Here is a 230,686-nt window from a genome sequence, read left to right as displayed (position 1 = left end):
CTGGACAGCGACAAGCTGATCGAGGTGGCCGCGCTCGTCACCGACAGCGACCTCAACATCCTCGGTGACGGCGTGGACATCGTGATCCACGCCGACGACGCGGCGCTGGCCGCGATGCCCCCGGTGGTCGTCGACATGCACGCGCGCTCCGGGCTGACCGAAGAGGTCCGCCGCTCCGCCGTCACCATGGCCGAGGCCGAAGAGCAGGTGCTCGACTACATCCGCCAGTACGTACCGACGCCGCGGACAGTGCCGCTGGCGGGCAACTCGATCGCCACCGACCGCGGCTTCATCGCCCGCGACATGCCCGCGCTCGACGCACACCTGCACTACCGCATGATCGACGTGAGCTCCATCAAGGAACTGTGCCGGCGCTGGTACCCGCGCATCTACTTCGGCCAGCCGGAAAAAGGCCTGACCCATCGCGCGCTCGCCGACATCAAAGAATCGATCCGCGAACTCGAGTACTACCGGCGCACGGCGTTCGTCGCGCCCCCCGGCCCGACCACCACCGAGATCGCCGCCGTCGCCGCCGAGATCGGCGCCACCGCCTCGGCCGTCGAATCGGCCCAGGTCAGTGGCGTGCCGGAAACCGATTAGGGACTCGAAGGGTTGACACGCTAATATCGACGGCGCCGGTACTCATCCCGGCAATGGTGACCGTAGTTCAGTTGGTAGAGCACCAGGTTGTGATCCTGGCTGTCGCGGGTTCGAGTCCCGTCGGTCACCCGCACGGGCCAGGTCAGGTTAATCCTGACCTGGCCCTTTTGGTTTTTGGGTTGCTGTGTCTGGGTCGACCTGGAGAGACGAATTCGCCGGGGGACGCCGGGTCGCATCGTGTATCTGCGCTCCGAAGCGGTTGCTTGTGGCGTGCCTCGCACTCTTCGTTACGCCGACCGCGTGTCAACCTGCAGACACGCGGTCGGAAGGACGAGAGGTGCGCGTCGGCGAGCCATGCGCACGGCCGAACCTGGCACGCGGGCAGAGTGAGCCGCCGCGCACTTTTTATTACGCCGCACGCGTGTCTGCGTGCAAACACGCGCGCGGGGCGGCAAAAGGTGCGCGTCAGTGAGCCATGCGCACGGCCGAACCCGGCACGCGGGCAGAGTGAGCCGCCGCGCACTTTTTATTACGCCGCACGCGTGTCAGCGTGCAAACACGCGCGCGGGGCGGCAAAAGGTGCGCGTCAGTGAGCCATGCGCACGGCCGAACCCGGCACGCGGCCGGGGTGAGCCGCCGCGCACTTTCCACTACGCCGCACGCGTGTCTGCATGCAAACACGCGCGCGGGACGGCAAAAGGTGCGCGCGTCGTGCCAGCCGAGCACCTCTAGCGTGGGGTCGCTCCTGGCACTCGGGAATTAAGCGAAAGTCGGCGCGAGAGCGCGGCGCAGCCGAGCTGCGCCGGGCATGCTCCCGCGCTACTTTCGACCCTTCACACTCGCTGTGGCACGGCAGAGGGGGCACGAAGCGGGCGGCCACCACGCGGGGTGAGCCGCCGCGCACTTTCCATTACGCCGCACGCGTGTCTGCATGCAAACACGCGCGCGGGGCGGCAAAAGGTGCGCGCGTCGTGCCGGTCAAACACCTCCACGCTGCGCCGCCTTTGGCGCAGCGGCGCTCCCGACACTCGGGACATAAACGAACGCTGGGCGCGGGAGCGCGGCGCAACCGACGCTCCGACGGCGTACTCCCGCACTCCTTGCTGATGCTTCACACTCGCTGTGGCATGGCAGAGGCAGAGAGCGGGCAGCCACCACGCGGTCGAGCGGCCGCCGCGCACTTTTTAGTACGCCGCGCGCGTGTCAGCGTGCAAACACGCGCGCGGGGCGGCAAAAGGTGCGCGCCGTACGCGCTAACGCTGACCGCCGATGCTTCGCGGGACAGGTTCCCGCACTCCTTCTGATGCTTCGCACTCGCTGGGGCATGGCAGAAGGGGTGCGGGGAGACGGAAGTGGTGCGGGAAGGGTGGAGCTAGTGGCGGACGGCGTTCAGGGGGAGGTCGTTGGCGGCGGCGATGGCTTCCAGTTCGGCGGTGGATTTGTCGGCGAACGCGGTACGCAGGCTTTCGTGGCTGCCGTCGGCGCCGAAGGTCGCCAGTGTGCGCATGAAGAAGTGGGGTTCGACGGCGCCCAGCGCGACGTAGCCGTCGGCGCACCGATAGATGCCGTAGCCCGGGAACGCACCACCGAGGATCGCGTCGGTACCCATCAGCCGATAGCGGACGGCGTCGCCGGCACGGGCAGCGGCCTCCTCCAAAGCCACACGATACGGCTGTCCCGCACCGGTTTCCGCGCGGCGAACCAGCGCCGCCAGCGCCGTGGAGACAGTTCGCTCGGCGCCGAGCATGTCGGCGATCGGCACCGTCGGCATCTGCGGCGGGACGAGTGTGCCGTGGACCGCTTGGTAGTTCAGGTCGTGGCCGGGTAGCTCCGGGTCATCGGCGTGGCCGACGATCTCGATCAGCGACAGTCGCGGGAAACGCTCCTGCGGCTGAGCAAGGTCCAGTCGCACGAGCGCGCTCGGCCGCATCGAAGTGATGAGCAGATCCGCGGGCTGCAGCAGGTCGTCGAGTTTGCGTCGGTCCGCCTCCTGCTTCAAATCGAGCGAAGCGATCTCCTGATTCTCGATCAGCGCGCGATACCAGTCCGGCGCGGCGGCCGCGAGCGGATCCCCACCCGGCGGCTCCACCTTGATCACGTGCGCCCCGAGTTCCGCGAGTCGCGCCGCCGCGAGCGGTCCGGGCAGGTTCACGGCCAGGGAAACGACCCGGACCCCGGACAACGGCTGCACTGCGGTGTTCTCCATACCGCGACAATACATTTGTATCGTCTGCAAGTTACCTGCACCGTAACCGATGTCTCACACCCAAGGCACGATCGCCCCGCACGTGGCACGTAGCGCTCTACTCGCACCTCTCGCAGGCCTGAGTCACCCTGGCGGTAGTCGACTACGTGGTGGGCCCGCGCCGGCGGGAAACGGAGTCCGCTCGAGATCGCCGACTGTGCCGATCGCGGTCGCGCGGGGCGAGTGCCGCGCTGACAGTCAGCGGTTCCAGAGCGACTCCGGGCCGGGTAGATCACCTGGGAGCCAGGTGTATTCGAGTTCGGGTAGTTCGAAGCCCTGCTCGAAGTGGGCGGTGCGTTCGTCGGTACGGGTTGCGCCGTTGCGTTCGTAGAAGGCGATCGCGGGGGTGTTGTCTTTCAGGACCTCGAGGTAGACGGTGGTGCCGGGGTGTTCGGCGGCGGCCCAGGCGAGGACGTGCCGCAGCAGTCGCCCGCCGATACCGGAACGTTTCAGCTGCGGCTGGACGTGCAGGTTGTCGATCAGGAGGCGGCCGTCGGGACGCGGGACGAGATAGGCGAAGCCGAGCAATTCGTCGGCGTCGTCGGCGATGAAAAGCGCGCCGTCCGACGGTGCGCCGTCGAGTCGGTTCCGCCAGAGAGTGAGCCGGTCCTCGAGCAACGATCCGTGCAGATATGCGTCGGGCATGATGCCCGCGTAGGCGGTCTGCCAGCTGTGCGTGTGCAGTGCCGCGACGGACTCCGCGTCCGACCCGGTTCCCCGTCTGATCCTCATGGGTCGAGTTCACCGCACCGGACCGCGATTCGGCACCTCATTTTGCGGTGTCCGGACCGCGCACCTCGCCCGGGCGAGCACTGCACCGGATTGTCGGTCCCTGCTGCCAGACTCTGGGCATGCGGTGGGCGGTGGCGGAAACAGGCGACGGCGGCGCCCGGCTGTGCCCACTCGACCAGGAGGGCAGACCGGCAGGCCCGGTGTTGAACGAGCCGTCGCTCGCGGCGGCCGTGCGGTCCCGGCCCGAGGTCGAACGGTGGGTCTGGCGCAGTACCACCGACATCTACCGTCCGCTGTTGGCAGCAGGCGTACGCGTGGAACGCTGCTACGACGTGCAGGCCGCCGAGTCCCTGCTGATCGGCCACGAGCAAGGCCAATCGGGTCAAGCCCGCTCGCTCGCGGCCGCGTGGGCCCGCCTGCACAACCTGCCCGTGCCGCCGGACGCCCCGCTCCGGGCCGCCGAGACGCAGCCGTCACTGTTCGATTCCGGCCCGGCGCCGCTGCCGCCCGGCGTCGACGAATTCACCGCGCTGCTGGAGGTTTACGCGGCACAGGTGGCCCGGACCGCGCAGACCGAACACCCGGACCGCATGCGCCTGCTGCTCGCCGCCGAATCGGCGGGCATGCTGGTGGCCACGGAACTCAACCTGGCGGGCATCCCCTGGCGCGCGGATGTCCATCGCGAATTGCTGGACAACCTACTGGGCGAACGCTTTCCGGGCGGGCTGGAGCCGCGGCGGATGGCGGAACTGGCCGACGAGGTGTCCCGCGCGTTCGGCAACGGCGTGCGGGTCCGCCCGGACCTGCCCCAGGACATCGTCAGAGCTTTTGCCCGCGTGGGGATTTCACTGTCGTCCACGCGGAAATGGGAACTCCAGCGGATCGATCATCCTGCGGTGGCGCCGCTGCTGGCGTACAAGTCGCTCTACCGGCTGCACACCGCGAACGGCTGGTCCTGGCTGGAACAGTGGGTACACGACGGCCGATTCCGGCCCGAATATCTGCCCGGCGGCACGGTTTCCGGCCGGTGGACCACCAACGGCGGTGGCGCGTTGCAGATTCCGAAGGTGATCCGCCAGGCCATTCGCGCGGATCCCGGCTGGCGGCTGGTGGTCGCCGACGCCGCCCAGATGGAGCCGCGCGTGCTCGCCGCGGTATCGCGCGATCCCGGGCTGATGGAACTCGCCGGTCGCGGCGACGACCTGTACGCGGATCTCGCCGCCCACGCGTTCGGCGGCGAACGCGACCAAGCCAAGATCGCCATGCTGGGTGCGATGTACGGCCAGACCTCCGGGGACGCACTCACACACGTGACCGAACTCCGCCGCCGCTATCCGGCCGCCATGGCCTATGTCGACGACGCCGCGCACGCCGGCGAGGAGGGTCGTCTGGTGCGTACCTGGCTGGGCCGCACCTGTCCGCCGGTCACCGCACCCGAGGTCGAGCCGACCCACGACGAAGAGGAGTTCCGCGGGTTCGGCACCTCCGCGGCCCGCGCCCGTGGCCGGTTCACCAGGAACTTCGTCGTGCAGGGCAGCGCCGCCGACTGGGCCCTGCTGCTGCTCGCCGGCCTACGCCACGCGATGTCGCACGCCGGGCTGCGTGCCGAACTCGTCTTCTTCCAGCACGACGAGGTCATCGTGCACTGCCCGGCCGAGGAAGCCGACACGGTCGCCGCCGCGATCACCACCGCCGCCGAGAACGCGGGGCGCATCACGTTCGGTCCCACGCCGGTCCGCTTTCCCTTCACCACGGCGATCGTCGAATGCTATTTCGACGCCAAATAGCGTGCGGGCCACCGATTCACACCGATGGCCCGCACGAACGTGATGGCTAACCGCGGTCCGCGTTGCCCGCCTTCCACACCGGCCACGGGATGTTCCAGTCCCCGAGTCCGTCGGTGCCGGAAAGCGTGCCGCCGACCGTGTTCTTGATGATGGTGATGTCGCCGCGCTTGGCGTTCTGGTACACCCACTGCGCGTTGGCGGGGCTGAGGTTCAGACAGCCATGACTGGTGTTGCTGTAGCCCTGCTGCCCGACCGACCACGGTGCGGAGTGGAAGAAGATGCCGCTGTAGGAGATTCGGGTCGCGTAGTCGACCGGCGTCTTGTATCCGTCCGGTGAGTTCACCGCCACGCCGTAGGTCGACGAGTCCATGATCATCTTGTCGAACCGGTCGCCCACGATGTAGACGCCGTTGTCGGTGGGCGTGCTGTTCTTGCCCATCGAGGTCGGCATGGTCTTGATCACCTGGCCGTTCTGTTCGACCACCACCTGCTTGGTGTTGTCGTCGGCGGTGAAAATCGTGGCATCGCCGATGGTGAAGAACGACTGGATGTTGTCCTGCCCGAACAGGCCGTTGCCGAGGTCACGCCCATAGACGTTCACGTTGATGGTGACCTTGGTCCCCGGTGCCCAGAAGTTCTCCGGCCGCCACCGGACCTCACGATTGTTCACCCAGTAGAACGCGCCCTCCACCGCAGGCTCGGTGGTGATTTTGATCGCATCCTGGGCGGCCTTGCGGTCGGGAATGTTCTCGTCGAACTGCACCGCCACCGGCTGGCCGATGCCGACCACCTCGCCCTCGCCGGGCAGCAGATACGGCTTGGTCTGGCTGTCCGGGGAACTGGTGGTGAAACTCAACGTCGCCGAATTGGCACCGCCGAGACCGATCGCATCCGCCTTCAACCGGTAGGTTTTGCCGTAACCGAGCACCTCGGTGGTCTCCCACGAGCGGCCGTCCGCGGCCAGCTTGCCCGCCACCGGCTTGTCCTGCGCGTTGACCAACGTCACATTCGTGAACCGGCCGTCTTCGACATGGAAAGCCAGCGGCACGCCCGGCGACACCCCGACATCGCCGTCCTTGACCGGGGACATCAGCTTCGGCTTGATCAACTCCAGCAGCGGATTACGGTCGATCATGACCGTGGACGAGTCCGTCGTACTCGACGAGGAGCAGCCCGACAGGGCCAACGCCGCCACCGCCAGCACAGCAACAGGCCCGCTGATATGTCGGATCCACCGACGCCGACCTCGTCCAACGCTCATCTTCAACCCCGTTTCAAGTCGATCCCGCCCGCTACAGCTCAACCCGCCGTGTCTGCGGAACGGTCGAGACCACATTCGGACATTCTGCCAGTCCGAAGGGCTCGCACCAACGCGAATCCCGCGTCGACACAGTGGTGTTACACGGGATAGATCCGAACCGACCCCTCCGTTGTTAACACGGCAACCGACGCACCCATCCGCGCCGGTCAGAGCGCGATTTCACATCTGCGCCCTCGGCCTGTTAAGGTTTCTCACGCACCGGAACACGGAGCAAGCGCCATTAGCTCAATTGGCAGAGCAGCTGACTCTTAATCAGCGGGTTCGGGGTTCGAGTCCCTGATGGCGCACCATAACATGGCCCCTGACCTGGTATTACAGGTCAGGGGCCATGTTTGTTTGACCGGGTGAGTCGGGCCGTTCCCAAAAATATCCCAAAAATTCGCGCGCCCAGCCGTGTTCGTCAGCTGTCCCCACCGAAACCCAGCTCCAGCACCGCCGACGAGTCCGGGTCTGCTCGGGTGACGCGATGTAGTGCCGCTCGGTGATCCCCTCGCGCGAGTGCCCCAACTGCTAGGCGGCGGTCTTCGCATCCGACGCCTCGGCGATCAGCGTCGCCGCTGCCTTCCGGAAACGTGTACTGCGTCACGTCCTTGCACAGGGTGCCCCGCGCGTCCCGCCATGTCCGGTTGAAGTTGTGCGGATCACGAAGAACTCCACCCCGGCCCGGAAACACAAGCGGCACCGTGTCTTCCACCTCCACCACGCTGCCGCCCTCCTCCTGCAGCGCCTTCACCTCACACATCCGCCCGTGTGTCGGGTCGTCTCGCAACCGCTTCAACATCTGGATCGTGAACTCTGGCAGCGCAACGATCCGATGCCCGGCATCGGTTTTCGCCCACTCCTGCCGAAACAGCCCCTTACCCTTCAGCCTGACAACAGACGCCGACACCGTGAACGTCGCCGGTTCGGCTTCGAGATCGAACTGATCCCAGGACGCCGCCAGCGCCTCGCCCGGACGCACGCCGGAACCGAGGACCAGATCCGCGACATCGAGCACGAGCCGATCCCGCTTCGGGCCATGCGTATACGCGGGAGTTCCCGGAATCTCGTTCCCCGCCAGCCACTCCCGAAGTTGAGCTCGTAGGGCGGCCAGGCGATCCCGTTCGATGATCCGAGGCTTGACCTTGCGTCTGCGCAGACGGGACGCGTCACGCAACGGCTGCGAAATATCGCTGCCTGGACGACGCGAACGATTCTCCCAGGCAGCGACGAAGCTGCGGTGATCCCAAGCGTCAGCCGACTACAGCGTATGTCGTAACTGGCCTTGACCAAGGTGCTTGACATGAGAGGTTGCCTATCGGATCGGCAGATTCTGAGTGCAACCATGCACTGGCACGACGCCTACCGAAAATCGCTCGACGTACTCGAACGTTGTCAGATGGCGGGTCACCAACCGTTCGAGTTGTGTCGTAACGACCGCACAGGGACTCCCGGCCGGTGAACGCTGGAATGTTTTGCGGGACAGTACCTTCGAGTCGGTATAATCTTGTCGGTGGATCGTGAAATGTCCTGGGCGACAGCGGCGGGCCTCGCACTGCCCGAAGTGATGGGCGGCGCACAGGAAGGTCTCGCCATCCACCCGAACCTTCGACAAGCGGCGACGACGATGCGCTCTGGGTCGGCGCTTATCGTCTGGCGGCTGGCACCGGCCATCGAACCGATCGCGCTCTTGGCGCTCGCGGGAACAGAGCTACGGCGTGGCCCATACGGCTCGGTCTCAGGAAAGACGCTCGCCTTCGTCACCGACACCTCGGTCGAGCTGAGAAGCTGGGGGAACCTGGACTCGGTGACAGAGTTGCCTGCGCGGTTCCTGGACTCCGGCGGCATGGACGTCGCTTGGTCACCCGAGGGCCGACTGCTGGCTGTGGCGTCGTGCGAACGCCTGATCATCGTGGACGTCGAACACGGAGTCCACCACGAGGTACCTCACGAAGGCGATCATTACTACTTCGGCGACTGGGCATCGCTACCTCAGTTCTCCCCCGACGGTCGCCGGGTGGGAGTCGCCAACACTATGCAGGGCAGGTGGTGGCACACCATGCTGACCGTGGCAGCGGACGGCACCATCGAATACGGATTCGATTACGGACCGGACGGGATACCACAGGCCGGAGGCCGCAACATTCCCTCCGCCGTCGCGTTCACACCCGACGGCCGCCGAGTCGCCATCTGGGTCTACCGCGGCGCCGTGGAGCGCCGCAATCCCTCCGAATATCGCGGCGTGGTGGTCGTGATCGACACCACGACCGGAACCCTCGTCTGGCGCCGTCACATCGATAACGGCACTGCTGGACGACCTGGCGAGGTCTATCCGGCAGCACTGTGCTTCACCCTCGACGGAGCCTCGCTCGCAATAGGACTCGACACCGGCATTATCTGGCTCGACGCAAACACCGGCGCACCCAAAACAGCCGATACCACCATCGGTGCGGTCAACGCACTGGCGTGCGCCCATCACACCGGCATGCTGGCTGCCACCAAAACCGGCCTCCACCAACTCGAACACCCACCGACATAACCGCTGTTACCTCACCGGCGCACACACTCAGCGCAATGTAGGTAGCCGCATTTCGCCCGGTTCCATCCGGCGCGCCCGGTAAATCAATGGGCCGAGACCGTCTCAGGCCGCCGAACGCACCATTGCCGTTGCAGCACGAGGTCACACGATGCGAGTGAAAGGGGCTGCCCCGGTTTGGTTGATTCCTTGACCTGCCCCAGCTTTGGTTACCCATTCGCGTGGCAGCGGCTCGGGTGGTTGGAACTTCAACTCAGGGAGGGCAGGTAGTCGGGGGTCGCCGGCAGGAAGTCGCCGGGGAAGGCCGGGCCGAAGAAGACGAGGAAGACGCTGACGGCGGCCAGGACGACCAGGGCCGGGAACGACCACATCGGCCATGCCGAGACGAGGCGACCACGCCGCCAGCTCCGGACCATCAGCGCGAGTACCACCAGCTCCAGAACGCATGTCCCGTAACCCATCAGGTAGACGCCTGCGTCGGCGTAGGTGCGGCAGGTGCCCGTGCAGTCGCTGGCCTGCCCGCCGGGCGCACCGAGCATGCCGACCATGAACGACAGGCACATGCCGAAGAGGAAGGCGCCCGCGCAGAGCAGCAGCGCGCCGACGAGGTCGACGTACCGACTCGGCTTACGCTGCGGCTTCAGCAAGATCTGGGCAGTCGGCGTCATGAAACCTCCTCGTACACAGGAGGATAGCGCGTTCGGCCGCATACTGTGCCGAGCCGGGCAAGCACACCGCTCCACGAGCCGCTCGGCACGGGCAGCCCGTCGCTGCCCCGTTGACGCTTCGCCCGCGGGCTGAATAGCATCGAATTCGTCGCCCAATTGCGCGGCACCGACTTTATTTGTTCCGGGGGGCGGAGCATTGATTTCACCGGCTACTCCAGACTGTTCGAATGCCGAAAGGTCGGGACCGGCCCTGCGGATTGCCATAGTCGGGGTCGGACCACGCGGGTTGAGTGTTTTCGAGCGAATATGCGCCAATGCGCGTGTCGCGGGCGAATCTGGCGGCATCGAAGTATTTCTCGTCGATTCGACCAAGGTCGGGACGGGCACTGTCTGGCGCACGGATCAGCCCGGTGATCTGCTGATGAACACGGTCGCCTCGCAGGTCACCGTGTTCACCGACGCCTCGGTGGAGATGGCGGGACCGGTCGAGCCCGGTCCCAGCCTCTACGAATGGGCGAGTTTCCTGGACAAAGTCGGCAATTTCGCCGAGTTACCGGATAATATCTACACGCGGCTCCGCGCGCTCGGCCCGGATACTTATCCCACCCGAGCCGGTTACGGATATTATCTGCGCTGGAGTTACGAGCAGATTCGGGACCGATATAGCCGTGTCGCGCACGCGCAGGAAATCACCGCCACCGCGCTGGACCTGCGCGACGAACCCTCCGGACTCCAGGAACTCCGGCTGAGCAGCGGCGAATACCTGCGCGGCTTGCACGCCGTCGTACTCACGCAGGGCCACCTGCCGCTGGCCGGGACGAACAGTCCCGAAATAGCGCACGCCGCACGAACTTCGGGCCTGACCTATTTCGCGCCCGCCAACGCGTCCGATGTCGACGTCGACTCGATACGGGCCCGCGAGCCCGTGCTCGTGCGCGGTCTCGGCCTCACCTTCTTCGACTACCTGACCCTGCTGACCGCGGGACGCGGCGGCTGTTTCAAACAGACCCGCGGACCGCTGGAATATATCCCGTCCGGCAGCGAGCCGTTGATCATCGCGGGGTGCCGGCGCGGTGTGCCCCACCACGCGCGTGGCGAGAACCAGAAGGGGGTCGACGGCCGCTACGAACCACAGTTGCTCGACGCCCAGCGAATCGCCGAAATCCGTGCCAGAGCAAAACAATTCGGCGACCTGTCGTTTCGCCGCGACGTCTGGCCGCTGATCGCTCGCGAGGTCGAATCGGTGTACTACACCGCGTCGATCGCCGACCGGGTCAGTGCCCGCGAACTCCGCGAGTTCCGGCACCGCTATCTGCACGCGCCCACCGCATCGGACGCCGCTCACATCCTGGATCGGTTTAACATCCCCCGCGCCCAGCGGTGGGATTGGGCGGTGATCGCCGACCCCACCGGCGGCCGTCTCTTCGACGATTCCACGGATTTCCGATCGTGGCTGCTCGGCTACCTGGACGCGGACGTCCGACATGCCCAACTCGGCAACGTCCGCGGCCCGGTCAAAGCGGCGCTGGATGTTCTGCGGGATCTGCGCAACGAGGTCCGGCTGATCGTCGACTACGGCGGCATCACCGGCGGTTCCTACCGTGACGACCTCGATCGGTGGTACACGCCGCTGAACGCCTTCCTGTCCATCGGACCGCCCGCGCATCGGATCGCCGAGCTGGCAGCGCTCATCCGCGCGGGCATCGTCCGCGTCGTCGGCCCGGGAATGCGGGTCCGAGTAGATCCGACGCTCGGCTGTTTCGTCGCCGATTCGCCGAGGGTCGCCGGCTCGGCGACATCCGCGCGCACGCTGATCGACGCGTTTCTGCCCGCACCCGACCTGCCCCGGACCGGAGACACCCTGCTGCGCAACCTTTTTCAACGCAACGAGGTACGCGCCCACACGGTGCCCGATCCGGACCGCGACGACTACCCGACCGGCGGCCTGGACGTCATGGCGGGTTCGCACGCGGTGCTGGACGCACAGGGTCACGGCCATCCCCGCCGCTTCGCCTGCGGCGTACCCACCGAGTCGGTGCGCTGGGTCACCGCCGCAGGCGCCCGCCCCGGCGTCAACTCGGTGACCCTCGCCGACACCGACGCCATCGCCCGCGCAGCCCTGGGGGTCGAACGGTGATCCCCGGACCCCGGTTGGGTCACCCGGACTGCCGCTACGGCGACTGGACTGCCTCGCGGCGGGCGGCCCGATTCGCCGACCACGTACCGCACAGGCCGAACGCGCTCCGGCCCACCCGGTCACAACCACTGGCAGCCGAACCGCCTAAGCGCGCCGTCAGGCGCGAAACGCGCAGCCTCACAACGCCACCGGTCCAGCGGACCCCGCCGCAACCACCGGCGGCCGCACCGCCCAAGCACCGTCAGGCGCGAAACTCGCAGGCTCACAGACGATCTACACGCCTCACAGCAGATACAGCTGCTGTGAAACGCGTGGAAACTCTGTGACGGCAGAGCGATCTGCCCAGCACTGCACCCGGACGCAACCGGCTTCGGCAAAACATCCCGCCTCGACAGCGATCTCAGCATGCAACGGCCACGACTGATTCACCTCCGCGGCAGCCGACACGGTTCGCCGACTGCGTACCGCGCGGACCGACCCGCAGGCCAACCGACCCCACCTCCAACCCCGGCGGCCGGACCGCCCAAGCACCGTCAGGCGCGAAACTCGCAGCCGCACAGACGATCTACACGCCTCACAGCAAATATAGCTGCTGTGAAGCGCGTGGAAACTCTGTGACGGCAGAGCGATCTGCCCAGCACCGCACCCGGACGCAACCGGCTTCGGCGAAACATTCCGCCCCGACAGCGATCTCAGCATGACACCACGGCAACTGGACTGCCCGCGCCGGCCGACCCGGTTCGCCAACCACGGACCGCGCGGCCTGACCCACGGTCTCACCGACACCGTCCCCAACCGTCGGAGGCCGGACCGCCCACGGACCGCGCAGTCCGACCCGCGGGCCAACCGACCCCGCCGCCGCGGACCGCCCGAGCACCACCAGGCGCGTAACTCGCGGCCTCACATATGATGCACACACCTCACAGCAGATACAGCTGCTGTGAAGCGCGTGGAAACTCTGTGATGACAGAGCAATCTGCCCGGAATCGCACGGACGCAACCGGATTCGGCCAAACGCTCCGCCCTGACAGCGATCGGGGCATGCAGCGGCCACGACTGGTTCACCCCCGCAGCGGCCGACCCGGTTCGCCGACTGCGTACCGCGCAGTCCGACCCACGGCCCGACCCGCGAGCCAACCGACCCTGCCGCCAACCACCGGCAGCCGGACCGCCCGAGCACCACCAGGCGCGAAACTCGCAGCCTCACAGACGATCCACACGCCTCACAGCAGATACAGGTGCTGTGAAGGGTGTGGAAACTCTGTGATGGCAAAGCGTGATCGCGTCAACGGCCCGGTCGCCGGCGAACCAGCGCTCAACGATTCGCCCGACCGGAAAGGCATCGACGGCCGCCCTCGATCGGCTCGATGCCTCGCTTCTGCTCAGACGTGAGGCTCACCCAACGCGGACCCTACTGGTGAATCGCCGCGCGCGATTTCGCGCGCAGTTCGTGCAGGCGCGCGGCCGGGTGTCCGCGGTGCGGCGGGTGACGCGGGTCCGGCCGCCGCACGAGGACGCGCCGGACGGCTGGGATCAGCAGCAGGAACCACAGCCAGCTGAGCTGGCCGACGGTCAGTGCCGCGGTGACGAGCGCGGCCGCCGCGAGGACCATGACTCGCCGGTACGCCGGATCCCGCTCGACCTGCTCGGCGACTTCCGCCTGTGCGGGCGCCAGAGCAGGGAGATCGGTGAATACCACCGCGATGTCCCGCCGGGTCGTGGCACGCACCAACTGCGCGCTGCGCTCGTCGAATTCGGCGACGCTGAGCCGCCCCGCCCCGAGATGTGCCGAAAGGTCGCTCAGCGCTTGCTCTCGCTCGGGATTACCAACCCGGAGATCAGCCGACTCGTCCATGGGTTCCATTCTATCGGACATTCTGTCCGTGTCGATACGAAATGACCTACCTGGGATACCGCGCTATACTTCGCTGATGTCGAGACCTTGGGCCGCCACTGTCGAATCGCACCGCCGCGATGTCCGCGAGGCGATCCTGGACACCACGTGGGCGCTCGCCCTCGAACACGGACCCGCGTCGACGACGATGTCGGAGGTTGCCGAGAAGGTCGGCATCGGCCGCGCGACCCTGTATCGGTACTTCCCTGATATCGCAACGATTCTCGCGGCCTGGCACGAGCGGCAGATCAATCGGCACCTCGAGCATCTGTCCACGGTGCGCGACAGCAAGACCGACCCGGGTAAGCGGCTCTGCGCGGTGCTGGAGGCCTACGCTGAGATCCACCTGCGCCGCGCCGAGAACCAACGCCGGGAGATGCACGGCGCCCAGGTCGAATCGCTCATGCACACGAACGAGCGGGTGGCCGAATCGCAGCGGCAGCTGCACGGCCTGTTGCAGGGCGTGATCGCCGACGCCGCGGCGGCGGGACGGATTCGCGACGACATCAACCCCTTCGAGCTGGCCAACTACTGCCTGTTCGCCATCACCGGCGCGAACAGTTTGGAAAGCAAGGCCGCGGTGCAGCGGCTCGTCTCCTTGACGCTCACCGGACTGCGCTACCAGGACTGAGCGATTCCGCTCAGTCGTGCAGCGTCGCCCCACCGTCGACGTACAGCGTCTGCATGGTGATGTGGCGCGCCGCGCCGGAGAGCAGAAAGTGCACCGCCGCAGCGATATCGGACGCCTGCGCGAGCCGCCCCAGCGGTATGCCCAAGCGGAAGTCCGCCGGGCTGCCGCCGACGGCGTGCCGGACCATCTCGTCCTCGCTCGAATACAGCGCTCGCAGCATCGGGGTGTCGGTGGAGCCCGGTGCCACGACATTGGCCCGCACCCCGTAGGGCGCCAGCTCCAGCGCGGCCACGCGGGTGAGCAGCGCGGCGGCCGCCTTGGTCGCGCCGTACACGCCGATGCGCAGCCGCGGTACCGCTGCGGCGTTCGACCCGATCACGACGATCGAGCCGCGGCGACGCTGCTTCATCCGGCCGCCGACGGTCGCGAGAAGATGCAGTACCCCAACGATATTCACGTCGATCATGCGCTGCACGGCGTCGCCGTCGATATCGGTCAGCGGGCCGCTGTGCAGCACGCCGGCGGTACAGACCAGCGCGCCGATCGGGCCGTGCTGCCGCTCGATCTCGTCGACGGCGTGCGCCACCTCGGCGCGGCTGCCGATGTCCGCCACATGGGTGGTGACTCGGTGGTCCGTGCCGTGGCTCGCCCGAATCTGCTTGCCCACGAGGGCGAGTGCCGCGCCGTCCCGGTCGAGTAGAGCGAGATCGCGCCCCGCCGCGGCCAGTCGATCGGCGACGGCACCGCCGATCCCGCCCGCCGCGCCGACAACCAGCGCACAACCCTGCCGCTCAGTGGCGTTCATGCGGCAGGCTCATCGTCGAAGACGCTCAGGATCGCCCGGAACTTGGCCATGGTCTCTTCGACCTCCGCCGCCGGTTCCGACCCCGCGACGATCCCGCCGCCGGCGAACGCGGTGGCGACGTGGCCGCCGGGTGCGATGTCCGCGCATCGGATACAGACGCTCCAGGCCCCGTCCCCCGACCGATCGCACCACCCGACCGCGCCGCCGTAGAAGCCGCGGTCGCCCTCGATCTCCTCGATCAGCCGCATCGCCTCGTCGCGCGGTGTGCCGCCCAGCGCCGGCGTGGGCTGCAGGATCCGTGCCAGGTCCAGGGACGTGCAGTCGGGATCGGCGAGAGTGCCGCGGATGGGGGTGCCCAGGTGTACGAGATCGGGGGTACCGAAGATCTCGGGTTCCTCGGACCAGCGGAGCTCGGAACAGAGCGGCGCCAGGGCGGACACGATGAAGTCGACGACGAAGCGATGCTCGCGCCGGTCCTTCTCGGAGGCCAGCAACGCGGCCGCGGTGCCGGCCGGATCCACCGCCCCGCGCCGCGGTGCCGAACCGGCGAGCGGGCACGCGTAGACCTGTGCGCCGGTGCGCCGCACCAGCAGTTCGGGGCTGGCGCCGACCAGCGCCGCGCCGGGACCACGGAAGGCGGCCAGGTCCAGATAGAACCCATTCGCACGCGGGTCACGCGCGACCAATGCGCGCAGCATCGCCACACCATCTATCGGCCGCTCGGTGGTCAGGCACATCCGGCGCGCCAGCACCACCTTGTCGAGCCGTCCGGCGGCGATCGAGTCGAGCGCCGATTCGATCCGCCGCCGATGCTCGGCGGCCGGCGGATCCGGTTCGATGGACCGCAGGCGGGGCCGCCACGGTTCGGCGTTTCGGCCGTGCCGCCACCGGTCCGGTGCGCGCCGGAAGGCGATCGGGTCGACCAGCGCGGCAGGCGCTGCCGGGTCGAAGGGCAAGGCGCCCAGGAGGATCGAGGCGTCGTCAGTGCGCAGCGCCTTCGCCGCGGTGTCGAGATCGGTGTAGCTCTGCCGGACACCGGTGCCGACGAGACTGCCTTCCGGACCCGTGAGCACGCAGGTCGCCGCGCGGTCTACCCCACCCATTGCTGCTCCAACAGGTCGATCGACGGCGCAGGCTCCGCACCGGCCAAGCGGAGATGCTCGACGGTGTCGTCGGTGCGGACCACCGCGCCGCAGCGGGAGGCGACGTAGTCGAGGGCCTGCTCGTGATGCGCCCGCGAGAAATCGGCCACCGCGTCCGTGACCAGGAAAGCCTGGACGTCGTGCATGAAAGCGTCCAAAGCCGTTGCCAGACAGCCGATATGCGCGTAGACGCCGGTGATGATCAATTGGTCCCGGCCGTCCGCGCTCAGCCGCCGGAGCAGATCGGTGCGCGAGAAAGCGCTATAGCGCCACTTCGTCAGCGTGACGTCGCGCCGGTCCGGCGCCAATTCGGTGATCACCGACGTGTCCTCCGCGGCACCGGACAGGCCCGGCCCCCAGAAGTCCGCGAGCAACGCGCGGGTCGCCGGCTCCTGATCGCCGGGCTGGGCCGTGTAGATCACCGGACAGCCCGACCGCACGGCGGCACGCTTGATGCGCGCGATGTTCCGTACGACGGCGGAGATCGGTTCGGCGGAACCGTCGAACGGCCGGATGAAATAGCGCTGCATATCGTGGATCAGCACTACCGCGCGGCGCGGATTCACCGTCCAATCCACGATATTCGGCGGCAGTGCCTCCGGCAGCGCATAGGATATCGACTCGGGCAAAGGCATGATCTCTGGAATCCTTTCCGGCTGCACCCGGCGGCGTCAGCGCGCGGCGAATACCGCCACCGCGAGAACAACGCTCCCCCAACCCATTACCGCGCCGTACAACGGCAGCCGACGGGTGTTCTTCCGTGCGATCAGAATCGCATCGTCCAGCGATTTACCGCGGACACCACGAAGTATTCCGGAGATGAATCGCAGCGTGAAGAGGGCAGCGACCGTGTACAACCCGACAGCCCACCAGTAGGCGCCGAGCGATACCGCGGCCGCGAGGAATGTCGTCGCGCCGATCGCCACCAAAACCAGTGCGGTCGTCACTGTTCCGGTGAGTCCCAGCGCGCGGGCGCTGGTCATGATGCCGAATTTCGCGTCCTCCGGGATGTCTTCGGTCTGGTTGATCAAATTGACCATGGTCATCGCGGCCGTGTACCCGAGAAAAGCGACGAACGCCGCCCATTCCGGGACGGTGCCGATGGCCCGGATCATCATGATGCCGGGCAGCAGCGCGATGGTCGACGCGAGCGTTACGGACTGGAACACGCCCGCACCCTTGAGCCGCAACGGCGGCAACGAATACTCGAATCCGACGACGATCCAGACGAGGCCCAGCACCGCGATCTCCCAGTGCCCACTCGAAACCGTCACATACGCTCCGAGTACCAGCACGAGGACGATGTGGGTGACGATCTGAATCACGATGTTGCGCTTGCCCAGACCGTCGACCGCCTCGGCCAGCCTCCCCTTGTAGATCAGATCCAGCTCCCGGTCCGCGACGCAGTTCGCCATGTTCCCGGCGTGCAGACCCAGGAGGAAGGCGACGACAACGGCCAGTGTCTTGCCGGAGAGGAGTTGATCGGCCGAGGTAGCCCCGAGAAAAGCCGCGGTGAGTATGACCGACAGGTGGACGGGCAGAAATTCCAGTCGCCTGATGCGTAGTGCGTACCGGAATTTCTGCCCGGTCGTGACGAGGGGCGAGCTGACCGACGGTGCTGCGTTCATCGTTTCTCCAGAACAGAGTGAGTGTGGCTCATCGCGCACCCACTCGATATCTGCTGGAGTTATCGAAAGAAGGCTTCAGATAGTCATCCGAAGGAATTCGGATACGCGGCGCTCCCGACCGCAGTCAGGATTTCACGGGCGTTCGCGCCGCGTCAACGTGGTCCGTGCCCGAATCCCGCACGGCGGCAAGGCCGGAGGGCAGCCAGATACGCCTGCCGATATCGTAGGAGAGCGCCGGCACCAGCAGGCTGCGCACGATCACGGTATCCAGCAGCACGCCGAATGCCACCGCGAAACCGATCTCGGCCGTATTCACCAGCGGGACCACGCCGAGTACCGCGAATGTCGCGGCCAGTACGACGCCCGCGGAGGTGATCACGCCACCGGTCACCGTGAGCCCCCGTATGATTCCGGCCCGCGTGCCGAAGGTCTGGGATTCTTCGCGGACCCGGGTCATCAAGAAGATGTTGTAGTCGATCCCCAATGCGATGAGGAAGACGAAAACGAACAGCGGGAACGAGGGATCCTGTCCGGGGAAGCCGAATATCTTGTCGAAAACGAAGCCGCTGACGCCGAGTGCGGTCGCGAAGGACAGCACCACCGAACCGATCAGCAGGATCGGCACGACCAACGCGCGCAGTAACAAGGCCAGCACCAGGAAGATCACGACCAGCACGATCGGGATGATGACGGTGCGGTCCCGGACCGCCGCTTCCCGCACATCGAGCGCCTCGGCCGACTGCCCGCCGACCAGCGCGTCGGCACCGGGTATGGCGTGCAACGTTTCCCGCAGCCGGTCGACCGCGTCCAGTGCCGCGGTGGAGTCGTACGGGTCGGCCAGCGTCGCGTCGAGCACGGTACGGCCGTTCACCGGTTGCGCCTGTAGTGCCGGTGGCGGACACCCGGCACCGGTCCCACGCTGGCTCTCGGGAATCGCCGCCAGTTTCGCCGGATCCACGCGGACGCAGATCGACCCCGGCCGATCGGAGATGCCGGGCACCTGCGCGCCGGCCGCGATCACCTGATCGACCGCGTCGCTGTTCAGGACGACGAATGCCGGTGCACCCGCGCCCTTGTCGAACTTCGCGTTGTAGATCTCCTGTCCCGCAACGGCTTCCGGCTCGTTGGTGAACGCCTCCTGCATCGGGATACCGCGTGCGTCGAGCATGCCGATCCCGCAGGCCCCGATGATCAGCAGCACGGTCGTGCCGATCCACACCACGCGGTGCCGAGCGGCGATCCAGCCGGCGATCCGGCCCCAGATCCCGTGCGCCGACAGGTCACTGAGGTGGTCCACCCGGGCCAGCCGCGGCCAGAACACCCAGCGTCCGGCAAGCGCCAGCAGACAGGGAAAGACCGTCAGCATGACGAGCACGGTGCACCCGACACCGATCGCGGCGACCGGGCCCATGCTGCCGGTCGAGTCCAATTCGGCGAACATCAAACAGAGCACACCGATCACGACGGTCGCCGCCGAGGCGATGATGGCGGCCACGGATTTGCGCCACGCCGCGATCATCGCTTCGAACCGATTGTCCCTGGCGTGCAACTCCTCCCGATATCGCGCGGTGAGCAGGAGGGCATAGTCGGTGCCCGCGCCGATCACCAAAACGAACAGGATGCCTTGCGCCTGCCCGTTCAAGGTCAGCACGTCGTGCTTGGCGAGATAGTAGATCGCCAGCGAGGCCAGCCCGAGCGAGATCAGCGACGAAAGCAAAGGGAACACCCACAATACGGGTGACCGATAGACCAAGAGCAGGATGACGACCACCACGGCGAGCGCGGCCAGCAGCAGTGTGCTGTCGAGCCCCTTGAACGACTCGATGAGCGACACCAGCAAGCCGCCCGGCCCGGCGGGTGACACCTCGAGTCCGTCGCCACCCGCCGTTTGCCGGGCCACCTCGAGCAGGTCTTGCACGGCGGCCGAGAGCTGATCACCGGTTCTGGTCGAGCCGTCGGGCGCCGCCGAGATCAGCGGCGCGAACACGGCGGCGGCCGTACCGTCCGCCGCGTACCGCGGTCCGCGCACCCCGTCCTTGTCCACGCCCGAGACCTGTGCCATCGCGACAGCGGCGCGGCCGATCCGGTCTTTGTCGCCGGCGGTGAGCGCACCGTCGCGATGGAACACGATCACGGCCGGAATCGTCTGAGCCGCAGAGAACTTCGTGACTTCGTTGTTGGCCGCGGTGGATTCGGCAGAACTCGGCAGAAAGGCCTTGTTGTCGTTGCGGATCACCTCGGACAGCTTCGATTGATATGAACCACCGAACCCGCCCACCAGGAAGGCCAGCACGGCTAGCGCGATCACCGCGACGACCGGCTTGGGCCAGCGGCCGCGCGGCCGCGGCTCATCGACGGTAGGACGCTGGGTGGACCCGATACTCATGAGCACTCCGGTTCGCTCGGCGGTCATCGCTCCTGTACGGGGGGCGCGGCTCCCCTGCCGTCGCGTCCCCCTTGGGAATTCACGATAAGACCGATGAGACAGTTTGTCCAGGTCGAATCGAACTGTATCGATGATCGACACATGCCATACGACCCTCCCCTCTGGTCAGACGAGGCGGCTCCACCAGCACGAACTCGGCCGACCAACGCGACAGGCTCGGCCGGTCAGCCCGCCACCGCCGCCGGCTGCGGTTGATAGATGCGGCGATGCTCAGTGATACCGGCGAGGCGGAACGGCGCACCGGTCTGGCGCGGCAGCTCGTGGTCGCCGCCGTCGGTCGGCAGTTCGTGCACCCGCAGCGCGCGATATCTGCGGTAGTCGATGGCCTCCCGGCGAGCCAGGACAGCCGCGTTCGCCGCGGTCCGCAGGTGCCCGCGATACCCGGGAACCACCGTGCCACCGAAGAATTCGGCGACACAGCCGGAGCCGTAGCTCAGCAACGCGATGGACTGCCCGGTGAGATCGCCCCCGTGATCGAGCAACGAGGCCAGCCCGATGTACAGCGACGCGGTGTAGCTGTTGCCGATCGCCCGGTTGTACACCGTGGTCGGTGCGATCATCGCGTGCATCTCGTCCTGGGTGGCATCCATGTCCGAGCAGGTCAGCAGGTGCCGGTGGGCCTTGTAGGCCATCTTGGTGAACGGCTGGTGGTAGCAGAACGCCACGAAGTCCCGCAGCGGCCGACCGCCCTGCTCGCGGTAGTCCTTCCAGGCGCTCTCGACCGCCTGCAGGTAGGCGACGACCGACGCCTGACCGTCGACGAGCGCGGCGTCCCGGTAATTGGGCCGCCAGAAATCCATGATGTCGGCGGTGTACAGCCCGGCGGGCCGTTCCACCCGCAGGATCGCGGGATGGGCACTGACCAGCATGGCCGCCGCACCCGCACCCTGAGTCGCCTCGCCGGGGCTGTCCAGCTCGTATTTCGCGATATCGCTGGCGATCACGAGCACGCTCTGTTCGGGTGCGGCGGCGACCAGCGAGCATGCGAACTGCAGGCCCGCCGTCCCCGCGTAACACGCCTGCTTCAGCTCGACCACGCGAATCGACGAGGGCAGCCCTAGCAACGAACTTACATAGATGCCTGCGGATTTCGACTGGTCGATCGACGTCTCGGTGGCCAGCACCACCGTGCGGATATCGGCGTCCGGATGCCGGTGCACGATGGCCCGCGCGGCTGTCGCCGCCATGGTGACGATGTCTTCGTCGCGGGCCGGGACGCTCATCGCCTCCTGCCCGATGCCGTGGTGGTACTTGCCGATATCCGCCCCGGTGTGCTCCGCCAGGCGCGCGTGGCTCAGCACGTAATGCGAAGTGGCGAAGGCCAGATCGTGGATTCCTACCGGTATTTCTGTCATTTCAGGATCACTTCCTAGAGATGTCGGCGCCGCGCTCCCATTGCACGTGCGCGTACATGAGTTCGCCCGGATTGGTCTGGGCAGCGAGCAGCGAGAGCTCCCCGCAGAGCACCGTGGCGGCCGCGATCACGGCCAAACGTCTGGCGTTGGCTCCGGTTTCGCGGTCGTCGCGGCAGCCGAGCCGGCGCAGGTTCGCCTCGGCGAAATCGAGGCGCTTGCCGTTGCCGACCGTGCCGACGACGAGGTTCGGCAGGTTGCACGAGAAATAGAGATCGCCGTCCCGGTCTTCGGCCACCGTCACGCCCTGGGAACCCTCGACGATATTGGCCGCGTCCTGCCCCGTGGCGAGATAGAAGCCGAGCAGCATGTTGGCGTAATGTGCGTTCGCCGAACGTATTCCGCCCGCGAGGATGCTGCCGATCATGTTCTTGCGCAGGTTGAGTCCGGCGATCGCCGCAGCGCTCGTGTGCAGCGCGCTCGTCACGACAGCACGCGGCACCAACAGCTCGGTGACAACGTTCTTCCCGCGCCCGAGAATGCCGTTGACTGCCGAGACCTTCTTGTCGGTGCAGTAGTTGCCGGAGATGGATTCGTAGGCGAGGCCGGGTATCCGGGCCAGGATGGCGCCCATCAGCTGGTCGGCGGCCAGCGTCGCCATGTTGTGGCCCGCCGCGTCGCCGGTGCTGAATTCCAGGCGCAGGTACAGCAGATCGGCGACGATCTCGTGCCGGAAGCCGAGCAACCTGGCGTATCGGCTGCCCGCCTCGACGATCTCTTGGAGCAGGCCCAGTTCCTTGTGCAGTTGCTGGGCGGCGGCGTACGCGGTCGCCGCGTCGTCGGCTCGCAGCAAGATCGACCGGGTCATGCGTTCGTCGGTCAACGTGGCGACGATGCCCCGGTCGGACGCCATCGACACCCGGGCGCCCCGGGCGACCGACGGCCACAGCGGTGATTCATAAGTGGCCAGCGGGACCTCGGTCTCGGTCTCGGTGATATTCCCCGAGATACGCAGCGGTCCCACCCATTTCATCGGCACCCTGGCCGCCGAATCCGCCGTATCGTGCATCCCTGCTCCTCTCTTCATGCGGCCATGCCGCTGATCGTCACCCGTCATGCCCGCCTCCGATGCCGGGCCGCGGACGGGTACCGGTTCGCCAGGTGGCCGACCGGAAGGCCTCGGACTGCGCAGAATTCGCGCAACTCGCCGGAAATCAGCAGGGCGCATTGCGTCAGTTGGGCGGGGGTGCCTGCGCCCAGCACGGTCATCAACGCGGTCAATTGCTCGAGCCACAAACGGACTTCCTCGACCAGCCCGTCGACCCCGTGCTCGACAAGCACGCCGAGGAACCGTCCGGAAACGCCGACCGCCACCGCGCCCAACGCCAGGCCGCGCGCGACGTCGAGGGGATGACGGACGCCCCCGGAGGCGAGCAACGGCATCCCCGCCGCCGCGGCGTCGAGCAGGCAAGCCGGTGCGGACTGCCCCCAGCCGGCGAAGAACGCGTACTCGCCCGCGATGCGCCTGCTGTTCTCGATCGACGCGAAATCGGTGCCGCCACGACCCGCCACGTCGGCGGCGTAGACGCCCAGATCACGCAGCAGCGCAACGGTTTCCCGGCTGAGTCCGCAACCGACCTCCTTCACGATCACCGGCACGTCGACACCGCACACGACCTGTTCGATCCGCGCGGCCCAGTACGCGAACTCGCGGTCCCCTTCGGGCATCACGATTTCCTGCACGGTGTTCAGATGGATCTGCAACGCGTCCGCCTCGAGCAGGTCGATCGCGCGTCGCGCCTCGTCGACGGACACGGTCGCGTTGACGTTCGCCATCAGAAAGCCCTTCGGGTTCTCCTGGCGCACAACTCGATACGTATCCGCGGTTGCCGGATCTTTGAGATAGGCGCTGAGCGACCCGGTCGCCATCGCGAGGCCCGTCTCCCGCGCGGCGATGGCGAGATCCCGGTTGATCCGGCCCGTGGCGACGGATCCCCCGGTCATCGCGTTGACATATAGCGGCGCCTGCCACGTCTGGCCCGCGACGTCCGTGCGGAGCACGACGTCGGATCGATCGACGGCGCCCAGCGCGTGGTGCACGAATCGGACATGGTCGAAGTCGTTCGTTCGGGTAGGCGACTGCTGCTGTGCGGCAGCCAATCTGACGTGGTCGTCCTTGCGATTGCCGATCATCGCGCTGCTCCTGCCGAAGTGGAAATAGCCACGGGCAAGGGCCGGATGCCGTGTGCCTGCCATTGCTCGCTCAGTGCCGCCGCGGCGGCGCGCGCGTCGCCGTGCAGTAGTGCGATACCGCAGTCGCCGCCGCCCGCGCCGGACGGTTTCGCGGCGCCACCCGCCGCCTCGGCCGTCGCGCACAGCGCGGTCAGTCGCTCCGTGAAGATGCCGAGCCGCGCCGCGTTGTCGAAAACGCGCAGGATCGAGTGACACCGGCGCACGCCACGCAGTAGCCATGCCGAATCACCTTCACGCACCGCGGATTCGAGTGCCGCGGCGCACGTGCCGCTCTCCCGCAGGAAGGTCCGGTACGCAGTACTGGTCCGGACTTCTCCTCCGTACAGCTTGGCGAGTTGATCGCCGGTCGATGCCGGGGTACCCGTCCAGCCGACCAGGAGGTCGATATCCGGCGGCGCGCGCAACGGGTGGATCGACAGCCCGGGCCAGTCGGCGTGCAACGCGTGCCGGAGCCCGTGCCGGGCCGAAAGTAGGTGTACCGCTTCTCGATCGGGTGCCCGGTAAGCCAGCCAGCCGCCCCAGGTGCTCACCGCGAGGTCCGCGCCGGACGCGCGCCGATCCAGCCGGACGGATGCGAGCAACGCGAGCCGGAATCGCTGCGCCGCAGTGAGTTCGATGCCGAGGAACTCGGACAACGCCGCGACCACCGCCGTGGTCACGGCCCCGCTGGAACCGAGCCCGAACTTGGTGCCGTGCTCGTGCATGGTGCTGGCGATGGTCAGCTCGACGGCCACCGGACCGCGGCCGAGCTCGCCGGCGAACTGCTCGACCGTCTCGATCGCCGTGATCACGTGGACGAGGTCCGCGCCGGAACTGTCGAGGGCGACCAACCGTCCGCCCACCCGCCGCAACCGTGCCGTCCCCGAGAGATCGCTGCGGACAGTGACTTCCGCGGCCCGATCCGTACCCGGCGCGACCGCGACCTCGACGTACCGGTCAACAGCGACCAGCACCGCGGACCGTCCCGGCTCCACGACCGCGAATTCTCCTGCCACGAAAAGCTTTCCGGGCGCACGGTGGACGATCACGGCTGTCCTCCGGCGATCAGCCGCGCGCCCGGACCGGGCTTGGCGACGGCAACGGTTCTGACGCACTCGAGTTCGGCGAGTGACCGCACTACCTGAGCGGCATCCGTGCGTGCGCAGAGCACTTTGACGTTCGGCCCGGCGTCGATCGTGACGTGCGCGCAGACGCCGCGGCGGCGCAACGTTTCGACGCGATCGATGACGGTCCACGACGCGGCGGTGAGATACCGCACCGCGGGCCGCGCGCTCTGCATGACCGCATGCATGCCCAGCGCGTTGCGTTCCGCGATCTCGCCGACCACCGGCAGGTCGCCCGCCGCTATGGCTTCGCGCATCTCGACCAGGTCCGGTTTGCTCGCGGCGACCCACGCCGGATACAGCGGCGAGGTGTCGACCGTCCGGCGCATCGCCTCGCGGCTCGAGATCACCTTGGGTCCCGTGTCGACCAGGGCCACGACCAGCGCTGGGTCGAGCGCGCCGCCGTCGACGGCCGCGGCGTACGAGGACCGATCCCCGGCCGCGCCGCCGCCCTCCCCCGCATGCCAGACCGCGAAGCCGCCGAACAGCGACCGGCTGGCGGAACCGGACCCACGCCGGGCCAGCCGGGACGTCGCGGTGGGGTCCAGGCCGAGGCCGAAGACCGCGGCGCCGGCCAGGGCCAGCGCGGCGAATCCGGCGGCCGAGGAAGCCAATCCGGCACTCGTCGGCACGGTGTTGCGCGAATCGACGCGGACGCGATCCGGACGACCCACGGCCGCGCGCAGGACATCGAGGAAACGCACGACCCGGGCCGCCGCCGCACCAACTGCCGGCTGCCCGTCGAGGTACACGTCATCGCGGTCCGCCGTGGGCAGCACCCGCACCGTCGTGGTCGTGGGGTAGATGTCCAAGGTCATCGACAGGCTGTCGGTCGCGGGGAGCATCAACTCCTCGTCGCGCTTGCCCCAGTACTTGATCAACGCGATGTTCGGGTGCGCGACCGCCGTGGCCGACCGCCCCGCCGCGGCATCGCGAGTCACGGTCGGCTCCCGTCGAATTCGGGCAGGCTGAGCACTCGGCCGGGCGCTACCGTCCACGTCGACGTGGCGCCGGCGCGCCGGAACGCCATGGCGATCTCGCTCGCCTGCGGCAGATCTCGCGCCAGCGCGAGCACACATCCGCCCAGGCCGCCGCCGGTGAGTTTGGCGCCCGGGCTGCCCGCGGCCACCGCGCTGTCGACCAGAGCGTCCAACGCCGCGCTGCTCAGCTCGACGTCGCGCAACAGCTCATGGTTCCGGGTGAAGGCCCGGCCCACCGCGTCGAGATCGCCACGCGCCAGCCCGTCCGTGGCCGTGCGCACGATCCGCAGTGCCCGGTCCACGAACTCCGCTTGCCGGCCGGGGTGCTGCTCGAACCGGCGGCGTAGTTGCCCGACCGCGTCCTGGGTACTGGCCGCGACGCCGCTGTCGGCGATCACGACGAGCGCGTCGACACCCCACGCGAGGTCGGTCGCGACCCCGTCGCGGAACAGGATCGGCCGCGACGCCGCGACGGCGGCCGCGTCGACCCCGCTCGATTTCCCGTGCACCGCTTGCTCGGACGATTGGATCAGATAGTGGCAGACCTGCGGCTCGATGTGGCGATCGAGCAGATCCGCCAGTGCCAGCACGACCGCCCGCGCGCCCGCCGCACTGGAGCCGAGCCCGCGCGCCTGCGGAATGCCGCAGTCCACCACGAGATTCACGCCCCGGTGCCGGCTGCCGAGCGCCGCGAGCGTATTCGACACGAGCACCCGCATCGGCGCGTCCGCCCGGCGGCGCGGATCGACCGCGGGCAAGGCGCCGGGCCCGGCGAAGGTGACCCAGCATTCGTCGTCGGCCGCCGACAGCGAGGCCGTCACCTGCATGGTGAGCTGCTTGACCGGAATCGCGGCCGCCGCAACGCCGTACAACACGGCGTGCTCACCGAAGAGAACGACCTTCGCATGGGCGAAGCCGATACCGATCGGATGTTCGCGCATCCTCCTGACCTTCCTGTAGACGCTCAGTGGTCCTGCGCGGCGTCGCCCAGCCGTCGGGTGAGCCGCTGCCGGACGGCCGGCCATTCGTCGTCGGTCACCGCGTATTGGACGGTGTCGCGCCAGCTGCCGTCGGGGCGGCGCTTGTGTTTGCGCAGCACGCCTTCGCGCTGCGCGCCGAGTCCTTCGATCGCCCGTTGGGCCCGCACATTGCGAATATCGGTGTGCCAGACGACGCGAACGGCGCCGAGATCGTCGAAGGCCCGCCGCAGCAGGAGCAGCTTCGATTCGACGTTGATGCCGGTCCCCCACCACGCGCGCCCCAGCCAGGTGAATCCGATTGCCACACTGCGATTCACCGGGCTGATCTCGTAATAGGAGGTCGTCCCCGCCACCGGCGCGGCACGCCTGTCCCGGATATCGCGCTGAACCCAGCACACCCGGTTGCCCGCGGCGCAGCTGTCCAGGATCGTCCGCACCATCCGGTCGGCGGCGTCGCGGTCCCGCGGCCGGGTGATCGAAAGATGCTCGAACACCTCGTCTTCGGCGATCGCGAGCAGGTCCGCGGCGTGCGTTAGGCCGATCGGCTCCAGTTGTACGAGGTCGCCGGTCAAGGTCGCGGGGGTCTGCCAGGCGACGGCGGGCAGTGTGATCGTCATTCGGTCCGGTACCTTCTTCCGTGGTTCAGGTGGTGAGGTCGAGGGCGCGCAGTCGACGCAGGACGACCTCGTGATGGAGTGGAAACCGTTCGGGCTCCAGCACTTCGGCGGCGACACCGGCCTCGGCCAGCGCGGTGCCGAAGTCCAGTTCCCCCCGTGCCACTCGGTCGGCCGCGGCTTGTACGGTGCGGTAGGCCTTTTCGCGGTCCATTCCGTCGCGCAGCAGGGCGGCCAGCACCGGCGAGCTGTAGATCAGCCCGCGGGTCGCCGCCAGCGCCGTGCGCATCCGATCCGGGCGCACCTCGAGGGTTTCGACCAGATCGGCGGCCAGCGCCGCCTGGTAGTGACCGATGGTGAGAATCTCGGGCAGCAGGACCCGTTCGACGGCGGCGTGCGCCAGATCCCGTTCGTGCCACAGGGCGACGTTCTCCAGGAACGGCGCGACCTGGCCGCGCAGAACCCGGGCCAGCCCGCACAGGCGCTCGCTGCCGGTGGGATTGCGCTTGTGCGGCATCGCGCTCGACCCCTGGTAGGCACTGGTCCGGCGCTCTTCGACCTCGCGAACCTCGGTGCGCTGCAACAGCCGCAACTCGAGCGCCAGTTGCTCGACGCACGCCCCGAGCAGAGCCACCGCCTGGACGAGCTCGGCGTGCCGGTCCCGGGCCACGACCTGGCTGGGCGCCGGTTCCACGCCCAGCGAAAGCCGTTCGCAGACAATTCGTTCCACGGCCGGATCGATCAACGAGTACGTACCGACCGCACCGGAGATGGTGCCGACCGCCACCGCCTCGCGTGCCGCGACCAGGCGCCGGATCGCACGATCCACGGCGAAGACGAATCCGGCCAGCTTGTGCCCGAAGGTCGTCGGCTCGGCGTGGACGCCATGGGTACGGCCGACACAGGGCGTCTCCCACTGCGCACCAGCGAGATCGGCGAGGACGCGACGCAACCGGCGCGCCTGATCGAGGATCAGGTCGGTCGCCTGGGCGAGCGTATGGCCCAGTGCGGTATCGACCAGGTCATAGCTGGTCATCCCGAGGTGCACCCAGCGCGCCGAATCGGCCGGGATCGGGTCGCAGAACGCGGCGAGATAGGACAGCACCTCATGATCTCGTTCGGCGATCAGTTCGCGCACCCGGGCCGCCGCCGGGGCCGGTGCGCGGCGGATGTCCGCGACGGCGTCCGCCGGGACGCGCCCGATCGCCGATTGCGCCTCGGCGACCAGGATCTCGACCCGGGTCCAGGTGTCGTAGCGAGCCTGCTCGGTCCACAGCGCGGCCATGTCCGCGAGGGCGAAGTGGTGGCTCATGGCCGGTCCCTCGGCTCCAGCCGGATACGGTGTTCGATCGCGCGCTCCACGGCCGCACGGGTATACAGCAGCGGCACGTAATCGCCGGTACGCCAAGCATTGTGCAGATCCCGATAGTGCGGGCTGCCCGGATCGCCCGCTTGGCCCGGCGTGTTGACGCACCGGGAGTTGTCCCATGCGCCCACATCGATGAGCAGCCGGATCGACGCACCGATCTCCGTGCTGAAATCCGGCGGTACGTAGGCGGCCGCCGCCACGGTCGAATCGGAGCCGCCGACCGGCACCGGCGCGACGCCGAGCGCACAGTCCAGATGTTCGAACAGGTGCGGCTGCGGGCTTCGATGGAGCAGACCCCATGCCCATCCGGCGGGATCGGCGCCCAGCAGGTCCACGACCTCGTTCCAGGCCGCGCGCAGCGTGACAGCCACAAGGTGGTCCCGCTCGGCGGCATCGGGCGGATCGAGCAGCCAGTCCAGCACCGCCCGGGCGTGCGGACGCGCAATCACCGGGACCGCTGCGGCGGGCACACGCGCGGCGACGAACGCCGGGCCGAGCTTGCTGCTCCACCACACCTCGAAGAGCGCGGCGGCGGCCGAGTCGGCCGATTCGACGGCGTCCCACGCGCGTAGCAGCCGCAGCGCGGCGTCGAGGACGCGGTCGGGGGCAGGGAAATTCGACTCGCGCAACAACGCGACGACCGCGCGGGCGGTGACCGACAGCAGATCGGTTTGCAGGCGCGCACTGTCGTCCAGGGCATGGTCGCCGGGCGCCGACAGCACCTCGACGATCCGTCGATACCGCGCATCGCTGGGCCACTCGTAGGTGGGCAGCGGCAGTTCCTCGGGCACGTTGCACTGGTTCGCGGTCGCCACGAAGCCCTCCGGTGGATCCACGGCCGTCGCGAAATCCGCCGGGGCGAACCAGCCTTCGGCCTCCGGGACCGCGGGCGCGAGCCGGGGCAGCAGGCCGGTGCCCGCGTCGCGCCGTGGGATCAGCCCCGCGGTGCGCCGCGCGATGGTTCCGCCCACGTCGGCGTAGACATGGGTCTCGCCGGGCAGCCGCCACGACTCGAGCGCCTTGTCGAATTCGGTCCAGCTGGTGGCCGTGAGGTAGGCCAGACTGCCGAAGTACGGCGCGGTGCCCGGTTGCGTCCAGGTGGTGCGCAGCACGTAGCAGCGGCCCCGCCGCGGATCGATGTCCAGCACCGGCCCGTGCGCGGTGAACCGCAGCGGAACCCGGCGCGACGGCTCGTCGCGGACCTCGATGGTCTCGAACACCGTGCTGATCGGCTCCCGATCGAGCGCGCAGACCAGCAGCTCCTCCGAGACCATCGGGCAGACCGTGAACCCGAATGCCGCGGTTCCGTTGTGCCCGAGCGTGATTCCCGGCATCTGGGGTTCACCCGCGCCGATCACGTCGAGGCCCGGCGCGGACAGGTGCGTCAGGTAGCGCAGGGCGGGGGTGGTGTAGCCCCGATGCGGATCGGCGGCCAGCACCGGGCGTCCCGTGCCGGTCCGGTGCGCCGCCACCGCCCAGCAGTTGCTGCCCGACGCGGTCCCCGGCAACGGCCCGGGCCGGCCGGTGGCCAGCAGGTAGTCGCGCAGCACCGGCTCCGGGACATCGAGGACGGTCTCGGCGGTGACCACGGGCCGGTGGCCGCGCGCGAGCGGCTGGCGGATGAGATCGGCGTCGACGCCCGCGGCCGCGACGACCAGTGCCCGGCGGTGCTGGGTGAGCAGTCCGTAGGCGGGCGCGTGCCCGCGTGGTCGCACCACGTCGGCGGCGGACCACCGCGCGGGCCGGTAGTCGGCCAGGCCGAATTCGGGCGGCAACTGGTCGGGGTGCGCGTCGAGCCAGTCGAGGTAGGCGTTGATGCCCGCGACGAATCGTTCGACCGTGCCCCTGGTACGCGGATCGTACGCCCGCCACTCGTCGTCCATGTCACCGCGAAAGAGCAGCAGACGGGCCGCGCGATCCTCGTCCACATAGTCCGGGCCGAACACGTCGGCCAACTGGCCCAGGGCTTTTCGCCGCCAGAGGTCGATCTGGAACAGGCGGTCCCGCGCGGCGTTGAACCCCTGGGCGAAGAACAGGTCGTCGACGGTGGCCGCGTAGATGTGCGGGATACCCCAGCGATCGATGAGAATGTCCACGCCCGCGGACAGACCCGTGGCCTCGAATACCGTGCCGCTCATCGAGATTCCTGTTCCGGCGCCAGATATCGCCGCCAGGCGATCAGCCGCCGGTCGGCCACCAGATCCGCGTACGCGATCTTGATGCCGGCGCGCCGCCACCGGTTGGCCAGGCGCATCATGCCGATCGAGGTGACGCCCAGCGCGTGCAGATCGGCGTCGAGCGGCACCGCGTCGGGCGTCGTGCCGATCATGTCCGCGACGAGCGCCCGCACCTCGGCGAGGGTGGGCGGTTCCGGCGTGGTCATCCGGCTCACCGCCCCACCGCGAGCACGGCCCGCACCAGGGCGGCCTTGTCGACTTTGCCGAGACCGGTCAGCGGCAGCGCGGTCACGATCGCCAGCCGATCCGGCCATTTGTATTCGGCTACTCCGCTGCGTTGCAACAACTCTCGTAGCTCCGCGAGCGTGGGCGGCGCGGCGATCGGCTGCACGCACACGCAGATCGCCTCACCGAGGTCGGCATCGGGCACCGGCACCACGACCACCCGGCTGACCGCGGGATGCGCGAGCAGGTACCCCTCCAGTTCGGTGGCCGAGATCTTGTTGCCGCCGCGGATCACGATGTCCTTGCGGCGGCCCTCGATCACGAGATTCCCCGCGGCGCTCAGGCGCGCCAGATCGCCGGTCCGGAAGAAGCCGTCCGGTGTGAAGGAGTTCTGATTGTGTTCCGGCGCTTGGAAATACCCGCGCAGCGTGTACGGACCGCGGGCGAGCAGCTCGCCGGTGTGTCCGAGCGGCACGTCGGCATCGGCGTCGTCGACCAGGCGGATCTCGTCACCGGGCGAGATCGGCCGTCCCTGCGTGCCGAGCACGGTCTCGACCGGATCGTCGAGCCGGGTCACGCTGAGCAACCCCTCGGCCATGCCGAACACCTGTTGCAGCGCACAACCCAGGGTGGGGGAAACACGTTCGGCGACACTGCGTTGCAGCGGCGCGCCACCGATCTGCAGCAGGCGCAACGTCGAGAGCCGCGGTGGTTGCAGCTCCGCGATCTCCAGCCACAGCTGCGCCATCGCGGGCACCAGCGAGGTGACGGTGACCTGCTCCCGGTCGATCGCGGCGAAGCAATCGTCCGGATTCGGGTCGTCGACCAGCACCACGGTGCCGCCCCGGCACAGCGTGCCCACCACACCCGGCGATCCCCAGGTGAAGTTGAATTCCACCGGCAGCGCCGCCAAATAGACGTCCCCCGCGGTCAACTGCACCAGATCCGCCAGAACTCGGGTCTGATAGCAGTAGTCGTAGTGGGTGCGGCCGATCAGCTTGGGCATCGCCGTCGTCCCGCCGGACAACAGGAAGAAGGCCACCTCCGACGGGTGCGGCGCGGGAAAGGCGGCGGGCGCCGCGTCGACCTCGGCCAGCGCGACGAACCGATCCGACACCGCGGACTCGACCCCGTCGTCCGCTTCGCCCGCGACGAAAACCGTCCGCAGGGTCTGACAGTTCTTCAGCGCGTCCACCGCGAGTTCCCGATGATCGAAGCCGCGATAGTGCGCCGACGTGACGAAACCGGTGGCGTCGACGCTGCGGCAGAGATGCCGGATCTCGTTGCCGCGGTGCGCCAGCAGCGCGAAGACCGGGATGGCGCCGCGCCGGATGAGGGCGAACACCGTGACGACGAACTCCGGATGGTTGGGCAGTTGGACCACGACCCGATCCCCGGCCTCGATACCGTGTGCCCGGAACCCGGCCGCCATCCGGTCGATGCGCCGATCGAGTTCCGCGTAATCCATCCGGACGCCGGTGTCGTAGTGCACCAATGCCGTTGCGGCACCGAATGTCTCGGCCCAGCGCCGGGGTAGCTCGGCCAGGGTGTCGGTGCCCCAGTAGCCGAGTTGGCGATACCGCGCGGCGAACTCCGATGGCCAGGGCGTGAATCCGTCGAGCGTCATGATGAACGCCCCTCCTCGGTGGTCAGCGCGCGAGCCGCCAGCTCCGCGGCGAAGTGGTCGATGATCGTGGTCGCCTGATCGGGGTTCAGCCGCGGATCGCACGGCGGCGCGTCGCCCGGATCGGCGTCCGGTTGGTCGGCGCCGCATTCCCGGACCTGATCCGGGGTGACCTCGAGATGTAGACCCGCGGGGTGGATACCGGCCGCACCAAGGATCGCGACGAACGCGGTGATCTCGGCGCGCATGTCGCGCAGCAACCGGGTCTTGCGTTCACCCGCCCGAATGGTGTTGCCGTGCATCGGATCACACACCCACAGCGCGGCCGCGTCGAGGGTGGACACCGCACCGGTGAGCGCGCGCAGCCGGTCGGTGTGGCCTACACCCATCCGTGCGATCAGGCCGAGCCGGCCCGGCACCGGCGGGCAGTTCAGGGTGCGGACTATCTCGGTCAGCTCGTGCGCCTCGGTCGTCGGACCGAGCTTCACCGCCACGGGATTGGCGATCGACGCGGCCCAGTTGATATGCCAGTCCACGGCCCCGCGGGTCCGGTCCCCGATCCACACCAGGTGCGCGCTCGCCGCGTATCGCACGCCGTGGTCGCGGGTCAGCGGCTCCTCGTAGTCGCGCAGCAGCGCCTCGTGCGAGACGAACAGCGGGCGGCCCAGGTAGTGATGCCTGCGCAGATAGTCCAGGGTGCGATGCGAACGACCGTAGCTCTCCAACAGCCGGGCCGGTTCCGGGGCGCGCTCGCCCGCGGAGCAGGCGACACCGTTCACGGCGTCGCCGCGGTAGGTCAGCACTCGGCTGCCGTCGGGCAGCGTTTCGTAGGGCTGGCTGCGCGGTTTCGCGTGCTGTCCGGCCATCCGCGCCAGCAGGACCACCTCGCGGCCGCTGCGCTCGGCGAGCCGATCGGCCAGCCGCCGGTACAGCAGCAGCCTGCGATCGATGTGGGTAGGGCTGGCCATGCTGAACAATTCGGCGCACTCACCCACGTGCAGCAGCAGCGCGGCACCGCGTTCGACGCGCGCCAGCGCGGCGAGCAGCGACCGGATCTCCCACGGCCGCACCAACTCCGGCAGCACGGTCAACGTCTGACGGACCGGCCCGATATCCGGATGCGCGTCCCACGGTGGTTGCTGCGCCGCGACGGGCACGGCTCGGATTTGCGCTGACGACGTCATAGCCGATGTCCTTCGTGCAGAGGGACCGGCGCCCCGACCGGCTCGATATCCGGCTCGGGCGCCGAGCCCGCGATCGTGGCCCAGTGCCACGCGGTGTCGAATGCGGTGACTTCGAGCTGCCGCCCGGTCGCCACCAGCGCGGCGGCCTGTTCGGTCGCTCGCGCGATGAACGCCGAAACCCGCTGGGCGGCAAGTAGTTCCTGCTCGTCGAAGGCGGGGCCCAGACAGCGCAGCAACCGCAGGTCGACGAACCCGTTGAAGAGGCGGTCCAGCACCCGCACCGGCTGCGGGCTACGGATGGTGAACCGGACATGGCCGGCGATGTGGCCGTGATGGTGCAGATCCGAGAAGTGCGAGATATCCGGGATACCAGGCGGGAAGAAGTGGTCCCGCGCCTGCACCACCGGAGTCCCGGGCAGGTTCCCCGCGATGAAATGCCAAGAGTTGTACTGCATCCGCGCCGCCATCGACCACGCGACATCGGCCAGCCGCACCGGCGAACCGCCGAAATGCGCGCGGGCGGCCGGATCCGGCACGACGCAGCAGAAGTAGTCGGCGATCTCCCAGCGCACGATCTCGGCCCAGTCCGCCCCGCGCAGCGCCGCGACCAGGCGGGGCAGCGACCGCAGCCCCCTGCTCATCGCGAAGTCGGCCCCGAACTCCCGTACCACAGCCGAAACCGTCTCGTACACCAGAGCTTCCAGTCCGGAGCCGAAGTCACCGTGCCGCGCGGCCAGCCAGTCCGGGTGAGCGGCCACCGCCGCACTCAGCTCCGCGAGCGAGCGTCCCGACACCGGTAGCAGTTCGGTCAGCCGCGCGCTGAGTCTGCGATCGATCCCTTCGCACGGCTCGGCCACCGGCCCCGCGACCCGCTCGGTCTTGTGCACCAGCGCGCCGTGGATCTCGCGATACAGCTGCACGGCGGTGGTCAATTCGGCCCGTCTGATACGAAGCGCGTCGGCCAGCTCCAGCAGCGCGGCCACCGATTTCGATGCCGGCGCCGCGATGGCGGGACCCCGCCGGAGCAGGTTGTAGCGCAGCCGGATCTCCTCCAACAGATCCGCGACGTGGTCGATGCTCAGCTGCGTGCCGTTGGCCTCTTCGATCCGGGCCGGGCCCGCCGAGCGGACCAGCAGCAACAGGCAGACCACCAGCACGACCTGGCTGTCGGACCACAGGTCGAGCGGGAGGCCGCGCAGACTGCTGAGCACGCAGTCGGGATGGCCGGGCCACAGCGATTTGCCGGTGAGATTGTTGGGCTCGCGGAAGTTGCTGTACCGGTGCGGTCCCTCGTACAGGATGAACGGCGCGGTACGCAGTGCCGCCTCGGTTAGTTCGCCGAGCGACTCGTCGCGGCCGCGACCGCCGAGACCGGTCAGCCACTGCCGGCAATCGCGGATGGAATCCATTCGGCGAGTGCCGATTTCGGCGAGCAATTGCTGATGGTGCGCGACCGCCCGTGCCGTCCACGGGATTCGGCGCACCCCATCGATCAGGTCGTGCTCGCTGCTCAGGGGCGGATCGGACGGTGTCCGGATCACGATCCGCGCATCGGTGGTCAGGCCGATCTCGCCGAGGAACACCGTCGCACGGTCGTCGGCGTCCCGGTCGCCGTCGGCAACCGGTCGCCATGACCTGCCGGACAACGCCGCCACCGCGGCCTCCTCGACCGGGGCGAGTGCCCGGAGCCGGACCGCGGCGGGCACGCGGCCGCCGAGGGTCAGCAACAACTCGAGCGCGGCGGCATGCTCGGTACTGCGCGTGCATTCCGCCCAGAGACGAGCGAGCAGTCCCGGCAGTCCGTCGTCGTAGTCCGTGTGCTCGGGGACGGGCGTCGATCCGGCCGGTAGCCCGAGGCGGCTCGGCCTGCGGCTCAACCGCGCCTTGGCCATGGCCGCACGCCGCGGCGTGGTCACCATCAGTCCCCCCGGACGGTCGGATCGATCTGGCTCCACAGCTCGTTGCCGGTCGCCGCCCAGTCCTCGTCGACATAGATGCAGTCCACCGGGCAGACCAGCACGCAGGCCGGGCAGCCCGAGCACAGCTCCGGCACGATGACGACGTCCAGTCCGCGATTGAAAATCGCCCCGAACTCCTGTGGACAACTGCGTAAACAGGAATCGCAGGTGATGCATTCGGACGCTTCGATGCGCCGTGGCGGCTTACGCCAGGAATTGTTTCTCGATCGCGTAGAAACTCGATCGACCCGGGTCGATCCAGTATTGTTTCCATTGGTTTGCAAATTCATAGCAACCTACACAGATTGATTTCGCGTCCGATTGTTTCTCACGTATGTGTCCGGCCGCATGATCGACGACCGGCCGTGCACACCGCACTGAACTTCAGACCCCCTCGGCGACAACGAGTTTAGAGGATGAGACAGAGTGTGTCGAGGTGTACGCTTCCGCTCAGTGGATACAGTAGGTCCGCTCTGGACACTCTGTCGACCACATGCCGAAAGACCTTCGATATTCCTTATTCCACGGTCTTTCTCGTTCGAAAATGCCCAAACTTTTCGGGGCAGCACCAACCCTTTGGAGGACATTCCGATGAAGACCAGCAGTATCTTTATCGCCGGGATCGGGACGGCCCCTGTCCCGATCATCGAGACCGCCGACGCCGTTGCCCGCGGCTGGTACGACGCCGACGAACGCGCCCGCAGCGAGCTGGTGTCGATCACCACCGCGGGGGCCACCCCGGCGCCCGACCTGGCCGTCACCGCGGCCGAGGTCGCGATCGCGACCTCGGGGCAGCAGCCCGCGGATTTCGGCGTCGTGTTCCACACCAATGTGCACCCGCAGGGGCCGGAGGGGTGGTCGGCGCAGCATTACATCAACCGCCGCACCATCAACCAGCCGGTGCCCTCGATGGAGATCCGCAACGGTTGCATCGGCTTCCTGTCCACGCTGCAACTGGCGGCCATGTATCTGACCACCGCCTCCGATCGTCCGGCGGCTCTGCTCACCTGCGCGGACAATTTCGGCACACCCACCGTCGACCGTTGGAACGCCTCCAAGCTGTTCGTGCTCGCGGACGGCGGCGGGGCCGTCGTACTGTCGCGCACCGGCGGATTCGCCAGGGTGCTCGCCCTCGGTTCGGTGTCGGCGCCGGAACTGGAGGAACGCCACCGCTCCGGCGAAACGATGTTCCCGCCGAGCCTCACCGTCGGCGGCGCGTTGAACTTCGAGGAGCGCACCAGCCACTTCCAACGCCGGATGAACGAGGGCGTGCTGCGTCCGGAAAGCGATTTCGGGTCGGTGGTGATCGAGGTGGTGGAGCGCACCCTGAAGGAGGCCGACACCTCGATGGACGAGATCGCCCGGGTGGTGCACGACGGATTCACCTCCTGGGCACTGCAGGACCTGTTCCTCGACCCCATCGGCGTCACCGTCGAGCGCGGCATCTGGGATTACACCCGCACCGTCGGGCACGCAGGGCCGGCCGATCAGATCCGCGGGCTCGAGTACCTGCTGCGCACCGGCCAGGTCGGCTCCGGCGATCGCGTGCTGCTGTTCACCGGCGGGCCCGGCATGGAAGCCGCGGCCGCCGTGGTCGAGATCGACGCGCGACCGTAAGCCCTATCAGCACTGGTCAAGAAGCCGAGGCCGCCCGAACGGGCGGCCTCGGCTTCCTTTTCGGCACGAGTCACTACGCCCACCTATGAGACACTTTGTATTGACAGATGCAAACCGTTCTGATGGAGTCCCCCACTATGCCTGAACTGTCAGATGACCAGTCGCTCATGTCGCGGTTCGTCGGTGCGGTGCCGACGGTCGCCAAACAATCGTCCCGGGACCTGCACGGCGCGCTGCTGAAGGCGGTGGGCGTCGCCGATTTCGAGCTGACGGTGACCGGCCGTCGCGAGATCTCCCCGCACTATCTGCGGCTCGGCTTCCACGGCGGCGGCCTGCTCAGCGGCCGATCGATCCACCCGACGATGTGGGTCCGCATGTGGTTTCCGGACGAAAGCCGTTTGCACATGCGCGCGTTCACTCTCGTCGAGCCCGATGCCAGGGGCGACCGCTTCGATATCGAGTTCGCGCTGCACGAGGGACGGGCGAGCAATTGGGCCCGCAACGCCCGCGTCGGCGACACGATCATGGCCACCATTCGCGGCTCGCGATTCGCGATACCGCAGCCGCCGCCCGCCGGGTATCTCGTCGTCGGCGATACCGCCTCGTTGCCCGCGATCAACTCCTTGCTCGCCGCGATCGGCGACGCACCGGCCACGGTGTGGCTGGAATGGCAGCACGAGGACGATCGCGACCTGCCGGTCGCGGCGACCGCGCGTACCGAGGTCACCTGGGTGCCGCGCGAGCACGGCGGCGCGGCACTGGTGCACCGGGTCCGCGCCGCCGCCTTTTCTGCTTCCGACCATTTCGGCTGGGTCGCCTGCGACCGCTGGACGACCCGCAAGATAGCGAGCGTGCTGCGCAACGACTTCCACCTGGCCCGGAACTCGCTGGCGGCACGCGGCTACTGGTGAATCCGCTAGTTGCGCTGCCGTTCCCAACCGAGGTTGCGCAGATGCTGGATCGTCGCGACCGACCCGGGCACGTCGCTGTGACCGTCGGCCATCGTCGTCAGGGCCATGGTGAAGTCGGTAGGGCCGAAGCGCAGCGGGTGCACGTGCTGTTCGGTGACGGTGAACGTCCGGGCGAGGTGGACATCGCCGCTGGTGCACGACGAACGGATGGTCCGCGGATAGTCCAGGGGCGCAACGGGGGCGCCGCGGTCCATGCCGAATTCGGTGGTCCAATCGGTCAGTTCGACATAATCCGGTTCGCACATCGTCACCGAGCCGTCCGCGCCCGTATGCGCGAGGACGCCGCGCACGTCACCGTTCTTCTGCGGGAAGGCGAAGAGTTGATCGGCCGAGCCGTCGGGATTGCTCGCCTGCGCGTATTCGTAGCCCTTGTGGCCGGCCACCAGGTCGAAGTACCCCGCCATTCGCTCCTGCTCGCCCGCCCACTCGTGCACCGCCGTCGGCTCGGCCTGCCCGGGGAACCGGATCCATCCGTCGACCTTCGCCGCGCCCAGCGTCGAAGCCCAGAACACCTTCTGCCCGTCCCAATCGACGTCGGTCATGGCCGCGCCGGGCTTGGTGTCGTAGAACCACAGATCCGCGACCGCACCCGGCACACCGATCTGGGTCATCGGGTCGTTCAGCACCAGATGCCACGCGTCGCGTTCCGGCACGAAACTCCAGCTGAATCGACTGTTGCGCACCGTGATCGGATCGGCGGTGATGACATAGGGGTCGAGCGCGTAGTCGAGCGCGTTGTAATAACTACCGTCCGGCGCGGTGATGATGCTGATCAATTGTGGCGCGGGAAAGTTGTGCAGCGCGAAAGTGATCAGCAATTTCTCTTTTCCGGCCGGATTCTGCACGGCGAGCCAGTTGTAGCTCATCGGATACCAGGTATCGATCATGTCCGCGGGCGTCGCGATACGCAGCGGGGTCGGTGGCGTGGTGCCACGCAATGCTCCCGCGGGCGCCGACATCGACAGCAGCAGCGCGGCGGCAAAGGGCAGGCACAGGGCAATACGGATCAGCGAGTACTTCTTACGCGATTTCATTTCTGCCTTTCGGATGAATCAGAGATCTCGATGGGTGACCAGGTGTGCGATATCGATGAGTCGCTCGGCATGCTCGGCGGAAACCGCGGCCTCGGTGAGATAACCGAGCGCGGCGGCGATCTCTTCTTCGGCGCGTGCTTCCGCCCAGGCCCGCCCGCCCGCCGCCACGATGAGATCGGCGGTATTCCGCAGTTCCTCGTCGGTGAGCCGGCGATCGCTCCGGTAGATCACGGACAATTTCGCGCCGGCCGCTGTCGCCGAGTTCAGTGCTGCGGTCACGGGCAGCGATTTCTTTCTGGCCGCGATATCCGCGCAAACCGGTTTTCCGGTCGATTCGTACCTGCCCCAGATGCCCAGCATGTCGTCGACCAGCTGGAACGCCATACCCATATGGTCACCGAAATTGCGCAGGGATTTGATCTGCTCCTCGGTACCGCCGCCGTACAACGCGCCGAGTTCGCAGGCACAACCGAACAGCGCGCTGGTCTTGCCGTGCACCATGGCCGTCACCTCGTCCAGGCTCACCACGCTGCGGGTCTCGAGACCCAGATCGGCGAACTGGCCCTCGTGCACCGCCAGTACCGCGCCGGTCAGCACCCCTGTGCCCCGGACGGCTTCGGCTCGCGGCTCCAACGCCAGCATGGCCAGCGCCTGGGCCAGCAGCGCGTCCCCGGCGAGTACCGCGGGCCACCGGCCGAAGACCTTCCACGCGGTGGCCCGATGCCGGCGGGTGAGGTCGCCGTCCATCACGTCGTCGTGCATCAGGGTGTAGTTGTGCACGAGCTCGAGCGCGGCGGCGGGCACCAGCGCCGCCGTCGCGTCACCCCCGACGACCTGGGCGGCGAGTAGAACCAGCGCGGGCCGGATAGCCTTGCCGCCGTGGCCGCCAGTGGCCGCGCCGTGCTCGTCCGTCCAGCCGAGGTGATAACTCGCGACGCGATGCATCGATTCGGGCAGCTGATTCACGGCCGCGCGCATGGTCGGCTCGACTTCCGCGCGCGACCGACCCAGATATTCTCGAATATTCCGCATGCGTCGTTCTTCGTTGGCTGAATACACCGAACCCCTCCTGAGAACAGCACTCGACTCGACTACGCGCCGGATCAACCGAAGGATTCGTAGTCGGTTCGGAAATAATTGTCTGTATCGAGTGACTGTTCGAATATTAGCAAGGAACTTCAGGAAATACGGTCGAGGTCGGCCTTCCGCGCCAATCTCTCGGCGAGATTCTGCCATTCCACGGCATGCCGCCGAGCCAATTCCGCCACGGTCGGCGCACAATGCATCGGAATGCTGTCGACTATCATTTGCCACGCCGCCGGTTCCACCGGCAGCGCCTCCAGCATCCGCAGCAACCTTCGCCCGTACTCGGTGAAACGCAACGACGGATCCGCCCGCAGACGCCGCACGATCGCGCCGGTATCTCGCGATCCGCCCTGGCCACCGGCTTGCCGATCGGCCGAGGGCGCAACACCCGGCACGCCGGTTTCGCCGCCCGCGCCGGTATCGGCGCCTTGGCCGTCCCGGCCCGCCCCGGCCGCGCGATTTTCCCGCACGTCCCGGCGGGCCTTCTTGGCGGTGGTGAGCGAAACTCCCGTGGCCAATGCCACCTCTTTTGCCGACGCTCCGGGTTTGTCGGCCAAGAACTCCAACGCGCGACGCCGACGCTCTCCGGCCTCGACCGGATACATCACGCCATCACGTCCCATTCGCGCATCGGGCTGCTGCGGATATTCCGCATCTGCCCCTCGGCGAATAGCGCCGACCGTTTTGTCGGATAATCCTACGACATCGGCCACCCGGCGGTTAGACCATTCCGGGTAGTCGCCGAGTATGCGCGTGGCGGCGGCCTTCCGGTCGGCCAGCGTTAATGGCAGACCGTGCGCGCTGTTCATTCGCACGGCGATCACGAAGGCCTCCCGTGCGTCACCGTCGAAATACACGGCATCGATGACCTCGGCCCCGCTGCGCTGCGCCGCACGCAAGCGATGCGCGCCGTCGACCACCGTCATCGTCTGCCGGTGCACGACGATGGGCGGTAATACGGTGATCACCTCCGCCAGCGCGCGCACGTGCGTGAAATCCTCACCGCCGATCCGTGGTGAATCGAGCACGCTGAGTTCATCGATGGGAATTTGTTCGATCTCCGAATACCCCGAGTCCGACCCGAATTCGAGTACGTCATGACCCGCAGCATTCGCTTCCGGTCGGACCGCAGCAATCTGGTCCATAACTATCCCTCCTGGCATCCCCGCTTCCGCGTTGCGCGCACGGCAGCCGGGTTTTCGCTCCAAGGCCTGTATTACCCGAGCACCCAGGGTGATATATGATATTGCTTCCGACGGGATCCGAAGCATTTGTTGTAAGGTACGGCACTACCACGCCGGCGTCCCCATCGCCGACGAATATGACCAACCGGTCGGTACCGGTGCCGAGATTACTGTTACCACAGATTTCGGTCACGAAATCGAGTTCACCCCCCGGGTACATCACACACGTCAGGTCACACGACGCTACTTCGGCATCGGAATAACCCCGGTCGCAAGTCAAGCTCATCGTGTGTGAATTGGCAAGCCTGCTCTTCGCTATTCCGCATACGGGAATTTCGTACCCCCATGCATGATTATCGACTCAGACAGTTCTGCTGATCCTACGTACCGTAACGGCACCGAAACCGATCCCCCGCAGGGCGCGATGCTGAGCGAATTGATCGCCGACAATCGCGGGCCGGTCCACCCCTTGACCCCACGTATCGGGAATCTATCCGAACTCGGCACCGCCGAACAGCCCCCAAAACAGAGGCCCTCGGCACTCTCGACAGGTCAGCGCCAACCGCTGTCCGCGGCACGCCCCAGGGGCAGAACGACTTTCGACGGGTACCGGGCCGAGTGCTCGAGGGTGACAGCGGATCCGAGCAGCCCCGGCAGGTCGAGCGGGTGCGGCATCGAGGCCGGGAAGTTGCCACTGGCTATCCGGATGCGCAGGCGGTGGCCGGCGTCGATCTTCTGGGCGGTCGGGAAGACTCGGACCTGGAATTCGGTGACCTGACCGGGGACGAGGGGCTGCCGTGAGGTCGAGGTGTTCTGGTGGACAGCGGCGTAGACGGTGCCGTCGTCGGTTCGCCACGACCGGTCCTCGTCGAGTGCGCGACGCTGGGCCGTGAGCGACCCCTCGGTGAGCTGACGGACCGTGCCGTCCGGGGCGACGTCTTCGACGGCCACATCGAACGCGGCATCGGTCGTCGTCGAGGCCGCGAACAGATCGGCGACGATCGGTCCCGCCAGTGTCATCGCCTCGTCGAATGGTGCTGTGGTATAGGTCAATCCGTGTTGCGGGCCGACCGCGGTCTGACTGCACGGTTCGTGCAGGTTGCCCAGCGAGAGCAGGTTGACCACGAACTCGAGGATGCCACCGGTCGCCTTGCTGGTTCCCCGATTGCACGGGTTGTTCACCAGCGAATAGTCCCAGCGATCCGACATCTGCTCGCCGGCCGGTGCAGTCGTGGACAGTTGATTGCCATCGAGGTAGTAGCTCGTCGGCGTGGTTTCGGCGAACGGGTAGCTGCCGACGCTCATGGCGTTGCCGTTGGCATCGATCACATTGAGCGGCTTGGCATTTCGGTCGATGCCGTTGTCGATGTCCTTGAGCCAGTGGTCGAACCACGCCGCCGTGTGCTCTTCGGTCCTGATCCGTCCGGTCGGCGCGAATCCGGTGGTGACGTGCGGCCACGGACCTTGCAGGATCTGGTAGCGCGGGTCCGGCCGCTGCGCCGGGTCCATCGGGCCGTAGGGATCGCGGCCGGCCGCCGCGTTCTGCAGCGCCGCATACAGTTTGAACGTGGCGCCCTGGAAGATGTCGGTATCGCCGCCGACAGCGTAGACCGCGACATCGTTGCGGACGATCTCGGCGATGTCGTCGGACAGCAGGCGCGCGCCGACGACCGGATCGTCGGCGTTGATGCCCTGGGTCAGCAGGCGCGCCGCCAGACCGATGACGCCTTGGCCGTCGTCGCCGATGAGCCCCTTCAAGCGGTCGACGACGAGCCCGATCGCGCGCTGCGGTTCGACCAGGGCCGACTCCCACAGGTTGGCGTACTGCAACCACAACCCGGGCCAGACGATGACGAACGCGGAGATCAGCGGCGCCCACTGACCGTCGCCGAGCACGTCCTGCAACAGGTCGTAATCGGTGTTCATCGTGAAAATCGCCTTCAGCGGCGAGTTCTCACCGATTTTCGTGGCTCCGTGCATGGCTTCGACGCCGGGGAACGAGTAGCCGAACATGCCCACCTTGCCGTTGGCGTTGGGCAGCCGGGAACTCCAATCGACGAGTGCCCGCACGTCCTGGGCGCTGCGGTCGCTGATCGGCGACCACTGACCGCTGGACGCACCGGTGCCCCGCACGTCGGCGATGACGTTGATATAGCCGCGGTTCACCAGATCGACCGGCGCGCTGACCTCCTGCAGCACCGAGTTGATCACCCCGCCGAGATCGCCGGGCACCGGCAGGTCGTACTCCTCGAAGAGTCCGCCGAACAGGGAGACGAGCAGACCGTTGTAGGACCCGTACGGCGTCATCGAAAGCACCACGGGGAACGGCCCTTTCGCGGGCTCGTGGGTCACCGGATCCAGCGGATACCGGATCGAGGCATGCAGCTCGACGCCGTCGCTCATACGCACGTTCTGCACGATGTCGTAGCCGGTCTGGTACGGGCTCGGGCTCGGGGTGTAGCCGTGCGGCAACCCGAACCCCGGCGGCGCGGGCTGCGCGAGGCCGACGATCGGCGCGGCCGACAACGGTGCCGCGGGCAGCACGGCGGCCGCGATGATCCCCACCACCACCGCGGCCGAGAGCGGCAGCCGCCGACGGCCCGGCCGATCGGCGCGATTCCGTCGGTACCAGCCGGTGCCACGCTGCGCCGGGCGCGTCTTCGTCATCCAGCAAACGTCGCATATCGGTCGCGCAGCTACCATTGGAAAACGCATAGCGTCCGAATCGCCCGTTTGTGCACGTGCATCATCTCGGCGTCCCGGCGTTATCGGGCTCACCAATCCGCCAGGAACGCGGTAGCAGGTGCGATGGGGGTGGAATCCGGGGTCTGGATTCTCTGAGAATCAGTGACGGGTGGCCGGCGCACGGGGGAGACCGCTACGGCAATCGCCCCGATCCTTGACGACGCAGCGAACACCAAGCTATCTACAGCACCTCGCCTACCGCCAGAGCACGTCGTGCACCGGGCTGAATCCCCGGTGCACGACGTGTTTGTGCCGCTACTCCGGCGGTGACGGTTGCCGGATACCGGCGGGCAGCGAGCCACCCGCGACATCGGCGGCGATGCCGAGGGTTTCCTCGTACTCGCGGACTTCGAGATCCGCGACGTCCGAGGGAGATTCGGCGTTCTCGACCGGCGGTGCCGAGTCCGGCGCGAGATCGGGCTGCTCCTCGGCCAGCCGTTCGGCCAGCGGCCGCGGGTGGCTTTCCTCCCACGGCGTCATCCCGTATTTGGTCGCGCCGGACCAATGCTCAGGCGGATCCATCCCCGCTTCCTGCGGATCCAGCCGCAATCGATCCTCGTCGAGATCCTCGGCGCTGTTGAGCGCGGCCGGGTCGGTCTCGACCGCGTCCGGATCGCCGGTGTCCTGCGGCGGGTCGTAGGTGTTGCCCGATTCGGTCATTGCTGCCTCCTTCCGCTACGCGACTTCCCACACTGCCGCGGGTAAAACGTGCGAAGGCGTCAGCGGATCACGGCAGGACGACGCACGCGGGTCCGACGCTGATGCCGGTCCCGATCGGGAACGGAGTGTCGTGGGAGTACGCGTCGTAGTCTTCCTCCGACCGGTACTCGACCACCCAGATGTGATGCTGACCCCGCTGCGGCGGAATCCACGTGGTACGTGCCACGCCGGAAGCATCCGCGACCACGACGGCCGGCTGGAACGCGCCCCGGACCATGCGCCCGTCGGCCTCGTCGAGGAAGACCACCTCCTGGCCCGGATCCGTCTCGGCGATCACGGAGTAGGAGCAACCGGCGCCCAGAGCGGACTCGGAGCTACCGAAACTCTGCCCGCGCTCGACCCCGACATAGGTGACGGTGGCACCCGCCTGCGGTGCACCCAGTGCAATACCGGTGGCCAGCGCGCCGATCATCGCCGCGACGGCGACCGGTCTGTTCTTGAACACGATGAAATCCCCTCTACAACAATGAATTTCCCGGAAAATTCGGGAACACTGCGAACTGTCCCCCACCCCATCCAGGCGTTCAATACCCCTGTTTCGGGGGCACGGCGGACAGGCTGGGCGGCCCGCTGACTCTGCCCGAAATCTCCACGAATTCAACACAATTGGCCCGATCGCACCGGATAGCGTGACCTTCCGTGTCCGATCCGGCGCGCCGCGCAGGCGCACGAACAATTCTGTCCCGCAACCGCTATCGGTTCACAGCTGATAGCTCTCGATGTCGGCGATGCCGTGGGTGGCGCCGCCGGCCGCGGCGAACGCGGTGAGGGCGTGCACCAGGCCGTGCCGGTCGGCCTCGGGCAATTCGGCGACCACGACGGCGATCTCCTCGCGGCGGCGTTCGGTGACGGCGGCGACGATCTCGTGCCCGCGAGCGGTCAACTCGACGATCAGCTCCCGGCGGGAATGCGGGTTGGGCTTGCGATCGATCAGCTCCGCGGCGACGAGGCGATCGACCATGCGCGTCGCCGTAGACGGCCGGACGCCCAGAATGCCCGCGAGCGCCGCCACATTGGAGGGCCCGCGCGTGGAAAGGATGACCAGCGTCCGGAATTGCGGGATGGTGATCGTGTCGTCGACGGAGGCGATCGATCGGGCGGACAGCGCGACCAGCACTCGCGACGCCGTCAGCAGCGCCTCGGTGATCTCATCGACCGATTCCTCGGTTCGGCGGCTCATCGGTTCCCTTTGATCGCAGTGAGAGTCGATTCTCCCATCCGGTGGCCTTCGCGCGACGAATGAGAGGTACATCCCCAGTCGGCGCGGCAGAAATATTGCACATGGCAACTGTTGCACACTGCCCCTATCCGGTAAGGTCTCGAAGTCGTGATGTCAGAGGCGGCGGACGAATCGCGAGCGCACGTTCGCACCTGGGCAGCGGTGACCACGCTCGGCGTGGTGCTGGGCTACGCGGCTGTGCTGCTGGGCAATCCGCGGCACTTCTACACCGACGACACCGAGGCCCAGTACGCGCCCATGTGGGTCATGATGGGCCGCTACCTGCGGGAGGGCCGGTTCCCGGCGCTGGTGCCGTGGGAGTGGATGTCGGGCAATTACTCGCTGGAGGAAGCGGGGATCTACAACCCGCCGCAACTCCTGGTCGACGTGCTCGCCCCCTCGTTCGACAATCTCGCCGCCTATGCCACCGCGGTGAAACTGGTCTTCTCGATCATCGCCGCGCTCGGCGTCTTCCGGATCTGCCTCGCCTACGGCTCCCGGCCGCAGTGGGCGGCGGTGGCGGGTGTGGCCTTTCCGCTGAGCGGCTGGTTCCTGTTCTTCGACGAATCCAGTTGGGCCACTTCGCTCACCGGCACGGCCTGGATGGTGCACGCCTGGGCGTCCGCAGTGCGCTACGCGCGGGGTCGCAGCGGGCCGATACCGACCGTTGTCTTTCTGTACCTGGCGATTTCGGTGCAGTACGTTTTCCCCGCGGTGGAAGCCGCCTTGATGATCGTCGCGGTGGCGGCGGGCGAGGTGCTCTACCAACGACGCTGTGCCCCGACAACAAGGCTGCTGCTCGCGGCGAGCTGCGCGGGACTGGCCGGACTCGCGACCTATCTACCGAGCGTGCTCGCCTCGCCGATCACCTGGCGCGGCGACGAACGCATCCTCAACGATCCGTTCCTCACAGTGCCGTGGTCGGAATCGCTCAATGCCAGTCTGCCGAGCACGGTTCCGGCGTTCACCGGCTGGTGGGGTTACGTCCAACCGCTGCCGATGGTCTACATCGCGTGGTTCCTCATTCCCGCGCTGGCGTTCATCGACTGGCGCGCGGCGCGGACCTCGGCGCGCGAACTGAGCGGAGTCGCGCTCTTCGCGACCGCCGTGCTGATGTGGTGCGCGGGGCCCGGGCAGATCGGCCCGCTGCGCTGGCCCGCGCGGGTGCTGCCGATGGTGGCGATCGCACTGCTGGTGCTGGTGTGCGTATTGCTCAGCCGCCATGGCACTTTCGAGCAGTGGCGGCGCCGTGGGGTCGCCGCCGCGGTGCTGATCGGGCTGCTGTTCGTGCGGTCGTTTTCCGCGGGGCCGCACGAGGTCGTGTGGCATCTGGTCGCGGCCGTGGCCGTCGCCGCGCTGGGGGCGGCGACGGTCTGGCTGATCCGCACCAGGGGTGTGGCGATGGCCTGCGTGCTGGCCATCGCCGCGATGTTCCCGATCGCCTACTGGCAGGTGAGCGGCGCACCGCCGACACCGCTGTCGTACGGGTTTCCCGAACGGCGCTCGGCGATGAAGGCGGCGTTCCCCCGATTCGACGGGGTCACACTGCAACTCGCCGACCGCGGGCTGCTCCGGCCCGAGGACAAGTCGCTGGCCGGGGCCTACAGCTCACTGGCTTTCGGCAACTACGCCAAGAACATGAACCTCGACTACGTCAACGCCTACACCCCGATCGGGCACGCGGCGTTCAGCGCGCTGCTGTGCATGGGCTGGGACGGGAGCACCTGCCCGGACGCGTACCGCCGCGCGTTCGCGGTCGAACCGGGTACGGGCAGAACGATTGTCGATCTGATGAAGGTCGATCGTGTGGTCCTGCAACGCGCGCAGTATCCGGAGATCGGCCACACTCCCCCACCGCCCGGCTGGCGGTGGGTCGACTACCCGGGGCACGAACGCTACATCTGGGTGCTCGAACGCACCGACGGACTGCTCTCCACCCGCAACGGCTTGATCGCCGACGCGCAGGGCGCCACCGCGATCTCGACCGAACGCACCAGCGTCACCAGTCGTATTCGCGTCTCCTCGGCACACGGCGGGCGGGTCGTCTTCGCCCGGCTGGCTTGGCCCGGCTACCAGGCGACGCTCGGCGGGCGCGACCTACCCGTCGACAAGCTCGCGGGAACCTTTGTGTCGGTGAATATCCCGGCGGGCACCGAGAACGCCGAACTGATCCTCACCTGGCGGCCTTCGGCCTGGCAGGCCGGCCTCGCCGCCGCACTGGCCGGTTTCGCCGGAATGTGCTGGCTGCATTGGACATACCGGCGGCGGCGACGGCTCGACATCGGTGCCGCGCCACCGGACCACCGGACACCCGACGAGCCCGAACGCGAACTGACCGCCGTGTCGTGACCAGCCCGGAGGAGTAACCATGTCCATCGCCGACCTCGGTGCCCGTATGTTGCAGACCCGGTGGGCGGTGCGGGCACCGATCCTGCTCTACCGCGCGGGTCTCGGATTCCTGTTCGGTTCCCGTCTGCTGATGCTCCAGCATGTCGGACGCCGCAGCGGCGCAGCACGATTCGTGGTGCTCGAGGTCGTCGATCGCCCCTCGGCCGGCCACTACATCGTGGTGTCCGGATTCGGCGCGAAAGCCCAGTGGTACCGCAATATTCATGCCGAGCCCCGGGTGCGCGTCTCCACGGGCACGAAACGCGCGGTCCCCGCTACCGCAACGCCGATGACCGAAGCGGAATCGGCCGCCGCACTAGAGCGCTACACCGCACACCACCCCCGCGCCTGGAAGAACCTGCGCGCCACCATCGAACGAGCCACCGGTGCCCCGGTCGGCACCTTACCCATGGTCGAGCTGACGTTGCAGGCGCATTGACGCCGGACCTTGCTACAGCCGCAGAGCTCGGATCAAAACCGATACGGCGGTGAGGGTTTCGTCCTGACGGCGGGCGTTTTCCGGGGCAGGCGTAGACGCGATCCAGCGAGACGCATCGATCAGCGCACCGTTGATGAGCACGGCGAGACTGCGGGGCTCGACCTCGGCGGCGACCATGCCCTCGGCCTGCGCTCGCTCGATGAGCGCCGACATCGACTCGACACAGTGGCTGTGTTCCGCGTCGACCGTACGACCGAGCACCGCTGGCGCGTCCTGGAACAGAATGCGTTGGATATCCGGCCGCGCCGAGACCTCGAGATCGGCGCGGCACCGCTTTTCGAGCGCGACGAGCGGGTCGGACTCGGCCGCAGAGAGCCGGTTCAGCTCGGCGTCCAACTCGGCGTCGAGGGTGTCTACCACCGCGGCGAGTAGGCCGTTCTTGCCGCCGAAGTGGTGGTAGAGGGCGCCACGGGTCAGGCCGACGGACGCGGTGAGCTCGTCCATGGAAGTGGACGCGTAGCCGTGCTCGCCGAAGTGTTCACGGGCGGCTACCAGCAGTTTCACCCGCGTCTCTGCGAGCATGTCGGCTCGTGAACGGCTCGTTCCCACAGCGGCCAAGTTATTTGACATACGCGGCGTATGTCAAATAACTTGGCTTCACATACGCGCCGTATGTGAAACTCGGGCGGCGCCCATCGAAGGGAGACCCATGGTCGCCGCCTACCGCGAACTGTTCCGTTCACCGGGAGCCACAGCACTGACCACCGCCGGTCTGCTCGCCCGCATGCCGCTGTCCATGGTCGGCATCGGACTGATCACGATGGTGTCGCAGACCAGCGGAAGTTACGCTCTGGCGGGCGCACTCGCGGCGACCTACGCGGTCTCGACGGCACTCGCCGCACCACAGATCTCGCGCCTGGTGGACCGCCTCGGGCAACGACGAGTGATACCCGTGGCAGCCCTGCTGAGCACCATCGCATTGGCAGCGCTGCTGCTGACCTCGGCCCTGCACGGACCGGGTTGGCTGCTGTTCGCACTGGCGGCCGCGGCGGGCACCGCACCCAGCGCTCCCGCTCTGGTGCGAGCCAGATGGACCGAGCTGCACCGCAATTCGCCGCTCTTGCATACCGCGTTCTCCTGGGAGACAGTGCTGGACGAGGTCTGCTTCATCGTCGGCCCGCCGGTATCACTCGGGTTGAGCGTCGCGCTCTTCCCGCAGGCAGGACCTCTGGTGGCAGGTTTGCTGCTGCTCACCGGAACACTGTGGCTGGCCGCGCAGCGCGGCACCGAACCGGCGCGAAATGCGGTGGGCGAGCGGCCGTCGCTGTTCAGCGCCTTGGGGAACCGGGCGGTATGGACAGTGACGCTGGTGATGGTCGCGATGGGCACCATCGCGGGCACGATCGATGTGGCGAGCATCGCCTTCGCCGGTCTACAGGGGCAGCCCGCGGCGGCCGGTATTGTGCTGTCGGTCTACGCCCTCGGCTCGTGCGCGGCCGGATTCCTTTTCGGCACAGTGAAACTCGCTCGACCGATCGGGCAACTCCTGACGCTGGGCATCGTCGCCACCGCACTGATGACGCTGCCGCTGCTGTTCGTGACATCCATTCCGGCACTGTCGGTCACGGTGCTGATCTCCGGAATGTTCTTCGCGCCCACGCTGATCCTGGCAGCCCAACTCGTCGAGGCCGCCGTCCCAGCGCACGCACTCACCGAGGCGCTCACCTGGTCCACGGCCGGGCTCGGTTTCGGCATCGCGATCGGTCCCGCCGCCGCAGGACCGATCATCGACGCGCACGGCGCGAACGCCGGATTCTGGGTCGCGGCGGCAGCGGGCGCGGTCTTACTCGCGCTCGCCGCCGTATGCCGCCACACCTTCCGCGCGATGCCGACGCGACCCATCGCGCCGGCACCTGCCACGGTGCCGTGCTCCGGTTGACCGAACGCCGTTGCCGGACCCCGTTATTCGGGTCCGGCCGCGATACTGGACGGCGCGGAACGGGTGAATCGGATGAGGTCGCTCCATCGGTCGCCGCGGTCGTCACGGAAGGAAAAGCCCTCCGGCTCAGCGAGTTTCCGCAACTCTTCCGCGCTCAAACGGTCCGGATCGGGGAAGTACTCGTAGAAGACGAGTTGGCCGCCGGGTTTGATGACGCGAGCGAGGGCGCGCACACAGGCGGCGCGGTCCGGAACCTCGCCGATCACCGCCGCGAGGAACGCGAGATCGAATTGCCCGTCGGCGAAGGGCAGACCGGCGCCCGCGTCACCACTGTGGAAGCCCACATTGGCGCAGCCCGCCCGGCCGAGTTTGCGGCGCACCTTGTTTAGCATCTGCGGCTGGATATCGAAGAGTTCGAGCCTGCCGCCGGTGAGTTCCCTGGCCAGTTCGAGGCTGTAGAAGCCAGGACCGGGGCCGAGTTCCAAGACCTGTTCGGTCCCGGCCAACTCGAGCCGTTCGATCACCGACCGCGGGTTCGAGATGAACCGGCGCACGGGATTGTCCAGCAGGAACGCGGCCTGGTGGGGGTAGGGGAACTCGCCTAGTCGTCGTGTTTGCCGTAACAGGGTATCTACCCAGGTAGTCGACATACGCACCTCACAAAGGAGTCGATAAGGTTCACCTTACTCCTCCACTTGCATTGCGCCACAGTCGAACCGACGATCACACCCGGACCGCAGCGCCGAAGCCCTAGACGGTTAGGCAAACCTAAGTTAGGCTCCGCACGTGGCCGAAATGGTGTCGTTGGGCGAAGTCCAGGAAACGCTGCTGATCCCGCTGTACGGACGGGCGATCGACGCCCGGCAGCGCCGGAGCGTGCTGCACGACCGTAAGGCGATCGAACTCGTCGAGGCGATCGACTACGACTTCACCAAGTTCCGCGGACCGTCGCTCGCCGGATCGGTGCTGCGGGCCTCGATCTTCGACGAGTACGTGCGCGGGTTCCTGCGCGAGCATCCCGAGGGCACGGTCGTCGACCTGGGCTGCGGCCTGTCGACCAGGTTCGATCGCCTGGACAACGGCCGGCTGCGCTGGTTCGATCTGGACGTCGCGGACACGATGGCGTTGCGGCGCAAGTTCTTCGACGACGGCGAGCGCTACACCATGATCGCCGGGTCGATCTTCGACACGGACTGGTACACACAGGTCACCGAGCGGTCCGGGCCGGTGTTCCTGCTGAGCGAGGCGGTACTGCTCTATTTCCCCGACGAGCAGGTGCGCACCACGCTGAAACGGTTCGCCGCGACGTTCCCGTCGAGTCCGCTCGCCTTCGATACCGGCGGGACCATGATGATGAACAGCCAGGATCGCAATCCGGTGTTCAAAGCGGTTCCCGCGCGGATGAAATGGATCTGCGACGACCCCGCGGAACTCGAACAGTGCGGTCTGCGGCTACGCGAATCGCGCACGTTCGCGACACCCCAGCCCGCCGTCGCCCGGACCTGGCCGGCCCGATACCGCTACGGCCTCAAAGCCTTCGGCTGGACGACGCCGGTGAAGACGTATCGGCTCAACCTATTCAGCACCGTCGGACGGGTCTGACTTGCGCAGCACCGCTCGATACTCCCAGGCCTCCCACAGCGGATGCCGCGCCGAATACCGTTGATCGGCAAGGATTTCCACGCCGTCCAGCTCCATTCGCTCGGCGGCCAGGCCCGTTCCCTCCAGTAGCAACAGCAGGTCCGCGGGGGCGTAGCAGCGACCGAACTGATCGAGGGCTTCCGCCTCGCGGCCGACGGGCCACCAGCGGTCGTTGAAACGACCGGCCACCGGGTCGTAGTCGTTCGAATTGGCCAGATCGATGGTGTAGGTGTCGTATTCGAGCTCACCGGCGATACGCGCCCACTTCCAGGGGCTGAACACGTCGACGATCATGCGGCCGCCGGGTGCGAGCCATTCCCCGCTGACCCGGCGCAGCAGGGTGCGCTGCTCGGCGTCGGTGCCGATACCGAAACCGTTCCAATAGACCACGCAATCGAACGGCCCGTCGAGCTCGACGGTATAGAAATCGCCCTCGACCACCTGCAGATCACGCCCCTCGACCCGTTCCGCCGCCTGGCGCGCACGCGTCGCGCTCAATTCGACCGCGACCACCGAGTAGCCGCGATCTGCCGTGACGGCCGCGGTGATGCCGCTGCCCGCGCCGAGTTCCAGAATCCGCCGCACACCCGGACCACCCAGCCGGGCGATCGCGTCGGCACGCTGAAAGTCTTTCTCCTGCACCGTCTGTGGACCCCACCAGAGCGGCGCGGTCTCGAAGAACGGTTGCACCCAGTCCATGACCACGCTCCCACCGGTCGGCCGCGGGCGAGCCGATCAGCCCACCACCTCGCATCCTGCCTCGGCGATCGCGCCGGGGAAAGCGAATATTCGCGCGTGACCCACCGTCCATGTTGTGGCACAGCCGGTTTCACCGGCGGCGAGCGACCGGTCAGTCCGGTCGGCGCACCACGCAGACCGAACGCTGCGCGTCGTAGCGGGCCTGATCGAGGCAGCGAAAGTGCAGGGTCGCCATGCGGCGGTTCGCGGAATCCAGGCAGCGGTAGAACACCGCGTCGTCGTCGGGGTCGGCGTAATACCCCTCGTCCTTGTTCGCGTCCTGACAGAAATCGACGCCCGCCTCCAGCGGCACGACCGCGTACTGCCTGATCACCGCACCCCGGCCCGCCGCGTCGGGCAGATCCACCGCCGCCATGGTCGTCAGGGTGAGCAACGCGACCCCCAGGGACGGCAGCGCGGCGGTCGCGGCCCCGGCGACGAGCACGCCCGCACGGCACACGGGGGCGGTTCGGATCTTCACGGCAGTCCCTATCTACCCCGGTAACGAGGTGTCGACGGTTAGCTACTCCCCTGTATTCGGCTTCACGCACACCCTGGATCGGACTTCCCCCGGGCGAAAACCGGGTGAACCTACCGCTGCCGCTGGTTTACCACGGGCCCCGATCCGGACCATTACCCCTATGCGGCAACCGAAAACGGATTCGTTAGCCGAAAACTTCTGTGACGTGTCGCACAATCGGTTTAGCAGCAAACTCCCTGCGTAGGTAACGGTTCGGCAACTACCGAGGGTCCCTTCCAAGATCGGCAGCACCGTTCATTTGCCTATCGTTCACCCTGTGTTAACTATCTGTGACCATTCTGCGATCAGGTCAAGAAGCGACCTGGAGTTTGGTTACACCGAGGAGTTGTTCACCCACATTCGGAAAACGACCGCAACGGTAGGCACCGTGCCCGCCGCGGTCGGCGGATCGGGATCCGGCAACGGACCCGCGAACCCAACCTTCCGCCACTTTCTCCGCATCGAGGATGCGGAGTCCCCCCGCGACATCGCGGCCGGGCTCGCAGTGAGCGCCCCGGCATCGCCGCACTGAACGCGTCGCGTTTCGGGACCAGGACGTCCCGCACAACAAAACCCCACAAAAGCACATCAGCCCGTCCCGGCGAGCGCCGACCCTGCGCGCCCCGCCTCGGATCCGTGCTGCCCGCGCGCGCCCGGATCGAAACCTGTCCCCGACAAAGGAACCGATTTCGCAATGCCTGACAGACGCTTTTTCCCGCTCCGCCGCTCCTCGCTCCGCGAGGGTTGCACCGTCGCGATCGCGGCGGCCGGCATCGTCGCCGTGGCCGCCTCCTCCGCCGTCTCGGTGGCCGACGACAGCGTCCCGTCTCGCATCGCACTGGTCGCCGACCGGCACCTGGCCGCCCAGCCCGTCGCCGCAGCCCTCCCGGCGCCCATGCCCGCCCCGCTGCCCGCACCCGAGCCCGAGCCGATCCCGGCGCCGATGCCCGCGCCGACCTACCCGGACAACCTGGACGGCTGGATCCGCCAGGCGCTCGACATCATGGCGGCGAACAACATCCCGGGCAGCTACGACGGCATCCTCCGCAACGTGATGCGCGAGTCCACCGGAAACCCGCAGGCGATCAATCTGTGGGACTCCAACGCCGCCGCGGGCATCCCGTCCAAGGGCCTGCTCCAGGTGATCGATCCGACCTTCCGCGCCTACCACGTCGAAGGCACCTCCTGGGACATCTACGACCCGGTCGCCAACATCGCCGCCGCCTGCAACTACGCGGCGCGCACCTACGGCTCGATGGACAACGTGCACGGCGCGTACTGAGCCGCGTACACCGACGCCTTCCCGCGCCTCCGGCGGGGAGGCGTCGTCGCGTCTGTGCCGACCTGCGACTAGGGTCGTTCACCACCCGACCCTTTGGACTTCCGCGATGACCGATTACGCGCACAGCGACGCGGCGGCCAAGAGCCGCGCCGAAAAAGCCAAACGCCTCGCAGGCTATATCTGGCAGCGGGGCATCACCGGGCCGGAACTGCTCGCGATGCCGGCCGCGACGCGCCGCAAGCTCGCCAGGGCCGCCGAGACCAACCCGCCGAGCACCGAGGAGACCTGGGGCACCGTCGCGGCACTGCTGACGGACAAGGACGAGTGGGCCGCGCGCCATCCGGACCATCCCGCCGCGCAACGCACGAACACCGACGAGAAGCTGCTCTGGGTGAAGCCGCCCATCACCCCGTGGTCGTAGCGAAAGACCTTGCCCAGCAGCGGTTTCAGCGCCACTGACGGGCGGTTCGGTACGCTGGTGCCATAGACCCGCCGTCGACGATGACGTGATGGAGACCGCTATGACCGAGCGCAAGCCCGCGAGCCTCGATTTCGAATCGTGGATCGACAAGCAGATCCGCGAGGCGACCGAGCGCGGCGAATTCCGGAACCTGCCCGGCGCGGGCAAGCCGATCCCGCGCGGTAGCGACGACGAGAACTGGTGGCTGAAGGGCTATCTCCGCAAGGAGGGCGTGCGCGGCGACGCATTGCTGCCGCCGTCGATCCTGCTGCGACGCGATATCGAACGGCTGCCGGAGACCGTGCGCGAACTGCAGTCCGAGCGCGCCGTCCGGGAGACGGTGCGCGAGCTCAACAAGCGGGTCGTCGACTGGTTGCGCCTGCCGCACGGCCCGTACGTGCAGGTCGCGCCGGTGGACACCGAAGAGATCGTCGAGCAGTGGCGCGCCGGACGCCGCAAGCCGCAGCGCCCGGCGCCCGCCCCGGTGGCGCCGCCCGAGCAGCCCGGCGTCAGCTGGTGGCGTCGGCTCTTCGGCCGCTAGGACGCCTGACGGGTGCCGACCGAGGACTCCTCGACCGCGGTGACGACCTTGTCCGAGAGCGCCTGAATCGCTTCGGCCTCAGCGGGATCCACGCAATCGATGAATATCTCCCGGACCAATCGGACGTGATTGGGGGCCGCGCGTTCGAGCAGGCGGCGGCCCGCCGGAGTCAGCTGGACGAGCACGCCGCGCGCGTCCTCGGCCACCGGCTGCCGATCGACGAGTCCGCGCGCGTCCATCCGTGCCAGATGCTTGGACAGCCTGCTCTTCTCCCAGCAGACCTCGGCCGCGAGATCCTTGGCCCGTAAGCAGTCACCCGGCGCGGCCGACAGTGCGACCATCAGCTCGTAGTCCGCCGCGGACACGCCGTCCTTGGTCAGGCCGGCGGCCAGCGCCGCGTCCAGCCGCTGCCGCATGCGGACGTACGCCGTCCACGTCACCTGCTCCTCATCACTGAGCCACTCCATGGGAATGAAGTCTAGACCCAGTTGGTTGACATGGACACCAACCCGCTCAGGAGGTCACGATGCCCGCCATCACCGTCCCCGACATCATGGTGCTGCCGCGCCTGCCCCGCCCCACCGAGACCATGCGCCACCGGGCCGTGCGCAGCGTGGTCAGCGCCCCCAAGCAGCGCGAAGGCGCCGGTTTCGAGGTACGCAGGCCCTTCCCGAGCATGGACCTGCGCACCGCCGACCCGTTCATCCTGCTCGACCAGATGGGTCCGGTCGCTTATGAACCGCATGAGGCCAAAGGTGCACCGTGGCATCCGCACCGTGGCTTCGAAATCGTCACCTACGTCATGGACGGCACCATGGTGCACCACGACTCCAACGGCGGCGGCGGTGTGATCGGCGAGGGCGACACCCAGTGGATGACCGCCGGCTCCGGCATCCTGCACGACGAGCTGCCCGCCGAGGAACTGGTCGTCGCGGGCGGCTGGTTCCACGGCATCCAACTGTGGGTGAACCTGCCGCGCGCACTCAAATTCGCCGCGCCGCGCTATCAGGATCTGCGCGGCAGCGAACTGACGCTGGTCACCTCGCACGACGGCGGCGCGCTGGTCCGGCTCATCGCGGGCTCGGTCGGCGGTTTCGACGGCCCCGGTTCCACCTACACCCCGATCGCGTACGCGCACGCCTCGATCAGCCCCGGCGGACAGCTGGAAACGCCTTGGCCGCAGCACTTCACGGCGATGGCCTACATCCTGTCCGGCAGCGGCACCGTCGGCGCGGAACGCAGACCGGTGCGCGAGGGCCAACTGGCGGTATTCGGTCAAGGCGACGCCATCACCGTGAGTGCCGATGCGGCGCAACACAATCGGAGCGGTGAGTTGGAAATGTTGCTGCTCGGTGGCCGGCCGATCAAAGAACCGGTCGTGCAATACGGGCCGTTCGTGATGAACACCCGCGCCGAAATCATCCAGGCGATGGACGACTACCAGGCCGGACGCATGGGAAACATCCCGGCAGAGCATCTGGCGGGCCATCGGCTCGGCGAGTGAGCACGGCCGCGGGCCGATCCCCTAATGCCCTAGTTCTCCGGCGACGCGGTTGACAAGAGGGCGAGCCGTCACAACAGTGGATGCGGCGTCCGGTCGGACGCCTATCCATCGCAGCAACTATTTAGAGGAATACATGAACGTTCGCCGGCTTACCTTCAGCGCTGCCGTCGCGGGACTGACCCTACTTGCGGCGCCGACCGCAGGGGCGCAGCCTCCCTCGGGTTCCTCCGGAACCGGATCGTCCGCCGTCGACACCGGATCGGCCGCGACCGGTTCGGCCGGTCTGACGCAGACCGGTTCCGCGGGCGGCGCTTTCGCCAACTGCGAAGACGCCAAGGCCGCCGGCCGGGCGCCGCTCTTTCGCGGCGAACCGGGCTACGGCCCGCACCTGGATCCAGATGGTGACGGGTTCGCCTGCCCCACGGTCTGATACCCGTGAAAAACGAACACCCGGTGTGACGTACACACCGGGTGTTCTGCTGTTCGGGGTTCGGCGAATCAGCGGAAGATCTTGAGCAGCACCAGCCCGACGACCAGCGCCGCCGCGCCGAGCAGGCTGTACTTCACCTTGGGCTCGTTCAGCTTTCGCAACACGATCTGCTTGCTGTCGCTGGCGATCCGCTGCGGATCGGCACGCACCGCGAGCTCGTCGAGCGTGCTCGCCAACCGTGTGCGCGCAGCCTCGATCTCCTGCTCGATCCGCTCGGTGTCCTTTGCCACGTTCCGGCCTCCTGTATTTGATATGCGCGCCAGGGCTCGAATCGCGGTGCGTGTTCGGCCGTCGCGGGTCACCCTCAGCTCCCGGACGAGTCTATCGGTCCGGTCGCAGTTCGCTCGAGCGCGCGGTGCCCTGTCACTCCCGACAAGTGTCGCGGCGGTCCGCGGGCGCGGGCCTGTCGTAATCGCCAGTGTCGTTCCGTCCGTCCCCGGACTGTCCTAGCCTTCGATTACCGTGCAGGACGTGACCGACAACCAACGACTCTCCCCCGGCGATGCCGCCCCCGATTTCACGCTGCCCGACGCCGACGGCAAGGACGTGTCGCTCGCCGACTACCGCGGCCGCAAAGTGATCGTGTACTTCTACCCCGCCGCGAGCACCCCCGGCTGCACCAAGCAGGCCTGCGACTTCCGCGACAACCTCGCCGAACTCGACGGCGCGGGCATCACCGTGCTCGGCATCTCACCGGACAAACCCGCGAAGCTGGCCAAGTTCCGCGACGCCGAACAGCTCACCTTCCCCTTGCTGTCGGACCCGGACAAGTCCGTGCTCACCGCCTGGGGCGCCTTCGGCGAAAAGACCATGTACGGCAAAACCGTCACCGGCGTAATCCGCTCCACCTTCCTCGTCGACGAGCAAGGCAAAATCGAGGTAGCCCAATACAACGTCCGCGCCACCGGCCACGTAGCCAAACTCCGCCGCGACCTGTCGGTCTGACCTACCGCGCGACGGAGCGGATGGCGTTCGCGTCACCGTCCAGCATCCGCTCCGAACCGATTTCTTCCCAAGCAGCACAGCAGTCGGCACCATCGCCTAACCGTGCCCCAGACGTAACCGTGGCTCGGCGCCTGGAAGCGGCGGCGGGTGTGGGTACGGTTGCGGTGTGCCGCGAGAGACCTTGACCAGAGAACAGATCCTGCGCGCGGCGGTGGAGGTATTGGATGCCGAGGGCGTTGCCGGATTGAACATACGACGCCTCGGCACCCAGTTGGGGGTCGCGTCGACAGCCATGTACTACTACGTCAAGAGCAAGGACGAGCTGGTCACCCTCGCCGCGGACCTCGTATGGCACGAAATCGAGCTGCCCGATCCGGATACGACCGAGTGGCGCTCCGCCGCCGCGGTGTTGGCGCGTGAGGTGTTCGCGATGGTCGAGAGGCATTTCTGGCTGATGCCGGCCATGAGCACCCACCTGATCCACGGGCCGGGCAAGGTGCGCTTCGACGAATGCTCCCTCGGCGTCTTCGAAAACGCGGGTTTCCGCGGGCGAGACGCGGACCGCGCCGCGGCGACCGTGCTGATGTTCGTGATCGGCGCTGCGCAAGGCTCGGCTGCCGAACGCGCGTCACAGGCGCGGCTGCGACAGGAGGACACCGAGGGCGCTCGCCTGCGCGACATACTCACCTATATCACCGAATCCGCCGCGCAGTTCCCCCGACTGCGGTCGCGCATGGACTCGACCGCGTCCGGATCGATCGAAACCATCTCCGGCAACGAAGGTTTCGAGTTCGGCCTGCACACGGTGCTCGACGGCCTGCAGACCCGGCTGGCGTCGGGTCAGGAGAAGTAGCTGCCGGCGGCGGGCAATGCCAGCAGGATGATCACCGCCACCGAACCTGCGGTCGCGAGCAACCACCGCAGCACGGTCGCAGGTCGATACCAAGACGGCAGCACATCGACCGCGGCGTGGAGCACGGCCCGGATATCGAGGCCCTGCACCCGTGGATCGTCGAGTCGGGCGAACACGGACACCGTCATCGGCACCGCGAACACCTGGATCGTGGTCACATAGCCGACACCGAGAAACACCAGCGGCTGCACGACCCAGGACAGCAGCCGCCCGAGCTCGTTACCGGTCAGATTCAGAATCGCCAGCGCTGTCAGTACCGCGGCGATCAGATATCCCACCACGAAGCCCCCTCGGCCTTCTTCCAGCCGAATCCCGTGCTCGGCAAGTATCTGCGGAGCCACACCCTGCCGCGCTGTCGCTTCCTCGGCAGCCCGCTGCGCGCGAGGACCGGCCGATCGATACGCGCCAAGCATCACTACGAACATTCCCGCCAACAGCAGCTGCAGCACGATCGCAAGAACCACACAGAACGGCACGCCATCTCCTCAACGATTTGAACAAAGCTAAAATTGACCTTAGCTGGGTTTTTATCTTTGTTCAACGATGAGCGCTACCCCTCGACGGAGCGGATGAATTGTTCGTAGCCGTCCAGGAGGCGGGCCAGGCCGAAGGCGAAGTCGGCGTCGTCCCAGTCGGCGTCGACCTCGTCGAAGGCCTGGGCGGTGAGGGCGCGGGTCAGGGCGGGGAAACGTTGGGGGTCGAGGACCCGGCTGAGCATGGCCGGGTACTCGTCGTTGTCTTCGTCGTCGCCGCCCATTTCGCGCGCCACCCGGAGGCGCCCGAGCACGTACAGCGAAACATTCATGACCAGTTGCAGTTTGGTCGACTCGGGCACCGCGGTGTCGTCGAACGTCGCCAGGCCCGCATCGAGCCAGGCCATATTGCACGGCCCGACCGGCGGCGTGACCATGGGCAGACTCAGGAACCACGGATGCCGCCGGATCTGTTCGACCTCGGCCCAGGCCCAAGCCTCGACCCCGACCCGCCAGCCCTGGCCGACCGGCAGCTCCGGGGGCTGCCCGAGCACCCGGTCCGAGACGAGCGCGAGCAGCGTGTCCTTGCTGTCCACATAGCGATACAGCGACATCGCGGTGAAACCGAGCTGCTTCGCGACCCGGCTCATCGAGAGCGCGCCGACCCCTTCGGCATCGGCGACCTCGATCGCGGCGTCGACCACCTGATCGAGGCTGAGCCCACGTTTCGGCCCGCGGGTGCCCTGCTCGTCCAGCCCCCACAGCAGGGCGAACGATTTGGCCAGCACCTCCGCGCCGCTCGTCTCCGGGGTGTCCGTCACTGTCGACCTCTTTCTCTGCAGCACCTCTTGCCCCGCGTCGAAAACTGCGTACTATCTAAACAAAGTTTAGGCCATACACAGTTTCGATCCGAGGAACACTATGACAGTTCCATCCATCCCCGCCGTCAGCATCAGCGGGTTGACCAAAGCCTTCGGCAGCCGAGCCGTGCTGGCAGGTATCGACCTCGAGGTCGCGGCGGGCACGGTCTTCGCGCTGCTCGGCCCGAACGGGGCGGGCAAGACGACCATGGTCCGCATCCTCGCGACGCTGGCCCGCGCCGATGGCGGCGAGATCCGCGTCGCCGGTCACGATCTGGCCCGCGAACCCGACGCCGTGCGCAAGCTCATCGGGGTCACCGGCCAGTACTCCGCCGTGGACGAGGTGCTCACCGGAGCGGAGAACCTGCGCCTGATGGGCCGTCTACTGCACCTGAGCAGCCAGGAATCCGCACGCCGGACAACCCGGCTGCTCGCCCGGTTCGATCTCACCGAGGCAGGCGCCGCCCGAGTCGCGACCTATTCCGGCGGGATGCGCCGCCGGCTCGACCTGGCGATGAGCCTGATGGGCCAACCGCGGATCATCTTCCTGGACGAGCCGACCACCGGCCTGGACCCACGCAGCCGCCGCGAGTTGTGGCAGGTGATCCGCGATCTGGTCACCGACGGCGTGACGATCTTCCTCACCACCCAGTATCTGGAGGAAGCCGATCAGCTCGCCGACCGAATCGCGGTGCTGCACAACGGAAAGATCGTCGCGCAGGGCACGGCGGCTGATCTGAAACAGCTCGCGCCCGGTGGGCACATTCAACTGTCCTTCGCGGATCGGGCCGGACTGGCCGCGGCCGCGCGGGCGGTGCCGGACGCCGAGATCGATGTCGACCAGCTGAAGCTGCTGGTGCCCTCGGACGGCAGTGTCGGCACCCTCAAACAGCTACTCGATCGGTTCGATAACCAGGCGATCACCATCGACGGTCTCGCCATCCACACCCCCGACCTCGATGACGTGTTCTTCGCGCTCACCGGGCATCCCACCGTGCAGAAGGCGGTAGCGCTGTGACCATATCGACCGTCGCGCAGGATTCGGCCACCATGCTGAGCCGCAATCTGCGCCATACCCTGCGCAGTCCCGATTCGATGATCGTGACGATCGCGCTACCCGTCGTGATCCTGCTGATGTTCGTCTACGTGTTCGGCGGCGCGATGAACGTCGGCACCGCCTATGTCGACTACATCGTGCCGGGCATCATTCTGCTGTGTGCCGGATTCGGTTCGGCGACAACGGCGGTCAGCCTGTCCACCGATCTGGACAACGGCATCATCGACCGCTTCCGGACCATGGCCATCGCCCGATCCTCGGTGCTCACCGGGCACGTCGTGGAAAGTCTGCTGCGCAACCTGATCACCACGACGATCGTGATCGGGGTGGCGGTCGCGATCGGCTTCCGGCCGACCACCGACCCGCTGCGCTGGCTGGCCGCCTACGGCATCATCGCGCTGTTCGTGCTCGCCCTGTCCTGGGTGGCGGCGGCACTGGGCGCGCTGGCGAAGAATCCGGAGGCCGCGAACGCCGCGACCTTCTTCTTCATGTTCCTGCCCTACGTGAGCAGCGCGTTCGTGCCACCGCAGTCGATGCCGAGCTGGCTGCACTGGTTCGCCGAGCATCAACCGGTGACCCCGGTGACCGAAACCATGCGCGGCCTGCTGCTCGATACCCCGATCGGAAACAGCGCATGGCTGGCCGTGCTGTGGTGCGCAGGTATCGGAATAGCAGGCTATTTCGCCGCGGGCGCACTGTTCCGCCGCCGCACGACAAACTGAGACTTCGGAGAAGAAAAGGTCCGGTGCTGGAGGGGCGCACCGGACCTTTCGTCTCGAGATGTCGTCGAACTAGACGGGCGAGAACTGCTGGGCCGCCCACTGCAGCATCATCCGGAAGTGGTTGTCCCACCACGCGTAGGACTCGGCGGTGAAGGCGGCCGGCGGCGGAGTCTCGCCGGGGAACAGCAGTGCACCGTTGGGCGCGCCAACCTTGTTCGTCCCCGGGAGCATGCCGGAACCGGAGGTCAGCGGGGCGACCGCGTTGGTCTCGGCCTCGTGCGCCGCGCCCTCCACGAGCAACGGCTCCGGATGCTCCAGGCCGCTGCCCCAGCGCTGGGTGCTGAAATCCGGCCGGATGTCCGCCGGATCGATGGTCACCACGGTCAGATCCGGCGCGTGCGCGGCGACCGGCACGCGCCGGTCGAGCACCGGGCCGTCGCCACCGCGATCCTCGTCGGTCGCGCCGCCCGGCCCGCCCGCGACCATCTTGGACTCGGCGGTGACGTGCGCGTCCTTCACGACCGCACCGGGCAGCGTCCGCGACGAACCGCCCGCGACGTAAACCCCGCCTACCACGAGACCGCCCGCGAGGACGCTGGCCGCCGCGAACACCGCCGTACCGCCGCGCACCCGCCGCACCTTCTCCGGTGCGAGGCCGAACTCGTCCAGATCGGCCATCGCGTACAGCGCCGCACCCGCGGCGGACGCGGCCGAGGCCGTCTTGCACGGAATCACCGGTGCGCCGAAACCGTCCACGGCCGCGACGACCGCGGGTTTGCCTGCGGCGGAGCCGATCAGCACCACCGCGTCGGGCCGGACCGCGGCCGCCTCGAACTGGTCCCAGGCCGCCGTGACCGCGGCGCCCATCGCCTCGGCGGTCGCGCCGCCGGACTGACTGGTCGCCGCGACGATCCGGCGCCGCTCCCGATCGACCAGCGTGAAGGCCTGGTACCCGGGCACGACCTCACAGATCAGCAGGTCGTCGAACTCGTCGAGCCAGGTCATCACGGCCGCCACGCTGAGGTGGGCCGATTTCGACGACACCAGCGAGGCCGTGTGCCATTGCCCGCTCGCCAGCCTGGTGACGATCGCGCGGCGCTCGGCCGCGTCCCGGTAGGTGACCGCGGCACCGGCGATCTCGTGCTCGGGACCGAGTTCGGCGGCGAGTTCGTCCATCGCCGTCTCGACCGCTTCCGCCAGTTCGGCCTTGCTGTCGCTGTGTGTGCGCCGCACCCGATGCAGCAGCACGCGCTCGGGTAGCCGGGAGCCGGTGTCGGCGAAAGCTACCGCGTGCACGGCGCCACGTTCGGTGGAGACGCCGAGAGTTACCACTGATCGACCTACCACTGATCGCGCCTTCCTGATCCTTTCGCGCGTCTGCAGCCACGCGCGCTCGGTATGTGTTCGACGCCGAATTCGATCCGGATGGGTGGTGAATTCGGACAGAAGAGGAACACGCAGATGCCCGGCGCGTGTCGTGCGAGTGTCCCTACCGTTAGCCTGGTTACGTGGAAGTACGCGCGGAGGCCAGGTCGAAGCAACGGCTGGACCCTGCGTTGGAGCTGCAGGACGACCCACAGGAGCTCATGCCGCGGCGACGGCCGACGCAGGAACGCAGCAAGCGAAAGTTCGACGCGCTCTTGCAGGCGTCCAGAGAACTGCTGGTAGAGGTCGGATTCGAATCGTTCACCTGTGAAGAGGTGGCGGCGCGGGCCGAGGTGCCGATCGGCACCCTGTACCAGTTCTTCGCCAACAAGTACGTGATCGTCTGTGAGCTGAACCGGCAGGATCTCGTCGCCGTGTCGCGCGAACTCGCCGATTTCCACGGCGAGATCCCGTCGCTGGACTGGCTGCGGCACATGAACCAGTTCGTCGACCACATGGCGAATCTGTGGATGACCGACCCGTCCCGGCGCGAGGTGTGGCTCGCGATGCAGTCCACCCCGTCGACGCGGGCCACCGGCGCGATCCACGAGAAGGAGTTCGCCGAGGTCGTCGCGCAGATGCTGCGCCCCCTCACGCCGCGTACCCCGCGGGCGCGGCGCACCATGATGGCCGAGGTCCTGGTGCACGTCGTCTACTCGATGCTGAACTTCTCGGTGCAGGACGAACAGAGCAACGCCGAGGCGGTGTCGGAACTCAAGCGGCTGATGGTCGCCTATCTGCTGGTCGCGGAGAAGGAATCACGCTCGGCCAGCCAGCGCTGACCACCGCGGCACGCCGGTTCCGCGGACACGCCTGAGCGATCTTGTCGCAATAGTGCGGTTTGTCGCAATCCACCCGGGAAACCGGCGCACCCTTTGTCGCCGAGCCGAAAGAGAGTTACTCTCCAGTTAATGGCGACCAGTCCGATCCCCGCGGACCGCCGCGCCCTGCTGGCTCGGCTGCTCACGCATGCCACCGACCTGACCACCACCGCGGTAGAACGCATGCGCGTCGAAGTGCCCTCGTACGGGCGGCTGGACACCGCACAGATCCTGCCGACGGCGGTCAGCACCGTCGAGCAGGTCCTGCGCACCCTCGCCACCGAGAGCGAGCTGACCGAACCCGAACTGGCCCTGTTCACCGAGCACGGCAAAACGCGTGCTCGGCAAGGGATTCCGGTGCACGAGATGTTCAACGGCTGGCGCTTCGCGGTGCGGGTGGCGACCGACGAGACCATCACCATGGGCCGCAAACTCGGGCTGACCGACCGGCAGTTGCTCGACCTGGCCAATGACATTCTCGCCGTGACCGATTCGGCGATCCTCGCGGTGGCGCGCGGGCACCTGGAGGTGGAATTCCAGCAGACCCTGCACGATCAGCAGCACCGGTCCGATCTGGTGCGCGGGATTTTGTTCGGCACCCTCGCCTCCGCCGAAATCCGGGTCCAGGCAGAGCGTTACGGCCTCGACTCGTTCCGCGTCTACCACGCGGTGCGGGCCCGGCCGAGCGCCGCCGTGCCGGCCGAAGCGTTGGTCAGAGCACTCGAACCCGCGGGTGATCGGCCGCACGCGCTGTTCGCGGTCATCGACGGTGACATCGCCGGAATCGTCGACACGGCACCGACCATCGAGCTGCCGACCGCGGTCGGGATCGGCCCGGCCGCCCGGCTGGACCGGATGGAACCGTCGTTCCTGCGCGCCACCCGCGCGATGGCGACCGCCGACGCCTTCGAACTCACCGGCGTGCACACCCTGGCCGACCTCGGACTGTTGCCCGCGGTGCTGGCCGACAGCGAGGTCGGCGAGGAACTCGATCGGCGCTATCTGCTGCCGCTGGGCGAAAGCGAAAGCGCGGCAACGCTGCTCGATACCGCACAGCACTACCTGAGCAGCGGCATGCGGGTGGACCACACCGCGAAAGAGATGGGCCTGCACACCAATACGGTGCGCTACCGGCTGCGCCGCTTCCAGGATCTGGTCGGGATCGATCTCACCGATCCCGACCGAGCCCTGGAAGCGTGGTGGGCGCTGCAGCGCAGGCGGCTGCGGCGCACCCACCGGGACTGATCGTCAGCCCTGGCCTTCGCGGCCTGCGATCAGATCGGCCAGTTCGCCCGGGTCCTCCAGCACCACCATCGCGGCGGCCATGTCGCCGTCGTGCGTGAGCGAGAGGTGAACCCGTGCGCGCGGCAGGAATTCGGCAGCCAGGCCGTGCAGCTTGATGCTCGGCCTGCCCCATGCGTCGTTGACCACTTCGATCAGCGGGTAGGGGTTGTCACCGATCTGCGGGCGGCGGGCGAACCGAGACGATGCCCAGGCCTTGAGCACCGCCTCCTTCGCCGCCCACCGCGCCGCATAGCTGCGTGCCGGATCGGTCCCCTTGCTCTGACAGTAGCGTCGCTCGCCCGCGGTGAAACTTTCCCGGAGCATGGTGGTTCCGGCACGTTCGAGCTGTTCGGCGAACTCGGAGACAGTCACCAAGTCCAAGCCGATACCGAGGATCGTCATAGAGCGGGAGCCTACGACGCGCTCTGGCCGCTCGCGCGCGAACCATCCGCCGCGAGTTGCGCATCCGATACCGCCGCTCCGCACGCGAAGCCGTCGGCCCGGTACGCGCCGTCGCCGCCGAGGCGCGCCTCGGTCGACAACAACACGTCGGCCTCGAGCTGCCGCGACTGCTTGGCCGGGGTGCCGTCGCCACCGAGGCGACGGTCGGCCGGGCGCTCGTACAGCGGCGCGCCGCCGCACATGGCCTCGGCGAAACGCTGCCGGCCCGCGAGCTGACGCTCCTGCGCCTGCCGCTGGTAGGCCTCGCGCCGGGACGGCTCGATCGCCTGGATGAACGCCTCCGGATGCACCACCGCGAGCAGCCCGTTGACGTGCCCGAAGCCGAGCGAGGTCAGCAGGCCCGCCTTCAACGGGAAACGCTCGCCGAAGCGCAGCGGCTCCCGTGCCCACACCAGGTGCGGGTAGGCCTGCATCTTGTCGTCGACACAGTCCAGGCTCCGGTTCGGCGGCACCACACCGTTTTCCAGCACCTGGCACAGGCCGATCAGCTGGAACGCGGCCGCGCCGCCCTTGGCGTGTCCGGTCAGGCTCTTCTGCGAGACGACGAACAGCGGTGCGCCCGCGGACCGCCCGATGGCCGTGGCGAGGCGGGTGTGCAGCTCGGACTCGTTGGGGTCGTTCGCCGCGGTCGAGGTGTCGTGCTTGGACAGCACCGCGATGTCGTCCGGGGTGACGCCGAGCTTGCGCAGTTCGGCGGCGATCCGGGACTCGCGCCCGCCGCGACCCGCGCCGAGCGCACCGAGACCGGGTGCCGGGATGGAGGTGTGCACGCCGTCGGCGAAGGACTGCGCGAAGGCGACCACACCGAGCACCGGCAGGCCCATCTCCACCGCCACGTCACCGCGGGCGAGCAGCACGGTGCCGCCGCCCTGCGATTCCACGAAGCCGCCGCGGCGACGATCGTTGGCGCGGGAGAAGTACCGATCGCTGATGCCCTTGGCGCTCATGGCCGCCGAGTCCGCGGTGGCGGACATGTCACCGAAGCCGACGATGCCCTCGATGCCGAGATCGTCGAAGCCGCCGGCCACCACCAGGTCGGCCTTGCCGAGGCGGATCTTGTCGACGCCCTCCTCGACCGACACCGCGGCCGTGGCGCACGCCGCCACCGGGTGCACCATCGCGCCGTAGCTGCCGACGTAGGCCTGCACCACGTGCGCGAGCGCCACGTTCGGCAGCGCCTCCTGCAGGATGTCGTTCGCCCGCGACTCGCCGAGCAGGTTGTCGATGTACAGCGAGCGCATCGAGGACATGCCGCCCATGCCGGTGCCCTGGGTGTTGGCGACCTGGCTCGGGTGCACCCAGCTCATCAGCTCGGCCGGACTGAAGCCGGAGCTGATGAACGCGTCCACCGTGCAGACGACGTTCCACAGGGCGACGCGGTCGATGGAGTTCACCATCTCCGCGGAGATGCCCCAGACGGTCGGATCCCAGCCGGTGGGGATCTGGCCGCCGACGGTGCGCGACAGCTTGGCCCGGCGCGGCACCCGAATCTCGGTGCCCGCCTTACGGATCACCGTCCAGTCGCCCGAATCCGGCACCGGCACGATCACCGTGTGCTCGGGGTCGGCCTCGTAGAAGGCGCGGGCCTCGGCCTCGCCGCCGACCGTGAAGGTCAGGTCCTGATCGAGGAACACCGAGGTCATCAGCGGCGCGCTGTTGTCGACCATGGCGCCGTCGTCGCCGTAGCGACGCACGCCGCAGCGCGCGATCACCGCGTCGTGGTACTTCTCGGCCAATTCCGACTCCGGTACGAAGTCACCGGTTTCGGCGTCGTACCAGCCCGGCTTGGGATCGTTCTCCCAGGTGACCAGGCCGGTGGTCCAGGCGAGTTCGAGCACGCCCGCGGCCGAGAGCTGGTCTTCGACCTCCATCTCGAACCGGGTGCGCGCGGAGCCGTACGGGCCGAGCTCGCCGGCGCCGACGATCACCACCATGTCGGCGAGATCTGCGGTGACCGTGCCCCATTCGGGCACCGGCAGCGCCGAGGACAACGCGGGCGGTGCGGGCAGCGCCGAAATGGTCGCGGCCGCATCGGCTTGCGCGGTCTCCGTGGCCGCCTGCTCCGCGGCCTGCTTGGCCAGTGCGGGCAGATCGAGCTTGGCCCTGGCCAATCCGCCGGTCAGGTCGATCTGCTGCGGGCCGGCCAGGGTGACCTGGCGCGCCCGCGAGGTGCACCACTTGAGCAGCTCGTCGGCCATCTCGGTGGTCGACCAGGTCTGCACGCCGGCCTCTTCCACCGCGGCGACCATCGGATCGTTGTGGCCCATCAGCCCGGTGCCGCGCACCCAGCCGATCAGCGCGTGCACCAGGGTGACCCGCGCGGACCACGACTTCTCCGCCCGCCACTTGGCCACCACCGCGTCCAGCGCGGCCTTCGACTCGCCGTACGCGCCGTCGCCGCCGAACATGCCGCGGTTGGGCGAACCCGGCAGCACCACATGCAGTTTCGCGTCGACGTCGTGGTCGGCGCCGAGCACCGACAGCCCGCCGATCAGCCGCTCCACCGACCAGAGCAGCACGCGCATCTCCATTTCCGCGCGCGCACCGGCATCGGAAAGGTCACCGGCCACCCGCGGCGCCGCGAACGGCAGCAGCATGGTCGGCGTCATCGCGTCCTTGGTCTTGATCTTCGCGCCGCCGGCGTTGTCGACCTGCTCGGTACCGATCCACTCGATGAGCGCGTCGATGTCCTGGTAGGACGCCATGTTGGCGGGCACCACCCACAGCGCCGCGCCGTGGCGGGCGTTGTCGCGGTACAGCTTCCGGTAGAAAGCGAGCCGGTCGTCGTTGAGACTCGAGGTGGTCACCACGACGGTGGCGCCGCCGCCGAGCAGTCGCCCGGTCACCGCGGCCGCGATGGAACCCTTGCTCGCGCCGGTGATCACCGCGATATCCGCGGACCAGATGCCGCGATCGTCGGTGCTCAGCGCGGCCTCGGCGATCTGCGCGTAGACCCCGGCCAGCACCGAACGGGCCTCGTGCTTGGCCCGCTCGCGCCACCAGTTCGCCTGTGCGGCAACGGCTTCACCCGCGCCGAGGTAGCCGGTCACCGGCAGCGCAGCGGTCTCGGCGTCATTGCCGAGCCACAGCCGGGCCAGGTCTTCGCGGGCGGTGGCCCACCGGTCGTCGAGCAACACGGCCTTGCGCGCGTCGAACGCGGGTGCGACCAAACGCGGCCAGTCCGAACCCAATTCGGCCGAGACCAGATCGACGAGCGAGGTGTCGGTCGCCTCCGGCGCGGACACCTGCTCGGTCAGGCCGAGCTGATCGAGCACCACCCGGGCGGCCGTGGCGAGCACGCCGTCGCGCCCGGTGATCTGTTCGGTGAACTCGCCGAGCGCGGCCGCGTCGACGGTGGCACCGCCGCCGCCACCGGCCGAGGGCAGCGACACCGCGAGACCGCGACGCGCGGCGACCGCTTGCACGGCGGCGTCGATGGCGGCGTCCACCGCGGCACCGTCACCCAGCGAACCACTGACCAGGCCACCGAGTTCGCCACCGCGGACGCTCGCGCCCTCGCGGGTGCCGAGCGAGACCTCGGCGGTGACATGGCTGGCCCAGCCGTCACCGAGTTCCCAGACCTTCTTCACGCGTTCGGCGATCGCGGCCGGGCGCTTGCCCGACGGGCCGAACACCTTGCGCAGGTGATCGCCGATCGAGTCGGTCAGCACCGAGCCGAACGGCTTGTAGGTGCGGGCGAGCCGCTCCACGGTCGCGGCGAGCGCACCCATGTCCGCGTCCGCCGCACCGTCGATGGCGCCGAGCGAGAGCTCCGAACCGAGGTCGACCAGCAGCTGGTTGCGGCGCGAGGACACACCGTCGCAGAGGCCCTCGATGGTGTCGACCGGGCCGATCTGATCCAGCCGCAGCTTCGTCCACAGCGCGATGAGCACCCGGGTGGCGTCGGCGGCGGTGAAGACGATGTCATCCGGGCGGGGGCCGCCGGAGCTCGGCGCCGGTGCGGCAACGGGCGCCGCCGCGGCGACGGGCGCTGCGGCCGTGGGGGTTTCGGCGATCTCGTCGGCGGGCTCGTCGACCGGCGCCGGGTCGGTGTCGGTCGAGTAGACGATCCCGGCCTCGCGCTCGATGTTGAGCACCTCGACCGTAGTGCCGCTGAACGCGGGCAGCTTCAATGTCTGACTCGCCAGGTTCGCCACGGTCGGCGTTGCGCCCAAACCGATTTCGACGAAACGCTCCACGCCGAGACCACCCGAGGCGATATCGGTGAACAGCAGGTCCTGGGTCTCGATCCAGCGCACCGGGCTGGCGAACTGCCAAGCGAGCAGTTCGACGAGCACGACGCGGCACAGCTCGGTCGGGCGCGCGGCCCAGCCCTCGAAGTCCGCCAGGACCGCGGCGAGCGGCTCGGACGGCACCAGATCCGCGATCTCCTGGATGAATGCGCGCTCCAGCGAGAACGGACGCGGCACCAGGTTCGGGATGTAGCGGCCGACCAGGACCTCCGGGTGCAGGTCGGCGGGCAGCAGCTGTTCGAGCTTGTGCCGGAATTCCGGCACACCCTTGCGCAGCACGGTGGAGTGGAACGGCACGTCGATGCCGGGCACCAGGATGTAGGCCCGCTTGCCGCCGAATTCGGTACGGCGACGGTCGATCTCGGCCTCCAGCGCTTCGAGTCCGGCCACCGTGCCCGCGATCGCGTACTGCGAACCGCGCAGGTTCAGGTTGACCACTTCGAGGAACTCGCCGACCTGGGCACCGATACCGGAGACGAAGTCGATCACCTCGTCGTCGGGCAGGCCCATCTGCGAGGGCCGGATGGCGGCCATCCGATAGTCGCTGCGGCCCTTGTCATCCCGCGGCACCAGCTCGTGCATCGCCGAACCGCGCTGGAACACCACCTCGAGCACCGCCTCCAGCGGCAGCACGCCGGCCACGGCGGCGAGCGCGTTGTACTCACCGACCGAGTGCCCGGCCAGCATCGCGCCCTCGATGAACGCACCGGCCTCCCGCAGTTCGGCCACCTGGGCGACACCGAGTACCGCCATCGCGACCTGGGTGAACTGGGTCAGGTGCAGCACGCCGTCCGGGTGCCGGTGTTCGACGCCGCGCGCCTTGAGGTAGGTCGGGTTGTCGCGCACCACAGCGAGAATCGAGAAGCCGAGCGCCTCCCGGGTGTGTTTGTCGGCGCGGTCCCAGATGGCCTTGGCGGCCTTGGACCGGGTGCGCGCGTCCAGGCCCATGCCCTTGCGCTGAATGCCCTGGCCCGGGAACGCGTAGACGGTCCGCGGCGTGGCGGTGCGACCGGTCGCGGTCATCACCAGATCGCCTGCGGCACGGCAGGACACCTCGATGATCTCGCCGCCCGCGTCCACCGCGACCCGCTCGACCCGCACGTCGATTTCCGCGCCGGGGCGAACCATGCCGAGGAAACGGGTGGTCCAGGCGGTCAGGGTGCGGGCAGGCACCGTGCTGTCGGGGTCGAGCGCCGACACCGCGTGCTGGGCGGCGGCCGAGAGCCACATGCCGTGCACGATCGGGCTGCCCAGACCGGCCAGCTTGGCCGCGGCATCACTGGTGTGGATCGGGTTGTGATCGCCGGAGACCGCGGCGAAGGCGTGCATGGTGCGCGGCGCGACCATGGTCACGTCGCGGCGACGCCGGCGCGGGGTGTCGGTCGCGGTGTCGGCGACCGTACCCGCCGCGCGCGGCGGATCGGTCAGCTCGCCCGCGCCGTTGCGGCCGCGGATGGCGAAGCGCTCGGTGAGCGTGGCGACGGTCGGCATGGACAGCCCGGTTTCCGGCCGGTCCAGCAGGCCCGCGATCCGCACCCGCACCTCGACCACGCGGCCGAGATCGGTGTCGAGCGTCTCCCCAGCTTCCGCACGGACCGCGAGAACGCTTGGGCTGGTGGGCAGTTCGCCCGCCAGGTGGATCTGGTGATCGAGATGTACCAGATCGAGCATGCCCTCGATCACGCTGGTGCCATCGGCGGCACGGGCCGCGCCGAGCACCGCGAACACGGCGGGCCAGCAAGCGCCCACCAGCACGTCCGGAACGGTGCGGCCCAGCGTGCTCAGCGCCGACGGCAGACCCGAACCGGTCACGCCCGCGTGATCGGCGATGAGGTCGGGGGTCCACGCGATGTTGAGGTGGGCGACCTTGCCCTTTACCTCGGGCAGGTCCTGTCCGGCAGCCACGGCGAGCAGTGCCGACATCGCCGCGGTGGCGTCGGCCTCGGTGACCACCGGTGCGCCACCGTTGTAGACGGCGGTGGGCACGGTGATCCGGATGCGAACCACGTTGCTGCCCAACAGCGGAACGGTCAGCTCGACGTACGAGTGCTCGGCGACCGGACCGGTGGTCTCGGTCAGCGTGGCGCCGCTCGGCGGGTGCACCGCACCCTTGCCGTCGACGGTCCACTCCGACAGTTCACCGAGCCGGTGCACCGGGTTGACCGTGGTACGCCCCGACCATTCGAGGTCGGGCGCGGCGAGCACGGTGTCGATCGCTCCGGTCGTCACGCCCGCGACGCGGCGCGCGTCGATCGCGACCGGCACCACACCGGCCCGCACCAGCGAGTAGGCCGTGTCCTGCTCGAAGCGGTCGAGCAGCTCGCCCACCGGCTCGTCGACCCGGGTGATCCCGGCGACCGCGACGGTGCCCGGGATGATGCACACCTGATCGGCGGAGTAGCGCGAATCATGGGCCTGCCACAGCGAATCCGAGCGCCACCAGCGGCGCACGTCACCGTCGACGACGGGCACGAAGTTCACCGGCTTGCCGGGGGTCTTGCACAGCGCGACGAAGAACGGCACGTCGGCCGGGTGCAGCTGGGTGTGCACGGCCGCCGGGTAACGCTCCTGCAGCGCGCACAGCGCCGCGACCGGGTTCTCGAAGGCGTCGTCGGCCGGGAACAGCGTCGGGATCTCGCCGCGGTCGGCCGGATGCAGCCGGGATTCGGTGCGGCGCATCATTTCCGCGAAACGATCGCGCCAGCTGATGTCGAGCCACAGCGAGCGGGTGGCGTCGGCGATCGCGTCACCGATATCGCTGCCGCAGTCGAAGTCCTTGCGGCGGTCCAGACCCACCGCGAGTTCGACGTAGCGCTGCAACCAATCCTGGTAGGTCATCGTGGCGACGTCGCCGAAATACGGCTTGGCCGTGCCGTTCAGCGCCGCGATGATCTCGTCCCGGCGCGCGGCGACTGCGTCGGCGTCACCGGCGACCTCGTCCAGCAGCCGGCCGGTGCGCGAGGCGGCGTTGTCGATCTCGTGGATGTCGGCGCCCAATTGGCTACGGCCCGAGGCCATTCCGCCGGACGCGGTGCCCGCACCGACCCAGTCGGGGGTGCCGGGGGTGTCCACCAGCAGCTGCTTCACCTCGGGGGCGGTGGTCGCCTCCAGCGTCGCCATCGCGGCCGTGCCGACCAGCACGCCGTCCAGCGGCATCACCGGGTAGCCGTGCGCGCTCGCCCACGCGCCGGTGAGGTATTCCGTTGCGCGCTCCGGGGTTCCGATGCCGCCGCCGACGCAGACCACCACGTTGTCCCGGCCGCGCAGCTCGGCGTAGGTCTCCAGCAGCAGGTCGTCCAGGTCTTCCCAGGAGTGGTGCCCGCCGGCCTTGCCGCCCTCGATGTGCATGATCACCGGGTAGTCCGGCACCTCGTCGGCGATCCGCAGCACCGCCCGGATCTGCGCGACCGTGCCCGGCTTGAACGCGACATGCGAGATGCCGACCTCGGTGAGCTCGTTGATCAGCGCGACGGCTTCCTCTAGCTCGGGAATGCCGGCGGTGACGATGACGCCGTCGAACGGCGCGCCCGCGGTGCGGGCCTTCTGCACCAGGCGCTTACCGCCCAGCTGCAGCTTCCACAGGTAGGGGTCCAGGAACAGCGAGTTGAACTGCACCGCGCGACCCGGCTGCAGCAGCGTCTTCAGCTCGGCGACCCGGTCGGCGAAGATCTGCTCGGTCACCTGACCGCCACCGGCCAGTTCGGCCCAGTGGCCCGCGTTCGCCGCCGCCGCAACGATTTTCGCGTCGACGGTGGTCGGGGTCATGCCCGCGAGCAGGATCGGTGAGCGACCGGTCAGCTTGGTGAACGCGGTCTCCACCACGATGCGGCCGTTCGGCAGGCGCACGGGGCGCGGCGCGAACTCCGTCCACGCGGCGGCGGTCTCCGGCGCGGCACCCGGGGTGAGCAGGCTGCGCTGCCCGGCGCGGGTCGCGGCGGCCACGATGCCGACGCCGGTGCCCTTCAGCGAACCACCGGTCAGCCGGGACAGCAGATCGCCGGGACCGAGGTCCAGAATCCATTGCGCGCCGGCGGCGACCACACCGTCGACGATCTCCACCCAGTCGATCGGGTCGACCAGGATCTCCTGCGCGAGCGCGCCGGCCAGCGCCGCGTCCAACCCACACTGGCCGGCCCACGAGGTCACCAGATCGACGGTGTCGGCCAGGGCCGGGTGGTGGAACGCGACATCGACGGCCACGTCCTCGAACACCGGCGCGAAGATCGCGCCGCCGCGCACCTTGCCCTCGCGCTCGGCGGCCTGCTTGTCATGGATCTGGGCGCAGCGCTGGCGCACCCGCTCCAGTTGCGCGGGAGCGCCGGACAGTACCGCGCGCCGGCGTCCGTTCCGGATCGACACCACCGCGGCCGCCGCCGGGTCGACACCCTCGGATACCTCGGCCACCACGGCACGCAGCTGTTCGGGGTCCACGTTCGACACCGCGACCATCGGCGAGCGCTCACCGACGGGCATCAGCCCGCGCCGGCGCGCCACCAGACCCGCGGCGGCACCGATCAATTGGGCCAGCGCGAGGATCTCGGCGTCGCGCTGACCGCCGGCCTCCACGGCCGTCGCCGCCAGCCTGCCCTGCGAGTGCCCCACGATCGCCACCGGCGCGTGCGCGGCCGGATCGAGACCTTGCAGCCGCAGCGCACGCATCGCGGCCACCTGAGAGAGCAGCACACCCGGCATCGAGACCGCGGCCGAACGCAGCACCTGCGCGGGCGGCGCGGCCGAGACCTCGCCCAGCTCGGTGTCGACCAGATCGTCTTCCAGCATCCAGCCCACCGGATCGAAGCCGACCGGGCGCACCACGAGCAGCTGCGCCGACACCGGCTCCAGCATCGCCTCCGCCTCGTTCACCAGGGCGGTCAGTTCGGGCTCCAGCGCGCTGTCGCGGCTGATGTCGGCGAGCTCGTCGAGCCACTGCGCGCCCTGCCCACCGAACGCGAGCGCATACGGCGTCCCGTTCAACAGGTGGTCCAGCAGCGGCGACCGCGTGCCTCCCGCGCGGGTGGCTCCACCGACCTTCGCGCTCTGTCCGGTACCGGCCTCGGTGCTCTCGTTGATCGTCAAGGCAGCTCGACTTCCTTCTCCTGGCGACATGCCCTCCGAGACACGCCGCTTCCTCCGGGCGCAGGTGATCCTCAGCGTTGGGGCCTGATAACGGCGAGGATTCCACAGAATCATGAGGAAATCCTCACGTTTGCTCGCCGGCGAAAGCGCTACCCTCGAGTATTTCGGTACTTACGTACCAGAATCACGACAAACATGACCCCTCCTCATGTTTGAACGCGCTGGTCTACCCGGTTACTAACACGTAGGAAACATGAGTGCTCCTCATGTTGAGATTTATCAAATCGTTATAATCCCTGGTAGGGTTACCGACCAGTACGCCACGCCCGCCCGGAGCTTCGCGAACGCGGTCAAGCCCGGTAGAGTTTGGACGGTCGTACCATCACGCGCGAGTGGCGAAATTGGCAGACGCGCCAGATTTAGGTTCTGGTGTCCACGGACGTAGGGGTTCAAGTCCCCTCTCGCGCACCATTCAACGGCACGCGTGTCGCGTTCGGGAGCCGTCCCGCTCCCCAACCCGACACATATGCCCCCACCAGCACTCTTTCAAACATTCCCCCGCTCGCGCCGCAAGTCGACGCCCCCGAGCACGCGATCACGACACACGCGAGAGATTTGCTCGGCAGAGTCAGGAACCAGCCGCGTACCCGACCGGCTGGCCTCTTCGGGATAACGGGCCGGTCGCTGGTCCAGAACTGACGAAGCCGCACCACGTCGGCGTGTCTCCCCTGCCACGTTTCCCCGAATCGATGCCAACCCAGCAACCAAGGTGTATGAGCCCCCGACCTCGCTCCCCCCAAGTCACAGCCCCGCCGGCCAGTCCACCGCTATGCCGCAGCTAGTCCTCGCGCTGCCATAGCTCGATACCGGGCCCGAGTCCCGCAACGCTCATCCGCGAGCAACCCCACACCGATACTGCAAAAAGCAGCCTCCACAACACATCCGACGGATCCACCCACCCAGCCCTACGGCGCACACCACGACGACCGCGCCGGCTGCCGCAGGTTCGAGCTTCGGCAGCTGACCCGAGCGCGCCACGAGATCGGCGTGGTCGACGCCGGAGGCTGCCCTACCGATTCGGAACTGCCGCAGGTCTGCGGGCGGCTCCGGCACCACACCAACGCCCGCCCGCCTGGACCGCCGCGCGGCCTGGCTCGGGAGCCAGAGAATCAGCTCCGCCAGCAAGCTCTCGCCGACACCCCGGCCGGACCCGATACCTTCCGTCGATTGTCGGTGAACCATCTCAGCCCGCGCGTTATTGCTCGCCGATCACTGTCATACCGGCAATGTTGGTCGCCCGCGCTACCGGTGCACCGCGAACCGCTATCCCGGACAGCCCCAGCGCGAAACCCTCTGCGAAGCGCACCTCGGCACCGGGTAGCGCGACGACCGAATCACGCGCTGGGCACCCGACGAATTCCGCGAAGACGCGAGCCTCGCCTTCCGGATCAACGCTGCCGATCAGCAGCGCCACCAGGTCAGGCCGCCCCGCCGAAGAGATGCCCGCGGCGGCACGAGCCTCGGCGCGCATCCGGCCGATCTCGTGACGCGGCGGGTCGTAGGTGATGAAGAAGGGGAAGTACGCGGGCGCGTCACGCACGAACACTTCCACGAACCCCACGTTCTCTTCCTCGAAGCGAACCTCGACGACGTCGACCTCACGGCCCGCGGCACGAAATCGCGCCGCCGTCGCGTGTGCGTCGTCCACCGTGGCCAGTTCGACGTACCGCTCGTCGTCGACTCCCCACGCGGCATTGCGAAACCCCGGCATGGTGAGCGCCCCCTGGGTCGTCAAACCACAAGCGTCGTAGGCCCGCATAGCCCCGTCCAGGTCATCGACCCAGGGAATGAGATGGTCGAACGCAGCTCGATCCGACATGCCCCTCCTCGTCATGCGCTTAGGTAAGCCTAAGCTAGAACTGGAAGCTTGGCCACGTCTGTTCAGCCGACCTGGATCCGGCAGGCCGGCCGCCAAAAGCTCAGCGCCTCGGCCCTTTTCGTTGCTAAGGGACCGAGGGCGTCCTCGCCGACAGGCTGCTGAGGAAGCAGGCCAATATGGTCGTGCTGTCCGGGTAGCACCCACCGACGACTACTTCTGCTTGCGGTAGCACGGCGGGCGTCTCCAGCGGAATCGAGTCCGCAGCCGCAGGGCCACCGCACATCAGAACGGTAGCGCCGACGAGACCGCCGAGCAGAATTCCACGGGCAGCAAATCGGGATCGGGGCATTGATTCTCCTCGAAATAGTGATGGTAACGGCCTGAGCCTACGAGGATGCACAATTGCGCCGCACGCCCCGAATTGTGTTGCCCATAGCCCATCCGGGCAAGGAACCGGCTGACACGGCGGGATCGCGCAGCTGCTGCTCGTTGGCCTATTTCAGGACCGGTTCACCGCCGCCGTAACAGCAAGTGCCGCTGAGGTTCTCACTGGAGATGACACTCGATCGGCAACCGCTCGACATCGACCTCGATCGGTAATTGATATCTGCCGTCAAGAGAGCCTTCGCGTTACGCCCAGAATCAAACATCCGGATCTATACCGCCCACCCTCAGGTCAGCACTGAAGGTACTCCAGAACCTGTCGACGATTCGGATTTCCGAAAACATTGAATGCAAGCATTCTATCGTCGAATACAGCTTCAATTAAACGCCACCCGAAGTAGTCGATAAGCGCTGCCCGAAACCCGCCGCCAGGACTGGCGAGCCGGCCACACCCGCTGCTCGACGACTCACTCGAAGGGACCTTCGGTGATGAACCGGCTGAGGCCGCGAGCGAATGCCTCGGCTTCACCCGGCGGCCAGGCCGTGAGACTTGCCGTGATATGCGCGGCCAGACGGCGACGTAGTTCGTCTACCGCACGTTCACCCTGCCGAGTGAGGACCAGCAGGGTCGCGCGGCGGTCGACGGGGTCGGGTTCACGGCGGAGCAGCCCGGCCTGTTCCAGCCTGGAGGCGCGGCGCGTGACACCGGAGCGATCGAGCCCCACCTCCGAGGCCAGGTCGGCTGCGCTGCGAGGGCCGATCCTGGCCACCGCGCTCAAGACCGGGTAGGTCCATTCGTCCAGCGCTTCACCCATGTCGGCGGTCAGCCTCTTGTACAGCTGGACTCGCGTAGCGCGCCTGAGCAACACACCCAGCGCGTCGGCGATCTCGCCTCCTACCTCGTTCTGCATTGCCACAGACTACCGTGCGCCACGCACGCAACATGTGCTAGTTTCGTTGCAGTGCGTGCGCGGCGCACGCATATCGCCTGTAGTCGTGAAAGGACTCCCCATGAGCCAGACCGATATCCGTACCGCCCTCACCGACCTGCTGTTCACCCCCGACCTCGACCTGCACGAGGCCACCGACCGGCACTTCGCCCCCGACTACCGTCAACGTACCGACGGCGAGTGGGCCGACCGCGAGGGGTTTGTCGAGCACATCGCCCACCTGCGCACGATCGTGGCCACCGGATCTGTCGAGGTCCATGACGAGCTATACGACGGCGCCCGCTACGCCGATCGCCACACCGTCGAGATCACCAAGACGGACGGATCGACCGTTCGCACGGAGGTCTACGTTTTCGGCGAGTTCGCGCCCGACGGGCGCTTCAGCCGCATCGAGGAAACCACGCTGATGCTCCACGGCTCCGAAGCGGACCGAAACCTCGGCAGCGCCCGCTGACGTTCAGCGCACGCCTGTCGTTCCACCTCGGGACTCCGCTTTCAGGAGTGCGAGCAGCCCGGGAAACCTCTTCTCGATGTCCGCGCGGCGTAGGCGGATGCCCTTGCGGTTGCCGTAGTCGATCTCGTCGATGAGGCCCGCCTCGCGCAGGACCCGGAAGTGGTGGGTCTGGGTTTGTTTCGAGATCGGAAGATCGAACGAGTTGCAGCCCCGTTCGCTGTCACTGCGGTCTGCGGCCAACTCCGTCATCACCGCACGACGGTGCTCGTCGGCGAGGGCGCGCAACACCGCACCCAGATCCAGCGCATCGGCTTCCGGCCCGACCCGGTTCTTCGCGACCACGAATCCCTCCCTTCAGGTACGACTTGCATCGTACCCCAACGGGGTGTTCACTAAGGTACGAAATTGATCGTACCTTGACCCGGTTGCGCTGTGCCGCCGAGACCCGGCCCAATACCCGCCGGGGACCGGGTCATCGACACTCCGAGAGGTCATCGTCATGAAGAAGCGCGAAGTGCTGATAGTCGGTGCCGGAATCGCGGGGCCCGCACTCGCATACCGGCTCTCCCAGCATGGATTTCGGCCGACGGTCGTCGAACAGGCCCCGCAGTTGCGCTCCGGCGGTAGCGCGGTCGTCGTGCAGGGGCCCGCGATCCCGGTCGCCGAACGTATGGGCATCCTCCCGCAGCTGCGGGAACTCGCCACGCGCAACCGGTCGCTGACCCTGCTCGACCCCGACGGCAGGCGAATCCTGCAGCTTCCGCTCACCTCGGACGAGGCCCCGACGGTCGAGGTGACCCGAGCCGACCTGTCCGCGGTGCTCCACCGGTCGGCGCGACCCGAGGCCGAGTTCTTGTTCGACGACACGGTCACCGCCCTCGACCAGGACGGCGGCGGCGTCGATGTCACCTTCCGGCGGTCCGCGCCACGACGTTTCGACCTCGTGGTCGGTGCGGACGGGATGCACTCCACGGTAAGGAGACTGGTATTCGGACCCGAGCGGCAGTTCGTGCGCGATCTGGGTCTGTACGGCGCGACCGTCCCGCTGGCACCCGACGCCATCGAGGACCCGACCGAGATGACGATGCTGACCGTGCCGAACCGGATGCTGGTCGTGCACCCGTCACGAACCACGCCGCTCGCGATCTTCACTTTCCGGGCCGCACCCCCGGCACCCCACGCCCGCAAGAACATCGCACTGCACAAGCAGATCGTGGCCGACGTCTACGCCGACATGTGTTGGCGGGCACCGGAATTCGTAGCGGCGTACCTCGACCACCCGGCTCCGTACTTCGACCCCCTGACCACCGTCCGGATGCCTTCGTGGTCCCGCGGGCGGGTCGTCCTGCTCGGGGACGCGGCGGCGGCGACAGCCCTGCTGGGCGACGGATCCAGCATGGCGATGACGGGCGCGTACGCCCTCGCGGACGAGCTCGCCGCCCATCCCGATGACCACGCCCGAGCCTTCGCCGCCTACGAATCGCGACTGCGCCGTGAAGTAGGCCCACGGCAACGACGCGTCGGCCTGGTCTCCCGGCTCATGGTGCCCCGCACCCGGCCAGGGCTCGTGCTGCGCAACACGGTGGCCCGCGCGGTCGGCCGCACCAGCCGGATCGCCCCGCGCGAAACAGCCAACCGGTAATGGTTTACGACCTCAAAGCGACTGCGGCTCAATAAAGCACGCGACTTTCGCAGTAATCACATTTCGTTCAATTCCGGCATGCCGGATCTGTCCCCGCGAATCCGCCGCTGAATCACGGCGCTCTCGGTAGCATCTTGCGTCGGCCGCTCTCGCCAGTCCCCCATCACGCCGTCCAACCCGAGGATCATCGTGACTCCATCCGAAGATGAATCGCTGTCCTTTCGACCGGCAGAGCCTCCGCCGTTCCCGGACGCACGGCCGATCAGGAAAACCGTGTCCCGGCGAAAAATCGCGGCCCTCGCCGGCGCTCTGCCCCTGGGCGCCATCGGGATCGGCGCCCTGCTACAGGGCCGGAACAGTGAAAACGTCTCCTCCGCCGCGGTTCCCGGCCTTGCTTCCACCAGCCCGACGCCGACGACGTCCAGCACCCTCACGACGAGGGCCGCCCCCGCAGCCGATCTCGCGCCCGAGATATCACGTATCGGCAGTCGCCATATCGCCGCGCTTCATGCGATTCACAATTACATGAACCACATCTCCACCTATGCACCGCATTCACTGGACGAATACTTTACCGGCGCAATAGATTCGAGTACCGGAGCGCACCGCAAGCACCTGATCGACACGCAACATGCGACTCGGGAATACTTGCTGGCCACCAATCGCCGTAGCCAGGTCTTGGACTTCAACTGCGGCCTGCGCGCCATCACCGGCGGCAACGCACTCGGCGTCGGCTACGTCAAGCTGGCGACGACGAACGACTCGGCGGCCGAACAATCCGTCTCCCTCACCGCCATGGTCGTCACCGCCGAAGAGCAACCCGACAGCCGATGGCTGATCAGCGACGTGAAGCAGATATCGACCTGACCGGCAATTCGGTGCAGGCCACCAGGTTTGCCCCAGCTGAGCCGCCCCTGACCGGCACGCTGGATCGCACCAGTGCCCGAGCCAGCGTGTACCGGGCAGGGAGCCGACGAAGCTGCTGTCTCAACTCCGCCGACCAGACCGTGTTACCGCACTGCGCGAGAAGTAATCCGAGCTCGCCGAATCAACAATTCCGGCCAGCACACGAGTACGTCCCGCCCATCCCGGGGGTGCACCTCACCACTACCGGACCCGCGCCACTCAGCAACTAACATCGGTTGCGGCCGTGACGGCGCCGTCCGGCCACGGGTTGGTTCAACGGAGGGGTTGTGGTGATGAGGGTTTCGTCGAAACAGGCGAAGGTGGTCGTGCTCGGCGGAGGCTACGCGGGTGTCGCGGCCGCCACCCGGCTGGCCCGGGCGAATACCGCGGTGACGCTGGTCAATCCGCGGGCAGAATTCGTCGAGCGGATCAGATTGCACCAGTACGTCGCGGGTAATCATGCTGCGGTGTCGCCGATGCGCAACCATCTGCCCGAAACGGTCGAATTCCGGCACGACACCGCCGGAGTCATCGATGCGCAGGCCCGTAGGGTCGAATTGCTCGATTCAGGGACTCTCGAATACGACTACCTGGTCTATGCCGTGGGCAGCCGCGCGGGCCGCACCGGGATCTCCGGTGCCGCCGAATCGGCTGTGTCGGTGTCCACTTGGGAGGATGCGGTCGCGGCCCGGCAACGATTGGACACCCTGCCGGACGGTGCGACCGTCACGGTGGTCGGCGGCGGGCTGACCGGTATCGAAACCGCGGCCGAACTCAACGAACTGGATCGCTTCGCGGTGCGGCTGATCAGCTCCGGCTCGCTGGGTGCCACACTGAATACCCACGCGCAGAACCGGTTACGGCGATACTTCCGCGAGGCCGGTGTGCTCGTCATCGAAAACACCCGGGTGGTCGAGATCTTCACCGACAAACTCGTCCTCGACGACGGCCGTCACCTCGGCAGCGAACTCACCCTGGTGACAACGGCTTTCCAGGCACCGGAGCTGGCCGCGGGCAGTGGGCTGGCCACCACGGCCACCGGTGCCCTGCAGGTTACCGAAACCCTCGTCAGCACCAGCGCTTCGACCATCGTCGGCGCCGGTGACGGCTGTGCTTTCGCGGCACAACCGCTGCGGATGAGCGCCCAGGCCGCCAATCCGACCGGCGTGCACGCCGCCGACACCGTGCTGGCGCTGATCGCCGGCCGCGAACCGAAACCGGTGCGCCGCAAATACGTCGGCCAGGCGATGAGCCTGGGCCGCCACAATGCCCTGATCCAGACGTCAGATCTGGCCGACCGACCGCGCCGCCCGGTGCTGACCGGTCGCGTGGCCGCCACCATAAAGGAACAGATCTGCAGCGCCACATTGGGTTTCGGTCACTTCGGGCCGCTGCGCTACAGCTGGTCCTGGCCGATCGGCCGATAGCGAGCCGAGTCGGATTCGCGAATACCCTGACCCGCCGGGCACGCAGGATCGGCGATTCTCGGCGGGTCAGCCGAGGGTCAGGAAATGGTGCCGTGGCGCGCGCGCAGTCCGGCGGCGAATTCACGCGCAGCATCCAGATCGGCGGCGTTGGGCCGCCCCTTCCGGATACCACCGAAGATCTTGAACGGTGCGAAGGTGTCCAGCGCCCGGCTCGAGAACGTATCGATCACCTCGAAGCCCTTCTCCTGCAACAGTTTGACCAGAGGTGCGGAGAAGGCGGTCGGTCCGGAATCCTTGAAACCGCTGGACGCGAACACGAATGCTTTGCCGCGCTGCCCCGTCGGCAAGGTCGCAACGAACTCCAACAGCTCCGGATAGAACTTCTGGAGGTGAATGCCGGAACCGAAGCCCACCACGTCATAAGCGGAGAGGTCGGCAGCAGTGATGTCCGCCGGATCGACAACCCGCGCTTGCAGCACGTCGGCGATCACGTCGGCGACCTTCTTGGTGTTGCCGTGGTACTTCGACTTGCACACGAGAACGGCCTTCATACCAATTCCTTTTCCACTCACTCGAATTCGTCGTGATGCGTGGGAAATCCGGCCACGAACTCCCGGTTTCCCATGCCACGCGCTCACTGTATCGGCACGGTTCGCCGAGTTGAATGATCCGAACGGATGTCAAGTGCACCTTTAGGGCCACGGCACTGCGTGATCCCGGGTGCGAGCGGCCCAGATTAGTGGTGCTCGGCGGGCCCGTGCGGCGCGCGAATTGAGACTTCCATCCTGTTGCACGACGCGGCAGCACATGCCCTGCACCAGTGGATTCGGCCCGCTATCGACGGCATGACCTGGGGTGATCCGTCTTCGGCGGCACGACGGCGGTGGCCCGTCCGACTTTCCATTGCGCGAAAAGTTGTTTCGTGGCTTACTCGGCGGACCTTTAGCTTCGGCGGCATGGAGTGGAACTTTCTCTCGGCCGAAGAACTTTCGACTGCTTTGCGCGCCGGTGCAGTGACCTCGGTGGAATTGACCGACGAGGCGATCGCCCGAATCGAACGCGAGGACAAGACGATCAACGCGATCTGCGTGCCCGACTTCGACCGTGCGCGCGACGCCGCGCGCCATGCCGACGAGGCACGCGCTCGCGGCGCGGATCTGCCGCTGCTCGGCATTCCGGTGACGGTCAAGGAGTGCTACAACGTCGCCGGGCTGCCTACCAACTGGGGTCTGCCGGAACACCGGAACTACCACCCGGCCGAGGACGCGGTGCAGGTGTCGCGGCTGAAGGCGGCCGGTGCAGTGCTGCTCGGGAAGACCAACGTGCCGCCGGGACTGCAAGGGCTGCAGAGCTACAACGAGATCTACGGCACCACCAACAACCCGTGGGATCACGAACGCACGCCGGGCGGGTCCTCCGGCGGATCGGCAGCGGCCCTGGCAGCCGGCTTCGGCGCGCTGTCCATCGGCTCCGACATCGCCGGTTCGTTGCGCACCCCCGCACATTTCTGCGGCGTCTACGGGCACAAGCCGACCCTCGGGTTGGTGGCGAACCGCGGCATGGTCGCGCCGCTCGCGCCGGCCTTGCCGGTCGACCTCGACCTCGCGGTCGTCGGTCCGATGGCACGCACCGCCCGCGACCTCGCGCTGCTGCTCGACGTCATGGCCGGGCCGGATCCGCTGACGCGCGGCGTGGCGCACAAGCTGGTCCTGCCGCCGGCGCGCCACGAGCGGCTGAGCGACTTCCGGGTCCTGGTCCTCGACGAGCATCCGTTCATTCCGACCGGGTCCGCGGTGCGGGCGGCTGTGCACCGGGTGGCCGCTGCGCTGGTCGCCGGCGGTGCGGCCGTCGAACAGCACAGTGCGCTGCTGCCCGACCTGGCCGAAGCGGCGACGCTCTACACCCAGTTGCTTTTCTCGGGTTCCGTCGCGCGTTTCCCCGTCGAAGCCGAGGAGCAGTTGCGGATGCGCGCCGCCGGATTGCGCGCAGACGATCAGAGTCTCGACGCGTCACGACTGCGCGGGATGCTGTTCAGTCACCGCGACTGGATGGCGGCGAACGACCGTCGCGAACTCCACCGGCACGCCTGGCGGCAGTTCTTCGCCGAATTCGACGCCGTGCTGTGCCCGATCACGCCGACCCCCGCGTTCCCGCACGACCACAATCCCAACCTGCTGGACTGCCGGATCGACATCGACGGCGTCGAATACCCCTTCTTCGACCAACTGGTCTGGGCCGGTCTGGCCACCATGCCCAGCCTGCCCGCCACCGCCATACCGGCAGGCCTGTCCCCCGAGGGCCTGCCGGTCGGCGTGCAGTTCATCGGCCCGGCGTTCGAGGACCGCACCCCGCTGCGGCTGGCCGAACTGCTCGAGCAGCGCATCGGCGGCTTCCAAGCGCCGTAACAGAGCACACAGGTTCGCGGTCACCGGCACCCCGGCCATCCTGTCGGAGTCCTCCGGGACCGAACGGCTATGCGGCGGTACATGTTCCGCCGCATAGCCGTCGAGGACGTCGATCTTCGTGGAACCGCCGGGTCGGCGGCATCTTTCGTGTGCTCGTGCAGCACGCGTCCGATCGCCGAGCATGATGAGAGTGAATCCTTCACTGGTGCAGACAAATACGAACCACATGCACGAAGAACTAGGCCGCTGGCACCAGCGATCAGTGCGGGCAGGCCGGGAAGCAGGTAGTAGCAATGTCACCTCACGCGACGACTCCCGGCCTGTCACACCAGTCGCGACTGCGCACCCACAGCACCGTCTCCACTGCCCTGGCTCTGCACAGCGACTACGCGCTGCGCGAACTCGTGGACCGGGCCGCACCGATCGGCACCGGCATCGGCGGGAAGTCGGCGCTGCTGGAGGTCGTCGGAACCCCGGTCTTCGTAAAGCGAGTGCCACTCACCGACTTGGAACGGCAGCCCGAACACGTCCGGTCCACGGCGAACCTGTTCGACCTGCCGCTGTTCTGCCAATACGGCGTCGGCCTCCTCGGCGGGCCCGGCTTCGGGGTGTGGCGGGAACTCTCCGTGCACGTCATGACAACGAACTGGGTGCTCGCCGCCGAACACGAGGGCTTCCCGCTGATGTATCACTGGCGGGTGCTGCCGGGCACGGCACCGCTGGCGGAGGAACTCGCCGACATCGACCGCGCCGTCGCCTACTGGGACGGCCGACCGCAGGTACGCCACCGGATCGAGGCCATCCGGGATGCTTCGGCGAGCATCGCGCTGTTCCTGGAGTACCTCCCGCAGAACCTGCACGAATGGCTCAACGCCCAGATCGAGGCGGGCGACGAGGCTGCCGACCGCAGCCTGCGTCATGGTGGAGCGAGAGCTGGCCGTCGGCACGCGGTTCATGAACAGCCGCGGCTTGCTGCACCTCGACGCGCACTTCGAGAACATCCTGACCGACGGCCGATGCCTCTACTTCGCCGACTACGGCCTCGCGCTCTCCTGCGAATTCGACCTCTCGCCGACCGAAGTCACGTTCTTCGACCAGCACCGGAGCTACGACCGCGGCTACACCGCCACCTACCTGGTGAACTGGCTGATCGCCGCCCTGTACCGGCTCCGGGCGGACCGGGAGACGCGGGCCGAGATGGTGCGCGCCTTCGCCGAGGGCGAACCGCCGGAGGGCATCCCGGCGCAGGCCGCCGCGATCCTCACGCGGCACGCGCCCGTCGCGGCGGCGATGGGCTCATTCATGCGGGTGTTCCAGCAGGACAGCCGGACCACCCGCTATCCGGACCAAGAGATCCGCCGCCTGCTGAGCGACCAAATCCTTTGAGCGACCGGCCATTAGATGATCGACCGAATTCCCGGCCACGCTGTCTCACGGCTGCAACCTGGTCGGCGCGTAAATCGCGGCAGGCCTTCCGATACGCTTCGACGGCCTGGGCGAGGATTCACCCACCAGGGGGTTTGCCGCGGGGCCTGACCGACCCGAATCCGCTCCGCGGGGTTGGGCTCGGCGGGCGCGAAATGGCTTCTGGTACCGACGAGTTCGAGGAGGGAGCATCGATGGCTCGGGATGCGAAAGGCGATCTTGTTCCGTCGCGGTCGGGCCGGCCCGAGGGACACGGCCCGGATGGCACGGCGGATGCGGTCACCGGCTCGACTCGTTCGACGAGGTTCGTCATCGACGGGCGACTCTCGGACGGGCCGGATGATGCGACGCTCTCGGGAGCACTGCGATTCGCGCAGGACGAGCCGAACCGGACTGCGATTTTTCTCTTTCCCGCGCCGACAGCGACGGATGTCGACGAGTTGGCCGAGGCTTTCGCACTGCATCCGGTGCTCGCCGAGGACCTGCGGCACGCGGGCCAACGCCCGAAACTCGAACGCTACGGCGAGGTCTTGTTCCTGGTCGTGCGCTCGGCGCACTATCTCGACGAAGCAGAAGACGTCGACTTCTCCGAGTTCCACGTGCTGGTGCTCCCGCACGCGATCGCCGTGCTGTGCCAGGATCGGCGCTGGATCGATGGCACCGATACCGGGGACCTGCTGGACCCGGCGGCGGTGGCGGCCCGCGGCGGCCGGACGCTGCTCGATGACGCCCAGCTGCTCGATCTGGGACCCGAAGCCATTCTCTACCGACTGCTCGATGCCGTGGTCGACGGCTATACCCCGGTGTTGCGCGGGCTCGCCATCGACAAAGAGCAGATCGAACGCCAGGTGTTCAGCGGAGACGCCGCCGTCACCGAGCGGATCTATCGGCTCAGCGAGGAAATCATCGACCTGCAGCACGCGACCGTCTCACTCGCGGAAGTCCTGGACGCGCTGCGCAGCGGCTTCACTCGCTACGGCATTCCCGAGCCGCTGCGCGCGTATCTGCAAGACGTCGCCGATCACCTCACGCGCGTCGACACGCGCGTCTCGGAGTACCGCAACGCCCTCGCACAGATCCTGAACGTCAACGCCACGCTCGTCGCGCAACGCCAGAACGAGGACATGAAGAAGATCTCCGGTTGGGCGGCGATCCTGTTCGCGCCCACCCTGGTCGGCGCCATCTACGGCATGAACTTCGAGCACATGCCGGAGCTGCACTGGATGCTGGGCTACCCGCTCGCCCTCGGCGCGATGCTGGCCTTCGCGATCGTGCTGTACGTGACGTTCCGGCGCAAGAAGTGGATGTGAGCTCGGACGCGGCCCACGCCAGCGGCTCGATCAGCCGATCGGGGGAACGAGGTATTCCAGCGAATAGCCGGCACCGGACGGCGTGACGCGGGCGACGCCGGGCGAGTCGAGATGGGCGCCGGCCACGAAGTGGTGCGGCCGGATCAGTTGTTCGAGGAGCGCCGCTCGCACGGCACGGGCCTGGGATTGGTTGCCGTCGAACTCCCAAGCCACGTTCGGCTGCTCGAATTGGAGTGTGGGAACGTGCACGGTGTCGCCCCACACGAGCAGGTGACCGGCTCCGCTCCTGACGTCGTAGACGGTGTGGCCGGGGGTGTGCCCGGGTGTCGGGATCGCGGTGGTCCATTCGTTGATCGCGACCTGCTCCGACACGGGGACGACCCGGTCGCGCAGCGGCGCGAGCCGTCCGGTGCACACCGACGTGTCGCCCGCGCCGATCCACACACGCTCGAGTTCGGGAAACGCCTCTGTACCGTCCGGCATGACCAACCCGCTCACGTGGTCTTCGTGCCTGTGGGTGATGGCCACGTCGGTGATCTGTGCGCGATCGATACCCGCTTCGTCGAGCGCGGCGTAGATCAATCCCATGGTGGGTTCGGGCCAGACGTCGGCCCCGCCGGTGTCGATCAGCACCGATCGCGTGCCGTCGGTGACGAAGAAGGCGTTGACCGCCAGTCGCAAGTTCGCGCCGACCAGCGGTACGCCGGCGGGCAGTTCCTCGAGCGGGCACCCGTCCGCGCCCCGGAGCCGGGTCGGCGGCATATCGATGTACCCGTCTCGCAACGAAATCACTTGCAGATCGCCGAATTCGAAGCGGGCATGGTGCCGGCCGGTCGAGATCAAACGCATGGAACCTCCGGCGTCGTACCTGTCTTGCGATGGAAGCCTAATTCTTACCCGACACCTGAGGTCGTACGCCGAAGCAGTGCCGTCAGTTGACTGCGCAGTCCCGGCCGGGGACTACTCGGGATCGCCGAACAGCCGGCGGGTGGCGTACACGAGCAGTGGTGTCACGCTGGGCAATTCGCTGATGCTACGGGTGGTCATGCAGTGGCGGACACGGTCGTCGTAGCCGCCGACGAGCAGGTCGAACATTTCCGGCGGCAGCTCGGGTAACTTCGGGTCATCTTGCTGCGCAATGTGATACGCCCCGCGAACGCGGCCGGCGAACGCCGCGAGCATCTGCGCGCGGCGGGCCGAGATGAGCGGGCCCGCGCCCAGGGATTCCACCAGTAGCGCCCAGGCCGCAGCGGGTTCGGCCACCAGGACCTCGATGAAGGCTTGCAGGGAGGCGTCGATCCGGGCCCGCCAGTCCCCCGCGGAACGTTCGATACCGTCGTCGATCGCGCTGATCACCACGGGCAGCACCGCGTCGAAGGCGGCGAGGTAGCAGTCCTCTTTGCCAGTGAATTGCTGATAGAAGGTACGCCGGGATACTCCGGAGCGTTCGGCGATGTCAGTGATCGTAGTCGCGGCATAGCCCTTGGCATGGAGGGCTTCGAACAGACCCAGATGAATCCTGCCACGCTGTGAAGAAACGACATCCTCCCTGGTGAAACGATGCTTTCCACTCGGAAGGCGGTCACGCGAGATATTGAGCGGGGTCAAAGGGGCCACGGTGGTAGATTACCTCGTCTCCGGGAAACCAGTCCGTCTACAAATTATAGCCAGCATGTTGCACGATGCTTCTGGAGACTATACAGTCTCCCATAGACTGCGAAGGATACGAAGCACCCGGCACCGGGTCTAAGGGCCTTTCATTCGGATTTCCCGAGGCCACCCGGTGACCCCCCGGCAACGGAACAGAAACGGCACAGATCCGCACCAGAGGTTGTCTCCGAGAGCGAGGAAGCGAATGCGGGTATCCACAACGGGGTGGCAACGGCACTGGATTCGGGCGGTATTGCTTTCCGCCATAACGGTATTGGCGGTGCAACTGACCGGCGGGATGGCCGCGGCTGCGCCGGGGATCAGAACCGAGGTGCCGATCGATCCGTTGCCGGTCGCAGTGCTGCCCCCCGAACTAGATCCGTTCTATCGGGCGCCGGCGACTGCTGTCGAGGCCGCCGCACCCGGGGATATCCTGAAGGCGCGCTTGATCACTCCGGCCGCGTTGAACGTGATCCCGATGAACGTGGACGCCTGGCAGGTGCTGTATCGGACCAACGACAGCCACGGCCGAGCCATCGCCACCGTGACCACCTTGATCAAGCCGCGCGGGCCCGCTCCCGAAGGCGGGCGAAAGCTGTTGTCCTACCAGGTGGCCGAAGACTCCACCGCGATGTACTGCGCGCCGTCCTACGGGATCCAGCAGGGCAGCATCCCGATCTTCTCCGACTTCGTGAACATGGGCGAAGCGAATCTCGCTGTCCTGGAAGCGGTATCGAACGGCTACGCCCTGTCCATGCCCGACTACCAAGGGCCGAACTCGGCCTTCGGCGCCGCCGTCATCGGCGGGCAGGCAACCCTGGACGCCATGCGCGCGGCGATAAAGTTCACCCCCTTGGAGCTGTCCGCCGGGAATGACACGCGCATCGCCGCACTCGGCTACTCGGGCGGCTCCATCCCCACCGGCTGGCTCACCGAACACGCCAAAGACTATGCCCCGGAACTGAATATCGTGGGCATCGGCCTCGGCGGTGTCGCCATGGCCGACTTGCCCGCGGTCATCCGCCAGAACAACTTCAACATCGGCGCCGGACTGATCGGTGGCGCCTTCTCCGGCTTCGCCACCGAATACCCCGGCGTGAAACAGGTCCTGGAGACCAGGACCGACTGGTTCACCCGATTCACCATGACCGTGAAAAGCCTCCTGTGCCACAGCCCTTACGGCTCGGCCACTTTCCCGTTCTGGAACTACCTCGGCGGCTACACCGGGCCCGAGCCCGGCGGCATCCTGGCCGAACCCGCCATCGTCGACGCGATCAACGACAACGCGCTGGGCAAGCAACGACCCACCGTGCCGATGTACGTCTACCACGCGCAAAGCGACGAGCTGATCCCCTACGCAGGCACCGACCGCCTGATCGACTGGTACTGCGACGATCCCGGCCAATCCATCACCTACGACAGCGAATACTTCGCCGAACACATTTCCGGACTGCTCACCTGGATCCCTCGCGCCTACAACTTCGTCGTCGACCGCCTCGAAGACCGCCCCGCCCAACCCGGCTGCCGGACCAACAAACAATTCAGCACCCTCGCCGAGGGCGACGTCGTCGACTTGCTCGTCCAGAAATGGCCCGCCCTGGCCGGACTGCTCACCGGACAACAAGTCGGACGCACACCCGGCCGCTGACTCCGCAGAGAGGCCATGGGTCTGTTGAAGGAGCCGACGATGCAACCAGCGCCCGAGCGCTACGAGCCGACCCCGAACCGCGCATCGCCCGGGGGGTTCGCGGCGAAGCTCAACGCCCTGATCGACCGATGGCAACAACAGCACACCAAAACACTGAGCAATGAACAACTCCGCCGAGAACTCGACCGACGCGGCTGCCGCATCTCTTCGCCCTATCTATCGCAACTGCGCAGGGGTATCCGCACCGAACCCTCCGCGAAGGTCATCGCAACGCTGGCAACGTTTTTCGAAGTCGAGGACGACTATTTCACCGAAGGCCCCGAGCTGGGTTCCAGCCACTGGAACGAAACGCTCGCCGCGAAACTGTCCGATACGGCGCTACGTCGGCTGGTCCGCACCTCGGCCGCGTTGTCCAGCGACGCCATCAAACGCCTGTCCACCCTCGCCGCACTGCTCCAAATCTCCGAAGCCGCAAGCGATTCGCAACAGCGACCTCACGATCGAGAAGTTTCTGCAATGAACGGGCACATCCTGCGCGGCTTCGACGCCGCACGCTTCGACGCGATTCGACGCCGGGAGGGCTTCTCGATCGCCGAACTCGCCCGGCACAGCGGCGTCGGGGCGACCACGATCTACGGCTGGTGTACCGGCGGCAGCCGGCCGCAGGTCCACCTCTTGCACCGAGTGGCGGTCGCGCTCGAGGTCAGGATGGACGAGATTCTCGACTTCCCCGCCCACACTCGAACCCTCGCCGAATTCCGCTGGCTGGCAGGCTTGATCCAGTCACAGGTCGCCTGGACGTTGGGCATGCGCACCGACGCCTTCGCTCAGATCGAACGTGGCAAGACCCGACTGTCCGACGAACGAGCCGAACATCTGGCAGGGCTCTACGAAACCACCGCGGCCGAAATACACGCGGCCTGGGCGAGATCCGAGCGTTCGACCGGCAACTCACCTAGCCGAGCGTCCGGATGAAGCGCGCCAGAGTTTCTCCGCTGTAGTCCGGGCTTCCGTCGTTCTGCACCGCGGCGGCGCCGATGGTGTCGACGTGGTTGTAGCCGGGCAGTGTTACGACCGTCGACGACGGCGGCGTCGGAAAGAGCGCACCGACCGCGGCTTGCACAACGCTGTCCTGTGCGAAGGCGGCGTAATTGGGTTTGGTGCGGCTCATGCCGTGGTAGCGCAGTCCGTTCAGCTCGCCGCTGCGCGCACCGCCGTAGCCCGCACCGATATCAACCACCACGCGCAGCGGAAAGTAGGTCTCCCAGTACGCATACGGCGATCCCATCGCGAGTTGCCTTGCGGCATCACGGGTGTCGGCAGTCTCGTGGGCGGGGGCGGTGTACCCGACGCCGATGACGTCGTCGTAATTGCGCCAGGTGTAGAGCGCGCCGCGGTCGGTCGGCGCGACGCGCGTCTGCGGGCCCGCGCCCATCCTGAGGTAGTTGCCGAGCAGCGGGATCTGCGTGACGGAGCCGGGATTCGGGAAGGTCTTCTCCTCCACCGGCCCGCCGGCCAGCGCACCCAGACCCTGCTGGAAGAGCGTGAAGTTGGACGAGTTGTTGTCGATCAACACACCGAGTAAGGCGGAATTGGTGAACCGGTAGTCGCGCATGGTGCCGGTGCCGTCGGCGCCGTTGGTGGCGAAGGCACTCCAGCTGCGGGCGAACAGGTAGTTGAGCGTCGTGTCCATCTCCGGGTCGTGCGGGATGTGCGCGAGCAGCCTGCTCTCCCCGTCGGGATCCAGATGCGCGGCCAAGCCCGCCAGCCGCAGCAACAGGAACCCCTTGGTGCCGATCACCGGCAACGGGCCGAACGTACGCGGCAGTAGTCCTGCCCGAAATCCGTTCTGCACCACTGTCTCCGCCGGAGAGACGAGGGCATTGGTGATGTCGTGCAGCAGCGGGGTGTTCTGGATGGCGACCGGATCGGAGGAGATGATCGAGTCCTGCGCGGCAAAGGCCGCGCATTGATCCGCGCCGGGCCGCCCGTCGAAGTCCCAGTCGGCGAAGAAGCCGGTCACCAAGCCGCCCAACGAGATTCCGGTGCAGACGAACCGCCGCTGCCGCTCGGCCTGCTCCGGCACCTCCGCCAGCATCACCTCGTACTGGTCCCGCACCACGCGTTCGAGACCCATGAAATCGAGCACCGGCAGTTCGGCAGAGGTCTTGATTCCCGGGAACACCTTGCCGTCCAACGGTTTTCCGTTGAAGTAGTAGTCGACCGCGTCGAGGTAGTCGCCGCTGCGCAGCGCGTAGTCGAAACCCTCGGTCTCGTCGAGGCACGCGCTACGCCGTCCCAGCGCCCAGAATTCGATCTGCTGCCCCATGGCCCGCGCCGAATGCACGGTATTGAACGCGACGCTGTCGGAGTTCTGCGCACCACCCCCGAGTCCCTGCTCCTGGATCGCGATATGCGCCGCGTCCGCCGAATCGGCCGGCCCGTCCACGGACCGATACCGCAGATATCCGACCCGATCGCAGGCCGCCGGATGCGCGGGCGCGTCCGCGGGCAACGGCAGCAGATAACTGACATACGACGTCACGACCCCGTCCCGCGTCGACAGTACCTGTTCCTGCCGATCGCTCGCCGCAGTCACCGGCTCCGGGTCGGCCGCCGCCACCCCGGCCTGTGTCATCGATGCCACCACCGCGGATGCCACGAGGGCGATGGCCCCCCGTCGGCACGCCGCCGACCAAACCACACTGTCCATGCGGAGGAGCCTTCCAGCGGTGCCCGCGGCCGAACTACTGGCAAATCACTAGTGTTTTCCAGAATGCGTTGTTCAACTGCAAGGGCTACCCGAAATCAAGGTTCCGACGGGCTCCCGCAACAGAATTCGAGAAGCGTCCGAACTGGCGGCACCACAAGAGAATTCGAGCACCCTGACCAAGAGCACCCGCGACGGACATACTGCCGCGCAAATGCGCGGACGCAGCGGCGGCCGCGGCGATGCCGGTGAATTCCGACGTCGTTCAGCGTAGCGTGGCGATCATGGGCGATCCCTCCGACCGTGTGCGCAATGCACATGAACCGGGCGAGCCCGCTGCCACAGGGCTTTTGATGGCAGCGCGTTCGGGTGACGGCGATGCTTTCGGACGGTTGGTCGGGCCGTTTCGCGATGAGTTGCGTGCCCACTGCTATCGAATGCTGGGATCTGTTCATGATGCCGAGGACGCGGTCCAGGACACCCTGGATCGCGCATGGCGCAACCTGAGCAGTTTCGAGGATCGAGGGTCGATCCGGCCGTGGTTGTACAAGATCGCGACGAACCGGTCGCTGACGATCATCGAGCGTCGCGGAAGGCGCGAGCTGCCCACCGATTTTGCGGTGGGGGCGACCCCGACGGCCGAGGCGACATGGCTGGAGCCGTTCCCGGATCAGCTGATGGGCTGGACCGCACAGTTGAGTCCGGAAGCTCGAGTGATCGCGCGCGAAAGTATGGAGCTGGCGTTTGTCGCCGCACTGCAGCATCTGTCCGCGCTACAACGAGCTGTCCTCCTACTACGCGATGTGCTCGGTTTCGCGGCCGCCGAGGTCGCCGCGCTGCTCGACACCACGGTGCCCGCAGTGAACAGTGCGTTGCAACGGGCACGCAAGGTGCAGGCCGACCTGCTACCGGCCACCACGCAGTACCGGACGCTCGACGCCTTGGGCGAGGCCGCCCAGCGGGACCTGGCGAAGAAGTACATGCTCGCGTGGGAGGCGGGCGACGTGGACACGATCGTGACGATGCTGACCGACGACGTCCGCTACTCGATGCCGCCGCTGAGCATCTGGTACAAGGGGCACGACGGGGTACGCGAGTTCCTGGTCGATACCGCCTTGCGGCATCGCTGGCGGTTCCGGCCGGTGCGGGCGAACGGGCAGATCGCGTTCGGTACGTACCGGTGGGAGACGGAACAGGGCGCATACGTCCCGGCCGGCCTGGATCTATTGCTGATGCGCGATCGGCGTGTGGCAGAGGTGGTCTCGTTCCTCGACGCCGACTTCCCGTCCTTCGGCCTGCCGACACAACTGCGAGAAAGAGATCTGTAAACGGCGATGAGTTTGCCGGACGGCCCGGGTTGTAGTGCTGACACCACAACCCGAAAGGACCGAGCACACCATGTCCACAGACGAGAAGCAGATCCGCACACTGATCGAGCATTGGGCCGAGTCGGTGCACAACGGAGACCTCACCGCAGTCCTCGCCGACCATGCCGAGGACATCGTGATGTTCGACGTGCCGCCACCGCAGCAGGGCGTGCGCGGCCTCGACGCCTACCGCGATACCTGGCCGCCGTTCTTCCAGTGGCAGGCCCAAGGCGCCGCCTTCGAAATCGAGTCACTCGACGTCACCGCCGGTGACGACGTCGCCTTCGCTTATGCCCTGCTGCGGTGCGGAACCGAGCAGAACTTTCTCCGAAATCCCGAAAACCGCCTGCGGTTGACGCTCGGCCTGCGCAAGCAGGACGGTCGATGGGTGGTCGCCCACGAGCACCATTCCTTCCCGCTCGACGACTCGATCGGAGCAGGTGCCCCCGAGACCGAGGAGGCCGACGTCGCCGCAGAGCAGGACCTGCGTGAACTTCACCAAACCTGGTTCGACAGCACCGCGGCGAAGGACATCGACGGTCTCATGGCGCCCATCGCCGACGATGTCGTCTCCTACGAACATGAACAGCCGCTGCAATACGTCGGTGTCCGAGCCGTTCGCGAGGTCTGCCAGGCCGGGCTCGACGCTTCCGCCGACGGCACCGTCACGTGGAATGTTCCAGATCTGCAGATCGTGGTCGACGGCGACCTCGCCGTCGCATGGGGCCTCAACCATATGCGGGTCACGCCCACCGACGCGCCCGCCACCGAGAGCTGGTCACGCGGAACCCGCATTTTCCAACGCAGACAAGGCGTCTGGCAGCTGACCCATCAACACGTCTCCTTCCCCTACGACCCGGCCACCGGTGCCGCCAAGACCGACCTCGCCCACAGCGCGAGTCCCCACGACCAGGACGGCAATCGCTGAGGCCGACGACCCACGTTCCTCAGCGCGGCGTGAGGGTGACGGTCGAGGCACCGCAGGCGAGCAGCGCTGTCGGGAGGGCGAGCAACATCGCGACCATGCGAAGAATTTTCACGATTCACCTTTCGGTCAGGGATTGATCACGGCGTCGAAGGCGGCGCGCACGTCGGCGTCGGCGGACTCGACGTACTTCGCACCGACATGGTCAGCGGCCGAGAACAGTGTGGGCGGGCAGGTCGCGCCGGCGATCTGGATGCGGGTATCGAGCACCGGCCGCCCGGTGCGCACCTCGAAGACGCGCAACGGAATCGCCTTCTTGTGGAACGGCACATCCGACAGACGGTGGGTGAGTTCTGAACGGTAAGTGCATGTTTCGACGACATCGCCGAATTCGGTCGGTCCGGCGCAGAGCACGAGCACCGCGTCCGCGGCGTCGCCGGCACGCCACTCGGCCGGGAACGCGGCGGTGTCGTAGTCGTTCCCGAACAGTAAGGCGCGGTTGGGGTTTGCGCCGCGGTACGGGGCTGCGGCGCTGTACGGCTGGGGTGTGCGGCAGTACGCGGGCTGTGCGCCCGGTGTCGGCGGCTGCAACAGTCCGCGCACCATCGCAAGTTCGATCGCCTGAACGGCCCTGAGCAGTCCCGCTTTTGCCTGATCGACCAGCGCGTGGCGCGGATACTGGTCGAGCAGTTGCTGGTAGCGGTCCCGGGCGCCGGCCCAGTTGTCGACCGCCATCAGGTTCCCGGCGCAGCCGAATACCGCCCAGGGGGCGATGGTGGGCACCGCGTCGGTGGCGCGCCGACGGACCTCGTCGTCGAAGGGATGCTCTCCGAGCCAATCGGTGACAGCGGCGGCCGCACAATCCTCGCTGCCGTCGGGCAGCCGCCCGAGCAGATCGTCGAGAGTTCGCCGCGCCATCGCCTGGTGGCCGGGCAACTCCGTCAGCACAGTGTCCAGCAGCGCGAATCCTCCTGCCAGGGAAACGGTGTCACCCGTCAGTGCCATGCTGAACTCGTCCGCGGTACCGCGCAGGAGCGCGCATGCTCGATCGGTGCGTTCGATGCTCGCGGCACGGGGCGCGGCCGCTACCCGGTCGCCGAGCCACAGCCGAGCGGCGGCAATGCGACCCTGCACGCAATCGCCGCCGCGCCTGGCTTCGGCGACCTGGCGATCGATGTGCGCGGTCTCCATCCGCAGCACCGCGACAGCACTGACCACCAGGAGTGCCAGGGCGAGCGCGACCACACGCCGAACCCGCACCCCTCCCGCGGGTTCGGCGACGGTCCCCGCCACGCGGCCGCCGTGCACGATCAGCGCTGCCCACCACAGCAACACGACGAGATCGAGCCACACCGCGCGCACGAATACCGATTGCACGACAACCACACCGACCGTCACGGCCGTCGTGACAAGGGCCGACCGCCGGCGCCGCACCATCAAGTAGCCGATCCCGAGCAGCGAGGCGTTGCCGATCGCGACCCAGATCCGGTCCGGCCGCCCCGTGGCAGGCATGATCAGTGACCGGTTCGCACGGGGACACACTCCAATTGCGAAGGGTCGTAATACTTCGCGCGCGCCCGCTCGCATTCCTCACGGTTCGGGTAGGGCCCCGGATCGGGCAGCTGGTAACGACCCGCCGACCCGGACGCGACCTGGCCGACGATGGTGCGCGCCTCGACTCGCGATGCGTTCGGCATCAGTGTGGACGGATCGTCCGATTGTGCGATGGCGGTAGCCGGTACAGCAGCCGACCACAGCGCAGCGCCCACAAGTGCCACCGCCCCAGCGGCATAGCGGATGTTGTTGTGTGCCATGAGAATTCCCCTTCGATTCGGTGTCTGATGCGGCGGTTCCGTTGAACTCCGCGATCAGATGTTCGCGCGCGGACCCCCGGACCGGTCCGGAGCAGAATGCGCTGAGCAAGAACGGATTTCGCACGGCAAAGTGCGCGACAGCGCAATACGCTGCTGTCGCGGCACCGGCGCGGCCGTAGCTAGTCGAGCAGGTCGAGATCCCGTGGCACGAGCGTCGACGACTGGATCAGCTCTTGAATCAGGTTGTGGTTCAGCATGTTCCCGATCGGCTCGGTCAGCTGGTCCCTGGTCAGACCGGGGACCGGCAGCCGTCCACAGGCCCGCGCGTACTTCTCATCCGAGAGCTTGGCCCGGACCCGGCCGACCAACTCGGCGACCACCCGGTCGGTCCACCCCGCCTCGGGCTGCACCGTGGCCAGCAGTGTGGCGGTTTCCTTCCAGGTCCACGGCTGCGGCCAGCGCTCGTGGAACAGATACGACTGCCCGAGCGCGACCAGCACCAGTTTCTCCTCCGGTCGCAGCGGCCACGGCGGCGCCACGTCGGTGACATGCTCGTGCCGGGGTGCGCGCACATCACCGTCGTCGCCGGTCACGTAGACCTCCAGCAGATGCTCACGCTGATGCGATCCGCGGATGAACATCGGGGTGTAGCCGGTGTAGAGCGGGAACGGCTCCTCTCGCGGAAACAACAGCCGGGCTTCCGGCAGCCGGATGGGCACGGTGCCGGTATTGCTGAGTTCCCAACCGGCCCGGTGATAGGTGAGCGTCCCGTGCACTCGGCTGATCCGCAGATCATCCGGTCCTACCCCGACGTCGACCTGCCGCAGGTTCCGGCCGAACTCGATGACGTTGCCCTGCTCGGGACGGCCGCTCACCCCACCGACCGTCGACTGGACCGAAATGGTGCCCGGCGGCACGCCACCTACCCCGCCTGCCAGTCCCTGCGTGGACGTGGCCAACGCGGTCAGCCCGTTTCGCTTCCGCTGCCCTGCTTGCTGCGCCACTTCGGCCTCCTCGACTCGGTGTTCGAGCCTCGCACGACGGCCGCCGGACCGGTCCGCACGTTCACCGGACCAGACTGGCGGCGACGGTGGTGGCGAGTTCGGTAGCGGTCGCGCACCGCAACTCCGGCGTCGGCGCGCCACCGAACTGGACGACGGCGATCTCGGCGAGTTCGTCCCCGGAAACCCCGGTGAAGTCCCGGTATTGGATCTGTACGGTGCACTCGTCGGTGCTGGTCGCTCCGGTGCGCCGGAAGCTGGGCAGCCCGGCGAGCACGAGGGGTTGCCCGTCCTCGGCGGTCTTCGGCGGGTCACGGTCATAGCGCACCGTTACGTGGCTATCGATGGTGCTGTTCCAGCGACAGGACCAGTTGCCGAAGCCGCGGACCGGACGCAGCGCGTCCAGTCCCGGTACCTTGCTGAGCGTCGACACATCCAGTTGCGCGCAGGCGTCGTGGCGGGCGAGCGAGTCGGTGGGGAACTCCCCCGACCGTCGCGGAATCGGCCCGCGTTCCACCAGCTCCCGCACGTGGGCGGTCACCGCGTCGGCCAGCGCGCACGGATCCGGCCCACCGGGTTTGCGCTGACCGAGGATCTCGACCGTCGCTGCGTCCGAAAGTATCAGCGCCCGAATGCATCTGGTGCTTCCGGGCCGCTCGGACACAATGGCGAGGTTACCGACCCTGGTCACCGTGGTCTGTGAGTTCTGCTCGGGCGGCGGGGCTTCGGACAAGGTCAGCCGGACCCGGCCGACCTCGGGATGGAAGTCCTCGCCGGGCAGCCGGACCCGCAGATCACAGGTATCGAAATTGCCTTCGTCCGTGGCCATGTCGATGCGCCCGAACTCCGCGAGCACCGCCGGGTCCAGCAGTGCGCAGGGGTCCGCGGTCCGTGGATCACCGAGCGGGTCGGCGGGCCCGTCGGCGGGCATGGCCACCCCGGCCGCGACGGTCAGCGCTACCGCACACAGCAAAGCCGCACCGAGCACCACCCGGCGCAGCAGAGTGCGATCCAAATCGCGTGGCGCCTGTTCCAGCCGCGCGAACGCGTCGGCGGCCGCGGCGGCGGTGGGACGCAGGCTCGGATTCGACAGCGTCAACCGGGTCAGCACCGCGTCGAGCGCACCGGCCCCGCGCCGCGGGCCCGACACCGCGAGCAAGGACGCGGCTAGCGCGTACACATCCGCCTTGGGGCCCGGGAGCCCACCTTCGCCGAGCTCGGGCGCGGCATAACGCCACTTTCCGCGCGCGGCATCGGCTTTCGGGTTCTCGCCGGTGCCTGCCGCGCGCAGGTCCAGCGAACTGCCGAAATCGGTGAGCCTGGCGTCGCCGTCGGGGGTGAGGATGATGTTCTCCGGCGAGACATCACAATGCAGGATGCCGTTGCCGTGGCAGTGCGCGAGCGCACTCGCGACCTGCGCGCCGACGGCCACGGTCTGGGAGATCCCCATTTTCCCTTGCCTGCGCACATTTTCGGCGAGCGAAGCGCCCGGGACATATTCGGTGACCAACCACAGCACGCCGTCGCACTCGAAGATATCGAGCACGCCGACGATATTCGGATGCCGCAGGACCGCGGCGTTACGCGCCGCGACCCGCAGTGCCTGCACACCCGCCGTATCGCCGACCCGTGGACATTTGAGCACCACGTCCCGGCCGAGTACCTCGTCGGTGGCCCGCCAGACCAGCCCTTCGCCACCCAACGTGAACATTTCCCGCAACGTGTAACGATCCGCGATGCGGTCACCGTCGCTCGCCATGCGCCCGTCCTCGATTCGGCTCACGTCCCGCAGCGAAAGTGTAGCCCTCCCAGAATGACTCGACCCGAACGAGCCGCAACAGAAATTCGTCCCGGATTCGGCGGCGGGGGCGCCCATGCCGTGCGCGCGACCACCTCGACCTGTAGCGCTATCAGATCTAAACCAACATCGGTGTCTAAATACTACCCATTGCGAAACACTAACTGTTAGCGCTATGTTCTGGGTATGAGAGCAGTCCGCTTCGCCGAGTACGGCGGTCCCGAAGTCCTGGAGCTGACCGAAGTGCCCGAACCCCATCCGGGCGCAGGTCAGATACGCATCGCCGTGCGAGCGGCAGGCGTGAATCCGCACGATTGGCGGGTCCGGGAGGGCCAGTTCCGGCGGATCCGCCCGATCGAACTGCCGACGGGCATCGGCCAGGACGCCGCGGGCGTGGTGGACGAGGTCGGCGCGGGTGTGACCGATATCGAGGTCGGCGCGTACGTGCTCGGCCGCGGTGCGAGCACCTACGCCGAGTTCGCCGTGCTGTCGTCGTGGGCCCGGATACCTCGCAATCTCACCTTCGCCGAGGCGGCCGGATACCCGTCCGTGGTCGAGACCGCATTGCGCATCCTTCGTCTGGTCGACGTTCGGCCCGGGCAAACGCTGCTGGTCAGCGGCGCGGCCGGCGGCGTCGGTTCCGCGGTGTTGCAGATCGCCCGGGAACGCGGCATCAAGGTGATCGGCACCGCCGGGGCCGCGAATCTGGATTACGTGCGCAGCCTCGGCGCCCTGGCCACCACCTATGGCGACGGCTGGGTCGAGCGGGTCCGCGAACTCGGCCCCGTCGACGCCGCGCTGGACCTGAACGGTGCAGGTGTCATCCGGGGGCTGCTCGACCTGACCGGAAACCCGGACAAGGTCGTCACGATCGCCGACCTCGAGGCGCCGATGCTCGGCATCCGATTCGCCGGTGTGGGCGGCAGCATGTCCGAAGCACTCGCCGAGACCGTCGACCTCATCTCCCGCGAAAAGCTGTATATCCCCGTTGCCCAGTCGTATTCACTTGAGGACGCCGCGACCGCCCACACCGACAGCCAAGCCGGGCACACCCGTGGCCGCCGGGTCCTGCTCGTCTGAGCGCCCCACTGCATCCACCCCGGTCACCCCGTCGACCTCAAAGGAGACAACCCGTGTACCGACCCCGCATCGACGCCGATGTCGAGATGACGACCAGAGACGGCGTCACCCTCACCGCCGATCTGTACCGCCCGGCCGAGGAGGGCCGCTGGCCGGTGCTGCTGCATCGCACCCCGTACAACCGGAGGGATTCCTTCCGGGTGTCCGCAATCGTGGCCGACCCGCTGTGGCTCGCCAGACAGGGCTTCGCGGTGCTCGTCCAGGACACCCGCGGCCGGTTCCAGTCCGGTGGCGAATTCGATTTCATCACACAGGAATACAACGACTCGTACGACGCGATCGATTGGGCCGCAACGCAATCCTGGAGCGACGGCAATGTCGGGATCTACGGCTCGTCCTACCTGGGCATGGCCGTCCTGCAAGCCGTCGCGGCGCGCAACCCGCGGCTCAAAGCCGCGGTCGCCATGGTCGCCACCGCCGATATGCGCCACACCGCCCGGCCGGGTGGCGTGTTCGAGCTCGGCTTCCTCACCACCTACGGCCTCGTGCTCTGCCTCGAAGGTCTCGACCACAGCTCGCTGGACGCGGCCGAACAGGAACAGGCGCGCAAGCAACTGACCGAAGCCTTGGCCGACCCGGTCGCCACCGTGCGCAGACTGCCGCTCACCGGTATCGGCCCGCTCGACGACGACCGGGTAGCGCCGTTCTGGGCCGACTGGCTGCGCTCGCCCAACAACCCGTTCTGGCAGCGGCCCACCCTGCTCAGCGAGCCCGAACGCGTCACCATCCCGTTCCTGCAGGTGACCGGCTACCAAGACTTCACGAGCCCTACCCAGTTCCGGCTGGCCACCGCACTCGCCGACAACGAGAACGCCCGCCTCGTCGCCGGACCCTGGACGCATTTCGGCACCTACACCCCGTCCGGGCAGGTCGGCGCCCGCGTGCTCGCCGACGCGGGCGCCGGTGTGCCCACCTGGAATCCGGTGCTCGCCGCGTTCTTCGACCGCCATCTGCGCGGCGGTGACGGCGCGGACCACCCGGCCGCCGACCGGTATCTTTCCGGCCCCGGCCGGGTGACCTACTTCGTCGGCGGCTCGGACACCTGGGCCCACGCGTCCGCCTGGCCGCCCGCGTCGACCATCGAGGAGTGGGCGCTCGGCTCCGGCGGCGATGCCCGCAGCGCGAACGGCAACGGGAGATTGACCCGGTCAGGAACGAAAAGTGCTGATGCCGATGCCATTTCGGATACTTTCAGGGCCGATCCGCACGATCCCTTCCCGACCCACGGCGGTGCGGTCCTGCTGGAACGAGACCCCGCGGCGGCCCCGCAGGGCATCCAGGACCAGCGCGCCGTCGACCGGCGCGACGACCTGCTCGTCTACACCAGCGAGCCGCTGACCGAGGAGGTGACGATCGCCGGACAACCGGAACTGGTCACCTTCCTCACCAGCAGCGCCCCCGACGCGGACGTGTGCGTCACCCTGGTCGACGTCGAACCGGATGGTTTCGCCCGCAATGTCGCCGACGGTGCGCAACGTGCCCGCTACCGCGACGGCGGTGACACCGACTGGCTCGATGCCGAGGAACCCAGCCGCGTCACCGTCACTCTCCACGACGTGGCACACCGGTTCGGTGTCGGCCACCGCATCCGGGTGCAGATCGCCGGGTTCGACTTCCCCCGGTTCAGCCGCAACCTGCACACCCGCACCGTGCCCGAGTTCGGCACCCTCGACGAGGCCGTGCCCGCCCAGCACACCGTCCACCACCACCCGGCCGCACCCTCCGCGCTGCGCCTGCCGGTACTCGCCGCATGACCAACTGCCCACAGGAGCCCACGTTGTCCGAAATCGTCGTCATCGCCAGTCTGCAGGCCAAGGCCGGACGCGGCGCGGAACTGCTCGCCTTATTGTCCGAACTGGTCCCGCGGGTCCTGCACACCGAACCCCGGTTGCAACGCTATGCCTGCTACGTCGAGCCCGACTCCGACCCGCTCCGCGTCACCGTGATCGAAAAGTACGCCACGCGCGCCGATCAGGCGGCGCACGACAACGGTGTGCTCACCGAGTATCTGCCGCGGCTGCTCGATCTCGTCGATCCCGCACCCCGCACGATCGAACTGCACTCCGCCCCGCTGACGGTCGAGGTCAGCGCGGTCGATGCCGCACGACTGACCATCTAGCGTCTTAGTCAACGGCTGGACAGCCGTTTCACCAGGCCGGGCGGACATTCCGTCCGGCCTGTTCGTGGTGCACGAAAATAATTAGTCTGCAACGTGATACGGACGCAGATCTACGGTGGTTGTCCGCACGTGGTCGACGCGACAACTGGGGCGCACTGGGGACATCGCGGCGCGAATTGGGTCTTCTCAACCAAAGACATTGCAGCACTGTAATTTTCGTCGTTCATTCCGGGCCATCGGCCCACATCGCAGACCGCACTTCTTGTCCGTTTCACAGCGACCGACTTATCGTTCTTCTCGCGTTCAAATTTGAAATACCCTCGCCGACAAGATCTTTGATCACCAGCCAAGCCGCCGCCGCGCACTCGGATTGCGCGGCGCGCAATGACCAGAGCTGTCGGCGCGGCCGGAGTCGAAGCCCGCGCACTTCGGCAATCCATTCCCGCGAGGAGACGAACAATCATGACCGATCGACCCCTTTCCGACGACGACGCCGACATCCCCCAGGCGATCACCCGCAAACGCCTCCTGCAGATGGGCCTGTTGGCGGTACCCGCCGCGGCGGCACTGACCGCAGCCACCACGGCCACCAGCGGAAACGCCAGTCCGCCGCAGGCGGTGCCGGACGACCTCGAGCCCACCCCGGCCTGCCATGACGGGGACGCGGCCACCATCGCGCAGACCGAAGGCCCCTATTTCAAACCGAATTCACCTCGGCGCAGCGACCTGGTGCTCCCGGGCGCGCCGGGCACCCGGCTCATGGTAAGCGGCTATGTGTTCACGCGTTCTTGCCGTCCGGTGGCCCAGGCCCTGCTGGACTTCTGGCAGGCCGACAACGCCGGAGCCTACGACAATTCGGGCTACAACTGGCGCGGGCATCAGTTCACCGACGCGAACGGCCGATTCAGCCTGTCGACCATCGTGCCCGGCCTCTACCCCGGCCGCACTCGGCACATCCATGTGAAGGTGCAGGCGCCCAACCAGCGGATCCTCACCACCCAGCTGTATTTCCCCGGCGAACCCCGCAACAACACCGATTCCATCTTCGACCGGCGGTTGCTGATGACAGTGCGGACGGTGCCCACCGGGAAGGAGGGCACCTTCGACTTCATCCTGAACTTCCGCTGACCACGCCGGCTAGGCCGCGCAGAGTGCGTGATCGGTCAGTGCGTTGGCCGCCTGCAGTTGGGCGAATCCCGCACTGCGCGTGATGTCTTCGCCACCGACAGCAAGGGTGCCGGTGAGGGAGACGACGACGCTGCGGGCTCCGTTCTCGGTCACACCGGCGTTGCTGAGGTAGCCCGTCTGGCCGCCGTTGTGCATCCAGTAGGTGCCGCCGCAGGACAACGGGACCGAGAACAGTCCGAGCCCGTAGCGCGCGCCCGGCCACGCCTTCGCGGCGGCGCCGTCGACCGGGACGGTGGTACGCATCTGTGCAAGTTCCGCAGGGCGTAACAGGCTGCCGTCCAACAATTTTCGATAGAAGGTACCGATATCCGCGGTGGTGGACAGGTAGCCGCCGGACGCGTCGGCGTCGACGAGTTCGGTGACCTCGACCATCGGCCCGTCGACCTCGAATTGCTGATAGCCCTTCGCATGTGGGGCAGGTAGCGTCGGCCGGTCGCCGGGCCACCGGGTGTCACGCAGCCCCAGCGGTTCGAGGATGCGCGTGCCGACCTCGTCGTACCACGGGCGCTGCGTCACCTGTTCGATGATCAGACCCAACAGGACGTAGCCGGTGTTGGAGTACGACCAGCCGGCGCCCGGTGCGAAATCGGGCGCCTGTGCCATGGCGGACGCCACCACCTGCTGCGGGGTGCGAGTCTGGTAGCGGAGGCGGTGATAGTCCTCGGCGGTGTGCATTTCCAGCGGAGCGTCGCGAATACCGCTGGTGTGCTGGAGCAGTTGCCGCACAGTGATCCGGTTGCCGTCATAACCGTTGCCGTTCAACAGGTCCGGTAGCCATCGCTGCACGGTATCGTCGAGTCCGAGCCGTCCTTCCCCGACCAGCATGAGCACCACGGTAGCCACCATCGTCTTCGTCAAGCTGCCGATCCTGAAGTACCCGTCCGGCGAAACCGGCTCCGCGACAGCGATATCCGCGCGCCCTCCGACTGCGACACGGTCGGGGCCGCCCGCGGTGTCCACCATCCTGGCCTGCACGCCGGTGGTGCCCACCGCCACGATCGCATCGACATCGCGCTGTAGTGGGTCAGCGCCGGTCGTTTCGCCACAGCCACTGACCACCAGGACCGCAGCCACCGCCGCAGCCGCTCTCGTGTATCGCATCGCGTCCCCTTCCGAGTCCGCGAAAATCTATCCACGCCATCCACCCACCGAGATCCCCCTCAGGTAGCGGAGCGCCACGTCCTTCTCACCCCGTGGTACCGACCGCCACCTCGCGCACCTCGGGATCCGGGTCCGCAGCCAAACCCGCCAGCAGCCGACGGGCCGCGCTGCCCCGATAGCTGCGTGATGCCACCGCGAGCGCGTACCGCACGTCTGGGTTGGCGTGCTCGACCAGGTGCGCGATATCGCCGACATCGCCACGGCTGCGCCGGCTCAAACCCCACAGCGCGTCGACCAGGTCGTCGTCGTTGTCCGCGTTCCGCAGCTGGTGCAGCAGTTGCGGTTTCGTCCGCTCCGGGTCTTCGACCGGAAACCGGCGACGCAGGTCGGCCGCCTTGTACTCGCCCCGCCCCAGGCACGCCGGGCACGCGCAAGGGCGGCGACCGTGCGCGCCGGGGCGGTATCGCCACCCCGTCACCTGACGTACCTGCCGAATCCGATGGAGCTCGGCCGCGGTGATCGACCGGGGTACGACAACCTGGTATCCGCGCGCGTCCTCGGCGTCCCTGATCACCGCAACAGCCTCGGCCGCAGTCATTTCCGCACCAGCACTCGAGTAGTGCCCGACGCACACCCGTTCCTCGTCCGGCACCCGGAAATGCACCGCGACGATCAGCCGCTGCCCCCGCCGCCGCAACTCCCGCAACCACTGATGCGAAAGCACGTAAGAAGGCAGCACCGGCACACAGAAAACCCCTGCGCCCTGCACCTTGATGCCCGCCCGGCGAATCCGCCGCACGTTCTTCTCCGGTGTCAGGTGCACGAACAAGGCCACCCCCGAACGGTAACCACCTCCCCACAATTCAGCCATCGGATTTCCAGCGTCCAAGGGTTCGGCGAGCACCAGGCACAGTGAGCCAGATCACTGTTGAGGTTGACCCGAGGTCAGGGTGGAGGCTCGTTCCAGCGGCACGGAATACGCCGAACGGAACAGAGCTCGAGGAGTAACCAATGACCACCGATACCGTTGTTCTGGAACGCCCGGAACTGCAACAGGCCATCCAGAGCATGGTCGATTCGGGCTTTCTGGGAATCACCCTGCGCGTGCACGACGAGCGCGGCGAATGGACCGGGAGCGCGGGGCTGAGCAAGCTGGGCGAGACGGCCGCGCCGCCGATCGACGGGCACGTCCGGATCGGCAGCAACACAAAGACTTTCATCGCGACCGTGGTGCTGCAACTGGTGGCCGAGGGCAAGATCGACCTGGACGCACCGCTGGCCGGCTACCTGCCCGAGTTCGAGCTGGATTCGCGGATCACGGTGCGCATGGTGTTGCAGCACACCAGCGGGGTCTTCAATTTCACCGGCGAGTTCTACACCGAACGCGAGAACGAATCGGCCGTGCCGTGGAACGACGGCTGGGTGGTCCGCGGGATCGCCTGGTCCGGCCAGGAGTGGGTGGAGAACCGGTTCAAGACCTACCGCCCCGAGGAACTGGTCGAGCTGGCCCTGGCCAAGCCCGCCCGGTTCGAGCCGGGCGCGGGCTGGAGCTACTCCAACACCAACTATGTGCTGGCCAGGCTGCTGATCGAAAAGGTGAGCGGCCGCCCCTACGCCGCGGAGATGCAACGGCTGATCCTGGGACCGCTGGGATTGACCGACACCGTCGCTCCGACGGTCAAGCAGGAGATCGCCGAACCGCACGCCCACGCCTACTACCGGTACGAGGACGCGGCCGGCGTGGCACACACGGTCGACGTCACCCGGCAGAATCCGTCCTGGATCTCCAGCGGCGGCGACATGATCTCGACCACCCGGGATCTGCACACCTTCATCGCCGCACTGGTGGGCGGCCGGCTCCTGCCCGCCGAACTGCTCGCGCAGATGTTCACCCCGCATCCCGAATTCGGTTACGGCCTGGGCGTTTTCGTGCAGGAGGCACCGAACGGCGGCGGCACCATCATCACCCACAACGGCGGTATCGCCGGCCACGGAGCACTGATGTACAGCTCGCTCGACGGCAGCAAGACCCTGACCGCGACGCTGAATTCGGTGGACGACGCCGACCTGTCCCTATCCGGCGCGTTCCAGCAGGGCATGCAGCGGCTCGTCGCGGCGGTGTTCGGCGGCGAGCAGGCCGAGTAGACCGACCCGCCCGCGCAGCAGGCAAGCTGGACGAATGATGAACGGCGTCACGATCGGGCAGGCGGCGGCCTTCGCCGGTGTCACGGTCAAAACCGTGCGGCACTATCACAAGCACGGGTTGATCGAGGAACCCGCGCGCGACAGCTCCGGCTATCGCCGCTACGGCTCGGACGAGCTGCTGCGGCTCGTCCAGGTCCGTGCCCTGGCCTCGGCCGGCATCCCGCTGGCCGAGATCGGGCCGCTGCTCGACGCCGACGCCGCGCAGTTCGCCACCGCCCTGACCGAGGCCGAGCGCCTGCTGAACGAGCGGATCGCGGACCTGGTCGCGCGGCGCGACACACTGCACCGGCTCGCCGACGGCGACCGCGCCCTGCTGCCCGACCGCGCCTGCGCGCTGCTCGACCGGATGGCGGAACTCGGTTTCGATCCCGGCTATGTGACCGTGCAACGCGAGGCCCTGGTGTTGACGCGGGCCCTGGTGCCGAACGGTTTCGACGGTTTCCTGGCCCAACTCGAACACCGATTCAGCGATCCTGGGCACATCGACCTGGCCAAACGCGGCTGGGCCGCGGAGAGCTGGGATCCCGACGATCCGAGGGTCGCAGAACTCGCCACCGCCATGGTCGAGCACTACCTCGCCGACACCACATCGCTCGCGAAAGTCACCGACTTGAACGCCTGGACCAACGCCGCCACCCAGTACAAGCTGATCAACAACCATCACGATTCCCCGGTCTCGGCCCGCCTCACCGCGCTGGTCGAGGCCGAACTGCGCGCCGCGGGCCTGCCGATCCCCCACCGCTAGCGGGTCAGGTCCGGCTCCCGACGGACAAGGACCAACCCGCTCGAGTATCGGGGGCGGCGCTCGAGGCGGTCAGCGCGAGGGTGGTGTCGGCGAGACGATCGAGCACGGCGCGTTGGTGGCTGATCAAGATGAGGGACAGGCCATCTCGGCGCAATTCGTCGAGCAGATCGATGATGGTTTCCCGGGCCCGCACGTCCAGGGCGGAGGTTATCTCGTCGCAGATCAGGATGCTCGGATCGGCGGCGAGTGCGCGGGCGATGGCGACTCGCTGTTGCTGCCCACCGGACAGTTCACCGGGGCGGCGGGCAGCCAGGTTCGGTTCGAGCCGAACGGATTCCAGCAGTCGGATGGTCTCGCGGGCGGCGGCTTCGGGCGTCATCCCGCGCAGCAGGCGCAGCGGCCTGCTGATCTGAAAACCGATGCGGTAGTAGGGGTTCAGCGACGTCGCGGGGTTCTGATAGACCAGCTGAATCGCGCGCCGCTGCGTGGTGGTCCGCCGATCCACGTCGGGCGCCAACCGGACGCCGTCGAGTTCGAGCAGGCCGTGCGCGGGCCGGTGCAGGCCGGCGAGCACGCGGGCCACGGTGGTCTTGCCCGCACCCGAACGGCCACTGAGGGCAAGGCATTCGCCGGGTTGCAGCGAGAAGGACAGGTCGGCGGCGACCGCCCGAAAGTGCCGGCGGTGCCCGTGCCCGGCCGTCAGCTGCTCGACGCGCAGCACCGGAGGGGCCGCGAGGTTCCGGGTGGGCGACCGTGAACCCACTGTGTAACAAGGTCTTTCATCGCGGAGCGGCGCGAACGAGCGAACGCGTCCCTGATCGAATTCCAGCACGTCGTCGATCAGCTCGGCCAGGGACGAGACCTCGTGCGTGATCACCAGCAGGGTGATCGTGCTGTCCTGCCTGATCCGGCGCAACGTAGCCACCAGTTCGTCACGGGTCTGCGCGTCGAGCCCGGTGGTCGGCTCGTCGAGCACGAGCAGCGCGGGCTCGCCGAGCAGCGCCATCGCCAGCAGCACCCGTTGCTGCTGGCCGCCGGAGAGCTGGTGCGGGAACCGGCGCCGGAAGCGGCGGTCCGCCGGTAGGCCGACGCGGCGCAAGGCCTGCCCGACACCGTCGCCTGAATCGCCGTGCAGCCGGGCGATCTCGCGGATCGCGGTGCCGATCCGCAACGAGGGATTGAGACCGGACGCCGGGTCCTGCGGCACATATCCGGTTGACCGCCGCTCCCCTTGTGCCGCACCGACTTCGATCGTTCCTTCGGCCCGCAGCCCGGCGGGCAGCGCACCGAGCACCGCGCGGGCGAACGTCGTCTTGCCCGCGCCGGACGGGCCGATCACGGCTACGCCGCGGCCGGTCTGCAAGTGAACCGAAACATCGTGCAGCAAAAGGTTATCCGCGCGATCCCACACCGTGAGCCGATCCACTCGCACACCGGAAGCGCCGGCCCGGCTGGGGGATACCACCTTGCCCCGCGGCGCACGCTGCGCGCCGAGCATACGATCCACCACCAGGTTGATCGACACCACGAGCACCATGATCAGTAACGCCGGTGCGAGCACCGCCCACGGCTGCCGCCCGAAGCCGGGCCGGTTCTCGGTGATCATCAACGCCCAGTCCGCTGCGGGCGGGCGCAGCCCGAGCCCGAGGAACCCGCTCACCGCGACCATCGAGATGGTCATCGACATCCGTACACCCGCATCGGCCAGCACCACCGACCGCAGATTCGGCAGCACCTCGACCAGTGCGAGCCGCCACAGGGGTTCGCCCCGGGCGCGCGCGGATTCGACGTAGCCGGTACCCGCGAGTTCCAGCACCGCGGTGCGCACGATGCGGATGATCCACGGCACCGACGCCAGGGTGGTCGCCGCGACGATCGCGGCGGGCCCCGCGCCGATCGCCGTCGCGAGCACCGCGAGCAGCAGGAACCACGGCACGACGACGATCGCGTCGACCGGCCGCATGATCCAGCGGTCGGCGCCGCGGCGCAGCCCCGCGACCAGGCCGAGCCCGAGTCCGAGGCTGTAGGCGACGAGCAGCGCCAGCCCGGCGATCGCGACCAGCGACAGGCCACCGTGCAGGACCCGGGACAGCACGTCGCGCCCGACCACGTCGGTGCCGAGCAGATGGCGCGCGCTCGGCGGCTGGAACGGCCGGCCGTGCGCGGCGGTCGGTGCGTACGGCGCGCAGAGCGGACCGGCGAGCGCCACCAGCAGCACGGCGAGCGCGATCACCGTCCACCCCGTCCGCAGTTGCCTCATCGGCCCGCCACGATCTGTTGCCGCGCAAGCGGACTCACCAGCAACGCGAGCAGGTCGGCGAGCAGGTAGACACCGATGCCGAAGGCCGCCAGCAGGACGGCCGTCGACTGGACGAACGGAAAATCACGAGCGGAGATGGCGCGCAACAACTCCTGCGACAGGCCCGGATAGACGAACAGCGTCTCCACCACGGCCACGCCGCCGATCAACCCGACCACCGAACCGGCCAGGGGATGGATCGACGCCGAGACCGCGTTGGGCGCGACGTGCCGCAAGAACAAGCGCGCACCACCGATTCCGTTGAGCCGCGCGGTCAGAATGTACTCACTGGCCATCACCTCGGCGGTCTGGGCGCGCACCATGCGCACCGGGTGTGGCGACAACCCGATCAGCAGACAGGTCACGGGCAGCACGAGGATCTCCGGTCGCTCCCAGACGCTGGTGCCGGTCGGCAGCAGCGAGACGGCGGGTAGCAGATGCAGAGTCAGCGAGACGGTCGCCACCAGCAGCACACCGGACACGAACGACGGCACCGACTCCGCGGTGAGCGCGGCGACGCTGATCACCCGATCGGTCCGCGAACCGGCCCGCGCGCCGGCCGCCAGACCGAGCCCGATCGCCAGTGGCACCAGCAACGCCGCGGTGAGCAGCGCCAATGTCGCGCTGTTGGCGAATCTGCCGAGCAGCACCTCGCGCACCGGACGCCCGGAGATCAGCGAATCGCCGAAGTCGCCCCGCGCGAAATCGCCCGCCCACTCCGCGAATCGGACCGGCGCGGGCCGGTCCAGGCCCAATTGGGCACGCAGCGCGGCCAATTGCGCGGGCGCCGGATCGCCACCGCCTTCCCGGGACAGGATGACGGTGGCCGCATCGGAATCCAGCGTCTCGAACAGACCGAACACGATCAGGGCGACGCCGAGCAGCACGGCGATGCCCGCGCAAACTCTAAGTGCGACATAGCGAAGCACGACCGTCAGCGGGCCAGCCAGGTCGTGGCGTAGTTCGCCCAGTCGTCCGTGCCGGGTACCCCGTTGCGCACGCCACGCACGAACGGCCTGGCCGCGTCCGGTCGTTTCGCGAAGCTGTGCAGGATGTAGCCGCCCTCGTCCCAGAGCGATTGCTGCAGTTCGAGGTAGAGCCGGCGGCGGAGCTGCGGGTCCATCGCCGCGCGCGCCGCCGCGAACTTCGTGTCCCACTCCGGGCGCTGCCAGCCGGTGCCGTTGCTCGGCGAGGTACTGGTCATGGTCTGGCCGTAGAAGTAGTCGAGACTGTAGTTCCACCAGCCGATGTGGGTCAGTGGGAACTTTCCGCTGACCTGGGAGAAATAGGTGTCGGCCGGCACGGATTCGAGGCGGATGGTGATCCCCGCCGCCTTCGCCTGCTCGGCGTAGAGGGTCGCGGATTCGAGCATGCCCGGCATGCCGTCGGCGGTTTGCAGTGCGACCGTGAGGTTTTCCTTCCCGGCCGCGCGCAGCAATTCACGGGCCCGCTGCGGGTCGTAGGTGCGTTGCGGCAGCGAATCGGCGTAGAAGGGCGCGCCTTTGCCGTACACGTCGTTGCCGACTTCGCCGTAGCCGTAGTACACCGAGTCGACCATCGCCTGCCGGTCCACCGCCAGCCGCATCGCCTGCCGTACGCGCACGTCGTCGAACGGCGGGATATCCACCCGCATCTGGAAGGCGCCCATCAACCCGGCGGGCGGCACGATCACCGAGACGTCCGGATCGCTGGACAGATTGCTGGCCTGCAGGTACGAAACCTCGTGCACCACATCGGCCTGATCGGAGAGGAAGGCGTTCACCCTGGCCTCGGTCTCGGCGATCTGGATGATCTCCACCTCGTCCAGCAGGGCCGGACCGTCCCAGTGTCGCTCGTTGCGCCGCAACAGCGTTCGGTCACCGGGCGACCACCGCACCAGCGCGAAGGGTCCGGTGCCCACCGGCAGGGTGCGCTCGTCGAAGGTGGTCGTGCCGTCCTTGACGATGTAGCAGTACCAGCCCGCCAGCACCGAACCGAAGTCCGCCAGCGGCGTTTTCATCGCCACCACCACGCCGAGATCGCCGTCGGCACGCGTCCGGGCCATGTCGACCATGGCGAGGTCACCGGAGGACTTGCGCGCCGGGTCCAGCATGCGCGTGAAACTCCACAGCACGTCCCGGGAGGTGAGAGGTGTGCCGTCGCTGAAGAGCACGCCCGGACGCAGGGCGATCCGCCACTCGCTGCCATCGGCATTGGGCTGCAACGATTCCGCCAAGCGGTACCGCAGGGTGAGGTCGTTGTTGTAGGCCACCAGCTTGTCCCACACGTTCTTGGAGACCGCGCCGCCCGCCGAACTGCCCGCTTGATGGGGGTCGAGCACATCGGCGGTCGCCGACCGTCCCGCGATCGCCGTGCGCAACCGCCCGCCGGGCCGGGGTGGGCCATCGGGTGCGTCGCCGGGGTTCGCGCCGCTATCGCAGCCGGTCAGCGCCCACGCGCCGCCGACCGCTGCCAGCGCGGTCGCACCCAGTAGTAACCGCCGCCGCCCGAATGCGGGCGCGGTCGATGTGGAGTTGTGCATCGCCATCCTCGTGGTGTTCGTCCCTTACCGCGGCGCAGGTATCCTGGCTCCCGATTCGACGCGCACCGCCGGCCTTCCAACCTGGGCAGGTCGTGGCCATGAACTGGCGGTTTGCTCCTCGGTGACAGTTGCGGGACAGCCCCGGATTCGCACCGGTGTTCCCTACGCCGATCAGAACGTTACAAGGCCCGGGCCGCGAAACCGCAGCTTCACCTCGGGATTCGCCACGACTCGGCGAGTTCGGCTTCCCTAATAAATATTTTGGGGTTACCGTGGAGCGTGCCGGAGCGTGTACCGGCAGCCACGATGGCCCCGCGCCGCTACACCCCGGCGCGGGGCCACCCCGGTCTATCCCGCAGGACGCGTGAAGCGGAGCGTGACGAGCTGGAAAGGCCGCAGCCGCAGGCGAACTCCGCCCGATTCCGCAAGTGCCGGACCTTCGCCCGGCAGCGGCCGTTCCAGCAGATCGCACGCCTGGTGGCCGGTGGTCTCGAAATCCGGGGTGACCAGGGCGTCGGCCCGCCCACCGTGCGCTTCGTAGAGGCGCAGGACGATATCGCCGCTGCCGTCATCGGCGAGTTTGACCGCGCTGGTCACCACCGCGTCGTTGTCGACCGTGAACAGGGGCGCGACCGGGTCGGCGACGCCGGCGGTCGGGCGGGCGAGGTTGATGCGATAGCCTGCGGCGACCGCGTCCCCGATCGAGGCGCCCGGCAACAGAGCGTGCCGGAAGTCGTGGGTGCCGTGATCGGTCTCCGGATCGGGGAACCGCGGCGCGCGCAACAGCGAAGCCCGCACCGTTGTCGTCGTCCCGCCGTCGGGCCGGACGGTCCGGGTGACGTCGTGGCCGTAGGTGGAATCGTTGACCAGCCCGACACCCCAGCCGGGTTCGGCGAAGTGCACGAACCGATGATTGCAGGCTTCGAACTTCGCGTATTCCCAACTGGTATTCATGTGCGTGGGCCGGTACAGGTGCCCGAACTGGGTCTCGGACGCGTAGCGGTCGGCGTGGATGTCCAGGGGGAAGGCCAGTTTGAGGAATTTCTCGGTCTCGTACCAGTCGACGCGGGTGTCGATGTCGAGGCTGCGCGCGCCCGCGCGCAACGTGAGCGTCTGCTCGATCTTGGACGAACCGAACGAGCGGCCCACCCGCACCACCGCATCGATCGGCGAATCCGTCTCCGCCACCACGAAATCCGTGTCGGTGAGATCGGTGACCCGGTTCCGGTAGAACAGATCGACATCCCAGGCGTCCCACGAGTTGGGCAGATCCGGATGCAGCTGCAGCAGGTTCGCAGGTGTCTGCGGCGGCAGCGTCTCGCGCTGCTGGGCGCGGTCGAACACCGACACCACCAGACCGCGCGCGTCGATCTCCACCCGCAGCAGGGCGTTGTCCAGCACGAACCCGCCGTCGGCCCGCTCGACCACCGTGCCCGGCGCCGCCGGCTGCTGCGGTCCCGCACCGCCGGCGGGCACCGCGCACCAGGCGTGCGGCGCGGGGTTGAAGACATTCGGTCCCGCCCGATCGCCGCCGAGCTGCCGGTGCGCCTGTTCGATGAGCGCGGTCAGCTCCGCGGTCACCGCCGCGTGCGTGCGCTCCGCTTCCCGATGTACCCAGGCGATCGACGAGCCGGGCAGGATGTCGTGGAACTGGTGCAGCAGCACCGTCTTCCAGAGCCGGTCCAGCGCGTCGTACGGGTACTCGGCCTGCTTGCGCACCGCCGCCGTAGCGGCCCACAGCTCGGCCTCGCGCAGCAGGTGTTCGTTGCGCCGGTTGCCCTGCTTGGTCTTCGCCTGACTGGTGAGGGTGGCACGGTGTAGCTCGAGGTACAGCTCCCCCACCCACACCGGCGGGTTCCGGTACTCCGCCTCGGCCCGCGCGAAGAAGTCGGCAGGCTTGTCCCACAACACCTTCGGCGAACCTTCCAGGTCCTTCATCCGGGCCGCCTTGGCGATCATCTCGCGCGTCGTCCCGCCGCCGCCGTCACCCCAGCCGGTCGGCGCGAGCGACATCGACGCCCGTCCCTTGTCCTTGAAATTCCTTGCGGCATGGGCGATCTCACGACCTGCCATGGAGCAGTTGTAGGTGTCGACGGGCGGAAAGTGGGTGAAGATGCGGGTGCCGTCGATGCCCTCCCACAGGAAGGTGTGATGCGGGAACTTGTTGATCTGACTCCAGGAAATCTTTTGTGTCAGCAGCCATTTGGATCCGGCCGCTTTGATGATCTGAGGCAGTCCGGCGGCGAACCCGAAGGTGTCCGGCAACCACGCCTCTTCGTTCTCGATCCCGAACTCCGCCAGGAAGAACCGCTTTCCGTGCACGAACTGACGCGCCATCGCCTCGGAACCCGGCATGTTGGTATCCGCCTCGACCCACATCCCGCCCGCGGGCACGAACCGCCCTTCGGCCACAGCCGCTTTGACCTTCGCATAGACCTCCGGGCGTTGCTGTTTGACGAAGTCGTACTGCGCCGCTTGCGACATCGTGTAGACGAACTCGGGGTCATCGGCCAGCAGCGCAGTCATGTTCGCGGTGGTGCGGGCCACCTTGCGGACGGTCTCCCGCAGCGGCCACAGCCAGGCCGAGTCGATATGCGCGTGCCCGACCGCCGAGATCCGATGGGCCGACGGAATCGCAGGCTGGGCCAGCACCTCGGCCAGGCAGGCGCGCGCCGCGGCGGCGGTGGCGGGCACGTCCTGCAGATCGATGGCGTCCAGCGCGCGCTCGATCGCGCGCACGATGTCGTAGCGGCGGGCCGGATCCTCGGGCATCTCGTGCATCAGTTCGCCGAGCACCTCGAGGTCCTGCACCAGGTGCCAGACGTCGTCGTGGAAGACCGCGAGATCCATTCGGCCGAGCCGGTATTGCGGCTCGGTGCCCGCGGTGGACTTGTCGCCCAGCGGCGTCGGCCCGAAGAACGGGATGATCGGGTTCGACGCCGCTTCGACATGCAGCAGCACATGCTCGCCGCCCACCGCGGGCGACCCCACCCGCACCCACTGGTTGCGCGGGTGCAACCCCTTCACCGGCGACCCGTCCGGCCGATACACCAGGCCCTCGCACTGGAAGCCGGGCATGTTCCGGTCGAAGCCGAGGTCGATGATCGCCTCGACGGTCTTGCCCGCCCACGCCGCCGGCACGGTGCCCTCGACCGTGAGCCAGCTGGTGCCCCACGGCGCACCCCAGGCCGCGCCCGGTGCGGTGGGCGTCCGCGGCGCGGCCAAACCCTCGGCCACCGGCACCGGCTCGTCCGGTGCGACCCAGATGGACACCTGCATCGGCACCGATGCGCCGTAGATCGCGGGTGTGATCCGTTCGCCGAGTACTCGCCCGAGGCGATCTTCGATCAATCGACGGTCGTCGTGCATAGCGGTGGCTCCCATCGGATCAGGCGCTGATCATCGATCTGCCCCATTCTCCGTGATGGTGCTGTGCCCGCCGTGAATTCCCGGGAAACGGCGGTTCGGCGGCGCGGGCGGGCCGGCTACGCCTGTCGTCGTCTGCGCGCCTTCAACCTGCGCCGGGCCAGGAATCCGAACACCAGCATCATGATCGTGCCGCTCGCCGGCGCTTTGATGACCGAGCGGGTATGCGGCGCGTATCCGGCGGCGGTCTCGTCGGCCTCCAGCCAACCGGTGTACTGACCGATCTCGACGCCGACGAGCTTGGGGTTGTACGAGTGGGCGAGCAGGCCCGCCCGGCGACCGCCGGGTGGCAGACCGCGCGGCGCGAACAGCTCGATACCGGCTTCGCCGCTTCCGGTCACCTCGACCGGAAGCACCATCGGGTAGCCGTCGGCATCCCGGTAGCCGAGCAGCCGATAAGGCAGTCGCGCAATCTGATTCGCGGATTTCACCACGTCCACCCGGGGCACGATGCCTTTCGCCGGACGGATCTGCGGCGGCACCTGCTCGACCGGTAGCGGCGCACCGTAGACCACGGGCCGCTCGGCGGCGTGCAGGTCGGGCCAGCACACGATCCGGGTCACCGTGACCTCGACGAGCACGCGATCGTCGTAATAGGCGCTGAGCCATCGGTCCCAGAAGGCACCGCGGCGTCGCTCGCCCATGAAGGGTGCGGACTTCGCGCCGATCTCGTCGAGCACACCCCGGTCGGGTTCGGGATCGAAACGAGCCGTGCCCTGCACGAGCACGTAGCGCCGATTGGCGGGATCGCCGAGACCGTGTTCGCGGCTGTGGAAGGCCAAGGCCACTTTCGGCTCGCGTTCGATCCGGTCCAGTTTGCGGCCCATGCCGAGCGAGGTGGTGAAACCTATTGTCCCCGTGGCTCGATCGCGCAGGCCGATGGGCGAGACCGCGGTGACCACCGCGCCCCCTGCCGGGGTGGAGTAGACGAGACCGGCGGTGAGGTCGCCGCCGAGGATGTCATCGATCTCGTCGGGCCAGGTCACCACCCCGCCCCGGGTGTGACCATTGATGTGGAGAGCATACGACATGACGTAATCCCCCTTTTCGAACGGCAATTCGTACTGACATCGAGAACCGGGTGGCCGCAGCCGCGGCTGCGGCCACTACGGTCGGTGATTCAGCGGCCGGACTTCGGGTCGAGGACCGGGAAGTTGCTGCGGAACACACCGTGCGGGTCCGCGCTGCGCTTGATATCGCGCAGCCGGGCCAGCGTGTCGGGAGTGAAGGCGTCCGCGGCGGCCTGGCCGGGACCCAGCAGGGTCAGCGGCGTCCGGCGGCTGCGGGACGAACCGAGGGCGGTGAGGTAGTCCTCCATTCGAGTCGCGTTGGCGGCGGCCATATCCGGCGTGACCTCGGGTGCGATCAGGCCGATGTAGTAGGGGGCCGCGACGGCGCCGGCGGGAGTGTCGGACGCGCGCGCGAGGCGGCCGCCGAGATGACGTACCTGCACCGCGGCGACCGGCGCCATCGGCTTGGCCAGCAGGCCCGCCACGTCCGCGTCGGTGAGCCCGTTCAGCAGTTCGATCTGCGAGCGGATCGGACTGGGCTCGGCGGGTTCTCCGGTGATGGTGCCCAATTCGGCGATCGGCAGCACCCTGCGGGTATCGCGCATCTTGCCGTCGATGCCGTCGAACGGACGCAGCAGCGCCTGCCCGGCCGCCTCGTCGCCGAGATAGGTGACGTCGAGGCCGACCATCGGTGGGGCGCCGTCGAATTGGAGCAGGCTCCACCAGAGCGTCAGCTCGTCCGGAGCCGTGGCGGTCACCTCGCGGAAGGCGGCCATCACCTGCGGCGCCCGGTCGGCGGACCACAGCACCTTGCCGCCGTACAGGGCGGGAGCCGGGTGCAGTCCGAACTCGATCGTGGTGACCAGGGCGTAATCGCCGCCACCACCGCGCAGGGCCCAGAACAGATCCGGCTCCGTCTCGGCCGTCACCCGCCGGGTGCGTCCGTCGGCGTCGATGATCTCGAACGCGGTGACGCTGTCGGCGGCCCAGCCGAATTTGCGGGCGAACCAGCTCAATCCACCGCCGAGGGTGTACCCGGTGATGCCGACGCCCGGCGCGCTGCCCGCCACCCCGGTCAATCCGTGCGAGCTCGCGATCTCCTGCACCTGCCCCCAGGAGACGCCGGCGCCGACCCGGGCGGTGCGCGCGACCGGATCGACGCGGATCTCGTTCAGCCGCTTGGTGCGTACCAGAATCGTTCCGTTCACCGCCGGCGAGGGATTGTGCCCGTTCGGTTGGACTGCCAACGTACTGCCAGCATCTTTGGCATACCGCACAAGCGCGGTGGCATCCTCGGCGTCGGCGAGTTCGACGACGGCGCGCACCGACTGGTCGACCGTCAGATTCCACGGCTTACGGGCGAGGTCGAACCCCTCGTCACCGGGCAGCAGCACCCGGCCGCGCACGGCGGATCGCAGCTTCGAATCGTCACCGGGGGCCGCTTCCGTACCGGACCCGTCGGTCGTGCACGCCGCTACCGCGAGCCCACTGCCGACCACCAGCAAGCGGCGGCGGCTCAGCTCGAACGACCCACCCTTACCGTCCTGACCTGCACTCATTCCATTCCTTCCACGAGGTTCATTACGAAACGATACGCACTCGTTTCATAATTGGAGATGCGATACAGAACACGCTTGTTTCGTAACTCCCACACCGCTACTCTGTCGGTGTGTCGACACAACAGAGCGGCGAACCCAAGGCGAAACCCGGTGGTAGGCCCCGGGATCCGGATCGCGATCGCGCACTGCTGGCTGCCGTCAGCGAAATCCTGCCCGAGGTCGGCTACGACCGGCTCACCATGGACGCCGTCGCGGCCCGAGCCGGCGCGGGGCGGGCCACCGTGTATCGACGCTGGAAGGACAAGTCGGAACTGGTCCGCGACGCGATCCAGGCGCTGAGCTGGGACGAGCCGCTGCCCGACACCGGCAGCCTGCGTTCGGATCTGATCGCCGTGGGCGCCATGTATCTCGACCCGAGCAGCCAACGGGATTCGATCCTGTCCGCGATCGCTTCGGCGATCAAACGCGACAAGCAATTGCGCGAAACCGTCGAACGGGTCATCTCGCAGCCACGCCGGGCGGCCTACGCCGCCATTGTGGATCGGGCGTGTGAACGCGGCGAGATCGCGGCGGGAGCCGATACCGAACTCATCGCCGACGTCGTGCCCGCGATGATCTTCTATCGCCTGCTCGACAAGGAAGAACCAATGGAGGGCGCATATTTCGAGCGGGTGATCGATTCCCTGGTCATCCCGTTGCTCACGGGATATGCGAGCGCGCGACCGCAAGGCGCGACCGAGAAAACTGACAATTAGCTGTATCAGCCGGTGGGAGAAGCAAGATGAGGTTTGTTGTATTCGGTGCCAGCGGGCCGACCGGACTACAGGTCATCCAGCAGGCCATAGACAAGGGTTATGAAGTGACCGCCGCGGTCCGCCGTCCCGGCGAATTCCCGCTCACCGCACCGAATTTGCGAGTCGTCCAGGTGGACGCACTCGAGGCCGAATCCGTGAAGAACGCGGTGGCCGGCCAGGATGCGGTGATTTCCATTCTCGGCGGTAAATACACGATGAAGCCGGTATCGATTTTCTCCGACGGTCTGGGAAATATCCTGCCCGCCATGCGGACCCATGGTGTCCGCCGCCTGGTGTGCGTCAGCTCCGTCTGCGTCGCGGGTAAGGCCGCGCCGGGCGAGACGTTCCTCTTCCGCACGGTCCTGCTGCCCATCCTGCTCACCCTGGGCCGCACCGCCTACTTCGACATGGGCCGGATGGAGGACATCGTCAAGAACAGCGGCCTGGACTGGACGATCGTGCGCGCCTCGGGCCTCTTCGACGCCGACCGGGTCACCGACTACACGATCGGCCCGTCCGGGATCCCCGGCCGCTACACCGCACGCGCCGACCTGGCGGACGCGCTGTTGCGCGAGGTGATGGAGAACCGGAACGTCAAAGCGTCGGTCGACGTGGTCACCACCGAGGGCGTCCCACGACTGACCGACAGCTTCAAGCGCGGGCAGAAGTAACACCCCCGATGACCAGGCGAGGCAGCGCGCCGTCAGCCCGTATCGACCATCGGGTGGTGCGCGGCGGGGTAGGCGTCGCTGACGAGTTTGAAGCCGACGCCGCGCACCGAGATGATCCACTCGCTGGCGCCGAGCTTGGCGCGCAGGCTGCTGACGTGCGTATCGGCGGTGCGGCGCGACCAGTTGTGGCCCCACACCGCGCGCATGATCTCGGCCCGCGGCACCACCCGGCCGCTGTTCTCCGCCAGCAGGACCAGCAGGTCGAACTCCTTGCGGGTGAGCGCGATCCGGCGGCCGAACACGGTGACCTCGCGGGCCAGCGCGTCGATGCGCAGCGGTCCGTGCTCGAGCGCGGGTTCGGCCCGGCGCACCCGGGCCGACCGGCGCCACATCAGCGCCTCGACCCGGGCCGCGAGTTCACGGAAGTGATAGGGCTTGGCGATGTAGTCGTCCGCCCCGGCCTGCAATGCGAGCACGCAATCCAGTTCGGACTTCCGTTCCGCGGTGACGATTATCGGTACGCCGCACTCGGCGACACTCCGGCATACATAAAGACCATCCATATCCGGCAGTTCGAGACTCACGATAACCAGGTCATAAGCGGTACACGCGTCCACCGCCGCCAGACCGGAATCGGCCTCCGCAACTTCGTAGCCATGCCGGGTCATATATTTGGCAAGTTCCGCCCGCGATGCCGGGTTACCGTCGACAATCAGGATTCGTTGCCCAACAGACCACCTCGTCATCGCGCCCGTACTTCGCTCACCCTGGTGAGTAATCGGACCCTGTGTCGACTTCCGTTGTCCGGACTGCACGTCGAAATACCCCCCAAACTTTCCCGCATTGGAGCACGGCGACCGATAAAACCGCGTCCCACCTGGGACGTCCGTCGGACCGGAGGTCGCCGCCCGACGGCAAGGCCGACAGTACCACAGGGGTTAGGTCCGAGCCTGACCACGAAAGTGTGGGCACCACTACGAGATACGCGGACTGACAAGTTTAGTTCGTATTGTTCGAAAGCTGGACCAATAGCTTGTCATCTACTATCCGCGACGCGCGGTAATCCTGCGCGTATATCGACATACGTTGCGTCACATGACAATACGAAGACCTCGGATCATCCCATCTGATAGGATCTCCGGGCATCATGGAGCGAACGGAGGGCACTGCCAAATCAACACTGCCACAACGTAATTCGACAATTGTCAGGCTACCCCAGCCCAGCTGCCCAGCGTCGAGCAGCCCGGCTATCGCGTATTACATTCCGGCCACGGAGCACACGTCGTGCCACCCGGCCGGGAAAACCCAGCGCGACAAGTAATTCCACAAGAACTGTGCAGCCGAGCCCGACGGCGCGTCCGTCGGCGCAATGCGCTCACCCACCGCAATCTGCAGTACGAGCTGTGATGTATCGGGGGATTATGGAGCTACAAAGTTTCGACGCCGACCGGTCGGCGAATCGCCACATTCTATTGGTGGAAAGCAACGAGGCGGAGCGGCGGTCGCTGACCGAGCGCCTGGTTCGGCACGGTTACACGGTGACCGCGGTCGATACCGCGGGCAGCGCGCTGGAGTGTTACCACAACGCCGATCTGGTGCTGCTCGACGTCGATCTGTCCGATCTCGACGGTATCGAGGTCTGCCGCGCCATCCGGGATACCAGCGCCGTCCCGATCATCATCGTGACCGCCCGGGATTCGGTCCTCGATCGCGTGCTCGGATTGCGTTCCGGTGCGGACGACTACATCACCAAACCCTACGGAGCGCGAGAATTGATCGCGCGGATCCAAGCGGTATTGCGCCGATTCGTGCCCGATGAATGTATGGCGCCCACGCCGGTCACCTCGACCTCGATCCGGCACGGCCCGCTGTCCGTCGACGCCGATGCCCGACGTGTCGAATTGGCCGGTGATCTCGTCAAGACGACGAGAAAGGAATTCGACCTGCTGTACCTGCTCGCCTCCAACCCGGGCAAGGTCATCGAGCGCAGCACCATCACCGAGGAGATCTGGGAAGGCACGCTGTCGAGCCGGACCGTGGACACCCATATCAACAGCCTCCGCAAGAAGCTGGGCACGAGCGAGTGGATCGTCACCGTGCGTGGTATCGGCTTCCGCTTCATCGGACACCGATACGACGCACAGCACGCGTAGCCCGGCTACGGCCGGCTCCATGCCGAGGTGAAGGTGAAGCGGCGCATCCGCCACCCCGCCGCGGTGCGCACCGCGGCGGCCGTGCCGAAGCCGCCGAACGAGGTGTGTCCGGCCGGACCCGCGGCCGGCCCGATGTGCACCGCGGTGAGATGTGCCGTCACCGTGGCGGTGTCGCCGTCGCACACCACCCGGTGGTTGCCGCCGAGGTGGTGCGACCGCGGAAACTTCTCGTACGCCATGCGCTGGAACTCGCGCAGTTCAGCCATGCCGCGAAAAGTGCCCTGCGGGAAGACGAGTTCGGCGTCGTCGGTGAACACCGCACCGAGCCATGCGTCGTTGTCCCGGTCGAAGTCGAGGTGGTGCACGTAGCGGTCGAAGAGCTCGACCAGCTCGGCCTTGTCGAGGAAAGCGTGCAGACGCTGTTGAACATCAACCATGGTGTGCGAAATCCTGATTCAGCGATACGGCCCCCGCGTTCAGGCAGGACAGCAGCGTCCTGGCCTGCACGTTGAGGTAATGACCGTGGCCCGCGAGCCAATTCAACTGCGCGGGGGTGGCCCAGCAGTAGTTGCGCGGCACCTCCAGCGGCAGATCCGCCTCGACGAACATGTAGCGGCTCTCCGCATTGAGGAACCGGCCCCCCTCCTCGGAATGCACTACGTCGTAACGGATCTGGTCCGGACCCGCGTCGCGAACCACGTCCAGGAACGGCGGGCGTTGGTCCCAGTTGGCAGGCACGCACTGCACGGTCGGCGCCAGCTCGACCGTGTCGAGGAAGCCCGCCTCGACCTTCGCCTGCACCAAAAGGTGTGGCAGGCCGTCGATCCGGCGGAACACGAAGGCCGCGATACCTTGGCCGTGCGGCTCGAACAGCGGCTGGGTCCAGGAGGTGACCTCCCGGCTGCCCGCCTCCACCTCGACCGCGATGAGCCGGAAGAACCGGTCGTCGGCCCGGCCGATATGGGTTTCGCCCCGGTGCCAGCCCTCGACGTCGGCCAGCGGCATCAGCGAGATCTCCACGTCGCGCCTGGCGCGCTCGACGGTGAACCACGATTGCAGCTCGGCATCCGAACGCAGTGCGACAGCGCTGGTTCCGTTCATCGGGAAGGTCGCGATCACGGTGCGCGAGTCCATGTTCACCACGTTGTCGGCTTGCAGCAGCGCGCCGATCTGGCCGAGGGTCAGCCAGCAGAAGTCCGGATGCACCGTGACCTCATCGGTGGTCTCCACCAGCATGTTCCGGTTCGACTTGCGATAGAACCAGGCACCGTGTTCGGACTGGAGCACGTCGGCGAGCACCCGCCCGGCGCCGAGATCGGCGAAGTAGGACAGGTATCGGACGTTGCTCCCGCGATGCACGCCGGTGTAATTGCTTCGAGTAGCCTGCACCGTCGGCGAGAGCTGGAGCAGGTTCCGGTTGCCCGGCTCCATCTTGGCCTGCATGAGAAAGTGCAGCACACCGTCGAATTCCTTGGCCAGGATGCCTAGTATCCCGACCTCGGGTTGCAGGATGATCGGCTGCTGCCACGACCGCACCGCCCCCTCGTCCACCTGCACCGAGAGCCCCTCGACGCTGAAGAACTTCCCGGTGCGGTGCCGCATGTTCCCGGTGCCGGACTCGAAGGACCAGGCATCCATCTCGCGAAACGGTATGCGGCGCACCTCGAATCGGTTCGCGGCCGCCCGCTCGGCCAGCCACGCCGGAAAGTCCGCCGTACGCAGCCACGCGCCGGCCTCGGTGGCCGCGGCCGACAACGCGAGCCGCTCCGACAGGTCCTCGTCGGAGCGGGTCCGGACGGAGCGCACGCTCACAACCCCACCACGACGGTGCGCAACACCTCGATGACGCGGTCCTGCTCGGCCTCGTTCAGCGCCGGATACATCGGCAGCGAGAAGATCTCCTGCGCGAGCCCCTCGGTGACCGGCAGTTGCCCGGCGCGCCAACCCAGATGCTCGAATCCGGTCATCGTGTGCACCGGCCACGGGTAGCTGATGTTGAGCAGGATGTCGTGCTCACGCATCGCCTCGATGATCGCGTCCCGCTTCGGGTGTCGCACGACGTAGACGTAGTAGACGTGGGTATTGCCGGGATTCGTGGCGGGCAGCAGCAACCCGTGCGAGTCGGCGAGGTCGCCGAGCCCCTGTTCGTACCGCCGCGCCACGGTGTTGCGGCCCGCGATGTAGTCGTCGAGCCGGCCGAGTTTGCGGCGCAGGATCTCGGCTTGCACCTCGTCGAGCCGGGAGTTGTGGCCCGGCGTGCGCATCACGTAATAGACCTTGTCCATGCCGTAGTAGCGCAGCTGCTGCAGATTTCGCTGAATGTTCGCATCGGCGGTGACCACCGCACCACCGTCGCCGTAGGCGCCGAGCACCTTGGTCGGGTAGAAGGAGAACGCCGCGGCGTCGGACATGGTGCCCGCCAGCTGCTCCCCGTGCCGGGCGCCGTGCGCCTGGGCACAATCCTCCAGGATCTGCAGCCCGTGTTCGGCGGCCAGCCGCCGCAGCGGCGCCATGTCCACGCACTGTCCGTAAAGATGCACGGGCACAATCGCTTTGGTGCGCGGAGTGATAGCGGCCGCCACCTGATCGGTGTCCATGAGGAAATCCTCGGCTCGCACGTCGACGAAAACCGGTGTCGCACCGGCGCCGACGATCGCGACGACGGTGGGCGCCGCGGTGTTGGATACGGTGATCACCTCGTCACCGGGTCCGACACCGAGGGCTTCCAGGCCGAGTTTCAGTGCGTTGGTGCCGTTGTCGACGCCGGTGCAGTGCGCAAGCCCGTGATAGGCGGCGAATTCCCGTTCGAAACCGCGCACGCTCTCGCCGAGGATCAGCTGGCCCGATCCGAACACGGCCTGCACCGCGTCGAGGATGTCCTCCCGCTCCTTTTCGTACTCGGGCAGGTAGTCCCATACACGGGTGGTCATGAGTTTGCTCCCTTGATAGTTCGAGTGATCGGAACGGACATCGCGAGATCGGGCGCGCTCACACGGCGGCCGCGATGTCCATGACGTATTGGCCGTAAGGCGATTTCGCTAGTTGCCTGCCGAGCCGGTGGCACGACTCCTGGTCGATGAAGCCCATGCGCAGCGCGATCTCCTCGACGCAGGCGATCCGGACGCCTTGGCGGCGCTCCATGATCTCGACGTACTGACCCGCCTCGAGCAACGCCTCGTGGGTGCCCGCGTCGAGCCAGACGAAGCCGCGGCCGAGCGGCACCAGGCGGGCTCGGTCCTGCGCCAGGAAGGTCCGGTTGACGTCGGTGATCTCCAATTCGCCGCGCGCGGAGGGCTGCAGATCCTTCGCGATGGCGACGACGTCGTTGTGATAGAAGTACAGCCCGGTGACCGCGAGATTCGACCGCGGCCGGGCCGGCTTCTCCACCAGGTCGAGCAGGTGGCCGTCGGCGTCCAGCTCGGCGACCCCGTAGCGTTGCGGGTCGAGCACCGGATAGCCGAACAGGACGCAACCGTCGACATCCTGGCTGCTCTGCTGCAGCACCTCGACGAAGCCGGGACCGTGAAAAATGTTGTCCCCCAGCACCAATGCCACCGGTTCATTGCCGATGTGCCGCTCGGAGACCAGGAACGCGTCCGCGAGCCCGCGTGGCTTGTCCTGCTCGGCGTAGGTCAGGCACAATCCGAGCGACGATCCGTCGCCCAGCAGCTGCTGGAAGCGCGGCAGATCGTCCGGGGTGGCGATGATCTCGATATCGGTGATGCCGGCCAGCATCAGCACCGAGAGCGGGTAGTAGATCATCGGCTTGTCGTAGACTGGTAGCAGCTGCTTCGACACCGCCAGGGTGACCGGTTGCAGCCGGGTGCCGCTGCCACCGGCGAGGATTATCCCCTTCACGGCCATCTCCTCCAGGATCGCTTGTGCGGCTTCATAGTTCGGAAGATGTCGACGGCGTCGGACGGCCGGGCCCCGGCGCACCGACGGGGTGCAGGCAGTCCTCGAGGAATCCGAGTGCGCGCAGGTGATAGGAGCGAGCAGCCCAGCTCAAGCTGATGTTGTGGCCTGCTCCGGATTGCCGCTCCACCGCCACCTTTGGCGCACCGGTGAAGCGAGCGGCCATATCCCGCAACGTATTCGGGTCGTGCCGCCACAGTGCCTCGTGTTCGGCGAAGGTGCACCGGACCGGCACCGCGACCCGGGCCGCCAAGCGCGGGAACGCCATCGGCCAGCGGGCCGCCTCGGCCAGTTCCAGCGTGGGCGTCGGTGCGACGATGGTCGAGCTGGTCCGGAAAGTCGCCGGCGGGTACAGCCGCGGCGGTCCCCAGCCCCGCAGCGCCCGCCTGCGCGCGTCACCGAGCTGGAACAGGCGCGACGCGTACCGATGGCCGCAGCCCGAGATATCCACCCCGAGCAGCCGGGCCGCGCCGAACGTTTCGGTGGCGAGGCGCAGCGCGACCATGCCGCCGAAGGAATGCGCGAGCAGGAAGAAGCCGGCGCCGACGTCGTGCTCGGCCGCGAACCCGGCGAGCGCGTGCCGTAGTGTGCGCACCTGCGCCGCCTGTGCCTGACCCTCGGGCAGTTGTGCGGCGGACCGCCCGTAGCCCGGCCGGTCCACCGCGAGCACCGAATAGCCCAGGCGGGCACCGAGGGCCGACAGCGACACCTCGGCCGCCGCTTGCCCGTCGAAGTAGCTCGCGTTCATCCCGGCCCCGTGCAGCGCCACGATCGTGGCACGGGGTGCTTCGTCGGGCCGACTCAGCAAGGCGGACAGTGTGATTCCGGCACCGTCCAGCAGTACCGAACGGACGCCGGTGGAACGCGCGAGCGCCGCCGTGGTCACCGCTGCGCCTCGGCGGCCACGACGCGGGACACAGCGTCCGCCGGACCGAACCAGCGGCGCAGGGCCGCGGTCAACGCCGTACGGTCGCGCCGCTCGGCGGCCGCCCATGCCACATAGCCGTCGGGACGGATCAGCACGGCGGTCACGTCTTCGAGGCCGCGCCGCTCCTGCAGTTCGGCCTGAACAACGGTGACCCGGTCCCGCCACGGATCGGCCGCCGCCTGCAGCGCACCGTCCGCGGCCAGGTCCAGCAGCACCCCGCGGGCCGGATGCAGCAGTTCGGTGGTCGTGGTCGCGCCGGTAGCGGTAAGCAGTGGCCGGGGCGGAATCCGCCTGCCCTGCAACGGATGTGCCGCAGGATCGGGCGAATACCGGATGTCGAGCCCGCTCACCGTGCCCGCGAGGTAGCGCTTGGTGTCGTCGTAGGCGATCAACTCCGTGAACAGCTCGCGCAGCGGATCCGCCTCGGCGCCGGTGATGTAGAGCATCCCCTGTACCCGGGTGTTGTCCAGCAGCCGGGCACCGACCGGATGGCGTTCCGCGTGATAGGTATCGAGCAGTTCCGGCCCGGCCGAACCACGCACCACGGCACCGAGTTTCCACCCGAGGTTGGCCGCGTCCTGAACGCCGGTGCTCAGCCCCTGCCCGCCGGCCGGAAGATGGATATGCGCCGCGTCACCCGCCAAGAACACTCGGCCTCTACGGTATTCCGAAGCCTGGCGGGTGGCGTCGGAGAACGAGCTGGCCCAGTCCGCGCGACCGTGCGCGATCGAGTCCCCGGTGATCCGTTCCCACGCCGCGGCCAGTTCCGCGAAACCGATCTCGGTTCCGCGCTGCACCACGGGTGTTTCGTGCTCGCAGACCACGACCCGGTCGACACCGGGCGCCAGTGGCATGGCCATGATCATGCCGCCGGGGAGCCGCTCACCGAACGGTCGTGGCGCGATATCGCAGCCGACCACATCGGCCAGATACATACCGAGAGTGCCTGCGGTGCCGGGAAACTCGAAACCGGCGAGCTTGCGTACGACGCTGTGCCCGCCGTCGCAGCCGACCAGATAGGTCGCGCGCAAGGTCCTTTCGTCGCCGGCGACTTCTGCCGTGACCGAAACCCCGTCGCCGTCGTCGTGCAGTCCGCGCACCGTCCAGCCGCGCCGGACGTCCGCGCCCAGCTCGCCCGCCCACCGTTCCAGCGCCGCCTCGGTCTGCGATTGCGGCACGCCGCGCGCACCGAAATGACAGTCCTCGAGCACCGTGTAGTCGAACAGCAGCCCGCCGAAGTGACCCATCGGGCTCTGCTCCAGCCCGCCGACGGCCGCGAGCAGGCCACGCTGATCGAAGGTCTCCATCGCGCGGGCGGTGAAGCCGAGGCCGCGGGACTGCCCCGTCGGTTCCGGCAGTTGTTCCAGCACCACCACTTCGGCACCGGCCAGCCGCAATTCGCCGGCGAGCAGCAGGCCGGTCGGCCCGGCGCCGACCACAATCACATCGGTGTCCACGTTTGCTCTCCTTGTCTGCGCACGGGTTCGCGGTCAGTCCACGGACCCGGGCGGGCCGAACCAGTGCCGCAATCGGCCGTCCAGATCGGCATCCGCGGAGCCAACCCAGCTCACATAGCCGTCCGGGCGGACCAGCACGGCCTCGGTACCGAGCTCGTCGCTCGCCGCGACCTCGGCCACGCCGACCCGCTGGGCCCAGGGCGCCACCACCTTTTCCAGCGCGTCGACCTGCGACGGACCGGACCCGAGCACGAGGCCGCGCCCGGTGCGCAGCGCCGCGGTGCTCGTCGCGGCGGGCTCGCGCAGCGTCAGCTCGGGCAGCCGGACACCGAGCCAGCGGTGTTCCCCCGGCTCGGCCGGATATCGCACATCCAATCCGCTGATCATCCCGGCCAGATGCGCCCGCACCGATTCCGCCGCGATCAACTCGCGCAGCATGGTCCGCAACGACTCGACTTCCGGTCCGCCGAGCAGCAATTCGGTCTGGACCCGGATGTTCGACAGGATCCGTGCACCGACCGCACTGCGTTCCGAGTGATAGGTGTCGAGCAGCTGATCCGCCGCCCCGTGCAGGGCGGCGGCCAGCTTCCAACCCAGGTTCACGGCGTCCTGGAGACCGAGGTTCAGCGCTTGGCCACCGCTGGGCATCTGCTGATGCGCGGCATCGCCCGCGAAGAGCACACGGCCCCTGCGGTATTCCCGCACCTGCCTGCTGGTGTCGTCGAAGGCGTTCACCCACAACGGCTTTCCATGCCCGATGGCTTCGCCGGTAACCTGCTCCCACGCCGCCACGACCTCGTCGAACGAGGGTTCGCCCGCTCGCCCGGCACCGTCGGCGCCGAAGCGGTGCACCATCACCCGGGTGATCCCTGCGGGATTGCGTGCCGCCGTAGCGAATCCGTGCTCGTACCGCTCGAAGCGCCGATCCTCGATCTCGAGCCCGGCGACGTCCGCGCGCAACAGTTCGCGGGTGGCCGACCGGCCCGCGAACTCCACGCCCGCGGACCCGCGCACGGTGCTGTTGGCGCCGTCGCAGCCGACCACGAATGCCGCACGCAGCCGCCGGGTTCCGGCTCCCGTCTGTGCGCGAACCTCGACGCCGGTGCCGTCGTCGTGTACCGCCGATACCCGCCAACCACGGCGGACCTCGGCGCCGAGCGCCACGGCCCACTCGTGCAACAGTGCCTCGGTTCTGGTCTGCGGCACCTTCCACTGACCGGGAAACCGGCTGGGCAGGGTGAGATCCAGTGGGATGCCACCGAAGTGGCCGCGCGGCTCGTTCGGCACGGGCCCGAGTTCGTCGACCAGCCCACGAGCGTCGAAGATCTCCATCGTCCGCGCGTGCAGAGTCGAGGCCCTGGACTCCGTCGACGGCGTCTCCCGCGACTCCAGCACGATGACCTCGACGCCGCCGAGGCGCAACTCACCCGCCAGCATCAGCCCGACCGGGCCCGCGCCGACGACGACCACCTGCGTCTGTTCGATCATCGGGTCAGCCGCGTTGCTCGGCGAAGGACTTCGCGTGCTGCAGGGTGGTCATGCTGTTGGTGCTCAACGCGTTTCGCACGAAATCCTTGGCATCCTCGAGCGTCTTGTCCGCACCGAGGATGTCGGCGATCCGGTCGGTATTGATGGTGACCGTGTGCTGCGAGGTGGCCAGCACGCCGTCGGTGTTCTCGGTGAAGGTCCACCGTCCGGTGTGCAGCGACATCAGCGCGGGCAGGGTCACCTGCTTGTAGACGATCGAATGGTGCGGGTAGGTGACCCGATAGGACTTGGTGGTGTGCACCGAGCCGTCGCGCGTCTTGGTGTCCATCTCGAGCGTCTGCAGGCCGGGCGACGGTTCTTCCAGCCGTGCCGCGGCGACGTGCGGCAGTCGCTCGGTCCACAGCTGCGCCTGATCGATGAATTCGTAGGCCTGTACGGCCGAACCCGCGATCTGCACGGAGTCCTCGAACGAGAAGGTGGAGTCCGCTGCCGCGTAGGCGAATTCGAGTTCGGTCCGCAATCCCTCCAGTTCGCTGCGCGAATTGCGGTCGACCGCCTGGTCGATCCAGGCCAGACCGTCCGGATCATCGTCCACCGCACGGTAACTGTGCTGCAGCCGGACCAGTGCGGTGTGCTCGGACCGCGCCTCGATCAGCCATGCGCCGCTCATGAAGCCCACCGGCGGCGCCGAAATCTCTTGCTGGAAGGTGATTTTCCGGGCCGCTGGGTCGAGTGTGCGGCGCGAAGTCCAGTTCTTGGCGGTGCCGTTGGCCGTCGCCCAGATCCGGATCCGCTCGGCGCCCTCGGTCTGTTCGAGCTGCTCCACGTAGATCGTCGGGCCGAAGATGCGCGGCCAACTGCCGACATCGGCGATCAGCGCGTACACCGTGTCCGCGGGTGCGGCGATCTCGATCTCGTGCTCGACCTCGCGCATAGTGCTGGTAGTCATCGAATTACCTGTTCCTCGAGCTCAGAAATTGCCCAGTCCGCCGCAGACGTTCAACGCTTGCGCCGTGATGGATGCGGCGGTGTCGGAGGCCAGGTAACCGACCAGTCCGGCCACCTCCTCCGGGGTCGAGTAGCGCCCGAGCGGGATCTTGGCCTGGAACTTCTCCAGGATTTCCGCCTCGCTCTTGCCGTAGGCGCTCGCGTAGCCCTGCCGCACCCGCGCCGCCATCGGCGTCTCGACGTAACCGGGGCACACGGCGTTGACCGTGATGCCGGTGGGGGCCAGTTCATTACCGAGCGCCTTGGTGAACCCGACGACGCCGTGCTTGGACGCCGAGTACGGCGCACCGAGCACCACGCCCTGCTTGCCGGCGGTGGAGGCGATGTTGATGATCCGGCCGCGGTCCTTGGTGCGCATACCGCCGGTGTTGAGCACCTCGCGGGTCAGGCGGAAAACGCTGGTCAGGTTGGTCTCGATGACGTCGTTCCACAGCTCGGCGGTGATATCGGCGGTGACGCCGCCGCCGCTGCGCCCGGCGTTGTTCACCAGGACATCGATGGACCCGAACGCGTCGACGGCGGACTGGACGAACTGCTGTACCTCGGTGTCCGAGCGGACGTCCACGGCGGCGCCGTCCACCGTCAGGTTCTCGGAGCGCAACTGCTTCACCGTGGCGGTCACGTTCTCGGCGGTGCGCGCGCCGATGAACACCCGGTGTCCGGAGCCGCCGAGCAGGCGGGCGACGGCCAGTCCGATACCGCTGGTCGCCCCGGTCACCAGGGCTACCGGCGCTTCGACATTCGACATCTGCGTTTCTCCTCAGGCCGCGTTCACGAGACGCGCGTTGACGGCGCCGATCAGGGCCCGCGGTGTGGTGGCCGAGAGCAGGGTGTCCTCGTCCAGCGAGATCTCGAACTCGCGCTCGATCCGGCCGCTGGCTTCCAGCAGCGCGAGCGAGTCGTAACCGAGGTCGTCGAAGAGCACGTCGAGCACGGGTTCGGCGAAGTCGATGCCCTCGTCGCCCGCGGCCTCGAGCATGATCCGGCCCAGGTCGGTGAGTGTGAATCGGTCAGCCATTGTCCTTCTCCTTCATGAGTTTTCGTTGGTCAGCACGAGCGCCGAGTTGAATCCGCCGTAGCCGCGCGCCAAGACCAGCGCGGTGCGCACGGTCGCCGGGCGGGCCTGGCCCACTACCAGGTCCAGCTGCGCCTCGGGATCGGGCTCGACGTGCACGGTCGGCGGGATCAGGCTGTGCCGCATGGCCAGCAGCGCGGCGACGAGATCGAGCGGCCCGGCACCCGAATACAGCCGGCCGGTCATCGTCTTCGGCGCGGTGACCGGGACCGCGCCGGCGCCGAACACCGCCGAAATGGCCTGCGCTTCCACACGATCGAGCTCGGGCAGGCCCGCCGCGTCGGCGAAGACCACGTCGATGTCCGCCGGTGCCCGCCCGGCATCGGCCAGCGCCAGTTCGATCGCTTTGCGCAACCCTGGTCCGTGTGGGTCGAATGTGGCTGCGTAACCGGCGATCTCGCCGTAGGTCCGGGCGCCACGAGCCCGCGCGTGGTCGTCGGACTCGACGACCAGGATCGCGCCGCCCTCGCCGGGCACGTGCCCGTTCGCGCGGGCATCGAACGGCAGGTACGCGTCGGCCGGGTCGTCGCTGGTGCTCAATCGCCCGCTCGCCTGCTGCCCGATCCAACCCCAGGGGCACAGCGACGAGTCGATCGCGCCCGTGACAATGGTGCTGGTGCCCTTGCGAATCGCGCGCCGCGCGGCGGCGACGGCGTCCAGGCCGCCGGCTTGGTCACCGACCAGCACGCTGGCCGGACCCTTCATGCCGTTGCGGATCGCGATCTGGCCGCTGTTCACGGCGTAGAACCAGGCGAAGGACTGGTACGCGCTGACGTACTGACTGCCCCGGTGCCAGAGGTTCTGCAATTCGCGCTGGCCGAATTCGAAACCCCCGGCCGAGCTGGCGGTGATCACGCCGATGTCGAATTCCGGTAGCCGGCTCGGCGTCAGTCCGGCGTCGGCGAACGCCCAGTCCGTGGCGGCCAAGGCCAGCTGGGTCATCCGGTCGGTCTGCGGGAGCAGCCTGCCCGGCAGGTGATCGGCGGCCTCGAAGCCGGGGACCTCGCCCGCGAGCTGTGCCGGATAGCCGCTCGGATCGAACCGGGAGACCCGGGCGATACCCGACTTGCCGGCCACGGTGGCGTCCCAATACTGTTCCGCGCCAAGCCCATTCGGTGCCGCTACACCGAATCCGGTGACCACCGCCGTCGTCATGCCGCGCTCCGTTCGGCGCGGGCGAGCACCATCGCGCTCTGGAAACCGCCGAACCCGCTGCCCACGGTCAGCACCGCGTCGGTCACGTGCTCGCGCGCGGTCAGCGGCACGTAGTCCAGATCGCATTCCGGATCCGGGGTGTGCAGGTTGGCCGTCGGCGGGACGGTGTTGTGCGTCATCGCCAGGATCGACGCCGCGATCTCGATCGAGCCGATCGCGCCGAGCGAATGCCCGACCATGGACTTGATCGAGCTGACCGGGATCTCGTAGGCCCGCTGCCCCAGGCTGCGCTTGAACGCCGCGGTTTCGTGCCGGTCGTTCTGCTTGGTGCCCGAACCGTGCGCGTTGATGTAGTCGATCTCGTCCGGGTTCATCTCGGCTTCGTGCAGCGCCACCCGGATGGCCTCCGCCATCTCGATGCCGTCGGGCCGCAGGCCGGTCATGTGATAGGCGTTGCTGCGGGTCGCGTAGCCCGCGATCTCGGCATAGATGCGCGCGCCGCGGCGCTTGGCGGATTCGAGTTCTTCCAGCACGAACACGGCGGCGCCCTCGCCCAGCACGAAACCGTTGCGGGTGCCGTCGAACGGGCGCGACGCGGTGCCCGGCTCGTCGTTGCGCGGCGAGGTCGCCTTGATCGCATCGAAGCTGGCCACGGTGATCGGCGAGATGGGCGCGTCGGTGGCGCCCGCCACCATCACGTCGGCGGTGCCCTCACGGATCAGCTCGACCGCGTAGCCGACGGAGTCGATGCCCGAGGTGCAGCCGGTCGAGATCACGGTGGTCGCCCCGCGCGCCCCGACCAGTTCGGCCACCTCCGCGGCGAACGAACTCGGCACCAGGCAGCTGTACAGATGCGGCACGGCGTACTCGTGGTCGACCAGGTGCAGCCGCCCGGCGTCACTGACCACGCGGTATTCCCAGTCCAGACTGGTGGCCGCGCCGACCGCGGTGCCGATCGTGACGCCGACCCGGTACGGGTCGTAGGCCTCGAGGTCGATTCCGCTGTCGGCCATCGCATTCCGCGCGGCGACGGCGACGAACTGTGCCGCCCGATCCATCCGCCGGACCTCTTGCGGACTGAGCCCGCCCGCCTCGGGATCGAAGTCGACCTCGGCGGCGATCTTGGACCGGAACGGCGCCGGATCGAAGAAGGTGATGCCGCGGGTCGCGGTACGGCCGGCGCTCAGCAGGTCCCAGAACGCGTCACGACCGACGCCGCCGGGCGCGAGCACCTCCATGCCGGTGACGACGACTCTGCGCTCGTTCACGATTCGGCTGCCCAGCTGTAGAACCGAGTGGCCATGGCGTCCGCGGGCGTACGCCACTGCGGGTCGTAGGCCTCGATGAACGGTTTCAGATCGGCGCTGATGCCGACGAAGCGCGGATCGGTCTTGGCCTGCTCGATCCGTTCGCCGCCGTCCGCGGCGTCGAAGTCCTGCAGGTGGAAATAGAGTCCGCGGTAATAGAACAGCTGCCTGCGGCGGGTACCCATGCGGTGCGGCATCTCGGTGCCGTCGAACTCGGCGAACAGGTCCGCGACCTGTGGGTGCGATCCGGGATCCATCCGCGCCACAATCAATGTGCTGTGCATCGGAGTTGTCTCCTTCTACTAGATTCGACGCTCGCAATCCCAGAAGATCGCCCACATCGGCGAGCGGACTGCACTGGCGAGGATTCTTTACTCCACGCAGCGGGTAGCGATTTCGACCCCGGGTTCCATGATCTTGAAGGAATCGAAAATAAACAAGATTCGAATCGGTCAGGACATTGTCAAACTTTTGATTCCGCTTCGCACCGCCGAAATCCTGCGAGAACACCGAGTGTCAGCGAACTGTCAACTCGCCACGGGCGCCGACCGGCGAGCAGCGATTCGGACTTGACCAAGAATTGACACAAATATGCCAAACCCCGTATTGCCTATTCGTCGGCGGACTGGAAATTATTGAATATCCAGCCGGACGGCTCATTCGCCGGACGCGCTCGCGACAGCTGCCGGCCACCACGACATATCCGGAGGTACCGATCGCAATGCGATTCCTGCTCACCACCTTGCCCGGCACATCGCACCTGTTGCCGCTGGTGCCGTTCGCGCAGGCGGCGCTCGCCGCCGGGCACGAGGTGCGCGTGGCCTGCACCGGTCCGGCGCTGCCCGCCGCGGTGGCGGCCGGGTTGCACGCGCTGGCCGTGGACGACGGCGCCTCGGCCCGCCCGTACGAAGAGATCGTGCGCCGGATCGGCGAGACCGACATGACCGAGACGATGTCGCCCGCGCAGATGCACGCGGAATTCGCGGCCGCGTTCGGCGAAACCGGGAATCTGATGCTCGGCGGGTTGGTCGAGGCTGTCCGGGAATGGCAGGCCGACGCCGTGGTGTACACGCCCATGGCGGTCGCCGGCCTGGTGGCCGCGCGCGCGACGGGCGCGACGGCCATCGTGCACGGTCTCGGCACCCGGTGGCCGACCTACGGGCCCGCGCTTGCCCACCTGCACAGCGCCGCAACCGATCTCGGCGTCACCGAGGCGGTCGAGGCGGATATCGAGATCGATGTCAGCCCGCCCTCGCTCGAGGCCATCCATCATCGGACCACGCCCGCGCCGACGCAGACCTACGCGAGCCGCATCGAGGGCATGCGCTACCTCCCCTACAACGGCGGCGGGGAACTGCCCGCCTGGGTGCGCACGCCGCGCACCGGACGCCGCCGGGTCGCGGTCACCCTCGGCTCGCTGACCGCGACCTACGGCGACGGCACACTGCTGCGGCACATCGTCAAGGGCGCCGCCGAGCTGGACGTCGAGATCATCCTGATGACCGGCGACGCCGCCTTGCCCGGCCCGTTGCCCGAGTACGTGCGCCCGGTGCCGTGGCTGCCGCTGCGCGCGGTACTGGAATCCTGTGCGGCCGTTGTCCATCACGGCGGAGCGGGCAGCATGTACGCGGCCCTGGACGCCGGCGTCCCCCAGCTGGTGCTGCCCGACCGCGGCACCGACAGCGATACCAACGCCCAGATCGCGGTGACCCGCGGCGTGGCACTGCGGCTCGACGCCGGCGAGATCGGCGCGAGCACCATCGAACAGTCGCTCGGCAAGCTGCTCGACTCCGAGAGCCATCGCGACGCTTGCACCGAAGTAGCCCAGGAGATGCACGACATGCCTGCTCCCAGCACGGTAATCGACCGGATCGCCGCCGCGAAGGCGGGTGCGTGATGAGCTCGGTCGAGGTCAGAAAGCTCGCCATCGAGGGCGCGGTGGAGTTCTCCGTGCCGGTATACCGGGACAGCCGTGGACTTTTCACCAGCCCGTTCCAGATCGACGCGTTCGACGCGGCGCTCGGTCACGGCCTGTTCCCGGTCCGCGACATCAGCCACAACGTCTCGGCTCGCGGCGTACTACGCGGCATCCACTACACGACCACCCCGCCGGGGCGCTCGAAGTACGTGTACGTCCCACACGGCCGCGTCACCGACTACCTGGTCGACCTCCGCGTCGGCTCACCGACCTTCGGCCGTTGGGACCAAACGGAATTGGGCGGCGACGGTGCGACAGCCAAGGCGTTGTTCATCCCGATGGGCGTCGGCCACGCCTTCCTCTCGCAGGAGGACGATTCGATCGTGGTCTACGTGATGTCGGAGGGGTACGAAGCGGCCAACGAATTGGCCGTCTCCCCGCTGGACCCGGAGATCGGTCTGCCGATCCCCCGGATCCCCCGTCCGGAGCAGTCCGAAAGAGACCGCGCCGCATTGACTCTCGCGCAGGCGGGCGAACGCGGACTGCTGCCCGACTACGCGACCTGCCTCGAGCTGGAGGCGAAACTGTGGCACTGACACCACCTTTGGTCACCCTGCTCGGCGCCACCGGCTTCGTCGGTTCGGCGGTGCTGCGGGAACTCGCCGCGCGGCCGATCCGGCTGCGCGTCGTCGCACGGCATCCCGCACCGATCCCGCCGGACGCGCGCGCCACCATCGAGGTGTGCCCCGCGGACCTCACCGCGCCCGGCGTGGTGGCCCGCGTGGTCGCGGACGCGAACATCGTCGTGCACTGTGTCGCCTACATCAACGACAGCCCGTCGACCTGGCGGATCGCCGAGGGGGACGACGCCGCCGAGCGGGTGAACGTCGGCATCGTCGCAGACCTGGTCGCCGCCCTGGAACAGCGCACCGACCCGGTCGGCGTGGTCTTCGCCGGCGCCGTCTCCCAGGTCGGCAAGGGTGCGGGCGAGGTGATCGACGGCACCGAGATCGATGCTCCCTCAGGCGAATACGACCGGCAGAAGCTGCGCGCGGAACGGCTGCTGCTCGACTCGCTGGCGGCCGGGCCGCATCGGGCGGTGTCGGCCCGCCTGCCGACAGTCTTCGGCAGCGGGCCACAGTCGACCGCGCGGGACAAAGGCGTGGTCTCGATGATGATCCGGCGCGCGCTGGCCGGCGACCCGCTCACCATGTGGCACGACGGCACCGTCAAGCGCGACGTGGTCTACGTCGAGGACATCGCCCGGGCGCTGGTGGCCGCGACCGAGCACACCGCCGAACTGGCCGGGCGCGCCTGGGTGCTCGGGTCCGGCCACGGCATCCCGCTCGGGCAGTTGTTCGGCACCATCGCGGACCTGGTCGCCGCGCACACTGGCAGCCGGGCCCCCGTCGTCTCGGTGCCGCCGCCCGCCCATGCCGAGGCCGGCGATCTGGTGCACATCACCATCGACTCTTCGGCTTTCCGCGCCGTCACCGGCTGGCAGCCGACCGTACCCCTGGAAACCGCACTGCGCCGGACCATCGAGGTCTGCGCGGCCGAGCGGGTCACCACCGAATCGACGACCGGCTGAGCCGGTGCCTCGACGCCACCGTGACTCGCGCGAGTCACGGTGGCACCGCTGAAGAATGGAGCACACATGGACGTCGGACTCGTCTTCGATCTCCGAAACCCCCGGCAGTGGCAGCGGCCGTGGGCCGACCACTACGCACGCACCCTGGAGTTCTGCGAGGAGGCCGACCGGCGCGGCGCCGGTGGCATCTGGTTCACCGAGCACCACCTCTTCGAGGACGGCTATCTGCCGCAGCCGCTGACCTTCGCGGCCGCCGCGGCGGCCCGCACCCGGCACGTCCGGATCGGCACGGCTGTCGTGCTACCGGCGCTGCGCAAGCCCGCGCAGCTCGCCGAGGAGGCCGCGGTCGTCGATCTGATCAGCGGCGGACGGCTCGAACTCGGCCTCGGTGCCGGCTATCGCGTACCCGAGTACCAGTTGTTCGACGCCGATTTCAGCAAGCGGTTCGCCCGTACCGGCGCGACGATCGAAGAGGTCCGCCGCCTGTGGGAGACCGGCGGTGTCACCCCGGGCCCCGTGCAGCAGCCGGTGCCGATGTGGGGCGGCTTCTATCGCCCCCGCGGGGCGCGGCTGGCCGGCCGGCTCGGCATCGGGCTGATGCACATCTCGCACGAGATGTTCGCGCACTATCAGGTGGGATTGGTCGAGGGCGGTCACGACCCCGAGTCGGCGCGGGTCGCGGATCTGGTGCCGATTCTGCTGGCCGACGACCCGGAAGCGGCGTGGGCCCGCGTCACCCCGTATCTGGCGCATCAGAAGAACACCTACCGCAGCTCCTCGGTCGAGGGCACCGACCGCCCGGCCCCGCCGCCGCTCGGACCGGACGACCTGCGCGTGCGGCCGTTGGACGGGTCCTGGGGACACCTGGAGATCCTGACACCCGAGCAGGCCGCGGTCCGGATCAAGGCCCGCATCGCGGGATTGCCGGTGCGGCACTTGATCTTCTGGGCCGATATCGCCGGCATGCCGGACGACCTGGTGGCACGCAATATCGAGCTGGTGAGCGAGCACCTGCCACCGCTGCTGGCCAAGGAACTCGATGTCGCGGGCACCGCCCGATGAGCATCCGGAGACGCGCATGAGCGGCGAACTCTATCTCGCCGGATGCGCCACCTGGCTGCCGCCGACCGTGTCGACCGGCCAGGCGGTGGCGGCGGGCGACTGCGACGAAAAGCTGGCGACGATGACCGGCATGGCGTCGGTCACCGTGGCGGAGAAGGAATCCGGGCCGGAGATGGCCGCCAACGCCGCTACCGCGGTGCTGGACCGGACCGGTATCGGACCTGACCGGATCGACCTCATCCTGCACGCCAGCCTGTACTTCCAGGGCCATCACCTGTGGTCGCCCGCATCGTACATTCAACGTGTCGCGGTCGGAAACCGTTGCCCGGCAATGGAAATTCGGCAAGTCTCGAACGGTGGTATGGCCGCGCTCGAACTGGCGGGCGCCTATCTCTCGGCGTCCGCCGACCGGGATTGCGTGCTCATCACCAGCGGTGACCGGCTGAACCCACCCGAGTTCGACCGCTGGCGCAGCGATCCCGGCACGGTCTATGCCGACGGCGGCACGGCGCTGCTGGTGTCGCGGCGGTCCGGTTTCGCCGTTCTCCGTGCACTGCACACGGTTTCGGATCCGGAGCTGGAAGGGATGCACCGCGGCGGCGACTCCTACGGTGCGCCGTCGCTCACCGCTCCGTCCCCGGTCGACCTCGAGGCGCACAAGCGTGAATACGTCGCCGCCCGCGGCCGGCAGTACAGCGCCGCGCGCGTGGCCGCGGGCCAGAAGGCCGCGCTGCACGGCGCGCTCGCCGCGGCAGGTGTCGAGCTCGCGGATATCGCGCGAATATCGTTGCCGCACATGGGTTGGCGACGCGTCAAAGCCGGCTTCCTGTCCCAGTTCGACATCGATCCGGAGCGCACCACCTGGTCGTGGAGCCGGACCGTCGGTCACCTCGGCGCGGGCGATCCCATCGCCGGCCTGGACCACCTGGTCGGTACGGGCGCGGTCGGCCCCGGCGACCTGTGCCTGCTGGCCAGTGTCGGCGCCGGGTTCAGCTGGTCCTGCGCGGTCGTCGAAATCCTCAGCCGCCCTTCGTGGGTGGCCGCTACCGAGGGAAATTCCCATGAGTGAGCCGACCCTGGCGATGATGTTCCCCGGCCAAGGTTCGCAATACCCGCGCATGGCCGCGGGGCTCTATCAAGAGGAGCCCACGTTCACCAAGGCGATGGACGAGGTCTTCGCGGCCTTCGGCGCGGAAGGCGCACCGCTGCGCGACGATTGGCTGGCCGCGGCGCCCGTCGTGCCGATCGACCACGTCACACGGGCCCAGCCGCTGCTGTTCGCCATCGACTACGCCATGGCCCGCATGGTGACCAACTGGGGCTTCGCACCCGACCTCGTCATCGGGCACAGCATCGGCGAACTGGCCGCGGCGGCCTTCACCGACATCCTGTCGCTGCCCGAGGCCGCGGGCGTGGTGCTCGACCGGGTGCACCGGATCGCTGCCGCGCCCGCGGGCGGCATGCTCGCGGTGGCCGCGACCGTCGACGAACTCGAGCCGTACCTGTCGCAGGAGGTGGCGCTCGCGGCGATCAACGCGCCACGGCAGACGATCCTGGCCGGATCCGACACCGCACTCGCCACGGTGTCGGCCGAGTTGCGCGCGGCGGGACGCACCTGTCGAACGGTGCCGTCGCTCAGCGCGTTTCACAGCCCGCTGCTGCTGCCCGCGGCCACCGGTAGTCTCGAGTACCTGGCCGCGCTCACGCCGCGGCTGCCGCGCATCCCGGTCTTCTCCTGCTACACCACCCGCCCACTGGACCAGGCGACGATCGCCGATCCGGCGTACTGGGCCCACCATCCCGTGGCGACCGTGCGCTTCTGGCCCACCCTCGACGCGCTCGTCGGATCGCACGAGCGCATCGTGTGCGTCGAAGCCGGTCCCGGACAAGGATTGTCGACCGTCGCGCGCAGGCATCCCGCCATGCGCGAAGGCCGCGGCGCGGTCGTGTCGGTCGCACCTGCCCGCGCCGGTGGCGCGGACTGGCAGGCCGCGGCCGCGGCCTTCGCCACCCTCACCTCGGTGTGCGCACCGCCGTCGTGATCACCCGGCGGCCTCCATCGGCGCCAGCGTCTCCCGGTCGGCCGCCAGCCGCATCAGCAGCGCGTGTGCCACGGAGGCCAGCGTCACGTGCCGATGCCAGCCGCCGTAACTGCGACCGGAGTAGTCCCGGACACCGGCCTTGTCGGCGACCTCGGCGCTGTCCCGCTCGACCCGGGTCAGCGCTGCCGCCAGCCGGACCAGTTCGCCGGCCCGCTCGGTCGGCAGATCGGTCAGCCACAGTGTTCGCGCGGCCGAGCCGGTCTGCGCGGGTATTTCCAGCAGCGCCAGTTCTGCGGCGGGTCCGCCGACGGAATTGCGCGTGCGAGGGGCGAAACCGACCGTCACCGCGGCGGTCCGGGGCGACCGCAATTTTCCCGGCAGCTCACCGTGCGACGGCAACAGCATGCGCCGCCGACTTCCCTTGGCGGCTTTCATGATGTCGCCCGCGGGAATCAGGCAGTCGGCGCGATGGCCGGTCAGCATTTCATCGGCAACATGCAATTTCGTCGCGCGATCGACGCGCGACAGCGATGGAATACCGTGCGCGTGCAACCGCGGCACCACCGCGCGGATATCGAGCTCGCGGGCGTCGAGCACCACCGGCCGCACCGGCAGGTGCCAGTCGTGCTTCAGTCGCAGGCACAACTCGACGATCAGGTCCTCGCGCAGTTGTGGCAGCAGATCCGGCGGAATCGCGGCGGACGAGCGCCGATGCTGGTCGTCGAGCCAGCCGCGCGGCAGGTGCAGGCGCCAGTCGACGGGGGCGCTGAGTTCCGGCGACAGGGCCCAGATCGCAGTCGCCTGTTGCACATTCACCACCCGGCCCGCGGTGGGCAGGAAGCGCCGCTCGACACCTACCGAATGCTGGCCCGACTTCTTGATCGCCATCGAGTGCACCACCAGCGACTCGATCTCCTGCCTGCCGAACAGGTATTCGGCAAGCGCGAAGCGAACCGGGGTCCAGTCCCAGTTCGACGCGCTGATGAAATGGTGCAGACTTTGATCGGTGACCGTGCCGTCGAGTGACCGCGCGATATTCCGCACCGATTTGCGGCCGGGCGAGTCCAGCAGCCCTTTCAAATATTGCGCCGCTCGACTACGTTGATCTTTGCGCGGCAACGAAGAGAATAGAACATTACACAGCTCAGCAGCCTCTTCAAAATCTTCGAACATACGAATGCTCCCCAATATTGCTTTGAACCGCGGAGATTCCAGACAGCCCGGAAATTGTTAGACCAACTTGCGAGTGCGGCGTCCGACGCTCATTACTCTACACAGGTGACATAATCTGCGTAGCTCCCCTCATCGCATTTGACAAAGATTTGACATAGCCACACCGCACCATTAGAGGTACCGGGTTTCAGCTCTGACAAAGATCTGACATCGGGTCGGCACGATGCCCGGACGGGGTACCGGCACCGCGGCCTGAAACACGAAAACGCCCAGGTCAGTACGGTTCTGACGAGCTGGACGTTGATCACTCGCGAACGCTAGCGGACAATCCCGCGCCGCGGAACCGGATGGATCGCCAATTAATTACGGATTCTCGCCAATCCACTTGCCCGGGCCGATGATCGTCGCCGTTTTCGCGCCGCGTTGCACCAGTAGTGCGATATGCAGCCGCGAGGGACAGCCGAGCTTGACCATCACCCGCCGCAGATGGTTGACGACCGTCCACTCCGACAACCCGAGCTCGGCGGCGATCATCCGGTTCGTCTTCCCGGTCGCGACCAACTCGGCGATCTCCCGCTGGCGTGGCGTGAGCGTGTAGAGCGCCGAGCGGCCGTGCACGGAGCGCGCGTAGTCGATCGCCGCCGCCAGGCTCATTGTCGACACGAGCCGCACGGTGTCCGCGAACAGTCGCTCCCCCAACAGCTCCGGCCAATCGAAGAGCTCGCCGTCGGTGCCGAGCGCCGGTATCCCGTGATCGGCACGCAGCCGGACACCGGCCAGCACCAAGGTCGCCGCCGCGGCCACGTACTCGGCACCGGACAGCGCGTAGGCCGCGCCGCAACCCTCGATGGCACAGATCGCTTCGAGCGGGTATCCGTGCACCTGGGGATGCTCGAGCACTTCCCGATAGATCAGCAGCGCCCGATCGGCGGTGCAGAGTCTGTTGCTCGCCAGCGCATTACGCGCCGCGAGACCGCCGTCCGCCGGCGCGATCCGCCGAATCCGCCGCCGCAGCTCGGCCCACTCGGCGGTCACCGGCGCGAGCGGGGTGAGCGCGGTGCGGGCGAGCTCGAGCGAATCGGCATCGGTAACGGCCTGCTCGCCGAACCGCCGCAGCGCCGCGGCCTCACTCAGTAACGCGACCGCGCGCCGAAACCGGCCCGAGGACAACGCCCACCGGCCGAGCAACCGCACCCCGCGCAGCCGCGTCGCGCCGGGCAGGTCTTGGGCCAGGCCGGCCGAGAGCCGCCGTTCCACGTCGTCCAGATGGCCGCACCGGATCCATACGTCTTGCAGATCCGCCGCAATGCCCAGGGCTTCGTCCACCCGGCCGGCGACGCACAGTTCGCTGATCGCCGCCAGGAAGTCCCGGGCGTGCACGTCGGCGCAGGCGGGCACGGGCCGATCGGGATCAATTCCGCGCCCGAGAGATTCAGCCAGCCGGCACAGCCGATCGAGATGCTCGGCACGCAACCGTGCCGCAAGCCTCGGATCGGCCGCCAGTCGCCGACGACACCAGATCCGCACTGTCGCAGTGAGTTCGTAACTCACCTCGCCCTGTGCATCGAGCCTGCCGTACAGCAGGCTGCGATTCACCAGCTCGGCCAGGCCCGCGGTGGTCAGCTCATCGTCCAGGCCACCGAGCAGCAGCACCGCGCCGCGGTTCACCGCGGCGGTGCACTGTGCCAGCCGCAGCAGCAGCTCGAGCAGCGCCGGATCGAGGTCGGTCAGGCCCCAGTCGATGGCGGCGCATAGTGATCGGTGGCGCACGGGTGTGTCCACGGATTGCCCGGACACCAGATCACTACCCGCCTCGATCCGGCGCAGCGTCTCGGCCGCGCCGCCCCGCACGATGTCGGCTGCGGCCAGCTCGAGGGCGAGCGGCACGCCGCCCACCGCACGCGAAATATCTTCCAGCACAGACTTTTCGGCAAGCACACCGGTCTCGTCGTAGTGGCCGTCCATACTGCCGACCAGGAGCTGGGCCGCAGGCGAGAGGTCGCCGTGCTCGGTCGGTGCCTCCGCAGACAGCGCGGACACGCACAGCACGCATTCGTTGCACAGGCCGAGCGGCACGCGGGCGGTCGACACGATCCGCAGCCCCGGGCACCGGTCGAGCAATTGCGCGATGTCGCACGAAATCGCCGCTGCGACAAGGTCACAGTTGTCCAGCAGCAGCACAGCCGGGCCGGTGGCGAGCGCGACAGCGATGCGCCCGAGCAGTTCGGCAGGCTCGCTCGGGCGGTCCGGCTCCGGTCCGCACAGCTGATCCAGCAGGCCGCCCAGCGCGACCGGGCGATCGGTCGCCGACGCGAGATCCACCGATACGACCCGGTGCTCACGAAAAGCCCCGGCCCGCAACGCTGCCCGGGCCAGGCTGCTCTTCCCGACACCGGCCGTGCCGGTGAGCGCGAGCAACCGGACCCGTCGATCGGCCAGCAGCCCGGCCAGTTCGGCGAGTTCCTCGGTGCGATGCAGCAACACCGGAGCCCGCCGCCCCGCGAACTTCATCTCGAGCCCCTTGCTCGCGTTCCGGCGGCGCCGCCGCCGTGCCCTCAGAGCTTGGCGGTGCGCGGCAGTGCGAAGAACCCCAGGGATATGAGGATCATGATGCCGATGCCGTAGGCGAGGGTGTAGCGGAAGGTGTGCGCGAAGTTGATCGCGTTGGCGTGCGCCCCCGCGTCGGTCAGCACCCGCGTGACCACCTCGTCAGCCGGTCCGCTCTGCTGACAGCTGTGCGGCACCTCGGACGGGTCCACCTGCGCCGACCGATCCTGTACGCAGGCCCGGAAATTCGCGAGGATCTGTTCCTGTGCGGGTGCAGGCAGACCGGCCGCGCTGAGTTCGGTGCGGATCGACGCCGTCGTCTCGTCGACGCCGCGCGCGGAATCGTGATCGAGCTGATTGAAGAACACGATGCCGACCAGCGCGACACCGAGCGCGATGCCGAGTTGCTGTCCGGTGTTGAGCAGGCCGGAGGCGGCCCCGGCGTCCTCGGTCCGCACCTGGCTGAGCACGAGATCGATGGTCGGCGCCACCACCAGGCCGAAGCCGAGGCCGATCACGAGCAGCGGCGTCATCATGTGCCAGGGTGTGGTGTCCGGGCCGTAGTGGGCGACGAACCAGCCGTAGAGCCCGAGGCCGAGGCCGGTGACCACACCGCCCGCGATCAGCACCTTGCGGCCGAAGCGCGGCGCGAGCACGCCGGCCGAGGCCGCCGCCCCGACGCCGGTGGCCACCGCGAAGAACAGTGAGGTGAGTCCGGCCCGCATCGGCGACCAGCCGAGGCCCACCTGCATGACCAGCGTCCACACCAGGAAGAACCCGCCGAAGCAGATCCAGAACAGGAGCCAGCTCGTCAGGCCGAGCGCGAAGGGCCGCAGCCGGAACAGGCTGAGATCGATCAGGGGTGAACCGACGGTGACGCGGCGCCTGCGCTCGTACCCGATGAACACCAGCAGCACCGCCACCGAAGCCGCGATCATGGCGAAAGTCCAAGCGGGCCAACCCAGTCGGCGACCTTCGGTGAGGGGATAGGTGAGCAGCAGGATCGCGGCGACGATCAGGACGACGCCCACCGGGTCCAGTCGCGACGCGGCCGCGGAGCGCGACTCCTTCATCACCAGCGCGCCCGCGATCACCGTCGCGATGCCGAAGGGGATGTTCACCAGGAAGATCGGCCGCCAGCCCAGATCGAACAGATTCCATTCCACCAGCAGCGCGCCCAGCGCAAGCCCGACCGCCGTCGCCGACCCGCATACGCCGCTGTACACCGCGATCGCCTTGGCCCGCTCCTTGACCGGGAAGGTGATCCGCAGGATGGCGAGGATCTGCGGCACCATCAGACCGGCCGCCGCGCCCTGCAGGAAGCGCGAGACGATCAGCGCGGTGGGACCGGAGCTCAGGCCGCACGCCGCGGAGGCCAGCGTGAAGCACGCCATGCCGATGAGGAAGACGCGCTTGCGCCCGTACAGGTCGCCGAGGCGCCCACCGGTGATGAGCGTCGCGGCGAAGGCGAGCACATACGCCGCGACAATCCATTCGATCTGCGAATACTGCGCGCGGAGGTCGCCCTGGATACTCGGCACCGCGACATTGACGATCGTGACATCCAGCAAATCCATGAAGCCGGCCGCCAGCACGATCGCGAACGTGATCCAACGGCGCGGATCGACGGTTGCCGGGTCGCCATCGGGTGGCGTCGACCGGTCGATATGCGCGTACTCGAGGTCCTGTGCCACGACTCTCCTGATTTCGCTCGAATGAGGCGATCGACGACGCCACGCTGACTTTCGTGCCCACCTGATCAACTTGCCGAACGCAACGCAACCTCGCCGTGAACAGACAGAATGCTACAGACCGGGACAGCGATCGCAATGCTCCTTCCGTAGCAGTAACCTGCCATTGGACGCACGGCGCGACCCTCGCTCGATCGTCCTGTAACCAGTTGTCGCACAGTAGATCTCAACTATCCTGCGACTATCGACCGGCCATCGACGCAGTCTTGCACACCGGCGAATCCCCACTATCCGCGACATAGTTTGTCAGGTCCGATAGGTTGTTACGTCCGTCACGCGGACTGCCCGGATAATTTGTCAGATCCACCTTTGCCGGCTCGAGAATATGTCACATCGATAATTTGTCATCTCGCGCCCTGCCGCTTTAGTTGTATGTGATTGCGCCCACCTGGGGGGTGCGGTATCTTCGGTACCGGGAGGTCTCGAAAAGACGTGCAGATAATGCCGTCGATATCATGATATGAGAGTTTTTCATGGAATATGTAATACTGGTCGATGAATCCGGTATTCCGCTCGGGTCGGCGGATAAAGCCTCGATTCACGACCACCAAACGCCGTTGCACCTGGCATTCTCCTGTTATGTATTCGGGCCGCAGGGTCATTTCCTGGTCACTCGCCGCGCCACTACCAAGCGCACCTGGCCGGGCGTCTGGACGAACTCCTGCTGCGGTCACCCGCAGCCCGGCGAAAAGATGGCCGACGCCATGTTGCGCAGGCTGTCGGACGAGCTCGGCCTGACACCTCGGCGCTGGGGGATGGCACTGCCGGACTTCCGCTACCGCGCCGTCATGGACGACGGCATCGTCGAGAACGAAATCTGCCCTGTCTTCGTGGCTTTCGTGGACGGCGACCCGGTCCCGAACCCCGCGGAGGTGGACGACTACGCCTGGATCGACTGGTCCGGCTTCAACGCGCTGGTGCGCACCGAGGCGCTGCAGATCTCGCCGTGGAGCCGACTGCAACTGGCCGAGCTGGCCACCCTGCCCGCCGACCCGGCGCAGTGGCCGATCCTGACCTCCGACTTACTGCCGCGGCGATGGCGCGAGCCACTCGGCGTGCCCGCTGCCGCCGCGACCACTTCCGGAAAGGAAGGGTAATGACCACCACTACCGCCGCCGGTGCCCTGCGCGAGACCACGCTCTCGCCCGCCGACCACGCTGTCGCCGAACGGATTCTGCGAATTGTCTTTCGCCGGCGCCGCACCGCCGAACCCGCCGATCCCTGCGCGACGAAGCCGTGCCCCGATTGTTTTGCGCCGCACCTGGAAACGGTCGGCCAGTTCATCGCGGCGAACAAGCCGATCCACTTCGTCATTCCCGCCTTCCCGGCGAAATCGCGCAACCGCCGCAAGACCATCGGGCGGCTGCCGGACCTGGGCGAGCAGATTGCGCTCGAATCCGTGCAGGGCTTCTGCGAACAGGTCTCGGCCGTGTACAAGCCCGGTGCGGTAGTGACGGTCTGCTCGGACGGGCACGTGTTCAGCGATGTGCTCGGCATCCCCGACGAGCACATCGACGACTACGGGCACGAGCTGATGCGGATGATCCGGTCCATCGGCGGCGGCGCGATCGGCCTGTACGGGCTGCGCGACGCGATGCCGGACCTGTCCTGGGACGAGCGCCGGGCGCGGCTGCTCGCCGAGTACTCCGAGTCCATCACCGAGATCAGGGAGACGGTGCGCACCGATCCCGCCGCGCGGCGCATGTTCAACGGCATCCACCGCTTCGTCACCGAGGACGACGCGGTGCTCTACGCCGAACTCAGTGCCACGCGCCGGCGCAATCAGGCCAAGCAGACCGCCTACGAGGTGGTACAGCGCAGTCAGGCCTGGAGCCGCCTCGTCGGTGAGGTCTTCCCCGCCGCCGTGCGCCTGTCCATTCATCCGCAGGACCACCACAGCAGCAAGATCGGCTTCCACCTGTTGCGCACCGTCGACGGCTGGCTCACCCCGTGGCACGGCGTCGTGCTCGACGACGGTGTGCGCCACGTCCTCGTGAAGCGGGCGCGCGCAGAGGAATTGGGCGGGCGCCTGGTGTGGCGCAACAGCAGGCCGAGCCATTTCGTCGTCGACGAGCCGGTCGATGACCACACCACATCAGCACTGGTTATTTCCGGAGGAGAGTTGTGAGCGACCAACTTCAGCAGACCCTGCTCGACGGCACCGACCTGGCGCCGTTCGGGCGCGTGGTGACCGCGGACCCGGGCGGGCGCACGCTCGCCGACGTGCCGATCGATCAGTTGCTGGCGACCACCCTCGCCGCCAAGGTCCTGGTGCTGCGCGGCTTCGACCTGCTCGACAAGACCGACCTGGAGGCCTACTGCATGGCCGCGGGCGAGCTGGTCCAGTGGGAGTTCGGCACCATCCTCGACCTGGTCGTCCAGGAGAACCCGCAGAACTACCTGTTCGACTCGGGGGACGTCCCGTTCCACTGGGACGGCGCCTGGTCGGAACGGGCCCCGCGCTTCTTCCTGTTCCAGTGCGTGCAGGGTTGTGCGCCCGGCGCGGGCGGGGAAACGGTCTTCTGCGATTCGACCCAGGTCTATCGCGAAGCGCCCGAAGAACTGCGTGAGCTGTGGGCCCGCACCTCGGTGACCTATCGCACCGACCGGCTCGCCCACTACGGCGGCACCATGACCCAGCCGCTGCTCGACACCCACCCGACCACCGGGGAGACGACCATCCGCTACGCCGAGCCGCTCGACCCGGCCCGCTACCGGAACCCGTTGTTCCTCACCGTCGAAGGGCTCGGCGCCGACGACGCGGTTCAGGTGATGGACGACCTGCGCGACCGGCTGCACGACCCGCGCTACTGCTACGACCACGCCTGGCAGACCGGCGACATCGTCGTCGCCGAGAACCACGCACTGCTGCACGGCCGCAACCGATTCCTCGGCTCGACCGCCCGGCACATGCAGCGGATCCAGATCATCTAGCGCACCCAGACTTTCGACGCCAGACAACGACGGCGCTCGCGACGCGGGCGCCGAAGTTCTGCCGTCCGCTGCCGAGCGCCGCGTCGAACCTTGCAACACAACAAGATTGGATTACCAGTCGTGGTCGATGTCATGACACCCGTTAAGTCTGTGCGAGCGTACGGGCGGCTCGCCAATCTCTATTTCCTCGACTACAACCTCGCCTATCCGATGGTGGCGACGTTGCTGCCCGCCGCGGTCGTGCGCGAAGGCCGCACCTGGGCCGCGTTCGGGGTGATCATCGTCGGATACTTCCTGGTGCACTGCGCGCTCATCGCGTTCGACGACATCACCGGGTTCCGGGACGGCAGCGACGCCAAGAACTATCGCGACAACCCGAGCGCCCTGCGGCGCGCGCACTGGAAACCCTTGGTAACCGGGGAACTCCGGCTTCCGCAGGCGCTGCGGTTCTCCTGGATCTGCCTGCTGTCCGGGCTGGCCCTGCTCGTGGTCGGGCTGCTCATCGCCCCCTACCATCCGCTGTGGCTGATCGTGCTCGCCGTCGTCGGCGCGTGCATCTCGGTGCAGTACTCCTACGGATTGAAGTTGAGCCACATCGGTTTTCAGGAACTGGTGCTGTTCCTGTTCACGATGCAGCTGGTCTTCGTGCCGTTCTGGGCACTGACCGGCGGCGTCACCACGCGCAGCATGATCGAGGGCGGGCTGTTCGCGTTCTGGCTGATGATGGTGTCCTGGTACTCCAACCTGCGCGATATCGAAACCGACCGCGGCGTCGGCCGGATCAACGTGGCCACCATGACCGGCGAACGCACCTACATCAACCTGCTCGGCGTGCTCGCGGTCGCCGACATCATCGTGGTGTTCGCGCTGATCGCCGTCGATGAACTGCCGCTCGCCTTCGGCTTGCTGCTGTGCCCGGTGTTCGCGCTGCGATTCGTCCAGTTCCGGCTCGGCGCGATCAAGCGCAATCCGCTCGTCGGCCGGCTACTCGGTCGCCGGCTCGCCTGGACCGGAGCGGTGCTGATGGCCATCGGCAACCTGTTCCTGGCGAACTGAGCTCGCAGCGAAAGGACACTGATGAACATCTCGAAAACCACACGGCGCAGCAAGATCTGGGTTCGCTGGCTGGTGCTGCACGGCGCGGCGGGCGTCATGCTGCGGATGATGGCGCGCCGCGGCGACCCGTTCGCCACCCTGCTGGTCGGCCCGGGCCGCGGCATCGATCCCTACCCCGACATGGAGCGAATCCGCGCCGCGGGCCGGATCGTGCCGACCCCGTTGCTCAACCTGACCGTCGACCTCGAGGTCTGCCGGACCATCATGCGGGACAGTCGATTCGGGGCCACCAAGCCCAGCCACATGAGCATGCCGAAGCCGGTGCGCTGGATGCTGGAGCACACCGGACAGGACCTGCCCAACCCCACCGACCCGCCCGCGCTGATCGCCCTGGACCCACCGGACCACAGTCGGCTGCGCCGCCCCGTCGTCGCCGCCTTCACCGCCGCCGCCATGCGGGACATGACCGATCGCATCGGCGTGGTGGCCGATGAACTGCTCGACGAGCTGGAACCGCGTTCGCACGCCGACCTGATCGCCGATTTCGCGGCCAAACTGCCGGTCGCGATCATCGCGCACCTGCTCGGCGTCCCCCAGCAGGATCATCCGAAGCTGCTGGAATGGGGCAACAGCGGGGCGCCGCTGTTCGATATCGGGGTGCGGCACGAGGGCTATCGCACCGGCATCGAGGGCCTCACCGACGCACAGCAGTACTTCAGCGACCACGTCGACCGGCTGCGAATCCAGCCGGGCCCCAGCATCTTCGGTCACGTCGTGGCGACGAGCGGGCTCGCTCAGCACGAACTGATGGCCACCGCCTCGATCATCATGGGCGCCGGGTTCGAGACGGCGATGAACATGCTCGGCAGCGGTATCGTGCTGCTGCTGCGCAATCCCGGCCAACTCGCCAAACTCCAGGCAGACCCGGAGCAGTGGGCGAGCGCGGTGGAGGAAATCCTGCGCATCGAAAGCCCCGCGCAGATGACCATGCGCACCGCGCACGAGGACGTCGAGGTCGCCGGTCACCGGATCCGCGCGGGCGAGGTGGTGATGCTGCTGCTCGGCGGCGCCAACCGCGACCCCGAACGCTTCACCGAACCGGCGACATTCGACATCGGCCGCGAAAGAGTGCGTGAGCACATCGCTTTCGGCCAAGGCATCCACACCTGCCTAGGCGCCCGCCTGGCCCGCCTCGAAGGCACCATCGGCCTGCGCAAACTGTTCGAACGCTTCCCCGACCTCGCCCTCGACGGCACCCCCGAACTCCGCGGCCTCGCCGTCCTCCGCGGCTACGACCGCGTCCCCGTCCGCCTCCGCTCCCCCTCGCCCCGCCCAACCCCCCACCTCGCCGCCACCCCTTAACCCTCCGTATCCCCTTGGCCGCCCGCAAAATTCGGTCTCACCGACCGCGGGCGGCCGCGGCGTCTCACCTCAAAGCGCCTCTGCCGGTGTGGGTCTCGGTTGGGTTGCCTGGCGCTGCCGGCCGTGTAGGTGGTGGGCCAGGAAGCGGTCGACGAGGTGGAACATTTCTATCTCGTTCTCCTGGTTCACGAAGCCGTGGCCTTCGTTGTCCTTGACCAGGTATTCGACCTCGACACCGCGCTCGCGCAGGACCGTGACCAGGTTGTCGGACTCGGCCTGGACTACTCGGACATCGTTGGCGCCCTGGACGACCAGCAGTGGCGTGCGGATCCGGTCCACGTGGGTGATGGGCGAGCGCGCGAGCATATCGGCCTCCTGGGCCGGGTCGTCCGGATCGCCGACGAACAGGTACCAGTTGTTGGCCATCATCGGGCGGGTGAACGGCGGCATGGTCCGCATGAAGTTCGCGAGGCTCGAGATACCGCAGTAGTCGATGGCGGCGGCGAACACATCCGGGGTGAAGGTGACGCCGACCAGCGCCGCGTAGCCGCCGTAGGAACCGCCGAAGATCGCCACCCGCTCCGGATCGGCGTAGCCCTGCGCCACCGCCCAGTCGACGCTGTCGATGAGATCATCGTGCATTTTGCCGGCGAACTCACCGATGGCCGCTTTGACATGAGCCTTCCCGTAACCGGTCGAGCCACGAAAGTTGACCTGCAGCACCGCGTATCCGCGGTTCGCCAGCAATTGCACGGCCGGGTCGAACCCCCAGGCATCACGCGTCCACGGGCCGCCGTGCACCAGCATTACCAGCGGCAGTCGGCTGGGCGACACGCCGACCGGCAAAGTCAGATACGACGGCAGGGTCAATCCGTCACGCGCGGTGATGGTCACCGGTGTCATCGGGGCCAGATCCGCGGGGTTCAGGTGCGGGTACGCGCGGAACAGCAGGCGACTCTCGCCGGAACCGTGGTCGTAGAAGTAGGTGACGCCGGGGTCCCGGTCGTGGGTGAAGGTGACCACCCAGCGCTGACCGCTCAGATCGGCGGACAGGGTGTGCAGGTCGCCGTCGGAGAGGCCGGTCAGCTTCGGCAGCACCTCGGCGAAATGCGGGTCCAGCGCGTGGATCACCTGTCGCTCGCCCGTATAGCGGGCCCCGATCAGCTCGCCGGTGCGCCTGTTGACGATGAGCGGTTCGGCGAAAGCGGTGATCCCGGCATCGAGATCGAAGGTGGGATGGCTGTCGACCTCGGTCTCCTGCCCGGTCGCCAGGTCGAGCCGGACCAGGCGGGTCCGGTCGGTGCCCCGGTTGGAACCGAGCCACACCCCCGTACCGTCGGGCGTGATCTGCAGCGGGTTGATCCCCATCGGATAGTCGGCGCCGTCCCAGACCGCGACAGGACGCAGCGTCTTCGTGGCGCTGTCCCACCGGCGCAGTTCGACATCGCCGTCGGCGGTGAGCGCCATCGCGAACAGGTCGCCGGCGTGACTGCTCAGCCAGCCGTAGGTCGCGCCTTGGCTCTCGGCGAGCAGGGTGAGTTCGCCGGTGCCGAGGTCGAGTTCATACGCGTCGAACGCCGCCGGCGTCCGCTTGTTCAGCTGCACGATCGCGGTACCCGGCTTGCCGAGCGGCAACTCGAAACCGAGCAGCCGCACGCCGGGAAACGGCGTCAGGTCGACGGCCGCGGCGTCCGCGTTCTCCGGATCGACGCGGTATAGGTGCCAGTTCTCGTCGCCGTTGTCGTCCTGGAGGTAGAGCAACCACCGCGAATCGTCGGTCCAGCGGTAGTGGAACACGCTGCGGTTGTCGTCCGCGGTGACGCAACGGGCCGGCTCGGCTCCATCGAGGCGCTGCACCCACACGTTCAAACGGTGCTGCCACGGTGCCAGGTAGGCGATGCGCGTTCCGTCCGGCGAGATCGTCGCGGCGGCGCGCGCCGGTGAACCGAACAGTTCCTCGACCGGGATGACTGCTGGTAATGCCATGACTGTCCTTTCGCTCGGTGCTCCGATGCCAGCAGACACCGTGCCGTTGCGGCACACTCAAGCCGGATGTGCGCGAGAACACGGCGAAAGGACAGCCCATGGCGTGGAGCACCAGCCAGCTCGCCGAGCTGGCAGGCACCACTTTGCGAGCGGTCCGGCACTACCACGAGGTCGGGTTGCTCGCCGAGCCCGAACGCCGCGCGAACGGCTACAAGAGTTACGGCGTCGCGCACCTCGTGCGGCTGCTGCGCATCAAACGGCTGACCGAACTAGGGTTCTCGCTGTCCCAGATCGCCGCCATGGGCACGGCCGACGTCCCGCCGGAACAAGCGTTACGCACCTTGGACGCCGAGCTGGCCGCGAACATCGCACGCCTGCAACAGGTCCGGACCGAGCTCGCCACCGCCATGACGCAGGGCACGCCGGCCGAACTTCCACCCGCGCTGGCCGCCGCCTCCGCCCACATCGAACTCTCCGAAGCCGACCGGGCTTTCATCGTGGTGCTGTCGCGAGTGCTCGGACCCGCCGGCATCGAAACCTACATCGAACTGTTCCAGGACTACCGCACCGAACCCGAAGCCCTCGAATTCGATCGACTCCCCGCCGACGCCGACGACCACACCAAACAGGACCTCGCCGAACGCACCGTTCCCCTCATCCGCGCCTTGGTCACCGCCCACCCCGGACTGCTCACCACCACCGACGACGCACCCCGCGGCCGCCGCTTCGCCGCCGAGGCCATCGGCACAGCCATCGATGACCTGTACAACCCCGCGCAACTCGACGTTCTCGCTCGGGTGAGCCGGCTACTCGACAGTGGCTAGACGGCGAATTCTGTTGCACTCCAATGGCAGCGGGCCTGTGCCCGGGAGGGCCTCGGAAGGCCCGACTGAGCGGCGTGGCGTGTACCAAGCGACAGATAGGTGGGCTTCACAGAGTTTCGATACGGTTCACAGGGGTTGTAGCTGCTGTGAACCGTAGAGACGGTCTGTGAGGCCCCCTAGGCGCACTGTCACCTGCAGCGGATCACGGCCAGAACCCCAGGTCGGCGTGTACCAAGCGACAGCTTGGTGCGTGTCCACACGCGGAGACCCCACAGCCGCACCACTTCTCGGGATCTACACCCTTTCTGGCCGCCCGAAAGCGGTGTAAATCCCGAGAACTGGTGCGGATCCCCAAGCACCCACAGACCATTCGCCCGCCCCCAGCAAGGAACGCTCGAGCACGGCACCACAGCCAGACGACCACGCCGGGTCGCGACATCGCGCACCTGACCCGCGCCTACAGCCGGGGACGGCACCCGACGCGCTCAGCACTATCCAGGTAACTCCCGCGGCAGGAACACCTCACTGAGCTGGCAAACTTCGGGAGCCAGCCAACTACCCCAAACGCAACAACGCAGGGCCCACGCCGCCCCGCCGCCCCGGCAACCAAAACCCAAACGCAACAACGCAGGGCAAACGCCGCCCCGGCAGCCAGCAACCCCAAACGCGAACCATCAACGACACACGTCATACCCGGCAACCGACTGCCGCAACCACCGATCCCGAAGCGCCACGGCAACTGCCGCAGGGATCTGTGCGCACGTCAGCCGGAACTGTTACGGGCGGGGAAGAAGCCGGTGCGGCGGAAGGCGGTGATGTAGGTGTCCAGGGCGTGGGCGTCGATGGGGTGGCAGGTGATCGCGCTGCCGGTGAGGGCGCGGGCGGTGTTGGTGGCGTCGATGACCAGGTCGGGTGGGGTGGTGGCGAAGTTGCCGCCGAGCAGGGCGGCGCGGACCAGGGAGTCGTCGCCGGTCTGGAAGCGGGTGTGTGCCTGTTCGGTGAGGCGGCGGCGGACGTCGTCGAATGTTGTTGTCTCGATGGGTAATCCGTGGCGGCGCAGACAGTCGAAGAGGGTGCGGATCGCCACCGGCTCGTCGTTCACCAGATGGTAGGCGGTGGCGGTGGCGGGATTCAGCGAGATTTCGACGATGGCCCGCGCCACGTAGGTCACCGGCACCAGTGCGATGCGCGCCGCGCCGACGTCGGGGGCGACACCGAGGATCACCGCCGCGCGGATCATGTTCCAGAACGAGTCGTCGGTGCTGTTGATGCCGACCTGAAGGTCCCCGGACACCAATCCCGGGCGATAGACCCGCGCGGGCACACCGCGCTCGGCGGCTTGCAGGATCAGTTGCTCGGCAGCCCATTTGGACGAGATGTATCCCTGTCCCGGTAGCTCGTCCGCCGCGAGCCGGGTGTGCTCGTACACGGATGCCCCGGGCGCGGCCGAGATCACGGTGTTGACGGTCGAGACGAAGTGCACGGGTTTGAGCCGACGAGTGGTGGCCAGCCGCAGCACTTCCCGGGTTCCTTCGACATTGGCGGCACGCAAGCGCGAATAGTGCTCGAGGTGGTTGACGCGGGCACCGTTGTGGTAGATGACGTCGATCCGGTCGGCAAGCCAGGCATGTTCGGTATCGGACAGACCGAACGCAGGTTGCGCGAGATCGCCTGGCACCGGGACGATCCGGGTCTCCAGCGCGTCGTCCCACAGCTGGTACAGCTGCAGGGCCTCCTGGATTCGCGTACGGCCGGCCCGGGCATTCTCGGCGCGCACCAGACACCACACCACGGCGTCGGTGCGGTCCAGTAGTTCGCGCAACAGGTACGCGCCGACGAACCCGGTCGCACCGGTCAACAGCACGTCACGGGCGCCGCCGCGGTGACTCGGCGCGAGACCGTCGACCGAGATGTCCGGCGCGAGCACCGCATCGGCGGCGACCATGGCCGGGTCGTGCACCGCAGCTTCCTGACCCGCGATGCGCGCGGCGAGCGCACGCACGGTGGACGCGCCGAACACCGCCGCGACCGGCAACTCGATGCCGCGCGCCGCCAACGCGTGTTGCAGGGCGAGTGTGCGCAGGGAGGTACCGCCGCGCGCGAAGAAGTCGTCGTCTGCGCCGACGTGGTCGAGGTCGAGCACCTCCGCGAAGACCGCGGCCACGATCTCCTCGGTCGGTGTGGCCGGCGCGCGGAACGTCGTCGCGTCGAAGCTGGGCGCGGGCAGCGCCTTTCGATCGAGCTTGCCGACCGGGGTCAGCGGTACCTCATCGAGCACGACGATCGCGGCGGGCACCATGTGCCGCGGCAGAATGCGCTCGGCCTCCGTGCGAAGCCGGTCCGGGTCGAGTGTGCGTCCCGGTGCCGCGCGCACGTAGCCGACCAGAACCGTTTCTCCCGTGGGTGTCTCGTGTCCGACGGTGACCGCGAACCCGACCTCGTCGGGTGCGCCCAGCACCGCGTCGATTTCACCGAGTTCGATCCGGAACCCACGGATCTTCACCTGGAAGTCGGAGCGCCCCACGTACTTCAGTGCCGACTGCCCGTCGCTCGGCGCATACCAGCGCACCAGATCACCGGTCCGGAACATCCGCTCCCCCGGCGCACCCCAGGGGTTGGCGACGAACCGGTGCGCTGTGAGCGCGGCGCGGTCATGATAGCCGCGGGCCAAAGTGGCACCCGCTAAGTACAATTCGCCGGTCACGCCCGGCGGTACGGGATGCAGCCGAGCGTCCAGCACCACCGCGGTCACCCCGCGCACCGGTCCGCCGATGGTCACTTCGCGCCCCGCGTGCTGGGCACCGAAGGTGGCCGCGATGGTGACCTCGGTCGGGCCGTAGGCGTTGACGTAGCGACGGCCGGGCTCCCACTTCGCCACCAGATCGGGCGGGGTGACATCGCCGCCCACCAGGAACGTGCGGGTCGGCACCGCAGCCGGGTCGGCGGTGCTGAGCACGGCCGGAGTGACGCTGCAATGCGTCACCCGCTCGTCGCGCAGCACTGCGGCGAACTCGGGGCCGCCGAACACGGTGGGCGGTAGCACCACCAAGGTCGCACCGACCGACAACGCGCACAGCCACTCCAGCGCGGCCGGGTCGAAACTCGGCGAAATCGAATGCAACAGAACATGTTCCGAGTCAATGCCCAATTCATCCACGGCATGCTCGACCAACCCGGCCAGTCCCGCGTGCGTCACCACGACCCCCTTCGGCACCCCTGTCGACCCGGAGGTGTAGATCAGATATGCCGGATTGTGCAGGCGCAGTGGCGTTCTCCGATCGATATCGGTGACCGGCGCTGCCGAGCGGCGCGCGACGAGTGCGGCGACGTCGGGATGATCGAGTTCGAGCCAGGTCACCTCGCTGGGCAGTCGCTCCAGGTGTTCAGTGGTGGTGACACCCACTACTGCCGCCGAGTCGATCACCATGTGACGCACCCGATCCACCGGATACGCCGGGTCGACCGGAACGTAGGCGCCGCCGGCTTTGCCCACCGCCAGCGCCGCGGCGAGCATCGCGTACCCGCGCGGCAACGCCACGACGACGAGTCGCTCCGGGCCCACGCCGTGATCGATCAGCACGCGCGCCAGCCGCGAGGAGTACTCGTCGAGTTCGCCGTAACTGATCGAGCGGCCGTTCTCGCGGACCGCGATGCGGGCACGCCCATGCGCCAGGCCCCGCAGCAGCAGGTCCGGCATCGGCACGCCCGGCGGCATCGGCACGGGGTGGTTCCGGGTGAGCGCGGTGTACTCGTCGGCGGCGAGCAGCGGCAGATCCCCCACCGGCCGGCGCGGCTGAGCGACGATCGCCGCGAGCAACCGCGCGAACCGTTCGGCGGCGTGCCGAATCGTGACTTCGTCGAACAGGTCCCGCGCGTAGGAGAACCGGCCCGCGAGCCCTGCATCGCTCTCCCCGATCACCAGGGACAGGTCGCACTTCTCGATATCGTTGTCGAAATCGACCGCGGTGACCGACAGCCCGGGTAGTTCGAATGCCGTCGCCGGCAGGTTCTGGAACGCCAAGCCGATCTGGAACAAGGGATTTCGCGCGGTCGAGCGGTCCGGCTCGAGCAGTTCGACCAACCGCTCGAACGGAATGTCGGCGTGCGCGAACGCCTGCAGGTCGCTGTCGCGGACCCGCGCGAGCAATTCCTCGAAGTTCCCCTGTCCGCGCACTCGCGTACGCAGGACCAGCGTGTTGACGAACATGCCGATGAGATCGTCGAGTTCGGGTTCGCCGCGCCCCGCCACCGCCGTGCCGACGGCGATGTCGTCGGTACCCGACCACCGGGACAGCAAGATCGCGAAAGCGGCGTGCACCACCATGAACAACGTCGCGTTGTGCTCGCGGGACAGTTCCGTCAGTCCGCGATACACCGCGCCGTCGATCGAAAAGGCCACGTGCCCACCGGCGAACGAGCGCGTCGCGGGCCGCGGCCGATCGAACGGCAGGTCGAGTTCGTCGGGCGCACCGGCCAGTTCGGCGCGCCAGAACCGCGCCTGGCCCGCGAGCAAGCTGTCCGGATCGGTGTCGGCACCGAGGGTCGCCCGCTGCCAGACACTGAAATCGGCGTACTGCACCGGCAGCGGCGCCCACTCGGGCGCGACGCCGGTCGAGCGAGCCGCGTAGGCCACCATCACATCTCGGGTCAACGGCAGCATCGACCACCCGTCGCTGCAGATGTGATGCGCGACGAGGACCAGCACGTGCTCGGTGGTCGCGGCCCCGGCGGCGATCCGGAACAGTTCGGCTCGCAGCGGAACCTGCACTGCCACATCGAATCCGGTGGTCGCCACCGCGAAGATCCGCGGCAGCACCGCCGCCGGGTCGATCGTTTCCACGGTGAGATCGATCGCCGTCTGCGCTGGGTCCAGGATCGCCTGGTAGGCAACGCCGTCGGATTGCGGATAGTAGGTGCGCAGCGTTTCGTGCCGTGCGATCACATCGCCGACCGCCAGGCGCAGCGCCGCCGGGTCGAGTTCGCCGGTCAGCCGCACCGCGACCGGAATGTTGTAGACCGCCGAGGCGGGGTCGAATTGATTGATGAACCACATGCGCTGCTGGGCCACCGAGAGCGGGATGTGCTCCGGGCGCGGTCCGGCCACGAGCGGCCTGCGCGCCCCCGCGCCCAGATGCCTGCCGACCTCGACGGCCAGATCCGCGACCGTGGGCGCGTGGAAGAGCAGCCGCGCGGGCACGCGCGCATCCAGGGCCGCGCCGAGCCGGGCCGCGGCCTGCGCGGCCAGCAGCGAGTTGCCGCCGAGTGCGAAGAAGTTGTCGTCCAAGCCGATTCGAACATCGCCGAGGACCGAGGCGAATACCTCGGCGACGGTCCGTTCGAGGGGGTGCGTCGGCGCACGGAATACCGCGGTATCGACGACCGGCGCGGGCAACGCCTTACGGTCCAGCTTGCCGTGCGCGGTCAGCGGCAGTGCGTCGACATGGACGATCGCCGAGGGCACCATATGGTCCGGCAGCAGCTTGGCCACCGCGGCGCGCACCACCGCGGGCACTACCTGTCCGACCAGGTAGGCGACGATCCGTCGATCACCCGGGGTGTCCTCGCGGACGACCACAGCCGCCTGCCGCACCGATGCCACAGCGAGCAGCGCGGTCTCGATTTCGCCGAGTTCGATGCGGAACCCGCGCACCTTCACCTGGTGGTCGGCACGGCCGAGGTAGACGAGCTTGCCGTCGGCCTGCCAGGCGGCCATATCACCCGACCGATAGAGACGGGAACCGTTGGAAGCGAACGGGTTCGCCACGAACCGGCCCGCGGTCAGACCGGCGCGGCCGAGGTAGCCTCGCGCCAGCTGCGCGCCCGCGACATAGATCTCCCCCGGCACGCCCGCCGGGACCGGACGCATCCGGTCGTCGAGCACCAGAATTCGCAAACCGGGGATGGCAGCGCCGATTACGCTGCGCTCACCGATGGCGACGGCATGAAAAGTGGTATGCACGGTGGTCTCGGTGATGCCGTACATATTCACCAACCGGGTGCCCGGGCCGTGCCGATCCTGCCACGCGTCCACGCGCCGGAAATCGAGCGCCTCGCCACCGAATACGATGTACCGCAATGACAATGGCGCATCAACCGCGTCGTCTGACGATGCCACGCGGTCCGCCTCCGCGAGCTGATAGAACGCCGAGGGCGTTTGATTCAGCACGGTAACTCGCTCCGAACGCAGCAATTCCAGGAATTGGCCGGGGGCGCGAGAGGTTTCGTAGTCCACGACCACCAACTTGCCGCCGTGCAGCAACGCCCCCCACAGCTCCCACACCGCGAAGTCGAAGGCGTACGAGTGGAACATCGTCCACACGTCCCGCTGGTCGAAGCCGAACTGCGCCCTGGTGTTCGCGAACAACGCGAGCACGTTGCGATGCGGGACCTGCACGCCTTTGGGCCGTCCGGTGGAACCGGAGGTGTAGATCACGTACGCGAGGTTCTCCGGCCGCAAGGCCAGCACACGCTCGTCGTCGTCGATCGGCGCTCCGTTGAGATCGACCACCCGGCCCACATCGATCGTGGGTGTGGTGCCGGGCAGCGTAATTCCGGCACGGGTCAGCACGCACGCCGGTGCGGCGTCGGCGAGCAGATAGGCGATCCGGTCGGCCGGATAAGCCGGATCGATCGGCAGATAGCCGCCGCCCGCCTTGATGATCGCCAGGAGTGCGACCACCAGATCCACCGAGCGCGGCAGTGCCACCGCCACCACATGCTCCGGGCCGATCCCGCGCGCGATCAGCCTGCGCGCCAACCTGTTCGACCGCACGTCGAGCTCGCGATAGGTCAGCGTCGCGGGACCGCAGGTCACCGCGGTGGCGTCCGGGAACGCCCGGACCACCTCGTCGAACAAGGTGGCCAACGTCTTGTCCGGGCTCGGATACGCCGTGCGCGGAAAGACGGTGCCGAAGAAGACGCCGAGTTGGCCCGGCACCTGTCCGCGCTCGAGAAGCGGTCCGATCGCCGCCACCTCGGCCTGCGTCACGGGCACGACTTCGCCACCCCCGGTGCACGACCCGGACAGATAGGCGATGTCAGCACCCTGCACGGGGCGGAGCCGATCCACGTAAGTCACTGGCTCACTGGACAACTGGGCGAGTTCGCGCCGCACGCCGGGATCATCGACCACCAGCCATCGGAGCCAGGACGGCGTATTCGCGCGGGTCGCCGCCGCCGTACAGCCGATGACCGGCCCCGCGGCCGTCACCAACCGCTCCCGCCCCTCGGACTCGTGCGGGTCGAGCACGAGAAAGCCCGCGCCGGTCTTCGCCACCGCCCACATCACGAGCACCGCCTCGACCGAGGATTCGATCACGACCGCGACCAGATCCCCGGGGCCGATCCCCCGGCCGATCAGCAGGCGCGCCAAGCGCGACGAGAGATCGTCCAGCTCGCGATAGCGCAACGCGGCGCCCCGGAACGCGACCGCGGTCCCGTCCGGATCGGCTTCCACCGCAACCGCCAGCAATCGCGGCAGCGTGGCGCCCCCGGACCGCGACGCCCGCGCCCGTCGCGCACGACTCGGTTCCCGCGTCGGCCCAGCCGCTACGGACGCGCTATCCCGCACTTCGATCTCCCCTGCACATTTCTTTGTTCAGCAGCTTGCTCAGCGACTGCTGTCGCGATTGGTCACTTGACCAGTTCGCGGCGTGTCGGATTTCCCTACGTCGACAGCACGGCCGCCGATCGCTCGCCGGATTCTTATCATGAACCGCACCTTCCCACTCCCGATCGAGGTTTTCAAATGAAAGTTGCTGTCAGATAGCTCCCATCCAAGGCTACCGCGCGGTCGGTATCGAAAGGTTGCACATGTGGCAACGCAGCGCTCGCGCCGCATCCAGGTGGTTAACAATAAGAATCGATATTCTGAACCAGAGACCCGACGGACCATTGCTTGCCATTTGCGGCACAAGCGAACTCACGCCGATCAGTGACCCATGCCACATATGCGATAGGGGCATCGTTAGGAATTCATGAGATTTATTGCCAAACAAGTCGAAGCCGTAGCCGACCGCATGGTCGAGACGAGCATATTGACTCTTTACCCGAAATAATAAGCAGCAGCTTAACTCGATGTAGCCGGCATAAATGGATATGCATTCACCGAAGCAGCCCACCGCAGACCGGTGGCGGATCGCGCACCGGCAGCGAGATGCCCGCGTAGCCGAACAACGCTGCCGTGTAACAGTTTTCCCGTAGGGACAGACATAACCGGTCGGGTAACCGTGGGTCCGCTCGGCGCACCGCAAGCAAAGGGAGTACGCAGACAGATGCATGTTCGACGGAAGAGACGATCGTCGCGGGCCGGGGTCGCGGTGCGCACCACCGTGGTGGCCCTCGCGGCGATGCTGTCGGTGAGCCTGCCCGGTGGGGCCGCCTCGGCCGAACCGCAGCGGGCGTCGGCCATCACCACCCTCACGAAAGAGGGGCGGCTGTGGCATCTGAAGGTGTACTCGGCGGCGATGGACACCGAGGTCGCGATCGATGTGCAACGCCCGGCGGACGAGTCGGTACCCGCGCCGAACCTCTACATGCTCAACGGCCTCGACGGCGGCGAGGGCACGGCCAGCTGGCAGGCCCAGACCAAGGCGCTCGAATGGCTGGCCGACAAGCCGGTGAACGTGATCCAGCCGATCGGCGGCCGCGCGAGTTACTACACCGACTGGCGGCAGCGCGATCCGGTGCTCGGACTCAACAAGTGGCGGACTTTCTTCACCGAGGAACTACCGCCGCTGCTGGACAAGGCTTTGCAGTCCACCGGTCGCAACGCGTTGACCGGCCTGTCGACCTCCGGCACCTCGGTGTTGCAGCTGGCCGAGGCCAAGCCTGGTCTCTGGAAAGCGGTCGCCGCCTACAGCGGGTGCGCGCAGATGGCCGATCCCGCGGGCCGGCAGTTCGTCAAGTTCGCGGTCGAGACGTGGTCCGGCGGTAGCACCGACAACATGTACGGCCCCGCCGACAGCCCGCTGTGGGCCGCGAACGATCCGGTACTCAATGCCGAAAAGCTGCGCGGCACACTGCTTTACATCTCCAGTGGCAGCGGCATCCCGGTGCTGGAGGACGTCGACTATTACCTGAGCAAGGCCCCGGGCCCGACCGGTGCGGTGAACCTCGGCCTCGGGGTGATCATCGAGGCCGCCGTCAACGGGTGCACGGCAAACCTGAAGAACCGCTTGGACTCGCTGCAGATCCCGGCCACCTACCAGTTCAATCCGGTCGGCACGCATTACTGGCCGTATTGGGAAGAGGCCCTGCACAAATCATGGCCGCTGCTGGCCGAGGGCATGGGCCTGCCGCGCTGATCGCACCGTGCAAGCGGCACAAGCGGATTCAGCACGACCTAAGACCGACGCTGTACGGCCCCACCCCCTGGGGGCCGTACAGCGTCGGCCTTTGTCTGCGGTACGCGTCTCGCTCAGGCGCCGACGTAATCGGCGAGATGTTCTCCGGTGAGCGTGGACCGCGCCGCGACGAGTTCGGCGGGCGTGCCTTCGAAGACGATCTTGCCGCCGTCGTGGCCCGCGCCCGGCCCCAGGTCGATGATCCAGTCGGCGTGCGCCATCACCGCCTGGTGGTGCTCGATGACGATGACCGATTTGCCGGACTCGACCAGGCGGTCGAGCAGGTTGAGCAGGTTCTCCACATCGGCGAGGTGCAGACCGGTGGTCGGCTCGTCGAGGACGTAGACCCCGCCCTTGTCGGCCATGTGCGTAGCCAGCTTGAGCCGTTGCCGCTCGCCGCCGGACAGCGTGGTGAGCGGCTGGCCGATGGTGAGGTAGCCGAGCCCGACATCGACCAGCCGTTCCAGGATGGCGTGCGCGGCGGGGATGCGCGCTTCGCCCGAGCCGAAGAACTCCTCGGCTTCGCGCACCGACATGGCGAGCACCTCGCTGATATCGCGGCCGCCGAGGTGATAGTCCAGCACCGAGGCGTCGAACCGCTTGCCCTCGCACACATCACAGGTGCTCGCGGTGCCCGCCATCATCCCGAGGTCGGTGTAGATCACGCCCGCGCCGTTGCAGTTCGGGCACGCGCCTTCCGAATTCGCGCTGAACAGTGCGGGTTTGACGCCGTTGACCTTCGCGAACGCCTTGCGGATCGGTTCGAGCAGGCCGGTGTAGGTGGCCGGATTGCTGCGCCGCGAACCGCGGATCGGCGTCTGGTCGACGGCGACCACGCCTTCGGACGACGGAATCGAGCCGTGCACGAGCGAGCTCTTGCCGGATCCCGCGACACCGGTGACGACACACAGCACCCCGAGCGGAATGTCGACGTCGACGCCCCGGAGGTTGTGCCGTGTGGCATTCCGGATCTCCAGTGCGCCAGTGGGTTTCCGCACCGACTCCTTCAGCGCCGCCCGGTCGTCGAAATGCCGGCCGGTGATGGTGCCGCTGGCCCGCAGACCCTCGACCGAGCCCTCGTAGCAGATGGTGCCGCCGCCGGAACCCGCGCCGGGACCGAGATCGACGACGTGGTCGGCGATTACGATCGTCTCCGGCTTGTGCTCCACGACGAGCACCGTGTTGCCCTTGTCGCGCAGTTGCCGCAGCAGGTCGTTCATCCGCTGGATATCGTGCGGGTGCAGGCCGATGGTCGGCTCGTCGAAAACGTAGGTGACATCGGTGAGCGCCGAGCCCAGGTGGCGAATCATCTTGACCCGCTGGGCTTCTCCGCCCGACAGCGTGCCCGACGGCCGCTCCAGCGAGAGATAGCCGAGCCCGATCTCGACGAACGAGTCGAGGGTGGCCACCAGCGAATCGAGCAGCGGCTGGACCGACGGCTCTTTCAGTGCGCGCACCCACTCGGCCAGATCGCGGATCTCCATCGCGCAGAGGTCGGCGATGTTCTTGCGCTTGATCTTCGACGACCTGGCCTCTTCGCTGAGCCGGGTGCCCGCGCAGTCGGGACAGGTGGTGAAGGTGACCGCGCGCTCGACGAACGCGCGGATGTGCGGCTGCATCGACTCCTTGTCCTTGGACAGGAACGATTTCTGGATCTTGGGGATCAGCCCCTCGTAGGTGAGGTTGACGCCGTCGACCTTGACCTTGACCGGTTCCTTGTAGAGGAAATCGTTGAGTTCCCGCTTGGTGTACTTGCGGATCGGCTTGTTCGGATCGACGAACCCCGACTCGGCGTAGACCCGCACCGTCCAGAAGCTGTCCGATTTCCAGCCGGGGATGGTGAACGCGCCCTCGGCCAGCGACTTGGAGTCGTCATAAAGCTGGGTGAGATCGATATCGGAGACCGAGCCGCGGCCTTCGCAGCGCGGGCACATGCCGCCGGTGATGCTGAAGCTGCGCCGCTCCCGGATGGTGCGCCCGGCCCGCTCGATGTTGACCGCGCCCGCGCCGCTGATCGAGGCGACGTTGAAGGAGTACGCCTGCGGCGAGCCGATATGCGGCTTGCCGAGCCTGCTGAACAGGATGCGCAGCATGGCGTTGGCGTCGGTGGCGGTGCCGACCGTGGAGCGCGGGTCCGAGCCCATCCGCTGCTGGTCGACGGTGATCACGGTGGTCAGCCCGTCCAGCACGTCGACCTCGGGCCGGGCCAGTGTCGGCATGAAACCCTGCACGAAACTGCTGTAGGTCTCGTTGATCAGCCGCTGCGATTCCGCGGCGATGGTGCTGAACACCAGAGAGCTCTTGCCCGAGCCGGAAACACCGGTGAACACCGTCAGCCTGCGCTTCGGTAGCTCGATGCTGACGTCTTTCAGGTTGTTCACGCGCGCGCCGACCACCCGGATCGCGTCGTGACTGTCCGCGGCGTGGCGTGCGGCCTGCTTCGAGTTCGCCCTCGTGGCGCTGCTCATCCTGTCTCCATCTTGGTTAGGCGGGGCCGCGTGAGCACGATGCCGGTGTGCCCGGCGCGACCCCGATCGCCGAATCGCTCAGCGCACTTCCTGAATACGGATCAAGTTGCCCGCGGGATCGCGGAAGGCACAGTCGCGCACGCCGTAGGGCTGGTCGGTCGGCTCCTGCACCACCTCGGCGTCGCCGGCCTGCACCTTCTCGAAGGTGTCGTCGACGTTCTTGGTCGCCAGCAGCACGGCGCCGTAGGTGCCCTTGGCCATCATCTCGGTGACGACGCGGCGCTCCTCGTCGGTGATGCCGGGGTCCGCGGCGGGCGGGTGCAGCACGATGGAGGTGCCGGGCTGGTCGGGCGGGCCGACGGTGATCCACCGCATGCCGTTGAACCCGACGTCCTTACGCACCTCGAAGCCGAGCGTGTCGCGGTAGAACGCGATCGCGGCCTCCGGGTCGTCTTGCGGGAGAAAGCTGGAAAGAATGCTGATGTCCATGGCAATCACGCTAGATCCGCCCGGCGGCTCGGCGCTTCTCGATTCCTGATCGGTCTGGTGACCTGTTTGGTGATGAAGGTCGGCATCTCCGCGGTCTGGTCGGCGAGTTCTTTCCGGTACGCGCTCGGCGACAGGCCGACCAACTCGGTGAAGCGCGTGCTGAAGGTGCCCAGCGAGGAGCAGCCGACGGCGAAGCAGATCTCGGTGACGCTGAGGTCGCCCCGGCGCAGCAGCGCCATCGCGCGTTCGATCCGGCGCGTCATCAGGTAGGAGTACGGCGACTCGCCGTAGGCAATCCGGAACTGGCGACTGAGATGCCCGGCCGACATGTGCGCGTCGCGGGCGAGCGCCTCGACGTCGAGCGGCTGCGCGTACTCCCGGTCGATGCGATCGCGGACTCGCCGCAACCGAGCGAGATCACGCAGGCGGTCCGCCTCGGATGTACTGCTCACCTGCGTGATCATCGCACATCGACTGGGCGGCCGACCTAGGACCGACCCGCGCGGGTTGCGCCGTAGCAAATCATTGCCATGGCGTCTTTCGGCCATGCGATGGCCGGCGCACACAAGGCGATTCCCGGTGCGGGGCCAGCGCGGGCCCCGGCACCGGGAATCCATTCGGGACGTCTGCGAGTGTCAGTCGCGTACGTTCTTCATCTGGTCGTACTGCTCCTTGGTCATCTCGTCGGGGGAACGCTCGGGCAGCCTGCGCGACTCGGGGCCGACGGTGCCGATGCTGCCGCCGTCGAATACCACTGACGCCCAATTGTTCTGGGCCCGCAGAGTGTTGTAGCTGCCGTCGTTGTTGATGCTGCTGCGCACCGAACCGGAGGCGATGGAGCCGTTGCAGTTCCAGTCGATCGGCTGATCGGCCGCGCCGGTCCGCTTACGGGTGCCGTCGGGGCAGAAGTAGACCGTGCGCCACCCCGCGGACACCGGGCCCATGCCCTGCCGCTCCTGCAGCGCGGTTTCGTCCAGCGCAGGCGGATTCACGCTGGAGTAGCCGAAGTAGGAGGTGCCGTCGGTCTTCGGCACGCCGGCGAACTGGAAGCTGTAGTTCATCACGCTGAGGTAGTTCGGCTTGTAGTTGGTGTGGTCCACACCGCCGTGCTTGAGCCCCAGGTTGTGGCCCAGTTCGTGGATGAACGTGCCCACGTTCTCGTTGTCGTCCGGCGTCCAGTTGCACTTCGGGCCGAGCGCCACGATGAACGTGTCCGCCGGGATGCCCAGCGAGATACCGCTGCTGCACCCGTTGTCGTACGAGTCGGCCCAGATCATGTAGTGGAAGATGCGCGACCGGTTGGCGGCGAAGTTGGTTCGCTTGATGGCCGCGACCTGGCTGTCCACCGGTGACAGGTTGTTGTCGTAGGGCACCTGGTTGCCGCCGCCGAGGTTGTAGGCGGCGCCCCTGGCATTACCCGCGTCCAGGTGGATCTTGATGCCGTTGCGCCCGTCGGGGTTGGTCACCGGCGAGGTGGCGAACACCGCGACGACCCGATCGAGCGCGGCGGTGGTCGGCAGCCGGCCGTTCATGTAGTCCATCTCGACGAAGAGATCCTTATGCCTCGGATCCGCGCCCATGGCAGGAAGATCCACATCGATCTTCCCGTCGCCGTTGGCGTCGTAACCTTTCGTCTCCCAGTCGTCGCTCAGTCCGTCACCGTCGGTGTCCACGGCGGGCGCCTGCGCCTGTGACTCGGCGAGTGCGGTCGGGACGGTGACCGTGCCCAAGGCGGACAGTAGGGCGAAGCAAGCGACGAGAGCTGATCTGTAAAGCGACACTTCGAACTCCTTTCGGGTATCCGGCTATTTCCAATCCACCTGCGGCGAGCGGTAGAAGTTGATGCCCTGCGCGGCCCAGATCAGCCCCTGCTTGGCCAGTCGCGCGCGGTAGCTGTCCCAGTTGTGCGTCGCGGCCGGGGACCAGCCGATCTCGGCCGCGCCCGCCAGTCGCGGGAAGGCCATGAACTCGATATCGGCGCTGGTCCGCAGGGTCTCCGACCACAGCGGGGCCTCGATGCCGATGACCTGCTTCTCCGAGACGCCCTGCAGGAAGGTCGCCGGATCCCAGTTGTAGGCGTCCTTCACCTCGACGTAACCGGCCCAGTGCAGGCCGAGCGGGGTGCTGGGGTTGTACTTCATGTCCAGGTACGACTTGTTGGCCGGCGACATCAGGACCTTGTTGCCCCGGGCTGCCGCGGCGGCGACATCGGCGTTGGTGTTGGCCGGATCCCAGTACTGCGCGATGGTCGAGGTCGGCGGGTTGGTGACGACGATGTTGTGCCAGCCGATGGCCTTCTTGTCGTAGGTGGCGAGCATCGGCGAGACCTTGTCGTAGAAGGTCTGGTAGTCCGCGGGCGAGGTGGAGTGCGCCTCGTCGCCGCCGATGTGCAGGTACGGGCCGGGGGTCATGGCGGCGAGCTCGCGGATGACGTCCTCGACGAACTTGTAGGTGATCGGCTTGCCGATGCACAGCGAGCTGTAGCCGACCTCGATATCGGTGCGCGGCGGCACCGGCTTTCCGTCGCAGTTCAATTCGCCGTAGGAGGCCTGCGCGGCGTTGGTGTGGCCGGGCATGTCGACCTCGGGGATCACCGTGATGTGCCGGGACGCCGCGTACGCGACGATGTCGCGGTACTGCTCCTGGGTGTAGTAACCACCCGGGTCACCGCCCACCGCGGTCTGGCCGCCGATCTCGGCGAGCTTGGGCCAGCTCTTGATCTCGATCCGCCAGCCCTGATCATCGGTCAGGTGCAGGTGCAGCGTGTTGATCTTGTACTGGGCGATCTGGTCGATGTAGCGCTTGACCTGGTCGGGCTTGAAGAAGTGCCGGGCCACATCGAGCATCGCCGCGCGGTGCGCGAACCGGGGGTAATCGACTACTTCACCACCGGAAACAATCCAATCCTGTTTCTGGACAGTGGTTTTGTTGATCGAGGCGGGGAAGAGCTGGCGCAGCGACTGCACGCCGCCGAACAGGCCCGCGGTGGTGTTCGCCCGCAGCGTGACACCGCGTTTGGTCACCGAGAGCTGATAGCCCTGGTCGCCCACGCGCGGGCCGGCGTCACCGAGTTGCAGGGTGATCCCGGACTTGGCCAGATCGTGCCGCTCGACCACCGGCAACCGAAAACCGGTGGCGGGCCGCAACAATGCGGCCAGATATTCCGCGACCGGCTTGGCCTGGTGTTCGGCGCGAATAACGCTGTCGGCAGCGAGCTTGAAATTCGCCTTGGTGTCCGGGCGAGCCTGAACGGGGACGGGCACGATATCGGTCACGCCCCGTTCGGTAGCCGGCGGCTTATCCGCCGCGGCGGTAGCGGTCAGGCCGGGTAGCACAAGGGCGATGAGCGCGATTACCGCGCCGAAAACGTAGGGGAAAAACAACTTCCGCATTGCGGACCTCCGAATGAACAGCAGGGTGCACACAGCAGTATGGGTCAGCGCCCGAGTTCCGACTGGGGACCGCAGAACTGGGGATACCTGCCGGTCGGACCGTAATTCGAGGCGCCGGAAGGTGTTCGGCGTCCTCCCCAGTGGGACTGGGGAATCCGATCCGGCGCATTTCGTGTCATGATTGCGCCGCTTGTTCGCCAACCGCACGACAGGAGTACCGGCGCCTACTGAGACATCCTCTCGTATAACACTTCTCGATTACACCCGTCGACACCTTCGGGGTGAATTGTGGTGGTCAGCGAAATGCGGATGTCCCGGTAGATATTCGCGTGCGTGCTTTGCGTCGATGACGAACTTTCGGAAATCGTGGTGGTGCCGCGCAAGTCGCCGCCCGCGCTGTAGACGTACGAGAGATTGGTGTGCCGATGCGAATGTCCGGTCCATTTACCGTATCCGCGCTGGCAATGACCGGGTTGCTGATGACCGGCTCGGCCGCGCACACCGCGCCGCCCGCGCACGCACCCGACAGCACGCTCGCGGCCGCGACCACATCCACCGACCAGACCTACCCGGTCACCGACCAGTCGGTCAGCGTCACGCCCACCGGCACCGAACAACTCGGTGACTCGTCGACGGAAACACCACTGTCCGAGGGTGATTCGCTGATCAACGGCCCGCTGGACCTGCAGGACGTCGAGGTGCCGCAGGACGGCACCCGCGGCATTCCGGAGCCGCTGCTCGCCGCCTACCGCAACGCCGAACTGTCCGCGGAATCATCGATGCCCAAATGCGGCCTGCCCTGGTACCTGCTGGCCGGTATCGGCAAGGTGGAGTCCAATCACGCGGCCAACGGGCGGATCGACGAGAAGGGCACCACGAAGGGCACCATCTTCGGCCCCGCGCTGGACGGCACCCTGCCCGGCAACGAGATCATCAAGGCCAGCGACGGCAGTTTCGTGCGCGCCGTCGGCCCGATGCAGTTCCTGCCGGGCACCTGGGCGATCTACGCCGCCGACGGTGACGGTGACGGCAGCACCGACCCGAACAACGTCTTCGATGCCACGCTGGCCGCGGGCAAATACCTCTGCTCGGGTGGCCTGGATCTGCGCGATCCGCAGCAGGAGATGCGAGCGGTGTTGCGCTACAACAATTCCCGCGACTATGCGACGCTGGTGCTGAGCTGGGCCAACGCCTACAAGACCGGCGGTGCGACGCCGGTGGAGATCTCGGCCACCGTGCCGGACAGCATGCCCGACGGCAGCATGCCCGAGGGCACCGGCTCGAGCATGGTGGTGGACGATCCGGCCGCGCTCGCCCCGCCCGCTGATCCGCCCGCCGACCCACCCGCCGACCCACCCGCCGACCCGGCGGCGCCCACGACGACCGAGACGCCGTCCACCACGCCCGCGCCGACGACCACGGTGGAGCCCACCGGTACCGCGACCCCCAACGGCACGTTGACGCTGCAGATCCACGTCCTGATCACTGTCCCCGGCCGCGGCCAGATCCCGTGCGGGATCTTCTGCACGCCACCGGCGCCCGGCACACCGGCGCCCAAACCCGGCCCGCTGCGCCTGCCCGGACCGCCGCCGTCGATGCCGCTGACGATCCCCGGGTTGCCGGACAACAAGCGGCCGACCACGACGGTGCCGCCGAAGACCTCCGCGCCGGCCACGACCACCAGCCCGGCGCCGACCACCAGCACACCGCCGCCGGTGACGACGCCGCGCACGACCACGCCGACGACCTCTCCCACCACCACCGCGCCGACCGTCGTCGAGCCGCGATCGCAGCGAACACCGTCCACGGCACCGGGTTCGAGCCCGGCGCGGCCCGCGCCGACCTCGACCGCGACGCCACCCGCATCGGCCGCAGCGCCACCGCCGGCCGCAGCACCGCCGGCGCAGCAGTCCGCGCCCGCACCGCAGCAACCACCGGCCGCGCAATCGCAACCGGCGCAGCAGCCGCAGGCTGTGCAGCCCCCTGCGGCGCCACCCGCGACCAAGCAGCCCGCCGCGCCCGCACCGGCCCCGACCACCGCCGAACCGAAGCCGACGCCGGCGAAACCCGCGCCGACACCGGTCAAACCGGTACCCACCACCACGCTGCCGCCCTCCCGATAAACGGCCGTCTTTGTCCGGATTCTTGCCCCGTTCCCTCCGTGCGAATACGATCTGGCGCTCGTGGGAGCAACTGCGGTGGACGCGTCGCGGAAAGACACGCGAATCTGGGGAGCGGTAACCGTAGTCGGAGTGATCGCCGGGTATGCGGCGGTCCTGCTGGCCGACGCTCGGCACTACTACACCGACGACACCGAGGCGCAGTACGCGCCGATGTGGGTGGCCCTCGGCACGCACCTGCGTGAGGGACGCTTCCCCGCGCTGGTGCCGTGGGAATGGATGGCGGGCAACTACTCCCTGGAGGAAGCCGGCCTCTACAACCCGCCCCAGCTGCTGGTGCACCTGCTCGCGCCCTCGATGGACAACCTGGCCGTGTACGCCACGATGGTGAAGCTGATCTTCTCGATCATCGCCGCGCTCGGCGTGTTCCGGATCTGCCGGGCCTACGGTGCGCACGCCCCGTGGGCGGCGCTGGCCGGTATCGCCTTCCCCCTGAGTGGCTGGTTCCTGTTCTTCGACCAGGCGAGCTGGATGACCTCGCACACCGCCACCGCGTGGCTCGTGCACGCCTGGGCCTCGGCGGTGTACTACGCGCGCGGACGCAGCGGCCCGATCCCGGTCTTCGTCTTCCTGTACCTGACCCTGACCGTCCAATACGCCTTTCCCGCAGTCGAAGCCGGTCTGATGATCGCCGCCGTCGTGGTCGGCGAGGTCATCCACCAGCGCCGATGGGGACCGTCGCTGCGGCTGATGGCGGCGGCGGGGTGCGCCGCGCTGGCAGCCATGGCGGCCAATCTGCCCGGCATCCTCTCCTCGCAGGTGACCTGGCGGGGTAACGCCAAGATCCACAACGATCCGTTCCTGACCGTGCCCTGGTCGGAGTCGTTGAACGCGAGCCTGCCGAGCACGACGCCCGCGTTCACCGCGTGGTGGGGGCATGTGCAGCCGTTGCCGATGGTCTACATCGCGTGGTTCCTGATTCCCGCGCTGGCCTTCATCGCCTGGCACGCGGCGGCGCGTTCCGCGCGTGATTTCAGTGGAATCGCGATCTTCGCCGCGGCCATGCTGATGTGGACGGCCGGGCCCGGCGCGGTCGGCCCGCTGCGGTGGCCCGCGCGCGTGCTGCCCATGCTCGCCATCGCGCTGCTCGTGCTGGTCTGCGTATTGCTCAGCCGCCACGGCACTTTCACGTCCTGGCGGCGGCGCGGCGCGGCCGCCGCCGTGCTGGTCGCGCTGCTGTTCGTGCGCTCGTTCTCAGCGGCTCCCGCACTGGTGCTGCGGCATCTGCTCGCGGCCGCGGTGGTGCTCGCGGTCGGCGCCGCGACACTGTGGCTGCTGCGCAACCGCGGACCGGCACTGGCGTGCACGCTGGCCATCTTCGTGATGTTCCCCATCGCTTATGCCCAGGTGCGCAGTGCACCCGAGACGCCGATGTCCTACAACTTCCCCGAGCGGCGGTCCGAGATGACCGCGGCCTTCCCCGATTTCGACGGTCTCACACTGCAACTCGCCGACCGCGCGGTGCTCGGCCCGCAGGACCGCTCGCTCGCCGGTGCGTACAGTTCGCTCGCGATCGGCAACTACGCGAAGAATCTGCAGTCCCGCTACGTCAACGGGTACACCCCGATCGGCCATGCGCCGTTCGCCGGGGTGCTGTGCATGGCATGGGACGGCAGCACCTGCCCGGACGCGTTCCGTCGTGCCTTCGAGACCGAACCGAGCACCGGCACCACGATCGTCGACCTGATGCAGGTCGATCGCGTTGTGCTGCACCGGGCCCAGTACCCGGACGCGCGTAACTCGCCCGCGCCCAACGGCTGGCGGTGGGTCGACTACCCGGGCCACGAGCGCTACATCTCGGTCCTGGAACGCGTGCCCGGTGCGCAGCCCGCGCGCAACGGCGCGATCGCCGCCACCGCGGCCGGCGTCAGCGCCACCTCGATCGCCGACGGTGACTACACCAGCCGGGCCACGGTGAGTTCCGCGAACGGCGGCCGGGTCGTGTTCGCCCGGCTCGCCTGGCCGGGGTATCGGATCACCTTGAACGGCCAGGAGATTCCGACCGCCGCCGTCGCGAAGACCTTCCTCGCCGCCGACCTGCCGGCGGGCACCCGCAACGCCGAACTGACCATCACCTGGCGCCCGCCGGGGTGGCAGATCAGCATCGGGACGGCTTTGCTCGGCCTCGCCGGGATCGGCGTGCTCCAGTACTACCGCTCGCGTCGCCGCGACCTGGACACCCCGCCGGAGACGCCGGTGCAAGAGCCGGCCACCGCACTGGTCGGCGCCGACACGTAGGGCGACCGCGCTGGATATGATCTCCGGAGCGAACCCGACCGCGCTACCGAGATCGAGATCCGCCGCTGATGTCCGCACATCCCCACCTGGCCGACGTGGTCGCCGCCCTGCACTTCGATCTCGCCGAATGGATGAGTTCGAACGCACCGCCCAAGGTGTTCGACCGGTTCGCCAACGCGCTGCACGACACGTTCTCCGCGGTGACCACGGTCGGCCAGGTGGTCGACCGGGACACTCTGCTCGCCGGTGTGTGGTCGGCGAAGAACAGCCAGCCCGGCCTGGAAATCGAGGTCACCGACTTCGAGGAACTCGCGCACAGCGGCAAGATCGTCACCGTCCGCTTCGTCGCGGAGAACAGCATGGCCGGGTTGCGCACCCGCCGTTTGGTCACCGCCATCCTGTTCGTCGCCGACCACGGCTATCTGTGGCGCTCGGTGCACGAGACCGCGGTGCCCGCCGCCGAGTGAATCCGCGGAAGCGGCCCGCCCCCGTCGTCCCGTTTGGTACCAAAGGTAAAGAAAAGGTAAGGTACCGGTCAGGATCGGATGGGGTTTGCAGTGAACATAGAGGTGACATCGCTGCCGGGAATCGGTGTGCGAAAAGAGTTTCCGCTGACGAAATTGGGCCGTCGCATCGGCGTCGTCGAACACCGTGACGGCACCATCGACCTGATCTACACCAAACTCGGCGATCCGGAGACCACCGTCCAGATACCGCTGACCGCCAAGGAAGCGGGCGTCCTCGCCAACCTGCTCGGTGCCCCGCAACTGGTGTCGCAACTGCTGAAGGAACACCGCGGCATGGCCGGGGTGCAGACCAGGACGATGCCGATCATCGGCGGCTCCCCCTACGACGGACGCACCCTCGGCGAGACCGAGATGCGCAGCCGGACAACAGCTTCCACCGTCGCCGTGATGCGCGCCGGTCAGGTGCAGCCCTCCCCCGGACCGGATTTCACGTTCACCGCGGGCGACCTGCTCGTCGTCGTCGGCACCGACGAGGGCCTCGACGCCGCCGCCGAGATCCTGACGGACGGGTGAGCCGATGGTGATCGAGGGAACCGCAATGGCGCTCATCCAGCTGGGCGCAGTCTTCTTCGGGCTCGGCGTGCTCGGCCGGATCGCGGCCCGGATCGGCCTGTCGCCGATTCCGCTGTACCTGCTCGGCGGGCTGGTGTTCGGCACCGGCGGTCTGGTCGAGTTGCATCAGGTGGACGAATTCATCCATCTCGCCAGCGAGATCGGCGTCGTGCTGCTGTTGCTGCTGCTCGGATTGGAGTACACGGCCGCCGAGCTGGTGACCGGGATGCGCAGATCCTGGCCGGCCGGACTGCTCGATATCGCGCTCAACGCCACCCCCGGGGTGATCGTCGCCCTCGGCCTCGGCCTGGGCTTGACCGGAGCGATCGCGATGGCCGGGGTCACCTATATCTCGTCCTCGGGCATCGTCGCGAAGGTGTTGAACGACCTCGGCCGCCTCGGCAACCGGGAGACACCGGTGATCCTGTCGATCCTGGTGTTCGAAGATCTCGCGATGGCCGCGTATCTGCCGGTGCTCACGGCGGTACTGGCGGGCGTCGGCCTGCTCGCGGGCCTGAAGACGCTCGGCATCGCGCTCATCGCGGTCACCATCGTGCTCGTCATCGCGCTGCGCTACGGGAAGTACGTCTCCGCCGTCGTCGCCAGTGACGACCGGGAAGTGTTCCTGCTCAAGCTGCTCGGCGCGGCGCTGCTGGTGGCGGGCATCGCCTCGGCGGTGCAGGTGTCCGCGGCGGTCGGCGCGTTCCTGCTCGGCATCGCCATCTCGGATTCCACCGCGCACAGCGCGACGAAGATTCTCGAACCCCTGCGCGACCTGTTCGCCGCGATGTTCTTCGTACTCTTCGGCCTGTCCACCGACCCGGCGAGCATTCCGCCGGTGCTCGGCTGGGCCGTGCTGCTCGCGGTGGTGACGACCGCGACGAAGATCGCCACCGGCTGGTGGGCCGCCAAGCGGGCCGGTGCCACCACCCTCGGCCGCGCCCGCGCCGGGACCGCGCTCGTCGCCCGCGGTGAGTTCTCCATCGTCATCGCCGGCCTGGCCGTGGCCGCCGGCGCGCTGCCCGCCGAATTCGCCGCCCTGGCCACCACTTACGTGCTGCTGATGGCGATCCTCGGACCCATCGGCGCGCGCATCGTCGAGCCGGTGGTGCGGCGCTTCATCATCCGGCCGCCACGACCGCAGGCCGATCTCGCGGCCGAGTAGCCGCGCCGGATCACCGGTGCGCGTCGAGGAACGCGGCGGTGTCGGCAGCGATCTCGTCCGGGTATTCGCCGTTGATCGCGTGGCTGGCCTGGTCGTAGCGGCGCACCGTCGCGTTGCTCAGCGTGGCCTCGGCTTGCCGCGCCGCCGCGGCGGCGTCGTGGATGACCGACCGGCCCGCGAGGATGACCAGGAACGGCATCGTCAGACTGCGCAATCGGTCGTCGGTGAACTGCTCGGGCGCCGGCAGTTTCCTGGCGTAGTGCCGCATACCCGACTCGATGAGGTCGGCGACCGCGACATCCTCGACCGGCGCACCGCCGGCGGTCCAGCTGTTGAAGGAGTCGCGCCAGCTCTTCGGGAACCAGCGCACGGAGGCGGGAATCGAACGCAGGATCGTCTCGATCGGCATGGACGCGAAGGTCATCGCCGGATCCAGCGCGATCACCCCGGCGATCTTCTCCGGCTGGTGGATCGCGAGATTCGTCGCGGTCCACCCGCCGATCGAGACCCCGAACAGGTACACCCTCGGCTCGGGCAGTCCCGCCAAGGCCTGATGCAGCCAGCGGGCTTGGTCGCGCTGACTGTCGATCGGCCGGTCCTGGATGCTCGCGCCCGGCTCGCCGAGCAGGTCGACGGTGTAGACGGTGCGCAGCTTCCGCAGTGACGGCAGGTTGGCGGCCCACATCGGCGAGGACGCGGAATGGCCGGGCAGCAGCACGAGCGGCGGTTCGGACGGGTTCGCCCCGTCGAAGCGGTACATCCGGACCACGCCGTAGTCGGTGCGCAGATCCAAGGTCGCGTTCGGCGTGGGCAGGTCACGCATCGCCCGGTCATACGCGGTGAAGAACTGATCCCGGCCCGCGGCCGAGGTGAAGTGGCCGACCGGGGCGGTGTCGCGCAGCGCGAGCCAGGCCAGCAAGCTGAGCGAGACCGTCGCACCCGCGAACATCAGGATCCTTTTACGTCGCATGACTATCAAAATAGGACATCGATGTCTCATTAACAACACCTTATGTCTCATCTCGCCGATCTGGATGCTACTGTTCCGCCATGGTCAGGAGCGGGACGGCAGACGCGCGATCGACAGCGTCGAGCGGCCCGCGCACCCGCACCCGGACCGCCATCATGAGCGCGGCCCTCACGGTCTGGGCGCGCGATTTCACCGCCGCACTGAGCGATATCGCCGAACGCGCCAAGGTGTCCCGCAGCACGCTGCACCGCTACTTCCCCGAGCGCCAGGATCTCGTCGACGCCGTCCTCCTCGACGCGTTGCAGACCATCGACACGATCGCCCGCGCCGCGAACGACGGCACCCGCTCGCCCCTGGACCACCTCATCTACCTGCTGCGCTCCTTCGTCGAAGTCGCCGACCACGTGGTCTTCCTCTTCACCGATCCCGGTCGCTTCACCGGCAATCCGCACTGGGGCGATACCAGCGACGCATCGCTGCGCGCCCTGATCGCCGCCGCGCAAGCCGATGGCGCACTCGATCCGGACCTGCCCACCGAATGGGTCGAAGGCATCTTCAACGCGCACCTCTACGTCGCCGCCACCACGGCCCAGCAGGCGAATGTGCCCAAGCACGTGATCGCCGACAATGCCATCCGCACCTTTCTCGGCGGCGTCGCCACCGGTAGGCCCGCCGCCGGCGAAGCCAGGTAGTGCGCGCGGCGGCATAGAGTTTTCCCATGACGAGCAACCCGTTCTTCGAGCGCAGCACGCTGCCCTACCAGTTGCCTCCGTTCGCCCTCATCCGCGAGGAGCACTACCTGCCCGCGTTCGACCGCGGCATGGCCGAGCAGCTCGCGGAGATCGCCGCCGTCACGGCCCTCGACACGGTGCCCACCTTCGCCGATACCGTTGTGGCACTGGAGCGTTCCGGCAGTTTGCTGACCCGGGTGACCAACGTCTTCTTCGATATCACCGCCTCGGATTCCACCCCCGGCACCGACGCGATCGAAGCCGAGATCTCACCGCGCCTGGCCGCACACCGGGACGCCATCTATCTCGATCCGGCCCTCTTCGCACGGGTCGAATCGCTGCACGAGCGCGCGGCCGAACTCGATCTGACCGCCGAGGAATCCCGGCTACTGACCGAGTACCACACCCGGTTCGTCCGGGCCGGCGCTCGCCTCGGCCCGACCGAGCAAGCACGGCTGCGCGAGCTGAACAGCGAGCTGGCCACCGCCGCAACCGAATTCGGGCAGAACATCCTCGCCTCGACGAACGCCGCCGCACTGGTGCTCGACCGCACCGAGGAACTGGCCGGGCTCGCCCCCGCCGCCGTCACCGCCGCCGCCGAGCACGCCCAGGCGCTCGGCCACGCGGGCGCATGGGCGCTGCGCCTGCAGAACGTCTCCAATCAGCCCGTGCTCGCCGAACTGGAGAACCGCGACGTCCGGCACCGCGTGATGACGGCCTCACTGGGCCGCGGATTCGGCGCGGACGAGCCGAATCACGCGCTCGCCGTCCGGATCGCCGCCCTGCGCGCCGAGCGGGCCGCGCTGCTCGGCTACCCGGATCACGCCGCCTACGCGGTGGCCGATCAAACCGCGAAAACCGTTGCGGCGGTGGAAGAGATGCTCGCGAAGCTGGTGCCGCCCGCGGTCGCCAACGCCGAACGCGAGGCCGCCGCGCTGGCCGCGACGATGCGCGCGGCGAACGGTGCGCCGCCGAACGACGAACTCCACTCGTGGGATTGGCAGTTCTGGTCGGAAAAGGTCCGGGCCGAACAGTTCTCGGTCGACGGCGAGGCGCTGCGCCCGTACTTCGAACTGAACCGGGTGCTGCGCGACGGCGTCTTCTTCGCCGCCGAAAAGGCATACGGGATAACCCTTGTCGAACGCGAGGATCTCGTCGGCTACCACCCGGAGGTGCGGATCTTCGAGGTCTTCGACGCCGACGGTGCCCCGCTCGGGTTGTTCCTCGGCGACTTCTTCGCCCGGCCCTCGAAGCGCGGCGGCGCGTGGATGAACGAGCTGGTCAGCCAGTCACACCTGCTCGACCAGCGCCCCGTCGTGGTCAACAACCTCAACATCGCGAAACCGCCCAGCGGCGAGCCCGCCCTGCTGACCTGGGACAACGTCCGGACGCTGTTCCACGAGTTCGGGCACGCGCTGCACGGTCTGTTCTCCGATGTGCGCTACCCGTTCTTCGCGGGTACCGAGGTGCCCCGGGATTTCGTGGAATTCCCGTCCCAGGTCAACGAGATGTGGATGGCCAGGCCGGAGATCCTGGCGAACTACGCGCGGCACATCGAGACCGGCGAGCCGATGCCTGCGGCCCTGATCGAGCGGATGGCGGCAGCCGAGCGTTTCGGCACGGGCTTCCGCACCGTGGAGTACCTCGGTGCGGCACTGCTGGATTGGGCGTGGCATCGGGTGCCGGACGCCGACGCGCTGGCGGGCACCGACGCCGAGGCGTTCGAAGCGGCGGCCTTGCAACGGGTGGGCTTGGCCATGGCGACGATTCCGCCGCGGTACCGCACAGCGTATTTCGCGCACATCTTCTCCGGCGGTTACGCGGCGGGCTACTACTCCTACATCTGGAGCGAGGTCCTGGACGCGGACACGGTCGAATGGTTCACCGACGGCGCGGCCACCATCCGCGACAAGGGCGAGGTGTTCCGGCGCGAATTGCTCGCGCGCGGCGGCTCGGTCGATCCGATGGCCGCCTTCGCGGCGGTGCGCGGTCGGGCGCCGGAGATCGAGCCGCTGCTGGTCCGGCGGGGGCTCACCGACTGAGCGCACGGAAATTCGGTGTCCCCGTTTTCCGCCGATCGGTAGCGTGACCGCCATGGACTCCGTTGCGGTCAGGCTCATGCGCACGACGGACGTGCCGGGGGCGGAACGTGCTTCCGCCCTCGGATTTCTCGAAGTGGACCGGCACTATCGGCGAGTCAACGAGCCGGAACCGGAACCGCGATCGGAGGCCGAGGCGAAGCAGTGGTCGGATCGGCTGCGCTATTTCCTGACCGCGGACCCGGCGGGCTGCTGGGTCGCCACGCGTGATGACGAGGTGGTCGGCCTCGCGGTGTCGCAGAATCGCGATCAGCTCTGGTATCTGGCGTCGTACGCGGTGCTGCCGGACCAGCAGGGCACCGGCATCGGCAAACGGCTGATGGACGCGGTGCTCGCGCACGCGGGCGATCGCGCGGGGATGATTTCGGCATCCGGGCACCCGGGCGCGACCCGGCGCTACCGGCTGGCCGGATTCTCGCTGCACCCGCAGATGCGCATGATCGGCACGGTCGACCGATCGGCGCTACCTGTCGTAACCGGGCTGGCAGAGGGCACCACCGACGACTTCGACTGGATGGATCGACTCGACCAGCAGGTGCGCGGCGTGGGGCACGGTCCCGATCACGGCTACCTGCTGGGCGCCAACCGGCTCGTCGTCTCGCGCGCCGAACCCGGCTACGTCTACCTCGACGCGCACGGCAACACGAAACTCCTGGCCGCCGCGCATCCGGACATCGCCCGAAAGCTGTTGTGGGAGGCGCTCGCCACCGCACCGGGCGCGATCATGGTCAACTCGATCACCACGGCCAACGAATGGGCGATCGATGTCGGGCTCGCGGCCCGCCTCGACCTGTTCCAGGAGGGCTATCTGGCGCTGCGGGGAATGGCCGAGCCGAGGCCCTATCTCATCAACGGCGCGTTCCTCTGAGTGCCCGCAGTACGTCTCGGTACCGGAGTGGCCCCGCGATGGGCGGATAGGCCGTAATGTCGCGTTTGTGATGCCGAATCTGGTCCACATATGGCGCGACGGCGGGCAACAGGTGCGTACCCGAGCGGGCTCGGTGTTCGTCCGATCCGCGCCCGGTGACGGACCGACCGTCCTTCTGCTGCACGGATACCCGTCCAGTTCGTTCGACTTCCGCGGCGTGGTCGACCGGCTCGGCGGGCGTGGCTGGCTGGCCCTCGACTTCCTCGGCTTCGGGCTCTCGGAGAAACCCCGGCCGCACGGCTACAGCCTGTTCGAGCACGCCGATACCGTCGAAGACGTGGTCGCCGCGCTCGACCCGGGCCCGGTCGTGCTGCTCGCGCACGACATGGGCACCTCCGTCGCCACCGAGCTGATCGCCAGAGACCTCGACGGCACGCTCCCCTTCCCCCTGGAGCGGGCCGTGCTCGGCAACGGCAGCATCATTCTGGAAAAGGCGACGCTGCGGCCGATTCAGAAGATCCTGCGCGGCAAGCTCGGGCCGATCGCGGCCCGCCTGGCGAACCGGACGATGTTCACCCGAGAGTTCGGCGCGGTGTTCTCCAAAGCCCATCCGCTGACCGAACGCGAGGCAGCCGCGCAATGGGAACTGCTCGCGCACGCCGACGGCCACCGGATCGCCCACCTGCTGACCGCCTATCTCGACGAACGAGTGACGCACGCCGAACGCTGGCACGGCGCGATCCGCGCCTGGGGCAAACCGATCGGCTTGCTCTGGGGCACCGCGGATCCGGTCGCGACGCTCGCGGTCCTCAACGGGTTACGCGCACTGCGCGCCTCCGCACCGGTGATCGAATTGCCTGGCCTGGGCCACTATCCGCAGCTCGAGGACCCCGAAGCCTACGCCACCGCGGCGCGCCGGCTGCTCGGCATCGACATCAGCCGCGAACACCCGATCATCCGCCCCTGAGCGCGGCGGCCGAATTCGGCTGCGCCATACTCTGTTTGGAATCGGTCGACCCGGGAATGCCGCGAACACCCGGTGATACGGCGCCGGAAGTCCGACCAAGAGGAGTCCTGCTCGTGACCCGAACCGCCCTCGCGCTCGCCGCCGCAGCCGTACTCGGCGCTGCACCCGCTGCCGCCCAGGCCGCACCCGCTGCCGCACACCCCGATTCGGCGTTCGCCCCGGCCGATTCGACCGCCGCCGCGAACTCCGGCCCGGCGATCGGCGGCGGCTCCGGCATCGTCGTCGACGGACGCGCGGTGTGCACGTTGACGACCATCGGGCGTGACTCCGCGGACCGGCTGGTCGGGCTGACCGCCGGACATTGCGGGAAGGCCGGCGGGACCGTCGTGTCCGACGCCGATCCAGACTTCGGCGTGGTCGGCCGGTTCGTCTATTCCGATCCCGCCCTCGATTACGCGGTCATCGAATTCGACCCGCGCCGCGTCACCCCGGTGAACCGCATCGGCGGCACCACCATCACCGAACTCGGCGCGCCCGCGCAATTCCCGGCGATCGTGTGCAAACGCGGTTCCACCAGCGGCACCAGCTGCGGGGTCACCTGGGGTGACCTCCGGGCGACCAGCACCGAAACCTGGACCCAAATGTGTGTCCTGCGTGGCGATTCCGGCGCGCCTGTCGTCCTCGGCAGCACGCTCGTCGGCATGGTCAACGCCTATTTCGCCGTCGGCTGCTTCGGGCCCGAGGTCGGGACCACGATCAGCGCCATCATGGCCGACCTGAACGCGCGCAACGACATCGGTGCCGGGTATCAGCCGGTCTGAGCGGCGGGCCGCGCTAGTCGACGAAGTCGGCGGGGGTGCGGCGGTGGCGGTTCACGGTGACGGAGAAGATGTCGGGTCGGGCGTAGTGGCCGGTGGGGTCGAAGTTTTGGCGTTCCTTCGCAACTTCGGTGGGGTCCAGGTCGGCGAGGATCAGGTGTTCGGTGCCGACGACCGGCTCTACCAGCCAGGTGCCGTCGGGGGCGGCGACGGCTGAGCCGCCGTCGTAGCCCGCCGGTTTGTCCAGGGCCGAAAGTTCCTCGTACAGGGGGAAATCGGTGGGCACGTCGGAGTAGTCGAGGACGGCGCCGACCGCCAGGGAGTACACCCGGCCCTCCAGCGCGATGAAGCGGGTGATGTCCTTGGTGTTGCGAATCGAGCCGGGCCAGGTGGAGACGTGCAGGGTGGTCCCGTCGGCGTAGAGTGCGTGCCGCGCCTGCGGCATCCAGTTCTCCCAGCAGGACAGGCCGCTGACCCGGAACCCACCGAAATCGTGTGCGCGCAGGCCATTTCCGTCGCCGATGCCCCAGACCATCCGCTCCTCGTGGGTCGGCATCAGTTTGCGGTGCGCGCTCACGATGCCGCGGTCCGGGTCGATACCGACCAGCGTGCAGTACACGGTGCCGCGGACGCGCTCGGTGATGCCGAGGTAGCAGAACAGGCCCAGATCGCCGGCGGCCGCACGCACCGTACTCAGCTGCGGGCCGTCCAGGGTCACGGCGGCATCCAAATAATAGGCATAAGCGGCCTTTTGGGCCGGATTGTCGAAGCGTGCGCCGCCGGTCCGAGCCAGCCAGATCGGATAGCCGGACAAGAACGTCTCCGGAAAAGCCACCAGCTCCGCACCCGCCGCCGCGGCCTTGGTCAGCCAGTCCACCACGATCTTCGTGCCCGCCGTCGGGTCGAGCCAGGCCGGGCGGGCCTGCGCCGCAGCAATCCGCATATCCCCGATGGTAAATGGCGTATGGGACTAGCGCAGGTACGCGACGACCTGCGGTACCGCGTCGGCCAAGTGGTTCGCGTAGATGCCCGCGCCGATTCCGACGTAATACCAACACTGTTGGGTCCGAACGAGTTTGCCGATCACCAAGCCGGTGTGCTGCCCGCCGCTCAACAGGTAGCGGGTGATTTCGACGCCCGAGGTGGTGTCCAGCACACGGCAATACGCGTTCTCGATACGGGCGAAACTCTGTCCGGAGTAGGACGTCGCGACAAACAGCACGGTGGTCACCTGCGGCGCGACCAACGTCAGGTCCACGGTGATCACCTCGTTGTCGCCCGCGCCGGCCCCCGTCGGATCGTCCCCGCTGTGCGCGATCGCGCCGTCACGCGAGGCGAGCTGCTCGTGATAAACGGTGTCCACCAACACATCTGCGCTGAACACCAGCGCGGCCGAATTCACGTCGATTCTGCTGTCCGCGGTTACCGAGCCGTCTACGTCGACCCAGACCTCGGCGGGATCCCACCCCAGTGCGACGCCGACGTGCTCCAGCGGCAGGCCCGCGGAGTCGACCAGAGCTATGGACACCGGGTGTCCCCTTTCGCAGGGGCGACCACGGCAACCAACTACCGCAACGCCGATCTATCTCGATATCTACCCAGCGAACCCCGTCGTCGTCCGGACCGGTGCGTCCCCGAATTGCCCGCTCGCCGTTGAGCGGCTCGTCGCCGTTGACGAGGTCAGGAATCAACCTGTCCGACCGCCGAAGCGGCCCGCCAACGGCGACATACCCCGGTGTGCCGCCTTCAATCACAGAACGACCAGTCTCGAATCAGAAGCGCCGTGCTCCGGCGAAGGGCATGGAGGAGATCGGCGCGATCGTGACGCCGGTGCTCTCGGTGCCGGCGTGAATGACGTTGCCGTCGCCCGCGTAGAGCCCGGAATGTCCACCGCCGTTGAAGGATACGAGGTCGCCGAGGCGCAGGTCGGCCTGCGCGACCGGGGTGCCTGCGGCAAGTTGATCGCCACTGGTGCGCGGTACTTCGCGACCGGCCAGACGGTAGGCCCACACCACCAGGCCGGAGCAATCGAAGGCGTCGGGTCCGGTGCCGCCCCAGCGGTAGGGCGAACCGAGTTTGGTCCATGCGGCGGCGAAAGCGCGTTCCGCGATCGCGCTCGGCGCGATCCCGTGCCCCGCCGCGAGCTTGTTCTCGGCAGGCTCCTCGACCGCACCGGCCTCGCCGGACTGCGGCCTGGCCTGCGCCGGCGCGGCGGCGCCGAACAGCGAACCCACGGCGGCGGTGGCGATCAGCACGGTCACCACAAGGCGGCGTCCGCCCCGCTCGACTCGCGCGATATCGATGGATTTCATCGTGCGTTCCTCCGATCTCCGTCGACGACCGGCGGGAGAACCACCGGCCCTGAATGGATTTCGAGAACACCTGGTGTTTGTGATTCCATCGGATCCGAATGCCATATTCCACTTCTTCGGATAAAACGCCAAGCCCGACACGCGACCTATAACGAATCAATTACCGAACAGATCTCTGCGCAATCACAGGAAAATCTCATCGCAATCTCCCGCCTGACCTGCCCTACTGTCGTGCCATGGCGACTCCTGACTTCATCCGAACCATCCGTGCCGACGCGGGCACCCAGCTGCTCTGGTTGCCCGGGGTGAGCGCGGTGGTGTTCGACGACCAGGGCCGGGTACTGCTGGGGCGACGCGCCGACAGCGGACGGTGGGCGATCATCGCGGGTATGCCCGAGCCCGGCGAAGATCCGGCCGCGTGCGCGGTCCGCGAGGTCTACGAGGAGACGGCCGTGCACTGCGTCGCCGAGCGCCTGGTCGCGGTGCGCGCGATGCCGCCGCACACCTACCCGAACGGCGATATCTGCCAGTTCATGGACATCACGATGCGCTGCCGGGCGGTCGGCGGCACGGCACAGGTCAACGACGACGAATCACTCGAGGTCGGCTGGTTCGAGCTCGCGGCGCTACCGGAATTGCCCGAGCACGAATCGCTGCGCCTGGCGCACGCGCTGTCCGACGGCCCGGCCTGGTTCGAACCGGCACCGTGAAAAACCCCGCCCCGGCGAGCCGGGGCGGGGCGCAATCCGTGCCGCGCTAGCGCGCGATGGTGAACGCGGTACCGCTCTTGGCGATCGGGCCGGGACTGAGCTCACCGTTGGTCGCACCGATGGAATAACTCACCGGCTCGAACGCCGAGAGCGGCTTGCCATCGATCTTCACGTTGGTGAAATTGATCGGGCTGAAATCCGGCAGGGCGCTGTTGAGCTGGCCCTCGACAATGATTTCCGCGGTCTGCGCGGGGGCGGTGGAATGCGCGACGGTCGTCCGCGACCAATTCTGGGTCACGTTCGCGACGGTCATCGTGTAGGCCGAACCGTCGAAGGTCACCGAGGCCTGCATCTTGTCGCCGGGGGCCATGGTCACGTCGGGATAGATCACCGGGTTCGCCGGATATGCCTCCCACAGGGCCATCCGATACGTCTGCTGCGCACAGACCGCCGCGCCGGGCGCCGAACCGCTGCCCACGGTCTGGCACGCGCCCACCGCTGCCTGCCCGAGCTGCGTGTTCACGCCCTCGGCGGCCCGGACCGCGTTGCGGAACCAGGTGGGATTGTTCGCGATGGTCGCGCTGGCCAGGTTGACGATGGCCAAGCCGGGCAGCGAGGCGATCGCACCCGCCACGCTGACGCAGATGGCCTCGGCGCCGGTCTGCATGAGCGGCAGGGCCTGCTTGCCGTCGACCACGGTCCCGTTCAGGCCGACCCACGGCACGACCCGCTGGATGACCCCGGTGTCGGTGCACGACACCTCCGGCTCGACCCATTCGGCGGACACGCTCTTGAAGCTGCCCGTCACCACGTACCCGGCCCAGTTCGTGCCGCGAATGCGCGACGGCGAGCCGCCCGGCGGTTCGTCCGGTGCGGCGGGCACCGAGGTCGGCGAGGCAGGCGCCGGTGCCCGGTCCGCCGAGGCCACCGGCGGCGAGAGCAACGCCGCGACGATCGCCCCCACCACCGAGGCGGTGAGACGGCTTCGAATTCGCGTCCGACCCGGGCTACTCATCATGAACAGGGACAATAGCCCATAGACATCACTGTCGCGCGCTGCCGCGCGGCAGTCTTTTGGCAGGTCGAAGCGGGTTTCGCCGGAGCGCGAACGGAGCTGACCTGGTTCCCCGACGAGTACCCGGACCGGCGTGTCGCCAGCGCGTCGACGGTGGGCGACGCGCCCGAAATTTCCCATTCGATACCCGGACACTCCGGAGTGGCTGCGCCACCGCGTCGATCACCAGTGATTTGCTGAATTCGCAGCACGGGCTTCGAGCTTCAACCATTGAAGGCGAAAGGACCGACGATGCGGTACGTCATTCCCACCCTCGCAGCAGTCGTATGTGCGCTTTTCCTAGGTATGGCCCCGGCGCACGCCGTGGCCACCGACTGCGCTGCCGCCGACGCGCCGGCGATCTGTGCGACCCCCTCGAAAGGCGGCCAATTACATCCGGCCGGTTCGGTCCTCTCGATGCCGCGCGCCGCGGTGAAAGCCTTGGCGATGACCATGGTGCCGCCGCACCATTTCTGGGCATTCGACAACATCATCACCCGCGAAAGCGGCTGGAACGTTTTCGCGATGAATCCGGAAAGCGGCGCCTACGGTCTCGGCCAGGCGTTGCCGCCAGAAAAGATGGGCACCCACGGTCCGGACTGGCAGTTCAACCCGGTCACCCAGATCCGCTGGACCTACGACTACATGAACAAGCGTTACGGCAGCCCGATCGCCGCCTGGGACTTCTGGCAGGCGAACCACTGGTACTGAGGGCTCAGCCGACCGGAATATCCCTGCGCCGGGCGATCATTCGGACACCGTGCCGCGGCCGCAGCGTCAACGTGGCCTCCGGCGCGACCGGATGCCCGGGCACCAGATCGAAGACGAAGCGCTGACTCAGCGCCGCGGTGATCAACACCGACTCCATCACGGCGAAACTCGAACCGATACAGATGCGCTTACCACCACCGAAGGGCAGGTAGGCCGAGCGCGCCCGCTCACGGCCCGCGCCCGGCAGGAAGCGCGCCGGATCGAACTCCTCGGGGTTCGGCCACCACCGCTCGTCGTGGTGGATGTGATGGGTGGGGATCACGACGGTGGTGCCCTTGCGGATGTGATGCCCGTCGATCACGTCGTCCTCGATCGCCACCCGCGGAATCGCCCATGCCGGTGAGAAATAGCGCATCGCCTCTTGGAAACAGGCTGCTGTCCAAGGCAATCGAGCCAGATCAGCGGCCGTCGGACGACGCCCGCACAGCACCGAATCGACCTCGTCGAGCAAACGCGTTCTGGCCGTGGGGTTCAGCGCGAGCAGGTACCACATCCAGGACAATGCGTTCGCCGTGGTCTCGTGGCCGGCCAGCATGAAGGTGAGCGCTTCGTCGCGGACCCGGCGCACCGGCAGGCTGCCCTGTTCGTCGGCGGCGTGCAGCAGGTGATTGAGCAGATCCGGGCTGTCGGTGGGATGCGCGCGGCGATCGTCGACGACCTGCCAGACCTCTCGGTCGAGCGTCCGCGCGATCCGCTGGATGCGACGGAACGGCGGCGGCAACGGAATCGGCGTCAGCGCCACCCAGGCGACCGCGCGCCAAGCCTGTTTGGGCGGCGCCGCCACGATGAACAGCCGCTCCAATCGCTCGGCGAACCGCAGACCGTCGGTGACCAGCGGCGACATGCCCACCGCGATCCGGCCGAACTGCTGACCGAACAGCGCGTTGCCGACGACGTTGAGGGTGAGTTCGACCATCTCGCCGACCATGTCGACCTCGACCCGGCCGGGCTGCGCGTCGAGCCGGTTCACGCTCGCCTCGATCGGTTCGAGCATCAGGTCGATCAGCCCGTGCAGGTGCCGTTTGGCGAACATCGGCGTGAGCATCGTCCGGTGGCGCTGCCAGGACTCGTCCTCGTCGGTGAACAGGCTGACCCCGAGCAGCGCCCGCAGGATCTCGTATTCGAAGGACTTGTGGTACTTCAACCTGCCGGCGTGCAGCACGTGGTCCACGTAGTCGGGGTGCGTGAAGGCGACGAAACGCCTTGTGCCCGCACGGAATCGAAGGATGTCGTGCCCCTTCGTCCGGCCGATCATCCCGCCTTCGTAGTCCAGGCCGATGGTCAGCGCCTCGATCGTCGCGGTGAGCGTGCCGGTGCGGGCCGAGGTCGCCGGCTGTGGCGCGGACGTGGTGGTAGCCATCAGGTCTCCTGTTCGAACAGACGACAGGACCGTCGCGGGCCGCGTCGCCGAGTCGCGCGGACCGAGGCTCCCTACCAATTGGTGTCGCATGACACCATTGTCCGCACATGCCACCAGTTTGTGACCGGTCGCGCCGAATGTCAATGGTCGCGGGGCTTTTGCTTCTACGCTCGAGCGCGTGCGTCGACTGCTCCTGCTCTTGCTCCTCCTGCCCACCGCCTGCGGCACCGATGCGCCGCCCGTCGCGCCACCACCACCGCCCGCCCCCACCGCATACGTCCGCACCCCGCAGGATTGCGCGAAACTGACCGTCACCGCGTCGACCGTCGAACCGGGCATCGGCTACATCCTCGGCACGCACGCCGAATGGCTGCCCAAGGGCCAGTTCATCCGCATCAGGGTGGCTATCGTCAACACCGACAACACTTTTCACACCACACGGCCGGCCGACTACCAGCTCGACGACACCGCGGACGCGGCCCATCCGCCGAGCGTGGACGCGATGGCGATCAAACGACAGCCGACCGAGCTCACCCTCGGCGCGGGCAATCGCCTGGAAATGGATCTCTGGTACGACATTCCGCCGAACACGGGGCCGCGGCAGCTGCGGGACGCGGTGTGCGCCACCATAATTCCGCTGCCCAGCTGAGCCCGCCGCGCCTCCGACCGATCGGTCGGACGTATCGCGATAAACTGGGCCGATGGCGCAAAGCACTCCGAGCGACGGCCGCCGGGCCCGCGGCGATCGCGCACGGACCGTCGTCTTGGACGCCGTCGTAGCACTGGCCTCCGTCGAGGGATTGGACGGATTGAGCATGGGTCACGTCGCCGCCGCGGCGGGCGTGAGCAAATCCGGGCTGTTCTCCCTCTGGCGAGACAAAGAAGAACTGCAACTGGCGGCCATCGAGCGCGCCCGGCGGCAATGGGCGGAACTGGTGGTGCAGCCGGCTTTGCGCGCACCAGCCGGCGTGCGGCAATTGTGGGCGCTACACGAAGCGCGGCTGCAGTTCTATACCGACAAGAAACTGCCCGGCGGCTGCTTCTTCGTGGCCATCCAAGCCGAGTTCGACGATCGGCCCGGGTCGGTGCACGACCGCCTGGCCGAACTGGCCCGCGAATGGGATATGTTCGTGCAGTCGATAATTCGCGACGCGGTCGAGTCCGGCGAACTCCGGCCGGAGACCGACCCGGGCGTGCTCGCGTTCGAACTCGACGCCCTCGGCTCCGGCGCGGTCCCGCGTTCGCGCCTGCTGGATTTCGAGTCCGCGTTCGCGCAGTCGCGCGCCGCGGTCCTGTCGCGCCTGCGGGCGTGGTGCACCGACCCTGCGCTGCTGCCGGAGTCCTGAGCCGGGGCCGGGGCTGACAACGCGCCCGGCACCCTGGACACTGGACTGGCAGAGCCAGATGGGCCGCGTCGGCCTCCTGCCCGAGATCGAGGTAGACCAACCGATGACCAGCACAGTAGCCGGACCGCCGAACACCGGGCAGTTCGTCCATCCGGCGCTGTTCTATCGCGATGCCGAGGAGTATCTGGCGGGCACCATCGGGTTCATTCGAGCGGGGCTGGCCGAGGACGAGCCCGTGGCAGCCTCGGTCCCGGGCCCGAACCTCGCACTGATCCGGGACGCGCTCGGCGCCGACGCGGACGCGGTTCGACTCATGGACATGACCGTCGAGGGCCGCAACCCCGGCCGCATCATTCCCGGCGTATTGCGCGCCTTCGCCGATCGCTACCCGACCGGACGGGTGCGGATCATCGGCGAACCGATCTGGGCGGGCCGCTCGGCGTGGGAGTACCCGGCCTGTGCGCAGCACGAGGCGTTGATCAACGCCGCGTTCGCGGGGCGCGAGGTCAGCATCCTGTGCCCGTACGACACCACCGCCCTCGACGCGGCGGTGCTCGCGGACGCCACCGCGACGCATCCCACGCTGATCGACGGTGACGGCGAACGCTCCAGTGCCGCCTACGATCCCGACTCCATCGTCAGCCGATACAACGAACCGCTGCCCGCTCCCCCCGCGGACGTGCCCGTCATCGACTTCGACGCCGCATCGCTCACCGGCACCCGGCACCGCGCGGTCGAGTTCGCCCGCCGCACAGGCATGACCGAGGACCGCCTCGTGGACCTCGAACTGCTGATCGGTGAAACCACCACCAATTCGGTGGTGCACGGCGGTGGCCGCGGCACGCTCGCCCTGTGGGTGGAAGGCACGCGGATGCGCTGTCAGATCCGCGACGCGGGACACATCAGCAACCCCCTCGCCGGCCGCCTGCCGCCGCAGCCGTTCCAGTTCGGCGGGCGCGGACTGCTGCTGGTGAACCAGCTCGCCGACCTGGTCCGCATGCACACCGGCGGGCACGGCACCACGTTGCAGGTGGATCTGCGGCTCGGCGAGCCGGTCAACGGCCGATGAAGTTCGCCTTCCGCCGTTCGACGAACGACTGAATCCCTTCCGCGCCGTCCGCGGTGGCGAACAGCGCGGTGACATCACCGACGAGATGTTCGGCGGCCGCGGCATCGCCTTCTGCCCGCGCACGATGCGCGGAGGCGAGGATGGCCCGCACGCCCAACGGCGCCGAGTCCTCGGCGATCTCGGTGGCCAATGCCCGCGCGGCCGCGAGCGCGGCGGCCGCGTCGGGCGCGACCTGTTGCACCAGCCCGATGCGCAACGCTTCCGCGGCATCGAATTCGGCCCCGGTCAACACCCAGCGCATCGCGTTGCCCCAGCCTGCCTCCCGCCAGAACCGCAGCGTCGCACCGCCGAACGGGTAGATGCCGCGGCGCACTTCCAACTGACTGAATCGGGCGTCCGCGGCGGCGATCCGGATATCGGCGGCCAGCAGCAGCTCGATGCCCAGCGTCAGGCAGCGTCCCTGCGCGACCGCGACCACCGGCTTGGTCCAGCGATAGTCCAATCGCCACGGGTCGAGACCGTCCTCGGGGTAGGTGATCGCGCCGGAGGCGAGGGCCGGCGCGACGTCGACCAGGTCGAGGCCCGCGGTGAAGTGGTCACCGTGCGCGAACAGGACACCGGCGCGCAGGTCGTCGTCGCGTTCGAGCAGGGCGTAGGCCCGGGACAGCTCGGCGAGCATCTCCAGCGTGAAGGCGTTGCGCTTATCGGGGCGATTGAGCCCGATGAGCAGGACGTGTCCGTCGCGTTCGACGGTGACTGTGTCGGCCATGGGCTCCAGTCAACCGCAGAATTATGGTGTAGTCCATAGTCCCTATCGAATGCCCGACAGTCGACGGTGCACTGCCGCCACGATCGCGCGGGCGCGGTCGTCCGGTTCGGTGGGCAACATCAGGTCGACGCCCAGCCGTCCGTCGAAGCTTGTGATCACGAAGTTGAGCGGCAGCCCCGACTCGGCAGGCTCCACACCGACCACCGGGCTGTACTGGAACATCGGCCGGAAGTCCTACCGTCACGCTACAATCTGACCGATCGGTCGTACAGTCTTGTGCTCAGGGTCACAAGCGCTGATCAGCGCCCCCGGTGGCGTCACGAACTCGGGTCGATGCGCCCGTGCTCGGTGATCAGGTGCTGGAAGACGCCGGAGAAGTATTCGATGCGCGCGTCCTCGAGTTCGGGCCGCGGATAGGCGGCGCGCAAGATCGCTTCACCGTCGAACATGTGCACAATCGAAGTGACCAGCAGGCGGGCGATATCCGCGGGCATCCCGGGCGTCAGCGCGGCGACCGCGACGCGTTCGACATCATCGATCAGCGCCTTGGTCACCGGCGCGAGGCGAGCGCGCAGTTCCGGTTCGGTGCGCGCGGCCACCAGCAGTTCGAACCAGACCGTGTTGGTTTCCTGCCGGATCTGATTGCGCGCCCGGTGCAGCACGTGCGTCACATCCAGTGGGCGATCGGCATTCTCGCGGGTCCGGATGTTGTCGAACGCGCGCATGTGCCGGCGACCGACCTCCTCCGCGGCCGCCACGACCAGGTCGATACGCGAGTCGAAGTGCCGGAAGATGCCTCCCTTGGAAACACCCGCGCGCCGGCTGATCTCGCCGAGCGAGGCGTTGTGGTAACCGACTTCGGCGATGGTCTCGATGGTCGCCTCGACCAGCTTGGCGATGGTCGAGGCGCGCCGTTCGGCCTGGGTCCGGCGCAGCGCCGGTGGTCGTCGCTGCTGTTCGCTCACCGGGCCAGTGACCTGAGGAAACGACCCGTGCGCTGGGTGCCGAGGGCAGGCGCGGCGGTGCCGTCGCCGAAGACGTACTCGCCGCCGATGAAGACGGCCGAAACCGCGCCGTCGTTGCGATTCACCATGCGGGACAGGTTGTCATACTGTGCGACGGGGCTTTCCGCGTAGTCGTCCAGCGTGGCGTCCAGGTGCGCCGGGTCGATCACCACCAGATCGGCGCGATCACCCTCGCGCAGGTGCCCCGCGTCGATGCCGTACCAGTCCGCGAGTTCACCGGTCATCCGGTACACCGCGCGCTCGAGCGACAGGAACGGGCGGCCCGCCTGCTCCGCCTCGTGCACCCGGCGCAGGAAGCGCAGCCCGAAGTTGTAGAACGCCATGTTCCGCAGGTGCGCGCCCGCATCCGAGAAGCCCAGTTGCACACCGGGATCCGCACCCAGTTTGGCCAGGAACTCCGGCCGGTGATTGGAAATGGTGGTCCGCCAGCGCACTTTGGTGCCGTGCTCGAGCACCAGGTCGAGGAACGCGTCGACCGGATGCAGGCCACCGCGCTCGACCCCCACCTGCCCGAAGGTCTTGCCGATCACCGAATCGTCCGGGCAGGCGACGATTTCGGCGTCGAAGAAGTCGCGATGCCACACCCGCATGCCGAATTTCGCGTCGTAGTCCTTCCGGAATTGCCGCCGATAGGTCTCGTCCTGGAGCAGCGCGTTGCGCTCGACCTGATCGGCGAGGTGCAATGCCGCTGCGCCGGAACCGAATTCCTCGAAGATCACCAGATCGATGCCGTCGGCGTAGACCTCGAACGGCACCGGCAGGTGCTGCCAGCGGAAATCGCCGCCCAGCGCGTTCAACGCGCGCGCGAGCGGTCCCATGATGTGCACCAGGGCCGGATTCGCCTTGATGTCCGCGGCCGAGAGCAGCGTGGTCTTCAACTGCTTACGGAAAATGCCCAGGGTGCTCAGCGTCATCGCGGCGATGCTGCGCACCGAGGCGATATCGGGGCCCGCCTGCAGGATTCGCCCCCGCTTGCGCAGAATCGCGTTGAGCCGACGGCGTTCTCGCGCCTTGGCGTAGGTCGAGGGCAGCGTCCGGGACCGGCAGGTGTCACCGTCGAGCTTGTCGAACAGCAGTTGCTGGGCCGACATTCCGACGAACCCGGCGTCGAGCGCTTCGGTCAAGGCCGATTCCATCGCGGCGAGTTCGGCCTCGGTCGGGCGCACGTCTTTGCGGGTGGCCCGGTCCAGGCCCAGCAATGCGGTGCGGATATCGGAATGCCCGAGCATCGCGGCGATATTCGGCCCCAGCGGCAGTTCCTCCAGCGCGGCGATGTATTCGCGCGCCGAGTGCCAGGTCTTGGTCTGCTCGACCGCCTCGATGACGTGCCGGCGAGGGATGGCCTCGACGCGGCCGAACAGGTCGCCCGCATCGGTGGCGCCGACGTGCACGGTGGACAGCGAGCACGACCCGAGCAGCACCGTGGTGATGCCGTGACGCACCGACTCCGACAGTGCGGGCGTCTTCAGCACCTCGACGTCGTAGTGCGTGTGGATGTCGATCATCCCGGGCACCACCCACTTGCCCGCGGCGTCGACGACCCGCCCGCAGCCGGTCTCGTCGAGCGGGTCGGCCGAGACTGCGACCACCCGGTCGCCGCGGAGTCCCAGATGGCGCACAGCGGAGGCCGAGCCTGCCCCGTCGAACCAGCGGCCGCTCTTGATGATGGTGTCGTAGCTCACTCCAACATTGCAACCGATCGGTCACTAACTGTCAATGCCCGGACGCGCAGCGCGCTCGGCGCTCCGGCGCGGGTGGTAGCGCACGGGACGAACTCGGGACACACTTGATGCCGTGAATCGGATGGCATTCGACCCGGGCGGGTCGCGGTGACGGCCCTGGCTCGCGGGGAGAACCGGCCCGCGCCCGCCGACCGGATGACGGTCACCGTCGCCTGCGCCGCCGGCGTGGACGTGTCGGCGCTGCTGCTCGGCACGGACGGACGGGTCCGTTCCGACGCCGACTTCGTGTTCTTCAACCAGCCGGTCGGTCCGGGCGTCACCTACCGGCACGGCAGCGGCCGCGGCGACATGGTGGACGTGCAGACCAGCGCCCTGCCCGCCGATGTGGACCGGGTCGTCGTCACCGCCAGCCTGGACGGCAGCGGACCGCCCACCTTCGCGGGCGCGGGCACGCTGCTCTCGACCATCGGATCCGATTCCGGGACACTGACTTTCCCGCTGGACGGACTCACCACCGAGACGGCCGTCGTCTGCGTGGAGATCTACCGGCGCGGCGCCGCCTGGAAGGTGCGCGCGGTCGGCCAGGGCTACGACAACGGCCTGGCCGGTATCGCGACCGCGTTCGGCGTGAACATCGACGACGAGCCCGCCCCGCCACCGAGTCCGCCCACCGCCGCACCCGGTTACGGACAGGCGCCGCCCGCGACGCCACCGCAGTACGCCGCACCGCCCCAGTACGCGGCCCCGCCTCAATATTCCGCGCCGCCACCGCATCCGGCCGCACCCCAGTACCCTGCGGCGCCCGCCTATCCGCCGCCCGCCGCGCCCGCACCTCAGCAAGGAGCACTGCCGATGCAGAGCGATCTGTTCAACCCCAGCCACGCCGAGGTCAACGGCGTCGGTATCCAGAAGCAGGGCAGCAAGATGATCAAGGTCGCCGTCAACGGCGAGGTCATGGCGCGGGCCGGGTCGATGGTCGCCTACCAGGGCGACATGCAGTTCAAGGCGCTCGGCTCGGGCGGCATCGGCCGCGCCATCCAGCAGCGGCTCACCGGCGAGGGCGTGCCGCTGATGAACGTGTCCGGCCGGGGCGATCTGTTCCTCGCCGACAGCGCCGCCGACGTGCACCTCATCGATCTCGACGGCTCCGACGGACTCACCATCAACGGCTCCAACGTGCTCGCGTTCGATACCTCGCTGTCCTACAACATCCAGCGGGTGCAGGGCGCAGCCGGCGTCGCGAGCAACGCGGGCCTGTTCAACTGCGTCTTCACCGGCCGCGGCCGGATCGCCATCACCACGCACGGCTCGCCGGTGGTGCTGAATGTCGATCAGCCGACCTACGCCGATCCGCAGGCCGCGGTCGCCTGGTCGTCGAGCTTGCAAACCGGGATCAAGCGCAACGACTCGTTCGGCCTCGGCAGGCTGATCGGCCGCAGCACCGGCGAGGGTTTGACGCTGTCGTTCTCGGGTCGCGGCTTCGTCATCGTGCAGCCCTCGGAATTGCCGCCGGGCGGCCTGCTCGGCGGGACCGGCGGCGGTCAGCAGGCCGGGCAGAGCGGCGGCGCATTGGGGGGATTGTTCAGCTAATAGCGGGATAGTTCGGCTAACAATTCGCGCGCCGCGATTGACCACGTGCGCACCGTCCGCGATGATCTCAGCACCTCGGATTTCTGGAGCTTTTGCGACGAGGTACTCCTATCACCCTGGCATTCGGCACGCAGTGTGGCGGCAAGGCGAAGAGAGGTCGGAAATTTGATGAGCAGTAAGCGTTTTCGGAATTGGGCGGTCAGATCCGTGGCGGTGGCCGGGGTCGTGGCGGCCGGATTCGCCATGACGGCCACCGCGCAGGCCGAACCGCTATGGCCCGGCGGCCCCGATATCGGCACGCCGGCGATCATCCAGCCACCACCGCCCGCGCCGGTCTACGCGCCGTGCACCGCGCCGAAGACGCGCGCGTGCATGCGGCTGTCGACCAAGGAAGTGTGGCTGATGGAGGACGGCAAGACCATCTACGGTCCCAAGCCGATCGAGATCGGCAGGCCGGGCTATGAATCGCACGTCGGCATCTTCGACGTCGATTTCAAGCGGGAACACTTCTGGAGCACGATGCACAATGCTCCGATGGAATTCGCCGTCTTCTTCGACGGCGACATCGCCACCCACATCGGCCCGCTCGATTCGATGTCACACGGCTGTATCCGGATGAACCCCGACGCCGCCGAGGCGACGTACCGACACCTCGAGCCGGGCGACGTCGTCCAGGTCGTGGAATAACCACCCTGCACCATTCATGATGCGAAACGGGATGTCCAGCACGGACATCCCGTTTTCGTTCCACCAGCCGGTTACGGGACGGGGCCGGGGTCGGTGCAGCCGTTGTACCAGTCGACGACGTGGCAGGGGGCGGGCTCGCGGGTCGGTTGGTAGTCGGCGGGGACGCCGCCGTCGCCGATGATCCCGGTGTAGGTGGCGACAGCGTCCGTCGGCTTGCGCGCCAGACCGGGGTCGGCCGCGACGTCCACCTGGTAGAGCCCGAATCGCGGTGTGTAGCTGCCCCATTCGTAGTTGTCGGTGATGCTCCAGTAGTTGTAGCCGATCAGGTTCATGCCGTCGGCCTTGGCCCGTTGCAGCCAGTAGATGGTGTCGCGCAGATGGTCGCTGCGGGTGTAGCCGTCCAGGCGGGGCGCGCCGTCCTCGGTGGGCATGCCGTTCTCCACCACGTAGAGCGGTTTACCGGGGAACAGCCGCGAATACCGTTGCAGCGCATAGTAGATGCCCTCGGTCCGCAACGGGAGCTGCCACATGCCGATCACCTGCGCGTCCGCGATGGCCCGGGCCGGGGCGGACACGCTGGACGGGGCGGCGCCGCGCGCGAAGTAGTAGTCGACGCCCACGTAATCGAGCCGGTCCCGGATCTTTTCGATGATCTGGCCGTTGGCCTGCTCGTCCTCGCCCGCGACATAGCCGAAGTTGCTGGTCACCTTCGCGGTACGACGCTTCTGGTGGATGTAGTCGTAGATCGCGTTGTGCGCCTCGACGACCCGGTCCTCCATCACCCGCTGGTCGGTCTCGTTCTTGTGTACCTCGTGCATGATGTAGGCGACCGGCTCGTTGATGGTGACCCACAGGGGATCTCGCCGGTCGTACCGGTCGACCACCTTCTTCATGTTGGCCAGCCAGTGTTCCACCATGCCGTCGGAGTCCCAGCCACCCTCGTCGAAGGCCCAGCCGGGGTACACCCAGTGATCGAGGGTGATCATCGGCCGCATGCCCGCCGCGACGATCTTGGCGACCACCTTGTCGTAGAACGCGAAACCGTCGGCGTCCCACTGGTCCGGTCCGGCCGGTTGCAGTCGTGCCCACTCGATACCGATGCGGAACACCTTGACGCCGAGCGATTTCGCGAGATCTATGTCGGCGGCGTACCGGTCGAAGAAATCGATCGAGTTCCCGTACGGGTCCAGGCCCTCGTCTTCGATGTAGTTGGTCCAGTTGCTCTTCGGTACATGGCCTTCGGATTGGAAGCCGGACGCGGCGACGCCCCACAGGAAATCCGGTCCGAGCGCGGGCACGCCTGCCACGGGCCCGGGCGGCACGGCCACCGCCGTGCCGGGCACCAGCAGCGCCACCAGCGAGGCCGCGACCGCGCCCGCTGCCCGCCGAGTCCAAGTACGCATAAACCGTGAATATAACCGGGAAATAGCTGAACTCGGCGTAGGTGCGCTACGCACGGCGAGTTCGCGTACCTGCGTGGCGCGGCTAGCCGCGATCGATGCGTGGGATCGACACGATGTGCGGGGCACCGTATGCGCCGTTGCTGGCCGCCGCCGCGGCTTCCTCGGCGGCCGCGGCCAGATCGGCGATCGCCACGTCGTCGGGGGCGAAGGCGGCCGCCTTCGCCGCCTCGAGCGCCCGCGCGGCCGCCAGCTGCACCCGGGTCACGGCCTCGGCCGCGGCCACCGCGTAGCAACTGACCTTCAGGGCGTGGTTCGCCGTGACGTAGGCATGCCAGGCGGCGTCCCGGACGCTGTTCGCCGTGGCCACCGCCCGCGCGGCGCCGTGCGCGGAGCCGACGTGTTCGAGCACCTTTTCTCGGTTCACCGCCCGCCCGCTCGCGGCGCCGGCTCGGTTCGCCGCGCTGTCCGACCTGGCCTTCGCCTGCGCGAGCAGGTCACGGGTGATGTCCGGCTCCAGCAGCGCGGTCGCGCCGGCACCGCCGGAAAGCAGTGGAATGACCTTGCCTACCAACGGGACCCGCCCAGCTCCGGTGCCACAGACCATTCCGTCATCAACGAACCTCCTCGGTCGACAGTCGGACGCCGGTCCGGGACGGCCACCACCGCCACCCCGGACCAGCCGCAAGGAAACAACGTGAAATAGGGATATTCCGTCTTGAATGTGACGGAAACATATCGATGTCATTTGCCGAACGCGAACAACATGAAGGACCGGAAGAAAGGCTAGCGCACCAGTCCCACTCGGGACAAAACGCCAGAGCCGACGCGCCGGGCGCGCCGCTCGAACCGACCGTCACGGATCGCATCGACCCACGTCAGCAGCCCTCGCAGTCGCCTGAAATTCTTTCCATCCGAACGTAGTTGGGCTACGAAGACGCTGCCTGCTCCGGCCGCGCCCCGAGCAGGTCCACGATCGATGCGCCCCAGCGCCGGCCACGATCTGCGAAACACAAGAAATCACCCTATTGTTGCGGATTCGATACACAGCACCGGCCGGGACCGAAGCTCGTTCGAACCCGGCATCGTTCCGGATGGGAAGAATTCCGCGGGGCATAGCCCTGCGTCGGATAAATCGACGGTATGCACGAGAGTCGCGCGGCAAATGTCCGCCGCCGAATACACACCAATGAGGCCCGAGTATTACCCGGGCCTCATCGGACTGTGTACAGCGATAGTGAGCCGCAGGGGCGACCACGACTCACTCTGCGGAGCTGTCCCGAACCGCGTGGGACTCGACCAGATTACCCACATTTTCGACGTTATGGGGCGATTCCGGATGGAATGATCCCCTGACCCCGCATATGCCAGAAAACGCACTATTGCATTCGGAATACACCACGCATTGTGGTACGAACCGACCGTCGAAATTGCTATCGAGCCCATTAACTGGACACTTGTGCAATACATATTTCCGCTGGTCCCGCTGATTTCCGCGGCGCAAGCAGGCGGCCGGTAGACCCTCACCACCTGCGGCGTGTCGGCGAGTGCGACGCACTCGGCGCTGGATAATTCCTCTGGTGGCAGACATGCCGATGAGTCGCAGATCCGCGCTGGCCCTGGCGGCGGCCGTGCCGATCGGCCTGTGCGCGCCGCACCGGGCCGCGGCGGCCGGACCGATCGTGCGGTACACGATGACCGCGTTCACCGATACGAGCGAATCCGATTTGTATGTCTACGAATCCGCCGACGCGCTGAACTTCGAACTGCTACGCGGGCCCGCCTATCGACCACCCACCGGGCTCCTGCGCGACCCGTCCGTCTTCCGGCACGTCGACCGCGCCTACTACCTCGCCTACACCACCGCGTGGGAGGGCCAGACCATCGGCTTCGCGCGCAGCACCGACCGGCGTACCTGGAATCACCTGTACGACTTCACTGTTCCGATACCGGGTGTGACGTCCACGTGGGCGCCGGAATGGTTGATCGACGCGCAGCGGCGAGTGCATGTCCTCGTGTCGCTGTCCGACGGCTGCTCGTTCACCCCGCACCTGATGACCGCCACCGACCGATCCCTGCGCTCCTGGACGGACCTCACCCCGGTGTCCATCCTGCCGCCACCGGACGAACCGGCCCCTGTGGATACACCGGGACCGGACGGAAAACCCTGTTCGCTCTACGGCTATATCGACACCACAGTCGTGCGGCGCGACCACCGCTATTACGCGTTCACCAAGAACGAGACCACAAAATACGTCGAACTGGCCGTGGGCGCCGAGCCGCACGGGCCGTACACGCTGATCAAGACCGGCGATTGGACCGGTTGGGGCAGCCCGCGTGAAGGCCAATGCGTGGTTACGCTCCCGGATGGTGGGTGGCGGATCTATTTGGACTCCTACGACGAAGGCAAATATTTCTACAGCGACTGCCGCGACGACTTCACGACCTGGACCGAACCCCAGGAGCTGCCGGGCCTGTCCGGCACCGTCCGGCATTTCACGGTACTACCCGAGTACGGCACGGAGTCCGGCTGAACGACCTGCCGCACACCACCTTTCGACGCGTACCGCCGGAACGATTGCCCAGGCATAACCGAAGCGGCCAAACCGGGTGCATTCTGACCCGAATCAGACTTCCGGCGGGCCGCACAGCGGACGAAACTGGTACTCGCATCCGACGCCGGGCGCTCTGCTCCCTTATCTCGGGTACGCGCAGAACGACCGGCCGAGCTTCGAGGACATGGCTGGTCGCCGGCGTCGGGTGCACCTCGACCGTCGCCAGGGAAGGCCCACCTTGCCCACGCCATCGGACTTCCGAGAGCTGCCCGACACCTGCCGCCGCACTCGTTCAGCGCGGCAACCACTACGCGGCGAGGCTCGAGCGGGTGGTGTTTGCCACCGGCACGCCCCGCGCGTCCCCGTCCGTTGACCGTGCAGACCGCCGACGGACCGCGATCGCGCTTCCTGCCGATCGAGGTCGGCGGAGTCCGCCCGATCCTGCCGGACTGGCACGAGCTGTCGGCCGCGCTGCGGCTGCAGATCGGCGACCGTCCGGGCGACCACCTGGTCACCCAGTTGGCCCGCGCGTTGGCACAGTTGCACCACACCCGTCGCGCCCAACCCGAGCGCGCCGCCGAAATCGACCGTCGCCGTGGTGACATCGTCACGGTGATCGACGGCTGGGTGGCCAAGCAGCTCGCGCCCCGGCATCCACGGGACCGGGCGGCCGCCTCGCTCGGCGGCGCGGTCGACCGGATGGCGGCCGCCCAGATTCTCGCCGATCACCTGCTGATGACCGCCGAGAACGTCGCCGAGCAGCGCGTGCACGTGGCCTGGTCGCGGCTGGCCGCGCTGGCGAACGAGTGGACGGACCTGGTTCGCGAGGTCGATGCGCGCCGGACCCGCCCGATCGAACGTCGCTAGGTGCGCAGCGCATCGCGTTGCTCCACAAAACCTGGGTGGCTAGGTCGGGAGAGTCCAGAAATACTCGGACAACGGGGGCAGTTCGGTGGTGTCGACAAGGGGATCGACCCGGAGTAATCCGATGAATTCTTCGACAGACTCGTACCGCGCCAAGATTTCCTCCAGTAGTCGGCGCGCGCCATCCTCCGGTTTCATGAGCGGGTTATGCCCGGCGACGGACCGGACAAACCCGTCCTCACCACCGGATATAGCCGGGTCGCCGGTGCACCTGTCGAAGATCGGCAAATCCCTGGCATCGGTGCGGATTTCATTTCCGCCGGCAGTCCGTCAGAACAGGGTCATCGGTTCCACCGGCGCGGGCTGGGGCAGCGGCGCCAATTCCGGCACCCGCGCCGCGACCTCCTCGTGGAAGCGACGGGCCAGCGACACGGCGTCGGCATTGTCCGGGGTGTGGATGAACACGGTGGGTGAACGACCTTCGCGCAACCACTGCACCACCGTGCCGAGCCAGGGCTGCCAACCCTCGACGGTGCGTTCTATCGCGGCGCGGCCGTGATACCTGACGATCGGATGCTCGGTGAGCGCGCGGGTCCGGCGCGGCACCCGCGGCTTCTTCGACCATGCCTCCTGTTCGGTGGGGCCGATCGGTTGCCCGTCGAACAGCGTGGTGGTGTCGAAGGTCACCCATTCGGCGCCGAAGCGGCCGAGGACGCGCTCGAGGTGCGTCGCGGCGTGCTCGTTCTCGAAGAAGGCGCGGTGGCGGACCTCCACGGCCGGCCGATACCCGCCCGGCAGCTCACGCAGGAATCCGGCCAGCGTGCCGAGGTCGGTCGGAGCGAACGAGGCGGGCAGCTGGATCCACAGCGCGTGCACGCGCGAGCCCAGCGGTTCGATCGCCGCGAGGAAGGTGCGCAGCTCGGCGTCGGCCTCGGTCAGTCTGCGCTCGTGGGTGATCGACTTGTGCACCTTCACCACGAACCGGAAATCCGGTGCGGTCTGCCTGGCCCAGGACTCCACGGTGCGCTGGGCGGGTATGGCATAGAAGGTCGTATTGCCCTCCACCGCGTTGCACCGCTGCGCGTACGCCGCGAGCCGGTCCCCCGAGGCAGGCTGCCAGTCCTGCCAATTCGCGTGCGTCCACATCGCACATCCCACGTGAAGCCGCATGCAGCGACGGTAGTACAGCGCCGGGAATGAAAGGGACGGCCCCGAGGTAGGACAACACATGAAACTCGACGACTCCGCTCGCGCGCTCATCGGTGCCGGCGCCGACGCCACCCTGGTCACCCTCAACCCCGACGGCAGCCCGCAGGTCAGCCTGGTCTGGGTGGCTCTGCAGTCGACTCCGGACGGCGACGAACTGGTCACCGCCCATCTCGGCGAATACAAGAAGGTGCGCAATGTCCGCCGCGACGGCCGGGTCGCGGTGACCATTCAGGCCGCCGAACGGGGCGAGCTGATGCGGCCCTACCTGTCGATCACCGGCACCGCCCGGATCGTCGAGGGCGGCGCGCCGGAACTGTTGAAGGAGCTGGCGGCGACGCTGGCCGATCCCGGTGTCGACTTCCCGCCCGCCGACGCGCCGCCCGGCCTGCTCACCCGGATCCGCATCGAGAAGGTCGGTGGTATCGGCCCTTGGGCATCCTGACGAGCACTTACGCCACCGCACCGGCAAAATATTGCTATAGTGGCAATTAACTCGCCGACCCCTCGAATTATGCAGTGTGGCAGAGGGTTTCGTGTCGTGAGTAGTGGATCGCGGATGCCCGGGCAATCAGCGGTCCGGTAGCTGCTCGGACGGAACGTCAACCTTGGGTCCCCCGGCGTTTCGACAACGCCGTTACGGGCACCCCGCGTTCGCGGGGTGCCCGTGCACGTACCGACTCCAAGGAGATCGTCGACCGTGTTCCGCCAAGACAACTCGACACGCGCCAACCAAGCATCCGTCGATATCGCCGACGACACCGATTCCACTGTCGTCTGGCCGGATCCGAGCCCACTGGCCTCCTGGTGGGCACAGGTCATGCAACCCGGGGCGGGTTCGCGCACCGCGGCCCGCGGCCGCTGAATCAGCGGTCGGCGCCGGGCAACCCGAGGATCTTGGCGGCGATCGCCGCCGCGACCGCGTCGACATCGCGGTAAGCCCGCACCTGCCGGGTCGAGGCCAGGTCGTTCAGCATCGATTGGGCCGCTTGCACCCTGATGCGGGCGGGAATCGGCGCCCACTCCGGCCGAAGCCGACGGAGCAGATGCACCCACTCGGCGATGTAGGCCCGCTGTGCCGCCTTCGCACGCCTGCGGTCGGCCTCGGGCAGATGCCGGGCCTCCGAGACGAGCGTCTGCATCAGATGCGGGTTCTCGAATACGAAAGCGCTGTAGCTCGCGAGCAGTCGTTCGAGCGCGTCACGCGGGCCGGTGGCCTGCGCCAGCGCCCGGTGCAGATCGCGGCGCAGCCATTCGTCCCCGCGCACGATGGCCGCGAGCAGGATATCGGCCTTGCCCGGAAAATGGTTGTAGACGCTGGGGCCCGCGATGCCGACGGCCGCGCCGATCTCGTCCATCCGGACACTCACGAAACCGCGTGCCGCGAACAGCTTCGTCGCCTCGGTGAGAATCGCTTCCCGGCGGTCCAGCGCAGCGAGCGGCGCGAGAGCACGCTCGCGATCACGAAGCTCGCCGAATACCGGCGGCGGCGCATGGACCACCGCGTCGACGAGTTCGCCCAGCAGCGTGCCGAATTCGGGTTCGGGCAGCGAAAGGTTGTGGAACGAGACACTGTTCGCGACCGCCAGCGCGGACCAGGCGAGCAGATCCGCGGCCGCGGGGGTCAGCTCGGGGCGGCGGGCGGCGATGAGCTCGGCGAGGCGGGTACCGATCCGGCGCGCGGTGGCCCGGAATTCGGCGCGATCGTCGACGGACAGGTGACGCGCCTCGCGCCGCCACAGCACGCCGACCTCGCGGCGGGCCAGCATGGTCGCCGCGAGTGTGGCGCCGATCTCGTCCGGCTGCGCCGCCGCGGCGTCGACCGCATCGGCGAACGCGGTCAGCGCCTCCCCCACCACGGTGGCCAGCAAGCTCTGTTTACCGCGGAAATGTCGGTACAGCGCGGACGGCCCGATCGCCACGGCCGCGGCCACATCGCCCATCCCGACATCGGCGTATCCGTTGCGGCAGAACAGATCCGCGGCAGCGGCGACGATCAGTGCACGCCGGTTCGCCGGCCTGGTGCCGCGCGCCGGACGGACCAGGTCCGGCCCGCTCACCATACGATTTCGCTCCCTCAGGACACTTGGCTCGCGTCCGGATCCCAATACTTCCTGCGCAGTTCGCGCTTGAGAATCTTACCGGCACCCGAGACCGGCAAAGCCTCGGCGAACTCCACGGTGCGTGGCGCCTTGTACCCCGCGATCAGCGATTTGCAGTGCGCGCGCAACTCCTCTTCCGCCGCCTGCGCGCCGGGCAGCAGCACGACGACGGCGTGTACCCGCTCACCCCACTCGTCGTCCGGCACGCCGATCACCGCGCACGAGGCGACGGCGGCGTGCGCGGCCAAGGCGTTCTCGACCTCGGCGGAGTAGACGTTCTCCCCGCCGGTGATGATCATGTCCTTGAGCCGGTCCACGATGAAGACGTAGCCGTGCTCGTCCATCCGGCCGCCGTCGCCGGTGTGCATCCAGCCGTCCCGGACCGCGGCCGCGGTGTCCTCGGGCCGATTCCAGTAGCCGAGCATGACGTTGTCGCCGCGCACGACCACCTCGCCGACCTCGCCGCGCGGGACCTCGTTGTCGTCGGCATCGACGATGCGGACCTCGACGTGCGGCGTCGCCCGCCCCGCCGAGCGCCGCAGCACCGGGTCGTCGTGCTCGGCCGGCCCCAGCAGCGTCGCGACGGGGGCCAGCTCGGTCATGCCGTAGGCCTGGGTGAACCCCGCCATTGGAAAGACCTTGCGGGCGCGGCCGAGTACTGCCTCCGAGATCGGCGAAGCGCCGTAGGTGACCGTACGGACACCGCTGAGGTCGAAATCCGCGACGGCCGGATCGTCGACCAGCAGCTGAATCATGGTCGGCACCAGCAACATATTGGTGACGCCGTGCGCACCGATCGCCTGCAGCACGCCGCCCGGTGTGAACATCGGCACGAAGACGTGCGACGCGTTCACCAGGTTGCCCGCGACCCACATGGCGATATCCGCGAGGTGGAACATCGGCGCCACGTGCAGCACCGTGCCGTACGGGGTGACGAAATCTCCTACGGCACAGCTGCCGAGCGCGGAGATGATCATGTTGTCGTGACTGAGCATGACCCCTTTCGGGTGCCCGGTGGTGCCGCCGGTGTAGAAGACACCGGCCAGCTCGTCGCCACCGGTTCTGGTGTCCGCGACGGGCTCGTGGTCGGCGACCAGCGTCTCATAGTTCAGCGCGAAGTCGGGCGTCGGGCCGTCACCGCAGAAGATCACCGTCGTGAGGCCCGGAAACTCTTGCCGCAGTTGCGGAATCAGGGCGGCGAACGCGTCGTCGACGAGTAGCACCCTGGTATCGGATTCACGCAGCGAGTAGCTGATCTCCGCCGGGCTCCAGCGAATGTTCACCGGGTTGACCGCGGCCCCGAGCCAGGGCACCGCGTAGAGGTATTCGTAGTAGCGGTCGGAGTTCAGCGCGAGGATGCCGACCCGATCGCCGCGCCGGACACCGAGTTCGGCCAGTGCGCCCGCGAATCGCGCAATGCGATCGGCGGATTCGGCAACGGTACGCACGCGGTCACCGAAAACCGTGAGCACGCGATCCGGATCCTGCTGCAGCGTGCGGTGCAGCGATTGGGTCAGATACATCGTCGTCCTAGATGTTGAAGCCGCCGCCGCAGACCAGGGTCTGCCCGCTGACGTAATCCGATTCCGGAATGCAGAACAGGTAGACCGCACCCGCCGCCTCTTCCGGCGTCCCGCCGCGCCCGAGCGGCACCATCTGCTCCATCGCGGCGAGCAGGTTCGGGTTGACGCCGACCTTGATCTCCTTGCCCGCCACGTCGATCGTACCGCCGGTGCCCGCAGGCGCCTCGGTAAGCCGGGTCTTGATCAAGCCGAACGCGACCGCGTTCACGGTCACGTTGTAGCGACCCCACTCTTTGGACAGGGCCTTGGTGAGACCGAGGATCCCGGCTTTACCCGAGGAGTAGTTCGCCTGTCCCGCATTGCCACCCGTGCCGGCCAGCGAGGAAATGTTGACCACCTTGCGGCACGGCACCGGCTCGCCCGCCTCCTTGGCCCGCTTCGCGGCCGCGGCGATCACCGGCTGCGCGGCCCGCAGGATCCGGAACGGCGCCTTGAGATGCACGTCGAGGATGGCGTCCCACTGCTCGTCGGTCATCTTCTGGATCACCGAATCCCAGGTGTAGCCGGCGTTGTTGACGATGATGTCCAGTCCGCCGAACTCCTCCACCGCGGTCTGCACGAACCGCTCGGCGAAACCCTCCTCGGTGACACTGCCGACGCACGAAACCGCCTGCCCGCCCGCGGCTTCGATGGCGGCGAGGGTTTGCTTCGCCGGTTCCGGATCGAGGTCGTTCACCACCACCCGCGCGCCCTCGCGGGCGAGCTTCAGCGCGATCTCCCGGCCGATCCCGCGCCCGGAGCCGGACACAATGGCGACCTTGCCATCCAGAGTTCCCATGTGCTGCAAATCCTTTCAGAGTGCGACGACGGCGTCGCCGAGGAGGGTGACCGTGCCGTCGGCGAGGACGACGGTCAGTTCCAGGGTGGCGCGGCGCTCGCCGTCCACCACGTCGATCGCGACGACCCTGCCGGTCGCGGTCGGCTGGGCGTGCACCGGCGTGATCGCGGCGAAGCGCACCCGAAACGCGCGAATCGCCTGCGGGCCGAACCGATCCGAGACCAGCCTGCCCAGATAGGCCATCGACAGCATGCCGTGCGCGAAGACGTCGTCGAGCCCGGCGGACCTCGCCACATCCAGGTCGATATGGATCGGGTTGTGGTCGCCGGAAGCACCGGCGAACAGCGCCAAGGTGGTTCGGGTGATCGGCGCGAGACGCAGCGGCGGCAGCTCGGTGCCGACCTCGAGGGACGCGAGACCTGTCATGCCGCGGTGACCTCCGGGTTACGTACGACGATTACGGATTTCAGCTCGGCGACCAGGGTGCCGTCGGCCCGCGTCACGGTGGAGGTCTTCTCGATGAACTCCAGTGCGCCGCCCTTCTTGCTGTACACGTTGCCGATGGTCGGCGTCGCGGTCAGCACGTCGCCCGCCACCGCGGTGCTGTGATAGACGAACGACTGCTCGCCGTGCAGCACCCGGCGCAGGTCGACGCCGAGATCGCCGAGCCAGCCGAACGAATCCGGGCTGTCCAGCTCGATGCCGAACAGAAAGGTCGGGGGCACCGGCAGATTCGGATAGCCCGCCGCCTGGGCGGCGGCGAGGTCGGTATAGATCGGATTGGTCTCACCGATCGCCTCGGCGAAGAAGCGCAGTCGCCCCGCCTCCACCGTCAGGCTGCTCGGCGGCAGCTGTTTGCCGATCACGTTCGGGTCCACGGGCATGCGCTCAACTCACCTTCTCGTACAGGGTCACCACGGCCGCGCCGCCGAGGCCGATGTTGTGTTGCAGCGCGATCTTCAGGTCGTCGGCGACCTGACGCCCTTCGGCCTCGCCGCGCAATTGCCAGACCAGTTCGGCACATTGCGCGAGCCCGGTCGCACCGAGCGGATGCCCCTTGGACAGCAGGCCGCCCGAGGGATTGGTGACCACCCGTCCGCCGTAGGTGTTGTCGCCGTCGTTGACGAACTTCTCCGCGGTCCCCTCCGGCGTGAGGCCGAGCGCCTCGTAGGTGAGCAACTCGTTGGCGGTGAAGCAGTCGTGCAGTTCGACCACCCGGATATCGGTCGGCGCGACACCGGAGGCTTCGTAAACCTGGTGTGCCGCAGCCTTGGTCATGTCGTAGCCGACGATCTTCGTCATATCCTGCTGCTCGAAGGTGGACGGGAAATCGGTGGTCATCGCCTGCGCGCGGATCACCACCGAGCGGTCGATGCCATTGGCTTCGGCGAAATCTTCGCTGACCAGCACCGCCGCGGCGGCGCCACAGGTGGGCGGGCAGCACTGCAACCGGGTCAGTGGACCGTAGATGTGCGGGGAGGCGAGCACTTCACCGACCGTCAGCGGGTCGCGGAAGACCGCGAACGGATTGTTCGCCGCATGCCTGCGCGATTTCACCGAGATCTTCGCGAAGGTCTCCGGCGCGGTGCCGTAGCGCTCGGCGTAGGTCCGCCCCGCACCGCCGAACATCTGTGCGGCGAAAGGAGATTCGTCGCGCTCCTGGATCTGGTCCATCACCTCGTCGAAACGGGCGAACGGACTCGGCCGGTCGGCGTAGCCGCGCGCGAGCGCACCGCGCTGCATCTGTTCGAAGCCCACCGCCAGCACCGCGTCCGCCGCGCCGGACTCGACCGCCTGGCGGGCGAGGAACAGCGCCGACGAACCCGTCGAGCAGTTGTTGTTGACGTTGATCACCGGGATACCGGTCTGGCCGAGCCCGTAGATCACCGCCTGCCCGCAGGTCGAATCGCCGTAGACGTAGCCGGCGTAGGCCTGCTGGATCCGGGAGTAGTCGAGGTCGGCGTCGAGCAGTGCGGCCCGCGCCGCTCTGGTGCCCATGACGTCGTAGGTCTCGCTGCGGCTCGGGGTGGTGAACGGGATCATTCCCACGCCCGCCACGACTGCACGTCTGCTCATGTCCGTCCCATCAACATTGACTAGCGACTGTTCACTTATTGAACAACATAGTGCGAAGAGCTTCCAGTAAATCGCCAAAACTGCCTGGTCAGCGACGTATAGCGCACTATCGAAAATTCACTTAAACGGAAGAAACCCCTCAGGAAACGGCTCGAGCCCCCGCATCTCCTTCGGAGGTGCGGGGGCTCGCGCGTCATGTCCGGCGTCAGGCGTGCGGCGGAGCGACCTCCCCGACAACAGAACCGGAGCCGTCCTCGGCCCTACTGAACACCGGCTGATGATGTACTTCACTGCTCTCGGCAGGCTTGTACACCTGGATGGGAATGGTGTCGTGGCTGAACAGCCCCGACCCTTGCCCGCTTTCCTGACTCATTCGTCGAGCCTCCTCCGATCGGCCGCCAATAGCCGATCCCCTCTATTCAACCCTCTCCGCACCCAGAACCTCGCATGATCCCCACCGTGGTGTCGAAATTCCCCTGCCGGAACGCGTGATTCGCGGCGGCCACGTGCCGTTGGTCTCGCGTCCGTCTGCTGTTGCGGCTACCGTCGCCGCGGCAGTGGTAGCGTCGAAGCAGGAATCATCGACGTCGGCTCTCAATCGCCGACCGCCCCAGCTCGAGTTCCGAGCACCGCCGATCGAGACCCGCGTCGGCGGCCGATCCGGCGTCTCCGCGCTGGGCAGCGATCCAGCCGAGAAGGACCTATGGCCATCACCGATATTGCCGTGTACTCGCATCTGAGCAGGGCGGACATCGAGTCGCTCGGCGCCGAGCTCGACACGATCCACCGGGACACCAGCGAATCGCTCGGCAGCCGCGACGCGGCCTATATTCGGCGCACCATCCGCTTCCAGCGCGCCTTGGACATCGCGGCCCGCCTGCTGATCGCGGTCAACCGGAACCGGACGACGTGGTTGCTCGGCACGGTGTCGCTGGCCGCCGCCAAGAGCATCGAGAACATGGAAATCGGCCACAATGTCTCACACGGCCAATGGGATTGGATGAACGATCCCGAAATCCATTCCACCAGTTGGGAATGGGACATGGTCGGGCTGTCCGCCCAGTGGAGATACTCACACAACTTCCGCCATCACGTCTACACCAACGTCATCGACATGGACGACGACATCGGATTCGGCGTGATGCGGGTGACCAGAGACCAGGAGTGGAAGCGCGAGCATCTGTTGCAGCCGCTGCAAAACCTGATCCTGGCTACCACTTTCGAATGGGGCATCGGCCTACACGGCCTGTACGCGGATCGCGACCGGGTCGAGACCAAAGCCGAGAAAGCCGCGCTGACAAAGGCTTTTCTACGCAAAATCGGACGTCAGGCGGTCAAGGACTACGTCCTGTTCCCCGCGTTGAGCGGAAAACGCTGGCGGCGTGCGCTCACCGCGAACGTCGCCGCCAACGTCCTGCGTAACGCCTGGGCCTACGTGGTGATCTTCTGCGGGCACTTCCCGGACGGCGCGGAGAAATTCACGCCCGCCGCGCTGACCGGTGAGACCAAATCCGAATGGTATCTGCGGCAGATGCTCGGCACCGCGAACTTCGACGCGGGACCGGCGCTCGCCTTCGCCAGTGGGAACCTCTGCTACCAGATCGAACACCACCTGTTCCCCGATCTGCCGAGCAATCGCTACGCGGAGGTCGCCACCCGGGTTCGCGCCCTCTGCGACAAGTACGACCTGCCCTATACCAGCGGCTCGCTGCTGCGGCAGTACCTGCTGACCATGCGGACAATACACAAGCTCGCGGTGCCGGACCGCTGGCTGATCGCCACCTCCGACGATGCGCCGGAAACCGCGTCCGAGAAGAAGTTCCAGACCGGCGCCGCGCAGGCGGTCGCCGAGCTCGCCGATGTGACCACCGGCTTGCGCACCGCGCTGCACCATGCGCGGCTCCGCCTCGAACTCGAAGCGGGCTTCGAAGGCAACGGATTACGCCGGGCCGCGGCCCGGATCAGGTCGAATATCGCCGGTTCGCTGCGCAGGCCGGTCGCCGCCGGGTGATCATGGCGTTCGCGCCTCGTCGCGGCGGCGCTTCGAACGGAGCCAGCCGAAAGTCAATTGCACTGCGCGCTGCCAGTTCTCGTACTCGTCGGCGCGGTGCAACGGGTCCATTTGAGGTACCCACTGGGCGGCCAGGCGCCAATTGTTGCGCAGGCCCTCCAGGTCCGGCCAGTAGCCGACGGCCAGACCGGCGGCGTAAGCGGCTCCGAGCGAAACGGTTTCGGCGACGAACGGGCGCATGACGGGCAGATCCAGCACGTCGGCCACGATTTGCATGAGCAGGTTGTCCGAGGTCATGCCGCCGTCGACGCGCAGGGCGCGGGCTTGTAAACCGGAGTCGGCGTTCATCGCGTCGACCACCTCACGGGTCTGCCACGCCGTCGCCTCCAGCACGGCACGCGCGATGTGGCCCTTGGTGATATAGGACGTGAGACCGGCGATGAGACCGCGCGCGTCACTGCGCCAGTGCGGCGCGTACAGCCCGGAGAAGGCGGGCACGATGTAACATCCGCCGTTGTCCTGCACTGTGCGGGCGAGGGTTTCGATTTCCGGCGCACTGGTGACCAGGCCGAGGTTGTCGCGTACCCACTGCACCAGCGAGCCGGTCACCGCGATCGGCCCCTCCAGCGCGTACACCGGCTTCTCGTCGCCGATCTGGTAGCCGATGGTGGTGAGCAGACCGTGCGAGGACTGCACCAGTTCGCGGCCGGTGTTCATCATGAGGAAACCGCCCGTGCCGTAGGTGCACTTGGTTTCCCCACGCGCGAAACAGGTTTGACCGAACAGCGCGGCATGCTGATCACCGAGCGCGGCGGCGATCGGGATACCGGGCACCACGCGGCGGGTGGTCCCGTAGGAGGCGGTCGAAGGCTGGATCCGCGGCAGCATGGCCGCGGGAATACCGAAGAAGCTCAGCAACTCCGGATCCCAGGTGAGCGTGGTGAGGTTCATCAGCAGGGTGCGGCTGGCGTTGGTGACATCGGTCAGGTGCAGGCCGCCGTCGACGCCGCCGGTGAGGTTCCAGATCAGCCAGGTCTCCATGGTGCCGAACAGCACCTCACCGCGTTCGGCCCGTTCCTGGAGCCCGGGAATGGAATCGAGCAGCCAGCGCAGCCGCGGCGCCGCGAAGTAGGTGGCCAGCGGCAGCCCGCACAGCTCCCGAATGCGGTGTGCGCCAGGCTTTTCCTCGTATTCGCGGACCAGGTCCTCGGTTCGCACGTCCTGCCAGACGATGGCCCGGCGGATCGGCGCGCCGGTGCGGCGATCCCATACCACCGTGGTCTCGCGCTGATTCGCGATGCCGAGGGCGGCCACCTGGTCGGCGGCGGTGCCGGAGTCCCGCAGGGCCTGCGGCACGATCCGGTCGACATTGCGCCAGATCTCCATCGCGTCCTGCTCGATCCAGCCGGGCCGCGGATAGTGCTGCTTGTGCTCGCGTTGCGCGACGCCGACCAGGCGAGCGCGCTGATCGAACAGGATGCACCTGGTGGAGGTGGTGCCCTGATCGATCGCCAGCACGAAACGTTGGGTCATCCGCGTCCTCTCCTGCGATGAGTCAGTGGGTCAGTGTCCGCCGCCCAGATCCCGCGAGACCGCATGTGCGGCGTCGCGTACCTGCCCGACCAGGGCGGCCCGGTGTCGTAATTGCGCGTCGCAGAGCCGGTCGACCGGTCCGCTGATGCCGATGGCGCCCACCACGAGCCCGCCGTGCGCGCGGATCGGCGCCGCGATGCCCGCCTCGCCCGGCCGGTATTCCTCGGTATCGCCCGCCCAGCCCGCCTGCCGGACCGCGGCGAGCGTACGGGTGAGGACCGTGCGGTCGACGATCGTGCGCCTGGTGAGCGAGGGCAGGTCGGTGCCGCGCATGTCCGCCAGGAGATCGGCGTCGTAGGCGAGCAGCACCTTGCCGAGGGCGGTCGCGTGCGGCGGGAGTAATTCGCCGAGTTCGAGCGCCTGTTCGGAGTTGTCCGGGCGAAAGACGTGGTGCACCACCACCACGCTGCCGTCGACCGGTGCGCCGATGCGTACGGCTTCGCCGGTGCGCGCCGCCAGCGCATCCGCCCAATTGATAGCGCGCGAACGTAGCTCGTTGGCATCCAGATAGCTGGTGCCGAGGTGCACGAGGGCCGCACCGAGCTGGTACTTGCCGGTCGCCGGATCTTGTTCGACGAAACCGACGCCTTGCAGTGTGCGCAGGATGCCGTGCGCGGTGGGTTTGGCGAGACCGAGCGCGCCCGCGATTTCGCCGACGCCGAGCCGGCCCGCACCGCGGGCGAGCAGGCGCAGGATGGCCGCCGCTCGCTCGATCGACTGAATCGGTCCGGGCATGCCCCGAAACTAGCGGCCGGATTCGACAATGTCGAACATACGGTGAACAAACAGCAACACTCCCGGCGCTCAGTGTGACGTGCGTCATGCCCGCTTCCTCGGCCGCCCGACACTAGCGGCAGCAGCTGGGGGCAGCCAGGCTCACCGTTCGGCATTGTCGAACGGGCGCTATGTCCGGGTTCGCGGCCGAGTCGTAACGTCTCGATGCGCAGGGTCGCGTGGGGCGACCACGGGCGAACGGAGACTCAACGATGAACTTCGGCTCGATCTTCCTGAGTGAGGCACTCGGCACTGGGATGCTGGTCTTACTCGGTGTCGGCGTAGTCGCGAACGTATTGCTGACCAAATCCAAGGGCTTCGACGGCGGCTGGCTGTTGATCAACTTCGGGTGGGGTCTGGGCGTCCTCGCCGGTGTCTACGTCGCCTACAAAACGGGCGGTCACCTGAACCCTGCGTACACGATCGGCGTGCTGGCCAGCGGCGCGGACGAATACACGGCCGGTGTCGAGATCACCGTCGCCACCACCCTCGCCTACATCCTCGGCCAGTTGGCCGGCGCCTTCGTCGGCGCGAACCTCGCCTACGTCGCGTACAAGCGGCACTTCGACGAGGAAACCGACGACGAGAAGAAGCTGGGCGTCTTCGCCACCGGCCCCGCGATCCGCGGGCTGTCCTGGAACTTCGCCACCGAGGTGATCGCCACCTTCGCGCTCGTGCTGGTGCTGCTGGCCATGGGCCACACCGCCACCGGCCTCGGCCCGCTCGCCGCCGCGCTGCTGGTGGTCGGCATCGGCGCCTCGCTGGGCGGGCCCACCGGCTACGCCATCAACCCGGCGCGCGACCTCGGACCGCGGCTGGCGCACGCGCTGCTGCCGGTGAACAAGGGCGCCGCGGTCCGGCCGGTGCGCGAGCCCGCCACCGTCGGCGGCGGCTCGGCCGAGCTCAGGGCCGATCCGGGCCCCACCGATCTGCCGGGCCGCAAGAACTCCGACTGGGGTTATGCCTGGGTGCCCGTCGTCGGCCCACTGCTGGGCGGCGTGCTCGCGGGTCTGGCCGCACAGGTCCTTTTCTGAATACCTTTCTCTTTCCACAGCTTTCCCCGAAAGGACCACCGATGACCCAGTATGTCGGCGCCATCGACCAGGGCACCACGAGCACCCGCTTCATGGTGTTCGATCACAGCGGCAACGAAATCGCCCGCCACCAGCTCGAACATCAGCAGATCCTGCCGCAGGCCGGCTGGGTGGAACACGACCCGACCGAGATCTGGGAGCGCACCCGCGCGGTCATCCAGAGCACGCTCACCAAGGCCGATCTGCAGGCGAGCGATCTGGCCGCGGTCGGCGTCACCAACCAGCGCGAAACCACCGTCGTGTGGAACCGCCGCACCGGCCGCCCGTACTGCAACGCCATCGTCTGGCAGGACACCCGCACCGATCGCATCGCGGCGGAACTGGAACGGGCCGGCCACGGCGACACCATCCGGCACAAGGCCGGATTGCCCCCTGCCACTTACTTTTCCGGCGGCAAGCTGCGCTGGATCCTGGACAACGTCGCCGGTGTCGCCGAGGCGGCCGAACGCGGCGAGGCGATCTTCGGCACCACCGACAGCTGGCTGCTGTGGAACCTGACCGGCGGGGTCGACGGCGGCGTGCACGTCACCGATCCGACCAACGCCAGCCGCACCATGCTGATGAACCTGGAGACCCTGGACTGGGACGACGAACTGTTGTCCATCTTCGGGATTCCGCGCTCGATGCTGCCCGACATCGCCCCGTCGTCGAACCCCGAACTGTTCGGAAAGACCAGGGCCGACGGCCCGTTCGGTGGCGAGGTGCCGCTGGCGGGCGTGCTGGGCGATCAGCAGGCGGCCACGGTCGGCCAGGTGTGTTTCCGGCCGGGCGAGGCGAAGAACACCTACGGCACCGGAAACTTCCTGCTGCTCAACACCGGCACCGATATCGTGCGCTCCGAGCACGGCCTGCTCACCACGGTCGCCTACCGGCTCGGGAACGACAAGCCGGTGTACGCGCTGGAGGGCTCGATCGCGGTGACCGGCTCGGCGGTGCAGTGGCTGCGTGATCAGCTGGGCATCATTTCCGGTGCGGCGCAAAGCGAATCGCTGGCCCGGCAGGTCGAGGACAACGGCGGGGTGTACTTCGTGCCGGCGTTCTCCGGGCTGTTCGCACCGTACTGGCGCTCCGACGCGCGCGGGGCGATCGTCGGGCTCTCCCGGTTCAGCACCAACGCCCACCTGGCGCGGGCGACGCTGGAATCCATTTGCTACCAGACCCGTGACGTCGTCGAAGCCATGCAGGCCGACTCCGGCGTGCAGCTCGACGTGCTGCGGGTGGACGGCGGCGTCACCGCCAACGAACTGTGCATGCAACTGCAGGCCGACTTCCTCGGCGTTCCGGTCTCGCGCCCGGTCGTCGCGGAGACCACCGCGCTCGGCGCTGCCTACGCGGCCGGGCTCGCGGTCGGATTCTGGAGCAGCACAGACGAACTCGTGCAGAACTGGCACGAGGACAAGCGCTGGAACCCCACCGGAACCGAGGAGCAGCGCGAACGCGGCTACGCCCGTTGGAAGAAGGCCGTGGCGCGCACCCTCGACTGGATCGACGTCGACGAGTAGCTCGTCGGCGCTTGGCGACTTATCACCGAAGAAGGAGAAAGCAATGTCCGCGAGATTGGATCCGAGCTACCGCGCCCGCGCGGTCGAAGCCCTGGGCGACAACGAAATCGATGTGCTGGTGATCGGCGGCGGCGTGGTCGGCGCCGGTGCCGCGCTCGACGCCGCGTCCCGCGGCCTGAGCGTCACCCTGGTGGAGGCCAGGGATTTCGCCGCGGGCACCTCGAGTCGTTCCAGCAAGCTCATCCACGGCGGCCTGCGCTATCTCGAGCAGCTCGACTTCTGGTTGGTGCGTGAGGCGTTGAAGGAGCGGGGTCTGCTGCTGAACAAGCTGGCCCCGCACCTGGTCCGCCCGGTGTCCTTCCTGCTGCCGCTGCAACACCGGGTCTGGGAGCGCGCCTACATCGGTGCGGGCGTCGCGCTGTACGACACCATCGGTGGGGCACGGGCGCTGCCCATGCATCGGCACCTGAGCCGCACGCGCGCACTGGAATTGGCGCCCGCGCTGCGCGAGGACTCGATGACCGGCGCGATCCGCTACTTCGACGCGCAGGTCGACGACGCGCGCCACACCATGATGATCGCGCGCACCGCGGCCCAGCACGGCGCGACGGTGCTGACCCGCACCAAGGTCACCGGGCTGCTGCGCGACGGCGAGCGGGTGATCGGCGCGCAGGTGACCGATCTGGAGACCGGTCGCGAGCACACCGTGCGGGCTCGTCGCGTGATCAGCGCGACCGGCGTGTGGACCGACGAGATGAATCGAATGACCGGCGTGGACTTCCCGTTCCACGTGCGGATGTCCAAGGGTGTGCACATCCTGGTGCCGCGCGAGCGGCTCGACCTGGACACCGGGCTGATCATGCGCACCGAGAAGAGCGTGCTGTTCGTGATCCCGTGGCACAACCACTGGATCATCGGCACCACCGACACCGATTGGTCGCTGGACAAGGACCATCCGGCCGCGAGCAACGCCGACGTGCAATACATCCTCGACCACGTGAACGCGGTGCTGCGCGAGCCGCTGACCCGGGACGACATCGTCGGCACCTACGCCGGGCTGCGTCCGCTGCTGTCCGGCGCGTCCAGTGACACCTCCACGCTGTCGCGGGAACACGCTGTGGCCGAACCGGTTCCAGACCTGTTCGTGATCGCGGGCGGCAAGTACACCACCTACCGGGTGATGGCCGCCGACGTCGTCGACGCCGCGGTCAAGGGCCTCGGCCGCGCCGTCGCACCGTCGGTCACCGACAAGCTGCCGATCCTCGGCGCGGTGGGCTACCAAGAGTTGCTGGCCGATCTGGACAGCCTGGCGCAGCGGGTCGGCCTGCCCAAGGCCACGGTCGAGCACCTGCTCGGCCGGTACGGCTCCGGCGCACACGACCTGTTCGAGCTGATCGCCGCGGATCCGGCCCTGGCCGAATCGCTGCCCGGCGCCGAGGAGTACCTGGCCGCGGAGGTGGTGTACGCCGTAACCCACGAGGGCGCACTGCATCTCGACGACGTGCTCACCCGGCGCACCCGGATCTCGATCGAGGCGTCCGACCGCGGACTGCTCGCGGCACCCGAGGTCGCGCTCCTGATCGGCCCGCACCTCGGCTGGGACACCGCGGACGCCGAGCGCGAACTCACCCGGTACCGGGATCGCGTCCAGGCCGAACTGGCCGCCAACAAGGCGGCGGACGACGAAGCCGCGAACGCCGCCCGCTTGGTCGCCGTCGCCTGACCAAACGCACCCCGGCGGGCTCGAAGTGCCGGTCCGGCTTGCGGTTTCGGCCGCGCCGCACCGCCGAGCCCGCCGGTCGGTCCGCGCGACCTCGGCACCGACCACTTCGCCCCCGCGCCAGCGATTTTCGGCCGTTGACCTCGAGTGCGGTTGAGGTCCGATAGTGGGGGCATGACTCAATCTGTCGAGCAATGGAATGCGGTTTACGACGAAGATGCGGCACCGTGGTTGATCGGACGTCCGCAGCCCGCGATCGTGGAATTGGAGCGCGCGGGATGGGTGCGCGGGCGGGTGCTCGATCCAGGGTGCGGCGCGGGTGAGCACACCATCCTGCTGACCAAGCTCGGGTACGACGTGGTGGGCATGGACCTGTCGCCCAGCGCAATCGAATACGCCCGGAGAAATGCTGCCGCGCAAGGGGTTCCGACCGCACGCTTCGAGGCCGCGGATCTGCTCGCCCTCGGGAGCGCGGACGCGGCGCCGACCTACGACACCATCGTGGACAGCGCGCTGTTCCACATCTTCGGCACCGAACCGGAGAACCGCGCCGCCTACGTGCGCAGCCTGCACGCGCTCTGCAAGCCGGGCGGAGCTGTCCACATCCTGGCGCTCTCGGATGTCGAACCCGGCTTCGGGCCACGGATCAGCGACACCCTCATCCGTGAATCCTTCAGCGAAGGCTGGGAATTGGAGGATCTGCAGCCCTCGAAGTACCACGGCACGGTGACCGCGTCGGTACTGGGCCAGGACACCGGCTTCGACCTGCCCGCGGGCACCGCCGTCGAGCTCGCTGCCTGGCAGGCCAGGTTCCGCCGGCGCTAACCGTCCATTCCCGAGTGTCCGTCCGGTGTCGATTCGTCGGTCTCCAAGTCGGCGCCGGACGGGTGCTCGTCGGCGTGGGTCGCCTTCGTGTGCTCGTCGGCGAAATCCGCCTCTTCCAGCTTCGATTCGGCCGTCGCCCGATCCATCTCTGGTCCGCTCATACCCGCCGCATACCCGATTCCGGCGCCGCGACGCTCGTCGGCTGCGCGCATGGTGCGCCGAGACGGCCACCGAAGCATATTTTGTGCGCGGCCGCGGCAGGTGAAGCACGTTTCGTGCGCGTGCCCGCTGCGTACAGACCGGACGGTGCGCGACGGGTTAGGGTCGAATTATGGAGACGGTGGGTGTGGACGAGGCGGCGCGGGTTTCAGCCCTGCTGGCGGCCGAGGCCAATGCGGTGGCTTTGTTCGATGAAGTGGTGGCGCGGGGAATCATCGCGGCGGGCGCGACCGAGTCCGAAGTCAGCGACGCGGTACGCGACCTCGCGAACGAGATGTTCGGAATCCGGCGGTTCTGGCACAAGCGCATCGTGCGCTCCGGGGTGAACACGCTCGAGCCCTACAGCGCCAAACCGCCGAACCGGGTCATCGAAGCCGACGACATCTGCTTCCTCGACTTCGGCCCCATTTTCGAGGAATGGGAAGCAGATTTCGGCCGCACCTACGTACTCGGTGACGACCCGGCGAAACTGGCCCTGCGCGACGCGCTCGAACCGCTGTGGGAGCAGGGCCGCGCCTACTTCGAAGCGCACACCGATATCACCGGCGACCAGCTCTACCATTTCGTCGTCGACCAGGCCGCCACCCAGGGTTGGGCCTTCACGGCCGAGATCGCGGGTCACCTGGTCGGCGAATTCCCGCACAAACAGATTTCCGGCTCCCAGGTCACCTCGTACGTGGCCCCGGGCTCCACCCTGCCGATGCGCCGCCTCGATCCCAAAGATCGCCACTGCCACTGGATTCTCGAAATCCACCTCATCGACCAGGCCAACAACATCGGGGGCTTCTTCGAGCAGTTGCTCGACCTGCGACCGCCGACGAATTGACCGGTGGCTCAACGCCAGTGGTGATCGCCGAGGGCTGATACCTCGGAACCGCCGTCCGCGAAGACGATCTGGCCGGTGACGAATCGGTTGTCGGCGCTGGACAGCCAGCAGATGAGGTCGGCGACCCATTCGGGCCGACCCGGAAAGCCGCCGAATGGTTGCGGCGCAGCGGCTTCGACGGCGGCGCGAATCTCGGGGTCGGTGAGAATATAAGCGGCAGCGGGCGTATCGACGACGCCGGGTGCGACGACATTGAGCGCGATACCGGAACCGGCCCACTCGCGCGTCGGCGCGACTCTGCGCACCCAGCGGTTCAATGCGCGCTTCGCGATCCCGTAGCCGCCGGTCACCCCGCCGGCGGCGGGATCAGCGGCGAGACCGGCGACCGCGGCCGCCTCGTCGCCGTCGAGGCAGGCCTGCACGATGCGTTCGTCGGCCGGGGCGAGCGAGGCGGTCGATGACACGGCCACCGCGCGCGGCGCCGGACTCTGTGCCAGCAAGGGCCGCAGCCCGGCCAAAGTCGCCACCGCCCCGAAGTAGTTCGTTTCCAGCAGACCGGTTTTGCCGCCGCCGGCGACGGCCAGCACCGCGTCGATCGGCCCGCGCACCTGCTCGATCAGCGATTGTCTACCGGCGGGGGTGGACAGGTCGGCCTGGATCTCGGCGTTGTCCAGATCGCAGCCGATGACGATGGCATCGCGCTCCCGCAGCAACGCGGCGGTCGCCGCGCCGATACCGGAGGCGGACCCGGTGATCACGTATCGGCGACCGGCAAAACCTGTGTGCGGCATCGCATTCCCTCAGTCGGCAGGGGATTCCGCGGCCTTGGCGATATCGTCGAGATCACGCTGCAGCATGCGGCGGGTGGGACCTTCGAAGAGCCTACCGATGAAAGCGGCTGTGCGCGTGACCTTGCCGTGTGGTTTGCCTTCGAAACCCATGGCCAGCAGGGTGTTCTGACCTTTGGCTGTCAGCGTGACGATGGACCGGTAGTGGGTGCCGTGCGAATCGGCCTCGGTGGTGTAGGACTGGCCGGGTACCAGAGCGGTGACCGACAGGGTCTCGGTGGCTTCTTTGCCGAACATGACCCGGGTTTCCCGCCATGTGGTGCCGACGGTGAATCCGGCTCCGTTGTCGAGGCGTTCCAAGCGGGTGATTCCGCGGATCACCGCGGCGGTGCGTTCCAGATCGGTGATCACCGCCCAGACCCGGTCGGGGGTAGCGGCGACCTCGCGGGTAACCGTGATCATCGACACAACGCCTCCTCGGACCGTGGACCGTGTTCGGCCCGGACTAAGGCAACACCGTAGCGGGCAGTTCAGGCCGCGTCGTGCTGATCCGTCCCATCGGCCCGGTACGAGCCGACACCGTAGCCGGGAACGTTGATCCCCGGCACGTCCGCGCCCAGCGCGATGACCTCGTGCAGCGCGTTGTGATACTGCTGTACCCCGGCGATCCGGCCCTCCCGGAAACGGACCTCGCTGAGGAAGACGGCGTGATATCGGCGTTCGCTTTCGCGCGCGGTCCATTCGCCCTCGATGGTCGCGAACCACAGGTGCGGCGCGGCGAACGGACGGACGGTGATGCGGGCGAGGCTGCCCGCGTGCCAGAGTTCGGCGCCCCAGGAGTCGAGACTGTCCCGCAGCTCGTCGCGGCTCACCACCATGTCGGGCAGCCCGGGCAGTTGCCACGGCGCGTGGAAGCGCACGTCGGCGGTGACAAGTTCCATCGCCTGCTCGTGGTCCTGCAAGAAGACGAGTTCGTAGAAGCGTTCGACCACCGCACCCTCGTCGGCCGCGTCGAGCAGGCCCGCGACGGAGCGATCGCATCGGACAGCCGCGTGCCTCCGGTCCTGCGGAGCGGTTGTCATGTCGGTCATCACAAGCCCTTCCTGTCCCGCCGGTTGATCGCTCAATAATTACAGCAAACCAGCAGCAAACAAGTGGCGTCAATGTCAGCTTTCGCTAAGATCGCGACATGCGGATGGTCGCCATCCTCGTACCGGCCGGTGTGAACGCCTTCGATCTCGTCCTGGGCGGTCAGGTCTTCGCGTCCTCCTTGCTGCCCGACTATCGGCCGGCCTACGACGTGCGCATGTGCGGCGACGCGACCACGGCGCTCGCGGCTGGACAGCAGTTGTTCGCACTCGGCACGCGCTGGCCGCTGGAAACCGCGGAGCAGGCGGATGTGGTGCTCGTGCCCGGCGCCGAAAGCATGCTCACCCCCGATCCGCGGCTGAGTGAAGCGCTGCGGGCCGCGGCGGCGCGCGGCGCGATCATCGCCTCTATCTGCACCGGAGCCTTTCTACTCGCCGATTCCGGCCTGCTCGACGGGCTGCGCGCCACCACCCACTGGCGCATGGCCGACCTGCTCGCCGCGCGATATCCGCGGGTCGACGTCGATCCCTCGGTGCTGTTCATCGACAACGGACAGATCCTCACCTCGGCCGGGTCCGGCGCGGGATTGGATCTGTGCCTGCACCTGGTGCGCCGCGACTACGGCTCGGCGATCGCGGGCGACACCGCTCGGCAGATGGTGTTGCCGCTGCAACGCGACGGCGGCCAAGCACAATTCATTACCCGGCCCGACCCGGCGCAAGACGCCACCGCACTGCAGCCCCTGCTCGACTGGATCGAAGAGCACGTCACCCAGCGGCTGACCCTCACCGATATCGCCGAACACGCAGGTCTGAGCGTCCGAACGGTGCAGCGCCGCTTCGAAACCCAGCTCGGCACCACGGCGTTGCACTGGATTCTGAACGCCCGCATCCGCCGTGCTCAGCGTTTGCTGGAAACCACCGATCTGCCGATCGACCGCGTCGCCGAGCAAGCCGGCTTCGGTTCGGTGGCCTCGCTGCGTTATCACTTCACTCAGTTGGTGGGCACCGCACCGCGCAACTACCGCAAGGCATTCGGCGATCCCACGAGCGTGTCGCGGTGACACGCCGGGTAATTCGACAGTCGACCAGATTCGCGCCGACAGGTTGCCCAGCGTCAACGGCACCCTTAGCCTGAAATGGACAGTGTGCAAGGTCACGCCGCGCCGTCGAGACAGCGTCTTCGGCGCCGAGGCCTGGTAGTACCGCATTACACGATCGGGGCTGTGCCGATGTCCATGATTCTCTTCCTCCTCCTGCAGCCGTTCCTCGGTGACGAAGTCGCTCGCGGCTTGGCGACCCAATTCCGGATCGGCCCCGACAACTGAGCTCCGCCTCGACCAGAGCACCCGTCGCGGGCCGGTAAACTCGCGGGGCGGGATCGAAAGTCGAGGGTGCGCAGCGGGAAGCGCACGGCGAGCACAGGAGAAATCATGTCGAGTCGCCGCTTCCGATCCAGCGCCGCCGGGATCGCCGTCCTGGTCGTGGCGCTGGTGGTTGCCGGTTGTTCAGGGTCGGATTCGAAGGCACCGGTATCGAAGGACCCCGCGCCCGCGGCGATCGCCATCACGCCCGCTCCCGGCGCGAAGGGCGTCGACCCCACCACCCCCGTTCAGGTGAGCGCGGGTGATGGCGTGCTCACCTCGGTGACCATGACCAACGAGGCGGGCAAGCAGATCGAGGGCATCTTCACGCCGGACAAGACCGCGTGGAAGCCGGCCGACGCCCTGGGCTACGGCCACACCTACACGATCACCGCCGAGGGTCTCACCATCACCGGCCGCAGCGGACCGCTGACCTCGACGTTCGACACGCTGACGCCGAACAATCAGACCAAGGTGTACTTCGAGACCACCGGCGGCGGCCTGCTCGACGGCGGCACCTTCGGGGTCGGCGCCGTCGTCGCCGCGCATTTCGACGAAGACGTCCCCGACCGCGCACTGGCGGAGAAGAGGCTGTCGGTCACCACGAATCCGCCGGTCGAAGGTTCCTGGTACTGGCTCGACAACCGGCACCTGCATTGGCGGCCCAAGGACTACTACACGCCGGGCACGAAGGTGAGCGTCGCCGCCAACATCTACGCGGTCGATCTGGGTGGCGGACTCTACGGCCAGGAAGACAGCAAGGCCTCGTTCACCGTCGGCGCGTCGCATGTGTCGATCGCCGACGACAACACCAAACAGGTGCAGGTCTTCGAGGACGGAAAGCTGATCCGCACCATGCCCACCTCGATGGGCATGGGCGGCAGCGAGAACGTCGGCGGCAAGACCATCACCTTCTGGACCCAGCCCGGCACCTACACCGTGATGAGCAAGGCCAACCCGGTGATCATGGATTCCTCCACCTTCGGCCTGCCGGTCAACTCCCGGCTCGGCTACAAGGAAACCATCAACTGGGCCACCCGGATCAGCACCGACGGCATCTACCTGCACGAACTGGCCTCCACCATGTGGGCGCAGGGCAACACCAACACCTCGCACGGCTGCCTGAATCTCAGCCCGGACAATGCGCGCTGGTTCTACGATTTCGCGGTACCCGGCGACGTGGTCGAGGTCCGCAACACCGGTGGCGCACCGCTCGAGGTCTGGCAGAACGGCGACTGGGGCGTGCCCTGGGATCAGTGGCAGCAGGGCAGCGCGCTGCGCTGACGTACCTTACTTTCGAGCAAGGCCAGCACCTTTCGACTGGCTCCGGACACGCCGAGGCGCGGCTCGTAGCGTCGAGCTGTGGATCAGAACCTTGCCGGCGACCTCGCCGAACTGCCCGCACTGCTGGACGCGGTGCGCGAATCGGCGACCGAGCTGCTGACCGGCCTCGCCGCACGACCGGTCGCGCGCTCAGCGAAAGAAGTTGGGCCGGAACCGCTTCCGGAGCAGGGCCGGGGCCTGCGGGCCGCGCTCGCGGTGTTCCGGGAACGCTGGGAGCCACAGTTCTCGGCCAGCGCCGGTCCGCGGTACTTCGGCTTCGTCACCGGCGGCGCCACGCCCGCTGCGGTCGCGGGTGACTGGCTCACCGGCACCCTCGACCAGAACGCCATGTCGGGCGAGGACTCCGCGGCGGCCGAACTGGAGCGTCAGACGGTCGATTGGATCGGGCAGCTGTTCGGATTGGACGGGCACACCGGCGCTTTCGTCAGCGGCGCGACCATGTCGAACTTCGTCGGCCTGGCCATGGCGCGGGAGTGGCTCGGCGAACGGCTCGGCGTCTCGGTGGCGCAGGCCGGTGTCGGAGCGCTCGGCCCGGTATCCGTGCTCTCGGGCACACCGCACTCCAGCATCATCAAATCGCTGTCCATGCTCGGAATCGGCCGGGACAGCATGAAATACGTGCCGACCCGGCCCGGGCGCGAAGCCGTCGACGTGCGCAGGCTCACCGAGGCGCTCGACGCGCTCGACGGCCATCCCGCGATCGTGGTGGCGAACGCGGGCACGGTGAACACCGTCGATTTCGACGACCTGCGCGCGATTGCCGCACTGCGCCAACGGTATCCGTTCTGGTTGCACGTCGACGGCGCGTTCGGCGCGTTCGCGGCGCTGGCCCCCGAGCACGCCGAGCGGGTCGACGGACTGGCCGAGGCGGATTCGGTGTGCGTCGATCTGCACAAATGGCTCAACGTGCCCTACGACGCCGCGGTCCAGTTCAGCAAGCACCGCGAGCTCCAGTTGCGAGTCTTCCTGAATTCCGCCGCGTACCTGACCGCGCCCACCGGCACACCGGATTTCGGGCACCTGGTGCCGGAGAACTCCCGCCGGCTGCGCGCCTTGCCCGCGTGGTTCTCGCTGACCGCTTACGGCCGGGACGGTCATCGAGACATCGTGCGGCGCAATATAGCCTGTGCGAATCGCCTCGCCGAGCGACTCACCGCCGACGGGCCGCTGCGGCTCGTCGCGCCGGTGCGGCTCAACGTCGTCTGCTTCACCCTCGCCGCCCGGCCGACACCGGAACGGATCGCCGCGCTCACCGAGTCGATCGCGGAGAGCGGCGAAACCTTCGTCACCCCAACGGTTTATGCGGGAGTGCCCGCACTGCGCGCGGCGTTCAGCAACTGGCGGACCACCACCGAGGACGTGGACCGTGCGGCCGCCGCCATCACCGCCGCGGCCCGCGCCCTCGGC

At 67.8% G+C, this 230,686-nt stretch carries 198 protein-coding genes, 3 tRNA genes, 1 pseudogene and 1 riboswitch (2 of these 203 running past the window's edge); of the genes and pseudogenes, 89 read left to right on the top strand and 113 right to left on the bottom strand.

Features of this window, described 5'->3' with window-relative positions; genetic code table 11:
• Both orn and O3I_RS08140 read left to right on the top strand, forming a co-directional pair.
• Positions 1-600, top strand: the 3' portion of a protein-coding gene (gene orn / locus O3I_RS08145; RefSeq protein WP_014982425.1) for an oligoribonuclease. The gene continues 51 nt to the left of window position 1, outside the view; the window shows 600 of its 651 coding nt (coding positions 52-651); its start codon lies off the left edge, out of view; the stop codon is at positions 598-600.
• A gap of 56 nt (positions 601-656) precedes the next feature.
• Positions 657-729 (top strand) — tRNA-His (locus tag O3I_RS08140).
• A gap of 1,243 nt (positions 730-1,972) precedes the next feature.
• Here O3I_RS08140 and O3I_RS08135 read toward each other — a convergent pair.
• Together O3I_RS08135 and O3I_RS08130 are read right to left on the bottom strand one after the other, a co-directional pair.
• Complete coding sequence (locus O3I_RS08135) at positions 1,973-2,821, bottom strand: CoA transferase (RefSeq protein ID WP_041562483.1); 849 nt, start codon at positions 2,819-2,821, stop codon at positions 1,973-1,975.
• Positions 2,822-3,043: 222 nt separating this feature from the next.
• On the bottom strand, positions 3,044-3,577 hold the full coding sequence (locus tag O3I_RS08130) for a GNAT family N-acetyltransferase (RefSeq protein ID WP_014982423.1): 534 nt from the start codon (positions 3,575-3,577) through the stop codon (positions 3,044-3,046).
• Positions 3,578-3,696: 119 nt separating this feature from the next.
• Here O3I_RS08130 and O3I_RS08125 point away from each other — a divergent pair, with 119 nt between their 5' ends.
• Positions 3,697-5,364: a bifunctional 3'-5' exonuclease/DNA polymerase gene (locus O3I_RS08125; RefSeq protein ID WP_014982422.1), complete on the top strand. Its 1,668-nt coding sequence runs from the start codon at positions 3,697-3,699 to the stop codon at positions 5,362-5,364.
• 46 nt (positions 5,365-5,410) lie between these two features.
• On the opposite strand, the gene O3I_RS08120 is transcribed toward O3I_RS08125, so the two are convergent.
• A complete protein-coding gene (locus O3I_RS08120; RefSeq protein ID WP_041562482.1) occupies positions 5,411-6,625 on the bottom strand; it encodes a L,D-transpeptidase in 1,215 nt (404 codons plus the stop codon).
• Positions 6,626-6,899: 274 nt separating this feature from the next.
• On the opposite strand from O3I_RS08120, the gene O3I_RS08115 reads away from it, so the two are divergent.
• Positions 6,900-6,975, top strand: a tRNA-Lys gene (locus tag O3I_RS08115).
• 110 nt (positions 6,976-7,085) lie between these two features.
• On the opposite strand, the gene O3I_RS08110 is transcribed toward O3I_RS08115, so the two are convergent.
• A complete protein-coding gene (locus tag O3I_RS08110) occupies positions 7,086-7,682 on the bottom strand; it encodes an integrase (RefSeq protein WP_014982420.1) in 597 nt (198 codons plus the stop codon).
• 495 nt (positions 7,683-8,177) lie between these two features.
• Between O3I_RS08110 and O3I_RS08105 the strand changes: the two genes are divergently transcribed.
• A complete protein-coding gene (locus tag O3I_RS08105) occupies positions 8,178-9,203 on the top strand; it encodes a WD40 repeat domain-containing protein (RefSeq protein WP_148282685.1) in 1,026 nt (341 codons plus the stop codon).
• A gap of 245 nt (positions 9,204-9,448) precedes the next feature.
• Here the strand turns inward: O3I_RS08105 and O3I_RS08100 are convergent, their stop codons facing one another.
• Positions 9,449-9,868, bottom strand: coding sequence for a hypothetical protein (locus O3I_RS08100; protein ID WP_014982418.1), 420 nt, complete (start codon positions 9,866-9,868; stop codon positions 9,449-9,451).
• 196 nt (positions 9,869-10,064) lie between these two features.
• Here O3I_RS08100 and O3I_RS08095 point away from each other — a divergent pair, with 196 nt between their 5' ends.
• Complete coding sequence (locus tag O3I_RS08095; RefSeq protein ID WP_237748267.1) at positions 10,065-12,005, top strand: FAD/NAD(P)-binding protein; 1,941 nt, start codon at positions 10,065-10,067, stop codon at positions 12,003-12,005.
• A gap of 1,411 nt (positions 12,006-13,416) precedes the next feature.
• On the opposite strand, the gene O3I_RS08090 is transcribed toward O3I_RS08095, so the two are convergent.
• Complete coding sequence (locus tag O3I_RS08090; protein ID WP_014982416.1) at positions 13,417-13,860, bottom strand: DUF1707 SHOCT-like domain-containing protein; 444 nt, start codon at positions 13,858-13,860, stop codon at positions 13,417-13,419.
• A 76-nt stretch (positions 13,861-13,936) separates the two neighbouring features.
• Here O3I_RS08090 and O3I_RS08085 point away from each other — a divergent pair, with 76 nt between their 5' ends.
• Positions 13,937-14,530 carry a TetR/AcrR family transcriptional regulator gene (locus tag O3I_RS08085; protein ID WP_014982415.1) on the top strand — a complete coding sequence of 198 codons (594 nt, stop codon included), beginning with the start codon at positions 13,937-13,939 and terminating at the stop codon, positions 14,528-14,530.
• 10 nt (positions 14,531-14,540) lie between these two features.
• Here the strand turns inward: O3I_RS08085 and O3I_RS08080 are convergent, their stop codons facing one another.
• The 19 genes from O3I_RS08080 to O3I_RS07990 all read right to left on the bottom strand — a co-directional run bounded on the left by O3I_RS08080 (position 14,541) and on the right by O3I_RS07990 (position 36,660).
• The gene (locus tag O3I_RS08080; protein WP_014982414.1) at positions 14,541-15,335 is read right to left on the bottom strand and encodes an SDR family NAD(P)-dependent oxidoreductase; all 795 of its coding nucleotides are present in this window, start codon (positions 15,333-15,335) and stop codon (positions 14,541-14,543) included.
• Positions 15,332-16,438, bottom strand: coding sequence for an isochorismate synthase (locus O3I_RS08075; protein ID WP_014982413.1), 1,107 nt, complete (start codon positions 16,436-16,438; stop codon positions 15,332-15,334). The genes O3I_RS08080 and O3I_RS08075 overlap by 4 nt, the downstream gene beginning before the upstream one ends.
• The gene (locus O3I_RS08070) at positions 16,426-17,112 is read right to left on the bottom strand and encodes an isochorismatase family protein (RefSeq protein ID WP_014982412.1); all 687 of its coding nucleotides are present in this window, start codon (positions 17,110-17,112) and stop codon (positions 16,426-16,428) included. Before O3I_RS08070 ends, O3I_RS08075 begins: the two co-directional genes overlap by 13 nt.
• A 36-nt stretch (positions 17,113-17,148) precedes the next feature.
• Positions 17,149-18,105 (bottom strand): UbiA family prenyltransferase, encoded by a 957-nt coding sequence (locus O3I_RS08065; RefSeq protein WP_014982411.1) that lies wholly within the window; start codon positions 18,103-18,105, stop codon positions 17,149-17,151.
• Positions 18,106-18,229: 124 nt separating this feature from the next.
• On the bottom strand, positions 18,230-20,491 hold the full coding sequence (locus tag O3I_RS08060; protein WP_051066909.1) for an MMPL family transporter: 2,262 nt from the start codon (positions 20,489-20,491) through the stop codon (positions 18,230-18,232).
• Positions 20,492-20,715: 224 nt separating this feature from the next.
• Positions 20,716-21,906, bottom strand: a complete 1,191-nt coding sequence (locus tag O3I_RS08055; RefSeq protein WP_014982409.1) for a hydroxymethylglutaryl-CoA synthase — start codon at positions 21,904-21,906, stop codon at positions 20,716-20,718.
• 7 nt (positions 21,907-21,913) lie between these two features.
• The gene (locus O3I_RS08050) at positions 21,914-22,972 is read right to left on the bottom strand and encodes a hydroxymethylglutaryl-CoA reductase (RefSeq protein ID WP_014982408.1); all 1,059 of its coding nucleotides are present in this window, start codon (positions 22,970-22,972) and stop codon (positions 21,914-21,916) included.
• Between the two features lie 44 nt (positions 22,973-23,016).
• The gene (gene fni / locus O3I_RS08045) at positions 23,017-24,096 is read right to left on the bottom strand and encodes a type 2 isopentenyl-diphosphate Delta-isomerase (protein WP_014982407.1); all 1,080 of its coding nucleotides are present in this window, start codon (positions 24,094-24,096) and stop codon (positions 23,017-23,019) included.
• Positions 24,093-25,184 (bottom strand): phosphomevalonate kinase, encoded by a 1,092-nt coding sequence (locus O3I_RS08040; protein WP_014982406.1) that lies wholly within the window; start codon positions 25,182-25,184, stop codon positions 24,093-24,095. Before O3I_RS08040 ends, fni begins: the two co-directional genes overlap by 4 nt.
• Complete coding sequence (gene mvaD, locus O3I_RS08035; RefSeq protein ID WP_014982405.1) at positions 25,181-26,200, bottom strand: diphosphomevalonate decarboxylase; 1,020 nt, start codon at positions 26,198-26,200, stop codon at positions 25,181-25,183. Before mvaD ends, O3I_RS08040 begins: the two co-directional genes overlap by 4 nt.
• Positions 26,197-27,180 carry a mevalonate kinase gene (gene mvk / locus O3I_RS46220; protein ID WP_014982404.1) on the bottom strand — a complete coding sequence of 328 codons (984 nt, stop codon included), beginning with the start codon at positions 27,178-27,180 and terminating at the stop codon, positions 26,197-26,199. Before mvk ends, mvaD begins: the two co-directional genes overlap by 4 nt.
• Positions 27,181-27,203: 23 nt before the next feature.
• Positions 27,204-27,836, bottom strand: a complete 633-nt coding sequence (locus O3I_RS08025) for a GNAT family N-acetyltransferase (RefSeq protein ID WP_014982403.1) — start codon at positions 27,834-27,836, stop codon at positions 27,204-27,206.
• 25 nt (positions 27,837-27,861) lie between these two features.
• Positions 27,862-29,145, bottom strand: coding sequence for an adenylosuccinate lyase (gene purB, locus O3I_RS08020; RefSeq protein WP_014982402.1), 1,284 nt, complete (start codon positions 29,143-29,145; stop codon positions 27,862-27,864).
• Positions 29,142-31,340: a penicillin acylase family protein gene (locus O3I_RS08015; protein WP_014982401.1), complete on the bottom strand. Its 2,199-nt coding sequence runs from the start codon at positions 31,338-31,340 to the stop codon at positions 29,142-29,144. Before O3I_RS08015 ends, purB begins: the two co-directional genes overlap by 4 nt.
• Positions 31,337-31,585: a phosphopantetheine-binding protein gene (locus O3I_RS08010; RefSeq protein WP_014982400.1), complete on the bottom strand. Its 249-nt coding sequence runs from the start codon at positions 31,583-31,585 to the stop codon at positions 31,337-31,339. Before O3I_RS08010 ends, O3I_RS08015 begins: the two co-directional genes overlap by 4 nt.
• Positions 31,586-31,590: 5 nt before the next feature.
• Positions 31,591-33,231 (bottom strand): (2,3-dihydroxybenzoyl)adenylate synthase, encoded by a 1,641-nt coding sequence (locus tag O3I_RS08005; protein ID WP_014982399.1) that lies wholly within the window; start codon positions 33,229-33,231, stop codon positions 31,591-31,593.
• A complete protein-coding gene (locus O3I_RS08000) occupies positions 33,228-34,412 on the bottom strand; it encodes a 3-deoxy-7-phosphoheptulonate synthase (RefSeq protein ID WP_014982398.1) in 1,185 nt (394 codons plus the stop codon). The genes O3I_RS08005 and O3I_RS08000 overlap by 4 nt, the downstream gene beginning before the upstream one ends.
• The gene (locus tag O3I_RS07995; protein WP_014982397.1) at positions 34,409-36,331 is read right to left on the bottom strand and encodes a hypothetical protein; all 1,923 of its coding nucleotides are present in this window, start codon (positions 36,329-36,331) and stop codon (positions 34,409-34,411) included. Before O3I_RS07995 ends, O3I_RS08000 begins: the two co-directional genes overlap by 4 nt.
• Complete coding sequence (locus O3I_RS07990) at positions 36,331-36,660, bottom strand: 4Fe-4S dicluster domain-containing protein (protein WP_041562481.1); 330 nt, start codon at positions 36,658-36,660, stop codon at positions 36,331-36,333. Before O3I_RS07990 ends, O3I_RS07995 begins: the two co-directional genes overlap by 1 nt.
• 301 nt (positions 36,661-36,961) lie before the next feature.
• Here O3I_RS07990 and O3I_RS07985 point away from each other — a divergent pair, with 301 nt between their 5' ends.
• Together O3I_RS07985 and O3I_RS07980 are read left to right on the top strand one after the other, a co-directional pair.
• Positions 36,962-37,987, top strand: a complete 1,026-nt coding sequence (locus O3I_RS07985; protein ID WP_014982395.1) for a ketoacyl-ACP synthase III family protein — start codon at positions 36,962-36,964, stop codon at positions 37,985-37,987.
• Positions 37,988-38,154: 167 nt separating this feature from the next.
• Entirely contained in the window at positions 38,155-38,898 is a 744-nt protein-coding gene (locus O3I_RS07980; RefSeq protein ID WP_014982394.1) for a siderophore-interacting protein, read from the top strand.
• Positions 38,899-38,903: 5 nt separating this feature from the next.
• On the opposite strand, the gene O3I_RS07975 is transcribed toward O3I_RS07980, so the two are convergent.
• The 7 genes from O3I_RS07975 to O3I_RS07945 form a co-directional block, all read right to left on the bottom strand.
• Positions 38,904-39,992, bottom strand: a complete 1,089-nt coding sequence (locus O3I_RS07975; protein ID WP_014982393.1) for a hypothetical protein — start codon at positions 39,990-39,992, stop codon at positions 38,904-38,906.
• 18 nt (positions 39,993-40,010) lie between these two features.
• Entirely contained in the window at positions 40,011-41,024 is a 1,014-nt protein-coding gene (locus O3I_RS07970; RefSeq protein ID WP_014982392.1) for a polyprenyl synthetase family protein, read from the bottom strand.
• A gap of 146 nt (positions 41,025-41,170) precedes the next feature.
• Positions 41,171-42,349, bottom strand: coding sequence for a ParB/RepB/Spo0J family partition protein (locus O3I_RS07965; RefSeq protein ID WP_141691693.1), 1,179 nt, complete (start codon positions 42,347-42,349; stop codon positions 41,171-41,173).
• A 465-nt stretch (positions 42,350-42,814) separates the two neighbouring features.
• Positions 42,815-44,929: a CocE/NonD family hydrolase gene (locus O3I_RS07960; RefSeq protein WP_014982390.1), complete on the bottom strand. Its 2,115-nt coding sequence runs from the start codon at positions 44,927-44,929 to the stop codon at positions 42,815-42,817.
• Positions 44,930-45,262: 333 nt separating this feature from the next.
• The gene (locus tag O3I_RS07955; RefSeq protein ID WP_014982389.1) at positions 45,263-45,667 is read right to left on the bottom strand and encodes a hypothetical protein; all 405 of its coding nucleotides are present in this window, start codon (positions 45,665-45,667) and stop codon (positions 45,263-45,265) included.
• 67 nt (positions 45,668-45,734) lie between these two features.
• Positions 45,735-46,172, bottom strand: a complete 438-nt coding sequence (locus tag O3I_RS07950; RefSeq protein ID WP_014982388.1) for a hypothetical protein — start codon at positions 46,170-46,172, stop codon at positions 45,735-45,737.
• A 255-nt stretch (positions 46,173-46,427) separates the two neighbouring features.
• On the bottom strand, positions 46,428-46,907 hold the full coding sequence (locus tag O3I_RS07945; protein ID WP_014982387.1) for a MarR family winged helix-turn-helix transcriptional regulator: 480 nt from the start codon (positions 46,905-46,907) through the stop codon (positions 46,428-46,430).
• Positions 46,908-47,057: 150 nt separating this feature from the next.
• On the opposite strand from O3I_RS07945, the gene O3I_RS07940 reads away from it, so the two are divergent.
• Entirely contained in the window at positions 47,058-49,295 is a 2,238-nt protein-coding gene (locus O3I_RS07940) for a hypothetical protein (RefSeq protein ID WP_014982386.1), read from the top strand.
• A gap of 19 nt (positions 49,296-49,314) precedes the next feature.
• Positions 49,315-49,773 carry a nitroreductase family deazaflavin-dependent oxidoreductase gene (locus tag O3I_RS07935; protein ID WP_014982385.1) on the top strand — a complete coding sequence of 153 codons (459 nt, stop codon included), beginning with the start codon at positions 49,315-49,317 and terminating at the stop codon, positions 49,771-49,773.
• A 12-nt stretch (positions 49,774-49,785) separates the two neighbouring features.
• Here the strand turns inward: O3I_RS07935 and O3I_RS07930 are convergent, their stop codons facing one another.
• Entirely contained in the window at positions 49,786-50,355 is a 570-nt protein-coding gene (locus tag O3I_RS07930; protein WP_014982384.1) for a TetR/AcrR family transcriptional regulator, read from the bottom strand.
• Between the two features lie 127 nt (positions 50,356-50,482).
• Between O3I_RS07930 and O3I_RS07925 the strand changes: the two genes are divergently transcribed.
• Entirely contained in the window at positions 50,483-51,712 is a 1,230-nt protein-coding gene (locus tag O3I_RS07925) for an MFS transporter (RefSeq protein WP_014982383.1), read from the top strand.
• A 23-nt stretch (positions 51,713-51,735) separates the two neighbouring features.
• Here O3I_RS07925 and O3I_RS07920 read toward each other — a convergent pair whose 3' ends face one another.
• Positions 51,736-52,362 carry a class I SAM-dependent methyltransferase gene (locus tag O3I_RS07920; protein WP_041562479.1) on the bottom strand — a complete coding sequence of 209 codons (627 nt, stop codon included), beginning with the start codon at positions 52,360-52,362 and terminating at the stop codon, positions 51,736-51,738.
• A gap of 145 nt (positions 52,363-52,507) precedes the next feature.
• On the opposite strand from O3I_RS07920, the gene O3I_RS07915 reads away from it, so the two are divergent.
• On the top strand, positions 52,508-53,314 hold the full coding sequence (locus tag O3I_RS07915; RefSeq protein ID WP_237748354.1) for a class I SAM-dependent methyltransferase: 807 nt from the start codon (positions 52,508-52,510) through the stop codon (positions 53,312-53,314).
• On the opposite strand, the gene O3I_RS07910 is transcribed toward O3I_RS07915, so the two are convergent.
• Complete coding sequence (locus O3I_RS07910) at positions 53,288-54,052, bottom strand: class I SAM-dependent methyltransferase (protein ID WP_014982380.1); 765 nt, start codon at positions 54,050-54,052, stop codon at positions 53,288-53,290. The two genes, O3I_RS07915 and O3I_RS07910, sit on opposite strands and share 27 nt — an antisense overlap.
• A 151-nt stretch (positions 54,053-54,203) precedes the next feature.
• Positions 54,204-54,572: a chitin-binding domain-containing protein gene (locus O3I_RS07905; protein ID WP_014982379.1), complete on the bottom strand. Its 369-nt coding sequence runs from the start codon at positions 54,570-54,572 to the stop codon at positions 54,204-54,206.
• A 733-nt stretch (positions 54,573-55,305) separates the two neighbouring features.
• On the opposite strand from O3I_RS07905, the gene O3I_RS07900 reads away from it, so the two are divergent.
• The 3 genes from O3I_RS07900 to O3I_RS07890 all read left to right on the top strand — a co-directional run bounded on the left by O3I_RS07900 (position 55,306) and on the right by O3I_RS07890 (position 56,894).
• The gene (locus O3I_RS07900; RefSeq protein WP_014982378.1) at positions 55,306-55,893 is read left to right on the top strand and encodes a transglycosylase SLT domain-containing protein; all 588 of its coding nucleotides are present in this window, start codon (positions 55,306-55,308) and stop codon (positions 55,891-55,893) included.
• 106 nt (positions 55,894-55,999) lie between these two features.
• Positions 56,000-56,314 (top strand): hypothetical protein, encoded by a 315-nt coding sequence (locus tag O3I_RS07895; protein ID WP_014982377.1) that lies wholly within the window; start codon positions 56,000-56,002, stop codon positions 56,312-56,314.
• Positions 56,315-56,414: 100 nt separating this feature from the next.
• A complete protein-coding gene (locus O3I_RS07890; RefSeq protein ID WP_014982376.1) occupies positions 56,415-56,894 on the top strand; it encodes a DUF1992 domain-containing protein in 480 nt (159 codons plus the stop codon).
• On the opposite strand, the gene O3I_RS07885 is transcribed toward O3I_RS07890, so the two are convergent.
• Entirely contained in the window at positions 56,891-57,361 is a 471-nt protein-coding gene (locus tag O3I_RS07885; protein ID WP_014982375.1) for a MarR family winged helix-turn-helix transcriptional regulator, read from the bottom strand. The genes O3I_RS07890 and O3I_RS07885 overlap by 4 nt on opposite strands.
• 59 nt (positions 57,362-57,420) lie before the next feature.
• Between O3I_RS07885 and O3I_RS07880 the strand changes: the two genes are divergently transcribed.
• Together O3I_RS07880 and O3I_RS07875 are read left to right on the top strand one after the other, a co-directional pair.
• On the top strand, positions 57,421-58,398 hold the full coding sequence (locus O3I_RS07880) for a pirin family protein (protein ID WP_014982374.1): 978 nt from the start codon (positions 57,421-57,423) through the stop codon (positions 58,396-58,398).
• A gap of 133 nt (positions 58,399-58,531) precedes the next feature.
• Complete coding sequence (locus tag O3I_RS07875) at positions 58,532-58,828, top strand: excalibur calcium-binding domain-containing protein (RefSeq protein ID WP_014982373.1); 297 nt, start codon at positions 58,532-58,534, stop codon at positions 58,826-58,828.
• A gap of 68 nt (positions 58,829-58,896) precedes the next feature.
• Here O3I_RS07875 and O3I_RS07870 read toward each other — a convergent pair whose 3' ends face one another.
• Complete coding sequence (locus tag O3I_RS07870; RefSeq protein ID WP_014982372.1) at positions 58,897-59,118, bottom strand: DUF3618 domain-containing protein; 222 nt, start codon at positions 59,116-59,118, stop codon at positions 58,897-58,899.
• 241 nt (positions 59,119-59,359) lie between these two features.
• Here O3I_RS07870 and bcp point away from each other — a divergent pair, with 241 nt between their 5' ends.
• Positions 59,360-59,833 (top strand): thioredoxin-dependent thiol peroxidase, encoded by a 474-nt coding sequence (gene bcp / locus O3I_RS07865; protein ID WP_014982371.1) that lies wholly within the window; start codon positions 59,360-59,362, stop codon positions 59,831-59,833.
• A gap of 166 nt (positions 59,834-59,999) precedes the next feature.
• A complete protein-coding gene (locus tag O3I_RS07860) occupies positions 60,000-60,686 on the top strand; it encodes a TetR/AcrR family transcriptional regulator (RefSeq protein WP_041562478.1) in 687 nt (228 codons plus the stop codon).
• Here the strand turns inward: O3I_RS07860 and O3I_RS07855 are convergent.
• Both O3I_RS07855 and O3I_RS07850 read right to left on the bottom strand, forming a co-directional pair.
• Positions 60,674-61,222 carry a hypothetical protein gene (locus O3I_RS07855; protein WP_014982369.1) on the bottom strand — a complete coding sequence of 183 codons (549 nt, stop codon included), beginning with the start codon at positions 61,220-61,222 and terminating at the stop codon, positions 60,674-60,676. The two genes, O3I_RS07860 and O3I_RS07855, sit on opposite strands and share 13 nt — an antisense overlap.
• A 74-nt stretch (positions 61,223-61,296) precedes the next feature.
• Positions 61,297-62,040 carry a TetR/AcrR family transcriptional regulator gene (locus O3I_RS07850; protein ID WP_014982368.1) on the bottom strand — a complete coding sequence of 248 codons (744 nt, stop codon included), beginning with the start codon at positions 62,038-62,040 and terminating at the stop codon, positions 61,297-61,299.
• A gap of 100 nt (positions 62,041-62,140) precedes the next feature.
• Here O3I_RS07850 and O3I_RS07845 point away from each other — a divergent pair, with 100 nt between their 5' ends.
• Together O3I_RS07845 and O3I_RS07840 are read left to right on the top strand one after the other, a co-directional pair.
• Positions 62,141-63,097 carry a daunorubicin resistance protein DrrA family ABC transporter ATP-binding protein gene (locus O3I_RS07845; protein WP_014982367.1) on the top strand — a complete coding sequence of 319 codons (957 nt, stop codon included), beginning with the start codon at positions 62,141-62,143 and terminating at the stop codon, positions 63,095-63,097.
• 32 nt (positions 63,098-63,129) lie between these two features.
• Positions 63,130-63,858, top strand: a complete 729-nt coding sequence (locus O3I_RS07840; RefSeq protein ID WP_041563511.1) for an ABC transporter permease — start codon at positions 63,130-63,132, stop codon at positions 63,856-63,858.
• A gap of 69 nt (positions 63,859-63,927) precedes the next feature.
• Here the strand turns inward: O3I_RS07840 and O3I_RS07835 are convergent, their stop codons facing one another.
• Positions 63,928-65,205 (bottom strand): hypothetical protein, encoded by a 1,278-nt coding sequence (locus O3I_RS07835; RefSeq protein ID WP_141691692.1) that lies wholly within the window; start codon positions 65,203-65,205, stop codon positions 63,928-63,930.
• Between the two features lie 239 nt (positions 65,206-65,444).
• Here O3I_RS07835 and O3I_RS07830 point away from each other — a divergent pair, with 239 nt between their 5' ends.
• Together O3I_RS07830 and O3I_RS07825 are read left to right on the top strand one after the other, a co-directional pair.
• On the top strand, positions 65,445-66,065 hold the full coding sequence (locus tag O3I_RS07830) for a TetR/AcrR family transcriptional regulator (RefSeq protein ID WP_226887505.1): 621 nt from the start codon (positions 65,445-65,447) through the stop codon (positions 66,063-66,065).
• A gap of 129 nt (positions 66,066-66,194) precedes the next feature.
• The gene (locus O3I_RS07825) at positions 66,195-67,349 is read left to right on the top strand and encodes a PucR family transcriptional regulator (protein WP_014982363.1); all 1,155 of its coding nucleotides are present in this window, start codon (positions 66,195-66,197) and stop codon (positions 67,347-67,349) included.
• A 3-nt stretch (positions 67,350-67,352) separates the two neighbouring features.
• On the opposite strand, the gene O3I_RS07820 is transcribed toward O3I_RS07825, so the two are convergent.
• Together O3I_RS07820 and O3I_RS07815 are read right to left on the bottom strand one after the other, a co-directional pair.
• Positions 67,353-67,790, bottom strand: coding sequence for a holo-ACP synthase (locus O3I_RS07820; RefSeq protein WP_014982362.1), 438 nt, complete (start codon positions 67,788-67,790; stop codon positions 67,353-67,355).
• Between the two features lie 11 nt (positions 67,791-67,801).
• The gene (locus tag O3I_RS07815; protein ID WP_014982361.1) at positions 67,802-77,179 is read right to left on the bottom strand and encodes a type I polyketide synthase; all 9,378 of its coding nucleotides are present in this window, start codon (positions 77,177-77,179) and stop codon (positions 67,802-67,804) included.
• A gap of 386 nt (positions 77,180-77,565) precedes the next feature.
• Here O3I_RS07815 and O3I_RS07810 point away from each other — a divergent pair.
• A tRNA-Leu gene (locus O3I_RS07810) sits at positions 77,566-77,650 on the top strand.
• Between the two features lie 784 nt (positions 77,651-78,434).
• Here O3I_RS07810 and O3I_RS07805 read toward each other — a convergent pair.
• Both O3I_RS07805 and O3I_RS07800 read right to left on the bottom strand, forming a co-directional pair.
• On the bottom strand, positions 78,435-79,058 hold the full coding sequence (locus O3I_RS07805) for a hypothetical protein (protein WP_014982360.1): 624 nt from the start codon (positions 79,056-79,058) through the stop codon (positions 78,435-78,437).
• 851 nt (positions 79,059-79,909) lie between these two features.
• On the bottom strand, positions 79,910-80,353 hold the full coding sequence (locus O3I_RS07800) for a MarR family winged helix-turn-helix transcriptional regulator (protein ID WP_014982359.1): 444 nt from the start codon (positions 80,351-80,353) through the stop codon (positions 79,910-79,912).
• A gap of 100 nt (positions 80,354-80,453) precedes the next feature.
• Between O3I_RS07800 and O3I_RS07795 the strand changes: the two genes are divergently transcribed.
• A complete protein-coding gene (locus tag O3I_RS07795; protein WP_014982358.1) occupies positions 80,454-80,846 on the top strand; it encodes a nuclear transport factor 2 family protein in 393 nt (130 codons plus the stop codon).
• Positions 80,847-80,849: 3 nt separating this feature from the next.
• Here the strand turns inward: O3I_RS07795 and O3I_RS07790 are convergent, their stop codons facing one another.
• Positions 80,850-81,188 carry an ArsR/SmtB family transcription factor gene (locus O3I_RS07790; protein WP_014982357.1) on the bottom strand — a complete coding sequence of 113 codons (339 nt, stop codon included), beginning with the start codon at positions 81,186-81,188 and terminating at the stop codon, positions 80,850-80,852.
• A 157-nt stretch (positions 81,189-81,345) separates the two neighbouring features.
• Here O3I_RS07790 and O3I_RS07785 point away from each other — a divergent pair, with 157 nt between their 5' ends.
• The 3 genes from O3I_RS07785 (at position 81,346) to O3I_RS07770 (ending at position 84,821) form a co-directional block, all read left to right on the top strand.
• Positions 81,346-82,488: an FAD-dependent monooxygenase gene (locus tag O3I_RS07785; RefSeq protein WP_014982356.1), complete on the top strand. Its 1,143-nt coding sequence runs from the start codon at positions 81,346-81,348 to the stop codon at positions 82,486-82,488.
• A 189-nt stretch (positions 82,489-82,677) separates the two neighbouring features.
• Positions 82,678-83,355, top strand: a complete 678-nt coding sequence (locus O3I_RS44725; protein ID WP_141691691.1) for a hypothetical protein — start codon at positions 82,678-82,680, stop codon at positions 83,353-83,355.
• 332 nt (positions 83,356-83,687) lie between these two features.
• Positions 83,688-84,821, top strand: coding sequence for an NAD(P)/FAD-dependent oxidoreductase (locus O3I_RS07770; protein WP_014982353.1), 1,134 nt, complete (start codon positions 83,688-83,690; stop codon positions 84,819-84,821).
• Between the two features lie 77 nt (positions 84,822-84,898).
• On the opposite strand, the gene O3I_RS07765 is transcribed toward O3I_RS07770, so the two are convergent.
• Positions 84,899-85,372, bottom strand: coding sequence for a flavodoxin family protein (locus O3I_RS07765; protein ID WP_014982352.1), 474 nt, complete (start codon positions 85,370-85,372; stop codon positions 84,899-84,901).
• A gap of 405 nt (positions 85,373-85,777) precedes the next feature.
• On the opposite strand from O3I_RS07765, the gene O3I_RS07760 reads away from it, so the two are divergent.
• A complete protein-coding gene (locus O3I_RS07760) occupies positions 85,778-87,226 on the top strand; it encodes an amidase (RefSeq protein ID WP_014982351.1) in 1,449 nt (482 codons plus the stop codon).
• Between the two features lie 323 nt (positions 87,227-87,549).
• Here O3I_RS07760 and O3I_RS46015 read toward each other — a convergent pair whose 3' ends face one another.
• Positions 87,550-88,146, bottom strand: a complete 597-nt coding sequence (locus O3I_RS46015; RefSeq protein WP_014982350.1) for a hypothetical protein — start codon at positions 88,144-88,146, stop codon at positions 87,550-87,552.
• On the opposite strand from O3I_RS46015, the gene O3I_RS46010 reads away from it, so the two are divergent.
• Together O3I_RS46010 and O3I_RS07750 are read left to right on the top strand one after the other, a co-directional pair.
• Entirely contained in the window at positions 88,145-88,612 is a 468-nt protein-coding gene (locus O3I_RS46010; RefSeq protein ID WP_014982349.1) for a serine/threonine-protein kinase, read from the top strand. The genes O3I_RS46015 and O3I_RS46010 overlap by 2 nt on opposite strands.
• Positions 88,613-88,845: 233 nt before the next feature.
• Positions 88,846-89,961: a magnesium and cobalt transport protein CorA gene (locus tag O3I_RS07750; protein ID WP_014982348.1), complete on the top strand. Its 1,116-nt coding sequence runs from the start codon at positions 88,846-88,848 to the stop codon at positions 89,959-89,961.
• Positions 89,962-89,991: 30 nt separating this feature from the next.
• On the opposite strand, the gene O3I_RS07745 is transcribed toward O3I_RS07750, so the two are convergent.
• Positions 89,992-90,810 (bottom strand): MBL fold metallo-hydrolase, encoded by an 819-nt coding sequence (locus O3I_RS07745; RefSeq protein ID WP_014982347.1) that lies wholly within the window; start codon positions 90,808-90,810, stop codon positions 89,992-89,994.
• A 111-nt stretch (positions 90,811-90,921) separates the two neighbouring features.
• Positions 90,922-91,578 (bottom strand): TetR/AcrR family transcriptional regulator, encoded by a 657-nt coding sequence (locus O3I_RS07740; RefSeq protein ID WP_081593919.1) that lies wholly within the window; start codon positions 91,576-91,578, stop codon positions 90,922-90,924.
• Between the two features lie 238 nt (positions 91,579-91,816).
• Here O3I_RS07740 and O3I_RS07735 point away from each other — a divergent pair, with 238 nt between their 5' ends.
• Both O3I_RS07735 and O3I_RS43635 read left to right on the top strand, forming a co-directional pair.
• Positions 91,817-93,259, top strand: coding sequence for a lipase family protein (locus O3I_RS07735; RefSeq protein WP_237748265.1), 1,443 nt, complete (start codon positions 91,817-91,819; stop codon positions 93,257-93,259).
• A 39-nt stretch (positions 93,260-93,298) separates the two neighbouring features.
• The gene (locus tag O3I_RS43635) at positions 93,299-94,234 is read left to right on the top strand and encodes a helix-turn-helix transcriptional regulator (RefSeq protein WP_167829113.1); all 936 of its coding nucleotides are present in this window, start codon (positions 93,299-93,301) and stop codon (positions 94,232-94,234) included.
• On the opposite strand, the gene O3I_RS07725 is transcribed toward O3I_RS43635, so the two are convergent.
• On the bottom strand, positions 94,215-95,897 hold the full coding sequence (locus O3I_RS07725) for a hypothetical protein (RefSeq protein ID WP_148282684.1): 1,683 nt from the start codon (positions 95,895-95,897) through the stop codon (positions 94,215-94,217). The two genes, O3I_RS43635 and O3I_RS07725, sit on opposite strands and share 20 nt — an antisense overlap.
• A gap of 314 nt (positions 95,898-96,211) precedes the next feature.
• Between O3I_RS07725 and O3I_RS07720 the strand changes: the two genes are divergently transcribed.
• The 3 genes and pseudogenes from O3I_RS07720 to O3I_RS46210 all read left to right on the top strand — a co-directional run bounded on the left by O3I_RS07720 (position 96,212) and on the right by O3I_RS46210 (position 98,264).
• Positions 96,212-97,297: a sigma-70 family RNA polymerase sigma factor gene (locus O3I_RS07720; protein ID WP_014982342.1), complete on the top strand. Its 1,086-nt coding sequence runs from the start codon at positions 96,212-96,214 to the stop codon at positions 97,295-97,297.
• Positions 97,298-97,367: 70 nt separating this feature from the next.
• Positions 97,368-97,754: pseudogene (locus O3I_RS46215) on the top strand (YybH family protein); the annotation flags it as partial.
• A gap of 12 nt (positions 97,755-97,766) precedes the next feature.
• Positions 97,767-98,264 (top strand): YybH family protein, encoded by a 498-nt coding sequence (locus O3I_RS46210; protein WP_272944303.1) that lies wholly within the window; start codon positions 97,767-97,769, stop codon positions 98,262-98,264.
• A gap of 126 nt (positions 98,265-98,390) precedes the next feature.
• Here O3I_RS46210 and O3I_RS07710 read toward each other — a convergent pair whose 3' ends face one another.
• The 3 genes from O3I_RS07710 to O3I_RS07695 form a co-directional block, all read right to left on the bottom strand.
• The gene (locus O3I_RS07710) at positions 98,391-99,773 is read right to left on the bottom strand and encodes a hypothetical protein (protein WP_014982340.1); all 1,383 of its coding nucleotides are present in this window, start codon (positions 99,771-99,773) and stop codon (positions 98,391-98,393) included.
• 481 nt (positions 99,774-100,254) lie between these two features.
• Positions 100,255-101,079, bottom strand: a complete 825-nt coding sequence (locus tag O3I_RS07700) for a hypothetical protein (protein ID WP_202804918.1) — start codon at positions 101,077-101,079, stop codon at positions 100,255-100,257.
• A gap of 61 nt (positions 101,080-101,140) precedes the next feature.
• Positions 101,141-102,859 (bottom strand): serine/threonine-protein kinase, encoded by a 1,719-nt coding sequence (locus O3I_RS07695; protein WP_167829112.1) that lies wholly within the window; start codon positions 102,857-102,859, stop codon positions 101,141-101,143.
• Between the two features lie 201 nt (positions 102,860-103,060).
• Between O3I_RS07695 and O3I_RS07690 the strand changes: the two genes are divergently transcribed.
• From O3I_RS07690 to O3I_RS07675, 4 genes are all read left to right on the top strand, one after another.
• A complete protein-coding gene (locus O3I_RS07690) occupies positions 103,061-103,954 on the top strand; it encodes an NADP-dependent oxidoreductase (RefSeq protein WP_014982336.1) in 894 nt (297 codons plus the stop codon).
• A gap of 53 nt (positions 103,955-104,007) precedes the next feature.
• Positions 104,008-105,768, top strand: coding sequence for a CocE/NonD family hydrolase (locus O3I_RS07685; RefSeq protein WP_014982335.1), 1,761 nt, complete (start codon positions 104,008-104,010; stop codon positions 105,766-105,768).
• A 23-nt stretch (positions 105,769-105,791) separates the two neighbouring features.
• Positions 105,792-106,133 (top strand): putative quinol monooxygenase, encoded by a 342-nt coding sequence (locus O3I_RS07680; RefSeq protein WP_167829111.1) that lies wholly within the window; start codon positions 105,792-105,794, stop codon positions 106,131-106,133.
• A gap of 462 nt (positions 106,134-106,595) precedes the next feature.
• Entirely contained in the window at positions 106,596-107,261 is a 666-nt protein-coding gene (locus O3I_RS07675) for a dioxygenase (RefSeq protein ID WP_014982333.1), read from the top strand.
• A 9-nt stretch (positions 107,262-107,270) separates the two neighbouring features.
• On the opposite strand, the gene O3I_RS07670 is transcribed toward O3I_RS07675, so the two are convergent.
• Positions 107,271-108,422, bottom strand: coding sequence for a serine hydrolase domain-containing protein (locus tag O3I_RS07670; protein ID WP_014982332.1), 1,152 nt, complete (start codon positions 108,420-108,422; stop codon positions 107,271-107,273).
• Positions 108,423-108,507: 85 nt separating this feature from the next.
• On the bottom strand, positions 108,508-109,257 hold the full coding sequence (locus O3I_RS07665) for a HEAT repeat domain-containing protein (RefSeq protein WP_014982331.1): 750 nt from the start codon (positions 109,255-109,257) through the stop codon (positions 108,508-108,510).
• Positions 109,258-109,433: 176 nt separating this feature from the next.
• On the opposite strand from O3I_RS07665, the gene O3I_RS07660 reads away from it, so the two are divergent.
• Positions 109,434-110,567 carry a serine hydrolase domain-containing protein gene (locus O3I_RS07660; protein ID WP_014982330.1) on the top strand — a complete coding sequence of 378 codons (1,134 nt, stop codon included), beginning with the start codon at positions 109,434-109,436 and terminating at the stop codon, positions 110,565-110,567.
• A 34-nt stretch (positions 110,568-110,601) separates the two neighbouring features.
• Complete coding sequence (locus O3I_RS07655) at positions 110,602-111,372, top strand: MerR family transcriptional regulator (protein ID WP_014982329.1); 771 nt, start codon at positions 110,602-110,604, stop codon at positions 111,370-111,372.
• A gap of 4 nt (positions 111,373-111,376) precedes the next feature.
• On the opposite strand, the gene O3I_RS42450 is transcribed toward O3I_RS07655, so the two are convergent.
• From O3I_RS42450 to O3I_RS07625, 6 genes are all read right to left on the bottom strand, one after another.
• Positions 111,377-113,632, bottom strand: coding sequence for an ATP-binding cassette domain-containing protein (locus O3I_RS42450; RefSeq protein WP_014982328.1), 2,256 nt, complete (start codon positions 113,630-113,632; stop codon positions 111,377-111,379).
• Complete coding sequence (locus O3I_RS07645) at positions 113,629-114,600, bottom strand: ABC transporter permease (protein WP_041562475.1); 972 nt, start codon at positions 114,598-114,600, stop codon at positions 113,629-113,631. The genes O3I_RS42450 and O3I_RS07645 overlap by 4 nt, the downstream gene beginning before the upstream one ends.
• Positions 114,601-114,605: 5 nt before the next feature.
• Positions 114,606-116,192 (bottom strand): ABC transporter substrate-binding protein, encoded by a 1,587-nt coding sequence (locus tag O3I_RS07640; protein ID WP_014982326.1) that lies wholly within the window; start codon positions 116,190-116,192, stop codon positions 114,606-114,608.
• A 19-nt stretch (positions 116,193-116,211) separates the two neighbouring features.
• Positions 116,212-116,394, bottom strand: a riboswitch (cobalamin riboswitch).
• A gap of 146 nt (positions 116,395-116,540) precedes the next feature.
• The gene (locus tag O3I_RS07635) at positions 116,541-119,561 is read right to left on the bottom strand and encodes an alpha-mannosidase (RefSeq protein ID WP_014982325.1); all 3,021 of its coding nucleotides are present in this window, start codon (positions 119,559-119,561) and stop codon (positions 116,541-116,543) included.
• Between the two features lie 116 nt (positions 119,562-119,677).
• A complete protein-coding gene (locus tag O3I_RS07630) occupies positions 119,678-120,649 on the bottom strand; it encodes a pyridoxamine 5'-phosphate oxidase family protein (RefSeq protein WP_014982324.1) in 972 nt (323 codons plus the stop codon).
• Positions 120,650-120,738: 89 nt separating this feature from the next.
• Positions 120,739-122,187: an FAD-binding oxidoreductase gene (locus O3I_RS07625; protein WP_014982323.1), complete on the bottom strand. Its 1,449-nt coding sequence runs from the start codon at positions 122,185-122,187 to the stop codon at positions 120,739-120,741.
• Between the two features lie 110 nt (positions 122,188-122,297).
• Here O3I_RS07625 and O3I_RS07620 point away from each other — a divergent pair, with 110 nt between their 5' ends.
• Entirely contained in the window at positions 122,298-122,942 is a 645-nt protein-coding gene (locus O3I_RS07620; protein ID WP_014982322.1) for a TetR-like C-terminal domain-containing protein, read from the top strand.
• Between the two features lie 26 nt (positions 122,943-122,968).
• Positions 122,969-123,652, top strand: a complete 684-nt coding sequence (locus O3I_RS07615) for an NAD(P)-dependent oxidoreductase (protein ID WP_041562474.1) — start codon at positions 122,969-122,971, stop codon at positions 123,650-123,652.
• Positions 123,653-123,684: 32 nt separating this feature from the next.
• Here O3I_RS07615 and O3I_RS07610 read toward each other — a convergent pair whose 3' ends face one another.
• Positions 123,685-124,398 (bottom strand): response regulator transcription factor, encoded by a 714-nt coding sequence (locus O3I_RS07610; protein ID WP_081593917.1) that lies wholly within the window; start codon positions 124,396-124,398, stop codon positions 123,685-123,687.
• A gap of 729 nt (positions 124,399-125,127) precedes the next feature.
• On the opposite strand from O3I_RS07610, the gene O3I_RS07605 reads away from it, so the two are divergent.
• Positions 125,128-125,805, top strand: coding sequence for a response regulator transcription factor (locus tag O3I_RS07605; protein ID WP_041563498.1), 678 nt, complete (start codon positions 125,128-125,130; stop codon positions 125,803-125,805).
• A gap of 5 nt (positions 125,806-125,810) precedes the next feature.
• Here the strand turns inward: O3I_RS07605 and O3I_RS07600 are convergent, their stop codons facing one another.
• From O3I_RS07600 to O3I_RS07540, 13 genes are read right to left on the bottom strand one after another with little or no spacing between them, the layout of a single operon-like run.
• The gene (locus tag O3I_RS07600; RefSeq protein WP_014982318.1) at positions 125,811-126,242 is read right to left on the bottom strand and encodes a nuclear transport factor 2 family protein; all 432 of its coding nucleotides are present in this window, start codon (positions 126,240-126,242) and stop codon (positions 125,811-125,813) included.
• On the bottom strand, positions 126,235-127,617 hold the full coding sequence (locus O3I_RS07595; protein WP_014982317.1) for an NDP-hexose 2,3-dehydratase family protein: 1,383 nt from the start codon (positions 127,615-127,617) through the stop codon (positions 126,235-126,237). The genes O3I_RS07600 and O3I_RS07595 overlap by 8 nt, the downstream gene beginning before the upstream one ends.
• Positions 127,614-128,735, bottom strand: coding sequence for a DegT/DnrJ/EryC1/StrS family aminotransferase (locus O3I_RS07590; protein ID WP_014982316.1), 1,122 nt, complete (start codon positions 128,733-128,735; stop codon positions 127,614-127,616). Before O3I_RS07590 ends, O3I_RS07595 begins: the two co-directional genes overlap by 4 nt.
• Positions 128,736-128,793: 58 nt before the next feature.
• A complete protein-coding gene (gene rfbA / locus O3I_RS07585; protein ID WP_014982315.1) occupies positions 128,794-129,663 on the bottom strand; it encodes a glucose-1-phosphate thymidylyltransferase RfbA in 870 nt (289 codons plus the stop codon).
• Positions 129,664-129,694: 31 nt separating this feature from the next.
• The gene (locus tag O3I_RS07580) at positions 129,695-130,606 is read right to left on the bottom strand and encodes an alpha/beta hydrolase (protein WP_014982314.1); all 912 of its coding nucleotides are present in this window, start codon (positions 130,604-130,606) and stop codon (positions 129,695-129,697) included.
• Positions 130,603-132,105, bottom strand: a complete 1,503-nt coding sequence (locus tag O3I_RS07575) for an FAD-dependent monooxygenase (RefSeq protein WP_014982313.1) — start codon at positions 132,103-132,105, stop codon at positions 130,603-130,605. Before O3I_RS07575 ends, O3I_RS07580 begins: the two co-directional genes overlap by 4 nt.
• Before the next feature lie 33 nt (positions 132,106-132,138).
• A complete protein-coding gene (locus O3I_RS07570) occupies positions 132,139-133,593 on the bottom strand; it encodes an FAD-dependent monooxygenase (RefSeq protein ID WP_014982312.1) in 1,455 nt (484 codons plus the stop codon).
• A gap of 4 nt (positions 133,594-133,597) precedes the next feature.
• The gene (locus tag O3I_RS07565; protein WP_041562473.1) at positions 133,598-134,542 is read right to left on the bottom strand and encodes an aromatase/cyclase; all 945 of its coding nucleotides are present in this window, start codon (positions 134,540-134,542) and stop codon (positions 133,598-133,600) included.
• A gap of 21 nt (positions 134,543-134,563) precedes the next feature.
• Positions 134,564-135,349 carry a 3-oxoacyl-ACP reductase FabG gene (gene fabG / locus O3I_RS07560; RefSeq protein WP_014982310.1) on the bottom strand — a complete coding sequence of 262 codons (786 nt, stop codon included), beginning with the start codon at positions 135,347-135,349 and terminating at the stop codon, positions 134,564-134,566.
• 12 nt (positions 135,350-135,361) lie between these two features.
• A complete protein-coding gene (locus O3I_RS07555) occupies positions 135,362-135,619 on the bottom strand; it encodes an acyl carrier protein (protein ID WP_014982309.1) in 258 nt (85 codons plus the stop codon).
• 12 nt (positions 135,620-135,631) lie between these two features.
• Positions 135,632-136,831 (bottom strand): ketosynthase chain-length factor, encoded by a 1,200-nt coding sequence (locus O3I_RS07550; protein ID WP_014982308.1) that lies wholly within the window; start codon positions 136,829-136,831, stop codon positions 135,632-135,634.
• Positions 136,828-138,099 carry a beta-ketoacyl-[acyl-carrier-protein] synthase family protein gene (locus O3I_RS07545; protein ID WP_014982307.1) on the bottom strand — a complete coding sequence of 424 codons (1,272 nt, stop codon included), beginning with the start codon at positions 138,097-138,099 and terminating at the stop codon, positions 136,828-136,830. The genes O3I_RS07550 and O3I_RS07545 overlap by 4 nt, the downstream gene beginning before the upstream one ends.
• Positions 138,096-138,422 (bottom strand): TcmI family type II polyketide cyclase, encoded by a 327-nt coding sequence (locus tag O3I_RS07540; RefSeq protein WP_014982306.1) that lies wholly within the window; start codon positions 138,420-138,422, stop codon positions 138,096-138,098. Before O3I_RS07540 ends, O3I_RS07545 begins: the two co-directional genes overlap by 4 nt.
• A 437-nt stretch (positions 138,423-138,859) precedes the next feature.
• Between O3I_RS07540 and O3I_RS07535 the strand changes: the two genes are divergently transcribed.
• The 6 genes from O3I_RS07535 (at position 138,860) to O3I_RS07510 (ending at position 144,751) form a co-directional block, all read left to right on the top strand.
• Positions 138,860-140,035 carry a nucleotide disphospho-sugar-binding domain-containing protein gene (locus O3I_RS07535; protein WP_014982305.1) on the top strand — a complete coding sequence of 392 codons (1,176 nt, stop codon included), beginning with the start codon at positions 138,860-138,862 and terminating at the stop codon, positions 140,033-140,035.
• A complete protein-coding gene (locus O3I_RS07530; protein WP_014982304.1) occupies positions 140,035-140,652 on the top strand; it encodes a dTDP-4-dehydrorhamnose 3,5-epimerase family protein in 618 nt (205 codons plus the stop codon). Before O3I_RS07535 ends, O3I_RS07530 begins: the two co-directional genes overlap by 1 nt.
• Complete coding sequence (locus O3I_RS07525) at positions 140,643-141,647, top strand: NAD-dependent epimerase/dehydratase family protein (RefSeq protein WP_014982303.1); 1,005 nt, start codon at positions 140,643-140,645, stop codon at positions 141,645-141,647. Before O3I_RS07530 ends, O3I_RS07525 begins: the two co-directional genes overlap by 10 nt.
• Before the next feature lie 66 nt (positions 141,648-141,713).
• The gene (locus tag O3I_RS07520; RefSeq protein WP_014982302.1) at positions 141,714-142,709 is read left to right on the top strand and encodes an LLM class flavin-dependent oxidoreductase; all 996 of its coding nucleotides are present in this window, start codon (positions 141,714-141,716) and stop codon (positions 142,707-142,709) included.
• A 16-nt stretch (positions 142,710-142,725) separates the two neighbouring features.
• Entirely contained in the window at positions 142,726-143,778 is a 1,053-nt protein-coding gene (locus tag O3I_RS07515) for a ketoacyl-ACP synthase III family protein (protein WP_041563497.1), read from the top strand.
• On the top strand, positions 143,771-144,751 hold the full coding sequence (locus O3I_RS07510) for an acyltransferase domain-containing protein (RefSeq protein ID WP_014982300.1): 981 nt from the start codon (positions 143,771-143,773) through the stop codon (positions 144,749-144,751). The genes O3I_RS07515 and O3I_RS07510 overlap by 8 nt, the downstream gene beginning before the upstream one ends.
• Here the strand turns inward: O3I_RS07510 and O3I_RS07505 are convergent, their stop codons facing one another.
• The 3 genes from O3I_RS07505 to O3I_RS07495 all read right to left on the bottom strand — a co-directional run bounded on the left by O3I_RS07505 (position 144,752) and on the right by O3I_RS07495 (position 150,165).
• The gene (locus O3I_RS07505) at positions 144,752-145,924 is read right to left on the bottom strand and encodes an IS701 family transposase (RefSeq protein WP_081593915.1); all 1,173 of its coding nucleotides are present in this window, start codon (positions 145,922-145,924) and stop codon (positions 144,752-144,754) included.
• Between the two features lie 363 nt (positions 145,925-146,287).
• Positions 146,288-148,435, bottom strand: coding sequence for an ATP-binding protein (locus O3I_RS07500; RefSeq protein WP_014982298.1), 2,148 nt, complete (start codon positions 148,433-148,435; stop codon positions 146,288-146,290).
• Positions 148,436-148,479: 44 nt separating this feature from the next.
• Positions 148,480-150,165: an MFS transporter gene (locus O3I_RS07495; protein WP_014982297.1), complete on the bottom strand. Its 1,686-nt coding sequence runs from the start codon at positions 150,163-150,165 to the stop codon at positions 148,480-148,482.
• A gap of 530 nt (positions 150,166-150,695) precedes the next feature.
• Between O3I_RS07495 and idi the strand changes: the two genes are divergently transcribed.
• The 5 genes from idi to O3I_RS07470 all read left to right on the top strand — a co-directional run bounded on the left by idi (position 150,696) and on the right by O3I_RS07470 (position 155,574).
• On the top strand, positions 150,696-151,319 hold the full coding sequence (idi, locus tag O3I_RS07490) for an isopentenyl-diphosphate Delta-isomerase (protein ID WP_014982296.1): 624 nt from the start codon (positions 150,696-150,698) through the stop codon (positions 151,317-151,319).
• Positions 151,319-152,350, top strand: coding sequence for an L-tyrosine/L-tryptophan isonitrile synthase family protein (locus tag O3I_RS07485; RefSeq protein ID WP_014982295.1), 1,032 nt, complete (start codon positions 151,319-151,321; stop codon positions 152,348-152,350). The genes idi and O3I_RS07485 overlap by 1 nt, the downstream gene beginning before the upstream one ends.
• Complete coding sequence (locus tag O3I_RS07480; protein WP_014982294.1) at positions 152,347-153,156, top strand: TauD/TfdA dioxygenase family protein; 810 nt, start codon at positions 152,347-152,349, stop codon at positions 153,154-153,156. Before O3I_RS07485 ends, O3I_RS07480 begins: the two co-directional genes overlap by 4 nt.
• Positions 153,157-153,288: 132 nt before the next feature.
• Positions 153,289-154,212, top strand: a complete 924-nt coding sequence (locus O3I_RS07475) for a UbiA family prenyltransferase (RefSeq protein ID WP_081869343.1) — start codon at positions 153,289-153,291, stop codon at positions 154,210-154,212.
• Between the two features lie 21 nt (positions 154,213-154,233).
• Complete coding sequence (locus O3I_RS07470; protein ID WP_014982292.1) at positions 154,234-155,574, top strand: cytochrome P450; 1,341 nt, start codon at positions 154,234-154,236, stop codon at positions 155,572-155,574.
• 69 nt (positions 155,575-155,643) lie between these two features.
• Here O3I_RS07470 and O3I_RS07465 read toward each other — a convergent pair whose 3' ends face one another.
• Entirely contained in the window at positions 155,644-157,560 is a 1,917-nt protein-coding gene (locus tag O3I_RS07465; RefSeq protein ID WP_014982291.1) for a S9 family peptidase, read from the bottom strand.
• A 98-nt stretch (positions 157,561-157,658) separates the two neighbouring features.
• Here O3I_RS07465 and O3I_RS07460 point away from each other — a divergent pair, with 98 nt between their 5' ends.
• Positions 157,659-158,384: a MerR family transcriptional regulator gene (locus O3I_RS07460; RefSeq protein ID WP_014982290.1), complete on the top strand. Its 726-nt coding sequence runs from the start codon at positions 157,659-157,661 to the stop codon at positions 158,382-158,384.
• A 763-nt stretch (positions 158,385-159,147) separates the two neighbouring features.
• On the opposite strand, the gene O3I_RS07455 is transcribed toward O3I_RS07460, so the two are convergent.
• Positions 159,148-165,855, bottom strand: coding sequence for a non-ribosomal peptide synthetase (locus O3I_RS07455; protein ID WP_051066508.1), 6,708 nt, complete (start codon positions 165,853-165,855; stop codon positions 159,148-159,150).
• Positions 165,856-166,657: 802 nt separating this feature from the next.
• On the opposite strand from O3I_RS07455, the gene O3I_RS07450 reads away from it, so the two are divergent.
• Positions 166,658-167,689, top strand: a complete 1,032-nt coding sequence (locus O3I_RS07450; protein WP_051066504.1) for an alpha/beta hydrolase — start codon at positions 166,658-166,660, stop codon at positions 167,687-167,689.
• A 113-nt stretch (positions 167,690-167,802) separates the two neighbouring features.
• Here O3I_RS07450 and O3I_RS07445 read toward each other — a convergent pair whose 3' ends face one another.
• The 5 genes from O3I_RS07445 to O3I_RS07425 all read right to left on the bottom strand — a co-directional run bounded on the left by O3I_RS07445 (position 167,803) and on the right by O3I_RS07425 (position 174,077).
• Positions 167,803-170,196: an ATP-binding cassette domain-containing protein gene (locus O3I_RS07445; RefSeq protein ID WP_014982287.1), complete on the bottom strand. Its 2,394-nt coding sequence runs from the start codon at positions 170,194-170,196 to the stop codon at positions 167,803-167,805.
• Between the two features lie 78 nt (positions 170,197-170,274).
• Positions 170,275-170,685 carry a VOC family protein gene (locus tag O3I_RS07440; RefSeq protein ID WP_014982286.1) on the bottom strand — a complete coding sequence of 137 codons (411 nt, stop codon included), beginning with the start codon at positions 170,683-170,685 and terminating at the stop codon, positions 170,275-170,277.
• A gap of 5 nt (positions 170,686-170,690) precedes the next feature.
• Entirely contained in the window at positions 170,691-171,149 is a 459-nt protein-coding gene (locus O3I_RS07435) for a helix-turn-helix transcriptional regulator (RefSeq protein WP_014982285.1), read from the bottom strand.
• Positions 171,150-171,320: 171 nt separating this feature from the next.
• Positions 171,321-172,466 (bottom strand): hypothetical protein, encoded by a 1,146-nt coding sequence (locus O3I_RS07430; RefSeq protein WP_041562472.1) that lies wholly within the window; start codon positions 172,464-172,466, stop codon positions 171,321-171,323.
• A gap of 24 nt (positions 172,467-172,490) precedes the next feature.
• Complete coding sequence (locus O3I_RS07425; protein WP_014982283.1) at positions 172,491-174,077, bottom strand: beta-N-acetylhexosaminidase; 1,587 nt, start codon at positions 174,075-174,077, stop codon at positions 172,491-172,493.
• A gap of 464 nt (positions 174,078-174,541) precedes the next feature.
• On the opposite strand from O3I_RS07425, the gene O3I_RS07420 reads away from it, so the two are divergent.
• The 5 genes from O3I_RS07420 (at position 174,542) to O3I_RS07400 (ending at position 180,739) form a co-directional block, all read left to right on the top strand.
• On the top strand, positions 174,542-176,200 hold the full coding sequence (locus tag O3I_RS07420) for a lytic transglycosylase domain-containing protein (RefSeq protein ID WP_014982282.1): 1,659 nt from the start codon (positions 174,542-174,544) through the stop codon (positions 176,198-176,200).
• Positions 176,201-176,329: 129 nt separating this feature from the next.
• Positions 176,330-178,495, top strand: coding sequence for a membrane protein (locus O3I_RS07415; protein ID WP_014982281.1), 2,166 nt, complete (start codon positions 176,330-176,332; stop codon positions 178,493-178,495).
• Positions 178,496-178,563: 68 nt separating this feature from the next.
• The gene (locus O3I_RS07410) at positions 178,564-178,962 is read left to right on the top strand and encodes a hypothetical protein (RefSeq protein WP_014982280.1); all 399 of its coding nucleotides are present in this window, start codon (positions 178,564-178,566) and stop codon (positions 178,960-178,962) included.
• A 90-nt stretch (positions 178,963-179,052) separates the two neighbouring features.
• A complete protein-coding gene (locus tag O3I_RS07405) occupies positions 179,053-179,535 on the top strand; it encodes a cation:proton antiporter regulatory subunit (RefSeq protein ID WP_041562470.1) in 483 nt (160 codons plus the stop codon).
• A 4-nt stretch (positions 179,536-179,539) separates the two neighbouring features.
• A complete protein-coding gene (locus tag O3I_RS07400; protein WP_014982278.1) occupies positions 179,540-180,739 on the top strand; it encodes a cation:proton antiporter in 1,200 nt (399 codons plus the stop codon).
• A gap of 10 nt (positions 180,740-180,749) precedes the next feature.
• Here O3I_RS07400 and O3I_RS07395 read toward each other — a convergent pair whose 3' ends face one another.
• Complete coding sequence (locus O3I_RS07395) at positions 180,750-181,709, bottom strand: alpha/beta fold hydrolase (protein WP_051066503.1); 960 nt, start codon at positions 181,707-181,709, stop codon at positions 180,750-180,752.
• An 80-nt stretch (positions 181,710-181,789) separates the two neighbouring features.
• Here O3I_RS07395 and O3I_RS07390 point away from each other — a divergent pair, with 80 nt between their 5' ends.
• From O3I_RS07390 to O3I_RS07370, 5 genes are all read left to right on the top strand, one after another.
• On the top strand, positions 181,790-182,401 hold the full coding sequence (locus O3I_RS07390) for a TetR/AcrR family transcriptional regulator (RefSeq protein ID WP_202804917.1): 612 nt from the start codon (positions 181,790-181,792) through the stop codon (positions 182,399-182,401).
• A gap of 26 nt (positions 182,402-182,427) precedes the next feature.
• Positions 182,428-184,482 (top strand): M3 family metallopeptidase, encoded by a 2,055-nt coding sequence (locus tag O3I_RS07385; protein ID WP_014982275.1) that lies wholly within the window; start codon positions 182,428-182,430, stop codon positions 184,480-184,482.
• Positions 184,483-184,534: 52 nt separating this feature from the next.
• Positions 184,535-185,407: a GNAT family N-acetyltransferase gene (locus O3I_RS07380; RefSeq protein ID WP_014982274.1), complete on the top strand. Its 873-nt coding sequence runs from the start codon at positions 184,535-184,537 to the stop codon at positions 185,405-185,407.
• A 70-nt stretch (positions 185,408-185,477) separates the two neighbouring features.
• Positions 185,478-186,374 carry an alpha/beta fold hydrolase gene (locus O3I_RS07375; protein ID WP_014982273.1) on the top strand — a complete coding sequence of 299 codons (897 nt, stop codon included), beginning with the start codon at positions 185,478-185,480 and terminating at the stop codon, positions 186,372-186,374.
• Between the two features lie 107 nt (positions 186,375-186,481).
• On the top strand, positions 186,482-187,195 hold the full coding sequence (locus tag O3I_RS07370; RefSeq protein WP_041563486.1) for a S1 family peptidase: 714 nt from the start codon (positions 186,482-186,484) through the stop codon (positions 187,193-187,195).
• A gap of 13 nt (positions 187,196-187,208) precedes the next feature.
• Here the strand turns inward: O3I_RS07370 and O3I_RS07365 are convergent, their stop codons facing one another.
• From O3I_RS07365 to O3I_RS07355, 3 genes are all read right to left on the bottom strand, one after another.
• Positions 187,209-188,135 (bottom strand): carbon-nitrogen hydrolase family protein, encoded by a 927-nt coding sequence (locus O3I_RS07365; protein WP_014982271.1) that lies wholly within the window; start codon positions 188,133-188,135, stop codon positions 187,209-187,211.
• A gap of 27 nt (positions 188,136-188,162) precedes the next feature.
• Positions 188,163-188,720 (bottom strand): TerD family protein, encoded by a 558-nt coding sequence (locus tag O3I_RS07360; protein ID WP_014982270.1) that lies wholly within the window; start codon positions 188,718-188,720, stop codon positions 188,163-188,165.
• A 244-nt stretch (positions 188,721-188,964) separates the two neighbouring features.
• A complete protein-coding gene (locus tag O3I_RS07355; RefSeq protein ID WP_014982269.1) occupies positions 188,965-189,504 on the bottom strand; it encodes a C40 family peptidase in 540 nt (179 codons plus the stop codon).
• Between the two features lie 236 nt (positions 189,505-189,740).
• On the opposite strand from O3I_RS07355, the gene O3I_RS07350 reads away from it, so the two are divergent.
• A complete protein-coding gene (locus O3I_RS07350) occupies positions 189,741-190,214 on the top strand; it encodes an NUDIX hydrolase (protein ID WP_014982268.1) in 474 nt (157 codons plus the stop codon).
• 46 nt (positions 190,215-190,260) lie between these two features.
• Here O3I_RS07350 and O3I_RS07345 read toward each other — a convergent pair whose 3' ends face one another.
• Entirely contained in the window at positions 190,261-191,232 is a 972-nt protein-coding gene (locus O3I_RS07345) for a G1 family glutamic endopeptidase (RefSeq protein WP_141691690.1), read from the bottom strand.
• Between the two features lie 288 nt (positions 191,233-191,520).
• Here O3I_RS07345 and O3I_RS07340 point away from each other — a divergent pair, with 288 nt between their 5' ends.
• Positions 191,521-191,979, top strand: coding sequence for a hypothetical protein (locus tag O3I_RS07340; protein ID WP_081593910.1), 459 nt, complete (start codon positions 191,521-191,523; stop codon positions 191,977-191,979).
• Positions 191,980-191,983: 4 nt separating this feature from the next.
• Here O3I_RS07340 and O3I_RS07335 read toward each other — a convergent pair whose 3' ends face one another.
• Entirely contained in the window at positions 191,984-193,399 is a 1,416-nt protein-coding gene (locus O3I_RS07335) for a cytochrome P450 (RefSeq protein ID WP_014982265.1), read from the bottom strand.
• Between the two features lie 178 nt (positions 193,400-193,577).
• On the opposite strand from O3I_RS07335, the gene O3I_RS42445 reads away from it, so the two are divergent.
• The 3 genes from O3I_RS42445 (at position 193,578) to O3I_RS07320 (ending at position 195,814) form a co-directional block, all read left to right on the top strand.
• Complete coding sequence (locus tag O3I_RS42445; protein ID WP_014982264.1) at positions 193,578-194,048, top strand: hypothetical protein; 471 nt, start codon at positions 193,578-193,580, stop codon at positions 194,046-194,048.
• Between the two features lie 52 nt (positions 194,049-194,100).
• Positions 194,101-194,745, top strand: coding sequence for a TetR/AcrR family transcriptional regulator (locus O3I_RS07325; protein WP_014982263.1), 645 nt, complete (start codon positions 194,101-194,103; stop codon positions 194,743-194,745).
• Between the two features lie 103 nt (positions 194,746-194,848).
• Entirely contained in the window at positions 194,849-195,814 is a 966-nt protein-coding gene (locus O3I_RS07320) for a sensor histidine kinase (protein WP_041563482.1), read from the top strand.
• On the opposite strand, the gene O3I_RS07315 is transcribed toward O3I_RS07320, so the two are convergent.
• The 4 genes from O3I_RS07315 to O3I_RS07300 all read right to left on the bottom strand — a co-directional run bounded on the left by O3I_RS07315 (position 195,801) and on the right by O3I_RS07300 (position 199,290).
• Entirely contained in the window at positions 195,801-196,583 is a 783-nt protein-coding gene (locus tag O3I_RS07315) for a crotonase/enoyl-CoA hydratase family protein (RefSeq protein ID WP_014982261.1), read from the bottom strand. The genes O3I_RS07320 and O3I_RS07315 overlap by 14 nt on opposite strands.
• Before the next feature lie 42 nt (positions 196,584-196,625).
• Positions 196,626-196,805 (bottom strand): hypothetical protein, encoded by a 180-nt coding sequence (locus O3I_RS07310; RefSeq protein WP_041562468.1) that lies wholly within the window; start codon positions 196,803-196,805, stop codon positions 196,626-196,628.
• Positions 196,806-196,900: 95 nt separating this feature from the next.
• Positions 196,901-197,548, bottom strand: a complete 648-nt coding sequence (locus O3I_RS07305) for a TetR/AcrR family transcriptional regulator (protein ID WP_014982260.1) — start codon at positions 197,546-197,548, stop codon at positions 196,901-196,903.
• On the bottom strand, positions 197,545-199,290 hold the full coding sequence (locus O3I_RS07300; protein ID WP_014982259.1) for an N-acyl-D-amino-acid deacylase family protein: 1,746 nt from the start codon (positions 199,288-199,290) through the stop codon (positions 197,545-197,547). The genes O3I_RS07305 and O3I_RS07300 overlap by 4 nt, the downstream gene beginning before the upstream one ends.
• A 147-nt stretch (positions 199,291-199,437) precedes the next feature.
• On the opposite strand from O3I_RS07300, the gene O3I_RS07295 reads away from it, so the two are divergent.
• A complete protein-coding gene (locus tag O3I_RS07295; RefSeq protein ID WP_041562467.1) occupies positions 199,438-200,880 on the top strand; it encodes an AIM24 family protein in 1,443 nt (480 codons plus the stop codon).
• 168 nt (positions 200,881-201,048) lie between these two features.
• Complete coding sequence (locus tag O3I_RS07290; protein WP_063632234.1) at positions 201,049-201,567, top strand: L,D-transpeptidase; 519 nt, start codon at positions 201,049-201,051, stop codon at positions 201,565-201,567.
• A gap of 71 nt (positions 201,568-201,638) precedes the next feature.
• Here O3I_RS07290 and O3I_RS07285 read toward each other — a convergent pair whose 3' ends face one another.
• Together O3I_RS07285 and O3I_RS07280 are read right to left on the bottom strand one after the other, a co-directional pair.
• Positions 201,639-202,970, bottom strand: coding sequence for a family 1 glycosylhydrolase (locus O3I_RS07285; RefSeq protein ID WP_014982256.1), 1,332 nt, complete (start codon positions 202,968-202,970; stop codon positions 201,639-201,641).
• An 82-nt stretch (positions 202,971-203,052) separates the two neighbouring features.
• Entirely contained in the window at positions 203,053-203,541 is a 489-nt protein-coding gene (locus O3I_RS07280) for a hypothetical protein (protein ID WP_041562466.1), read from the bottom strand.
• Positions 203,542-204,556: 1,015 nt separating this feature from the next.
• Here O3I_RS07280 and O3I_RS07270 point away from each other — a divergent pair.
• Together O3I_RS07270 and O3I_RS42440 are read left to right on the top strand one after the other, a co-directional pair.
• The gene (locus tag O3I_RS07270; protein WP_014982254.1) at positions 204,557-205,501 is read left to right on the top strand and encodes a glycoside hydrolase; all 945 of its coding nucleotides are present in this window, start codon (positions 204,557-204,559) and stop codon (positions 205,499-205,501) included.
• 396 nt (positions 205,502-205,897) lie between these two features.
• Positions 205,898-206,389: a DUF4254 domain-containing protein gene (locus O3I_RS42440; protein WP_424769577.1), complete on the top strand. Its 492-nt coding sequence runs from the start codon at positions 205,898-205,900 to the stop codon at positions 206,387-206,389.
• A 39-nt stretch (positions 206,390-206,428) separates the two neighbouring features.
• Here O3I_RS42440 and O3I_RS45410 read toward each other — a convergent pair whose 3' ends face one another.
• The gene (locus O3I_RS45410) at positions 206,429-206,584 is read right to left on the bottom strand and encodes a hypothetical protein (protein ID WP_167829110.1); all 156 of its coding nucleotides are present in this window, start codon (positions 206,582-206,584) and stop codon (positions 206,429-206,431) included.
• Between the two features lie 132 nt (positions 206,585-206,716).
• Positions 206,717-207,556, bottom strand: coding sequence for a DUF72 domain-containing protein (locus O3I_RS07255; RefSeq protein WP_041562463.1), 840 nt, complete (start codon positions 207,554-207,556; stop codon positions 206,717-206,719).
• Positions 207,557-207,614: 58 nt separating this feature from the next.
• On the opposite strand from O3I_RS07255, the gene O3I_RS07250 reads away from it, so the two are divergent.
• The gene (locus tag O3I_RS07250) at positions 207,615-208,037 is read left to right on the top strand and encodes a PPOX class F420-dependent oxidoreductase (protein WP_014982251.1); all 423 of its coding nucleotides are present in this window, start codon (positions 207,615-207,617) and stop codon (positions 208,035-208,037) included.
• 255 nt (positions 208,038-208,292) lie between these two features.
• The gene (locus O3I_RS45405; protein WP_167829109.1) at positions 208,293-208,457 is read left to right on the top strand and encodes a hypothetical protein; all 165 of its coding nucleotides are present in this window, start codon (positions 208,293-208,295) and stop codon (positions 208,455-208,457) included.
• A 1-nt stretch (position 208,458) separates the two neighbouring features.
• On the opposite strand, the gene O3I_RS07245 is transcribed toward O3I_RS45405, so the two are convergent.
• From O3I_RS07245 to O3I_RS45400, 7 genes are all read right to left on the bottom strand, one after another.
• A complete protein-coding gene (locus O3I_RS07245) occupies positions 208,459-209,655 on the bottom strand; it encodes a TetR/AcrR family transcriptional regulator (RefSeq protein ID WP_014982250.1) in 1,197 nt (398 codons plus the stop codon).
• Between the two features lie 14 nt (positions 209,656-209,669).
• Complete coding sequence (locus O3I_RS07240; RefSeq protein WP_014982249.1) at positions 209,670-211,217, bottom strand: long-chain-fatty-acid--CoA ligase; 1,548 nt, start codon at positions 211,215-211,217, stop codon at positions 209,670-209,672.
• A gap of 7 nt (positions 211,218-211,224) precedes the next feature.
• Entirely contained in the window at positions 211,225-212,055 is an 831-nt protein-coding gene (locus tag O3I_RS07235; RefSeq protein WP_014982248.1) for an SDR family NAD(P)-dependent oxidoreductase, read from the bottom strand.
• A gap of 15 nt (positions 212,056-212,070) precedes the next feature.
• Positions 212,071-212,481, bottom strand: a complete 411-nt coding sequence (locus O3I_RS07230; protein ID WP_014982247.1) for a MaoC/PaaZ C-terminal domain-containing protein — start codon at positions 212,479-212,481, stop codon at positions 212,071-212,073.
• A complete protein-coding gene (locus tag O3I_RS07225; RefSeq protein ID WP_014982246.1) occupies positions 212,478-212,939 on the bottom strand; it encodes a MaoC family dehydratase N-terminal domain-containing protein in 462 nt (153 codons plus the stop codon). Before O3I_RS07225 ends, O3I_RS07230 begins: the two co-directional genes overlap by 4 nt.
• Before the next feature lie 4 nt (positions 212,940-212,943).
• Positions 212,944-214,131, bottom strand: a complete 1,188-nt coding sequence (locus tag O3I_RS07220; protein WP_014982245.1) for a lipid-transfer protein — start codon at positions 214,129-214,131, stop codon at positions 212,944-212,946.
• Between the two features lie 205 nt (positions 214,132-214,336).
• Entirely contained in the window at positions 214,337-214,504 is a 168-nt protein-coding gene (locus tag O3I_RS45400; protein ID WP_167829108.1) for a hypothetical protein, read from the bottom strand.
• A gap of 330 nt (positions 214,505-214,834) precedes the next feature.
• On the opposite strand from O3I_RS45400, the gene O3I_RS07215 reads away from it, so the two are divergent.
• A complete protein-coding gene (locus O3I_RS07215) occupies positions 214,835-216,142 on the top strand; it encodes a fatty acid desaturase family protein (RefSeq protein ID WP_014982244.1) in 1,308 nt (435 codons plus the stop codon).
• Here O3I_RS07215 and glpK (O3I_RS07210) read toward each other — a convergent pair whose 3' ends face one another.
• Positions 216,143-217,675 (bottom strand): glycerol kinase GlpK, encoded by a 1,533-nt coding sequence (gene glpK, locus O3I_RS07210; RefSeq protein ID WP_014982243.1) that lies wholly within the window; start codon positions 217,673-217,675, stop codon positions 216,143-216,145.
• Between the two features lie 30 nt (positions 217,676-217,705).
• Complete coding sequence (locus O3I_RS07205) at positions 217,706-218,470, bottom strand: IclR family transcriptional regulator (protein WP_014982242.1); 765 nt, start codon at positions 218,468-218,470, stop codon at positions 217,706-217,708.
• Positions 218,471-218,721: 251 nt separating this feature from the next.
• Between O3I_RS07205 and O3I_RS07200 the strand changes: the two genes are divergently transcribed.
• From O3I_RS07200 to O3I_RS07185, 4 genes are all read left to right on the top strand, one after another.
• Positions 218,722-219,543 carry an MIP/aquaporin family protein gene (locus tag O3I_RS07200; protein ID WP_014982241.1) on the top strand — a complete coding sequence of 274 codons (822 nt, stop codon included), beginning with the start codon at positions 218,722-218,724 and terminating at the stop codon, positions 219,541-219,543.
• Positions 219,544-219,584: 41 nt separating this feature from the next.
• Positions 219,585-221,105, top strand: a complete 1,521-nt coding sequence (glpK, locus tag O3I_RS07195; protein WP_014982240.1) for a glycerol kinase GlpK — start codon at positions 219,585-219,587, stop codon at positions 221,103-221,105.
• Positions 221,106-221,148: 43 nt separating this feature from the next.
• Positions 221,149-222,828, top strand: coding sequence for a glycerol-3-phosphate dehydrogenase (gene glpD, locus O3I_RS07190; RefSeq protein WP_014982239.1), 1,680 nt, complete (start codon positions 221,149-221,151; stop codon positions 222,826-222,828).
• 171 nt (positions 222,829-222,999) lie between these two features.
• On the top strand, positions 223,000-223,650 hold the full coding sequence (locus tag O3I_RS07185; RefSeq protein ID WP_014982238.1) for a class I SAM-dependent methyltransferase: 651 nt from the start codon (positions 223,000-223,002) through the stop codon (positions 223,648-223,650).
• Here the strand turns inward: O3I_RS07185 and O3I_RS45395 are convergent.
• On the bottom strand, positions 223,647-223,811 hold the full coding sequence (locus O3I_RS45395) for a hypothetical protein (RefSeq protein WP_167829107.1): 165 nt from the start codon (positions 223,809-223,811) through the stop codon (positions 223,647-223,649). The genes O3I_RS07185 and O3I_RS45395 overlap by 4 nt on opposite strands.
• Before the next feature lie 170 nt (positions 223,812-223,981).
• On the opposite strand from O3I_RS45395, the gene O3I_RS07180 reads away from it, so the two are divergent.
• Positions 223,982-224,695 carry a M24 family metallopeptidase gene (locus O3I_RS07180; RefSeq protein WP_014982236.1) on the top strand — a complete coding sequence of 238 codons (714 nt, stop codon included), beginning with the start codon at positions 223,982-223,984 and terminating at the stop codon, positions 224,693-224,695.
• 8 nt (positions 224,696-224,703) lie between these two features.
• Here O3I_RS07180 and O3I_RS07175 read toward each other — a convergent pair whose 3' ends face one another.
• From O3I_RS07175 to O3I_RS45385, 3 genes are all read right to left on the bottom strand, one after another.
• Positions 224,704-225,486, bottom strand: a complete 783-nt coding sequence (locus O3I_RS07175; protein ID WP_041562462.1) for an SDR family oxidoreductase — start codon at positions 225,484-225,486, stop codon at positions 224,704-224,706.
• A gap of 9 nt (positions 225,487-225,495) precedes the next feature.
• Entirely contained in the window at positions 225,496-225,945 is a 450-nt protein-coding gene (locus O3I_RS45390; RefSeq protein ID WP_041563478.1) for an SRPBCC family protein, read from the bottom strand.
• A gap of 68 nt (positions 225,946-226,013) precedes the next feature.
• Positions 226,014-226,574, bottom strand: coding sequence for a nuclear transport factor 2 family protein (locus O3I_RS45385; protein WP_014982233.1), 561 nt, complete (start codon positions 226,572-226,574; stop codon positions 226,014-226,016).
• 98 nt (positions 226,575-226,672) lie between these two features.
• Here O3I_RS45385 and O3I_RS07160 point away from each other — a divergent pair, with 98 nt between their 5' ends.
• The 3 genes from O3I_RS07160 to O3I_RS07150 all read left to right on the top strand — a co-directional run.
• Positions 226,673-227,635 (top strand): GlxA family transcriptional regulator, encoded by a 963-nt coding sequence (locus tag O3I_RS07160; protein WP_014982232.1) that lies wholly within the window; start codon positions 226,673-226,675, stop codon positions 227,633-227,635.
• 369 nt (positions 227,636-228,004) lie between these two features.
• Complete coding sequence (locus tag O3I_RS07155) at positions 228,005-229,219, top strand: L,D-transpeptidase (protein ID WP_014982231.1); 1,215 nt, start codon at positions 228,005-228,007, stop codon at positions 229,217-229,219.
• Between the two features lie 78 nt (positions 229,220-229,297).
• Positions 229,298-230,686, top strand: the 5' portion of a protein-coding gene (locus O3I_RS07150) for a pyridoxal phosphate-dependent decarboxylase family protein (RefSeq protein ID WP_014982230.1). The gene runs 3 nt beyond the window's last position; only the first 1,389 of its 1,392 coding nucleotides appear in the window; the start codon lies at positions 229,298-229,300; its stop codon lies beyond the right edge, outside the window.

This window comes from Nocardia brasiliensis ATCC 700358 (assembly GCF_000250675.2).
Taxonomy (GTDB): domain Bacteria; phylum Actinomycetota; class Actinomycetes; order Mycobacteriales; family Mycobacteriaceae; genus Nocardia; species Nocardia brasiliensis_B.
Note: the sequence above shows the minus strand (reverse complement) of the source record. Positions and strands in the feature narration are given on the sequence as shown.

Bases quoted from the DNA above. Each gene is read 5' to 3' on its own strand.
- O3I_RS08135 (WP_041562483.1), bottom strand. From the start codon at position 2,821: ATGTATTGTCGCGGTATGGAGAACACCGCAGTGCAGCCGTTGTCCGGG.
- O3I_RS08130 (WP_014982423.1), bottom strand. From the start codon at position 3,577: ATGAGGATCAGACGGGGAACCGGGTCGGACGCGGAGTCCGTCGCGGCA.
- O3I_RS08125 (WP_014982422.1), top strand. From the start codon at position 3,697: ATGCGGTGGGCGGTGGCGGAAACAGGCGACGGCGGCGCCCGGCTGTGC.
- O3I_RS08120 (WP_041562482.1), bottom strand. From the start codon at position 6,625: ATGAGCGTTGGACGAGGTCGGCGTCGGTGGATCCGACATATCAGCGGG.
- O3I_RS08100 (WP_014982418.1), bottom strand. From the start codon at position 9,868: ATGACGCCGACTGCCCAGATCTTGCTGAAGCCGCAGCGTAAGCCGAGT.
- O3I_RS08090 (WP_014982416.1), bottom strand. From the start codon at position 13,860: ATGGACGAGTCGGCTGATCTCCGGGTTGGTAATCCCGAGCGAGAGCAA.
- O3I_RS08085 (WP_014982415.1), top strand. From the start codon at position 13,937: ATGTCGAGACCTTGGGCCGCCACTGTCGAATCGCACCGCCGCGATGTC.
- O3I_RS08080 (WP_014982414.1), bottom strand. From the start codon at position 15,335: ATGAACGCCACTGAGCGGCAGGGTTGTGCGCTGGTTGTCGGCGCGGCG.
- O3I_RS08075 (WP_014982413.1), bottom strand. From the start codon at position 16,438: ATGGGTGGGGTAGACCGCGCGGCGACCTGCGTGCTCACGGGTCCGGAA.
- O3I_RS08070 (WP_014982412.1), bottom strand. From the start codon at position 17,112: ATGCCTTTGCCCGAGTCGATATCCTATGCGCTGCCGGAGGCACTGCCG.
- O3I_RS08065 (WP_014982411.1), bottom strand. From the start codon at position 18,105: ATGAACGCAGCACCGTCGGTCAGCTCGCCCCTCGTCACGACCGGGCAG.
- O3I_RS08060 (WP_051066909.1), bottom strand. From the start codon at position 20,491: ATGAGTATCGGGTCCACCCAGCGTCCTACCGTCGATGAGCCGCGGCCG.
- O3I_RS08055 (WP_014982409.1), bottom strand. From the start codon at position 21,906: ATGACAGAAATACCGGTAGGAATCCACGATCTGGCCTTCGCCACTTCG.
- O3I_RS08050 (WP_014982408.1), bottom strand. From the start codon at position 22,972: ATGCACGATACGGCGGATTCGGCGGCCAGGGTGCCGATGAAATGGGTG.
- fni (WP_014982407.1), bottom strand. From the start codon at position 24,096: ATGATCGGCAATCGCAAGGACGACCACGTCAGATTGGCTGCCGCACAG.
- mvk (WP_014982404.1), bottom strand. From the start codon at position 27,180: ATGCGCGAACATCCGATCGGTATCGGCTTCGCCCATGCGAAGGTCGTT.
- O3I_RS08025 (WP_014982403.1), bottom strand. From the start codon at position 27,836: ATGACGATCACACTGCCCGCCGTCGCCTGGCAGACCCCCGCGACCTTG.
- purB (WP_014982402.1), bottom strand. From the start codon at position 29,145: ATGAGCCACCACTTCGCCCTCGCGGACATGGCCGCGCTGTGGACCGAG.
- O3I_RS08015 (WP_014982401.1), bottom strand. From the start codon at position 31,340: ATGAGCGGCACGGTATTCGAGGCCACGGGTCTGTCCGCGGGCGTGGAC.
- O3I_RS08010 (WP_014982400.1), bottom strand. From the start codon at position 31,585: ATGACCACGCCGGAACCGCCCACCCTCGCCGAGGTGCGGGCGCTCGTC.
- O3I_RS08005 (WP_014982399.1), bottom strand. From the start codon at position 33,231: ATGACGCTCGACGGATTCACGCCCTGGCCATCGGAGTTCGCCGCGCGG.
- O3I_RS08000 (WP_014982398.1), bottom strand. From the start codon at position 34,412: ATGACGTCGTCAGCGCAAATCCGAGCCGTGCCCGTCGCGGCGCAGCAA.
- O3I_RS07995 (WP_014982397.1), bottom strand. From the start codon at position 36,331: ATGGTGACCACGCCGCGGCGTGCGGCCATGGCCAAGGCGCGGTTGAGC.
- O3I_RS07990 (WP_041562481.1), bottom strand. From the start codon at position 36,660: ATGAATTTGCAAACCAATGGAAACAATACTGGATCGACCCGGGTCGAT.
- O3I_RS07985 (WP_014982395.1), top strand. From the start codon at position 36,962: ATGAAGACCAGCAGTATCTTTATCGCCGGGATCGGGACGGCCCCTGTC.
- O3I_RS07980 (WP_014982394.1), top strand. From the start codon at position 38,155: ATGTCGCGGTTCGTCGGTGCGGTGCCGACGGTCGCCAAACAATCGTCC.
- O3I_RS07975 (WP_014982393.1), bottom strand. From the start codon at position 39,992: ATGAAATCGCGTAAGAAGTACTCGCTGATCCGTATTGCCCTGTGCCTG.
- O3I_RS07970 (WP_014982392.1), bottom strand. From the start codon at position 41,024: ATGCGGAATATTCGAGAATATCTGGGTCGGTCGCGCGCGGAAGTCGAG.
- O3I_RS07965 (WP_141691693.1), bottom strand. From the start codon at position 42,349: ATGCTTCGGATCCCGTCGGAAGCAATATCATATATCACCCTGGGTGCT.
- O3I_RS07960 (WP_014982390.1), bottom strand. From the start codon at position 44,929: ATGACGAAGACGCGCCCGGCGCAGCGTGGCACCGGCTGGTACCGACGG.
- O3I_RS07955 (WP_014982389.1), bottom strand. From the start codon at position 45,667: ATGACCGAATCGGGCAACACCTACGACCCGCCGCAGGACACCGGCGAT.
- O3I_RS07945 (WP_014982387.1), bottom strand. From the start codon at position 46,907: ATGAGCCGCCGAACCGAGGAATCGGTCGATGAGATCACCGAGGCGCTG.
- O3I_RS07940 (WP_014982386.1), top strand. From the start codon at position 47,058: ATGTCAGAGGCGGCGGACGAATCGCGAGCGCACGTTCGCACCTGGGCA.
- O3I_RS07935 (WP_014982385.1), top strand. From the start codon at position 49,315: ATGTCCATCGCCGACCTCGGTGCCCGTATGTTGCAGACCCGGTGGGCG.
- O3I_RS07930 (WP_014982384.1), bottom strand. From the start codon at position 50,355: ATGCTCGCAGAGACGCGGGTGAAACTGCTGGTAGCCGCCCGTGAACAC.
- O3I_RS07925 (WP_014982383.1), top strand. From the start codon at position 50,483: ATGGTCGCCGCCTACCGCGAACTGTTCCGTTCACCGGGAGCCACAGCA.
- O3I_RS07920 (WP_041562479.1), bottom strand. From the start codon at position 52,362: ATGTCGACTACCTGGGTAGATACCCTGTTACGGCAAACACGACGACTA.
- O3I_RS07915 (WP_237748354.1), top strand. From the start codon at position 52,508: ATGGTGTCGTTGGGCGAAGTCCAGGAAACGCTGCTGATCCCGCTGTAC.
- O3I_RS07910 (WP_014982380.1), bottom strand. From the start codon at position 54,052: ATGGACTGGGTGCAACCGTTCTTCGAGACCGCGCCGCTCTGGTGGGGT.
- O3I_RS07900 (WP_014982378.1), top strand. From the start codon at position 55,306: ATGCCTGACAGACGCTTTTTCCCGCTCCGCCGCTCCTCGCTCCGCGAG.
- O3I_RS07895 (WP_014982377.1), top strand. From the start codon at position 56,000: ATGACCGATTACGCGCACAGCGACGCGGCGGCCAAGAGCCGCGCCGAA.
- O3I_RS07890 (WP_014982376.1), top strand. From the start codon at position 56,415: ATGACCGAGCGCAAGCCCGCGAGCCTCGATTTCGAATCGTGGATCGAC.
- O3I_RS07885 (WP_014982375.1), bottom strand. From the start codon at position 57,361: ATGGAGTGGCTCAGTGATGAGGAGCAGGTGACGTGGACGGCGTACGTC.
- O3I_RS07880 (WP_014982374.1), top strand. From the start codon at position 57,421: ATGCCCGCCATCACCGTCCCCGACATCATGGTGCTGCCGCGCCTGCCC.
- O3I_RS07875 (WP_014982373.1), top strand. From the start codon at position 58,532: ATGAACGTTCGCCGGCTTACCTTCAGCGCTGCCGTCGCGGGACTGACC.
- O3I_RS07845 (WP_014982367.1), top strand. From the start codon at position 62,141: ATGACAGTTCCATCCATCCCCGCCGTCAGCATCAGCGGGTTGACCAAA.
- O3I_RS07840 (WP_041563511.1), top strand. From the start codon at position 63,130: ATGCTGAGCCGCAATCTGCGCCATACCCTGCGCAGTCCCGATTCGATG.
- O3I_RS07830 (WP_226887505.1), top strand. From the start codon at position 65,445: ATGCCGCGGCGACGGCCGACGCAGGAACGCAGCAAGCGAAAGTTCGAC.
- O3I_RS07825 (WP_014982363.1), top strand. From the start codon at position 66,195: ATGGCGACCAGTCCGATCCCCGCGGACCGCCGCGCCCTGCTGGCTCGG.
- O3I_RS07820 (WP_014982362.1), bottom strand. From the start codon at position 67,790: ATGACGATCCTCGGTATCGGCTTGGACTTGGTGACTGTCTCCGAGTTC.
- O3I_RS07805 (WP_014982360.1), bottom strand. From the start codon at position 79,058: ATGTCGGATCGAGCTGCGTTCGACCATCTCATTCCCTGGGTCGATGAC.
- O3I_RS07800 (WP_014982359.1), bottom strand. From the start codon at position 80,353: ATGCAGAACGAGGTAGGAGGCGAGATCGCCGACGCGCTGGGTGTGTTG.
- O3I_RS07795 (WP_014982358.1), top strand. From the start codon at position 80,454: ATGAGCCAGACCGATATCCGTACCGCCCTCACCGACCTGCTGTTCACC.
- O3I_RS07785 (WP_014982356.1), top strand. From the start codon at position 81,346: ATGAAGAAGCGCGAAGTGCTGATAGTCGGTGCCGGAATCGCGGGGCCC.
- O3I_RS07770 (WP_014982353.1), top strand. From the start codon at position 83,688: ATGAGGGTTTCGTCGAAACAGGCGAAGGTGGTCGTGCTCGGCGGAGGC.
- O3I_RS07765 (WP_014982352.1), bottom strand. From the start codon at position 85,372: ATGAAGGCCGTTCTCGTGTGCAAGTCGAAGTACCACGGCAACACCAAG.
- O3I_RS07760 (WP_014982351.1), top strand. From the start codon at position 85,778: ATGGAGTGGAACTTTCTCTCGGCCGAAGAACTTTCGACTGCTTTGCGC.
- O3I_RS46010 (WP_014982349.1), top strand. From the start codon at position 88,145: ATGGTGGAGCGAGAGCTGGCCGTCGGCACGCGGTTCATGAACAGCCGC.
- O3I_RS46015 (WP_014982350.1), bottom strand. From the start codon at position 88,146: ATGACGCAGGCTGCGGTCGGCAGCCTCGTCGCCCGCCTCGATCTGGGC.
- O3I_RS07750 (WP_014982348.1), top strand. From the start codon at position 88,846: ATGGCTCGGGATGCGAAAGGCGATCTTGTTCCGTCGCGGTCGGGCCGG.
- O3I_RS07745 (WP_014982347.1), bottom strand. From the start codon at position 90,810: ATGCGTTTGATCTCGACCGGCCGGCACCATGCCCGCTTCGAATTCGGC.
- O3I_RS07735 (WP_237748265.1), top strand. From the start codon at position 91,817: ATGCGGGTATCCACAACGGGGTGGCAACGGCACTGGATTCGGGCGGTA.
- O3I_RS43635 (WP_167829113.1), top strand. From the start codon at position 93,299: ATGCAACCAGCGCCCGAGCGCTACGAGCCGACCCCGAACCGCGCATCG.
- O3I_RS07725 (WP_148282684.1), bottom strand. From the start codon at position 95,897: ATGACACAGGCCGGGGTGGCGGCGGCCGACCCGGAGCCGGTGACTGCG.
- O3I_RS07720 (WP_014982342.1), top strand. From the start codon at position 96,212: ATGCCGGTGAATTCCGACGTCGTTCAGCGTAGCGTGGCGATCATGGGC.
- O3I_RS07710 (WP_014982340.1), bottom strand. From the start codon at position 99,773: ATGCCTGCCACGGGGCGGCCGGACCGGATCTGGGTCGCGATCGGCAAC.
- O3I_RS07690 (WP_014982336.1), top strand. From the start codon at position 103,061: ATGAGAGCAGTCCGCTTCGCCGAGTACGGCGGTCCCGAAGTCCTGGAG.
- O3I_RS07675 (WP_014982333.1), top strand. From the start codon at position 106,596: ATGACCGATCGACCCCTTTCCGACGACGACGCCGACATCCCCCAGGCG.
- O3I_RS07670 (WP_014982332.1), bottom strand. From the start codon at position 108,422: ATGCGATACACGAGAGCGGCTGCGGCGGTGGCTGCGGTCCTGGTGGTC.
- O3I_RS07660 (WP_014982330.1), top strand. From the start codon at position 109,434: ATGACCACCGATACCGTTGTTCTGGAACGCCCGGAACTGCAACAGGCC.
- O3I_RS07655 (WP_014982329.1), top strand. From the start codon at position 110,602: ATGATGAACGGCGTCACGATCGGGCAGGCGGCGGCCTTCGCCGGTGTC.
- O3I_RS42450 (WP_014982328.1), bottom strand. From the start codon at position 113,632: ATGAGGCAACTGCGGACGGGGTGGACGGTGATCGCGCTCGCCGTGCTG.
- O3I_RS07640 (WP_014982326.1), bottom strand. From the start codon at position 116,192: ATGCACAACTCCACATCGACCGCGCCCGCATTCGGGCGGCGGCGGTTA.
- O3I_RS07635 (WP_014982325.1), bottom strand. From the start codon at position 119,561: ATGCACGACGACCGTCGATTGATCGAAGATCGCCTCGGGCGAGTACTC.
- O3I_RS07630 (WP_014982324.1), bottom strand. From the start codon at position 120,649: ATGTCGTATGCTCTCCACATCAATGGTCACACCCGGGGCGGGGTGGTG.
- O3I_RS07625 (WP_014982323.1), bottom strand. From the start codon at position 122,187: ATGAGTGCAGGTCAGGACGGTAAGGGTGGGTCGTTCGAGCTGAGCCGC.
- O3I_RS07615 (WP_041562474.1), top strand. From the start codon at position 122,969: ATGAGGTTTGTTGTATTCGGTGCCAGCGGGCCGACCGGACTACAGGTC.
- O3I_RS07610 (WP_081593917.1), bottom strand. From the start codon at position 124,398: ATGACGAGGTGGTCTGTTGGGCAACGAATCCTGATTGTCGACGGTAAC.
- O3I_RS07600 (WP_014982318.1), bottom strand. From the start codon at position 126,242: ATGGTTGATGTTCAACAGCGTCTGCACGCTTTCCTCGACAAGGCCGAG.
- O3I_RS07590 (WP_014982316.1), bottom strand. From the start codon at position 128,735: ATGACCACCCGTGTATGGGACTACCTGCCCGAGTACGAAAAGGAGCGG.
- O3I_RS07570 (WP_014982312.1), bottom strand. From the start codon at position 133,593: ATGATCGAACAGACGCAGGTGGTCGTCGTCGGCGCGGGCCCGGTCGGG.
- O3I_RS07565 (WP_041562473.1), bottom strand. From the start codon at position 134,542: ATGACTACCAGCACTATGCGCGAGGTCGAGCACGAGATCGAGATCGCC.
- fabG (WP_014982310.1), bottom strand. From the start codon at position 135,349: ATGTCGAATGTCGAAGCGCCGGTAGCCCTGGTGACCGGGGCGACCAGC.
- O3I_RS07555 (WP_014982309.1), bottom strand. From the start codon at position 135,619: ATGGCTGACCGATTCACACTCACCGACCTGGGCCGGATCATGCTCGAG.
- O3I_RS07550 (WP_014982308.1), bottom strand. From the start codon at position 136,831: ATGACGACGGCGGTGGTCACCGGATTCGGTGTAGCGGCACCGAATGGG.
- O3I_RS07540 (WP_014982306.1), bottom strand. From the start codon at position 138,422: ATGCACAGCACATTGATTGTGGCGCGGATGGATCCCGGATCGCACCCA.
- O3I_RS07535 (WP_014982305.1), top strand. From the start codon at position 138,860: ATGCGATTCCTGCTCACCACCTTGCCCGGCACATCGCACCTGTTGCCG.
- O3I_RS07530 (WP_014982304.1), top strand. From the start codon at position 140,035: ATGAGCTCGGTCGAGGTCAGAAAGCTCGCCATCGAGGGCGCGGTGGAG.
- O3I_RS07520 (WP_014982302.1), top strand. From the start codon at position 141,714: ATGGACGTCGGACTCGTCTTCGATCTCCGAAACCCCCGGCAGTGGCAG.
- O3I_RS07515 (WP_041563497.1), top strand. From the start codon at position 142,726: ATGAGCGGCGAACTCTATCTCGCCGGATGCGCCACCTGGCTGCCGCCG.
- O3I_RS07510 (WP_014982300.1), top strand. From the start codon at position 143,771: ATGAGTGAGCCGACCCTGGCGATGATGTTCCCCGGCCAAGGTTCGCAA.
- O3I_RS07505 (WP_081593915.1), bottom strand. From the start codon at position 145,924: ATGTTCGAAGATTTTGAAGAGGCTGCTGAGCTGTGTAATGTTCTATTC.
- O3I_RS07500 (WP_014982298.1), bottom strand. From the start codon at position 148,435: ATGAAGTTCGCGGGGCGGCGGGCTCCGGTGTTGCTGCATCGCACCGAG.
- idi (WP_014982296.1), top strand. From the start codon at position 150,696: ATGGAATATGTAATACTGGTCGATGAATCCGGTATTCCGCTCGGGTCG.
- O3I_RS07485 (WP_014982295.1), top strand. From the start codon at position 151,319: ATGACCACCACTACCGCCGCCGGTGCCCTGCGCGAGACCACGCTCTCG.
- O3I_RS07475 (WP_081869343.1), top strand. From the start codon at position 153,289: ATGACACCCGTTAAGTCTGTGCGAGCGTACGGGCGGCTCGCCAATCTC.
- O3I_RS07470 (WP_014982292.1), top strand. From the start codon at position 154,234: ATGAACATCTCGAAAACCACACGGCGCAGCAAGATCTGGGTTCGCTGG.
- O3I_RS07465 (WP_014982291.1), bottom strand. From the start codon at position 157,560: ATGGCATTACCAGCAGTCATCCCGGTCGAGGAACTGTTCGGTTCACCG.
- O3I_RS07460 (WP_014982290.1), top strand. From the start codon at position 157,659: ATGGCGTGGAGCACCAGCCAGCTCGCCGAGCTGGCAGGCACCACTTTG.
- O3I_RS07450 (WP_051066504.1), top strand. From the start codon at position 166,658: ATGCATGTTCGACGGAAGAGACGATCGTCGCGGGCCGGGGTCGCGGTG.
- O3I_RS07445 (WP_014982287.1), bottom strand. From the start codon at position 170,196: ATGAGCAGCGCCACGAGGGCGAACTCGAAGCAGGCCGCACGCCACGCC.
- O3I_RS07440 (WP_014982286.1), bottom strand. From the start codon at position 170,685: ATGGACATCAGCATTCTTTCCAGCTTTCTCCCGCAAGACGACCCGGAG.
- O3I_RS07435 (WP_014982285.1), bottom strand. From the start codon at position 171,149: ATGATCACGCAGGTGAGCAGTACATCCGAGGCGGACCGCCTGCGTGAT.
- O3I_RS07425 (WP_014982283.1), bottom strand. From the start codon at position 174,077: ATGCGGAAGTTGTTTTTCCCCTACGTTTTCGGCGCGGTAATCGCGCTC.
- O3I_RS07420 (WP_014982282.1), top strand. From the start codon at position 174,542: ATGACCGGGTTGCTGATGACCGGCTCGGCCGCGCACACCGCGCCGCCC.
- O3I_RS07410 (WP_014982280.1), top strand. From the start codon at position 178,564: ATGTCCGCACATCCCCACCTGGCCGACGTGGTCGCCGCCCTGCACTTC.
- O3I_RS07400 (WP_014982278.1), top strand. From the start codon at position 179,540: ATGGTGATCGAGGGAACCGCAATGGCGCTCATCCAGCTGGGCGCAGTC.
- O3I_RS07395 (WP_051066503.1), bottom strand. From the start codon at position 181,709: ATGCGACGTAAAAGGATCCTGATGTTCGCGGGTGCGACGGTCTCGCTC.
- O3I_RS07390 (WP_202804917.1), top strand. From the start codon at position 181,790: ATGGTCAGGAGCGGGACGGCAGACGCGCGATCGACAGCGTCGAGCGGC.
- O3I_RS07385 (WP_014982275.1), top strand. From the start codon at position 182,428: ATGACGAGCAACCCGTTCTTCGAGCGCAGCACGCTGCCCTACCAGTTG.
- O3I_RS07380 (WP_014982274.1), top strand. From the start codon at position 184,535: ATGGACTCCGTTGCGGTCAGGCTCATGCGCACGACGGACGTGCCGGGG.
- O3I_RS07375 (WP_014982273.1), top strand. From the start codon at position 185,478: ATGCCGAATCTGGTCCACATATGGCGCGACGGCGGGCAACAGGTGCGT.
- O3I_RS07365 (WP_014982271.1), bottom strand. From the start codon at position 188,135: ATGCGGATTGCTGCGGCGCAGGCCCGCCCGGCCTGGCTCGACCCGACG.
- O3I_RS07355 (WP_014982269.1), bottom strand. From the start codon at position 189,504: ATGAAATCCATCGATATCGCGCGAGTCGAGCGGGGCGGACGCCGCCTT.
- O3I_RS07350 (WP_014982268.1), top strand. From the start codon at position 189,741: ATGGCGACTCCTGACTTCATCCGAACCATCCGTGCCGACGCGGGCACC.
- O3I_RS07345 (WP_141691690.1), bottom strand. From the start codon at position 191,232: ATGATGAGTAGCCCGGGTCGGACGCGAATTCGAAGCCGTCTCACCGCC.
- O3I_RS07340 (WP_081593910.1), top strand. From the start codon at position 191,521: ATGCGGTACGTCATTCCCACCCTCGCAGCAGTCGTATGTGCGCTTTTC.
- O3I_RS07335 (WP_014982265.1), bottom strand. From the start codon at position 193,399: ATGGCTACCACCACGTCCGCGCCACAGCCGGCGACCTCGGCCCGCACC.
- O3I_RS07325 (WP_014982263.1), top strand. From the start codon at position 194,101: ATGGCGCAAAGCACTCCGAGCGACGGCCGCCGGGCCCGCGGCGATCGC.
- O3I_RS07320 (WP_041563482.1), top strand. From the start codon at position 194,849: ATGACCAGCACAGTAGCCGGACCGCCGAACACCGGGCAGTTCGTCCAT.
- O3I_RS07315 (WP_014982261.1), bottom strand. From the start codon at position 196,583: ATGGCCGACACAGTCACCGTCGAACGCGACGGACACGTCCTGCTCATC.
- O3I_RS07310 (WP_041562468.1), bottom strand. From the start codon at position 196,805: ATGTTCCAGTACAGCCCGGTGGTCGGTGTGGAGCCTGCCGAGTCGGGG.
- O3I_RS07290 (WP_063632234.1), top strand. From the start codon at position 201,049: ATGAGCAGTAAGCGTTTTCGGAATTGGGCGGTCAGATCCGTGGCGGTG.
- O3I_RS07285 (WP_014982256.1), bottom strand. From the start codon at position 202,970: ATGCGTACTTGGACTCGGCGGGCAGCGGGCGCGGTCGCGGCCTCGCTG.
- O3I_RS07270 (WP_014982254.1), top strand. From the start codon at position 204,557: ATGCCGATGAGTCGCAGATCCGCGCTGGCCCTGGCGGCGGCCGTGCCG.
- O3I_RS45410 (WP_167829110.1), bottom strand. From the start codon at position 206,584: ATGAAACCGGAGGATGGCGCGCGCCGACTACTGGAGGAAATCTTGGCG.
- O3I_RS07255 (WP_041562463.1), bottom strand. From the start codon at position 207,556: ATGCGGCTTCACGTGGGATGTGCGATGTGGACGCACGCGAATTGGCAG.
- O3I_RS07250 (WP_014982251.1), top strand. From the start codon at position 207,615: ATGAAACTCGACGACTCCGCTCGCGCGCTCATCGGTGCCGGCGCCGAC.
- O3I_RS07245 (WP_014982250.1), bottom strand. From the start codon at position 209,655: ATGGTGAGCGGGCCGGACCTGGTCCGTCCGGCGCGCGGCACCAGGCCG.
- O3I_RS07240 (WP_014982249.1), bottom strand. From the start codon at position 211,217: ATGTATCTGACCCAATCGCTGCACCGCACGCTGCAGCAGGATCCGGAT.
- O3I_RS07235 (WP_014982248.1), bottom strand. From the start codon at position 212,055: ATGGGAACTCTGGATGGCAAGGTCGCCATTGTGTCCGGCTCCGGGCGC.
- O3I_RS07230 (WP_014982247.1), bottom strand. From the start codon at position 212,481: ATGACAGGTCTCGCGTCCCTCGAGGTCGGCACCGAGCTGCCGCCGCTG.
- O3I_RS07225 (WP_014982246.1), bottom strand. From the start codon at position 212,939: ATGCCCGTGGACCCGAACGTGATCGGCAAACAGCTGCCGCCGAGCAGC.
- O3I_RS07220 (WP_014982245.1), bottom strand. From the start codon at position 214,131: ATGAGCAGACGTGCAGTCGTGGCGGGCGTGGGAATGATCCCGTTCACC.
- O3I_RS45400 (WP_167829108.1), bottom strand. From the start codon at position 214,504: ATGAGTCAGGAAAGCGGGCAAGGGTCGGGGCTGTTCAGCCACGACACC.
- O3I_RS07215 (WP_014982244.1), top strand. From the start codon at position 214,835: ATGGCCATCACCGATATTGCCGTGTACTCGCATCTGAGCAGGGCGGAC.
- glpK (WP_014982243.1), bottom strand. From the start codon at position 217,675: ATGACCCAACGTTTCGTGCTGGCGATCGATCAGGGCACCACCTCCACC.
- O3I_RS07205 (WP_014982242.1), bottom strand. From the start codon at position 218,470: ATGCCCGGACCGATTCAGTCGATCGAGCGAGCGGCGGCCATCCTGCGC.
- O3I_RS07200 (WP_014982241.1), top strand. From the start codon at position 218,722: ATGAACTTCGGCTCGATCTTCCTGAGTGAGGCACTCGGCACTGGGATG.
- glpK (WP_014982240.1), top strand. From the start codon at position 219,585: ATGACCCAGTATGTCGGCGCCATCGACCAGGGCACCACGAGCACCCGC.
- glpD (WP_014982239.1), top strand. From the start codon at position 221,149: ATGTCCGCGAGATTGGATCCGAGCTACCGCGCCCGCGCGGTCGAAGCC.
- O3I_RS07185 (WP_014982238.1), top strand. From the start codon at position 223,000: ATGACTCAATCTGTCGAGCAATGGAATGCGGTTTACGACGAAGATGCG.
- O3I_RS45395 (WP_167829107.1), bottom strand. From the start codon at position 223,811: ATGAGCGGACCAGAGATGGATCGGGCGACGGCCGAATCGAAGCTGGAA.
- O3I_RS07180 (WP_014982236.1), top strand. From the start codon at position 223,982: ATGGAGACGGTGGGTGTGGACGAGGCGGCGCGGGTTTCAGCCCTGCTG.
- O3I_RS07175 (WP_041562462.1), bottom strand. From the start codon at position 225,486: ATGCCGCACACAGGTTTTGCCGGTCGCCGATACGTGATCACCGGGTCC.
- O3I_RS45390 (WP_041563478.1), bottom strand. From the start codon at position 225,945: ATGATCACGGTTACCCGCGAGGTCGCCGCTACCCCCGACCGGGTCTGG.
- O3I_RS45385 (WP_014982233.1), bottom strand. From the start codon at position 226,574: ATGACCGACATGACAACCGCTCCGCAGGACCGGAGGCACGCGGCTGTC.
- O3I_RS07160 (WP_014982232.1), top strand. From the start codon at position 226,673: ATGCGGATGGTCGCCATCCTCGTACCGGCCGGTGTGAACGCCTTCGAT.
- O3I_RS07155 (WP_014982231.1), top strand. From the start codon at position 228,005: ATGTCGAGTCGCCGCTTCCGATCCAGCGCCGCCGGGATCGCCGTCCTG.